Source organism: Pedobacter sp. Leaf176 (assembly GCF_001424305.1).
Taxonomy (GTDB): Bacteria; Bacteroidota; Bacteroidia; order Sphingobacteriales; family Sphingobacteriaceae; genus Pedobacter.
On record NZ_LMPD01000003.1, the window covers coordinates 57,672 to 288,357 of the forward strand.

The 230,686-nt window shown below is 40.4% G+C and carries 165 protein-coding genes, 5 tRNA genes and 1 pseudogene (2 of these 171 only partly in view); 76 read left to right on the forward strand and 95 right to left on the reverse strand.

The window, feature by feature from the left end; genetic code table 11:
- Nucleotides 1-317 carry the 5' portion of a DUF6377 domain-containing protein gene (locus ASF92_RS09075; protein ID WP_157263794.1) on the reverse strand. 1,420 nt of this gene lie to the left of the window's left edge, so the window shows 317 of its 1,737 coding nt (coding positions 1-317); its start codon is at nucleotides 315-317; its stop codon lies off the left edge, out of view.
- 307 nt (nucleotides 318-624) lie between these two features.
- On the opposite strand from ASF92_RS09075, the gene ASF92_RS09080 reads away from it, so the two are divergent.
- The 3 genes from ASF92_RS09080 (at nucleotide 625) to ASF92_RS09090 (ending at nucleotide 3,473) form a co-directional block, all read left to right on the forward strand.
- On the forward strand, nucleotides 625-1,098 hold the full coding sequence (locus tag ASF92_RS09080; protein ID WP_056091282.1) for a DinB family protein: 474 nt from the start codon (nucleotides 625-627) through the stop codon (nucleotides 1,096-1,098).
- A 128-nt stretch (nucleotides 1,099-1,226) separates the two neighbouring features.
- Nucleotides 1,227-2,654: a DNA/RNA non-specific endonuclease gene (locus tag ASF92_RS09085; RefSeq protein ID WP_056091286.1), complete on the forward strand. Its 1,428-nt coding sequence runs from the start codon at nucleotides 1,227-1,229 to the stop codon at nucleotides 2,652-2,654.
- A 456-nt stretch (nucleotides 2,655-3,110) separates the two neighbouring features.
- Nucleotides 3,111-3,473, forward strand: coding sequence for a response regulator transcription factor (locus tag ASF92_RS09090; protein WP_056091290.1), 363 nt, complete (start codon nucleotides 3,111-3,113; stop codon nucleotides 3,471-3,473).
- 17 nt (nucleotides 3,474-3,490) lie between these two features.
- On the opposite strand, the gene ASF92_RS09095 is transcribed toward ASF92_RS09090, so the two are convergent.
- The 3 genes from ASF92_RS09095 to ASF92_RS09105 all read right to left on the reverse strand — a co-directional run bounded on the left by ASF92_RS09095 (nucleotide 3,491) and on the right by ASF92_RS09105 (nucleotide 7,071).
- Nucleotides 3,491-5,110: an ATP-binding protein gene (locus ASF92_RS09095; protein WP_056091294.1), complete on the reverse strand. Its 1,620-nt coding sequence runs from the start codon at nucleotides 5,108-5,110 to the stop codon at nucleotides 3,491-3,493.
- 808 nt (nucleotides 5,111-5,918) lie between these two features.
- A complete protein-coding gene (locus ASF92_RS09100; protein ID WP_231729785.1) occupies nucleotides 5,919-6,206 on the reverse strand; it encodes a DUF3253 domain-containing protein in 288 nt (95 codons plus the stop codon).
- A 73-nt stretch (nucleotides 6,207-6,279) separates the two neighbouring features.
- On the reverse strand, nucleotides 6,280-7,071 hold the full coding sequence (locus ASF92_RS09105) for a hypothetical protein (protein WP_056091297.1): 792 nt from the start codon (nucleotides 7,069-7,071) through the stop codon (nucleotides 6,280-6,282).
- A gap of 291 nt (nucleotides 7,072-7,362) precedes the next feature.
- On the opposite strand from ASF92_RS09105, the gene ASF92_RS09110 reads away from it, so the two are divergent.
- Nucleotides 7,363-7,587, forward strand: a complete 225-nt coding sequence (locus tag ASF92_RS09110; RefSeq protein WP_056091300.1) for a hypothetical protein — start codon at nucleotides 7,363-7,365, stop codon at nucleotides 7,585-7,587.
- 67 nt (nucleotides 7,588-7,654) lie between these two features.
- Here the strand turns inward: ASF92_RS09110 and ASF92_RS09115 are convergent, their stop codons facing one another.
- The 5 genes from ASF92_RS09115 to ASF92_RS09135 all read right to left on the reverse strand — a co-directional run bounded on the left by ASF92_RS09115 (nucleotide 7,655) and on the right by ASF92_RS09135 (nucleotide 13,224).
- Nucleotides 7,655-9,229 carry a S41 family peptidase gene (locus ASF92_RS09115; protein ID WP_056091303.1) on the reverse strand — a complete coding sequence of 525 codons (1,575 nt, stop codon included), beginning with the start codon at nucleotides 9,227-9,229 and terminating at the stop codon, nucleotides 7,655-7,657.
- 58 nt (nucleotides 9,230-9,287) lie between these two features.
- Nucleotides 9,288-10,133, reverse strand: coding sequence for an AraC family transcriptional regulator (locus tag ASF92_RS09120; RefSeq protein WP_056091306.1), 846 nt, complete (start codon nucleotides 10,131-10,133; stop codon nucleotides 9,288-9,290).
- 317 nt (nucleotides 10,134-10,450) lie between these two features.
- On the reverse strand, nucleotides 10,451-11,419 hold the full coding sequence (locus ASF92_RS09125) for an NAD(P)H-quinone oxidoreductase (RefSeq protein ID WP_056093213.1): 969 nt from the start codon (nucleotides 11,417-11,419) through the stop codon (nucleotides 10,451-10,453).
- A gap of 192 nt (nucleotides 11,420-11,611) precedes the next feature.
- Nucleotides 11,612-12,562: a hypothetical protein gene (locus tag ASF92_RS09130; RefSeq protein WP_157263796.1), complete on the reverse strand. Its 951-nt coding sequence runs from the start codon at nucleotides 12,560-12,562 to the stop codon at nucleotides 11,612-11,614.
- A 140-nt stretch (nucleotides 12,563-12,702) separates the two neighbouring features.
- Nucleotides 12,703-13,224, reverse strand: a complete 522-nt coding sequence (locus ASF92_RS09135) for a polymorphic toxin type 8 domain-containing protein (protein WP_056091313.1) — start codon at nucleotides 13,222-13,224, stop codon at nucleotides 12,703-12,705.
- A 255-nt stretch (nucleotides 13,225-13,479) separates the two neighbouring features.
- On the opposite strand from ASF92_RS09135, the gene ASF92_RS09140 reads away from it, so the two are divergent.
- Nucleotides 13,480-15,717: a hypothetical protein gene (locus tag ASF92_RS09140; protein WP_056091317.1), complete on the forward strand. Its 2,238-nt coding sequence runs from the start codon at nucleotides 13,480-13,482 to the stop codon at nucleotides 15,715-15,717.
- 88 nt (nucleotides 15,718-15,805) lie between these two features.
- Here the strand turns inward: ASF92_RS09140 and ASF92_RS21535 are convergent, their stop codons facing one another.
- Nucleotides 15,806-15,880, reverse strand: coding sequence for a hypothetical protein (locus tag ASF92_RS21535; RefSeq protein ID WP_304438250.1), 75 nt, complete (start codon nucleotides 15,878-15,880; stop codon nucleotides 15,806-15,808).
- An 880-nt stretch (nucleotides 15,881-16,760) separates the two neighbouring features.
- Here ASF92_RS21535 and ASF92_RS09150 point away from each other — a divergent pair.
- Nucleotides 16,761-17,459 carry a hypothetical protein gene (locus tag ASF92_RS09150; RefSeq protein ID WP_056091321.1) on the forward strand — a complete coding sequence of 233 codons (699 nt, stop codon included), beginning with the start codon at nucleotides 16,761-16,763 and terminating at the stop codon, nucleotides 17,457-17,459.
- Nucleotides 17,460-17,654: 195 nt separating this feature from the next.
- Here ASF92_RS09150 and ASF92_RS09155 read toward each other — a convergent pair whose 3' ends face one another.
- Nucleotides 17,655-17,852, reverse strand: coding sequence for a DUF3253 domain-containing protein (locus tag ASF92_RS09155; RefSeq protein WP_056091324.1), 198 nt, complete (start codon nucleotides 17,850-17,852; stop codon nucleotides 17,655-17,657).
- Nucleotides 17,853-18,192: 340 nt separating this feature from the next.
- Here ASF92_RS09155 and uvrA point away from each other — a divergent pair, with 340 nt between their 5' ends.
- Entirely contained in the window at nucleotides 18,193-20,697 is a 2,505-nt protein-coding gene (gene uvrA, locus ASF92_RS09160; protein WP_056091328.1) for an excinuclease ABC subunit UvrA, read from the forward strand.
- Between the two features lie 830 nt (nucleotides 20,698-21,527).
- Here uvrA and ASF92_RS09165 read toward each other — a convergent pair.
- A complete protein-coding gene (locus ASF92_RS09165) occupies nucleotides 21,528-23,678 on the reverse strand; it encodes a GH92 family glycosyl hydrolase (RefSeq protein WP_056091331.1) in 2,151 nt (716 codons plus the stop codon).
- A 310-nt stretch (nucleotides 23,679-23,988) separates the two neighbouring features.
- Nucleotides 23,989-24,288 (reverse strand): GIY-YIG nuclease family protein, encoded by a 300-nt coding sequence (locus ASF92_RS09170; RefSeq protein WP_056091334.1) that lies wholly within the window; start codon nucleotides 24,286-24,288, stop codon nucleotides 23,989-23,991.
- A 637-nt stretch (nucleotides 24,289-24,925) separates the two neighbouring features.
- Here ASF92_RS09170 and ASF92_RS09180 point away from each other — a divergent pair.
- Nucleotides 24,926-25,495, forward strand: a complete 570-nt coding sequence (locus ASF92_RS09180) for a Crp/Fnr family transcriptional regulator (RefSeq protein ID WP_056091341.1) — start codon at nucleotides 24,926-24,928, stop codon at nucleotides 25,493-25,495.
- A gap of 69 nt (nucleotides 25,496-25,564) precedes the next feature.
- Nucleotides 25,565-26,278 (forward strand): SDR family oxidoreductase, encoded by a 714-nt coding sequence (locus tag ASF92_RS09185; protein WP_056091344.1) that lies wholly within the window; start codon nucleotides 25,565-25,567, stop codon nucleotides 26,276-26,278.
- Nucleotides 26,279-26,432: 154 nt separating this feature from the next.
- Here ASF92_RS09185 and ASF92_RS09190 read toward each other — a convergent pair whose 3' ends face one another.
- The gene (locus ASF92_RS09190; protein ID WP_056091347.1) at nucleotides 26,433-27,854 is read right to left on the reverse strand and encodes a glycoside hydrolase family 125 protein; all 1,422 of its coding nucleotides are present in this window, start codon (nucleotides 27,852-27,854) and stop codon (nucleotides 26,433-26,435) included.
- 589 nt (nucleotides 27,855-28,443) lie between these two features.
- On the opposite strand from ASF92_RS09190, the gene treZ reads away from it, so the two are divergent.
- The 6 genes from treZ to ASF92_RS09225 all read left to right on the forward strand — a co-directional run bounded on the left by treZ (nucleotide 28,444) and on the right by ASF92_RS09225 (nucleotide 37,869).
- Nucleotides 28,444-30,309, forward strand: coding sequence for a malto-oligosyltrehalose trehalohydrolase (gene treZ / locus ASF92_RS09200; protein WP_056091354.1), 1,866 nt, complete (start codon nucleotides 28,444-28,446; stop codon nucleotides 30,307-30,309).
- Nucleotides 30,310-34,365, forward strand: coding sequence for a malto-oligosyltrehalose synthase (gene treY / locus ASF92_RS09205; RefSeq protein ID WP_056091357.1), 4,056 nt, complete (start codon nucleotides 30,310-30,312; stop codon nucleotides 34,363-34,365).
- Nucleotides 34,366-34,689: 324 nt separating this feature from the next.
- On the forward strand, nucleotides 34,690-35,220 hold the full coding sequence (locus tag ASF92_RS09210; protein WP_056091360.1) for a sigma-70 family RNA polymerase sigma factor: 531 nt from the start codon (nucleotides 34,690-34,692) through the stop codon (nucleotides 35,218-35,220).
- Between the two features lie 43 nt (nucleotides 35,221-35,263).
- Nucleotides 35,264-36,364, forward strand: a complete 1,101-nt coding sequence (locus ASF92_RS09215) for an AI-2E family transporter (protein ID WP_056091366.1) — start codon at nucleotides 35,264-35,266, stop codon at nucleotides 36,362-36,364.
- A 221-nt stretch (nucleotides 36,365-36,585) separates the two neighbouring features.
- Nucleotides 36,586-37,533 carry a manganese catalase family protein gene (locus tag ASF92_RS09220; protein ID WP_056091369.1) on the forward strand — a complete coding sequence of 316 codons (948 nt, stop codon included), beginning with the start codon at nucleotides 36,586-36,588 and terminating at the stop codon, nucleotides 37,531-37,533.
- A gap of 126 nt (nucleotides 37,534-37,659) precedes the next feature.
- On the forward strand, nucleotides 37,660-37,869 hold the full coding sequence (locus ASF92_RS09225; RefSeq protein ID WP_056091372.1) for a hypothetical protein: 210 nt from the start codon (nucleotides 37,660-37,662) through the stop codon (nucleotides 37,867-37,869).
- A 561-nt stretch (nucleotides 37,870-38,430) separates the two neighbouring features.
- On the opposite strand, the gene ASF92_RS09230 is transcribed toward ASF92_RS09225, so the two are convergent.
- Nucleotides 38,431-39,327, reverse strand: coding sequence for an SDR family oxidoreductase (locus ASF92_RS09230; protein WP_056091376.1), 897 nt, complete (start codon nucleotides 39,325-39,327; stop codon nucleotides 38,431-38,433).
- Nucleotides 39,328-39,564: 237 nt separating this feature from the next.
- Between ASF92_RS09230 and ASF92_RS09235 the strand changes: the two genes are divergently transcribed.
- Nucleotides 39,565-41,136 (forward strand): glycosyltransferase family 39 protein, encoded by a 1,572-nt coding sequence (locus tag ASF92_RS09235; RefSeq protein ID WP_197413263.1) that lies wholly within the window; start codon nucleotides 39,565-39,567, stop codon nucleotides 41,134-41,136.
- 316 nt (nucleotides 41,137-41,452) lie between these two features.
- The gene (locus tag ASF92_RS09240; RefSeq protein ID WP_056091383.1) at nucleotides 41,453-43,042 is read left to right on the forward strand and encodes a glycosyltransferase family 39 protein; all 1,590 of its coding nucleotides are present in this window, start codon (nucleotides 41,453-41,455) and stop codon (nucleotides 43,040-43,042) included.
- 12 nt (nucleotides 43,043-43,054) lie between these two features.
- On the opposite strand, the gene ASF92_RS09245 is transcribed toward ASF92_RS09240, so the two are convergent.
- From ASF92_RS09245 to ASF92_RS09300, 13 genes are all read right to left on the reverse strand, one after another.
- Entirely contained in the window at nucleotides 43,055-43,393 is a 339-nt protein-coding gene (locus tag ASF92_RS09245) for a hypothetical protein (protein ID WP_056091385.1), read from the reverse strand.
- 183 nt (nucleotides 43,394-43,576) lie between these two features.
- Entirely contained in the window at nucleotides 43,577-44,593 is a 1,017-nt protein-coding gene (locus ASF92_RS09250) for a cellulase family glycosylhydrolase (protein WP_197413264.1), read from the reverse strand.
- A gap of 28 nt (nucleotides 44,594-44,621) precedes the next feature.
- Nucleotides 44,622-46,463, reverse strand: a complete 1,842-nt coding sequence (locus tag ASF92_RS09255; protein ID WP_056091392.1) for a beta-galactosidase family protein — start codon at nucleotides 46,461-46,463, stop codon at nucleotides 44,622-44,624.
- A 32-nt stretch (nucleotides 46,464-46,495) separates the two neighbouring features.
- Nucleotides 46,496-48,022, reverse strand: a complete 1,527-nt coding sequence (locus tag ASF92_RS09260; RefSeq protein WP_056091395.1) for a glycoside hydrolase — start codon at nucleotides 48,020-48,022, stop codon at nucleotides 46,496-46,498.
- Between the two features lie 82 nt (nucleotides 48,023-48,104).
- On the reverse strand, nucleotides 48,105-49,799 hold the full coding sequence (locus tag ASF92_RS09265) for a RagB/SusD family nutrient uptake outer membrane protein (protein ID WP_056091398.1): 1,695 nt from the start codon (nucleotides 49,797-49,799) through the stop codon (nucleotides 48,105-48,107).
- 5 nt (nucleotides 49,800-49,804) lie between these two features.
- On the reverse strand, nucleotides 49,805-52,981 hold the full coding sequence (locus tag ASF92_RS09270) for a TonB-dependent receptor (protein WP_056091400.1): 3,177 nt from the start codon (nucleotides 52,979-52,981) through the stop codon (nucleotides 49,805-49,807).
- Nucleotides 52,982-53,213: 232 nt separating this feature from the next.
- Complete coding sequence (locus ASF92_RS09275; RefSeq protein WP_197413265.1) at nucleotides 53,214-57,290, reverse strand: two-component regulator propeller domain-containing protein; 4,077 nt, start codon at nucleotides 57,288-57,290, stop codon at nucleotides 53,214-53,216.
- A gap of 204 nt (nucleotides 57,291-57,494) precedes the next feature.
- Nucleotides 57,495-59,030 carry a SulP family inorganic anion transporter gene (locus ASF92_RS09280; protein WP_056091405.1) on the reverse strand — a complete coding sequence of 512 codons (1,536 nt, stop codon included), beginning with the start codon at nucleotides 59,028-59,030 and terminating at the stop codon, nucleotides 57,495-57,497.
- Between the two features lie 45 nt (nucleotides 59,031-59,075).
- Nucleotides 59,076-59,657, reverse strand: a complete 582-nt coding sequence (locus tag ASF92_RS09285) for a TetR/AcrR family transcriptional regulator (protein ID WP_056091409.1) — start codon at nucleotides 59,655-59,657, stop codon at nucleotides 59,076-59,078.
- A gap of 69 nt (nucleotides 59,658-59,726) precedes the next feature.
- Nucleotides 59,727-60,476, reverse strand: coding sequence for a glucose 1-dehydrogenase (locus ASF92_RS09290; RefSeq protein ID WP_056091413.1), 750 nt, complete (start codon nucleotides 60,474-60,476; stop codon nucleotides 59,727-59,729).
- A gap of 421 nt (nucleotides 60,477-60,897) precedes the next feature.
- A complete protein-coding gene (locus tag ASF92_RS09295; RefSeq protein WP_231729786.1) occupies nucleotides 60,898-61,722 on the reverse strand; it encodes an LLM class flavin-dependent oxidoreductase in 825 nt (274 codons plus the stop codon).
- On the reverse strand, nucleotides 61,706-61,939 hold the full coding sequence (locus ASF92_RS21385) for a hypothetical protein (protein WP_231729787.1): 234 nt from the start codon (nucleotides 61,937-61,939) through the stop codon (nucleotides 61,706-61,708). Before ASF92_RS21385 ends, ASF92_RS09295 begins: the two co-directional genes overlap by 17 nt.
- A 383-nt stretch (nucleotides 61,940-62,322) precedes the next feature.
- Nucleotides 62,323-62,892, reverse strand: a complete 570-nt coding sequence (locus tag ASF92_RS09300; protein WP_197413266.1) for a cupin domain-containing protein — start codon at nucleotides 62,890-62,892, stop codon at nucleotides 62,323-62,325.
- 203 nt (nucleotides 62,893-63,095) lie between these two features.
- Between ASF92_RS09300 and ASF92_RS09305 the strand changes: the two genes are divergently transcribed.
- Nucleotides 63,096-63,575, forward strand: coding sequence for a hypothetical protein (locus ASF92_RS09305; RefSeq protein WP_056091420.1), 480 nt, complete (start codon nucleotides 63,096-63,098; stop codon nucleotides 63,573-63,575).
- A 125-nt stretch (nucleotides 63,576-63,700) separates the two neighbouring features.
- On the opposite strand, the gene ASF92_RS09310 is transcribed toward ASF92_RS09305, so the two are convergent.
- Nucleotides 63,701-65,059: a hypothetical protein gene (locus tag ASF92_RS09310; RefSeq protein WP_056091423.1), complete on the reverse strand. Its 1,359-nt coding sequence runs from the start codon at nucleotides 65,057-65,059 to the stop codon at nucleotides 63,701-63,703.
- A 403-nt stretch (nucleotides 65,060-65,462) separates the two neighbouring features.
- A complete protein-coding gene (locus tag ASF92_RS09315) occupies nucleotides 65,463-69,548 on the reverse strand; it encodes a two-component regulator propeller domain-containing protein (protein ID WP_056091426.1) in 4,086 nt (1,361 codons plus the stop codon).
- Between the two features lie 463 nt (nucleotides 69,549-70,011).
- Here ASF92_RS09315 and ASF92_RS09320 point away from each other — a divergent pair, with 463 nt between their 5' ends.
- The 4 genes from ASF92_RS09320 (at nucleotide 70,012) to ASF92_RS09335 (ending at nucleotide 72,087) form a co-directional block, all read left to right on the forward strand.
- Nucleotides 70,012-70,527, forward strand: a complete 516-nt coding sequence (locus tag ASF92_RS09320; RefSeq protein ID WP_056091429.1) for a response regulator — start codon at nucleotides 70,012-70,014, stop codon at nucleotides 70,525-70,527.
- An 85-nt stretch (nucleotides 70,528-70,612) separates the two neighbouring features.
- Nucleotides 70,613-70,972: a response regulator transcription factor gene (locus tag ASF92_RS09325; RefSeq protein ID WP_082489517.1), complete on the forward strand. Its 360-nt coding sequence runs from the start codon at nucleotides 70,613-70,615 to the stop codon at nucleotides 70,970-70,972.
- Nucleotides 70,973-71,082: 110 nt separating this feature from the next.
- Nucleotides 71,083-71,583 carry a hypothetical protein gene (locus ASF92_RS09330; protein WP_157263802.1) on the forward strand — a complete coding sequence of 167 codons (501 nt, stop codon included), beginning with the start codon at nucleotides 71,083-71,085 and terminating at the stop codon, nucleotides 71,581-71,583.
- Nucleotides 71,584-71,784: 201 nt separating this feature from the next.
- Nucleotides 71,785-72,087, forward strand: coding sequence for a hypothetical protein (locus tag ASF92_RS09335; RefSeq protein WP_056091442.1), 303 nt, complete (start codon nucleotides 71,785-71,787; stop codon nucleotides 72,085-72,087).
- 497 nt (nucleotides 72,088-72,584) lie between these two features.
- Here the strand turns inward: ASF92_RS09335 and ASF92_RS09340 are convergent, their stop codons facing one another.
- Nucleotides 72,585-73,424, reverse strand: a complete 840-nt coding sequence (locus tag ASF92_RS09340; RefSeq protein WP_056091445.1) for a PRC-barrel domain-containing protein — start codon at nucleotides 73,422-73,424, stop codon at nucleotides 72,585-72,587.
- Between the two features lie 393 nt (nucleotides 73,425-73,817).
- Here ASF92_RS09340 and ASF92_RS20995 point away from each other — a divergent pair, with 393 nt between their 5' ends.
- The gene (locus ASF92_RS20995; protein ID WP_157263804.1) at nucleotides 73,818-73,985 is read left to right on the forward strand and encodes a hypothetical protein; all 168 of its coding nucleotides are present in this window, start codon (nucleotides 73,818-73,820) and stop codon (nucleotides 73,983-73,985) included.
- Nucleotides 73,986-74,048: 63 nt separating this feature from the next.
- Here the strand turns inward: ASF92_RS20995 and ASF92_RS09345 are convergent, their stop codons facing one another.
- The 7 genes from ASF92_RS09345 to ASF92_RS09375 form a co-directional block, all read right to left on the reverse strand.
- A complete protein-coding gene (locus tag ASF92_RS09345) occupies nucleotides 74,049-75,239 on the reverse strand; it encodes an alpha/beta hydrolase-fold protein (protein ID WP_056091448.1) in 1,191 nt (396 codons plus the stop codon).
- Nucleotides 75,240-75,403: 164 nt separating this feature from the next.
- Nucleotides 75,404-79,765, reverse strand: a complete 4,362-nt coding sequence (locus tag ASF92_RS09350) for a PAS domain S-box protein (protein WP_056091451.1) — start codon at nucleotides 79,763-79,765, stop codon at nucleotides 75,404-75,406.
- Nucleotides 79,766-80,252: 487 nt separating this feature from the next.
- The gene (locus ASF92_RS09355; protein ID WP_056091454.1) at nucleotides 80,253-80,525 is read right to left on the reverse strand and encodes a UBP-type zinc finger domain-containing protein; all 273 of its coding nucleotides are present in this window, start codon (nucleotides 80,523-80,525) and stop codon (nucleotides 80,253-80,255) included.
- Between the two features lie 2 nt (nucleotides 80,526-80,527).
- Nucleotides 80,528-81,772, reverse strand: a complete 1,245-nt coding sequence (locus tag ASF92_RS09360; RefSeq protein ID WP_056091457.1) for an NAD(P)/FAD-dependent oxidoreductase — start codon at nucleotides 81,770-81,772, stop codon at nucleotides 80,528-80,530.
- A gap of 3 nt (nucleotides 81,773-81,775) precedes the next feature.
- On the reverse strand, nucleotides 81,776-81,973 hold the full coding sequence (locus tag ASF92_RS09365) for a hypothetical protein (RefSeq protein WP_056091458.1): 198 nt from the start codon (nucleotides 81,971-81,973) through the stop codon (nucleotides 81,776-81,778).
- Nucleotides 81,974-82,071: 98 nt separating this feature from the next.
- Nucleotides 82,072-82,254, reverse strand: a complete 183-nt coding sequence (locus tag ASF92_RS09370; protein WP_056091466.1) for a DUF3606 domain-containing protein — start codon at nucleotides 82,252-82,254, stop codon at nucleotides 82,072-82,074.
- 85 nt (nucleotides 82,255-82,339) lie between these two features.
- Nucleotides 82,340-83,113 (reverse strand): DNA-formamidopyrimidine glycosylase family protein, encoded by a 774-nt coding sequence (locus tag ASF92_RS09375; RefSeq protein ID WP_056091469.1) that lies wholly within the window; start codon nucleotides 83,111-83,113, stop codon nucleotides 82,340-82,342.
- A gap of 188 nt (nucleotides 83,114-83,301) precedes the next feature.
- Here ASF92_RS09375 and ASF92_RS09380 point away from each other — a divergent pair, with 188 nt between their 5' ends.
- The 7 genes from ASF92_RS09380 (at nucleotide 83,302) to ASF92_RS09410 (ending at nucleotide 88,098) form a co-directional block, all read left to right on the forward strand.
- Nucleotides 83,302-83,871 (forward strand): Crp/Fnr family transcriptional regulator, encoded by a 570-nt coding sequence (locus ASF92_RS09380; protein ID WP_056091473.1) that lies wholly within the window; start codon nucleotides 83,302-83,304, stop codon nucleotides 83,869-83,871.
- 82 nt (nucleotides 83,872-83,953) lie between these two features.
- Nucleotides 83,954-84,388 carry a carboxymuconolactone decarboxylase family protein gene (locus tag ASF92_RS09385; protein ID WP_056091476.1) on the forward strand — a complete coding sequence of 145 codons (435 nt, stop codon included), beginning with the start codon at nucleotides 83,954-83,956 and terminating at the stop codon, nucleotides 84,386-84,388.
- Nucleotides 84,389-84,600: 212 nt separating this feature from the next.
- Nucleotides 84,601-85,104 carry a hypothetical protein gene (locus ASF92_RS09390; RefSeq protein WP_056091479.1) on the forward strand — a complete coding sequence of 168 codons (504 nt, stop codon included), beginning with the start codon at nucleotides 84,601-84,603 and terminating at the stop codon, nucleotides 85,102-85,104.
- A gap of 70 nt (nucleotides 85,105-85,174) precedes the next feature.
- Entirely contained in the window at nucleotides 85,175-85,507 is a 333-nt protein-coding gene (locus tag ASF92_RS09395) for an iron chaperone (RefSeq protein WP_056091483.1), read from the forward strand.
- Nucleotides 85,508-85,882: 375 nt separating this feature from the next.
- A complete protein-coding gene (locus ASF92_RS09400; RefSeq protein WP_056091486.1) occupies nucleotides 85,883-86,452 on the forward strand; it encodes a Crp/Fnr family transcriptional regulator in 570 nt (189 codons plus the stop codon).
- A 60-nt stretch (nucleotides 86,453-86,512) separates the two neighbouring features.
- Nucleotides 86,513-86,890, forward strand: coding sequence for a DUF4260 domain-containing protein (locus tag ASF92_RS09405; RefSeq protein WP_056091489.1), 378 nt, complete (start codon nucleotides 86,513-86,515; stop codon nucleotides 86,888-86,890).
- 233 nt (nucleotides 86,891-87,123) lie between these two features.
- Nucleotides 87,124-88,098: a bifunctional helix-turn-helix transcriptional regulator/GNAT family N-acetyltransferase gene (locus ASF92_RS09410; RefSeq protein WP_056091492.1), complete on the forward strand. Its 975-nt coding sequence runs from the start codon at nucleotides 87,124-87,126 to the stop codon at nucleotides 88,096-88,098.
- Nucleotides 88,099-88,298: 200 nt separating this feature from the next.
- On the opposite strand, the gene ASF92_RS09415 is transcribed toward ASF92_RS09410, so the two are convergent.
- The 4 genes from ASF92_RS09415 to ASF92_RS09430 all read right to left on the reverse strand — a co-directional run bounded on the left by ASF92_RS09415 (nucleotide 88,299) and on the right by ASF92_RS09430 (nucleotide 92,786).
- Nucleotides 88,299-89,468 (reverse strand): chromate transporter, encoded by a 1,170-nt coding sequence (locus ASF92_RS09415; RefSeq protein WP_056091495.1) that lies wholly within the window; start codon nucleotides 89,466-89,468, stop codon nucleotides 88,299-88,301.
- A gap of 3 nt (nucleotides 89,469-89,471) precedes the next feature.
- Complete coding sequence (locus ASF92_RS09420) at nucleotides 89,472-89,966, reverse strand: hypothetical protein (protein WP_056091498.1); 495 nt, start codon at nucleotides 89,964-89,966, stop codon at nucleotides 89,472-89,474.
- A 47-nt stretch (nucleotides 89,967-90,013) separates the two neighbouring features.
- Nucleotides 90,014-90,865 carry a chromate resistance protein ChrB domain-containing protein gene (locus ASF92_RS09425; protein ID WP_056091502.1) on the reverse strand — a complete coding sequence of 284 codons (852 nt, stop codon included), beginning with the start codon at nucleotides 90,863-90,865 and terminating at the stop codon, nucleotides 90,014-90,016.
- Between the two features lie 394 nt (nucleotides 90,866-91,259).
- Nucleotides 91,260-92,786, reverse strand: coding sequence for a cell wall metabolism sensor histidine kinase WalK (locus ASF92_RS09430; protein WP_056091506.1), 1,527 nt, complete (start codon nucleotides 92,784-92,786; stop codon nucleotides 91,260-91,262).
- Nucleotides 92,787-93,330: 544 nt separating this feature from the next.
- On the opposite strand from ASF92_RS09430, the gene ASF92_RS09435 reads away from it, so the two are divergent.
- Complete coding sequence (locus tag ASF92_RS09435; protein WP_056091509.1) at nucleotides 93,331-94,293, forward strand: DUF4142 domain-containing protein; 963 nt, start codon at nucleotides 93,331-93,333, stop codon at nucleotides 94,291-94,293.
- A 379-nt stretch (nucleotides 94,294-94,672) separates the two neighbouring features.
- A complete protein-coding gene (locus tag ASF92_RS09440; protein WP_056091512.1) occupies nucleotides 94,673-95,173 on the forward strand; it encodes an anthrone oxygenase family protein in 501 nt (166 codons plus the stop codon).
- A gap of 589 nt (nucleotides 95,174-95,762) precedes the next feature.
- Here the strand turns inward: ASF92_RS09440 and ASF92_RS09450 are convergent.
- Together ASF92_RS09450 and ASF92_RS09455 are read right to left on the reverse strand one after the other, a co-directional pair.
- Nucleotides 95,763-96,728, reverse strand: a complete 966-nt coding sequence (locus tag ASF92_RS09450) for a TIGR03885 family FMN-dependent LLM class oxidoreductase (RefSeq protein ID WP_056091517.1) — start codon at nucleotides 96,726-96,728, stop codon at nucleotides 95,763-95,765.
- A 15-nt stretch (nucleotides 96,729-96,743) separates the two neighbouring features.
- Nucleotides 96,744-98,519, reverse strand: a complete 1,776-nt coding sequence (locus ASF92_RS09455; protein WP_056091520.1) for a thiamine pyrophosphate-requiring protein — start codon at nucleotides 98,517-98,519, stop codon at nucleotides 96,744-96,746.
- Between the two features lie 605 nt (nucleotides 98,520-99,124).
- Between ASF92_RS09455 and ASF92_RS09460 the strand changes: the two genes are divergently transcribed.
- Genes ASF92_RS09460 through ASF92_RS09475 form a run of 4 tightly spaced genes read left to right on the forward strand, consistent with a single transcriptional unit; the run spans nucleotide 99,125 to nucleotide 106,184 of the window.
- A complete protein-coding gene (locus ASF92_RS09460; RefSeq protein WP_056091523.1) occupies nucleotides 99,125-99,739 on the forward strand; it encodes an RNA polymerase sigma-70 factor in 615 nt (204 codons plus the stop codon).
- A 51-nt stretch (nucleotides 99,740-99,790) separates the two neighbouring features.
- On the forward strand, nucleotides 99,791-100,828 hold the full coding sequence (locus tag ASF92_RS09465; RefSeq protein WP_197413267.1) for a FecR family protein: 1,038 nt from the start codon (nucleotides 99,791-99,793) through the stop codon (nucleotides 100,826-100,828).
- Entirely contained in the window at nucleotides 100,825-103,464 is a 2,640-nt protein-coding gene (locus ASF92_RS09470; RefSeq protein ID WP_056091531.1) for an outer membrane beta-barrel protein, read from the forward strand. Before ASF92_RS09465 ends, ASF92_RS09470 begins: the two co-directional genes overlap by 4 nt.
- A gap of 20 nt (nucleotides 103,465-103,484) precedes the next feature.
- Nucleotides 103,485-106,184 (forward strand): outer membrane beta-barrel protein, encoded by a 2,700-nt coding sequence (locus ASF92_RS09475; protein WP_056091534.1) that lies wholly within the window; start codon nucleotides 103,485-103,487, stop codon nucleotides 106,182-106,184.
- A gap of 119 nt (nucleotides 106,185-106,303) precedes the next feature.
- Here ASF92_RS09475 and ASF92_RS09480 read toward each other — a convergent pair whose 3' ends face one another.
- The 8 genes from ASF92_RS09480 to ASF92_RS09520 all read right to left on the reverse strand — a co-directional run bounded on the left by ASF92_RS09480 (nucleotide 106,304) and on the right by ASF92_RS09520 (nucleotide 119,847).
- Nucleotides 106,304-107,629 (reverse strand): alpha/beta fold hydrolase, encoded by a 1,326-nt coding sequence (locus tag ASF92_RS09480; RefSeq protein WP_056091538.1) that lies wholly within the window; start codon nucleotides 107,627-107,629, stop codon nucleotides 106,304-106,306.
- 356 nt (nucleotides 107,630-107,985) lie between these two features.
- Nucleotides 107,986-109,101, reverse strand: a complete 1,116-nt coding sequence (locus tag ASF92_RS09485) for a TlpA disulfide reductase family protein (RefSeq protein ID WP_082489518.1) — start codon at nucleotides 109,099-109,101, stop codon at nucleotides 107,986-107,988.
- A 120-nt stretch (nucleotides 109,102-109,221) separates the two neighbouring features.
- The gene (locus tag ASF92_RS09490) at nucleotides 109,222-110,484 is read right to left on the reverse strand and encodes an amidohydrolase family protein (RefSeq protein WP_197413268.1); all 1,263 of its coding nucleotides are present in this window, start codon (nucleotides 110,482-110,484) and stop codon (nucleotides 109,222-109,224) included.
- A gap of 76 nt (nucleotides 110,485-110,560) precedes the next feature.
- Complete coding sequence (locus ASF92_RS09495; protein WP_056091546.1) at nucleotides 110,561-113,131, reverse strand: zinc-dependent metalloprotease; 2,571 nt, start codon at nucleotides 113,129-113,131, stop codon at nucleotides 110,561-110,563.
- A gap of 4 nt (nucleotides 113,132-113,135) precedes the next feature.
- Nucleotides 113,136-114,542 carry a RagB/SusD family nutrient uptake outer membrane protein gene (locus tag ASF92_RS09500; protein ID WP_082489519.1) on the reverse strand — a complete coding sequence of 469 codons (1,407 nt, stop codon included), beginning with the start codon at nucleotides 114,540-114,542 and terminating at the stop codon, nucleotides 113,136-113,138.
- Between the two features lie 10 nt (nucleotides 114,543-114,552).
- On the reverse strand, nucleotides 114,553-117,876 hold the full coding sequence (locus tag ASF92_RS09510) for a TonB-dependent receptor (RefSeq protein WP_082489520.1): 3,324 nt from the start codon (nucleotides 117,874-117,876) through the stop codon (nucleotides 114,553-114,555).
- 114 nt (nucleotides 117,877-117,990) lie between these two features.
- Nucleotides 117,991-119,181 carry a FecR family protein gene (locus tag ASF92_RS09515; protein ID WP_157263806.1) on the reverse strand — a complete coding sequence of 397 codons (1,191 nt, stop codon included), beginning with the start codon at nucleotides 119,179-119,181 and terminating at the stop codon, nucleotides 117,991-117,993.
- A gap of 75 nt (nucleotides 119,182-119,256) precedes the next feature.
- Complete coding sequence (locus ASF92_RS09520; protein WP_056091561.1) at nucleotides 119,257-119,847, reverse strand: RNA polymerase sigma factor; 591 nt, start codon at nucleotides 119,845-119,847, stop codon at nucleotides 119,257-119,259.
- 462 nt (nucleotides 119,848-120,309) lie between these two features.
- On the opposite strand from ASF92_RS09520, the gene ASF92_RS20795 reads away from it, so the two are divergent.
- Entirely contained in the window at nucleotides 120,310-120,504 is a 195-nt protein-coding gene (locus ASF92_RS20795; RefSeq protein WP_369817094.1) for a transposase, read from the forward strand.
- An 83-nt stretch (nucleotides 120,505-120,587) separates the two neighbouring features.
- Here the strand turns inward: ASF92_RS20795 and ASF92_RS09525 are convergent.
- Nucleotides 120,588-120,661, reverse strand: a tRNA-His gene (locus ASF92_RS09525).
- 175 nt (nucleotides 120,662-120,836) lie between these two features.
- On the opposite strand from ASF92_RS09525, the gene rnhA reads away from it, so the two are divergent.
- Complete coding sequence (gene rnhA, locus ASF92_RS09530; protein ID WP_056091564.1) at nucleotides 120,837-121,301, forward strand: ribonuclease HI; 465 nt, start codon at nucleotides 120,837-120,839, stop codon at nucleotides 121,299-121,301.
- A gap of 256 nt (nucleotides 121,302-121,557) precedes the next feature.
- Nucleotides 121,558-122,193 (forward strand): DUF6266 family protein, encoded by a 636-nt coding sequence (locus tag ASF92_RS09535; RefSeq protein WP_056091567.1) that lies wholly within the window; start codon nucleotides 121,558-121,560, stop codon nucleotides 122,191-122,193.
- Between the two features lie 28 nt (nucleotides 122,194-122,221).
- On the opposite strand, the gene fbp is transcribed toward ASF92_RS09535, so the two are convergent.
- The 4 genes from fbp to ASF92_RS09555 form a co-directional block, all read right to left on the reverse strand.
- A complete protein-coding gene (gene fbp, locus ASF92_RS09540; protein ID WP_056091569.1) occupies nucleotides 122,222-123,301 on the reverse strand; it encodes a class 1 fructose-bisphosphatase in 1,080 nt (359 codons plus the stop codon).
- A gap of 19 nt (nucleotides 123,302-123,320) precedes the next feature.
- The gene (locus ASF92_RS09545; RefSeq protein ID WP_056091571.1) at nucleotides 123,321-123,812 is read right to left on the reverse strand and encodes a metallophosphoesterase; all 492 of its coding nucleotides are present in this window, start codon (nucleotides 123,810-123,812) and stop codon (nucleotides 123,321-123,323) included.
- Nucleotides 123,813-123,955: 143 nt separating this feature from the next.
- Entirely contained in the window at nucleotides 123,956-124,669 is a 714-nt protein-coding gene (locus tag ASF92_RS09550) for a tRNA1(Val) (adenine(37)-N6)-methyltransferase (RefSeq protein WP_056091574.1), read from the reverse strand.
- Between the two features lie 288 nt (nucleotides 124,670-124,957).
- Complete coding sequence (locus tag ASF92_RS09555) at nucleotides 124,958-125,341, reverse strand: VOC family protein (RefSeq protein WP_056091576.1); 384 nt, start codon at nucleotides 125,339-125,341, stop codon at nucleotides 124,958-124,960.
- Nucleotides 125,342-125,591: 250 nt separating this feature from the next.
- On the opposite strand from ASF92_RS09555, the gene purL reads away from it, so the two are divergent.
- A complete protein-coding gene (purL, locus tag ASF92_RS09560; protein WP_255353112.1) occupies nucleotides 125,592-129,302 on the forward strand; it encodes a phosphoribosylformylglycinamidine synthase in 3,711 nt (1,236 codons plus the stop codon).
- A gap of 385 nt (nucleotides 129,303-129,687) precedes the next feature.
- Here purL and ASF92_RS09565 read toward each other — a convergent pair whose 3' ends face one another.
- Entirely contained in the window at nucleotides 129,688-130,035 is a 348-nt protein-coding gene (locus ASF92_RS09565) for a hypothetical protein (protein WP_056091581.1), read from the reverse strand.
- Between the two features lie 12 nt (nucleotides 130,036-130,047).
- Nucleotides 130,048-130,887: an energy transducer TonB gene (locus tag ASF92_RS09570; RefSeq protein ID WP_197413270.1), complete on the reverse strand. Its 840-nt coding sequence runs from the start codon at nucleotides 130,885-130,887 to the stop codon at nucleotides 130,048-130,050.
- Between the two features lie 200 nt (nucleotides 130,888-131,087).
- Between ASF92_RS09570 and ASF92_RS09575 the strand changes: the two genes are divergently transcribed.
- Together ASF92_RS09575 and ASF92_RS09580 are read left to right on the forward strand one after the other, a co-directional pair.
- Entirely contained in the window at nucleotides 131,088-133,262 is a 2,175-nt protein-coding gene (locus ASF92_RS09575) for a glutamine synthetase III (RefSeq protein ID WP_056091588.1), read from the forward strand.
- 1,169 nt (nucleotides 133,263-134,431) lie between these two features.
- A complete protein-coding gene (locus tag ASF92_RS09580) occupies nucleotides 134,432-135,613 on the forward strand; it encodes an AIR synthase related protein (RefSeq protein WP_056091592.1) in 1,182 nt (393 codons plus the stop codon).
- 114 nt (nucleotides 135,614-135,727) lie between these two features.
- On the opposite strand, the gene ASF92_RS09585 is transcribed toward ASF92_RS09580, so the two are convergent.
- On the reverse strand, nucleotides 135,728-136,012 hold the full coding sequence (locus tag ASF92_RS09585; RefSeq protein WP_056091595.1) for a hypothetical protein: 285 nt from the start codon (nucleotides 136,010-136,012) through the stop codon (nucleotides 135,728-135,730).
- Nucleotides 136,013-136,144: 132 nt separating this feature from the next.
- Nucleotides 136,145-139,543 carry a TonB-dependent receptor gene (locus tag ASF92_RS09590; RefSeq protein ID WP_056091598.1) on the reverse strand — a complete coding sequence of 1,133 codons (3,399 nt, stop codon included), beginning with the start codon at nucleotides 139,541-139,543 and terminating at the stop codon, nucleotides 136,145-136,147.
- Nucleotides 139,544-140,229: 686 nt separating this feature from the next.
- On the opposite strand from ASF92_RS09590, the gene lpdA reads away from it, so the two are divergent.
- From lpdA to ASF92_RS09640, 10 genes are all read left to right on the forward strand, one after another.
- On the forward strand, nucleotides 140,230-141,618 hold the full coding sequence (gene lpdA, locus ASF92_RS09595) for a dihydrolipoyl dehydrogenase (protein ID WP_056091600.1): 1,389 nt from the start codon (nucleotides 140,230-140,232) through the stop codon (nucleotides 141,616-141,618).
- 180 nt (nucleotides 141,619-141,798) lie between these two features.
- The gene (locus ASF92_RS09600; RefSeq protein WP_056091604.1) at nucleotides 141,799-142,638 is read left to right on the forward strand and encodes an MBL fold metallo-hydrolase; all 840 of its coding nucleotides are present in this window, start codon (nucleotides 141,799-141,801) and stop codon (nucleotides 142,636-142,638) included.
- Complete coding sequence (locus tag ASF92_RS09605) at nucleotides 142,639-143,199, forward strand: GNAT family N-acetyltransferase (protein WP_056091607.1); 561 nt, start codon at nucleotides 142,639-142,641, stop codon at nucleotides 143,197-143,199.
- A 79-nt stretch (nucleotides 143,200-143,278) separates the two neighbouring features.
- Nucleotides 143,279-143,638 (forward strand): hypothetical protein, encoded by a 360-nt coding sequence (locus ASF92_RS09610; RefSeq protein WP_056091610.1) that lies wholly within the window; start codon nucleotides 143,279-143,281, stop codon nucleotides 143,636-143,638.
- Nucleotides 143,639-144,088: 450 nt separating this feature from the next.
- Nucleotides 144,089-144,616 carry a ferritin gene (locus tag ASF92_RS09615; protein ID WP_056091612.1) on the forward strand — a complete coding sequence of 176 codons (528 nt, stop codon included), beginning with the start codon at nucleotides 144,089-144,091 and terminating at the stop codon, nucleotides 144,614-144,616.
- A gap of 1,144 nt (nucleotides 144,617-145,760) precedes the next feature.
- Complete coding sequence (locus ASF92_RS09620; protein ID WP_056091614.1) at nucleotides 145,761-147,209, forward strand: circularly permuted type 2 ATP-grasp protein; 1,449 nt, start codon at nucleotides 145,761-145,763, stop codon at nucleotides 147,207-147,209.
- 9 nt (nucleotides 147,210-147,218) lie between these two features.
- Nucleotides 147,219-148,154 (forward strand): alpha-E domain-containing protein, encoded by a 936-nt coding sequence (locus tag ASF92_RS09625; RefSeq protein ID WP_056091616.1) that lies wholly within the window; start codon nucleotides 147,219-147,221, stop codon nucleotides 148,152-148,154.
- A gap of 53 nt (nucleotides 148,155-148,207) precedes the next feature.
- Nucleotides 148,208-149,188: a transglutaminase family protein gene (locus tag ASF92_RS09630; RefSeq protein ID WP_056091619.1), complete on the forward strand. Its 981-nt coding sequence runs from the start codon at nucleotides 148,208-148,210 to the stop codon at nucleotides 149,186-149,188.
- A 448-nt stretch (nucleotides 149,189-149,636) separates the two neighbouring features.
- A complete protein-coding gene (asnS, locus tag ASF92_RS09635) occupies nucleotides 149,637-151,085 on the forward strand; it encodes an asparagine--tRNA ligase (protein WP_056091622.1) in 1,449 nt (482 codons plus the stop codon).
- A gap of 338 nt (nucleotides 151,086-151,423) precedes the next feature.
- Nucleotides 151,424-151,657, forward strand: a complete 234-nt coding sequence (locus ASF92_RS09640) for a hypothetical protein (protein WP_157263808.1) — start codon at nucleotides 151,424-151,426, stop codon at nucleotides 151,655-151,657.
- A 151-nt stretch (nucleotides 151,658-151,808) separates the two neighbouring features.
- On the opposite strand, the gene ASF92_RS09645 is transcribed toward ASF92_RS09640, so the two are convergent.
- Nucleotides 151,809-153,470 carry an FMN-binding glutamate synthase family protein gene (locus ASF92_RS09645; protein WP_056091629.1) on the reverse strand — a complete coding sequence of 554 codons (1,662 nt, stop codon included), beginning with the start codon at nucleotides 153,468-153,470 and terminating at the stop codon, nucleotides 151,809-151,811.
- Nucleotides 153,471-153,553: 83 nt separating this feature from the next.
- Here ASF92_RS09645 and ASF92_RS09650 point away from each other — a divergent pair, with 83 nt between their 5' ends.
- Nucleotides 153,554-154,174, forward strand: a complete 621-nt coding sequence (locus tag ASF92_RS09650; protein WP_056091632.1) for an L-threonylcarbamoyladenylate synthase — start codon at nucleotides 153,554-153,556, stop codon at nucleotides 154,172-154,174.
- Between the two features lie 4,007 nt (nucleotides 154,175-158,181).
- The gene (gene nhaA / locus ASF92_RS09670; RefSeq protein ID WP_157263810.1) at nucleotides 158,182-159,378 is read left to right on the forward strand and encodes a Na+/H+ antiporter NhaA; all 1,197 of its coding nucleotides are present in this window, start codon (nucleotides 158,182-158,184) and stop codon (nucleotides 159,376-159,378) included.
- 2,408 nt (nucleotides 159,379-161,786) lie between these two features.
- Here nhaA and ASF92_RS09685 read toward each other — a convergent pair.
- Nucleotides 161,787-162,893, reverse strand: a complete 1,107-nt coding sequence (locus ASF92_RS09685) for a Gfo/Idh/MocA family protein (RefSeq protein WP_082489521.1) — start codon at nucleotides 162,891-162,893, stop codon at nucleotides 161,787-161,789.
- A 474-nt stretch (nucleotides 162,894-163,367) separates the two neighbouring features.
- Here ASF92_RS09685 and ASF92_RS09690 point away from each other — a divergent pair, with 474 nt between their 5' ends.
- Nucleotides 163,368-163,583: a hypothetical protein gene (locus ASF92_RS09690; protein ID WP_056091650.1), complete on the forward strand. Its 216-nt coding sequence runs from the start codon at nucleotides 163,368-163,370 to the stop codon at nucleotides 163,581-163,583.
- Entirely contained in the window at nucleotides 163,571-163,774 is a 204-nt protein-coding gene (locus tag ASF92_RS09695; RefSeq protein WP_056091652.1) for a hypothetical protein, read from the forward strand. The genes ASF92_RS09690 and ASF92_RS09695 overlap by 13 nt, the downstream gene beginning before the upstream one ends.
- 223 nt (nucleotides 163,775-163,997) lie before the next feature.
- On the opposite strand, the gene ASF92_RS09700 is transcribed toward ASF92_RS09695, so the two are convergent.
- The 7 genes from ASF92_RS09700 to ASF92_RS09725 all read right to left on the reverse strand — a co-directional run bounded on the left by ASF92_RS09700 (nucleotide 163,998) and on the right by ASF92_RS09725 (nucleotide 172,220).
- Nucleotides 163,998-165,524, reverse strand: coding sequence for a reverse transcriptase/maturase family protein (locus tag ASF92_RS09700; protein ID WP_056093221.1), 1,527 nt, complete (start codon nucleotides 165,522-165,524; stop codon nucleotides 163,998-164,000).
- A 788-nt stretch (nucleotides 165,525-166,312) separates the two neighbouring features.
- The gene (locus ASF92_RS09705; protein ID WP_056091656.1) at nucleotides 166,313-167,740 is read right to left on the reverse strand and encodes a hypothetical protein; all 1,428 of its coding nucleotides are present in this window, start codon (nucleotides 167,738-167,740) and stop codon (nucleotides 166,313-166,315) included.
- 127 nt (nucleotides 167,741-167,867) lie between these two features.
- Nucleotides 167,868-168,785 carry a hypothetical protein gene (locus ASF92_RS09710; RefSeq protein ID WP_056091659.1) on the reverse strand — a complete coding sequence of 306 codons (918 nt, stop codon included), beginning with the start codon at nucleotides 168,783-168,785 and terminating at the stop codon, nucleotides 167,868-167,870.
- A gap of 1 nt (nucleotide 168,786) precedes the next feature.
- Nucleotides 168,787-168,954, reverse strand: a complete 168-nt coding sequence (locus tag ASF92_RS21215; RefSeq protein ID WP_197413271.1) for a hypothetical protein — start codon at nucleotides 168,952-168,954, stop codon at nucleotides 168,787-168,789.
- A gap of 1,099 nt (nucleotides 168,955-170,053) precedes the next feature.
- Nucleotides 170,054-171,226 (reverse strand): PD-(D/E)XK nuclease family protein, encoded by a 1,173-nt coding sequence (locus ASF92_RS09715; RefSeq protein ID WP_056091663.1) that lies wholly within the window; start codon nucleotides 171,224-171,226, stop codon nucleotides 170,054-170,056.
- Nucleotides 171,226-171,756 carry a hypothetical protein gene (locus ASF92_RS09720; RefSeq protein WP_056091666.1) on the reverse strand — a complete coding sequence of 177 codons (531 nt, stop codon included), beginning with the start codon at nucleotides 171,754-171,756 and terminating at the stop codon, nucleotides 171,226-171,228. Before ASF92_RS09720 ends, ASF92_RS09715 begins: the two co-directional genes overlap by 1 nt.
- A gap of 254 nt (nucleotides 171,757-172,010) precedes the next feature.
- Nucleotides 172,011-172,220: a hypothetical protein gene (locus tag ASF92_RS09725; RefSeq protein WP_197413272.1), complete on the reverse strand. Its 210-nt coding sequence runs from the start codon at nucleotides 172,218-172,220 to the stop codon at nucleotides 172,011-172,013.
- A gap of 167 nt (nucleotides 172,221-172,387) precedes the next feature.
- On the opposite strand from ASF92_RS09725, the gene ASF92_RS09730 reads away from it, so the two are divergent.
- Complete coding sequence (locus tag ASF92_RS09730) at nucleotides 172,388-173,134, forward strand: hypothetical protein (RefSeq protein ID WP_056091672.1); 747 nt, start codon at nucleotides 172,388-172,390, stop codon at nucleotides 173,132-173,134.
- Between the two features lie 185 nt (nucleotides 173,135-173,319).
- Here the strand turns inward: ASF92_RS09730 and ASF92_RS09735 are convergent, their stop codons facing one another.
- The 12 genes from ASF92_RS09735 to trpD all read right to left on the reverse strand — a co-directional run bounded on the left by ASF92_RS09735 (nucleotide 173,320) and on the right by trpD (nucleotide 190,403).
- On the reverse strand, nucleotides 173,320-173,604 hold the full coding sequence (locus tag ASF92_RS09735) for a hypothetical protein (RefSeq protein ID WP_157263812.1): 285 nt from the start codon (nucleotides 173,602-173,604) through the stop codon (nucleotides 173,320-173,322).
- A gap of 196 nt (nucleotides 173,605-173,800) precedes the next feature.
- The gene (gene rhuM / locus ASF92_RS21220) at nucleotides 173,801-174,004 is read right to left on the reverse strand and encodes a RhuM family protein (RefSeq protein ID WP_231729788.1); all 204 of its coding nucleotides are present in this window, start codon (nucleotides 174,002-174,004) and stop codon (nucleotides 173,801-173,803) included.
- Nucleotides 174,005-174,533: 529 nt separating this feature from the next.
- Entirely contained in the window at nucleotides 174,534-175,259 is a 726-nt protein-coding gene (locus ASF92_RS09750; RefSeq protein ID WP_157263814.1) for a hypothetical protein, read from the reverse strand.
- A gap of 149 nt (nucleotides 175,260-175,408) precedes the next feature.
- On the reverse strand, nucleotides 175,409-175,564 hold the full coding sequence (locus tag ASF92_RS21000) for a hypothetical protein (protein ID WP_157263816.1): 156 nt from the start codon (nucleotides 175,562-175,564) through the stop codon (nucleotides 175,409-175,411).
- A 3,521-nt stretch (nucleotides 175,565-179,085) separates the two neighbouring features.
- Nucleotides 179,086-180,495, reverse strand: coding sequence for an efflux transporter outer membrane subunit (locus ASF92_RS09770; protein WP_056091697.1), 1,410 nt, complete (start codon nucleotides 180,493-180,495; stop codon nucleotides 179,086-179,088).
- Entirely contained in the window at nucleotides 180,482-183,682 is a 3,201-nt protein-coding gene (locus tag ASF92_RS09775; RefSeq protein WP_056091699.1) for an efflux RND transporter permease subunit, read from the reverse strand. The genes ASF92_RS09770 and ASF92_RS09775 overlap by 14 nt, the downstream gene beginning before the upstream one ends.
- A gap of 24 nt (nucleotides 183,683-183,706) precedes the next feature.
- Nucleotides 183,707-184,909, reverse strand: coding sequence for an efflux RND transporter periplasmic adaptor subunit (locus tag ASF92_RS09780; protein WP_056091703.1), 1,203 nt, complete (start codon nucleotides 184,907-184,909; stop codon nucleotides 183,707-183,709).
- A gap of 70 nt (nucleotides 184,910-184,979) precedes the next feature.
- Nucleotides 184,980-185,585 carry a TetR/AcrR family transcriptional regulator gene (locus ASF92_RS09785; RefSeq protein ID WP_056091706.1) on the reverse strand — a complete coding sequence of 202 codons (606 nt, stop codon included), beginning with the start codon at nucleotides 185,583-185,585 and terminating at the stop codon, nucleotides 184,980-184,982.
- A gap of 1,000 nt (nucleotides 185,586-186,585) precedes the next feature.
- Nucleotides 186,586-187,353, reverse strand: a complete 768-nt coding sequence (gene trpA, locus ASF92_RS09795) for a tryptophan synthase subunit alpha (RefSeq protein WP_056091712.1) — start codon at nucleotides 187,351-187,353, stop codon at nucleotides 186,586-186,588.
- 85 nt (nucleotides 187,354-187,438) lie between these two features.
- The gene (trpB, locus tag ASF92_RS09800) at nucleotides 187,439-188,620 is read right to left on the reverse strand and encodes a tryptophan synthase subunit beta (protein ID WP_197413273.1); all 1,182 of its coding nucleotides are present in this window, start codon (nucleotides 188,618-188,620) and stop codon (nucleotides 187,439-187,441) included.
- A 161-nt stretch (nucleotides 188,621-188,781) separates the two neighbouring features.
- The gene (locus ASF92_RS09805) at nucleotides 188,782-189,417 is read right to left on the reverse strand and encodes a phosphoribosylanthranilate isomerase (RefSeq protein ID WP_056091717.1); all 636 of its coding nucleotides are present in this window, start codon (nucleotides 189,415-189,417) and stop codon (nucleotides 188,782-188,784) included.
- Nucleotides 189,417-190,403 (reverse strand): anthranilate phosphoribosyltransferase, encoded by a 987-nt coding sequence (gene trpD / locus ASF92_RS09810; protein ID WP_056091720.1) that lies wholly within the window; start codon nucleotides 190,401-190,403, stop codon nucleotides 189,417-189,419. Before trpD ends, ASF92_RS09805 begins: the two co-directional genes overlap by 1 nt.
- Nucleotides 190,404-190,748: 345 nt before the next feature.
- On the opposite strand from trpD, the gene ASF92_RS09815 reads away from it, so the two are divergent.
- Nucleotides 190,749-191,633: an ion channel gene (locus tag ASF92_RS09815; protein WP_082489522.1), complete on the forward strand. Its 885-nt coding sequence runs from the start codon at nucleotides 190,749-190,751 to the stop codon at nucleotides 191,631-191,633.
- A 112-nt stretch (nucleotides 191,634-191,745) separates the two neighbouring features.
- Here ASF92_RS09815 and ASF92_RS09820 read toward each other — a convergent pair whose 3' ends face one another.
- Nucleotides 191,746-192,564 (reverse strand): SDR family oxidoreductase, encoded by an 819-nt coding sequence (locus tag ASF92_RS09820; protein WP_056091723.1) that lies wholly within the window; start codon nucleotides 192,562-192,564, stop codon nucleotides 191,746-191,748.
- Nucleotides 192,565-192,779: 215 nt separating this feature from the next.
- Nucleotides 192,780-193,397 carry a recombination mediator RecR gene (recR, locus tag ASF92_RS09825; RefSeq protein ID WP_056091725.1) on the reverse strand — a complete coding sequence of 206 codons (618 nt, stop codon included), beginning with the start codon at nucleotides 193,395-193,397 and terminating at the stop codon, nucleotides 192,780-192,782.
- A gap of 199 nt (nucleotides 193,398-193,596) precedes the next feature.
- On the opposite strand from recR, the gene ASF92_RS09830 reads away from it, so the two are divergent.
- The 3 genes from ASF92_RS09830 to ASF92_RS09840 all read left to right on the forward strand — a co-directional run bounded on the left by ASF92_RS09830 (nucleotide 193,597) and on the right by ASF92_RS09840 (nucleotide 196,661).
- Nucleotides 193,597-195,105 (forward strand): sodium:solute symporter, encoded by a 1,509-nt coding sequence (locus ASF92_RS09830; protein WP_056091728.1) that lies wholly within the window; start codon nucleotides 193,597-193,599, stop codon nucleotides 195,103-195,105.
- 17 nt (nucleotides 195,106-195,122) lie between these two features.
- The gene (locus tag ASF92_RS09835) at nucleotides 195,123-195,830 is read left to right on the forward strand and encodes a TIGR00730 family Rossman fold protein (RefSeq protein WP_056091731.1); all 708 of its coding nucleotides are present in this window, start codon (nucleotides 195,123-195,125) and stop codon (nucleotides 195,828-195,830) included.
- 336 nt (nucleotides 195,831-196,166) lie between these two features.
- Nucleotides 196,167-196,661: a hypothetical protein gene (locus ASF92_RS09840; RefSeq protein WP_056091733.1), complete on the forward strand. Its 495-nt coding sequence runs from the start codon at nucleotides 196,167-196,169 to the stop codon at nucleotides 196,659-196,661.
- A 256-nt stretch (nucleotides 196,662-196,917) separates the two neighbouring features.
- On the opposite strand, the gene ASF92_RS09845 is transcribed toward ASF92_RS09840, so the two are convergent.
- Nucleotides 196,918-197,508 carry a DUF502 domain-containing protein gene (locus ASF92_RS09845; RefSeq protein ID WP_056091736.1) on the reverse strand — a complete coding sequence of 197 codons (591 nt, stop codon included), beginning with the start codon at nucleotides 197,506-197,508 and terminating at the stop codon, nucleotides 196,918-196,920.
- A 140-nt stretch (nucleotides 197,509-197,648) separates the two neighbouring features.
- Complete coding sequence (locus ASF92_RS09850; protein ID WP_056093226.1) at nucleotides 197,649-200,108, reverse strand: bifunctional UDP-N-acetylmuramoyl-tripeptide:D-alanyl-D-alanine ligase/alanine racemase; 2,460 nt, start codon at nucleotides 200,106-200,108, stop codon at nucleotides 197,649-197,651.
- Between the two features lie 62 nt (nucleotides 200,109-200,170).
- Between ASF92_RS09850 and ASF92_RS09855 the strand changes: the two genes are divergently transcribed.
- From ASF92_RS09855 to ASF92_RS09865, 3 genes are all read left to right on the forward strand, one after another.
- A complete protein-coding gene (locus ASF92_RS09855; protein WP_056091739.1) occupies nucleotides 200,171-200,659 on the forward strand; it encodes a regulatory protein RecX in 489 nt (162 codons plus the stop codon).
- Nucleotides 200,660-200,752: 93 nt separating this feature from the next.
- Nucleotides 200,753-200,825 (forward strand) — tRNA-Gly (locus ASF92_RS09860).
- Nucleotides 200,826-200,896: 71 nt separating this feature from the next.
- A tRNA-Leu gene (locus ASF92_RS09865) sits at nucleotides 200,897-200,980 on the forward strand.
- A 204-nt stretch (nucleotides 200,981-201,184) separates the two neighbouring features.
- On the opposite strand, the gene ASF92_RS09870 is transcribed toward ASF92_RS09865, so the two are convergent.
- From ASF92_RS09870 to ASF92_RS09905, 8 genes are all read right to left on the reverse strand, one after another.
- Entirely contained in the window at nucleotides 201,185-203,641 is a 2,457-nt protein-coding gene (locus ASF92_RS09870; protein WP_056091743.1) for a glycoside hydrolase N-terminal domain-containing protein, read from the reverse strand.
- A gap of 98 nt (nucleotides 203,642-203,739) precedes the next feature.
- The gene (locus ASF92_RS09875; RefSeq protein WP_082489523.1) at nucleotides 203,740-206,004 is read right to left on the reverse strand and encodes a GH92 family glycosyl hydrolase; all 2,265 of its coding nucleotides are present in this window, start codon (nucleotides 206,002-206,004) and stop codon (nucleotides 203,740-203,742) included.
- Between the two features lie 379 nt (nucleotides 206,005-206,383).
- Complete coding sequence (locus tag ASF92_RS09880; protein ID WP_082489524.1) at nucleotides 206,384-208,594, reverse strand: alpha-N-acetylglucosaminidase; 2,211 nt, start codon at nucleotides 208,592-208,594, stop codon at nucleotides 206,384-206,386.
- A gap of 1 nt (nucleotide 208,595) precedes the next feature.
- Nucleotides 208,596-209,822 (reverse strand): acyltransferase family protein, encoded by a 1,227-nt coding sequence (locus ASF92_RS09885; RefSeq protein WP_056091747.1) that lies wholly within the window; start codon nucleotides 209,820-209,822, stop codon nucleotides 208,596-208,598.
- Between the two features lie 40 nt (nucleotides 209,823-209,862).
- Nucleotides 209,863-210,843, reverse strand: coding sequence for a tartrate-resistant acid phosphatase type 5 family protein (locus tag ASF92_RS09890; RefSeq protein ID WP_056091750.1), 981 nt, complete (start codon nucleotides 210,841-210,843; stop codon nucleotides 209,863-209,865).
- A gap of 112 nt (nucleotides 210,844-210,955) precedes the next feature.
- On the reverse strand, nucleotides 210,956-212,554 hold the full coding sequence (locus tag ASF92_RS09895) for a RagB/SusD family nutrient uptake outer membrane protein (protein ID WP_056091753.1): 1,599 nt from the start codon (nucleotides 212,552-212,554) through the stop codon (nucleotides 210,956-210,958).
- 11 nt (nucleotides 212,555-212,565) lie between these two features.
- Nucleotides 212,566-215,607, reverse strand: a complete 3,042-nt coding sequence (locus tag ASF92_RS09900; protein ID WP_056091756.1) for a TonB-dependent receptor — start codon at nucleotides 215,605-215,607, stop codon at nucleotides 212,566-212,568.
- A 49-nt stretch (nucleotides 215,608-215,656) separates the two neighbouring features.
- Entirely contained in the window at nucleotides 215,657-216,544 is an 888-nt protein-coding gene (locus tag ASF92_RS09905; protein ID WP_056091759.1) for an inositol oxygenase family protein, read from the reverse strand.
- Nucleotides 216,545-216,950: 406 nt separating this feature from the next.
- Between ASF92_RS09905 and ASF92_RS09910 the strand changes: the two genes are divergently transcribed.
- From ASF92_RS09910 to ASF92_RS09960, 12 genes and pseudogenes are all read left to right on the forward strand, one after another.
- Nucleotides 216,951-217,958 (forward strand): LacI family DNA-binding transcriptional regulator, encoded by a 1,008-nt coding sequence (locus ASF92_RS09910; protein ID WP_056091762.1) that lies wholly within the window; start codon nucleotides 216,951-216,953, stop codon nucleotides 217,956-217,958.
- A gap of 123 nt (nucleotides 217,959-218,081) precedes the next feature.
- The gene (locus ASF92_RS09915; protein ID WP_056091764.1) at nucleotides 218,082-219,710 is read left to right on the forward strand and encodes a sodium/sugar symporter; all 1,629 of its coding nucleotides are present in this window, start codon (nucleotides 218,082-218,084) and stop codon (nucleotides 219,708-219,710) included.
- Nucleotides 219,711-219,763: 53 nt separating this feature from the next.
- Entirely contained in the window at nucleotides 219,764-221,176 is a 1,413-nt protein-coding gene (locus tag ASF92_RS09920; RefSeq protein WP_056093235.1) for a glycoside hydrolase family 28 protein, read from the forward strand.
- A 1-nt stretch (nucleotide 221,177) separates the two neighbouring features.
- Complete coding sequence (locus tag ASF92_RS09925; protein ID WP_056091767.1) at nucleotides 221,178-222,134, forward strand: family 43 glycosylhydrolase; 957 nt, start codon at nucleotides 221,178-221,180, stop codon at nucleotides 222,132-222,134.
- A 51-nt stretch (nucleotides 222,135-222,185) separates the two neighbouring features.
- The gene (locus tag ASF92_RS09930; protein WP_056091770.1) at nucleotides 222,186-223,211 is read left to right on the forward strand and encodes a LacI family DNA-binding transcriptional regulator; all 1,026 of its coding nucleotides are present in this window, start codon (nucleotides 222,186-222,188) and stop codon (nucleotides 223,209-223,211) included.
- A 230-nt stretch (nucleotides 223,212-223,441) separates the two neighbouring features.
- Nucleotides 223,442-223,514 (forward strand) — tRNA-Gly (locus ASF92_RS09935).
- 68 nt (nucleotides 223,515-223,582) lie between these two features.
- Nucleotides 223,583-223,666 (forward strand) — tRNA-Leu (locus tag ASF92_RS09940).
- A gap of 391 nt (nucleotides 223,667-224,057) precedes the next feature.
- Complete coding sequence (locus ASF92_RS09945; RefSeq protein WP_056091774.1) at nucleotides 224,058-226,643, forward strand: PAS domain S-box protein; 2,586 nt, start codon at nucleotides 224,058-224,060, stop codon at nucleotides 226,641-226,643.
- A gap of 208 nt (nucleotides 226,644-226,851) precedes the next feature.
- Nucleotides 226,852-227,274 carry an SRPBCC family protein gene (locus tag ASF92_RS09950; RefSeq protein WP_056091777.1) on the forward strand — a complete coding sequence of 141 codons (423 nt, stop codon included), beginning with the start codon at nucleotides 226,852-226,854 and terminating at the stop codon, nucleotides 227,272-227,274.
- Nucleotides 227,275-227,543: 269 nt separating this feature from the next.
- Nucleotides 227,544-227,987: pseudogene (locus ASF92_RS09955) on the forward strand (dienelactone hydrolase family protein); the annotation flags it as partial.
- Between the two features lie 74 nt (nucleotides 227,988-228,061).
- Nucleotides 228,062-228,181, forward strand: coding sequence for a dienelactone hydrolase family protein (locus tag ASF92_RS21500; RefSeq protein ID WP_255353115.1), 120 nt, complete (start codon nucleotides 228,062-228,064; stop codon nucleotides 228,179-228,181).
- 21 nt (nucleotides 228,182-228,202) lie between these two features.
- Complete coding sequence (locus ASF92_RS09960; protein ID WP_056091780.1) at nucleotides 228,203-229,783, forward strand: hypothetical protein; 1,581 nt, start codon at nucleotides 228,203-228,205, stop codon at nucleotides 229,781-229,783.
- Nucleotides 229,784-229,798: 15 nt separating this feature from the next.
- On the opposite strand, the gene ASF92_RS09965 is transcribed toward ASF92_RS09960, so the two are convergent.
- On the reverse strand, nucleotides 229,799-230,686 hold the 3' portion of the coding sequence (locus ASF92_RS09965; protein ID WP_056091784.1) for a YCF48-related protein. The gene runs 129 nt beyond the window's last position; only the last 888 of its 1,017 coding nucleotides appear in the window; its start codon lies beyond the right edge, outside the window; its stop codon occupies nucleotides 229,799-229,801.

Here is a 230,686-nt window from a genome sequence, read left to right on the forward strand (position 1 = left end):
ACTTTCCGACTGTACACATAGGCCGAATCGTGAATAAATGATTTGTAAGCATTAAATAAATCCAGGCATGCAAGGTACCTTGAACCCGGAGACAGGCCATTTGATTTCAGCTTGTCCTGAAGCTTGCCAATGCTTGCCCATTTAAGCGCATCCAATTCTTTTTTGTCATCAAGTACATTATTTAACACACGCTTCAGACTGTCGGTATTATCCTGCGCCTCTGCGCTACGACTAATCAAAAAAAACAATACAGACAGCGCAAGAATGAATAAAATCTTTCGGTTAATTTTTCCAGTTTGCGAATTGTTATTTTTCAAAAGCAAGATTGATTTAAACGGTTGACCCGGAATTTGAAAATAGCGCCTAAAAAAACGCTGCTATATTTGGTTAATCAAATATAGCAAAAGCTGGATACAAATTATTTTATACTACTTATGTTACAATAGCAGTAGTTGGTATGGTTGCATTGCGAAAATTAGCATAATATTTCAGCACAATCATGTAGTTCTTTCTAACATTCTTTGTCCTAATTTCGCAAACCAGATGAAGTTTGAAATTAATGTTAAAAGGTCTACTTTAGCGCGCACTAAGGATGCTTCTGTCCCTGAAGAATAAACCAGATAAATGATTAATGTAGATTTTGAATGTGAAATTTTGAGAGCGAGCAGGAACAGGCTATTGCAATTAATTGTAACCAATCATAACGAAATATTATTCAAAATTCCGGCGGGTTTTAATAACAATATCATCTGGCAAATCGGTCATTGCATTACTTCACAACAGCGGCATATTTATATGCGGAGCGGACTACCCATGCACATTTCCGAAGAATTCATGGAATCCTTTAAAATTGGATCATCTCCACGTTCCTGGAAAATTAATCCGGATGTTAAGGAGGTGAAGCATTTATTAGTTGAGACTGTTAATCAGCTGGAATCCGATCTGAAATCCGGCGTATTCATCAACTATCAGCCCTTTGATTTACCCATCGGATTTCGGGTGAAAAACCACATCGAAGCACTCCAAGCCGCCAACTATCACGAGGCGGAGCATTGCGGGATAATTCTCACTTATCTGAAGCTATTAGCCAAAGGATGATTAATCAGAGCAAGATGTTAACACATTAATCATAGCTTGTTAATATGTATTTTACTCAGCAAGGGCTTTTCTGCATACATTTGCATAAATAAAATAATCTATCCAAGAGTAATCTACCTATTGAAGTCATGAATTTTAAAAATCTTATCCTCTATCCAGGATGTGTCATCCTGTTTACGATAGCCGCCTGTTCCAAAAAGACAAGCGTATCGGAACCGTCCTTACCACCAAAAGCGCCTACCCCTTATTCTATTACTGAAACTTTCGAATCGGGTACCAAAACTGCCTATGCTACGGATAGCACGTTATTATTAACCGGGAAGTGGACATTAAATGATGCGCTATTAGGCAACCTGACAACAGATGCTAAAAACGGCACGAAATCCGTTCGCTTGAGAACCGGTTTTTTATCGATGAATTTCGATGTTGCCGGCGCTAAAATGTTGTATGTTTCGCACGCCAAATTTGGCAATGATGCAAATTCAACATGGCAGCTTTTTGCTTCTACCGACGGCGGAAAAACGTATACACAACTTGGTTCCGATATCAACGAAACCAGTACGACGCTGGTAACCGATTCCTTTAAGGTAACCACTACCGGGAAAATACGCTTTCAGATTAAAAAGGCAGGTACTACACGGATTAACATCGACGATATTATTTTTAAAGGTATAGGCGACCCCGGCATCACCGTTGGCGCACCAGATACTGACCCTACCGACAATGGGAATGCGTCGACACCAACACCCGGACGGGGAACGCCTGAAGCGGGCGCAGATGCACCTCCGGCAGGCGGCGATAACTCTAACTTATTATTTGGTAACCCATCGGGTGCCCTTGCATCGGTTACCGCAGCAGAAAATTACCTGATTGATCAAAAATACTATGTAGAAAGCTATAGCATGAGCCGCGGTGCACCAAACTGGGTCAGCTGGCACCTTGACCCAAACAACTTTAATGGTACAGTAACCAGAAAAGATGATTTTGCTTCGTTTACAGGTTTGCCTAACAGTTGGTACCAGGTGCAAAGCAACAGCTACTCAGGTTCCGGTTTTGACAGGGGCCATAACTGTCCGAGCGGCGATCGCACCAGTTCCAGCACGGCTAACTCTGCGACATTTTTAATGACGAACATGATTCCACAAGCGCCAAACAACAATCAAAAAACATGGGAATCCTTCGAAAGCTATCTGCGCGCTCAAGCATTAAACGGCTACGAAGTTTATGTTATAATGGGCAGTTATGGTACCGGCGGTATAGGTTCGGCAAGTGCTTCCGTAGTGAATACAATTAATAGTGGAAAAGTAACCGTTCCGGCCTTTGTATGGAAAGTTGCCGTATTACTGAAAACTGGTGACAACGATGTAAGCCGTGTAAATAGCACAACCAGGGTAATTGCAATCAATACGCCTAATAATAACAATATTGGTGCAAGCTGGAAAGATTATATTGTGTCTGTCCGCGATATTGAAAGCGCAACAGGCTATAACTTACTTTCAAACTTGCCGCAGAACATACAGGATGTTGTTGAAAAAGTAAAAGATCCGGGAAATTAGCATGTACGTCATTGCTGTTAAATCAATAAAATTTAATTTTTGGAAGGCGCATCATTGAAAGATGCGCCTTTCCTGTAAATTAATTTAAATCCTCTAAAAATAAAGCCTCGGAATATTCACTCAGGAAATGGGTAATTAATATTTAGTATGTTATTTTTTTTCAAAATGCATTCCTTATCCTTCGGTTAAACGGAATAGATCTTGCAATATAGAGCTTATCATTGTTTCACATATTTCTCATCCACCCGATAAGAATCGGGCTTGCGACCAGCTTAGATTGTCCATTGTTATACAATTTGTTTATTCGCCTGAAAGATGATATAAATTGTAAACCGGGGCGCTTCAAATTCAACAACATTTTTGTGGTTTTAGCTGGAAAGTGGATTTTATCATTACTTTTATCGCAACAGATGAATTAAATAAAAAACCATAAACGGATAAAAAATTGATGAACATATGGCAAAAAGGATTTTCGTTTTAGAAGATGATCAGGGCATCAGCGAAATTGTGGAAATGGTCTTGGAATCTGAAGGCTATCAGGTCAGCTGCTTTTCAAATGTAGCCAGCTTTAATGCTGCCTTATCAGCACCACCAGCAGATCTGTACCTGCTGGACATCATGCTTCCGGATGGCAATGGACTGGAAGTACGTAAATCACTTTCCCAAAATGAGCTCACTTCAAAGCAGCCCGTACTCGTCATGAGTGCACATACCAATAGCCCGGAAGACATTAACTGGCCGGGGCCGCAGTATTTCATTGCCAAGCCTTTTGATATCGCTGAGCTAACCGAAAGAATTGCATCGCTGATAAAGGATTAAAATTATTGTTTTTCTGCTTAAAGGTCCAATGGGATTGTGAACCAAAAAGTAGCACCCTGCCCTTTTGTTGATTCCACACCGATTTCCCCGCCATGCTTCCGGATGATGCCGGCGCTGATGTACAGGCCCAGTCCGAGCCCTGAATAATGAAGCCCCTTGTAACCCGCCCGGTAATACCGGTCGAAAAGGTGGGGAATTTTTTCTGATGCAACACCCACACCCTGGTCAGTGACCGAGATCCTGACCATATCATCACATCGGGTGATGTTTATCTCAACAACCTTCGATTCCGGAGCATATTTAATCGCATTGTCTACTAAATTGACAACTACCTGCTCAATCCTGTGTTCATCTGCATGAAGCTGCAAGTTGCGATCGCCGGTGATGAGGATCTGGTAAACTCCGGAAAGCCTGACCTGATCGCAGCATTGGTCGATTACCTCGTCAATGGTAAAAGTAGTTTTAACAAGTTTAAGTTCACCCGCAGCAATATTATTTGCATGGAGCAGATTCACAACCAACTCATTCAGCTTATCCATGCTTTTATTTGCCTGATCGATAAGTTTAGGAAACACAGGTGACGATAGGTCGCTCTTAATTCTATCCATCAACTGAAGGGATCCCTTCAGACTGGTAATCGGCGTTTTAAGTTCGTGGCTCGCAATGCTGATAAATTCATCCTTTTCTTTCATGAGCTTTCTCCTGGCCGTTACATCTGTAAAGGTGCATACTCCTCCCGAAAGCTCATGTTGTTCATTAAATAATGGGGCCAGATTAACCGAAATATACAAGATTTCTTCCCCGGGGCGGCTGATGCCAATCTCCTGATCATACAAGGGAATTGCGGATTTCAACATGATGTATAGAGGATGTTCTTCCTCTTGCATAATCCTGCCATCCAGATGTACATTCAGCCATTTCTCGTCGTTATACTTCCTTTGCCGCATGCTTTCCAGGTCGACCCCAAAAATTCGCTGTGCCATGTGGTTAATATAAGTCGTATTTCCGGCCGCATCAACAATACACACCCCGTCGGCCATGGTGTCGAGCGTACTCACCAAACGCTGTTCACTCTCAAATAATTTTGAATTCGCAGCCTTTTGCTCCAGCTCATTTTCCAGGTTCTGCAAGCGCAATTCAAGTTGCTCGGAAACGACTCCTGCAAGTTGTATAAGTATTTCTGTTTCCCTTTCAGAGAGTGTTCTAACCTTGCGGTCTAGCAGGCACATAGTACCTACCATATGGCCATCCCTGCTCCGTATTGGTGCCCCCGCATAAAAGCGCAGACCAAATTCTCCATACACATATGGATGTCCTACTATCCGATCATCTTTCGTAGCGTCGGGAATTACCGTCAAAGAATTGTTCAACACCGCAATGGCACAAAGGCTTGTTGTTCGTGGCACACTGATTACCTCATTTCCCAGGCCAACACTCGATTTTACAAGTTCGGTTGTCGCATCCAGAAAGGAAATGTGGGCAATTGGTAACTGAAACATGGTGCAGGCCAATTCGCAGATCCGGTCGAATACAGGTTCCGGAAGCTCGTTAAAGATCTGATAGCGCTCCAATGCCTTAACACGCTGCTGATCGTCCCCGGGAATAAGGTTGTGTATGGAGTGGGAATAGGTATTCAAATTTTTGGATTTTTAATTTTGGGGATAAGTTATATAAACTACGCACTTTTCACAAATTTTTATTTCCTTTCGCTGGACAAATACTTCATTTTTATAAATTTTAGTTGAAACGCTAAAATCCACAAACACATCCTTTTGTTTAGCTTTAAAAATTATAGTTTATCTTGTTGTTTGAGCGCTATTGTCTAGAACGGATGGGCGAAACGATAACATTTAGATGAAAAAATTTGTAAATAATGATGGCAGACACCATTCCAAAAAAGTAAAGATTAATGATAGCTTGTTCTACTCTGCTTCGAGTCTCCTTCGGGAAAACGGCCTTTAAAGCATGTTTTCTGCAACAAACCTCGAACAACACCCGAACAAACCTAAATTTAACCGGACATTTTCGGACATTTCCGGACATTGTGCTCCAGCTATGATCTTAATTTAAGTCCGCGTTGTACTTTCGTTTCATGATCAACGCCAGTCGGCTGATTCTAAAAATTTTAAATATTGCAGAAAAAAGAAAATGGGAACAATTAAAAGGCATTTTGGGTTCAACAGCACAGTCGGCAAAGTTACTCGCGTCGACTGTCAAAATCGTCGAGCTATTAACCAATACATTCAATAAATGAATATCAATCGGGCTTTAAAACCCAAATTAGCTATTCTAAAGAATAACGAATTAGATCCATTTTACTAACAACATGCATGACCCGGAAAAAAACCGCTATGCCAAATCATCGGATCTTAAATGCGAAACCGCTTAAAGACACTTATAAAAAATTATCACATAATGACCTCAAATGCCAGGAATTATCTAAGTTCAAACAATCTTAATCCGGATCGGCCCTTTCTTATGATCAACATCAATGGGTACGCCCTTTTGAGTGATGACCACTTTATTTTGGTGCTGCAAATCAACAGCAATGTCGACCACGTTTTTCATGTGTTTTCGCCAGTCACCAGGAAATAACATGCGGGCAATCTCAGATGGGCAGGTACTTTTGTCTACGCCCCGCTGCCTTGCAACAGATAGAATCGCCGCTGCTATATCATCCTGCAAAACAACATTTTTATCATTTGACATACAACCAGATTTTATGTGCTTCATCAGCGAGCATTTTCACACTACGGTTTACAAACGTATGGAATCAGACTTCCTGATTAAAGCAACATATTAGTTCTTACATATTAGAAATGGATCGTTTTTTGTTTTTCAGACCGTTTAGAATGATGAACAACGCCACAACTAGCATTACAGCATAGCAGGCATACACCACATTTTCTCCTGTAGGGTTGGCCTTATTAGAAACAGAAATTGCAAACAAAGCCCAAATTCCTACAACTGCAAACTCACGAAGGTTCCGGGAATAAACCATAAGGATATTCACTAATCCGGCTAGGACGATCATTATTATTGCCCAGGTTACACTGGAAATGCCCCAACCCTGCCAGTTTATTTTGGTAAGGTAAGCAGAAATGTTCGCTATCAGCGCCACGGTGATCCAGCCTGAATAAATGGCAAATGGCCAGTAAATAAACAAATAGTCTTTAAAAGGGTGGCCATCCAATTCCATTCGGGTGTTTATAATGATTTTAACTAAAGAGAATAGCAGTATGACCATAATGATTACCGATAAACCAATATAATCATTCAACCAGGCCACCACCCAGCTGGCGTTTGCCAAGCAAGACACCACAAACCACCAGCCTATTTTTGATAAAATTTCGGACTTTGACGGTTTGTCTTTTCTGTTGAATCCTGTGTAGATTACGAAACCAAGCAAGCCTAAATAAATAATTCCCCAGATTGAAAAGGCAAAGCCTGCCGGTGTAAAATAATTGAAATATTTATCAGAAATGGTTTTCATACTATTGCCGTTTAGTAGTCCGGCGTTGGATAGGTAGTTAACTGCAATGGTTAAAATCAAAGCAAGTCCGTTGGCAATAGGAAGAATTTTTTTCGGGTTGTTCATGTTCAGGTTAGCATATCTTTAAAGCCAATCAAGATAATGAATTTACAGCAAAAGGCAATGAAATGTATTCAACATGCCTGGTAAAAGATGAATTACAGCAACCTAATCCTGACCTACAGATGCTGATAAAATATTCCGCCATACCCCAAATCGCTGTAGCATTGATACATATAAAGAGCAAAACGGAGTGAATAAAAAAATGCAGGGTGATGAGCCAATTTTAAAAAATATTGTGCAGAAAGCAGCCAAACAAAAAACCGGTTTAGAAGTTGTTAAGCTATAAATTATAATATGTCAGATAATAAGAAAGTAACCGATATTCAAAAATTCATCGAAAAATTCGAACCATCAAAATTTAAAATGCTTTCACGCGGAATTGAAATCCGTGGAATTAAGGATATACATAAGAGCATTAATTTCGCGAAGGAGGTAATAGAAAAATTAAAACTAAAACTTGTTATAGCCCACAGTGCTGAAATGGCGATGTACGGCAGCTTTGAGGTGAACTATCAATAACACGAAAATATTTTATTGATAGCGTCCACGATGCCGACGCTATCAACTCACACCACCATACCTGACATTATTCTATTTTCTCCAGTTCTAATACTTTTGCGAACATAGGATCATGCCTTTGGAGAAAATCTTTCCCATAAATGTGCGCTTTGGTGGTTGTACGTAAATATAAATTTTCCATACTGTATTGAACAGGATATTCTACATGATTCTGAAAAATATCATCCACTTTTTTGATATCTGTCAAATCGATCTGAGGCTCAACCCTGAAGATGAATTTACTGTAAGGCAACATCATCATTAATGTACTTGCCTGTAGCCCGCTCAATAAATCGGGTGTCTCCCCAATGCTGACCAGCTGCTCACTGTTATTGGCCAAACTGGACAGGTTGCTGGCTGAGGAATAAATGAATTTATCCTGGAGCACATATATTTTTCCATCAAAAGGTAAGGTTACACTGTCGGGCACAACAAAATTAAAATCCTGTTTGATGTAATACATTTCCTGCGATCTCAACGTCGGCACGCCCGGATTAAAGGTATAGGTGTTGCTTTTTAATACCGAATCCCTATTGATATGGTACTGTGCCTGAATGTACGGACTGAAATTTCTCGCTACCACGACCTTTTTCTTCAGGGTATCCTGGACGATTTTACTCAGGAATTTACTATAGGTATTGTCGCTTCCTCCTCCATTGCCCCTGATGTCGATCACCATACTTTTGACCTTATGCTGCTGAAAAGCTGCAACCAACCGGCGCTTAATCGTATCCCCCAATTCTTCCCTCATGGCCGGAATTTTGGCATAAAAAATGCCGGTTTTCTCAAAATAATGGGTAATTACCGTATCGGTCTGACTGAGATAGCCATAGTCGTTATTTTTATTATCAAGATAAGTTACCGTATCCTGTTTACCAATATTTAACTGATGGCTGACGTTGTTTTTATCCGCAAAAATAAGCTTTAGAACACCGTTTTTATAGATTTCCGCCGGCCAGTAAAAATTCTCATCGTATACCCTGTTTCTTTCACGATCCCAACGCAAGGGCGAAACAAGTTCGGTGAGTGTTTTTACAAACCCGTGAATATTTTTACCATTACAACTCAATAGTTTCATACCAGCGGGGTAATCTGTACCCTTATAACTAAAGGCAAGCATATTATAATATTCCCCGGAAGTATAAATCAGGTTGAGCTCAGGTTTGGCATAATAGGCCTCCTTTAAATATCTCACGTAGTCATACATGTTGGCGGTACTGGCACTGCCGAATGCAACCAGCTTCGCCGGTATCCAGTATTCTTTAACTACATCCAGCAAAGTTGAATTTACCTGGCTCGTATGACCATCCTGCGCAGCATTCAGTGTTTTTTTTAGGATCTGCAGGTATTCACCCATCGTTGTTTTGGGCGTAATTTTCTTTTTGAGCTGCCTGGCGTAGTGGCTGAAATCGATACCCCTTACTTCTTTATTGTAATAAATAACCGGGCTTATTTGCTTAATGTAGGATACGAGCGTGTCATGCTCTTTAAGCATTTCTGCATAGGCTATTCTAGGTAATTCTTTTGGAGCATGATTCTGGGCCTTTACAAGGGAACAATCAGCTAGAAGAAAACAGATAGTTATTGATAAGAGATATTTCATCGTGTGTTTTTTTTTACAAAGAAACCCAGGCGAGTTTGCTTAAAATTGTAAAAATCGTTCACCGATTGGTTTTATCGTTATAAATCCAGGCCAGATCGTTTTGCTCAATGGAAATTTTCTGCAGCAGTTGATTTGGAGAATAGCCTGAGAAGGATTTGAAATCTTTTATAAAATGGGCCTGGTCGTAGTAAAAATTATCATGCGCAAGCCTGGTTAAAGCCTGTTGTCTTTGTAGCACTTCATTCAGGATATTTCTGAAGCGATGGGTTTTAATATAGGATTTAGGATTCATGCCTACATTATTTTTGAATAAGCGAAACAAGGTCGGCGAACTCATTCCAAGTTTTTTCGCCAGTGTTTCGATAGATGGATTTTGCGCGCCGGCTCTTGCGATAAGTTCTAAAGCCTCTTTCAGTTTTTCGGGTTGCCGTTCCCTTAGATTTGCTAAAAGCAATTTTTCCAACATATCCGCCCTGCTGAAAAGATTTTCCTCTTCAAATATTTTTTCAAGAAAAAAATCATTTTTATGCCTGAATACATCAAATACATTATCTGCACTTAATAAATCATCATAAAGCTCGCTGGTAAAAACACTGAGGGCAGCAGGCTGAAATAAAATACAAATCTGATCTAATGAAGCCCGGACATCAACATGGAAAGGCATCTTATGGAAACCAAATAACCTGCTTTTAAAACTGGTATCACCCGATGTAACGATACAATTATTGGAATCTAAGTGCCTTGTATAATCGATTTTATTTTCCTTATAAATTGCAAGGCACAGGTTATTATTCGGAAAGGTGGAATAGCTTAAAAAACCGGCATCGGGCTTCCTGAAGAAAAGAAAATATTGAACATATTTTTTCAATAATTCATTCTTCGGTTTAATAATTACAGATTCCATTAAAAATAAGCAATTTGAGTGGTGGCAAAATGCCCCTCAAAAATAAGATGTTCATTTTAAATTTTATCATTAATATTTTACCACGGTTTTTTAAAAACCATCCGGGTCGGTAGCCGAAGATTAGTAACCAATTGCCTGTCAGTCTGAGCTTGTGAAGACCATTTTATAGTTGAGAACAAAAAACGTTCGTCCTTCGACTACTTGTCCCGATTCATCGGGAAGCTCAGACTGACAAAGTTTTTTCATTTTCTCCTTAAGTTAATGACATGGGTACAGGGAGGAATTTAAGGCAAGCTATTCCAGCATATCCTTTCGGCCTACCGAACCAGAATAATCTTTCCGGTATGCGTACTCTTTTCAAGCAGGCGGTGCGCTTCTGCAGCTTCTGAAAATGGAAATGTCTTAAAAATAACAGGTCTGAACTTTTTGTTTTCTATCAATGGCCAGACCTGTTTTTTAATTTCCGAGGTCAATTTCTTTTTAAAAGCGTAATCCCGGCTCCTTAAAGTACTACCGCTTATGGTCAGGCGGTTGGTCATCACCTTCCAGATGTCGAGATTTACGTTGTTTCCACCTACTGCATTAATGTGTATCAATCGCCCCTCAGGCCTTAATATGTTAACATTTTTAGACAGATAATCCCCGCCAACCATATCCAGGATAACGTCGACGCCCTCTTGCTGAAGCTCATCCTCGAAATTCTGCGTTTTGTAATTGATGTAGCCATCTGCGCCGAGTTCAATGCAGTTCTGCCCCTTTTCCTCAGTACCTACAGTTACCACGACGGAAGAACCCAGGGCTTTTGCCAGCTGGATGGCCGTGATGCCGATCCCGCTGTTGCCACCATGTACCAGGAGCTTTTCACCAGGTTTAAGGGAACCTCTCTGAAAAACATTGGACCACACGGTATAGATGGTTTCGGGAAGGCTGGCAGCTTCGGCAAAGGTAAGGCCTTCCGGAATTGGCAAACATTGGCCTTCGCCTACCGCGACGAATTCCGAATAGCCGCCACCGGCAAGCAAAGCGCAAACCTGATCGCCAATTTTGAAATCTTTTACATCAGGTCCTACTTCAACAATGATACCCGACACTTCAAGACCTGGAATCTCAGCGGATACACCTGCCGGAGCCGGGTATTTTCCCTCACGCTGAGCCACATCCGATCGGTTCAGGCCTGCTGCCCTCACCTCTATGAATACCTGATCGCCGGAAACCACTGGAATTGGATAATCACGCTCCTGCAGAACATCCGCTCTTCCGTACGATGTTATAACGATTGCTTTCATCTTGTTTAATTTAAGGTTTAACACGTTGTTCCGGTTTGTAAGCTTCACCTATGATTCACCTTTTCCGTTAGGACAAAAGTCTTGGTGTTTTCCAGCTGCAATAATCCGTCCGAAATTTGACTCCAGGTTCGATATCTTCTTCAGGACGCACAAAAAACTATATACTAATGCTAACGAGTATTGATCTGGAAATTACGGTTTTCTTACTACGGCTCCATTTCGCCTGAAGATAAGTGATTGACTTTCTTTCATATTAGAATGCATGCTAACCTCCCTTGCCTGACTACCATCATAAATGACAAGTTTTGCGGTGTTTTCTCCGAAAATACCCTGGTTGTCTGCAAACATGATGAGTTCGTGATCGGTATTCCTTTGGATTTTAAGGCTGCATTTCAGCGGACTGAAAGATAAAGCTTTCTGATAGATAAGCGCTTTCCCGTCAAAATAGACTGTTATGGTATCGCCATCAATTTGGTTATCATCATAGAATTCCAGTTGGATATTATCACTCTGCACTTCAATGGTGGTCTTTAGCTTAGTATTCCGTTTCGAAGCGATTTGAGCGGTCTTTAAAAGTGTCTCTTTTTTTATTTGCAGTTTTACTTTCTCGTTATTTTTTTCAACTGTTTTAAAAACGGGCTTTATGGCAACTCGAACTAGCTCTGTTTTTTTTATTGGGCTATAATGTGATAATTTAAAAACACCCGGCGCGCAGCCATAGCCCTGTCTGAGTTCTTTTCCAAAATAGACTTGATAATTATCATTCTCCCATGTTCCTGAGATAATAAGACTATCTCCTACTCGCTTAAGCTTAGCAATTCCGATCTTTTTGCACCAGTACCAAGTTCCATTGGTATTGCTGTTTTCATCAGTGATGTTTAGATCTACGAACCTCACTTCATTTCCAGTGACCTTTCCTGATATATTGTAAATTGCATATTTTTCGTGACCGTCTCCTGTAACATATCTGGCAATACCTTTAAAGAGATTGCCTTGCTGTGTAATATCCACTTCCATACTAAAATCGTAGGTTTTGTCCGACTGACCAAGCAAGCCAGTCCAGTGCCCGGTAAGGTTCATTGTTTGTGCGAAACAAATGGTACTTAGCAAAGTGATGGCGATAAGAATTGAATAGGGTTTCATAATTGTTTTGGCTTCGTTATATATGTTATGTTTTATCTGATATCCATTTCAATCATCAGGGGATCTGTACTTATTTCTAAAATCGGGCATTAAAATTAACCGGCAGAGTCATTGCCCCCGCCGGTGCGTGATAGTTGGTGTTAGTTATAGCTTTCCAATGCTTTCGCTTGGGTCACCTGTTTGCGCCCGCCTTTATCAATTTTATGCTGCATGCGATGCAGATCGCGCGACTGGAATTTAGACTTGCGGTGGTCGTAGCCTTTTTGGGCTTCCAATCCACGGGGATGGGCTAGATCATAGCCAATGGGCATACGCATATTTGTCCTTTTGCCCTTTTTCACTGCGTTTTGCTCTTGCTTAAGCCAACCTCGTTGGCTACCCGGAGTTTTTGGATCATCCATCAGTACTTTCATTCGGTTATATTTACCGTTCCGTCCCATACTTTTGGTTGGTTTATCATCAAACATCTTTTCGTTTGATGGAAACATATCCTGCACTTTCGATGGGGTAATTTTAGTTGTTTTGGTTGCGGCACCGGCGCTACCAAACAGGCCTTTACCGCGGACAAAGCCGGAGCTTCGCATCTGCGCTTTGGTCTGTGGTCCAGCAATAAATAAAACAGTAAGTAAAGTAAACAGGAATTTTAAAAGTTGTGCGCTCATTTCGTTTAGTTTTGGTTGTGAATTTTGGTTATTTAGCAATGATTGTTTTAGGTTTTTCTGTGCATTCCTCCTTTCATTTAGTCGCTTTGATAAGACAAAATAGATGAATATGCACATTAGAATCCAGAAACAGTGCTTCTCACCGCTCACTTGTTAGATTGATTTTGCGCGGTTTATGATAAATATTTTAATTCTGCTGAATAGAACCTATATTGCTTACAATAAACCACATATTTAACGCTCAATATTTTTTTCATGAGAACTCGACAGGAAAATCTGAACATTTTAAAAAGCTATCATCCAGACGATTTAATTGCCATTTACGATATCTTTTCGTCGGTGCTCAAACATAAGGGTTATAATGACAAACCCAGCTTCGAAATATTAATGGATTCATTAGAACTTGATAAATCTGCGATCCATAGGTGGCTCCGGACTTTAAGAGACCCTAATCCTGGTCAGTTCAAAGCAGCCGGAACCGGAGAATATAATGGGCGTTTAACAGCGGAACAGGTCAGCAAAAACAATGACCTCAAAAGAAAACCGAAGGATAAGCTTTGTGAATTTATGTTGAAGCTTTGTGAAAAAATCAATTGGGAGATCAATGTTTACACAGGAGATACCTGGCCATTGGAAGAAAAAAAGTTTCTGTCTACCCAATATATTTCCTATTATTGGAATGAAAAAGCTGATCGCACTGAAAGGACTGTAAAAAAAGGTTCGGTAATTATTGATTATATCTTAACACCTGATGACAAGATCGAAATCTTCGATTTTAGGTTAAGGCTGTTATTATCCAAAAAAGATATTGAACGGTTTTCGATCCTGAAATCATTCCGAATTAGCCAAGTTGAAGATATTCTTTACGTGTATATGGAGGATCCGGAGACCCGCTCATTGCATATAAACCTCACGCTGAGTTTCAATGCGAATAGTTTTCCTAATAAAATAATTACAGGTACATATAGCACAGTTCGCAGAGGGAACCGGAAGCTTCCTGTTGCAGGACGTGTACTATTAAGTGAGCGGCCTGAAGGTTTAACAGACAGGGGTATTATATCGGGTTCTATTCCCCCGGAAATTTATAGTTATCTTTATAGAAGCAGGATCTATGGGGAAGATAAGATTCTGCAATCAGTTGGTCAGCTACCCTCTACTGATGAAATCAAAGCATTGCAACCATATGCTGGTCAGTATTACTGCACCTATTTCCGTAAAAGCAAGGGCCCTACCGAACAAGGAGACCAGGTTGAGAAATTCTTATTTGAGGTAAGTGAGAATGGAGAGGCTTCAATGACTGTGGTCAAAGATGAAGGTTATGTTATCTACCTTGGTCGAATGCGGGCACTGCGTTCCAAGCAGTTCGCGTTGATTGCCTACATGGATTTTATGCCACAAGACAATACCTATCGTTTCACCATTTACTTTGATAAACGCTTCAAGAAAAACACAAAAACACTTTTTGCGACTTATGCGGGATTAGAACGGGATCATCCTGATATTCCGACGGCTGGTAGGATGGTTTTGCGCCAACTTGATAAAAAAGTTTCCGAGCGTGAATTTCCAAGTAAAGTTAAGGCAATACCAGTGGATAAAATTGAGGAATGGACGGCTGAAGATCCTTTGAATAAGGAGGATATAAAATTTCTAAGTGGCTTTTATGGCTATGATTACCTGGAATCGCTAGCCCCAGTGAATACAGCTCAAAAAGAAGAGTTGAAGGATTTTGCGTATGAAGGAACCTATTTTGTTTACTCGCTGAGTACGATGCAACATGCTATACACAAGGTTCCGCTAGCAATTGATGGTCAGGGTCTAGTGAAGATGAAGACGCGGAATGAAAAGTCTTTGGCTTGCCATAAAGGTCGGGCTACAGCTGGCACGAACCGGTTTTCGATTTATATGGAGCGAGAAGATTCACCAAATGATCATTTCCATTTCATTTTCAACAAGCCCGGTGTACCTGGCAAGTTCAAACACATCTTTGGTATTTCCAGCAAGATCGATACGCAAAATTCTCCTGCAGGTAGACTGGAGGTTTTAGTTAGAGATAAATTTAATTTAGCAGACACCGTGAGTCAATCATTCGACATTGGTTCCGAGAGCTATTGGGCCGAAAATAAAGCAACCCGTGGATTATTGGAATACCTTACCGGAAAATATAACCGCTATGTGGTAGCCAAAAGCAAGCCTGATGATTCATTTAAACGAACCAATCAGAAGTTTTATTTTTATGCCGGCTGTTACCTTTGCGCAAATTTCGAACAGAACCTAAATCCTGAAAAAATTGATGAGGCACTTAGGCTGCTTTATCAAGCTTACCTTCACGGTTTCGGCCGGAACCAAACGGACCGGGAATTGTTAAAAAAGGAAATGGGAAGTTCTTTCTCAAAAGTTTTGGAGGAACCAGAGGTTTCTAGACCTAATTCCTCTTCATTGGATGATCTTAACTTTAAAGATATTTTCAATTTAATACTAAACCAAAAAAAATAGTAAGAAACTAAAATATAAGCTTGTAGGTATGTATTATAAAAACATTTTATCAGAATAAAATTATCTCAATCCACGGAGTAGTTTCAGGTCAAAAAATCTTAATGCAGATGAGCCCCTTTATGTGTTCAACATCAATGGGTTCGCCCTTTTGGGTGATGATCACTTTATTTTGCTGCTGCAATCAATGGCAACATCGACCACATCTTTCATGTGTTTCACCAGTCATCATGAAATAACAGGCGTGCACCTTCAGATGGGCAGGTACTTTTCTCAGCGCCACGCCGCATTGCGACAGATAAAATCATCGCGGATATATCATCATGTAAATCAACTTTTTTTTCATTTGACATACGACTAAATTTATGCGTCTCCGTCTGCGAGCAGGTCTACAATGTATTTATTTTTTTATTAGCGAAACTGAAGAAAAGTTTATGCTAATAAATATTTTAAGTACAATCGAAAACTTGTATTAGTTAAGCGAGCGGACAAGTTTGCGATAAAAGAGTTTTTTCGCACCTCAACCGAAACAAAAAAGCATCCTGGTTCATATGAATGATTCGGTTATCAATTTACATAAACTTAAATAGAATTCAAAATCACTAATAACATTAGTAATTAAAATACAATCACCATTTCTCCAAGCTATATAAACTATTCGGTTAATAATGTAATTATAGAAATGCCATCGGCATTGAGGCAATGGGCTATACTAATCTTATTACTGAACAAAATGTTGATAACTTTATCTATGGTAAAATACGACTAAGCAGTTGTATTTACCACTTTTCGTGGTTTGATACGCCTGAGTTTTTTTATCCTTTTGCGTATCAATTAATAAAAATTGGTGATTAGATCAATTCTTATGCCCAACAAAACATACACATCATGGCAACATTACCCTATGACACTTTGCCAGCGACACTTTGCTGATTTAATCATCAAATAATTAAAAATATAAGTAAATTTCAGTAATTAAAATTTCTTTTACGGCGAATAGTCCTACCGGAGAGAAGAACCAATTTCTAAACCAAACACACTCAACAATGGCAAACGATGAATTTTACAAGGATCAGTACGACCGCACGCTAGAGCGGAAAAATGAAATAAACAGTTCGCTCTCTACTCCCATTGGTATATTAACCGCTTTGGTAGCGGGTATACTTTATGCAAGTTCAAACTTTGAATTTCTTGGACATCCGCTACTAAGTATCACATTTTCTTTTTTCTGCATTTTGTCTATATTTTTTTTGGGTCGGTCAATTTTTCATCTGGTCAAGGCGCTCTCCGATCTACATAACGGTTACGACTATGCGTATCTTCCTGAGATGACCTCTTTAGATCAGTTTTTTATCAGCTCGGTAGCTTTTTATAATGGACAAGGGGGCTTAAATCCGATTCAAGTCCAAAAAGCAGCACAAGCCGATTTAGATGAAAATCTCAAACAACTCTACATAGCTGGTTCGGACATCAACCAAAACAATAATAAGACAAAAACTTACCAAAGATTTAAATGCCATCAGTTTATGATTTTTTCATTTATTTCGCTAAGTTTGTTAATCATACCATTTGGCATAGACTTTACCTTGAACAAAGGTAAGGATAAGGTTCATCGGGTTAAATTATTGAATCCAATACCTTTAAAAATAAACATTACCCATAGAAATACAATCTATAATGGCAAAAAGTCAAACTATACAGAAACCAAAGCCTTTAGTATTGCAAATGATAAAAGAAGGCGTTGATCCCAAACCAGCACGTCCAACTTCTCAGTCAGGACAAAGGTAATTCATTAAAATCAAGCAGTCGTTCAGCAGCATACCCGCTTGATTTTTATCTATGGAATTTTTGACTAAATAATTTAAAACCAAACTGTTCGCTTGCGTTATGGTGTTAGAAAATATCCAAACAAAGATTTTTTAAATCCAGTCAGCCCCAGGTTAATTTTTCACCGGCCTGTTATATCGCCATCTCAAGTTAACTACATCTTTCATATGTTTTCGCCAGTCATCAGGAAATAACAGGCGGGCAATTTCAGACGGGCAGGTACTTTTCTCAGCGCCCCGCTGCATTGCAACAGCTAAAATCATCGTTGATATATCTTCCTGTAAATCAACATTTTTGTTATCGTTTAACATCTACTTAAATTTTATGCGTCTCCGTCTGCGACGAGGTCTCAAATTTATTTATTTTTTTATTAGCTAAATTGAAGAAACCGTCTGGCACAAGCGTCTCGCTTGTGACTAATATATTCAAAAAATTAATACCCTAATGTGCTGCAAGCTCGTTGCTCCTATCCAAATTGAATAATATCAATTTTCAACGCATATATTCAAAAAACTAAAATCAGCTGAATAAATTAGAATTCTAAAGCAGGGTATCGCAGCTGCAACCTGCAGAAATGAATGTATAGTGATTTCAGATTTCCCAAAACCTACACTGCTAATTTCTGTTGCTTAAGGTATATAAAAATAAGCGATGGCGAAAGAGCACAAATCCAATGTAATCAGGGTAAAGGGTGCAAGGGAACACAACTTAAAAAATATTTCCCTTGAGATTCCCAGGGATAAACTTGTTGTATTTACGGGCGTTTCCGGTTCGGGGAAATCGTCTCTTGCTTTCGGTACACTCTATGCTGAAGCGCAACGACGCTACCTGGAATCCGTTTCACCTTATGCACGCAGGCTTTTTAACCAGATGAGTGTTCCCGAAGTGGACTCAATCGAAGGGCTGCCTCCGGCGGTTGCCTTACAGCAGCAGCGTTCCGGAGCCTCAGGCCGATCTTCGGTTGGCAGCGTAACCACTTTATCCAACTTACTTAGAATGCTTTTTTCGCGGGCCGGAGACTATCCACCTGGTCAATCCATTATCTATGCCGAAGGCTTTTCTTACAATACGCCAGAAGGTGCCTGCGAAGCATGTCATGGTATGGGCAGTGTATTTGAAGTCACGGAAGAGACGATGGTACCCGACGATACGCTCAGCATAAGGGCGGGTGCAATTGCATCCTGGCCGAGGGCATGGCAGGGGCAAAACCAGCGGGATATTTTAGTATCCATGGGCTATGATGTAGATACTGCCTGGAAAAAATTACCAAAAAAGCAAAGGGATTGGATATTATTTACAGAAGAAACCCCTACAGCCCCGGTTTATCCCGGCCTTTCGCCGGAAGAAACCGCTTTGGCAATTGCAAAAAAACGCCAGCCGGATTATATGGGTACCTTCATTGGTGCCCGGGCTTACGTATTGAAAACCTTTTCATCAAGCCAGTCTGAACTGATGAAAAAAAGGGTTTCAAAATATATGCTTAGCAAGGTATGCCCGGATTGTGCTGGTAAGCGCCTTAAAAAAGAGGCACTGTCTGTGAAATTTAAAGGCAGAGATATTGCAGAAACTTCCAGAATGACCTTTCTTGAACTTTCGAAGCTGTTTAGTGAAACTGCCAGGAACGAAAAACTTGTTAAATCCGAAGAAAAGCAGTTGGTTATACAAAGAATTTCTGCAGATATCCTTGCCAGAATCGGTGTAACGCTGGAGCTTGGTTTAGGCTACCTTACCCTTGATAGAAGTACCCCCACCCTTTCTCCCGGAGAATTACAAAGATTGCGTCTATCCACCCAGGTGTACTCCAACCTGTTTGGTGTGGTTTATGTTCTTGATGAGCCCTCCGCAGGTTTACACCCTGCAGATACCGAAGCCTTATTGAGTATCCTCGGGAAATTAAAAAGTGCAGGGAACAGTATTTTTGTCGTGGAACATGAAATAGAGGTGATTAAGCGGGCAGACTGGATTATTGATGTCGGACCCGGTGCAGGTGCGCAAGGCGGGGAAATTATGTACAGTGGTCCGGTTGCAGGTTTAAAGAGAAACACGAAATCCATTACCGGAAGATATCTATCGGGTACTGCCAGTAACCCTGAACACAAGCCAAGAACAGCCACCGGACAACTTAAGCTCCGCGGAGCAAAAAAGCATAACTTAAAGAATATAGATGTCGACTTTCCGCTTGGTGTGATGACCTGTGTAACCGGAATTTCGGGTTCTGGAAAAAGCAGTCTGGTTAGCCAGGTACTCGTGGAGTTGCTTTCAACACAGTTGGGAACGAAGACTGAACTGCCCGAAGAATCTACAGGCGAAGTTCCTATGCTTGATAACGCACAACCAGCCGGCGGGAAAATTATCGGTGGAGCCGATCAAATTACCAGGATGGTTGTTGTCGATCAGCGCCCAATTGGCAGGACACCCCGTTCAAATCTTGCTACCTATACCGGGCTTTTCGATCACATACGCAAACGCTTTGCCGACACACCATCGGCCAAAAAAAAGCGATATGATGCCGGTCGCTTTTCCTTTAATGTTGTAAAAGGCCGCTGTCCGAATTGCCAGGGTGAAGGCTTTGTCATGGTAGAACTGCTCTTTCTGCCAAGTGTGTACAGCCCCTGCCCGGCCTGCGGTGGTACCCGGTATAACCCCGATACATTAGAAGTTACCTATAGAGAAAAAAATATTGCCCAGGTTTTGGAAATGACGGTTGAGGAAGCCTGCAGCTTTTTCGACGAAGACCCACAGATTTACCAGGGCCTGCATATCGTACGGGAGGTTGGCCTTGCTTACCTCAGGCTCGGACAGTCTGCAACGGAACTATCTGGTGGGGAGGCCCAGCGCATTAAATTAGCAACAGAGCTGCAAAAAAGTAATAAAGGCAATACGCTTTACATCCTCGATGAACCCACCACCGGCCTCCATCCATCAGACGTTGAGCGGCTGCTCTTGCAACTAAACAGGCTGGTAGATAGCGGAAACACGGTAATTGTAGTGGAACACGATATGCAGTTGATTGCACAAAGCGATTGGGTAATCGATATTGGCCCAGGAGCCGGCGATCTTGGCGGAAAAGTTGTGTTTGCAGGACTTCCTGAAACACTATGCAAAAACCCGGATAGTAAAACTGCTCCTTATCTTAAAGCGTATAAAAACCAGTAATCGACCATCAGAATACCCAAGCTGGTGCGAGCTTATAGCTCGTATCGATATTAGCTTAAATTATAGTGATTTCTGACGCATATATTCAAGAACTAAAAATCAGCTGAATAAATTCAGCTTTCTTAAAGCAGGGTCGGGAATTCCAAATTTCAGAACTATGGCTTTTATATTGGTACGAGTTAAAAACTCTCACCAGCACAACATGGTTCTTTTGCGTTCAGCAGCCGCGGACCTTTTTCGTACAAATTTGTCGTGGTTCTATTGCTCCTGATAAGTTTAGATATGGCTGTTTGCGAGCGGAGACTAGCGCGCAGCGGAATGGTCAAAAAAGTCGTCATCTCGACTGGAGCGCAGCGGAACGGAGAGATCTTTCATACATAACTCTAAAGTGTTACTTTTCAAAAGATTTCTCCACAAGGTCGAAATGACGTTAATGAATTTAAGTTCGTCATCTCGACAGGAGCGCAGCGGAACGGAGAGATCTTTCATACATAACTCTAAAGTGTTACTTTTCAAAAGATTTCTCCACAAGGTCGAAATGACGTTAATGAATTTAACTTTYTCGATAAGAGTGCAAYTCTAAATTCATMCTCTCGATCCGATAAAATCGGATGARGCGCAGCCCTCAGTTCGTCATCTCGACWGGAGCGCAGCGGAACGGARAGATCTTTTTAGAATCCACTTTAAAGATTCGCTGCGCAGAGCCTTCGGGTTCTCAACAAGGTCGAAATGACGGCTATAGTAAAAAGGCCTTATCGCTAAGGCTTTCAATTTGCAATATACTTTAGGATGCAGCCTTCGCGCGAAAAACGAGCAACGAAAAATGAACCTTACTTCGTTACTATCTCCATCTTACCCCCATTCTTAAACAAATCATGGGAAACAAAATAACCTTTTATATCCTTTCCATTTACTTTAATGTTGGTCATATCCCTCCCCTTTCCAGGTTTGGAAATCGTAATGTACTTGCCATTATTGCTGCGCCATTTTACCTCATCAAACAAGGGTACAGTCACCAGGTATTCTGCATCGGTAGCAGAAAATGGATACAAGCCCAAGGCGCTAAACACATACCAGGACGACATTTCACCGGCATCGTCCATGCCACATAGCGCCAATCCATCATCGCCGATTCCGTATAAATTGTTCAGAATATTATCTAAAACCTTTTGAGATTTTTCGGGCTTTCCAATAAAGTGATAAGCAAAGGGTGCTTCATGGTCGGGCTGGTTGCCGTGGCAATATTGGCCAATCATCGTTTCTACATTTCTGGCGATGTAATTCGGGTTCCAGGGAACTGTAAAAAGGGAATCGAGTTTGGATTCAAAACCCTTTGCGCCACCATACAATTCAATAAGCCCTTTCATATCGTGTGGCGCATAAAAAGATACCTGCCAGGCATTCGCTTCCCTGTACATGTATTCGTAATAAGGGAATTGTGGATTGAAAGGCTTTATCCAGCTGCCATCGGCCAGTTTGCCACGCATAAAACGGGTGGAAGGGTCGAACATGTTTTTATAGTTCTTCGATCTTGCCATTAAAATCTTGTAATTCGCCGTATCGCCAAGGTTCTTTGCGATTTGGGCAACTGAATAATCATCATAGGAATACTCCAAAGTTTTGGAAACCCCGGCACTTGCTTTAGTTTCCACCTGTGGGTTTTTAATGTCCGGTTCTGAGATGAAGCCTTTCTTAATGTATTCCTCCACATGCGGGCGGGCGCCTCCAGGTGTATTCGCATTCTTTAATAAGATCTGATAAGTAGCTTTAATATCAAACTTATCAATGCCACGCAAATAAGCTCCGGCAATAGAAGAGGAACCATGGTCGCCATGGAAAAACGTCGGGATAAATCCTTTTTTATCACCTACATCTTTCATCGATTTAATGACGTCGAGGGTAACATCCGGCGATATTAAGCCAAGAAGTACATCCTTATTACGATAAGTATCCCAAAGGGAAGGTTCCGTATAATACCTGAAATCAGATTTAACCACTTGTCTATTTGCATCGGTATATTCGCCGCTGACATCACTGCGTAAGGCCGGCCATAAAAAGGAGCGGTAGAGGCAGGAATATAACATCACTTTTTGTTTTGCCGTTCCGCCTTTTACCTGTATGGAGGATAAAATAGTTTCCCATTTCTGTGTGGCCTCCTTGCGAATTTCATTAAAGGTTTTGTTACCGATTTCTTTGAGTAGATTCTCTTTTGCATTGGCGGTACTTACAAACGAAAGTCCGATTTTAAGTTCAACCGGTCCATTATTTCCGTTTGCTAAATGCGCAATGGCATAGCCGCTGCGTTTACCTTCCTCTGTTTTATCGAGCTTATCTATTTTAGTATTTAAAATCGCATAGAAATAAACATTTTCACCGCCCTGGAAGCCTTTAATGGCGTTACTTCCATCCTGCTCTATCGTCCAGGTGGATACGCGACTGTTGGCCTTCCCCATATCAAAAAGGATATGCCTGTCGGCCTTATTTTTAAATTCATATTGATGGTAACCAGCCCTTAAGGTCGACGTTAAACGGACATTCACCTGGTAATCGTCCAGGTAAACCTGGTAATAACCTGGTGCAGCACTTTCATTTTTATGAGAAAATCTGGAACCAAATTTAGCCCCCGGATTCGACATGGGTAAAATGGGAATGTTGCAGAGGTTCCAATGGCCTTTGTTTGTATGCGTAAATCCATAGATAACGGAATCTTCATATTCATAACCCGCTCCTGAGCCGTACTCCGTCATCGGGCTTAGTTGTACCATTGCGTTTGGCAAAGAACTGCCTGGAAAAGTTAATCCCGCCCAGGAACGCCATCCTTTGGGCAATTCATAACCGAGGATTTTAGGATCAGTAAGCGGCGCAGTACCAATAAAGGTGTTTACAAATTTGGTGTAGTTGCCTGTGGATTGGCTCTTTGCTGTTAAGGCAATCAACAACATGATGGCTAAACTAAATAAATTTTTCTTAAGGATACTCATGCTTCTCGATATATATTCTGCTTACTATATCAAATATAAAAATTTATAGTTCCGGGTATAAAAAATAGCATTAACGTTACACTAAATCGTTTAATTAAGTCTCCACTTCAAAGATTTTGCTCGCAAAGCCTTCGGGTTCTCCACAAGTTCGAATTGACGAGTATATTTACCGTCCTCTCGAATAGAGCGCAGCGGAATGGAGAGATCTTTATAATAGAAGCCATTTAAAAGATTTCTCCACAAGTTCGAAATGACGACTTATAGTTATAGTCCTCTAGACTGAATTGAGTGCATAGGGAACGGTTGGAAATTACCAGGTTAGTATGCCAGGACTTAAATCCTTCCATTCAGGATTTTCTGTATTAATCAACATTTCTTTTTTAGTCCTATTCCATTTTTTCAACTGTTTCTCACGGGCTATAGCTTCTTCAATGCTAGAGTAAACTTCATAATATATACAAATTGACAAGTTATATTTTGCGGAAAATGATTTAGGATTAATTTTTTCCTGATGCTGCTTAATTCTTATTTGTAAATCAGCAGTAACGCCAATATAAAGGGTAGTTTTTTGGAAATTAGTCATAATATATATGCAACCGCCTTTTTCCATATTTTTATCTCAAATTACAAATTACTTCCTAAACTGATAAGATAATTTTATACCGTTCAAAAAAAATATGGTGGCGGTTTAGTGTTAGTCGTCATCTCGACTGGAGCGCAGCGGAATGGAGAGATCTTTTAAAAACGATTCTAATCAGGTGTTATTAGTTAAAAGATTTCTCGGCTACGCTCGAAATGACGGCTGGAGTGAAGAATATTACGAACTAAGGCATTGGAACGATGTCAAAATTCCACAGCTTGCCGTCCTCGCTCGTCGTTCTCTCGACTGGAGCGCAGCGGAATGGAGATATCTTTATAATAGAAGCCATTTAAAAGATTTCTCCACAAGGTCGAAATGACGACTATATTTACCGTCATCTCGACTGGAGCGCAGCGGAGTGGAGAGATCTTTTAAAAACGATTCTACTCAGGTGTTATTAGTTAAAAGATTTTGCTTCGCAGAGCCTCCGGGTTCTCCGCAAGGTCGAAATGACGACTATATCGAGATGACGACTTATTTTGAACATGGTATGAGCACATGTTCAGGTAAAATATTTTCTTAGTTTTACTTAGGTGCCTAAGGTAGTGAATAAAATCTTTTGCCAAATGGCAAATAATTACACCACATTGTCACTTATATTTAGCCCATGGAAGAAATGATTAATTACATTTTAAGATTTGGATCCATCACCCGGCAGCAAATCGATTTGGTCCAATCCAAAGCTGAAGTCATTCACCTGAAAAAAGGTAGATATTTCTCTGAAGCCAATAAAATTGCAAAGCAGCTTGGTTTTCTTACAGAAGGTGTAATCCGGGTTTGTTATTATGGAAAAGACGGGGAAGAATACACGAGGTGTTTTGTTCGGGAAAACCGGTTCGTTGTGGATTCAGTTAGTTTTTTTAATGATAGCCCATCATCAGAATATGTAGAAGCTGTAACGGATTGTACCTTATTGGTTTTTAGCAAAAATTCGTTTTCCGAATTATCTATTGCAATTGCTAACTGGAGCGATATTTTTACCAGAATACTTACGGATGCGCTGATGAAAAAGGTTCAGGACAGCAATACCATGCTGAACCAGGATGCAACAACGAGGTATTTAAAATTCCTGGAGCTCTTCCCGACTGTGGCCAATCGGGTTCCGCTTTCCATGCTGGCCTCCTATTTAGGCATTACACAATCCTCCCTAAGCCGGATCAGAAAAAACATTTCGTAATTTGTTTTTGCCAAATGGCAAATCTTTTTCGCCTTTTATACTTCAACTTTGTTGTATAAAAAATATAAAATGAAAAAGAAAGTATTAATAACGGGTGGTAATAAAGGCATCGGTTTCGAAACCGCCAAACAATTATTGGCGAAAGATTATTTCGTTTACCTGGCTTGCAGGGATAAGGAGAAAGCCACTGAAGCAATTACAGAATTAAACAACCTCGGCTATAACGATGTGGAAGCCATCGACCTTGACGTGACTAGCGAGGCTTCGATAAAAAATGCGGCGAACCAGATTGAATCTCTTGATATCCTGATTAACAATGCGGGCATTCCTGGCGACTACCCTCAAAAAGCATCGGAGACTTCGCAGGAAAATCTAAGAAATGTATTCGATACGAATTTCTTTGGTTTGATTCGAACCACACAAGCTTTTATTCCGGCATTCAAAAAATCAGACGCCCCAAGGATAGTGAATGTTTCGAGTGACTTGGGTTCGCTGGGCAACCACAGCAACCCGGAATGGGAACACTATGACGTGAAGTTACTGGCCTACTGCTCATCCAAAACGGCTTTAAACGCTTTTACCGTTATGCTGGCTTACGAGTTTAAAGACACCAACTTCAAAATTAACAGTGTAAATCCCGGTTACACAAAAACAGATTTCAACAACAACCAAGGTCCGAAACCGGTTGAAGAAGCCGGTGAATTGATTGTAAAATATGCAATTTTAGATGACGACGGACCGACAGGAAAATTCTTTAGCGAAGGCGGGGAGTCGCCGTGGTAATCACACCGTCCTCTCTACTGGAGCGCAGCGGAATGGAGAGATCTTTGTCTAGTATCCATTTCAAAGATTTCTCCACAAGGTCGAAATGACGACTTATTTTTTAAGAACCATGGCAAAAAAAGGCCCGTTCCGGTTAACAGAACGGGCCTTATGATTAAGCTTTTAATAAAGCAGGTTTTTCATGGTAAGTACGCCAAAGCAATTCGCCAAATAAAGTATTCGACCAGGCGAACCAGGCCCTCGTAAACTTCGACGGGTCATTTTTATTAAAGGATTCATGCATAAAACCTTTGCCTGCATGTGTTTTTTGCAGTGTTTCTATACACATTTTTATTTCTTTTTCATCTGTTGAGGTAAGGGCCCGCATCGTTAAACTCATTGGCCAAATCATATCCTGACCAACATGTGGTCCTCCGATACCTTCTCCAGCGGTGCCTTTAAAGAAGTATGGGTTGTCTAGCGAGAGTGCAAATTTCCTCGTATTTTGGTATATTGGATCACTTAATTTTAACGCGCCTAAGTAAGGCAGGGACAATAAACTCGGTACATTGGAGTCGTCCATTAAATAGGCACTTCCAAAGCCATCCACTTCAAAAGCATAAATTTTTCCATATTTAGGATGATTTACGACGCCGTGTTTTTGAATGGCTGCATTGACTTCATCAGCAAGGTTTAATAAATTACTTTGTAAAGCGGCATCCGGCTGCAACGCCTTAACCATTTCTGCAGCTTGCTTTAAACTGGTAACGGCGAAGAAATTAGATGGAATCAGGAAGGGAAATATTGTTGCATCATCACTTGGGCGAAAGGCCGAACATATTAAACCAACCGGATTTACGGGAAATCCGTAACCCGCCATTGGCAAACTATCCGTTGGTTGGGTGGTTTCCCTTTGAAAATGATAAGCACCTTTTGACGTTTTACGCTGCTGATCTTTAAAAGTTTTCAAAGTCGCCTCAATTCCTTTTTTCCAATCGGCATCAAATGGCATTTTATCACCTGTTTTTTTCCAGTAATGGTAAGCCAGGCGAATCGGGTAACACAGGGAATCTATTTCCCATTTACGCTCATGTACACCGGGCTGCATGGCCGTTTTATCTGTTTTCCATTCACCCACCTTATTTGCATCGCCATAAAAAGCATTTGCATAAGGATCTTTTAAAACGCATTGCGTTTGGTGGATAATTACGCCGGCAATCAGTTTTTTTAAGGGCAAATCTTCATTCACAAATTGCAGATAAGGCCATACTTGTGCCGAACTATCCCTTAGCCACATGGCATCGATGTCTCCGGTGATTACATAAGTATCCGGACGGCCATTCTTATCTGAATGGTAAACGGTGGTGTCCAATGTATTAGGGAAACAATTTTCAAAAAGCCAATTCAATTCAGGATTTTTAACGTTTGCCTGAAAAGTTTTAATCGCCGCATCTACCGCTTTACTTTTAAAATGTCTTTTACCTTCAGCAACCCTTACTACCGGAAATTCGGGTAAACCTGCTGCGAAAGAAAATTTTGAAGCGACAACACCAGCGCCCAGAAGGCTCGTATTTTGTATGAAAGTTCTCCTTTTCATAATTATTATTTATGTTAATTATTTTTTCGGTTAAGAATTAAAACGATAAAACCATCATCAACACACTCAATGGTTGATTCAGTATTATTCGGTTAGAACGAAAACAAATATATATTAAAAATTTTCGATTCCAAATGATAAAAGGCTTTTAAAGGAATACTAAATCGTTTTTTCAATTCAAATTCTTCTACTTTTTTTACTTGATTTAACCAAGACTGAAACGCATTTATACATTTAATTTAGGTATTTATTACTCGTTTCAGTGCAAACTTTGGCCAATTTTCATTGTTGTTTAATCGATTTGAATTTTGATAACTGATTTGTTTTGCCATACACCACAGTCTTGCCTCGGCGGCCGAAATTCCCCTTTTTAAACAACTTGTTCGGCCTGAACGTTGCAATCCGGATATCTGTTAAGCCGGGTTTAAGCGGAACGGGGATATCCTGCTGTGGCTTGCTGGATGGAAATATGAATTGGTGATAATAATGATAGAATGTCATCCTTGAGCTTGTCGAAGATATATAATGAAATTATAGGTGCTTCTTTAGATCAACGTGACAAAATATAAATTGATAATAACAGGAACAGATGCAGATAGATGTAACGCAAAGAAAAATTGGTTTAAATTTTAATAGTGACGGACTGGCGGAGATAAGGCTTTGGGCCCCCGATGTCGATAGTGTTTTAGTTCATGTTGAAAAACTTCAGGAACCATTGGAAATGTTCGGGCGGGATTTAGGTTACTGGTATTTACAAACCGATCAAATCAAGCCGCTTGATGAGTATGCTTTCGAATTAATCGCAGCAGAAAAAAAGGATGGTCATTCTTCATCTACAGTAACACAAGTCCTTCCCGACCCTGCCTCTTTATTGCAAAACAATGGCGTATCTGGTCGCTCCAATGCCTTCGACCTTCGAAATTATGAATGGACCGACCAATATTGGACAGGCCCGGAGTTGAAAGATTATATCATCTACGAACTCCACGCCGGTACATTTACACCGGGTGGTGATTTCCACTCCATACATGCTAAACTCGACTACCTCGTTGGTTTAGGCATTACAGCGATTGAAATCATGCCGGTTGCCCAGTTCCCAGGCAGCAGAAACTGGGGCTATGACGGTGTATACCCATTTGCTGTTCAGAACAGTTATGGCGGGCCGCATGAATTGCAAAACCTGGTAAACGCCTGCCATGAAAAAGGGCTTGCGGTGATTTTAGATGTGGTGTACAACCATTTCGGACCCGAAGGGAATTACATTTCAGAATTTGGCCCCTATTTCACCAATAAATACCAGACCCCATGGGGTAGCGCCATCAATTTTGATGATGCCGGTTGCGATGCTGTAAGAACCTTCTTTATCGAAAACGCCTTAATGTGGTTTCGCGATTTCCATATCGATGCGCTCAGATTGGACGCCGTGCATGCCATTAAAGATTTAAGCCCTAAACACATCCTGGCAGAAATAAAAGCCTATACCGATAGACTTTCTGAGTTTACCGGAAAGTCCTATAAATTAATTGCCGAACTCGATTTGAACGACAACCGCTATATCAACCCGGTTTCGCAAGGTGGTTATGGAATGGATGCGCAATGGATTGATGAATTCCACCATGCGCTCCGCGTTTCTGCCGGGCAAGAGCAAAAAGGCTATTATTCTGATTTTAATGGCATAGAACACCTGGCAAAGTCTTTTAACGATGGTTACGTGTACGACGGGCAGTATTCGGCACACCGCCAGCGGAAATTCGGTGTTCCGGCTACAAACAATCCCGGCGAACAATTTGTGGTGTTTTCGCAGAATCATGACCAGGTTGGCAACCGGATGCTGGGCGAACGAAGTAGCGAATTAGTTAGCTTTGAAATGCTGAAAGTAATGGCTGGAGCCGTTTTTTGTACCCCATTTTTACCAATGCTTTTTATGGGTGAAGAATGGGCCGAAAGCAACCCTTTTCAATTTTTCATCAGCCATAGTGATGAAGCATTGATTGAGGCGGTAAGGAAAGGCCGGAAAGCCGAATTTGCCGCATTTCATAACGAAGACGAAACACCAGACCCTCAGTCGGAAGCAACCTTTAACCGGTCGAAATTAGACTGGACGAAAACAGTGGATGGTAAGCATATGCTTATGCTCGACTATTATAGAAAACTTATTGAGTTAAGAAAACAAAACCCTGCGCTAAATACGTTAGATAGAACTGGCAGCCAGGCAAAAGCCCTTCCCGAAAAAAACAGCCTAATTCTTAAACGCCATGCCCGGGGCCAGCAGATTCTAGCTGTTCTAAACTTTTCTAACGAACAGCAAAGTATAGCTGTTGACGATTATACCGGCGACTGGCAATTGCTGCTCGACTCAGCAGCACCGGAATTTATTGAACAAAACCACATCGCCATCTCAACAGATGGACATATTAATATTTCACCAGAATCCCTTTTAATTTTTTCGAAATAAATGAATAAACCTGCCTCAACATACCGCATTCAGTTCCATAAAGATTTTAACTTTCAGTCGTTCGATAAAATAATTCCCTACCTTATTGATTTGGGCGTGGACACCGTTTACGCCTCTCCTATTTTTGAAGCTATGCCCGGAAGTACCCATGGCTATGATGTTGTAAACCCAAACCGGATAAACCCGGAGATTGGCACAGAAAAAGAACTTCTGGCAATTTCTAAAAAGTTAAAAAGTGCCGGCATCAGCTGGCTCCAGGACATTGTACCAAACCACATGGCTTTTCATCCGGCCAACAACTGGTTGATGGATGTAATGAAGAAAGGTAAGGCATCAGAATTTGCGGCCTATTTTGACATCGACTTTAACCAGGCCGACGGACGATTAATGGTACCGTTTTTGGGCGAAGACCTGGAAGCTGCTATTGAAAACAAGGCGGTTCAGTTAAAAAAAATAAAAAATGAGTTTTTCATCCAAACGGGTGATTCGAACTGGCCGGTGAATGAAAATACGGCGCAGGAATTATTAAATGAAAACCTGAAGAAAAGAAATGATGACCCTGCGTTTATAAAAAAAATAGCCGATGCACAATATTATCGTCTATGCAATTGGCAGGAAACCAACAGCAAAATCAATTACCGCAGGTTTTTTACGGTAAATAGTTTAATCTGCCTTAATATTCAACATGAATCCGTTTTTGACGGCTACCATAAATACATTCTCGAACTGATTAAAAAAGGGGTATTCCAGGGTTTAAGAATCGATCACGTGGACGGACTCTATGATCCTGAAGCTTATTTTTGCCAACTAAGAAAAACCGTTGGTGAAGACATTTACATTGTCGTCGAGAAAATACTTGAGGAGGGTGAAGACATGCCAATAAGCTGGCCGGTTCAGGGCAATACAGGTTACGATTTCATGTCCATGGTGAACAACCTGTTTACCAATCGAAAGGCCGAAAAACCGTTCAGCAAACTTTATGAAAACGTTATCGGCAAAAAACTGGACCCCGAAGATCTAATCTATCAAAAGAAAAAAGCCATTCTGCAAAACCACATGCAGGGAGAATTAAATAACCTTTGCCAGCTGTTCTTAAATTCTGATTTGATAGATGCGAATGCCATCAATCCGGAAGATTTGAAAACTGCAATAGGCGAGTTTTTAATCAGCATGCCGGTTTACCGTTATTACAGCTATAATTTCCCATTGAATACTGAAGATGCTGAGCTGGTTAAAGATTTGCTTTCGCCCGTAATGAAGCAAAAGGAAACAAAAAATGCAGGCGACTTACTTTATAAGGTATTCATCGAAAATCCTTTAACAGCCAATCCGGATTACAATAAAAAGCTAAGCAGATTTTATCAGCGATGCATGCAGTTCACGGGACCATTAATGGCAAAAGGTGTGGAAGACACCCTAATGTTTACTTACAACCGTTTTGTAGGGCACGCCGAAGTTGGCGACGCACCACATGCTTTCGGTTCCAGTGTAAATGAGTTTCATCATAAAATGACCGCGCGTCGGGAACAATGGCCCCTTAGCATAAACGGAAGCTCCACACACGATACTAAAAAAGGCGAAGATGTAAGGGCAAGGTTAAATGTGCTCTCCGACATTCCGGAAAAATGGACCGATTTTGTTAACGAACTTTTTGGTTCTATAGCTGAAATTCAGAAAACACAGCCCGAATTTGAGTCGCTTCATAGAAACGACATTTACCTTATCATTCAAACAGTTACTGGAGCACTGCCTTTTTCCGGTGAAAATAAAGATGATATCGATACCCGCCTTGAACAATTTATTGAGAAGGCACTACGCGAAGCTAAAAAGCGTTCGGATTGGGCAGAACCGGATGAAGCTTATGAAAATAAATTAAAAAAATTCACACATCTTCTGCTGGATGAAAAGCAGGAAAGCAGCAAGCTGATTAAAAATTTCCTGGACCAGGTAACAGATTTTACCATCATAAACAGCTTGGCACAGCAAACTTTAAAATTTACTTGTCCGGGCATTCCTGATGTCTACCAGGGAACTGAGCTTTGGGATTTAAGCCTGGTCGACCCGGATAACAGGCGGCCTGTGGATTATCAGTCCAGGTCTGAACGTTTGGAGTCCATCGAAAAAAACACATCCCTAAATGATATCTGGAAAGAAAGAACCTCCGGCAACATTAAGCTTTGGCTTACTCAAAAATTATTTAAAATAAGAAAAGCCGATAGGGAACTCTTTGAATCGGGTACCTACCTGCCTCTGGAAGTAAAAGGTAAATTTTCGGAGCACATTTTTGCCTTTGCAAGGCAGTTAAACGAAACGTGGATAATTGTGGTTAGCCCACTTGGGCTTGCTAAACTTTCTGAAATCCAGAATCTTCCTTTCGATAAGATAGACTGGGCAGATACCAGATTTATTTTACCGAAAGACGCCCCCATTGAGTGGAAAGACTTATTGACAAACACGGATGGTCATAAAAATATAGGTTCAGAGGGCATAGCAGTTTCCGATCTTTTCAAAGAGCTGCCGGTAACCATTTTAAAATTAACTCAAAAAAAAAATAAACGTTCCGCCGGCATCCTGATGCACATCAGTTCATTACCAAGTGATTTTGGAATCGGAGATATGGGTAAAAAGGCGCACCGTTTTGTTGATTTTCTTCAGGCGTCAAGGCAAAAGTACTGGCAGATTTTACCTCTTAACCCCACTAAAGCAGCAAACGGGCATTCCCCCTACTCGAGCAATTCGGCCATGGCTGGCAATACACTGCTAATCAGTCCGGAAAGCTTGTTCGAAGATGGTTTAATATCCAAAGGTGAATTGAAAGCAGCTCAACTGCCATCTGCTGATCACATCCTGTTTGAAAAGGCAGAAGAAATAAAAAAGGAATTACTTGGAAAAGCCTACCAGAATTTTACGGCTCGAAAGAACGATAATCTTCAAAAAGCATTCACTTCATTTTGCATAACTGAAGCCGGTTGGCTTGATAATTTCGCCATTTACACGGCCTTAAAGCATCATCTTGATAACCTGGAATGGTACAACTGGCCAGAAAAATTTAAGTACCGCACCGCCGGAACCCTAACAAGTTTCGAGAAAAAACACAAAAAAGAGGTAGATGAAATTAAATGGCAGCAGTTTATATTTTTTCGTCAATGGCATAGCCTTAAAAACTACGCAAATTCGAAAGGCATTCAGATTATCGGCGATCTGCCTTTTTACCTGGATTATGATTCGGTAGAAGTATGGTCCGCTCCAGAAAACTTTATGCTGGATGAAAAAAGGAACAAAATACAGGTGGCCGGTGTCCCTCCTGATTATTTTAATGCAGAAGGGCAACTCTGGGGTATGCCTGTATTCAACTGGGAACTGATGAAGGCCGACAACTATTCCTGGTGGTTGAACCGCCTTAAAAAAAACATGGAATTGTTTGATTTGCTCCGGGTGGATCATTTCAGGGCATTTGCCTCCTACTGGCAGGTTCCGGCAGGAAATGAAAATGCAATTAACGGAACCTGGGAAAAAGGTCCGGGCATTCATTTCTTTGAAACCATTAAGGCGGATTTAGGTGACCTGCCCTTTATTGCAGAAGATTTGGGTGAAATTGACCAGGACGTAGAAGACCTGATAAAACAAACCAAACTGCCGGGCATGAAAGTACTTCAGTTCGCTTTTGGGAAAGATATGGCAAGCTCAGCGCATATTCCTCATAATTTTGAAGCTCCGAATTGTATTGTATATTCAGGAACACATGACAATAATACCATTAAAGGCTGGTTTAAAGAGGAAGCAGATAGCGCGTTACGCCAACGGATTTCGGATTATACAGGAATTGAAGTTACTGAAAACAATATCAATCGCGTAATTATCGGCTTGTGTTACGCGTCGATTGCGAAAATAGCCATTATACCCATTCAGGATATTTTAAATATGGATGAAAATGCCAGGATGAATGTCCCCGGAACGAGTAATGATAACTGGAGCTGGAAAATGAACTCAGATTTACCTGATAAAAAGGTGAGTGACTGGTTAAATTTTCAGACCGAATTATATGGTCGGGCTTAATTGCTATAGATGCTGCAGGCTTGCATGATTTTATTTTTTTGACTTGGGATATGCCCGATATGCATTATCGTATGTAGATTAATGAGTATAAAATATCGACAGCGTATACAAGTGCCTACACCTGTTTCATTTAATGTCTATTCAAATTGATTGATTTTTAAATGCCCATTATAAATAGATGAAATAAGAGTTACCTGTTTCATCTTCTGGATAATATAACATAGCTATAAAGCAAAACTTCAGTGTAATTAAACCACATGGGAATATCCGGGTACTTATGGTATCAAATTTGTTATAAAAGGTTAACCATCTAAAACCCCCATCATGACACAAAATGAATTTTCTACGCAGGCCTCTGTTCTGGCTCCTTTCCTGAAATCATACGCTTTAAATTTCACCCGAGATGCTGAAGATGCAAACGACCTTGTACAGGATACGCTTGTTAAAGCCATTCGTTATTATCAGCAATTTGAAATGGGAAGTAATCTTAAGGGTTGGCTTTTTACGATAATGAAAAATACGTTCATTAACGATTATAGAAGACGTGTTAAAACTAACGCCCTAATAGTTCAGGATGATGAAATAAGTTCGGCAAACCTCTCTAACAGCGCCACCCGGAACGATGCTGAAGGCAATTTTATCATGAAAGACATCAAAGCAGCAATCGACAGCCTTCCTGAAGTTTATGCTGTACCTTTTGTACGATTCTTCGAAGGCTATAAATACCATGAAATTGCCGAAGATTTAAATATCCCGATTGGCACCGTAAAAACCCGTATCCACGTAGCAAGAGGCTTGCTGAAAAACTATTTGGTTACTTATGCCAAATACGATTATAAAAAAGGTCAGGCTTAATTCTGTAATTAAGCAAAAAATAATTCAGCCAGGTTAAATCTCAATGGTTAAAAGCTTTCCATTCTACATTAAGGCACCCATAATCCTTTTAGGATTGGTGATAACCGTATTTATAATGAGTGTTTTGAGGGATGTTTTTATCCCGCTTGCATTTGCTGCCTTAATTGCCACCCTGCTGAACCCACTTTCCAACCGTTTTGAACGCCGTTTACCAAAAGTAATCAGCATTATGCTTTCAATGCTTATTGCCATTTTGGTATTGTTCGGCGTAATGTATTTTCTATCCTCCCAGATTGCACACTTTTTCGATAATATCGATGCCATGCGACAGAAGCTTAGCGAACTCCTGCACACGCTTCAGCAATGGCTGGAAAAACAATTTGGAATCACCGATAAAAAACAAGTTGAAATGCTTAATGAGGCCGCGAATAACAGCAAAGCAGTTATAGGACAAACCCTGAATGGCGTACTGGGTATTTTAAGCGTTGTTTTCCTTATCCCGGTGTATACTTTTCTGATGATGTTATATAAAACGTTGATTCTGAATTTTATATACGAAGTATTTTCAGAAGAAAATAAGCTTAAAGTAGGTGAAATACTGTCGGAAACAAAAGCTGCGATTCAAAGCTACATCATCGGTTTACTGATAGAGACCTCTATCGTTGCCATCCTGAATTCCGCTGCACTTTTAATATTGGGTGTCCAAAATGCAATACTGATTGGGGTTATCGGTGCAATACTTAATTTATTACCATACATCGGTGGCATCATCGCCATTGCACTTCCTGTATTAATGGCGACCCTAACAACTGATGGTTACACCACACAGTTGCTTATCGTTGCGGCCTATGCCTTTATACAATTTGTAGATAACAACATACTTGTTCCCAGAATCGTTTCGTCTAAAGTGCAGATCAATGCGCTAATTTCAATTGTAATTGTGTTGCTGGGTGCAGCACTTTGCGGTGTTCCCGGGATGTTTCTTTCAATCCCTTTTATAGCGGTACTCAAGATCATATTCGATCGAATAGATGGCTTGAAGCCCTGGGGTAAACTCTTAGGCGATACTGTGCCTACAGAACATATGGGCCAGCTGAAGCGCCTGCGCAGAAAAAGGACTATTGTAGCCAAAGAGAAAAGCTGATGCAGTATCAAATCCCAATTTATTACCTCAACAGATCATGGTCTCCGGTACATTTAAGATCATTCTTCCCAACCTAATGATGTTATCAATCCTTGGTTAAGTATAAATACGCCATGAAGGGAGGAATACCCGATTTTCAATTAATCAAATCCTTATGGCTTTTCTGATGTAGTTATATAAAGTTGCATTCAGCATCTTCTCATTAACAAAACAATCAGCTTATGTTCCATCATTCAAAAGACCTGCAGTTTAACGCCCGCGTTTCTAAACCGGATCCTGCATTTGCAAACATTTTACTAGAACAATTTGGCGGTGAAAACGGTGAACTTGCCGCAGCCATGCAATATTTTACCCAGGCATTTGGCGCGAAACAACCGCATCCCGATAAATACGATATGCTTATGGATATCGCCACAGAAGAATTCAGTCACCTGGAAATCGTTGGCGCAACCATACAAATGTTGCTGAAAGGCGTAAACGGAGAATTAAAAGCCGCTGCTGATTCATCTGAAATTATGCAGGTGCTTGACGGTAAGGCCGCTAAAGAAAATATAATCCATGCTGCATTAACCAACAATCCGCATTTCGTTACACTTAGTGCCGGCGGACCAAGATTAGCGAATAGTCAGGGTATTCCGTGGTGTGCTTCTTATATTCACTCTAACGGTGACTTAACCGTTGATTTAAGAAGTAATCTTGCGTCTGAATCCAGGGCAAAACTGGTTTATGAACACCTGATGAAATTTACTGACGACCCTTATGTTAAGGAAACACTATCGTTCCTAATGACACGCGAAGTTGCGCACTATAAAATGTTTGAAGCTGCATTGGACACGATTCAACCTAATTTTCCTCCGGGCGTGTTACAGGCAGACCCAAGGTTTACACAACAATATTTTAACCTTTCTCCTGAGAAATCTTTCACTGGCCCATGGAATGAAGGCGAAATGCCAGACATGGGAAAAGATTGGGAATTTATTGCCGACCCGGTATCGTTCGTGAAAGAATCAGAAGGCCTGACTAAACTTGAATACGACAAGAAAAAAGAAATGGCTGACACAGATAAATTGAACAAAAAAATGAGTGAGGAGAAAAGCTCAGAGGTTAAAGCTTCCGAGCCAGAAGGTACGGCTCAATGGAGTGATTACGAAGAATCTGAGGTAAAATAATAAATCATGAGTAAACCGGATATTGAAGGTATCCGGTTTATTTCTGTCCCATTTAAGGTCAACAAAATACGAACCTAATTCATTATATATCCAATCGAATCTTTTTTAAACTAAAATAACAACACCATGAAAAAGTTCATCATAACAATCTGCTGCCTGGTTTTAATCCAGATTTCGGGATGTGGAAACGATCCTGAGAAACATAGGGAATCGGAGGTTAACACGGATACGATAGATACGACAACCGTAAATCAACCTAGTAAAATAAGTACTTCGGGTACGGACACGACTACTGAAAATAGCAAAAAAACAGCAGCTGAAAATCCTAAAAATTAAACCACGTTTAATCTCATCAAACTTCCCATATTCATTTCCGGTAGCCTTTTTAGCTAGATACTCCCCCGGTTTCCGTTGGTAAATAACCTTAGTGTAGAATTTGGAAACAACAGACTACCAAAATATAGCGTCCAAGTTCATCGGCAAAACAAATGCCTGATGTAGTTAAACTTTCGAGTCCTTTTACCAATCTGGATATGGAATGCGCTATATGCCACGCTTTTACTGGAAAAGGGTGTGAATAAGCAATGTCCAACTTTTTTGAAGCGGGTGTCGTTTTGTTTTAGGATAGACCAAATCCTAAATCTGAGCGGGTAGGTGTTTGTTCGATAAGAGCGACTTGAAAAATATAACAGAAATAGTAATAATAGCTATCCAGAAACGCGTCAGGAGCATCTTAAATCTGAAGTTCGATACTACTTGCTATTATTTGAATAATTATTACTCAAGCAAAGAGCGACGATTGTGACCGTTTGATAGATAAATTCTCTCTGATTTTACCAATGCGTTAAGCAACTATGCCCGGTCCTAAAGTATAAGGACCAGGCTTGAAGGTTATATTTAAATTGTAATTCTGCCTCCGGTTACCGGTATCGTTGCACCAGCAATGTAGCTTGCTTCATCAGATGCAAGAAATACGTAGGCTGGCGCAACCTCAACAGGTTGTCCGGCGCGGCCCATCGGTGTATCCTTGCCAAATTCCTCATGATCTGTCAATGTAGAAGGTATGAGCGGTGTCCAGATTGGTCCCGGCGCTACTGCATTTACCCGGATGCCTTTCCCATTCATCAGCAGAATCTGGCTTAGGTTTGCTGTAAAATTCTGAATAGCTCCTTTGGTCGCTGCATAGGCTAGAAGCTGCTCGCTTGGGGAATAAGCGTTAACAGATGTGGTGTTGATGATGCTGCTTCCCGGTTTAAGATGCGGCTCGGCCGCCTTGCAAAGGTAAAACATTGCCGTTATGTTGGTCCTAAATGTTCGATCCCATTCTTCCGAATCGACTTCGGCAATCGATTTTCTTCCCATTTGGAAAGCCGCATTGTTAACGAGGATATCAAGACCGCCTAATTCAGTTATTGCGCGATCTATAATTGCAATGCAATGCTTTTCATCCTGGATGTCGCCTTTCATCAATATTGCCTTCCGCCCGGCCGCCTCTACTAAATCGGCAGTGGTTTTTGCATCTTCATCCTCGGTGTCATCTAAATAAGCTAAGAGCACATCTGCGCCTTCTCTCGCGAAAGCGATGGCTACCGCGCGGCCGATTCCCGAGTCGCCGCCGGTAATAATTGCTTTCTTTCCTGTGAGTTTTCCACTTCCCTTATAAGTTTCTTCACCATGATCTGCGCTTGGCTGCAGCATGCCCTCCACCCCTGGTGCTTCTTGGTCCTGCTTTGGAAATGGAGGTTCTGGATATTTCTTTGACGGGTCTTCTGGTAATTCTTCTTCGTTTTTCATAGTTTCTGATCAGGTTGTTATTTACTTTTAAAAAACCCGGTTCGAATAAAAAAGGTTTGAAAAAAAAGATATTGAAGCATAGTACGTCATACATTCACGGCGATTTTGCAAGCTTTTACAACTAAAAACGATTTTCAATGTTAAGCTAATTGTCATAGATGAATGAATAAAATGATCCGTAACTTTCAATTTTTTTTAAGCCGAAGAAACTCCTACTGTGCCAGTATACATTTTAACATGCATCAGAAACTGCGCTTATTAATCATTTTGATCGTGGTAAGTCAATTCTTACTTCATTTAGGCGCGATGGGTGCTTACGGCTTTCATCAGGATGAACTTCTTTACATTACGCTAGGCGAACACTTGTCATGGGGTTACCGCGAAACACCTCCTATGATTGCGTTGATTAGCCGTTTCAGCACCCTGATCTTTGGAGATTCGATGCTAGGATTGCGTATAATTCCTGCATTGTTTGCTTCCTTCACCGTTTATTTAACCGGGCTAATTACGGCCAGACTAGGCGGCAAACATCTTGCAGTTTTTGCTGCCTGCTCAACCGTCGCCTTTTCACCTGCTTTTCTGGCAAGCGGCGGACTTTTGGTTCCTCAGATTTTTGATGTGTTTTGCTGGTCTTTGTGCTGTTACCTCATCATCTGCGTGATTCAAAATCCTAAGCCTATCCTGCCGGTTCTTCTTGGCATCGCCATAGGGGCTGGAATATTGACGAAATATACAATACTGATTTACATAGGCGCCGTTTTTGCCTCTTTAATGCTTAACAGGGAAAATAGGAAGATATTCAATCGCAGTGCGATTTTAAATACTTTTTCAACGGCCTTTTTAATTGTGCTACCGCACCTTTTCTGGCAATTTCAAAATGGATTTCCGGCCCTTATGCACCTGGACGAGCTAAAAGAAACACAATTGATTCACCTCAGCCGTCTTGATTTTATCATTCAGCAATTGCTTTCAAACGGAACAGGCGTATTCCTTTGGCTTGCCGGCTTATTTGCAATTTGGCAATATAAAGAACTGCGTCCATACCGTTTTATTCCCCTTGCGTTTTTGCTGGTAAACATCATTTTGATCATTTTAAAGGGTAAACCCTACTATGCTTTTGGCGCCTACCCTGCATTATTTGCACTAGGAGCTATTTTCGTCGAAAGAACAATTGAGCATTATCAAAATGCGCCCCGATGGGCTATTCTCGTAGTCCTGTTAATTCCAAACCTTTTACTTGCCCCGGTTGTACTTCCATATCTGGCTGTCGAAAAATCTTCCAAAGTGTTTCAGTGGGTTCAAAGCAACTTAAAACTTGATTTCCCTTTGAGATGGGAAGACCAAAAAATTCACATCATAAACCAGAATTTTGCAGATATGGTGGGATGGCAGGAAATGGCAATAAAAACATCTAAAATGTATATTTCTATGCCGCCAAAGGAAAGGAATGCCACAATCATCTTCGCGGAAGGTTATGGTGCTGCCGCGGCATTTACTTATTTTGCAAAGCGGTACCCCTTGCCTCCGGTTGTTTCACTCAGCAGCAGCTTTGCAATGTGGGCCCCTGAAAATCTAAGAGTCAAACATATTCTTTTTTTTTCATCGGAAAATATGCCAACAATACCCGACAAAAAATATATTAAGTTTGGTGTGATTGAAAATCCATACTCAAGAATATATAAAAGAGGAATCTACCTTTCCAGTCATGTAAAGCATACAACTTTAAAATGGTATGCAAGTAAATGGTCGCAAAGAAGGTTTGCCAGTTTCGACCTGAAGACAAATATCAGCCTTAATGGCTGGTTTTAGCTTAACTTACATAGATTTTAAGAACAAACCGGTATCTTGCAGGGCATTATTTTTTTGAAGCATTTAAACCAATTAAGTCGTCAGTACTTTTTTCACTGCGATGAAAAACATAAAAATTTGAATCCACCACCGGGACATTACAAAGTATATCTTTATTTTACAAACCCAAATCAAGCCAATGGTTAATCAGCTTATTTTGCTTTTATTGAAAATCCTGAAAAGTAAATGCAATAGGTGGTCATTTATGCACGATATAGATGTGTTAATCAGGCTTGGGGTTCTTCATCGTCTTAATCCACATTACAAAGCTTAAGTAATGCCCGAGAAAATTACTGGTACTGCTGTTAAGCAACACTTACCCGCTCTTCTTATTTTTGCATTCGGCACTTTCAAATTCTGCATTCATTTCCTGACCCTGAAAGGCTATGGACTTCATGCGGACGAACTGTACTACATTGAACTGAGCAAAAATCCATCATGGGGCTATTTAGATATTTCCCCCTTTACCACCTGGATGGGTAAGTTATCGTCTTTCTTTGGTTACTACACGGCAAGCTGGAGGATATTTCCCTGCCTTTTTTCAGCATTTACGGTTATGCTTACCGGTCAAATTACCCGCTTGTTCGGCGGACAGAAACTGGCAATAGCCATTGCCTGCTCTGCGATTATATGCTCGCCTTCCGTTCTGGCGACCTCCTACCTTTTGCAACCTGCAGTTTTCGACCAGTTTTTCTGGACTTTATTAACCTACGCTATCCTGGCTTACCAAAAAAACAGCCAAATAAAATACCTTTATTTAGGTTCCGCCGCCTTCGCATTTGGCATGCTGAACAAATATACGATATTGATTTACCTTTGTACACTGGCGATAGTCTATCTGTTTTTAAAGCCTAATCACAAATTTTCAGATCTCAAAAAATGGATGGGTCCGCTACTGCTTTCAGTTACCATACTCCTGCCCAACATCATCTGGCAATGGCTTCATGGTTTCCCAATCTTTCATTATTCTGCAATTGTTGCGAAAGGGGCCTTGCATGTTGATTTAGGAGATTATCTTTTCCAGCTTTTTTTCTTCCATGGCGCAAGTGTTGCGGTATGGACGGCAGGGCTATTATTTCTATTCTTTCCTCCTGAAAAGACAGCTTTTCAACTCGTTTGGCCTATTAGCTTCCTGATTGTTATTATTTTTCTGCTGTTATTAAAAGGCAAACTCTACTATGGGCTCGGTATTTTCCCCTTATTTTTTGCTGCCGGGGGCTGCTGCTGGGCAGTGATGCTAGAGCAGCTTCATAAAGCCACTAATGTCTTTTTCTTTATCGCGCTTTACGCTTTTGGCCTATTCAGTTTGCCCCTGGTTATTCCTTTAATGCCCATAGATGTTTCGAAGATTTACATTGCAAAAATGGTCAGGCTAACCGGATTTACAAGACCACTCCTATGGGAAGACGGTACCCGGGGAACATTGCCGCAGTTTTTTGCTGATATGACCGGCTGGGAATTATTAGCTAAAAAGGTAAAACAAGTCGCTGCTCCATATGTAAGCAATGATTTGCTTATTTTGACAGACAACTACGCAATAGCCGGTGGATTGAAGTTTTATGGTGGCCAAGCTATGCCACAGGTCATATCTGTCCACAATAGTTTTTCGCTTAGTTCTCCACCTTGCCTCATCGGCAAAAACATCATTTACCTTTCAAAAGACGATCCATTAAAAGCGAAAGGTCTGGCAAGGAAAGTGGAATTGGTGGAAGTTATACGGTTAGAAAACTCGCATTTGAACGGAATTCATATTTATCTGCTAATTGGAGCTAATATGGAAATGCAAAATAAATACAATCAGGACAGAGCTGCGTTTTACCCACAGTCAAGGCAATCCATCGAGCTTTACTGCAAACCTGAATTATAAACTAGGCTGAAATTAATTCCACATTGTTCCAGCCAGGCCAAGTATCATGCTCATCCAAAGACCGATAAAAAAACCGATAAGACTCAAAATTAAAAATACTTTTCCAAGCCAGCCCTTAATATCCCTCAGAGGTTGACTTAGATCGAAAAACAATCCTACAATTGCCCCTAAAAAAGGCGTAAGTAACAAGGGTTTCACTCTCCAATAAGTACCCCAGGACGGATCACCATGCCCTGCTGTAATTACGAAAAAGCCAACCATTGCCAAAGCAATAGCACCACCAAGTAACATTCTTTTTGTTAGTAAAGGAGTAAATAATGTCCTTTTAACTAAATTTTCTGATTTTGTCATAACTCATATTTATAAGTCACAAATATATTAAAATATACTTTGTAATTCAAAGTACTTTCTTAAAAATATTTTTCCAGAATTAAAACCAAAATAAAAAATCACATTACAAAGGGGTTGAACAATTGTTCGAAATCATCACCATAATTGGCTCACCATCAATTTTTTCCTAATAGGTTCATAAGATCAATATCCCCATCCATAACGAATCCGGATTACACCTGACGCATTGGAAGCCGCCAACTTTATGTCACTATTTGAGCCACTTTTAATTAAAAGACTGTAGCTATCCCCATCTCTGATCCCAGGCCAATAAACATTGGATAGATTATTCGCCCTGAAAACGTTTGTGGAGCCAACTATGTACGCCGTTTCATTATCATTACCCACTGTTCCAGTATAATTTTTTCCTGTCGTCATTCCAGCACCGAATTCTGTAACTATTGTTCTGGAGCTGTATGCGCCAAACCTAAAACGCCAGTTATTTTCCCAATCGCTTTGTGTCCTGGTATTCCAGAAGGCATAATTATGTAAAGCCAGCAGGCAGTCTTTGAATCGACTATCTGCTCCAATGCCATTTACATCTTCAGAATAACCGGTACCGGAAAGCATAATTCGGTTTCTCGTGAGATTTGGAAACTTGCTTAAAAACTGTTCATAAATTGTTGTGAGCTGGTTAATGTTGTAGCCGTATGGCTCATTGATTACTTCAAAGTAAACATCGCTTTGCTGTCCATACTTATTAACGATGACCGTCCACATCTGCCAAAAAGCATCCATGTTATCAATCATGCCATCTTTGGCTTTAACACCTTCCCAGCAGCAGATGATTACCTTCAGTTTTTTTGCTAAGGCCTGGTCGATGGCTGCCTGGTATGCATCCCACCAACGTTCGGTTACCGACTGCGGGTTTACAGGAAGACGAACAGCGTTTACGCCCGGCAACGCACTAATCACTCCGTCATAAATCAAAGCGGATTTCTGTGCCACGGTTGCATAACTATCTCCCGCTTCCAAGCCAGAAGGGATTACCCATCCATCTATGAAATTATCGCGGGCATCGGCCCAGTTTATACCTGCTATCAGTGGATGGTTTTGTTGTTCCGGAACTGGTGGATCGGGCACCGGCTGTGGGCTCTTGCTGCACCCGTAGACAAAGCAAATTGCAGCAAAAGCAAGGAAATATGTTATTTTAGACCTCATGATGATTTTTTTAATTCTATTAAGAATGCTATTTCTTTTCCTGCAAATCATCCAGAATTGGCTGGCTAAGGCTAGTTAATATGTTATTTTCTGGCTTATTTAACTCTAATACAACCACTTCATTTCGCCCTTTTTTCTGCCATTCTGCCGGCAAATAAATGGTTTGCTGTGGCCCTATGCTCCAATACTTACCAAGATTGTGTCCGTTTACCCATACAACTCCTTTTCCCCATTTGCGAAAATCAAGATAGGTATCTGTTGGATTAACCACATCAAAGCTACCCGACTTTAATGTCGGCACATTTCCTGAAAGTTTTGAGCCCTTTAGTTTTAACGTTTCCACCCTATCGAAAGGAAGAGAATACATGGTCCATGATTTAAGCACATGACCTGCAAAGCTTACCTCGCCGATGATCCCTTTTTTATTTTTGAGCAGGTTAGGTCCGAAATTGATTCTTCCCATATTTTCAACAAAAATCTCGAGTGTATGTACACCGGCAGGAATGTCGAGCAACAACTTTTCTTCTCCAAGGCGTCTGTCCAATGTACCCTTTCGTTCGCCGTCAATAAATACGATTCCATAATCACGAAGCCCGTCTATTTTAAGCTCTGCTTTTTTTCCTCCGTTCACATTCGTCTTATAGATCATATAACCATAAGCCTGGTTCATATCCTCGAATGTAAGAGGGTCAGAATTCGACCGTCCTTTACCTCGATATTCAAAAACGTCAATTTGCTTGTCGAATACAATCTCTTTCAATGCAGTTGAGGGTTTGGCTTCAGGCACAGCCGGAAGTGCTTCACCTTTAGGGAGGTGTTTAGCGATAACTTCCCTAAACTTCATAAACTTATCGGTCGCGTTTCCTGCTTCATCCAACGGCGCATCGTAATCATAGCTGCTTATCTGTGGTTCAAAAGGAATGGTATCTCTAAAATTTGCGCCGTTCATAAACCCTCTGGTGCTGCCCCCATGGAACATATACATATTTATGGATATACCCGCTGCTAGCACGGTGTCGAGTTTACCAGTGTATTGAGCCGCCGGCACTTTATGATGAGCCGTTCCCCACCAGTCGAACCAGGCTGGATACCACTCTGCGATAAAGAATGGCCCTTTGCCTTCATTGAGACCTTTAATGGCCTGTTTCACTTTAACAGGATTGTCTTGCCCGTTAATCGCTGGCATCAATCCTTTCAAATGACCTTTAACAATATCTTTTTCAGGATCGCAGGTATATAATAATCCATCAAAACCGGCATCCACAAACATTTTACGATTCATTTCCAGATAAACCTTATCTGCACCGTAAGAACCGTATTCATTCTCGACCTGAACCATGAGGATATTGCCGCCATGGTTAATTTGAAGTGGAGCCAACTGCTTTCCGATTTCCTGGATGTATTTTTTATATTCCGCTAAATATTGTTTTTCCCTGCTTCTAACCTGCAGTCCTTTCTCATTTTGCAACCAGTAAGGATATCCCCCGAATTCCCATTCGGCACAAACATATGGGCTAGGCCGAAGAATAACCCAGAGTCCTTCTTGCTTTGCTATCTTAACAAATTCGGCAATGTCATTATTGCCCGAAAAATCGAATTTGCCTTTTTCGGGTTCATGCAAATTCCAGAACACATAAGTACCAATGGTATTCAGCCCCATTGCCTTCGCCATTTTCATGCGATCTCTCCATGCTTCTCTGGGTACTCTGGGATAATGGATTTCACCTGATATAATTTGAAACGGCTTATCATCAAGCATAAATGTGCTGTCTGCAAGGGAAAAGGTGTGTTGGCCACTTTCCTTACTGCAACCAAAAGACAGGGTCAGTAAAATTAACGCGCTAAAAGAAAGTAATTTTTGAATCTTCATAATTTAATGTTTTAAAGAGATGCTCTGATCCTTTATTTGGACTTGCCTATAATTGTAGTAATAGATTTTGCCGGAAGGATAATATACCTCGCCGAACAAACTGACTTTTGCAGATTGTAAAGGGAAGATGTTGTGTAAAGCGTAACCTCTTTTTGTTTTTTATCCATTCCGCTGAGTTCTAATTGCATGTCTTGTTCACTATTATTGACTGCCACAGTTGTAATTTTATCCTTTTTAAGAAAGCTGGATATGTAAAAATCTTTTACGTCGCGGGTTATCACAGGTACCCTGGTACTTCCCTCCGAAATGAAACGGCTGTAGTTCCCAAATCCCCATAAAAGTTTACTATCGAAAACGCGTCCATTGGTTTTACTCTTATCGATATAAACCAAGCCATCTTTATAATCTCCCATGGATACGCCTAACCACCATTGCCACGAGGTGGCATTAGCATAATTAAGGTCGTGGTGAATAAGTTTGGCGATGAATAATGCAGTAGTCATGCCTAAATCCCTTCCCTCGCCTTTTAAGGAGTCGTCTCCCAGCACACAATATTCCGACATCCAAAACCTTAGTCCTTCATGTTTCGCAATTTCCACTTTCAGGGTCTTTCTGATGTCCACGGCCTTTTGCTCCGGGCTTGTTGTGAAGTAACTGTGACCAGAAATACTTTTATCGAGGTTATTTAAATAACCCAGATAACCCGAAGCACCCGGATTAAAGAAATAATCGATTTGTCTACTTTTGGCACTGTCCGGATGATTGGTAAGGTAATTGAGTTGACCGGCATCCGCTATTTGTATTTTTGTTTTGAGGCTTGCCTGAGTAAGGGATTTACTTAAGTGTTTAACCACATCTACGATTTGCAAATTCACGTAAGGGCATCCTTCCTGATTGCCTTCATTCCATTTCCACTGCGGCTCGTTAACCGGACTCAGGTAGTCTAATTCAATACCTGTTTTAGCTTTTATAATTTTTATACTGTTTACAAGGTCGGCTGTAAACCCATCTAATTTTCTGAAATCGAGATTACACTGGCCATCACTTGAAAACGCTTTATGGTTGAGTGTAAAATTAACATGTGGGCTATTTACGAATCCCAGAAATTTTTTGACACCTCTGGCTTTTGCGGCGTTCATGAACCAAATCTGCCCAGGCATGGCATTCTCATCATATTGCCCGTTTAGTTTTAAAAAAGAAGCCTGTCTTCTCCACTCATCACGGATTCCACTTGCTTCTGCCTGTTCTCCACTTCCACCGCCGATGGAAAAACGCCAGAAATTTAATCCTATTCCAGTTGGATTTCCAAATTTATCAATGCTGGTACTAAAAAGTAAATCGGCAATCTTATTTTTTTGTGAATCCGGCCATAAGCCTGCAAATTGGCAGGTCCAGGCATCAGATGCGCCAAACCCCTCCATAATCTGTGCTGGATGCGCATAATCTATCCTTGCAATAACTACTTTTTTGTCCTGAGCCAATACAAATAATGGAACGGTACAGCCTATCAAAAGCAGTAAAAAGAATGATAAAACTTTTTGCTGAAAAATTCTGTACATTTTTTCCGGTAATTATTAAGCATACCAGCTGAAATGCTGGTATGCTTGTTAACATTTAAATCAATTATGAACTTTTATGCTATTAATAACCCGTATTTTGCTCTAGTTTACCGCCTGAAGCCAATATTTCAGCCCTTGGAATTGGTAACCAATATTGTTTAGCCTGAAATGATCTGCCATCCAGGGCTACCTTAGAACTATATGTGAAATTATTTCCTGTCTTGGTAACGATAATTCCAGCTGCTGGTTTATTTTCAACTGTTTCTCCGATTTTCCAGCGGCGAACATCGTAATATCTGTGTTCTTCAAAAGCAAGTTCTACTCTACGTTCATACCTTACGGCTTCCCTCATATCGGACTGAGAAATGCCACTAGCCAATGGCGGCATATTCACATCTGGTCTTGCCCTCACCATGTTTATTGCTTGTCTGGCTGTCATTGATGCGCCTGGAGCTACAACATCAGGACCATAGGCTTCATTCGAAGCTTCAGCAAAGTTCAATAGAATTTCAGCGTAACGCATATAAATCCAGGGCTGTAAACCAGCTACGTCCCATGGATTATCGATTGGGAATGCATCGTTCATGAACTTCTTAAGGTAGTATCCTGTTTTGGTCGTATTCCAGTTCGAATCACCATCCCTGGAATCTTTTCCACCCGGAATGAATGCTTCTAAATTGCGGTTTCGGTACGCTGCGCCATTGTAAATCACAGTGTAAGAAAACCGTGGATCTCTATTGGCATAAGGTTGTGTAGCGACATAGCCCGAACTCGGATCAGTAATGGGTTTACCACTAACCATCTGGTAATCGTCTACAAGATTTTGCAAAGGGGTATTTCCACCCCACGCGCCGTAGCCATTTGGTCCGTTTGCAATTTCCAGGCACACATGTCTGGCATTTGTGGTAAAAAGCCTTTCAAAAATCACTTCGTTTGATTCATTTATGAGAAACATTTTATTATATCCTCCCGTGTATATCCCGTATTTGTTTAGCGCTACCACGGCCTGTGCGGCTGAAGTTGCAGCTGCCCAGGTTCCTGTACTATAAAGCGGACTTGCTGCATATAGCGCCAATCTAGATTTTAGCGCAAGCGCAGCGCCTTTAGTTGCTCTGCCCAATTGCCAGGTACCAGTGTTATTTAACGGAAGTGAAGCTGCAGCTTCATCTAGCTGGGCAAGTACATAGTTCATACTTTCCTGAAGCGTAGCTCTTTTAAATAAAGATTCGTCCTGCAAATTGTCGGTTAGCTGGGTAACTTTATCTCCAATTAGCACCGCGCGTCCGTAATTCCTGATGATATCATGGTAACGAAATGCACGGATAAATTTAAGCTCTCCTTCAATCATTTTTTTATGTCCTGCACTCATTGGAATCTTTGAGAGCACGTTCAGTGCATAATTACATTCTCTGATTCCACGGTAACTCCGGGACCAAAAAGATCCTGTACTACCTAAATTATCCGGAGAGATTTGGCCGCGCTGTATCAACCAACTGCCATCATCATTATTGTATATCGATTCATCCGTGTAGGAACTCATCATACTGTATTCAAAACCCCTTCCAAAACCTGGATTCGATCCCTCAGATTCTTTTTCTTGAAGCCTTGGTCCAATGTATCTGTTTAATACATAGGCTTCAAAGATAGTTGTATCGCTTTCCACTGAAGTTGTGGATATTCTGTCGGTAGGTTCAACCTCAAGAAAATCTTTTTTACACGAGCTTAACAACAAACACGCGCTAAAGGCGAAATATAATGGTTTAATATATGCTTTCATTTTTATTAAAATTTAACGTTTGCACCAATGTTGATGATTTTTTGCTGAGGATAGAATTGTCCGCTTCCGCTGTCTCCTTCTGGATCATAGTCTTTAACTTTTGAAACCGTGAAAAGGTTAAAAGCATTGGCATACAATCTCAAGCCTGCAATCTTAACTTTCGACAAGAGTTCTGATTTAAAATTATAACCTAACTCCACATTTTTCAACCTCAGGAAAGAGGCATTATTCAACCAGAACGTGCTGTTGTATTGTCCGCCGCTGATTGCATTTGAAGCACGTTCAGAAACCCTTGGGTAAGTGCCTCCATTATTGTTTGGGCTAAAGCGATTATCTGCCCAGCTGCTGTAAAAGTTACCCACACTACCCGACTCAGGCAAAACATACTGACTTACTCTGGATTGACCAGCGAAGAGAACAGACACGTCAAATTGATGATAAGAAGCGTTTAAGTTGAAACCATAGGTAATTTGAGGAATATTTCCATACTTAGTACGGGTTTGGTCCTGAAAATCGATTTTGCCATCACCATTAAAATCCTCATACTTTAAATCACCAACTTTAGCTCCGGTAACATGGGGATAGCCATTTAGTTCGGCTGTATTGCGGAATATGCCAATTGCATTATACAACTGATAGGTGCCTAGTGGTCTGCCGGTCACGCGCTGATAATCCAATGTTCCTGAAGCTTCATCCACGTATATTACTTTGCTTTTTGCATAGGTAATGTTACCAGATGCACCCCAATTGAAGGACTCACCTGCGTGATTGTAGCTTAGTGTACCCTCAAAGCCTTTACTATCGATCTTTCCGATGTTTTCAGCTGGAACCAGTGCATCAGACCCGTAAGGGTTAACGATACCTGATGTTGCAGGGATAGACGCATTTCTGGTCATCAGGATATCTGTTCTTTTCTGCTGGAAATAAATCGCTTCCAACGTAAAGTTTTTCAGAAATACAGCATTAATACCTAAATCGAGTTTTTTAGCAGCCTCCCATGTTACAACGGGATTTGCAAGTTTTACCAGGTTAAGATTCGACTGGATGATGTTGGTACCACTTCCCGGAACACTGGCAACGAAACCATTGCTTACCAGAACATAGTTGTCAAAATATTGGAAGCCGTTAATAAGATCACTTCCCAGCGAACCATAAGAGGCCCTGATTTTCAGGTCGTCTATGAAACGTATATTGTTTGAGAACCATTTCTCCTGGCTAATGCGCCAGGCGGCAAGTGCAGAAGGAAAATAGCCATAACGTTTGGCTGATGGAAAAAGCGATGAACCGTCAGCGCGAAACTGGCCTTCGAGAATATATTTCTCATCATAATTATAAGTTACTTTCGACAGGTAGCTTCGTCTGTTATAATTGGTGCTGTATCCCGAGTTCCTAAAATCAGTAGCCGCGGTACCACCCTGAGAAAGCTCAGGCAGCGTTGTTGATATATAATTTAGGCGCTGCGCATCAAAAAACTCATAATGGTTGGCACTCTGCTCGTAGCCGATGAAAGCATTAACACTATGTTTGCCGAATCGTCTTTCGTAGTTAAGCTTGATATTCGAAGTCAGAAGCGACTGATTACTATGAGATTCATATAGGGTAGCCTTGTTATTGCTTCCACCAACAACAACGGTATTGTAAATTCCCGAAGCCTGGTCATAATTGAATAGGTTATAAGGTTTACTAAAATTCTTTGAAAATCCGTAAGTTTTATCTACCGAGAAAAAACCGTCAACAGACAGACCTTGCACGCCTGGAATCTGATAACTTGCCCTTAAAATGGCATTAAGCACTTGTGTAGGATTTTTATTTGTACCCCCCGCATCTGTAACTTGTACTGCAGGATTATTATTTTCAATACCCGTTGTTGGCAATCCATTTGGATAGTACGCTCCTACAATAGGTTTTGCACGGTAAATTGATCTGAAGATTCCACCAGCGCCAACCTGAGGGAAAACGCGGTCTTCCTGTCTGCCTGAAATAGCTAGTCCAACCTTAAAACGCTTGGAAATATTGGCATCCAAATTAGACCTGAAATTATATTGGTCGTATTGGGTCGCACCGTTCTTGTAAATCGCATCCTGATGCAGCTTGCCCAGGGATACAAAATACTTTACATCCTCAGTTCCCCCACTAATGGAAAGGCTATGCTGATTTTGAAGCGCTACATCTCGGAGCGTCTCTTTTATCCAATCTGTATTTGGAAAAAGCAATGGGTCAGATCCATCTCTGAATTTTTGTATCTGAGCTGCAGAATAGGCTTGATTAAGTCCGCCATTGGGATTAGAATCGAAGTTAATTTCGTTCATAATTTGAGCATATGTTGCCGCATCTGCCATTTTAGGCAATCTTGTAGGCATGCTAAATCCCTGATTGAAACTGTAACTAACGGTAGGCTTGCCAATCTTTCCTTTTTTGGTGGTGATTAAGATAACCCCGTTTGCTGCCCTGTTTCCATAAATTGCTGCCGACGCATCTTTAAGCACGGAGATGCTTTCCACATCATTAGGGTCAATGCGTTCCAGTCCTCCTAACTGACCAGGAATCCCATCGACGACAACCAGCACACTATTATTGGTGTTCGTTGAAAGTCCGCGAATCAAAATGCCTGAACCATCATAACCAGGTTCGCCACCACGGTTGTTTATAACCACGCCAGAAAATCTACCTGCAAGTGAATTTGACAGGTTGGGCTGTGGACTTTTCACGAGGTCAGCGCCTTTAACCTGGGATACCGATCCAGCCAAAGTTGCCTTCTTTTGGGTTCCATACCCAACAACAACCAGTTCGTTAAGTGTTTTGGAATCAGAAGTAAGTTGTGCATTCACAGTGGATTTTCCACGGGTCGGCATTTCTGTATTAAGGTAGCCTGTGTAGGAAAATACCAGAATGGCATCTTCACCCGAAACCTTAATAGTATACTTTCCCTGGCCATCGGTCTGTGTGCGTTTTGAAGTCCCTTTAACTGTAACGGTCACACCTGGAAGGACGCCACCTTTCTCATCATATACGGTTCCACTTACTGCAACTTCTTCCTGGAGCCTGATTGTAGTTACCATGCCAGGCCTGCCTGACGCCTGCGCAACAGGAGCCCAGGAAATGCAACCGAGGGCAAGAATAATTGACGATCTTTTTGCAACATTGCAAAACAGAACAGATCTGTTCTGTAAAATTTTTCTCATATGGATCTTATTTGGTTAAAATTGATTAGTGTTCATCACCGGCTGATATCGTACCCACCTAATGGGTGGCGTAAAATTTTCACCGTAGAAAACGATGCTAAATTGAATCAAATCACCAGAAAACAAAGGGGGTAAACAATCAATTATAGAGGGGGGAAATACAGGATTATAGGCATTTTGGCTATATTTTTAAATACAGACACGGGAATTAATAAGGGATAGAATAACGGTTCTATTTAAGCCTGGCCTTCTTAAGCAGGGGATCTATTGAGGTTTTCGGCGCGTAGGTTTGGCGATATTTCTTAATGTAATCAGATGGATTCATCTGAAATATTTTGCGAAACTGTTCTCTGAAATACTTTATGTCGTTCATTCCAACCATGTACATTGTTTCCTGAATGCTCTTATCCGTATTTATGAAAATCTCCGCTGCTTTTCTCAACCGTATAAAGCGAATAAAACTATTTGAGGAATGTCCCGAGATGGATTTGATCCGGTTGTAAAGATTTGTTCTCGACATTCCGATTTCTTCCGCCAGCATCTTGATGTTGAAATGGGGATCTTCGATATTTCGCTCGACTATATTTATACAACTTTTCAAGAAATTCTTGTGCTCCGCGGAAATTTTTGAGTTTCCGGGATTAAGTGTAATTTCACTATAGAAGTATTTCTGAAGACTATTTTTACTTTTAAGAATACCAGCAATGCGGGCCATTAAAAGTTCTTTATCGAAAGGCTTACTAATGTAGTCATCGGCGCCACTCTCCACGCCTTTTAATTTGATTTCTGCGGAACTGCTAGAAGTAAGTAGCACAACAGGAATGTGACTAATAGACTCATCTTCCTTGATAATGCTACAAAGTTCGATACCGCCGATTCCCTGCATCATTACATCGCTTATAACGATATCAGGTAAAAACTCACGAACTATCGACAGGGCACTCTCGCCATCTCTGGCCATTAGAACCAAATATTGCCCGGAGAACATGGTGCTTAAGTAACTGGCAATTTCCTCATTATCATCTACAATTAATATTGATTTTTTTTCCTGTGATAGCATTTCGTCCAAACCGGTTGACAATTCAGGTTGTGGTCTCATAGGTAAATCATCCTGATTCAGTTCACTCAGAAACTGAGAACTCATCTGCTGTCCTTGTATAATTTGATCGGGATGAATATGGCCTGTACCCTTTAAAAGATGAATCCGAAATGATGTACCCTTTCCCTCTTCACTTTGGAAATCAATGTTGCCACCGTGCATTTCAACAAAGTTTTTAACCAGGTAGAGTCCGATACCAAAACCCCCAGTAAAAGAAGCATTTTTATCCGATTGTTGGTAAAAGCGATTGAAAATTTTATTCTTTGATTCACTGGGAATACCGCAGCCCGAATCTGTTACAATTAATTCCACATCCTCCGTGCCTTCTTCTATTTCCAACGCGATGCGCCCATGCTCAGGGGTAAATTTAAAAGCATTGGAGAGCAGGTTAAATATTGCAATTTCCATCTTTTCCCTATCGGCATATACTTCCAGTTCTTCCCTAACACTGGAAAAAATATATTCAATATGCGAGCTTTTTGCCTGATGAGAAAAGCATAAAAAAACCTCCTTTGCCAAACTGACGAGATTTATACCGGATGCTTTCAGCGTATCGCCCTGTGAATCAGCCTTTCGGAAAAGCAACAATTGGTCTACCAGACTTAAAAGTCGCTTTGCATTTCGATAGACAATATTCATGCTACTGGTATCCAAGTTTTTATCATCTTTGTAAAGCAATTCTTTTACAGGATTGATAATCAGCGTTAGTGGTGTTCTGAATTCATGGGAAATATTGGTAAAAAAGGAAAGTTTTCGCTCATTGAGCTCTTTCTCTTTTTCACCCTCTATATGCGCAATCTTAATTTCGTATCTGAGTTCTTCCTGCTTTCTACGATATTGTACATAAGTATAACATGCTGCCAGTGTAATAATAATGTACAGCAAAAATGCCCACCAGCTCAAATACCAAGGTGGGTTTATGCGGACAATAACGACGCTTCCCTCATTATTCCAGACCCCATCATTATTTGAGGCCTTTACCTGAAATTTATAGGTTCCAGGGTTTAAGTTGGTATAGGTCGCTTTCCGCTGGTTACCTACATAATTCCATTTTTTATCAAATCCAATCAGCCGGTAAGCATATTGATTCTTCCAGGGAGATGCAAAGTTAAGTGCTATAAATTCAAAAGAAAACACACTCTGATCGTAGTTTAGCGTAATTTCTTTGACCAGGTTTAAACTTTCCCTTAGTGGCCCGTCCTGACCTGGGGATATGGATTTGTTAAACAGCTGAAAGTCTGTCAGGTAAACGGATGGAGCAACGTGATTGAACGCTAATTTTGAGGGGTCAAATTTTAGATAGCCTTTGTTACCAGCAACAATAATATCTGTTCCGTCTTTTGCAATGACCGAACTAACCAGTACGCCATCCGCCTCATCGAAATTTCTCACCTTTTTAGTTTTGGTGTCCAGGGTAGATATTCCATTTTCGGTCGCCAGCCAGATCATCCCTCTTTCGTCTTCAATTACATCATTGAATACCGTGTTGTAAAAGCCCTGTTCCTTGGAAAAGACCTGGAATCTGTCGGATCCTGGCGTATAAAGGTTCAGGCCATTAGGTGTACATATCCAGATGTTCTTTTTAGAATCCGTATACATTGCCCGAACAATATTACTACTTAAGCCCATATTATTACGATGCGTAGTTTCTATGGAGCGAAATGAGCCTGTTTTGAGATCAAATATATTGACACCACCACCGTAGGTTCCTATCCAGATCTTCCCGTCGTTTGCCATAGACAGGCAATAGGTATGGTTATTATTTAATGATTTTGGATTATTTAACTGATTATAGTAATGGATGAAGGAATTACTTTTGTGATTATAGATTTTGATCCCTGCATCAGTTGCAAGCACATAAATCCCGGGCGCTATCTCGATGATGTCCCTGAAAACATCTTCGTTAAAAAGATTACCAATTGTAGAATGATGATAATGATGTTCAAAACGGTTATTTGACTCGTCATAGCTATCGAACCCATTCTCGGTCAATATCCAAAGTATACCGCTACGATCAAAATATAGCTTGCTAATGTCATTGCTGGTAATACTATTCGTATTTGCATTTTTTGTAAACGTTTTGATGCGACCATCACGCGGATCAATTCTAAAAAGCCCGTTATTTGTTCCAAGCCAGATTACTGAATTCCTCACCGCAACGCTTTTTACCTCGCGATTTCCGAGTGGCAATGCGCGCAGACTGAATTTATACTGTTTTTCGTCGATCTTTCTAAGTCCGTTCCTGGCATTTATCCAAATAATACCATCTCGGTCCTTATAAGAATCGCCAAAGGAATAATTTTGAATATCAGGAATTTTGTTCCAGCTTTTAGTAACGGTGTTATGCCAGTAAAAGCCGTTGTTTCCTCCAACCAGTATCAAATCCTTTCTCACCGACAGGATACTGAAAACCGAGACGTTGTCCCGATCGGGCACTTCCATTTTAGAGAAAACTTCTGTTTTTGGATTGAATTCAAAAAGCCCGTTCCAATATGTGCCGACATAAATATTTCCACCCGGACTATAGGCCAATGCCCATACATCATTTGGATTTTTATACCCGGGTTTATGGTACTGTAAATAGTTGGTAAAGCGTTCTGTTTTTTTATTAAACTTATTCAGTCCGCCACTCCAATTACCCAAATACAAATTCTGCTGGTTGTCTTCAATGATTGCATTCACAGATTTCCCAAGCATCATACCTGATTTAGAAGGGTTTGGTCGGTAATTGACAAAGCCTTTGAGGTCTGATATGTACCGATTGAAACCATCGTCTGTTCCCACCCAAATTATCCCGCTTTTATCACATAAAATTGACCAAACTTTGTTATTACTAAGTGAGTTGGCCTGGCCATCACGATGGGCATATCTTTTAAAAGTTTCAGATAACGGATCTAATACATTCAGGCCATCCATGGTCGCCACCCATATCTGACCTTTGTGATCCTCAACGAGCGCATTTATGTAATTATTGGATATGGACTTCGGATCCCCGCTTATGTTCGAAAATATTTTGAAAGTATAGCCATCAAATCTGCATAGCCCATTTTCGGTTCCGACCCAAAGAAAACCTCTTTTATCCTTTATTGTAGCGGTCGTATTTTTGGAAGGAAGTCCGTCTTTTGTTGTGTATACGCCGACTCCACTCAATGCAGTACCGGTAAGATTTACATTGATTTTTTGTGCATAACCTGCTTGTATACTTACCAAAATAATAAAGCATATAAGCGATCTTGCGGCAGGCATTGAAAAATACTTGGTCAGGTTTAACAGATATATCAAAATATGAAGCGAATATAAGCTAAACAGTTTAATATATCAATTTCGTTACAATAAATACATTTGAGTGGAGACCAGCGATAACCTGTTGTGCTTGTTTTCTTCTGATTTAATGGTACTTTGATTCAGTACCTTCTATCTATCGCCTGCTACGGTGTATTTCGGATCTTCTATTATGTTCACATCAATAACAGATGCTGCATTCTGAAGCAAGGTGCGGCAATCTTTACTTAAGTAGCGCAGGTGTAGTTTCTTGCCAGCTTTATGATAACGTTCCGTTAATTTATTCAAGGCTTCAATGGCGCTCATATCCGCTACCCTGCTTTCTTTAAAATCGATAACAACTTCTTCAGGATCATTGTTTAAGTCGAACTTTTCGTTGAAAGCGGTAACTGAACCGAAAAACAACGGTCCAAATATCTCGTAATATTTGACGCCATTAGAATCAACGTATTTTCGTGCCCGTATTCGTTTTGCGCTTTCCCAGGCAAAAACCAGAGCTGAAATGATTACCCCTACAAGTACTGCAAGCGCCAAATTATGTAGCCAAACGGTGATAACTGCAACCAAAATACCTACGGCAATATCGTGACGAGGCATTTTATTAACTATCCGCAGGCTAATCCACTCAAAAGTGCCGATTGCGACCATAATCATCACGCCTGTTAAAGCGGCCATTGGTACAAGTTCAATAAGGGGAGCGCCGAAAAGAATAATTAAAAGTATGGTTATTGCTGCCACAATTCCGGAAAGCCTCGCTCTGGACCCAGCGCTAAGATTTACGAAAGACTGAGCAATCATGGCACACCCCCCCATTCCTGTAAAGAATCCATTTACCACATTCGCTGTACCTTGTGCAAGCGCTTCTCTATTCCCATTACCTTTAGTTTCTGTTATTTCATCTACGACGTTGAGGGTAAGCAAGCTTTCGACTAAACCAACCCCAGCCATTACCAGCGAATAAGGGAAGATAATCTTAAGCACATCAAAGCTGAAAGGCACCTTCGGAATGTGAAAAGGCGGGAAACCGCCGCTGATGGAAGCAATGTCTTTTACCGTTTTGGTGTCGATGCCAAAGCCCAATACAATTAAAAAGACAACAATGATGGCAACTAAAGAAGCCGGAACTGCTTTCGTAAATTTAGGTACAACAACTACAATTGCGATGGTGAGCACAACCAGACCCAGCATGATCCATAACGCTGTTCCTGATAGCCAGCTTGTTCCACTCGCGGTCACCACTTTAAACTGCTCTATCTGGGCCATGAAAATGATTACTGCCAGACCATTCACAAATCCATACATCACAGGTTGTGGTACCAGGCGAATAAACTTAGCTAAACGAAAGATACCGACCAGCAACTGGATTACACCTGCTAATGCTACTGCGGCAAATACATATTCTACACCATTCGACTGCATGAGTGCAATCAGTACAACTACAGTGGCGCCTGCACCACCGGAAACCATACCCGGGCGTCCACCGAGAACGGCCGTAATTAGCCCCATCAGGAAAGCAGCGTAAAGCCCAGTTAAAGGAGAGAGTCCAGCCAGGATGGCGAAAGACAAAGATTCAGGAATCATAGTCATCGCTACAGTAAGGCCGGCTAAAATTTCAGTCTTATAGTTAACCTTTCTGGAAAAGTCGAATAGATTTAAACGGGAAATCATAAAAGCGTAAGGGATAAAAAATTAAAATAAAGCTAAAGCCACAGATCAATCCAGAATGGCTACTGTTAACCTGATGATATCTTCAAAACCAGTCGTGTCCAGGCTCGATTTTGCCGTCACCTGCATACCTTTTACCACATGAAAAATAAATTTGGCCAATACCGCAGCATCCTCCACATTTTTTATTTCACCATTTTGCTGGTCCTTTTTAATGACTTTAAAAAAAGCAGCTTCCATTTGTTGCTCGTTCTGGCACACCAGTTTACTTACATCCTGATCATGCGGAGCAACCTCAACTCCCGCATTTATTATAAAACAGCCCTTTTGCTCTTTGTCGCCAATCAGTTCATTAGTGGCAAGTTTCATTAATTTAACAACCGTTTCTTTTGCAGAAATTGATTTTTGCAAAATTTCGTCAATCTTTGCTTTTCCGGAACACTGGTAGCTTTCCAAGGCTTTTAGAAACAGCGTGTGTTTATCAATGTAAGTATCGTATAAACTCGATCGACTGATGCCCAGTCCGTTCACCAAATCCTGCATGGAGGTGGCATTGTAGCCTTTGTGCCAAAATAGCTGAATTGCCTTGGTTAGCACCTCATTTTCATCAAAATCTTTCGTTCTTGCCATAACCGGAAATAGCCTTGCTTAATAAGCAAAGCTATTCATTTTAAAATTAATTTTTTAAAGCCTGGGTAATTACCTTACGCCACCGCTTGCAATGAGAATTTCTCCCGTCAACCAACGCGAATCTTCAGATGCAAGAAATACGGCAATATCAGCAACATCACCCGGCTTACCAACACGACCGAGTGGCGCAGATGCAATAGCTTCTTTCTCGAAATCGCTGCCAATTAAGCCAGCAGTATGTGTACCTTCCGTTTCGACCATACCTGGATTGATTGAATTTACACGAATACTTTTAGCACCAAGTTCCTTAGCTAAAACATGTGTAATAGAATCAACCGCAGCTTTGGTTGCAGTGTAAATTGAAGTTCCTACTGGCGTGATGGAAGTTACGGCCGATCCAATGTTAATGATGCTGCCGCCGGCACCATTGAAATGCTTCAATGCAGCCTGTGTGCTTAACAACAGGCCAAGTACATTGGTATCAAACTGACGATGAAAATCCTCTGCAGTAATTTCTTCAATTCCAGCGAATTGATAAACACCAGCATTATTTACCAGGATGTCCACCGGGCCAAATGTACGATCGGTCTCTTCAAATAACCGGGTCAGATCTGCTGGAATTGTAACGTCGGCCTGAACCGCAACCGCTTTGCCTCCCGCTGCAATGATTTCTTCCACTACCCCATCTGCTCCAGCTTTAGCAGATGCATAATTTACAACTACACTCACACCCGATGCTGCGAGACTTTTTGCGATTCCTGCACCAATACCTTTTGATGCGCCTGTAACTACGGCAATTTTATTAGCTAACTTTTTCATGTTTGTTTCTTAATTTTTATTATTGGAATAATCGTTCCACAAACATAACTTTAATACGGAACGATTGTTCCGTTATTATTTAATATTGGTTTAGGATGACAAATTCGGAATCTGCCTAAAATGAATCGGATATCTAGAAGAAGTTGTTTAGGCCAACTATCTTAAAAAATTGAATCGAGCCTTGATAAAATAGCCTAATGCGAATGCGCCCGAATGAAATGGGGTTTAAGGGAGAAGATAAATGAATGAAGCGTCTGTATCAGAAAGATTTATGCTGGCTCAAATGCAAATTATGTTTCAATTCGTCGTCATTTCCGATTTAATTGGGAATCCTAATGCTATCGCCTAGCGATTTAAGATTCCCGCCTGCGCGGGATAGCATCAATATAATATGGTTAATACTGTAAGACTGTCAGGATACCTATTTCCAACCAAGCGCAGGTGCAACATGTTCTAATATGGAAGAAAGTACGTGTATGTTATAATCAACCCCTAAGGTGTTCGGTATGGTCAACAGTACCGTATCTGCTTCCTGGATTGCTTCATCAGCTGTAAGTTCCTTTATTAGCTGTTCCGGTTCTGCGGCATATCCCCGGCCAAATACCGCCCTTTGTGTAGGCTCGATATAGCCAAAACTATCCGATCCTTTTCCCTGCTGCCCGAAATAATACCTGTCTTGATCGTTCATTAGCGCAAAAATCGATCGACTAACTGAAACCCTGGGTGCTCGCTCATGTCCCGCTTTTTTCCAGGCTTCCTTATACAGTCTGATTTGTTCGGCCTGCTGGATATGAAAAGGCTTGCCGTTTTCATCAAACTTTAAGGTCGAACTTTGCAGGTACATTCCGTTCTCTGCCGCCCAAACAGCAGTCGCATTGGAGGCGGCTCCCCACCAGATGCGTTCGCGAAGTCCTTCGGAATAGGGTTCCAGGCGCAAAAGCCCTGGCGGATTAGGAAACATGGGGTTTGGATTTGGTTGAGCAAAGCCCTCACCTTTCAATCTTTCCAGAAACTCCAGAGCCTTTTGCCTGCCCATATCCGCATCGTTTTCGCCTTCCTTTGGAGCAAAACCAAAATGTCGCCAGCCTTCAATCACCTGCTCGGGCGAACCCCGGCTTATGCCCAGTTGCAGTCGTCCACCGGAAATCAGGTCGGCAGCTCCGGCATCTTCAACCATGTATAATGGATTTTCATAGCGCATATCGATCACGCCCGTTCCTATCTCGATACTATGTCTTTGCGCCAATCGCCGAGAGTAGCGGAAAAGGCGAGGCCAGTTGCCGGGCAAAATGGTGCACTCTGAAATAAGCCCCATCCAGGCCGATCTCTTCGGCTGCAACAGCTAAATCGATAGACTGTAAAAGCGTATCAGCCCCAGTCCTGGCCTGGTAAGAAGGATGGTCGGACCAGTGACCGAAGGATATGAAACCTATTTTTTTCATTCCGGGAAGATTTGCAGTCAAATTTAGCCTGACTAATAGTAAACAAAGGTCATAGACCAGTCATATCGGCTGTTGAAAGATTTGCAAATATATTTTCATTCGAGCCGGAGTAGTATTTATCCTACAATTTCCTGCATACAAGTTAAAGACAATAATATTTGGATTAAATCCCATTCGTATTTCTGGAAAATGTAATTCTTTTTTCAAAAGTATTAGCAAAAATCAAAGAGAATCAGCTTTTAAAGTATATTTCCAACACAACAAGAGACCGATTCGCACCTTAATACAAAAAATAGTTTTTGAATTGCAAAAATTTTAGTTTTGGAATACCGACTGAAGCAAAATCAACTTCCTAAGAAAATAGTATTTAACGGAAGACGATTTACAGAGACAGTAATCAGGAATTACAAATGGACTTTATATTTGTCCATGACAGCCTTTAACATCGCCCAGTCAAAATTGATATCAAACTTTTTTGCAAGACCTTCCAGTGCACCTGGTTGGGGGCGCTTTCCACCGATGAACATATCGGCCAATGCCTGCATGTAAGCTTCATGACCACCCGGAACATACAGTTCAATGAATTTTGCCGGCTGAGCACCACTATTCCAAAACGTATGGACAATACCTCTAGGACGGAGGTGCCAGTCACCTGCCTTCACCTCAAATACCTGATCGCCAACCATAATATTCAGTACGCCCTCTGTTACCCTGCAAATCTCATCAAAATTCTTATGCGAATGTGGAGGAGCACCTAACAATCCTACGGGAAGTACGGATTCGCTGATTCCCAAATTACCCGCGGTCTGGCTGCTTGAAAGCTTGAAAACAATATCCCCATCCCCTATCTTACCACGTTTTCCACCACTGGCAGGTATATGCACCGGACCAGGAGCATCCTGAATATTAGACTCGCGTGCAAAAACAGTTGATGGCAATGCCGAGCCTATCATGATAGCCGAAAGGGATTGCATAAGCATTCTTCTGTTAATATTTTCCATAGAGGATACAAGTTCGGAAAAATAGAGCGCAAATCAAAACAAAAAAAATAGTCAATCAAACTCATTATGAACGCTTTAAATCAAAAAAGCATATTAAAGCTTTAACCCCATTTTGTGTTTTAAAGTCAGAAAAAAGCCATTCAGAACAATAACAGCGCATGAATGTTTATTTATAAATGGCGGAAAGAAAAGACATACGCTCCAAGAACCAGTATCTCAAGGCCTACGAACTTGAAAGAGCCGGCGATATCACTGGTGCCATCAAAGGCTACCAAAAAGCTTCCAAAACCAATCCGACCAACATCCAGGCCTGGAACAGGCAGATGATCCTGTTCCGAAAATCGAAGTCCAAATTACAGGAAATAAGCCTGATTAAAACTGCTATCTTCCAATATAAAAAATACATTGAAAAAGCCCACAAAGCCTGGCTCGAGGAAAATAGGGAAAAAGCTGCAAGCACCCATGAATTGGCTACAGTGCTCGGAATGATCGAACCTAGCGGAATTCCCCTAGGCGAACACGCCATCCTCGAAAAATGGGAGACCAGGCTTTACCTACTTGAATACCGTATAAAAAACGCAAGACCTAAAAAAATAAAAGCTGTCAGGAGGGCGCCAAAACCAAAGGCTTCCAAAAAACTAGCCAAACGTGAATAAGCAAATCCAAAAGATCGGATTAATCGGCATATACTTCTTTATGAAGTACTGATTTCCTTGCGAAATAATCAGACCAAAAGATTTATTTAAATATTGTTTGCATCAAAATCGCCAATAAGGTTAAGCTAATGGGTAAGTTCAATAAGTACACCGGATATTGTCCAGATACAGCATGCAATGCTAAATAATAAGCAGTACAATACAATATCGACTTCTTTTCTCATCTTGATGACAAAGACTGCAATGAACAAAAGTGGACAAGTTGCCATATAAATGAAAATAATGGCCGCCAGCGTCTCAAATATATCCGGACTGTAATTTATGAGCAATATGTTCATACCCAGGAAAAATAGCCAGATAAAAATTGGGGAGATTAGGCATAACAGCCATTTCCAATACCTTTTTAGTACAAGTTGTTCAGGATAGGTATTGCGATAGTTTCTGCGCAACAAGACTATGATGCCGGCAATGCACAAAACCATCATTCCGATCTTAAATTTAATGTTCCGTATGCTGTCCGATCGGGTATTGATACGTATTGAAGAAATGAGCTTAGCGTCGCGGAATTGCTCAACCTTGGTTCTTTCTCCCTTGACAATGTGCTGTGTTATAACAGCATTGCTGCTGCTGTCTTTAAAGGTCCAAATGGAATCTTCAATACCTAATTTATAGAAGCCTTCAATAATCAACCTGCCATTTTTTGTCCTTGTAAACCGCCCGTCCAGCCGCCCGCCCTTAAACCTTAAAGAATCTTTGCCTAATGGTGTCTCAATACTTAAAGCAGTTATTTCTCCCTGAGGCATCCGGCTCGTATTATCTCCAATCCGTCCGATGGCATAAACATCCAGATTTTCGAGGGAACGGTTCTTATTATAATCATCGTCCAGAACAGGTCTGCTAATGTACTGTTGGTTAACCTTAACAATGAGTAACGAATCCATCCTATACAATTCAAATTCACCATAAAGTTTGGCATCCGGCATTACCGCAGATCGCAAAAGCACATACTGTGGATGGTCGAAAGACTGAACATACCGCTGCTGGCTAGTGGCACAGAAGGAGAAAATACTAACGATTGCTGTAAACGCAGTGCCGAAACGAGTTAAAAGGACGTTATTCGTCGCAGGCTGCACTTTGCCATCGAGATGGAACCAACCCAGCAACAACATCGGTAGGGCAAGCCAATCGGTATAATCAACAGTCCGCTCAATGGGAAAGACGGTCGTCATTAATTCAATCAGTCCGGACGCGTATTCACTTTTCCAGAAAGCGAACAGTACGCCGCTGAGGATAAAAATCCATGATTTAAATCTGGGAAAGAGGGCCGACCAAAAAACCGGAAAAACAAACAGTCCGCAGAAATCGGAAAGTTTGCCTGTGAATGCGTTATGAAAAGCAGCTTTCAGAAGGAAGTCGTTGAGAATCAACAGCGCAAGACCAAAGATAAAAAACGGCGATAAGATTTTTTTCGAGCTGTGATTCATGATTCCCTTGTTATTTATTTATTAATACTAGATAATCAGGTAAGTAACCTTTAACGGGGGACAATTAAAAAATATATGGCCTAAACTGGAATAAAACCAGCAATCAAATTTGAACCATCATTGTGGGAAGAAACGTAAATTAACTTGACAAAGCTGCTCCCAAACAACGGCAGCTGAAATATCGCTTTGCCAGTTCCTCAGGATTATTAACTCAAATTTAGGAGCAAGAATAAATCAGAATCCCGGTATAGCGGATACAATCCTGATGTAAAAGTGTTGCTTACCCTGGCAGGAGGCAATTGTTGATGAAGAAAGAATTAAGCTTTAATCAAGAAACCTATTCCATGAAGTTGGGCAGGTTCCTTTTTAATTTTTTTGTTTCACTTTTAATGGTCTTGAGTATTTATGATTTATCAACCATCCGGTGTTTTATGGACAGGTTCTTTCTATATTTTTTCACATAATCAGACGGCAGTACGCCAAATACTTTATTAAACTGTTCTCTAAAATACCTGATATCATTGAAGCCACAATGAATAGCAGTTTGATTGATGTTATAATCGGAGTTGATTAACAGTTGTGCTGCTTTCCTCAACCTGATGTACCGTATAAACTCATTCGTTGTCTTCCCGGAAATTGCCTTAACCTTTTTATACAAAACGGAAGACGAAATGGCCAGTTCATCTGCAAGGATTTTAACACTGAATTCTGGATTGTCTAAATGCTTTTCAGTAATCGCAATGCATCGATCGAGAAATTGCTTATATTCTCCTGAAATCTTGAAATCGTCAGCCTTAAGCGTTATCTCGTTCAGGAAGTATTGTTGAAGTGCATTCCTGCTTTTCAAAAGGTTAGCAACGCGTGCAACCAGAATATCCTTTTCGAATGGTTTCGTGATAAAGTCATCCGCACCTTGCTCAATGCCTTTCAGCTTTATTTCAGATGAGGAACCAGAAGTTAATATGATAACAGGAATGTGGCTCAGTTCAGGAGTCGACTTAATTTTTGAACATAAATCCAGTCCATCACCGCCATTCATTACCACGTCCGTTATCACGATGTCTGGTGTATACTTCTTTACCTTTTCAAACCCTATTATTCCATTGTTGGCTTCATAAACTAAGTATTCATCATTGAAAATCTTTTTTATATAACTTCTGATGTCATCATCATCTTCTACAATCAACAGGGCCTTTTTTTCTGAGGTTGGATCAAAACCGCCAGCGATATCCGGGCTAAGGAACTCACTTGAAATTTCTTCTTCTATTGGTTGGAAAGTATATTCTTCAGTAGCATGATTTAGATACTTAAAAGAGGCATCATCAAGCATTTCTGCTGCCTGGAAGTGTACGGACCCAAGCAATAAACTAAACCTGAATGTAGTTCCTTCTCCAATTACGCTATTGTAATCTATTGTACCATGATGAGCACTTATAAGCGTTTTTACTAAATAAAGGCCTATTCCAAATCCGCCACGGCTGTTTTGACGGCTATCCTGATAGAATCTATCAAATATCTTTGATCCGGCTTCTGTTGATATCCCTGAACCTGTATCAGATAGCTCTACAATGAGCTCGCTTGATGTAGTACTTATCTCCAATCGAATGTTACCGCCGTTGGGTGTAAATTTAAAGGCATTGGAAAGCAAGTTAAAAAGCACTATCTCCAATTTTTCACGGTCCCCACAAACAAGCACTTCCCCTTGTGGCGGGCAGAGATAAGAATAGGTTATTTTCTTGGATTTGGCCTGATGTGTAAAAGAGGCAAATATTTCCCTGCTGAAAGCAATAAAATCAAATCTTGAAACTTTAATCTCCTGAGTTTCAGATTTCCTGAAACTCAGGAGTTGATCGACAAGTGATAACAACCTGCGAGCATTGCGGTAAACAATTATAAGTTCTTTTGGGTCCACGTAACTATCCTTACTATTTAAAAATTCTTTTATAGGATTGATAATCAACGTAAGGGGCGTTCTAAATTCGTGCGAGATGTTGGTGAAGAAAGTGAGCTTATTTTCACTCAGCTCTTTTTCTTTTTCAACCCTTAAATCCGCGAGTTCAATTTGATATTTTAAGAAAGATTGACGACGTTGATAACGCAAAAACACATATCCAATAAAAACGAAGAGTATAAAATAACCTGAATAGGCCCACCAGGATCGGTACCATGGGGGCAATATGGTAATAAGCATGGTTTTTTCGGCTTTCGACCATACACCATCAGCATTGGTAGACTTTATCCTTAAGCGATAGCTGCCATCAGCCAATTTTGTATAGTTGGCCGTTCTAACCTTTCCAACCTCGTTCCAACCTTTATCCCAACCCTCCATGTAATAAGCATATGAAATCTTACCTGGAGCACTATATTCAAGCGCGGCAAAATCCACAGCTAATGCTTCGTTATATGGAATTTCGAGCTGGGTAATCTCCCCGCTGCTAATGTCACTTACAACCGAATTCACTGGTGAAACCTCCACATTGTTAATACGTATCCCAGTTATAGCAATTGGGGCGTTAGCTGCTACAACTTTGTTGCTGTCCGGACCAAGGATGCTGAAGCCCTTTAATCCTCCAAATACCAGTTCCCCGGAACTTAATTTCAAGGATGCATTATCAAGGAATTGGTTACTCTGTAATCCATCTTCCTGATAAAAATTTGTAAACGTGCGTTTCTTAATATCGAACTTTGATAAACCACTAAATGTACTTAACCATAAACATCCATCGGACTCAATAATGGCGATAACAGAATTATTAGAAAGCCCATCTGATGTAGAATATTGCCTGACTATCTTTTTGGTATTTCGATCGAACAACAGCAAGCCCCCGCCCTCGGATCCAAGCCATAAATTGCCGAAACTATCTTCAAATATCACCCTGACAGGCTTGCCGATTTCATAATATCCATGGTTTTTCCGGCTTCTGTCAATCTTGATCAGGTGAGCAGCGTTGCCGCCCCAAAGTTCATGGTAACTGTCTTCTTTCAGCGACAACAGATTTTCTTCTAATGATTTATCAAAAACTTCAAAGCGATCTTTTTCCCTATTAAAAAAATACAATATTCCGTGAGAAAATGTACTGGCCCATAAAGTCTTGTCATACCCTTCCAGCAATTGCCATACTTTGCCATTTTCATTGCCCGTAAACTGATTGATACATTTGTAGCGCTTGAATTTTGTTCCATTTCCTACAACTTTATTTATTCCTCCTCCATAGGTGGCAATCCATATATTTCCCAGGTAATCCTCCTTTATAGACATGATCGCGTTGCTACTTAAAGACGCTGCATCCTGTGGATCGGAAACCAGATTGGTAAAAACATTCTGTTTTCGATTCCAAATGCTGATACCACCGGCATCCGTTCCTATCCAAAGTCTATGGCTGCGATCCTCAAAAAAAGCAGATACGTAATTGCTTATTAAACCGCCCTTTTGAAGCGGATTTCCGGAAATCGTTTTAAACTTGGCGCGCTTGGCGTCTATTACAATCACACCTTCTTTAGAAGTACCAATCCATTTTCTACCAGACTCGTCTTCATAAATAGATAGAATCAATTGGTTTTGAATAGCTCCTTTTAACGGACGCTGGTAGCGATCAATGTCAATTTTGTTCTTTACTTTCAGCCCGTCTGCATTTGTACCAAGCCATAACTGCCGCTGTTTATCTAAATACATCGCGGAAATAATCTCTGCATCCAACAAAGGCGTGAGGTTTCCTGTAACGGGCGCTAATTTGCGCGACACTGCATTGTAACGCATGACACCGTTGTTGGTGCTTATCAGCAAATTATGAGCGTCCTCTACCTCTAAACATTGGGTTAGTTGGTCGATTTTATGAACTAAATTTATGATTCTGGATTTTTGATCATAAACACAAAGACCAACGCCTTCGATGAGTAGGTAGATTTTATTGTTTAGTGTAATTCTGACATCAATAGCATTATATCCGTAAATTATTTGTCCTTTATTGTTTTTCAAAGGCACCTGCAGTGCATCGGGGCTTTTAGCAGGTTTTACGATTAAGCCTGCCCCATTCGTAGCTATAATCATTTCCCCGTTTTTAGCGGTTCTGATTTTATTGATCTGCGATTTCAGCTCCACCCTGGCTTTATCTGCGCTCCGGATAAAATATGCCGGAGAAAAACGATTGCTCAGTAAACTGTAAATACCAATACCTTGCCCCGTTCCTACCCACAAATTGTGGTTTGCATCTTCACTAATCGTATATATATAATTATGAGGAAGTGAACTTTTATCCCCTAAAACATTTCTGAAAATTTTGAACTCATAACCATCAAACCTATTTAGTCCGTCGTGGGTACCAAACCATAGGAAACCCTTTGAATCTTTGAAAATGGCCCTTACAGCATTATTCGACAGACCTTTCTCAATACCTATTGTCGTAAAGGGCAAGGTATCGTTTCCGCGTACGACCCCACACAATAACAATATCAGAAAAAAAGCGAACAGTTTGACGAGCACCTTATGCATAAATACCGGTTATAGATTTAGAAGCAGAATGAATTAAATCTGAGTAAAAATTAATTTTCAAGAGCCATTTTACATTAATTCAGTGGTTAGGTTGTAATATAACTATTTTTGATTGGTTATCATGAGGTAATAGTCTTTGTTCCCACAAATATTATGACGTTCTCCTCCAGATGCTCCGCACATCCAAAGAATAGCGCCAGCTCAGCAATGGTTATTTCCCTTCGTCAAATCTTAAATTCAGCAGCTGCTTTTAATAAATTGTTTATTTTCAGATTTGGACCAGCATTAAATACTTTAAAACTAATTTTTCAGTTTAACAGGAAAGTAGTTCCACTCTTCACCATCTACAAAGATTAGCGAAAATTTTCCCTTGCTTTCTTTCGTCCCAAAACCTAAGTACCTGGCCAACTACAAATTATGTCAAGACTATATTTTCGACATAGCAAACATTTCATAGTCCGCAATGTTGTTTACAAAGACCGGCGGAGAACAACTGGTTACAACATTACATTGCCCTTCCGAGAACCGCGGCCTAAAGAGCCGGCGTCACCTTTTTTTGGAACTGCCCAAAAAAAGAAAACATGAGTACCATCATTATCCAAGAAACCGACCCGCATGTATTGGACAGCTTCAAGCTGCGCTTGCAGAAGAAAACTTTAACGTGTATGCGATGCAGCAGTGCAATGAAGACTTCATGACGTTAATCGAAGAAACCAAGCCACATGTTGTGGTACTTGACTACCGGTTGGACGGAAAAAATTGTCTGGACATTTTCAACAAAATCAGAATAAGATACCCACACCTGCCGATGATTGCCCTAAGTTGCAACCATAACATCAACACCTTAGCACCCGAACTCGGCTTTGATGGCTATATCCCTAAGCCGTTTGACCTGGATGAACTCTATCGTACACTCCGGCATTTTATACCAGGTCCAACCAGTACCACATCCAAAGAATATTCATCGGTAAACACTTAAACCCGCGGAATAAGTACCTAATATGCTTATCATTTGTGAAATAGGCAACTGTTTTACATCCTAAACGTACACACCAATAAAACCTATGAAAAAAATAATTACGATCCTTGAGGACGACAGGGATATACGGGAGATTTGCATCATGCTCTTTTCAGAAGAAGGCTACAACGTTCATAGCTTTGAAAACATCGCTTCGCTCTCAAAGGCTTACCCCAAGGATGAGACCGATTTATTTCTTTTAGACATCCAGTTGCCGGATGGCAATGCCCTTGACTTATGTAAAATATTAAAAGCCAGCCCCATATATCAATCCATACCAATCCTAATGATGTCTGCTAACTTTAAAAAAGGAATCTCTGTTCCGCCCTGCCAGGCCGACGGATTTATCGAAAAACCTTTTGATATTAACAAACTTCTGGACCGGGTGGCGATGCTGATGCATTAACAAACAATTATAGGAAAGTATTTGTTGCACCTTTTGTATGGCCAGTGAGAAACAATGATTAAATATAGATGCTATAGCAGTTATAGACTAAGTTGCTTAATCGACTACTATTGCCAAATAAATCGAAACAAATGATGCTCCGCCAGTTAATAACCTTTCCACTTGTTTTCATCGCGCTGACAATTCTGCTTCCATCCTGTAAGAACCGGAAGTCACGAGTGGAGCAGCATCATTCGCAGACAACGGTCATCAAACCATCTAATAATGAACCCAGCGCACCAACTACAAATGACACCTTACAATTTATACACTTTGAGGGAAATTATGATTACTGGTCATGTGTCTTCCTAAATTCAAAAAAAGACACGGTAACCCTTGTAACAGATACCGTTATATCCGGCAGGTACAGGAACAGAATGTTTTTGGTGACCTACTTTACAGATACGCTCTATCAGGCCGGCGATAACGACAGCAAGTTCACTGCGCTACGCATGAGTAACTTTAAGGTACTTGGCAGAAAGCCCTTTGTTGATCCCATAACCGAGCAGCAGATTTTGCAGGACGTATGGAATTTGCAGGAGGTGCAGAGCGGAGCTGACCAGGTGTTATAGCTGAAAGGCCGACAAATGAAAAGAATTATTATCTTGTGGAAACCGGTACCCACGGGAGGACAACTTTTCCAGGTTTCATATGTTCAGGGTCTACATTTACCCCAACTACGAGATTAGGGTTTACGATCCCGGGAATGATACGGACATTAGTCTTATGCAATGGAGAGGCAATAGCAGCAAATAATTTTAAAGACAAATCGAATGAACATTACATGGCGCACCATCATCATCAAGCTTTGCTTTCTCATCGTTCCATTTATTATTCTTGCGCTGATATTACTGGATAATGGGGGTAACGGCGGAGTTGGCGGCGGAGGTTATGACCTTTCCGGGCTTGTTTATGGGCTTGCCTTATTTGCAGTGATCATTCTTTGGCTGACCTATATCCTGCTGGGTTACCTGTGGGTTAAAACTCCAGCAGAAAGAAAGGCCCAGCATTTGTTGACCATTTCGGGAATAACAGCGCTTATATTGGCCTGGATAATCACCTCGCACATGTTTTAAGCATTAGGCAAAAGTTAATCCAGAAAATCATTTTAACAAATAGTTGAAGCTGATTATACCATCGCAATATTGAATTTGCAGATTTATCGGCAAATATTTTAAATTCTGTACTAATGCTGCCTGCAGAAGCCCTCACCATTTCCGGCGACCCTGCATAACTAAAGCATAACTTTGGTAGTGAAATGTTTAGCAAAAACAAACCTTGGCTTTCACATTTTGGTAAGCAATAGCCACACTAGGGTAAACAACGGTAACCCTGGAATAACCTGTCAGGATGAAATGATGAACGAAAATAACAAATAAGGCCCCTTTTGCCCGCTATAGGGCGGCGCCTTATAAAATCATTGAGGTCAAAAATAAATGCCATCGGTTGATATGTTGCTTTCCAGAAAGAACCTTCCAATGGCAAATATTTTTAATAAACTATAAAGGAATATCTGAATTAATATAAGGTTCAAAAAATTTAGTTCAGTGATATAAGAATTCAACAAAAATCGTTACAAAGCATTGTGTTCAGTAATCGCCTCGCCAAGTACTTCCACAAATCGATCATCAAGCTGATCCATTGTGGCCCATTTAACACCCCTTTCTCCAGGTTGAGCATAAATTGCCCCAACTTTCACTTCATTGTCAAAGATTCTGTAAACACCATTCTCCTGTGGTTCTATCCTAAAGCTTCGATTATCTAAATTAACATAGAAATCTTCATGTTCTACAAGTGACCGTTGCTCGTCTTCAATTGTATTTTGCACTGGATTATTTGTGTGGGCATGCTCAATAAGCTCGTGTATTTTACTACTTTCCTCCTCACGCGATAGTGGTAACTCAGGTAATTGATCTCCCGCGGAATTTGAATCTATTCCTCTAGAAATAATGTTCCCCCTGTCGAAATGATGGTGTTTATAAAACTCCGGATGCTCCATCTCTATTATCTCTTCCTCTATTCTAAGGGCAGCCGGGCTGCCAATAGCGGATCTGATTTGCATTTCTGTCTCCCTTGTTACCTCGCCAATAATATAACGTGGCATGGATGCATATTGCTGCTCGCTCATTACCGGTATAACAACTTCTTTAGTATTTTCGGCCAGATTCGCATAACCTATCGGAATCAGTACCGCCTTCTCCTCCGTAACCGCCACCGATTCATCAAGATCGACAATGATGTATCGAATAGCATCTTGTGACGCATCAAATAAAAGATCCCTGACTTTACCAACCGTAACGCCACTTTCATCGACTACAGGCCAATTCGTAATATCCGCCTGACCTTCAACAATCTTGTAATTGCTATTTGATAACTCATCAAGGTTAACATAGTCTATTTTTCCTGTATTCATATCTTTTTATATTAAGGCTATTGTTATATCGCCTCTAATCTAACATTGCCAGCCGCAAATGGTTTTCAATATCTCCACTGCCTCGGTTAAGATGGATTCATCGATGTAATACGAATCAATAGCTTGCCTTCATTTCAAAATGAACCAAATTATATACGGCTACATCCTATATCGAAAGTTTAATTACAATATATTTTTATTGAATACATAATTTTGGTGTATAAGTAAAATAAAAAACGAAATTTATGCCTATTTTTAAGTCCTTTATGACCTTAAAAGAGCGCAGATTATTTATCGATAAAAAGTAAATATGATTGTAAGCGCATCTAAGAGCCAGCAGGAATAACAGGAGCGATTATTGCAAATAGGTTATTTTATATTAAACCTCATACAATGGACAATTCACCAATTCACTCAAATAATTTAAAAGCGGAGTTAAGAGATTATCAGGCATTTAACGGAAATAGTAAAACCCGTAAGGCCTTGTTTTCTAAATTAATTAATAGTTTTTTAAGCAGTTATAAAAAAGTTTCTGGTAAGGATAAACTGGCTACTCGTTAGCATTTTGGTTAGCCTATGTTGCACGCTAAAATGCAATCACGAAACATTGCGATTTGGTCGTATTTATTTTAAAGACTTTAGCTGATCCTTCTTTAAGTCTTTAATTTTTTCAGCATGTTTGTTTGTTACAGATTTCGACTGCGCCCGCTCATAATATTTTATTGCATTTGAGATGTCACCTTTCTTGACGAATATTTCAGCCATCAAGCCGTATACCTCCTCATCGTCTGGGTATTCATTTAGCAGATTTTTTGTCAACGCTTCTGCATCATCAATCTTTCCTTGCGACAGTGAATATTCTGCGAATTGAAACAAGGCGTTACGTGGCAAAGAAATATTAACACCATAAGACTTGGCTATATTAATCTTTTTGTCTTTTAAAACCACCGACGGGCTCGTTTTATGATATATTAAAACATCCATTGCAAGGCTATCGGAGATGTACCAATCCTTAAACACAAATGCTAAACCTGCGGGTATACCGTGCAGCGGAGTAGTCATATGGTTATATCCTTTCAAAAAATCAAATTGCCAGTTCACCACATTGTGTTTGTGCAACTTATAAAGACTATCCACTTTCAACGCCCCTGATTTAAAACCGCTTTCCTGAAAACCATTATCTCCGGAGGAAAAATAATATTTCTGTTTTTTTAAACTGCTAACGGATGTAGCAGACAAGTAACGCTCTACTTTCGAAATAACTTTCGAATTAATAGTATTGTCTTTATTAGGATAATTTAAGGCTCCACTTATGCTAATAACAGAAGGAAATATTTCCGGGTAGCTAACCATGGCGTTCGTAACAAACTGCCCACCTAATGAATGGCCAATTAACGTTACATAACCATTCGCTTTATAATTTTTATTGACATAATCCAGAAGGTCGTTTTTTATAAAATCCAGGAATATTTTTGTGGTTTGCTCTGATTTTTCGAAGTTCAATTCCTGGCTTCTATTATTTTGTACCACGCCCAAAAATATCGCTTCCGGGATGTCATTTGTCCATGTCATTCTATCTATAATCGACGAAGTCAAATTGTACAGGCTTTTATCCTGTGCATCAAACAAAATGATTAAGGGATAACGTTTATTTTCTATTCCATAGTTCTTTGGAAGTTGAAGGTATATCGTCCGGTTTATATTTTCTTTTGAAGAATGTATTGTTATTGTATTTTTATCGCCTAATTTTACCTGTTGCGCAGATGCTGTAACCAGCACTGACAACAGGGCTATAATCGTAGATATTTTTTTCATAATATTGCCTGAAACGTATATATGAAATAAATATCTGCTAATACTGGTTTCCTTATGAATAAATGTGATGAGATCAGGCTAAAATGTGATGAATAGATGTGAAGGTAAAAAGGATATACTTTGTAGCTGCTTCATCAAGCATCAAATAATTTCAATTGAACTACTCAATTCAGATACCTGGACGTTAATATTTCAATGAGCAAGGTAATCTCCCCTAAAAATTCCTGTTGAAGCTCAGAACACAATCCTTCATCCAGGCTTTCCAGCCGTTCCAACTTAGTGGAAATTTCTGCGAGATAGACCAACCCGGCTGATACAGAAGTTCCGTAAACCTTATGGCCAAGCAACCTGATATTTTCCAACTCCCCGCCTGTTAAATACGCATCCAGATCGGCTACAGATTGTTTCAACTGGCTAATGGTAAGCGATGCAATTCTGGCCAGTTTGTCCCTGTTCTCGCCATAGTACATTTTAAGCTTGCCGGGATCAAAATGTTCGGTTGGCGAGGATGTATAAAAATCCTGGTCTTCCATGCCGACTGATAACCCCTCGACCCAACTACCAAGAATTAGTTCGAGTGAACCTTCGAGTATGGGCTTTGTTATAAAATCATCCATTCCGGCTTCAATGCATTTTTCCCTTTCCCCCGAAACATTACCTGCCGTAACGGCTATAATTGGGGTACGGCCTGTTGTTTCGGCCAACCTTATTGCCTTTGTCGCCTGATATCCGTTCATAACCGGCATTTGCACATCCATTAAAATAAGTTTGGGAGACGTAAGTATAAATTGTTCAACGCCTTCCTGCCCATTCTTAGCCTCAACAACTTTTGCGCCGGGATAAAGTTTGCCGATAAGCGTACGTGCCAGAAACCTGTTAACTTCATTGTCTTCAACTATAAGTATGGTAAAATCCACATGATGATCTAGGTTGCTTTCCGCCTTCGGCTTATGGTCTTCTACAGCGGGCTCTTCTTCCAAGACGTGAAGCCTGGAGAGCGCATTATATAAGTCTGGCATCTTTATCGGTTTTACCAACCGATGGCTTACCTGCAGTGTGCGGCTCGCACTAATCAGCGTACTGTCATCTGCCGAACTATGTAGCAGCAATATTGGCAACGCTGCATGACTGGAAAAGAACGTCTGCCTGATTTTGGTCGTGGTTTCCAGTCCATCCATAAAAGGCATATGGTAATCCATGAGTACAGCATCATAACGTTTCCCCTCTGCCAGATTTTGCAGCGCCTCAAAACCGCTTTTCGCAAGGTCTGCTTTAATCTGCTTTAATTCCAGCATATCGGCCAGGATATGTCTGTTATTATCGTTATCATCAACGATGAGTATGTTATTAATTGAATCTATTGCTTCCCAGTTCACAGCCTCACCTTGTTCACAGGCGAGTAAAATATCAAAATAAAAAGTGCTTCCGACGCCTGGCGTGCTTGTTAACTGTAGTTTGCTGCCCATCATGCGCAACAATTTGTTTGATATGGTCAATCCAAGCCCTGTTCCACCGTATTTTTTTGTTGTGGAAGAATCTTCCTGTGCAAAGGCATCAAAAATTTTCTCTTGTTTATCTTGTTGTATTCCAATTCCGGTATCGCGGATGCTGAAACGGAAAAGGCATTTATCATCAAAATTTTCCAGCATTTGTACTTTCAGTTCGATCTCGCCCTGCTCGGTAAATTTTGAAGCATTACCAAGAAGATTGATTAAAACCTGTTTCAGCCTTACATCATCTGTCCACACAAAACGTGGCAGTTCCGGACTTAGGTTCAGCAGCATTTCCAGATTTTTTGACTGGATTTGGTATGTGGTGATGTCTGTAGCCTGACAGGTCATCTCGAAGAGGTCGCACTTTTCTATGTCAAGCTCAAATTTTCCGGCCTCTATCTTAGAAAAATCAAGAATGTCATTTATGATATTGAGCAGTGCACCAGCAGACTGGCTAACGATCTTAAGGTATTGCTGCTGGGTCTCATTGAGTGTGGTTTTTAGCAGGAGATCGGTAAAACCAATCACGCCATTGAGCGGCGTTCTGATTTCATGACTCATATTGGCCAGGAATTCAGACTTGGCCAGGTTTGCCTCATCCGCGTGAATTTTTGCGGCCTTAAGTTCATCACGCTGCGCAACCATACCGGAGATATCCTGGGTAAAAATCATCATACCTCCAATTTCAGATGCCGATTTATACCACGGCCTCATTTCCAGGGTAATGAAATGCTGTTCATCCGTAAGGGAATCGATAAATACATCCTCCTCTCTCCTTAATACCTGGCCTTTGAGAATCTCCCTATGGCGGAGCTTTCGTTCTTCATCCAGATTAGGAAACATCGTATAATGAGAAGCACCTATAATATCTTGATTTCTAAAATTATAGTCCTCTATCCATTTTCTGCTCACAGCGAGGTAACGCATATCATTGTCGAGCATGGCCACGGCAGCCGGAGTGTGTTCAATAAAAGCCAGCAAACGCGCCCGCTCTGTGGCGAGCTCAACCTCCATTTGTTTTTGCCTTGTAATGTCGGTTGCCACGCCAAGATGACCAAGAGGTTCACCTTTTGGATCCGTTATAGCAGATACAGAAAGGGAAACATCAAAACGCTCACCCTCTTTAGCAATATAAACAAGCTCGTGGAGGGATGCCCGGTCAGCGCCCCGCATCGAGAAAAAGTATCTCAAATCTTTGACTTCATTAGCTGCTGTCTTTGAATTCGTTTTATTAGAATCAGTTTCAGCATTATACTCAAAAAATTCCGGCATCTGCGTTCCAAGCATCTCATTGGCAGAATAGCCCAAAAGATCCTCTGCGCCCTTATTGAAAACGGTAATTAGCCCGTTATTATCTGTCGCAATAATACACAGATCAGCAGCAGCATCAAGAACATCATCTAATAGTTTTTTGGATGCACCGAGGGCAATTTCCGATCGCTTAGTTTTATCAATATCCTGTAAAGTACCAAATACACTTGTACAAATCCCATCGCTGAAAACTGCGTTCCCAATTGCCCGCACCCATAGATCCTGGCCGCTGGCGTTGATAATTTCAATTTCCAGATCATAAGAGCCGCCGTTAGCCACTATATTCTGGAAGGCCTCTTCCATTTTGTCTCTGCTCTCTCCCGGTTTGGAAAAATTCAGCACGGTACTAAGATCCGGAACATATGTTTCCTCAACCCCATGAATTTCTTTGGTAACGGATGTCCATTCTAGTGTCTGATTAATAACGTCAAGTTCCCAGCCTCCAACCCTGGCGACTTTATTAGTCTGTTCAAGAATGGATTTTGTATGCAGCAGATCACTTTCAAGCGCATGGCGCTCCGTAATATCTACAGCATTTCCGATGACGTTTACTGCGCCTTGATCATCCTTTTGGAGGACATTGGAAAACATCCACATCCTTTCTGTACCGTCTTTAGCGCAAGTAATCATCTGACCCTTAACATGGCCAAGTTTGGCTATTGCTTTTAAGTATTCGTCTAGATACCTATGTCTTGTCTTAGGTACAATGTCATAGAGGCCCTTGCCATCAAGTTCTTCTTTTGTATAACCAAGGATATGCGCTCCGGATTCATTAACGGAGATGAATTTTCCAAAAAGGTCATGGATGCACATCAAACCCTGTGAATTTTCGAAGAATACTTTGAATTTTTTTTCGCTAATAGCAAGTTTCTGCTGCTTTTCAATTTCATCAGTGATGTCGCGCCCAATGGCGGAGACCTTCCCTGTTGTTGGTACAACTGTAGCTACCCACTCCACTGTACGGTAGTCGTTTTTTGAAGTGAGCAAACGATGTGTAAAGCTAACGCTGCCCGATCTCGAAATCAGGCGTCCTAGTTTAGCCCTTGTGTTTCTCCTGTCTTTTTCTTCAACAAAATCGAAAAGCGATTTTCCGATAACCTGCTCGTCAACCCAACCGAGAATCCGCTGAAAACTGGGGTTGACACTTTCCAATACGCTCTCCGAGGAACAAATACAAATCAAATCTTCGGAAAGTTCAAAAAGCTCCGAGTAATTTTGCAAATCGGTACAGGATTCTTCTTCAAGCAGACGACTAATTTGGTTGCACAAAACTTTTACAGCGTCGATCTGCTGTCCATCAAGCAATATTTCTTTTTCGTCATAAACAGCCAGAAAACAAATTACATTACCATCCAAATCCTTTACCGGAAAAGCTTTAAAAAATGGAAATGGCGGATTCGGAATACTTAAAAAATGGTTTTGCCCCTTGTTATCTGATGGCTCAATGATGTCCGATAAAACCGTCCATAACGCCTCCCTGTTATAAAAATCTAGAATTTTCGCATGACCATTACCTTCAAGATCCCGGTCTTTCCGTACCAAGGCAAAATAGCTGCTTCCACAAATTACGCTTGCGAGGGAAGCCAACTCTACACTATTCTTCAACGCTACCGATGGGTTCGTAGCGCCCTTTTGATTTAATCCCCTGGCCATAATGTCTGCTCCCTGAATATATTTGGTTATTTTAAAGTTACGAGCCACTAACCGGCCCGTATCATTCACGACGTAAGATATAAAAAAATAATGCGTATTTGCAGTAACTGAATGTCTATTTCAAATGTAGGATCAATGCCTTAATTGAATGTGGCACTGGCGGTCAAAATATACTATAATTCATAAGACCGGGAATTAACAAGTCTCAATTATGTCAAACACCTGATAATTAACAGTTAATAAAGATAGTCTTACCGCTTCGTGTGTTGAAATGGCTAGCCAGATTTGAGCATGCCTTCCTGAAGATCAATTGCTCAGTAAATTGAAATCATTTTGTTCATTATTATTCCAGTGCTATAAAAAAGTTTCGGATGCCTAATTATGCCTGGTGCAAATCAATAATCTAATTGGCTTATGTAAACCTGAAATCAGATAATCAGCCATTATGCAGCGTGAAATTGCTCCCTGCATTTAAATTCCATAAACTTATATTAAGTAAAAATCGAAATATATCCTTAATTGCAACACTCGGACGATATCTAACCAAAAAGAATTTCTAATATTCTGCAACCTGGTCATGAACATAACAATACAACCATCGCTCACCAGGTTCAGAAGAGATAACGACAGGATGCTCCTTAATTTGAAAGTGTTGAGACATATGTTTTTTTGGAGAAGAATCGCAGCACAAAGTTACGCCACAAGTTTGGCAGGTGCGTAAGTGAACCCAGTCGGTTCCCTGCTTGATACATTCTTCGCAAACAAGCTGTTTTGCCAACTTCAATTCTTTTATAGCCGACAAATGGCTGCATGGTTCGTTAATTTCCATAGTTATAATTTTGATAAATATTGATGCACTTGTGTGACGGCCATCGCACCTTCTCCAACAGCTGAGGCCACACGCTTCACTGAGTTAAACCTTACGTCGCCTGCAGCAAAAGATCCGGGCACACTAGTCTCCAGATGAAAGGGAGGCCTGTCAAGTTCCCAGCATGTTTTATACTGATCCTGGGCCATCACATCATTTCCCGTATACAAGTATCCATTCCTGTCCCTGCAAATCGCTGTTTCCGATGCCCACTCCGTGTTGGGCTTCCCTCCTATGCAAATAAACAGTTTAGAGGTTTCGTGCCAGGATTCAATCCCCTTTTCGCTATCCATTATTTTAATCCGCTGCAGGTAATCCTCACCTTCTAAAGCCACTACCTGTGAATGGTACAAAACAAAAATGTTTTTTATGCTGGCAATTCTTTGAATGAGGTAATCAGACAAGGTCTCGGCAAGATTTCCTCTTCTGATGACCATAAAGACGCGTTTGGCAAATCCAGAAAAATAGGTTGCGGCCTGTCCGGCGGAATTCCCTCCACCAACGATATACAAATCTTTGTCCTGGCAAAAAAAAGCTTCGCTGGCGCCCGCTCCATAATAAACACCTTTATGAAAAAACCGTTCTTCATCCGGCAGGTTCAGCCGTGCATACTCCACTCCTGTTGCACATATATTAGCCTTAGCAACCAATTTTTCACCTGAAGCAAAATCGACATGAATCTTATTGTCGTAAAAAGTACCTTTAATTCCTTCTTTCAGCAGTAATATTTCCACACCAAATTTTAAAGCCTGTTGCCTGGCACGCTCAGCCAGATTTGCACCCGATATGCCTTTCGGAAATCCAAGATAATTCTCAATTAAAGAACTGGTACCTGCTTGTCCCCCTACCGCTTCTCTTTCTATAAGAATTGTCTTTAATCCCTCTGATGCAGCATAAACAGCTGCGCTTAATCCCGCCGGACCTGCACCATATATCGATAGGTCATATTCATCGTACTTAGGCTGAGTAATCCAACCGAGATTACAGGCAATCTCTTCTAAAGAGGGGTTGATAATTATTTTTCCGTCGGGAAATTCTATTACGGGGTGCTTTTGCGGATTGTCGTATTTGGTAATTTCCTGGCTGTTTCCCAGCTCGTCATGAGAGATATCAAACCAGTCGAAATCAACAACACTCCTTTTTAGAAAATCCCTGATCGGATAAATTTCCTGCGAATCGGGTATACCGTAGAGTTTTAACTTATCCATACGCTATTTAGCCCTGGTTTTTATTTTTTTAATAGTTTCCTCTATCGAATAATCAGCAGATGTACCATAACCGTCTACAAGTAATCCCTTTATTTTTCCGTCTGTTGAAGATATCGCGTATAAAATAGATTCATCTTCCGGATCTGACGTACCCTCAAACCTATAAAATTTATCGATCAGGAAATCTTCAGGATGCTGCACAAGCGTATTTTGTTCATTCCCCGAATTCGCAACTAAAGGCCTTCCAGGGTTGGAAAGCCAATTAATAAATCATTCAAACGGCCTTTTATCAGCAAAGCTTATTTCTTTTTGCTTTTATCTTTGAGGTAGCTCTCTATCGTTGCGCGATCATTAGATTTTGTAGCACGCTTTGCACCTGCAACTGCTTGTGAACTCACACCCATCTTAGTCGCTACATGCGAGATCTCCCAGTCTTGTGAAGAGTTTACCATTTTTCTATCTTTTGGTCCTGACTTTGCCATAACATTTGTTTTTTTAGGTAGATGTATATTAGATGAATATATTGATATTTTTCATCTATAAAACAAGCTAAAAAAGAGATTGTTTTTAGGAATACAGTTTCTGTTCATGGGTGTAATAAGCTATTCTACCACCGATCTTTTCCGAAAGTATTTCCGCGCCCGAAGGCGACTTTTTTATCCTGGCACCATGTATCTTCATTGCATCACGAAGTTCACCTTTAAGTTCATCACCATTTTCTTTGGCGATAAAATTTATAGCTTCGTTCAGCACTGATTTTAAACTGCTGTAAAGTTCCTTCACCTTAAAATCTGGAACAGCCGAAGCCACCGAAAATGGTGAAATTTTTGCATCCCAAAGTAGCTCATCAGCATAGGAATTTCCGATTCCCCGCAACGCTTTTTGGTCCATCAGTACTTCTTTAATCTTTTTTTTGCGCCCAGAAAGCAAAGCCATAAATTCAGCTTCGGTAATGTCCAAAGCATCCGGGGCCTTCGCCTTTTCGGGATCCAACGTTGGGGTGGCCTGTTTTAAAATATCTCGGACCGCAAAACCTTCGCCACCACTAAAATGAAAAGCAAATACGGTAAACTTTGGAAGCGATGCATCTTTTTCGAGCAGTTCCAGTTGTCCCCTAAGCATGAGGTGGACCCCGAGCACATGTTCGCCAAAATGGAACTGCAGGGTCTTCCCTTCACGCGAAACTTTGTTCAATTTTTGCCCCTCCAAGGCCTCTTTCAGCTCAGCAACTGAAACCTTTAGTTTCTTATCCACCTTAACATCAATTTCTTTTAAGGTTTTTCCCTTGAACCTGCGCGTCAGGATCTGCGCAAACACAGTCAAATCTGGTAGTTCTGCCATAATCTTAAAAATTAAATGCCTAAATACCTTTAATCTGTTTAGCTCATCGGATATTAGGTCATTTATAATTAAACAGGAGAAGCACACAAATCGTTTTTATAATTAATCCCGGTTCTGAACCTGACCTCGTTTTTCTGCGATGAATGATATCGCAATAATTTCTATTTTAGCATGATTATATTGAAGTAATGTATCCAGCACTTTTTGCCCACATTAATAAGTTTATCGACTTAAGCACAAATGAGCAGGAGATTCTTGTCTCACTGCTTAAATCTTCCACGTATAAAAAGAAAGCTTTTTTGCATGAAGCCGGAGCAACCTGCCGGGCAAATTATTTCGTCGTAAAAGGCTGTCTTCGACTTTATTTTATCGACATAAAAGGTGTAGAACAGACCACGCAGTTTGCGATTGAAAACTGGTGGATTTCAGATTTGACCAGTTTCTTATTTCAGCAAGCATCAGATTTTTATATTCAGGCAGCGGAAGCTACTGAGGTCATCATTATTGAACACCGCCATTATGATGAAATCTTCGAAAAGATACCCAGGCTGGAAAAGTATTTCAGGCTCATTTTTCAGAAATTACACCAGGCTTCTCAAATCAGGATAAAATACCTGTACAGTCAAACTGCTGAAGAAAGATATACCAATTTCAGCACTTCGTTTCCTGCATTCGTACAGCGCATTCCACAATATATGCTGGCTTCTTATTTAGGTTTCACCCCTGAATTTCTAAGTAAAATCCGGGCAAGAAAATAGCTGCCAATACGATTTCTTAAACTAGATTAAGTTTTTTGGATTTTTTGTTTGAGACCTTTAATCATTATTAAATTAACAAATAATGGAAAATAGAATTAACATCCAACAAGCAGAACCAGCAGCCTATCAGGCCATGTACAGTTTAGAAAAATATCTGTCGGCAAGCAAATTAGACCCAATCCTTTTAGAGCTGATTAAAATGAGGGCATCCCAAATCAATGGATGTGCTTTTTGTTTGAATATGCATGCTGCAGAGGCGCGTAAGATTGGTGAAACAGAGCAACGCCTGTACCTGTTAAATGCATGGAGGGAAACAACTTTATTTACAGCAGCGGAAGAAGCGGTGCTGGCCTTGACCGAAGAGGTAACCCTCATCAGTAACCACGTTTCGGACGCCACATACAATAAAGCAGCGAGTTTATTCAGCACAAATGAACTTTCGCAAATTATTATGGCCATCGTAACCATCAATGCCTGGAATAGAATTGCGATCACCACAAAGTTGATGGTCGGGTAAAGTCCAAATATAAAAGCAATCATGATTTAGATGATTGCTTTTATAATCGTTATTTTTTTCATCACTGACCGATGGAATTTAAAGATCAATAAAATAGATGAATATGCTCTGAATTTTGCAGGCTAATCATTATATTTAACTGATAATCAAATTCATCCCATTACAGGTTAAAAATACAACAGATAACATTTTAGAAATTAAAACAACAATTTATGAAATACGGACAACTGATTATTGGGCTTATCGTAGGTGGTTTCTTGGGTTATGGGTTATTTTATTACTTTTCAAAAAGTGACGGGCAAAGTCAAAGTCCGAAAACAGCATTCACTGACAGCACCTCTTCGGAGGTAAATTGGACATGGCCCGATAGCCTGGATGCTGTAAAAGCAGCACCTGAAAACCACAAAATTGTTTTTGAAGACAGTACTGTGAGAATCCTGCAGGTACTATTGAACGGTCAGAAAGAAGAACCTATTCACACCCATCGTTGGAAAAGTATTATGTGGATCACAAAGCCAGCTGTTCCTTGCAGGATATACCAATACAAGCTTGACAAAAACAAAAAATTTGTCGCTTCCGATAGCGTAACAGTTCCGCATATGGACACCAACATTGGCTATCCAAACGGTCCTGAATCGCCTACAGGGATTAAAAATTTAGGTCGTGATAACGGCATTGCTTACCGGGTAGAATTCAAGAAAGAATTTAAACCTTAGATAATATTAAAGCCTTTAAATTTAGTTTATATGCCGCTTTCGTATTAAGGTAAAACATACTTAAAACATAATGAAACCAGTTGAAGCGTACATATCACAATTCAATGAGCCTGCCCGGAGTATGCTGAACGAGATAAGAAGTATCTTTTTTGAGTTATTCCCTGATATAGAAGAACGTATTAGCTATAACATGCCTTCCTACCGGAATGAAAAATATACCCTGTATTTCGCGGGTTATAAGAATCATATTGGATTTTATCCAATCGGCAGAGGAATTGAATTGGAAGACGAACTTTCAGACTACCGGGCAAAGAATGCAAAAGATACTTTGCATTTCCCTTACAATAATCCGCTACCCACAGAATTGATAAAAAAGATCATCATGCTGCATTTAACTTCATGAATATTAATAGTGTAATAAAAAATCTATAAAGCGTTAACTAAAACCCTGAACACATTTCTTATGAAGGTATCCAATAATCTAGTCCCCTTAATACTTCAAATACCAGATATTTTTACGCATAATAAAAAATACCAAAACAAATTAAAGTGCTGAACAGCAAATCAATCAGTATAATAATTACTGAAGACGCAAAGTAGCAACGCCTTAATTTTCCAAAGATTTCCGAAGCTTTCCAACCGCTTACCGCTTCCTTATCTGGCACCTTATCCATCTAACACCCATCTTCATGGAGCAGCATTCGATGGCTCAATATTAGCTAAGCTCAATTACATTTTAAGTAAATTTGAATTTCCTCCCAGTTTAATTTAAGTACACATGAATGAACTTGAAAATTATATCCACCATCATTTCGGTATTAGTCCGGATGACTGCCAGAAAGTGAGCACATTATTTAAGCCTGAGGTACTTGAAAAGGGAAACTACTTTTTACGAACTGGTAAATTTTGCAATAAACTCAGCTTTATACAAAGTGGCATTTTAAAGGTCTATGTAAACCTGCCAGAAAGAGAAGTTACCCAATGGATAGGCACTGCGGGGTATTTCATGACCGATCTCCAGGGTTTTATGTTCCGAAACACATCGCGCTTTAACATACAGGCATTAACGCAAACGCATTTGTTTACAATCGATTACGATGCTTACCTCACGATGGGCAAAATGGTACCCAAATGGCATGAATTCGAAAAATTATTCATGGGCAAATGTTTTGTGATGATGGAGAATCGCATATTCGACCTCATCTCGCTAACCGCTGAAGATCGGTATCAAAAACTCTTCGAACAGTCCCCTGAGCTTTTTAATCAGGTACCACTTCAGTTCCTGGCCTCCATGCTCGGCATGACACCTGAAACTTTCAGCAGGATACGAAAGAAAATGATTTCTTGATTTTTGTCAAGAGTACACCCGCTGTTCTGCCCCTAAATTTGGATTAACAAAATTCGGAACATGAATCAGCAAAAAGCGATGGATTTCACCATCAGGATTGAAGAAGCAGCGATAACTGCAGTTGCTATCTATTTCTTAACGAAATATAATCTGGGCCTACCAGTTTGGCTGTGGGTATTGCTTTTTTTCAGCCCTGACCTTTCAATGATGGGTTACCTGGCGAATGCTCGCATAGGTGCTTTAACTTATAACCTGTTTCATCACCGTGCGATAGCTATAGCCCTTCTGGCGATCGGCTTTTTGATGCAAATTCAGATACTCGTTACCTGTGGCTTACTGTTACTAGCGCACGCCTCCTTTGACCGCATGCTCGGTTACGGGCTCAAGTTTACAGATGATTTTAAGCACACAAATTTAGGCAGGATGGGAAATGATTGATAAACTAAATGGGTATCCTTTTTCATTATTTGAAAGATGTTATGTTGCGAAAATCCAATTGCCCTTTTGACCGAATTGTAACACTCCGTTACCAGTTCATCGGCTTAGGCTTCATAGGCTGAAAAGATGCTGCTCTTATTATGGGTTAACCATTATCTAAATTCTGTAAGAATTGTTGTCTATTTAAAACAAGTAACATATATTTACGTAACTGATTACGTAATTAGGAATATATGGAATTTTATAATGCAGCTGGCATTAAATCTATCGGCAGCAGGCTGAGAATGCTGACCAGCAGGATTACCGATGATGCGGCACAAATCTATAATTTATATAATATTGAAATGCAGCCCAAATGGTTTCCTGTTTTCTATGCCCTGTCAGAAGGCAATGAAAAAACGATTACCGGCATTGCGCATGAAATCGGCCATTCACATCCCTCAGTTAGTAAAATCATTAGTGAAATGAGCAAAGCGGGCTTAGTTGAAAAAAAAGATAACAGTGACGGCAGACGGAGCATGGTTGGCCTTTCAGAAAAAGGGCTGAGTTATAAAGAAAAAATCCAGGACCAATATACCGACGTTGAAGATGCGATTAAAAACCTCAACACACAGGCGGCAAACGATCTATGGAAAGCAATCGAAGAATGGGAATTTATGCTCGGACAGAAAACATTGCTACGGCGGGTTATTGAGCAAAAGAAAAAACGCGAAAGCAGTGCCGTCCGAATTACGGCATTCAAACCTGAACATGCTTCTGCCTTCAGAAAGCTGAATGAACAGTGGATTTCTTCCTATTTTAAAATGGAAGAGGCTGACCATCGCTCGTTGGATAATCCACAGGAATACATTTTGGACAAGGGAGGCCATATTTTAGTTGCCCTCTTGAACAATGAAGTTGTGGGTGTGTGCGCTTTAATAGTCATGAACGATGGCGAACATGACTTTGAGTTGGCGAAGATGGCGGTTGCTCCATCCGCACAAGGTAAGAGTATCGGCTGGCTGCTGGGACAAGCTGCATTGGATAAGGCGGCTACATTAGGGGCAACAAAAATTTATCTGGAGAGCAATACAATACTTAAGCCAGCGATCAACCTCTACTATAAGCTGGGATTCCAGAAAATAGCAGGCCATCCAACACCTTACGAGCGGTGCAACATCCAGATGGCGGCAGACATCAACAGATACCAAAGTAAAACAGGGATTTAAAAAATATAGCGATAGTTATCCTTAACACACCGGATGACTTATAAAAATTAAATGTAGCTGATTTCAATGCATTTGGCCTATCATATCTTCAATTCATAAAACACGCTATTCTTGTTTATGCTACCGAATCGAATGAACAACTGAAACCTATTTTTAAGCGTGCGTCAGAAAGGGAATTAAACATAGGCATTTATAAGAATTCACATAAATTTGATTAGGATACCGGCAACAGCGGCAATTGCAATAATATGAGGTTCCTTTAGCTTTTTGACATAAATCAAGGCAAATATACTGGCAATAGCAATAAGCGCTGTTGGAATATCAATTATACTTCTTTTGGCGATAACCAGAACCGCACCCACAAGGGCGCCAACCACAACCGACGTAATCCCCTCTACGAATGCCTTGATACTTGCATTCTTTGCAATTTTCTTGAATGATGGAGCCAAAGCAACTGTAAAAAGATAGCATGGCAAAAAGGTGGCAAAGGCAGCGATACATGCGCCGGGGAAACCCGCTACAAGATAGCCGATAAATGCCACGGTAATCACAACGGGCCCCGGAGTAATCATCGCTACAGCAACCGAATCGACGAATTCCCGCTCGTTCAGCCATCCGAACTGTTCGACTACACCTCCATGCAGGAAAGGCACGATTGCAAGGCCGCTACCGAATACCAATGCCCCAGCCTTTAAAAAGAACCATCCGATTTCCTGAAGGGTCTTTCCCTCATATTGCCAAAACCCAGTTCCGATAAGAAAGATCGACGGTAGCGCACCCGACTTTCTAAACCATTTTGGTGGCGCTTTTACCAGCATGTAGATTATACCACATGCAGTAAAAAGAAGCATGTCCTCTTTCTGAGTAATAACCGTTATAGCGATTCCCACACTATAAAACAGCCATAAAAGCCATTTGCCCTTAACGTCTGCAAAGGTAAATTTACCTACTGACTTAATAGTCAAGCGATAAGCACTTATGGCTATAATTCCAATCACAGCCGCGCTTACGCCATAAAAGACAGCAAGCATCCAGGGCAGCCCACTATAAAGTCTATAGGCCATTCCAAGCAGTACCACCATAACAAAGGATGGCAACACGAAAGCAAGGCCGGCTAGCGTTGCTCCGAGAAACCGGTAATGAACAAAGCCAATATAAATACCCAACTGCGCTGCCAACGGCCCCGGGGCTAGTTGTGCCAGTGCCAAACCTTCTTTATATTCTTCTTCTGTAATCCATTTTTTGTTTTCGACGAGATCGGTATTCATGTAGCCTACCAGGGCCACAGGGCCTCCAAAGCCCCAAGTGCCCAGTTTCAGGAAATAGATGACCAGGTCGCTGAGCGTATATAATATTTTTTCCTTTTCCATTATTTAAAGAGCTAGACCAAACTGAAAAGCGACCGTAGTAGAAAAAGGTTTATCGTTTCCAAACCTGAACGGAACAGGAAGAGCGACGAAAATGCTGCTCATTTTATTCTTGACAATAACTTTGCTCAGCACGGGTGTAAATCCGTATCGTCCAGAAGTTTCGAATGCAAAACGCCCAGCAAAGGTGAAACCGCTGTTAATGGAAACGAGAACGCCTGGGTGGATGAGCAGGTTTGACGTTTTGCTGGATCCATCCTCCGCTCTAACATAAGGAACCATTTCCAGCGAAAATCCAATTCTTTTGCTTTTCCAAAGATTGATGCCAACAGGAAGTCCGACTACATAATGACCATCAAAGTTAAAGTCGGTACCAGCGGAGCTGAAAGTGGCAATAGGATGTACGACACCTACATAACCTACAATTTTCGGATAGTTTTCCTGAGCGGAAACAAAAATCTGAATGCTGAAAAGAATAATAAATAGAACGTATTTCTTCATGGCTTAAAACTACCCATGAGAAATAAACCAAAATAGAACCGAATTAACTATTTTGTATCCTTTTTACCTTTCCTTGCAATTCTTCTATAGGCAGAAGGGTTTTCACCAGTCTGTTTTTTAAATATTCTGCTAAAATGGCTCTGGTCTGAAAAACCCGTCAGGTAGGCGACCTCGGTTAAAGAATATACTGTCGTCTCCAACAAGGCAATGGCTTTATCTATCCGCATTTTACGGATATAATCTCCGAAAGACAGATTATCGAAGTACTTGGAGAATTCCCTTGAGAGGTAGGCAGGATTTATTTCCAGCTCGTCTGAGGCCTGCCTTAGACTGATTGACATATTGGTATCCATTTGGTCCTGTATCATTTCCCTAAGCTCCATTGTCCAGGCTGGAGCCCTCTTCTTTCCCGCCTTAAGGTATTTATGATAAACCTCAAGCAGCAATTGTTCGACTGGAGCCTGTGTATGTTTTTGGTCGAAGAGATGCTTTGCCCAAGTATACAGCCCATCATAGATTTTCATGCCAATTTCTAGAAGCTCATGATCGTCTTTGATGTTTTGTGATAGTCCGAGGAAGATGGCAGAAAGTCCAGCTGCCTGGGGTGCAAAATCCAATCGATCTGTATCTGCTCCCCTGATGATTGCAGCAATGCGATCAAGCCCGTGATCATTGAGCTTATGCTTCTTTAAAAAATAGTCGAAGGTACATTGGTCTTCGTAATGGCTATATTCCACTCCCGGCAAATCAAATGGAACGGCATCCAGTTCCCTGGCCTTAGCGATCACTTGATCAAATGGAACATAGATTATTTCTGCATTGACATCTATGAACCGCTTAATGAGCCATGGACAGGCAATTCTGTCAATCTTCGGCCGTTCGCGGGTAATCCATTTCATATGCTCCAGGTTTCATAATGTAAAGTTAATGATCTTATTCCTATACATTCTTAATTGCAGGCAACAAAACGTAAGAACCCTTTATTACGGCAATTGGGTTGCTGGCGGAGTGCCTGACCATATTTCATTTTAGCCTTCTTGCTGAATCTTGGTTTGATGAGCAATTACAGGTAAACAATCTTTTGTTTTCCACTGTCCAAAAAAATATAATCAAGGCCCTCCGATGGATGATTGGTTAACCGCCTGGAATGCCTGCGGCTAGTCTTTGAAATCCCAACGAGACCCGTTTAAACTGTTTCGAACAGCGAAAGTTTCTGCTTCAGTATGGGATATTGAATTAATATTATAACGACTAAAGCATCGGAACAAAAAGCAATGCTAACTATGCCAATCCTTATCCATTCTTGTCCAGCCAGTCAATTGCATCTTCTGCCTGGTAGAAAAAGGCTATTTCTGATTTTTTCTCTTTGTTGTCGACACTTTTCTGAGCCGACAACTGGCTAAACACACTTGCCGAAAATACCCAGGCAAAAAACTGGAGTCCGGCATCTTCCATTAAGGGCAACCAGACTTCAGCTGCCCAGTCCGAAGCTTCCGACCAGGTACCGATCACTTCCCGATTATCATTGAATACTTTCGAACGGCTGTTGCTGCGCAAGTACTCAATCATCAACTTGCCACCATGCTTAACGGAGTTCATATCCTGATGGCCCCACCACCTTACATACATTATAGCTGAATCAGGTGGACAATAAATTTCGATATAGCGATCTTTATAGTAATTTACAGTCTGGGTTTCAGGGGTTATCGCTCCGAGTGGCACCAACGGAAGTTTAAAAGAAAAAACAGATCCCTTGTTCAATTCACTCTCTATCCAAAAACTTCCCCCATGCCTCTTAATGATTTCGGCAGAAATGTAAAGGCCAAGCCCTAATCCATCAAATTTAGCTGAAGAGTTATCAGAGCGGTAATAGCGTTCAAAAAGTTTTGTGATTTCATCGCTATCTATCCCGATTCCATAGTCCGTAATGGAGACAATCAGATTGTCATCCTGCACTTCTGTGTCTATTAAGATGCGATCCGCATTAGGTGAATATTTAACGGCATTGGATATGAAATTTTGTATAACCTGTTCTAATCTATACCTATCGCCCTGGATGTTAACCGGCCGCCTATCCTTTAAAATCATCCTGTGAGATGGAAAAATGATTTGCATTGCTCCAACGGTTTCCTGCAACAATTCTGAGAACTCAAAATTTTCAGTATTCAGGGGCAGTTTGCCAACATTAATCTTACTTACATCCAGAAGATCCGAAATCAGTTTTTCAAGCCTGACAAGCTGGGCCTCCGTACGGTGCAGAAAGTCTTTAACCTTCGGGTTGTCGGCTATACGAAGCAGAATCTGATTGTATCCTTTTATCGAGGTTAGCGGCGTTTTAAGCTCATGACTCGCTGTGGAAATAAATTCATCCTTGCGAAATTCATTTTCTTTACTTGCCTGTATGTTCGTACAAGTACCAACCCATACACCAGGCTTTCCTTCTACGCAAATTAACACGGCTCTCACTAAGTGCCAGTAATATGCCCCATCCTCAAAGCGCAGCCGTAATTCTGAAGTATACTCCTTTTCATTTTTAAGACTTTCCTGCCAGCGCTTTAAACTCAAGGGCAGATCTTCAGTGTGCACAAAAAAAGCCCAGCCTAATTCAATCACTTTAGCAGCGGGATAGCCAAAATCACGACTTAAGGTCTCATTTACATAATCTATTTTTCCCGCCCTATTCGCCGTCCAGATTTGTTGGGGAATAGCATTCAGCAATGCTGAAGAAGATAAATCGGTATTTAAAGACAATTCCGGCTCCCGGCCCATCCCCTCCGTATTAAATTTAAAGCTTGAGTTTACATCTGACCCGGTTTCCATAACCAAAGCTAAACATTTAGCTCCTAAACCCTATCGACCATTGAAAAATATTTCCGGAACCATGAAAAACTTTTGAAGCATAAATACGCTATCTAACACGTAACAGATAATTAAGATTGACGCTAACCGCTCTGGAAACAGCATTTACCTCTTATAAGCACAGGTAAATTATAAAAGAAAATGACCATACCATAAGTATTTAAAATAAAAAATGACGTATAAATCCGCCGAACTTTTATAAAAATTGGATGGTTAATAAAGGCATAAGGTAAGAAAGCTATGCATATTATAAGAAAAGAGAAATTCATGCAGTACATGATTGTTTATCCGCAATTGCACTCGTAACCATTCCATGGGCGTTTAGGTTCAATAAATTGAAGATTGTTAGGTAATTTTCTGGGTACAGCTGTAATTACCGCAATTATGTCTGCCAAAACCAATCACGAAGGTGGTATTCTGCGACTTATTCCTAACCTCCTTTCATCTTAAATCATCAACAGCATACAATTTGATTATAAAATAATTACATCAATCCAATAACACTATGAAAAATTTAGCAAACATGGCATTACTTGCGATAGCAGCTTTAACTTTTGAAGCTTGCTCCAGTACAAGATCAACCTCCGTGCGGACAGATACAGCCGAACCTTCCGGATCTGTTTCCCATGCAACCGGCGACGCAACGAGTATATCCGCTGGAAGTAAAACCGGATCGGGTACAGGAAGTGGAACAACGGGATCAGGTAGCGGAACTTCAGGGACCATTACCACTGGTTCGGGCAGTAGCACATCCGGTACAAATACAGGTAGCGGCAAAACCGGTTCAGGCGCTGCAGGAACAACAGGCACGGCCAACACAAGTTCCGCTGGAGCATCAGGCTCCACAAACACAGGAACAGGCGGATTAGTATCAGATGAAACTTCGCAATTTATACGCCAGGCTGCAATAAGTGGGCTATCGGAAGTACAATTAAGTCATCTCGCTCTGAAAAGCGCACAAAGCACTACAGTTAAAAAGTTTGCAGCAATGATGGTAAAGGATCATGGAGGTGCGAATGCTGAATTGAAAACTTTGGCATCGGCTAAGGACATCATGCTTCCGGACAGCAGTGACATAGGCGATGCCACTAGTGACATTAATACTGCTGGAAACACAGGTAGCACAATGAGTTCGGGAACAACCGGCACAGGCTCAGGAACTTCTGGATCCAGCACAGCAGGAAGCGGTTCTAGCGCCACAGACAACGGTTCCGGCGGCAGCAATATGAGTCCTGCGGAAAAAATAGAACGATTAAGAACTTCTTCCAATAAAGAATTTGATCAAAACTATGTGCAGTTAATGATTAGAGATCATGTTAAAGCGATAAGCCTTTATGAAAGTGGAGCAAGATCTGCCGATCCGCAAGTTAAAGCATATGCCTCAAAACATTTGCCCGCACTCAGAAAACATTTACAACAGGTAACGGATTTGGGTAAATCCACCATTGGTAAATCAGGCGTGCAATAGTCTGTTGATAATCTAAAACCGTGGCTGTATCGAAATCTTTCTTTTGATACAGCCCCATTTTGTAGCTGTCGTTGTTCAGACAGTTCACGATAGTATAGCATTTCACCTATCGGAAAAAATTACCAGGAACTACCAATATTAAAAAAACTTTGCGGTAAACGGTTTGATTTTAAGGATAATTAAGAACGAAAAACTATCCTACAAGCCAGTATTTTTAACAGGCGGTAAAACGGTTGTTGTTCGAGCGGAATGACAAAAAAAAACGATAAATAACGCTGCTTCCATTATTAACAGTCTCAATAAACTTTTATATTAATAACTGGCTGTATAACTGGTTTTTATATAATTTTATTATATTTATTTCATAAATAAATCAGCTATGAAAAAAGTAATTCTTCTGAGTTCGGTAGCAGTGGCCAGTGGCGTCTTGTTTGCGAATATCTTTAATTCAATGGTTATCGCAGCTGCCACCGATAGTGACATTCCGAATTCTGTTCTAGCTGCAAAAGAGTTTTTTAGAACTGTAAATCCGGGGAATTTTTTTAAAATATTTTCTCCCGCAAGCCAATTTCTGACTTTACTATCACTTATATTATATTGGAGAAAGGCAAAAAACGTCAGATTATTTCTGGGTATTGCTTTGATTTGCTACATATCAGGAGATATTTTAGCCGTTACTTACTTCCATCCGAAGACCGATATCATGATGTCTCAGCCAACTCCAGATACCGGAACACTTAAAAGACTATCATCTGAATGGAGCAATATGAATTGGGTACGATCGTTAATACTTTTGATCGGTGTTGTATGCTCTTTTGTAGCTGTCGATAGATTTTACGCCTTTAAATCAACCTCTAAACCTCCGGTTGAAAAAATTTGATTAAAACCGTTTTCACGACATTAGTGCAAATACCGAAAAAACCACACCAGCAAGCAAAATGCTGGGGACAGGCGGCATGAATAAACGATCCCGTTCTATCGGAAACTCATGGTGGTTTTCATGAAAAACATAGACCAATCGCTTTCCGAAGCCGGTAGTTGCCTGATAATGGAATAAAAACCGACTTAAAAAATATTCAAAGAAAGTCCAGCTGATCATTGCCATAAAAAATATTGATACGATGATAATAGCCGAATACTGAAATTCAAGCAAAACATATAAAGTCATAAAAATACCGAGGAGGATATAATTGGCATGAATAACCTAGGGACGAGCCTTGGTCAATGCTTCCAATAACCCGTTTTTAAAGATTCTAGCTTGTCCGTTATTATTGATCTTCCTGGCTCCCGCGATATTGTTCTATTAAGTAAAAAATTCATTGTCTGCGCTTTTTGGTTACAATAAATTTTTACTGTACTATTCTTATAACCCTCCGTATCTGGATCGGTGTCCCTGTTCCTAATTTAGGCATAACTGGGCCGTGAGTATTTTACCAAAAAACACTTTCTTTTAATGTAAAACAAACCGGCTACAAAGATCTTAAAGCCGGCAATACATGATTTCCAAAATCCCTGATAAATTGCTCTTGTTCACGGTTTACATTGTGTAGGATAATCCGCTCAAAGCCGAGGCTCAAATCTTCCTTCAGCCAATCAACATGCTGATAAGGATCTGCAGAAATCCGTACCATCCGCTTCATATCCTCTTGCTTAACAAATTCTGCAGCGGCATCAAAATGGGCAGTTGAGGGAAGTTCTCCGAGTACCGTGCCTTGAAATATATTGGTTCGCCATTGGTCATAAGCGCCGTTCAACGCGGAATTATCTGTCTGGGCATAAGAAAGCTGGACTTTTAAATGAATAGGTTTTCCCTCACCGCCGTTGCTCCGGAATGCATCGACCACCTGCTTAAGTTCATCAAAGGGCCGATGAACAGTAATCAGGCCATCTGCCCAAGCCCCAGCCCATTGGGCAGTCTCTTTACTTACCGCAGCACAGAACAAGCGCGGAAGTTGGCTGGGCAGTGTGTATAACTTGGCATTTTCTACCCGGATAAGGCCCTGGTGGTTTACTGTTTCCCCTGCAAACAACTGCCGGAATATGTCCACACATTCCTTAAGCCGCTGAGTACGAGTCCGCTTATCAGGCCATTTCTCTCCTGTGATCTGCTCATTGAGCGCCTCACCACTTCCCAGAGCAACATCAAACCGTCCGGGAAACATTTCGCAAAGGGTGGCGATTGCCTGGGCTACGATTGCAGGGTGATAACGCTGACCTGGCGCGCACACCATGCTAAAAGGTACAGAACTGGCCTGCATGGCAGCGCCCAGCCAGGCAAAAGAAAAACCGCTATGGCCCTGTCGCTTACTCCAGGGATGGAAATGATCTGACGAAGCGATGGCATCAAAGCCGGTTTGTCCGGCGAGAACGGCACACCGCACCAGCTCACTCGGGGCGAACTGTTCGTGCGAAGCATGATAGGAAAACTGTGTCATAGATTTATTCTGGATTTATAGGCTGCTGCCACCCTGCATCGCTTGTTTTATCACCTGGCGGATGACCGACGAGGATTCCGGGTCTCCTTTGATCATCGCCCTGCCGAATTTACTGAGCATAGTCTTGTCCACATGCGGTGGAATAATAGGAACATTCGGATCGCATACTACATCCAATACTGCCGGACGATCACTATTTAGCACTTCGTTCAATGCGACATCGATCTGATCCGGATGGTCAATTCGAATTCCTTTTAGCCCGACAAGCGTTGCGAAAGCAGCATAGTTTACATCAGGTATGTCCTGCGAAGCTTCAAATTTTGGTTCACCGGCAAGCATGCGCTGTTCCCAGGTCACCATATTCAGGTCACGGTTATTCAGTACGATAACCAGCAAACCTGGCGTCGACCACTCTTTGAAGTATTTGGCGATCGTGATAAGTTCATTCATGCCAAGCATCTGCATGGCACCATCTCCGCTTATCGCTACCGGTATCCGATCCGGATAGGCAAACTTTGCAGCGATGGCATAAGGAATAGCAGGGCACATAGTCGCCAGGTTTCCTGAAAGCGAGGCCATCATACCAGACCTTATTTTGATATTGCGTGCATACCAGAAGGCTGACGTGCCAGAATCAGCCGTCAGGATGCAATTGTCGGGGAGCAAAGGAGAAAGCCGCTGCAAAACCAGTTGCGGATTGACGGGGTCGGCTGCCAGATTTGCCCTGTCTTCGACGGTTTGCCACCATTCATCCACACGCTGTTCAATCTTTGTTCTCCAAACCCGATCCTGTTTATGCCTCAAAAGAGGAATTAACGCCTTCAGCGTATCGCGGCTGTCTCCGAGCAGGTTCACTTCCATCGGATAGCGAATGCTAAGCATTTTACCATCTATATCAATTTGTACGCCTCTTGCCTTACCGGGTTCGGGCAGGTATTCTGCATAAGGAAAGCTGCTGCCTATCATTAATAAGGTATCGCAGCCTTCCATCAGTTCCCAGCTGGCTTTTGTTCCGAGCATGCCGATAGATCCGGTTACATAGGGCAAATCATCAGGCAATACCGCTTTCCCCAGCAATGCTTTGGCTACTCCCGCTCCCAAGAGCTCCGCCACTTCCCTGATTTCTGCTTCAGCGCCAAAAGCACCCGCACCGATTAGTATCGCCACCTTTTCTCCGCTATTAAGAACATCAGCCGCTTTAGCAAGCTCGCTTTGAGCAGGGATGACATGGTTTTTACTGTGACCCGCTCCGGTTACTACGTTACCATGCATCCTAGGGGGCTGTTCCAGAGCCTTCTCTTCCTGTATATCATTGGGAATAATCACGGCAGTTACTGTACGCTCTGCCTTTGCGATACGGAATGCTCGGTCGATTACCTGCCGGGCCTGAGCTGGATCAATAATCATCTGTACATACTCAGAAGCAACATCCTTGTAAAGGCTCATAAGATCCACTTCTTGCTGGTAATTGCTACCCAAAGAAGTACCTTTTTGCTGTCCGATAATCGCTATCACGGGCTGATGGTCTAGCTTCGCATCATATAAGCCGTTGAGGAGGTGTATCGCCCCTGGGCCTGAAGTTGCCATACATACGCCTACTTCGCCAGTAAACTTGGCATGTCCGCAGGCCATAAATGCAGCCATCTCCTCATGACGGGTCTGTATAAAACGAACGGAATCGTTTCTGTTCATCGCACCTAGCAGTCCATTGATACCATCCCCAGGGTAGCCAAATACTTTATCAATTTTCCAGTCGCCCAGGCGCTGTAGTATAAAATCACTCACATTCATAATGTTATCACAATTAACAGGTTTTAGGTGACCAACTTAAGATTGTCCCCAATCACAACCCAATGCTACTGTTCCCCACTTCTGTTAGTTCCTCACCTTCTTTCTGCTCATGATTAGCCTTGATGTATTTCCTGCTATTCTCCATTTCATTATTCTTAAGGTGAATAATTCTTTCTGTATTAAAAAACCCGTTATTTTAATGGATTGTTTGGTCAGAATTATACTGCTTTTACAAAATAAAATACCTGCAAATAGACATTTTAAACTTAAAAACCGGTCGACTGATAATATAAATAGCATTTAAAGCACAGCTTAAAAGAACATGAAATAAGAAAACAGTTATGTCCATGCCTGAACCCAGGTATTTGGTCAGCATTAAGATTTTAATTCTTTTGCTGATAGACCTGATTTGAAAAACCAATTTATGACGATTCGCTTCCCGGGCTTCATTTAATGTTTATAACCCAATTTTATTTTATTAATAAATAATTGCTTCTTACTTGTTTTTTCCCAAAATAATTTATTTTTCATTCGAATAAGTATATCTTGAAGCATCGGTGCCTTTACTATCAAAAAGCATACAAACCACAAGAGACTGCCTATTGATGTCAGAGAAAGAATTGAAAATTTTAGCGTTGTTTGCAGATATTGAGCAAGGAAGCAAAGTAGCTTTCAATGAGCTTTTTATGCTATATCACCATAAGCTTCTTTCCCTGGCCAGGCAATATCTTAATAGCTTGGAAAGCGCAGAAGAAATAACGTCAGAACTTTTCATAAAACTATGGTTAAAACGGCACAACCTGTCAAAGGTGATTCATCCGGAGATATATCTGTTCATCTCGATTAAAAATGCCTGTCTCAATTTGATCAGATCTGAAAAAAAAAGAAAATTGGTATTCAGTCCATGGTCATCTGCTGAAGAATCCATAAATCAACAGATTTCAGATATGGCTGATGAGGAATTGCATACAATGCTTAATAAAGCGGTTGCGGCGCTTCCTGAGCAACGCCGAATTATTTTCATCCTGATTAAAGAAGATGGATTAAAAAGCAAGGCAGTGGCAGAGATTATGGGAATTTCAGTCAGAACGGTCGAAAACCAGCTCTATAAAGCTGTCAAATCTTTAGCTGATACGCTTAGTTTATATTTAGGTTACCACCCTCAGTATAAGAAAAGGCGTGGCGTTACTTCGCAATGGATTCTGTCTTTTTTTTTATAACGGTAGTGAGTAGTTCTTAAATTAAAACTGTCTTTAATGTAAATGCGTGGAATGATGAACAGACAAAAATTCATTAAATTATTCTCAAAAAAAATTTCGGGTGAAATCGACGCCAATGATCTAAATCTGCTGAACAAAACGGTCATTGAAGATGAACATTACAGCGAATTAGCAGGTCACCTGGAAAACTACCTGGGTAAACAAAATATACCCAATAATTCGGATAGTCAACACCAATTAAACCAAGTCTGGACCATGATTGATGGCAATCAAAATGGACATCTTAGTGGCAAATACAACTATTCCGAATATAAAGGTTCTATTAGCTCACCGATTTGGATTAAGGCCGCAGCAGCTTTGATTGTCATCTCTTGCGGAGGTCTGCTGCTCTACAAGCTTTCTAAAATGGAAACTTCGCATGAATTTGAACAGTTAACGACCAGGGAGGTAAAAACCTTTAAAATGCTGGACGATGGCACCAAAGTCTGGTTAAACAAACATTCAACCTTGAATTACAATAAAGGCTTTGGGGTGGATGCACGGGAAATAACCATTGAAGGGGAAGCCTATTTTGACGTAGTCAAAAATAACCGTATTCCCCTTTATGTGCATGCCGGAAATATTGATATTGAGGTAAAAGGCACCGCATTTAATGTTAAAGCTGAAAAGGGCAACAAAGATATCGAAGTTGCACTGCTAAGGGGTCTCATTCAGATTAGTGACAGGCTGAATAAAAACAGCAGCTTGTTACTACACCCCAATCAAAAAATTGTTTATAACACATGGCAAAAGGACAAAAATAAAAACCTCCAACTTAAATTAGTAAATCCATCTGCACTTTTAAATGAAACAAAATGGATTGCGGACACCCTCGTTTTCAGGAAAGAAAAGCTTAAGGATTTGGCCCGTAAAATGGAGAAAAAGTACGATGTGAGAATAGATATCCAAAGCGAAGCACTAAAGGAAAAACACTTTAGCGGGATATTTATAAATGAAACGATAGAACAGGCGATAACCTCCCTTAAATTATCCTACCCACTTACCTATACAATCAACAAAAGGTTGGTTGTGATTAAGGGACAGGAATGAGAAAGGCGATGGTGCTCCTTGTTCTGATGTGGATGGTAAATTTCAACATTTCAGCTCAGGTAAGAAAACTGACGCTAACACTACATCAAAAACCGCTTAAAGAGTTATTTAATCAAATTGAAAAACAGTGCGGTTATGGTTTCATATATAGTGATGAAGTTGTAAAGGATACGATGAAAGCATCGCTAAATGTAAAAGAAGCACCTGTTTCTACTGTGCTAGGCGAGGTTCTTAGAGATCATAAATTGGCTTTCAATTTAATCTCCGAAAAACTCATTGCTATTGGTTACAGCAATAATCAACTGAAAAGCGGTGGTGTTTCCAAGTTCGCATTCGGTGGAATAATATCTGATAAAAATGGAGTCGGCATCCCTTTTGTGTCCTTAAGCTTGCTCCGTTCATCTGTTATTGTTGAAAAAATAGTAAGCGAAACTAATGGTCATTTTCAGCTCAACCATTATTTTTTACCGGCAGATAGGTACCGGCTACTAGCGACTTCAGTTGGTTATAAGCCGCTTGAAATTTCCTTCACCATCGCAGACACATCTGATTTAAAGAAATTGGTGATGTCTGAAGAGTCACAAACTTTGCAGACCGTTACCGTGATTAATGCCAAACCACTCATCGAAAGAAAAACAGACCGGTATATTGTTAACGTAGAGAACGGTTCACTGGCACAGGGATTATCAGCTTTCGAGGTTCTCCAAAAATCTCCGGGAATATGGGTCAGCCAGGATGGCAGCATCAGAATCAAAGGTAACCAGTCTGTATTGGTGATGATAAATGATGTGGTTCAGCGTATGTCGCAAGATGACCTGGCGGAATACCTGAAGTCGCTAAGGTCTGAAGACATCAGTAAAATTGAAGTTATCTACAATCCCCCAGCGGAGTTCGAGGCTGCAGGAACAGGAGGCATAGTTCATATTGTACTGAAAAAATCCAGAAAAGACGGCATAAACGGGTCATTAAATGGCAGATATCAAAAACAGGGCAAGCAATCCTTGATAAGCGGTGGAAGCTCCTTGGCTTACAAGGTAAAAAGGTTTTATCTATCTGCGAATGGTTCCTACACCAGTGACAGGAATTCTTCATTCGGTGAAGAAACCGTTTTTTACCCTGATGCAAGCACTTTCAGCAATAAAACACGCCGCAACAACCAGATCTCAAGATATCAATATCGCTTCAGTGCAGCGTATGAGATTTCGTCAAATCAAGCGATCGCTATCCAAAATACGGGCTCAAAGAACCAACCATCGCAGCTATTTCTGACAGATATTATTTATCAATACCTTACCTCCAGGAATGGCTATGCCCGTGCAGATTGGGATAGGAACATTAGATTCAACAGCACCACACTCAACTACACATGGAAAATAGACACCCTTGGATCCTCGCTAAAAATAATCGGGGACTATTCCGAAAATTCTAAAAACGAGCAGAACAAACTTCTGGCAACTTACAGTAATCCATTTAGCAGTATGCAGTCTAGAACCTTAACGCCCAGCAGTACGGGAATCTATGCTGCTCAGATGGATTATACGAAAACCTGGGAAAATAAAACTGAATTGAAAAGCGGAATAAAATACAGTTCTATTGAACGAGATAATGAGAGCATAAGCGAAAACTTTATTCAAGGCCTGTGGGTAAACAATCCACTAATCAGCAATCAGTTTCTTTATAAAGAACAGCTGAACATGCTTTATACAACGCTAGAGAAAACTATTGGCCCAAACAGCATTAAGATTGGATTAAGAGCTGAGCAAACCCTTTCTAACGGACTTTCAGTCACATCAGGCGATGCTTTTAAAAGAAAATACTTTAGCCTGTTTCCATCAGTTTATTTAATGAGAACTCTAAATGAGGATAAAGGTTCATCGCTCTTCCTCAACTACTCCAAAAGGCTTCAGCGGCCATCTTTTAATGATCTTAATCCTTACCGCCTGCAAGTTCACGATTATATGGTTTTAACCGGAAATCCCAACTTACTGCCACAATATTCGCATAACATTCAGGCGGGTTATAATTTCCTGAGCCATTACAACTTTGATTTATACTACTCTTCAACGAATAATCTGATTGCTTTATTAGCGAATACGATAGACAATAATGTAGTCGAATACAAATCATATAATTTTAGAGATGGTAGGGAATACGGGTTGAACTTAAATGCTTCACCGCGAATTTCAAAGTCCTGGCAGAGTAACTACAGTCTATCCCTTTACCGGGCTTCAACCTCTATAAATAACTTAGGCAATTCAAAGATTACGCTGGCGGCAAAATCTATGCATACAATAAGCTTCAAAAAATTACCAACACTGGATATCATTTCAGAATATAAATCACCATCTGTTTCCGGTAATACCAGGCTCGGACATATGTTCTACCTGGACCTGATGCTCTCACAAAAAATACTTAAAGAAAAAGCTGTGTTGCGCATGTATCTGTCTGATGTATTGAATACAGTCCGTGAGAAGGAATTTTCGTTCAGCAACGGTACCACAATCGATTTTTATCAAAAGCGACAGACCCGCAACATCAGCCTATCCTTCAGCTATAACTTCAGCCTCGGCAATAAGTTCAATCAGAACAATATCGAGCAAAGCAATAAGGAAGAAAACAGACGAATGGGTAACTAAATATATTTAAAGCATTGGATATGAATGGCATAGAATTTCGTTACACAATAATCACGCTTGTATTGTTCATCATTTGTAGTTCATTAGCGAATGCGCAGCAAGTCACCATTAAGCTGGAGAAAAAGCCAATTATCGAACTTTTTAAGCAGATACAGGTTCAAACCGGGTATTCGATCGTATATAGTAATGAAGTCGTTCCAGATTCGATGTTGATATCGATAAATGCGAATAAATTAAGTGTGAATAAATTACTTGATACCGTATTGGCATCGAAAAATTTGTTTTCTCAAATGCTTTCAGAATCTCTGATCGTGATTCGAAGCCGGGAAATGGAGCAGCAAAAATCCAAAGCCAATGAAGTGATCATTTCCGGTAGAATCATGAATTCCGATGATCAGGCAGTTCCTTTTGTAACAGTTTCTCTTCTGGAAACCGGCGTGCTGGTAAGCGGTACCATTGCAGACGAAAATGGAAATTTCAAATTTGCTTATCCATTAAAGAAATATGATGGTTGCACTTTGAAGCTGACTTCCCTGGGATATGAAAACCTGATTCTAAAGTTTCCGGCAGACAAATACCCCACTGGCATACAAGATTTTGGAAAGATCAGACTTGTACCTCAAACCAGAAATCTAAAGTCAGTACAGGTCAGTGGCAACCAAAGGGTCATTGAAATGAATGATGGAAATATTGTTTTTAACGTTTCCAAAAGCATTAGTGCGCAAGGTACAAATGCGCTTGAATTATTAGCCCGGGCTCCTGGCGTTAGCGTGGCCAGTGATAATTCTATCTCGTTGAATGGTAAAGCTGGCGCATCGATCCTAATTGATGGAAAGATGACTTATCTATCTAATGGAGAAGTTGCAGAACTACTTAAAACGATGTCCTCCTCAAATATCAGATCGATCGAAATCATCAACAGCCCGGGAGCCAAGTACGATGCAGCAGGTACGGCTGGAATTATCAATGTGAAGACTTTAAAATCTACTGTGGATGGATTGAATATGAGCATGACTACAGGTTTAAATTATGGCGTTTATTTTAGGAATAGCCAGGATCTTTCTGTTAACTACAGAAAGAATAGGTTTAACCTGTATGGCTCCTACAGTCATTTTTTGGGTTATTATTCCTATCTCTATGGCGGAGACCGGATTCAGGAAGGCAATTTTTTTAACAGTTTCACAGATGACATTGATAAAAGAAATAAAATTGGATCGAGGGTTGGTGCAGATTTTATAATTAATAAAAAAAGCACTGTAGGCATATTATTAAATGGTAATTTTCTGTTTGGTGGAGGAATAACCGATACCAAAACCGATATTGGACTGGAGTCGACGAAAGTGGTGGAGCAAACCTTGACTGCTGTAAACGACTATTATGCCCAAGGTACCCAGCGTTATAATTTAAATGCAAATTATAAATATGAAGATACACTGGGCAGAATCCTGAATATAGATGCGGACTATGGCAGTTTTACTAAACGGGCAGGTAACCTTCAATCAAACCGGTATACGCTGGCTGACAACACCATAACAAGCGACAATCTTTACCGCTCTTTAAACAGAATTGATATAACTTTGGGCGCGGTAAAACTTGACTATTCCACCAATCTTTGGAAAGGAAAACTGGAGACAGGAGCAAAATATTCAACCGTGTCATCATCAAATGACTCCAGGTTTCTGGAAGTACAGCAAGCGGCTGAAGTACTGGATCCTACCCGGTCGAATAGATTTTCTTTTAAGGAAAACATCAGCAGTGGGTACGTTAATTATAAGAAGCCATTTGGGAAATGGCAACTCCAGGGCGGTTTAAGAGTTGAAAATTCCCGCTCAACCGGTAGGCTTGAAGAAGTTTCCGAAATTTCAGGCAATGAGCAAATCATCAACCGAAACTACACGAATCTCTTTCCTTTCTTTTCGGCCAGCTTAACGGCTTCCCCTACAAATAGCTTTTCTTTTAGTTATTCCAAAAGAATAGACCGGCCAGCTTACCAAAACCTGAACCCTTTTATTTATTTGTTAGATGAACTCTCTTTCTGGCAGGGAAACCCATTTCTAAAACCCCAGATTAGCCATCGCGGACTAATACAGTATGTTCATAGAAGTACCATTATCGGGCTGAGTTACACTTATACAAATGATTTCAGCGTGGAAGTAACTGATACCATCGGATCTTCAAAAATTGTCATGATTCCACGAAATTTGGGCAATCAACAGCATGCCGCACTAACATTAACGCAGTCATTGAAGCCTTCGGATTGGTGGGACATTACCTTTAACGGAACGCTTTTCCGGCTTAATAACAATGTTGATTTTGGAAATGGAAGAAAACTAGACCTTAAACAATTGGCTGCGAGATTAAGTCTGCAGCAGACATTCCAATTGCCGAAAGGTTTTGTTGGGGAAGTGATGGGATTTTATAATTCTAAACGCCTTGTTGGTGCGAATCAGTTTTTTGAACCCAATAGTCAGATAGATTTAGGACTACAGCGAAGTTTCTGGCAAAAGAATGGAACTTTAAGACTTGTTTATAGCGATATTCTCAAAGGAAGCCAGGGAAATTCCTTTCAACGTGTAGGAAATTTTACGATTCGAAACTACAGCTATTTTGAAACAAGGCAACTCAAACTGAGCTTCAGTTACAAATTTTCTAACGGGAACTCCAAAGGTCCAAGAACCAGAACTTCTGCTTTAGAGAATGAAAGTGGACGAATCAAATAACATAAGAAGGATTTCTCGCAAAATCATTCATACGAATTTTGGTATCCTTCTGGGGAAGCATGTCGCTTGTGGATAACCACTACAAACCCAAGAAAACCACCTGCGCTGGATAACGGCGATTAGTTCTTCAACAAAAAATCCAGCACGATTTTATTGAAAGCTGATGAATTTTCCTGTGGAGCAAAATGAGTTGCGCCTTGCAGAATATGTAATTCCGCTCCGGGTATTCCCTGCGCAATAGATCGGGTGTGCGCCTCCAAAATAATATCTTTCTCACCCGCCATAACGAGGGTTTTGGCAGTAATATTTTTTAGCGATCTTTGATCAATCTGCGGCTCTCTTAGTAACATGTCGAGCAGAAGAATTTTATTTTTATCCTCTGGGTTGTTTTTCGTCTTTAGTTTATTCAGGTCGTTTTTAGTTTGCTTCAAAATTTTTGGACTAACAGAGGATTCTTCAGGATTTAGATTAGCCCCCATCACGACCAATCTTTTAACGTATTCAGGATTTTTAATGGCAAGGGTAAGACCGGTATTCCCACCATCGCTCCAACCTAGAATATTCACACCTTTGAGATGTAGTGAATCTAAAAGTGCTTTCATGTCTTCCGCAAAAATATCATACGAAAGGGATTCAGCCATATTCCCCAAACTTTTTCCCTGCGCCCTGGTATCTACAGTGATCACTTGAAAGTGTTTAGCAAAGTCGGTGATCTGCGACTTAAAATCACTAATCGATCCGCCGTTACCATGTAACAATAGCAAAGGTTCGCCTGATCCATAGGTTTCATAATAAATTTTTGCGCCCGCAATATTCATGTATTTACCTTTAAGTTTATACCGTCCATAAGGATAAATGATCGTCGAATTTCTAGAATGTATATGCAAATGATGATGAATATTTCGATCGCTATCCAATGCTGATTCAATTTTTACGCCTTGTTTTTCCTTTAAATTTTCAGTCCCCCTGAATCCCTTAAGTGGCAGCGGCGACTCTTCAAAATCAGCATTAGGAATAACAACTTTCTTCCAGGAACCAGTAACTGTTTCTACCTCGAAGCTAAAGTTATCATAATAAAAGTCTCCATTCCCGCGGGTATTAACATACAACCAAACCTTATGTGCACTTGAAGCTACCGTTCCAGTAATCTCATAATGATGCCAGGCTGAATCTTTATTGACAGCAGGTTTCGACTGCGCCGTTTTGGGAACAAAATCATAATCTCCTTTTCCAACCTGAAGCAAAAAGAAGCCAGCCAGCCCAATACTGTCAGCTGGTATATTTTTGATATCTACTCCTGCCTTGAAGCGCTTTCCTATAAAAGATTTAATTGGAATTTCCCGTACAATACTCAGATCATTACTGGTAGAAACTTGACCAAAGCAAGATAGAGCCGAAATAAAAGAGAGCATTAGAGGGAATATTAATTGGGCTTTATACTTCATTTTTGGGAATAGAGAATGCTACTTAAGTAAAACAATGGCCTAATTTAGAATTTCAAATGAATAGTCATCTATGAAATCGGTAAGCTATAATTATTAAGACACCAAAATTTGAATAAGTACTTATGCAACAGAATATAAATTTCTGTAAGAATTAAATCAAGCAACCACAACGTTAAATCAGGTTTTTTAAGGACAACTTTATATGATCTACAGCAGTATTCTCATGTTATTTATTTACGCTCAGTTTAGCAAATCAACATAAACTGTTTAAATTACAGTAAAAATAATTTCTATACCCTATTTAGAACCCCCAAATATATGTCTATCAATCTTTTTTCTACATTACGGCATACCAGTTATTCAGTCTTTAAATAAAGATTCTCTAAAAAGCTGGTTAGTGCCTCACCTCTAAGCTTCGTGCCAATGATCTTTCCCTGTGGATCCAAAATACAGTTGAATGGAAGAGCTTTAAGTGCATAAGCTTCAGCCACCGAACCTTTTAGTGCTAGCGGGTCATTTAGTTGGATCCAGGTTAAACCATCGTCAGCAACTGCCTTGCGCCAACTTTTCTGATCTGAATCCATAGAAATACTTACAAACACCAAATTTTTTCCTTTTAACTCCGCATTTAATTTTCTGAGCAGCGGATGTTCTTCACGGCAAGGCACGCACCAGCTCGCCCAAAAGTCTAATAAAACATATTTTCCCCGGTATTGGCTAAGGTCAAATTTGTTGCCGGCAATATCTTTAAGCACCACATTTGAGGCCTGTTTTCCAACTTCTACAGCTTTTGAAGCATCAACAAAAGATTTTATTCGCTTGGCATAATAGCCTTTTTTCGCATTTTGGGTTAAAAAACCATAACATTTTTCGGCTTTTGCAAAATCGGTGCTATTCAAATGACTGTTGATGATCGCAAGAGACGAGGCTACTGTATTGGGATTGGCTTTCACAAAGGATAATGTTAAACTATCAACCCTTCGATGGAATTCAAGGTATACATTGCTGTTTCTGTCATGAAAATCCACATTTGACTTTTCCAACTGCCTTCTATAGTCCGCATTAATATTGATGTTTTTTTCTTTGAAAGCACTAAACAGCTCATTTTCTGCTGCACCTTTAACCTCAGCATAATAAAATTTTGATATAGAACCTGTTACTTTGACGTTTTCATTCTGTAAAACAATTATTTTTTGCTGTTGGTTAATCGAGTTGCTCAAAGTACAAACAACCGTTTCCGGCAAATTACCTTTGAGCATCATTTTGTTATTATTGATCGCAGCTGAATCTATGGTCTTCGTGCCCATGTATTCATAGGCTATCTTAATTATGGTTCCATCCGGCGCCTGGATATTTCCATTTATAATAAATCCGCCTGCCTTGTTAGACATTAGAAAAACAGAAAGTAAGGCACTTGATGTTAGGATCGAGAGCGATAATAATCCTCTCCATTTATAACTTATTTTTTTCATTTTTTAAGGGTATTAAACGATTGCAGCTTTATAAAGAACTGCAAATCCAACTATAAAAATTATCAAAATCAACATTTAGCTGCAAATAGGCAGGCACTACTACCTGCGATTAAAAACTGATCAAAACAAATAGGCTATCTTCCCTGATTGCATAACCAATTTAATATTGCCAAGTTCCCGAATATCTGACAGTGGATTCCCATTGAGTACTAAAAGGTCTGCAACTTTTCCATTTTCAATGGAACCTAATCTTTTTTCCTCACCGATAATTTTAGCATTGATAAGGGTCGCGGACTTTATCGCATCAATATTAATGAAGCCACACTTATCCACAAACGAACTTAGCTCATCTAATAACCTTGGATTAGGGCGATTAAGATCGACAATTTGATCAGTGCCTGCAGCTATTTCTACTCCTTGCTCATGTATTTTTTTTAGTATCGTAAATATCCAGGGATCACGATCTTCAGATACACATAATGTTGCATCCAAAATTGCATTTTTAGATTTCATGATGTTGCAGAAGTCGGTGATATCGAATTTGGCAATTAAATCTTCCTTATAGCTAGCTTTGGTTTTTCTTAATAGAAACGCCGCATCTGATACCAAATTTTCTAACATGAATACATGAGATGGCACTTCAACTCCTGAGGCAACAACCTCAATAGGTGTTGCAGGGTACATCATTAAATGTCCCCATGTTTTAAGACCATGCTTTTTGGCAGCACTAACCACTTTAGTTAAAAGCACCTTATCAAAAGAGTGGTACAATTTAACTCCAGTGGCTCCGCAAGACTTTGCAACAGTCATCGCGCTATCCAGATCAGTTTGATCAGTTATCAATTGGCGCCAAGGCTGATAGGGTTCGTTTTTATGCAGGCCAATGCCCCTATTGTAATACCAATCGCCAGCCATAACTGCAGCAAAAAAAACATTTGCACCTTTTTGTCTCCCGCTCTTGATACTTTTCTGCGCTTCCAATAATGCGGCACCATCTCCTGAGGCATCACGAACTGTTGTGACCCCATGCTTTAAATAGTAATTGAGGTGACTATAAGTTGTATTAATGTTGTTTTTTGTAAGAGCAGAAACATGTACATGCGCATCTATTAGACCTGGGACAAGGTATTTTCCTGAAAGATCCAATACTTTTAAACCTTTTAACTTTCTCGCCGGATAATTGGTGCTCAATATAAGCCCATTGGATACGGCAACATTTTTTTTCTTAATAAATTTGCCTTGCTTAAAGTCTAAAACATTTACATTCTTTAAAACCATCATAGACGTATCAGTCGATTGTCTAGTAAATGCGTGAAGTTTTTCTAGACTGAAACCCAGACACATCAGAATCCCTACTGCAAGCTTTAATACTTTCGTTTTCATTGGATTAAATTTAAATTGAATACGCAGCGGCATCCACCAGCTGCGTTTCATCATCAACTAACAAAATTTTTTACTTTTAATAATTTAAGCCTGGTATGGGAGATTCCTCAATGATTTTATCTAACATATGCTTCAAATACTCAAAGTGTATCCTTGTGTCCCTGTCCTTTGTAATGGAAATACCCGCATTGATATACTTTCTCAAGGCTCTCAAATGGGCATAGGCCAAAGCTTTAACATTGGAATAAAGCAGTACGTCTGTTGGGGTAACTGATGCGATGATATTATCTACCGAACCCTGTAAAGCAAATCGCTTATTGTACATCGTGATGATGCTTCCTACATACATTTTCTGTAGCGTCTTGCGGTATTCATCTGCCGGCGCCCCAGTTGATAACTCGGTAAAAATACCTCCCTTAAGATCGCCAAGCCATTGTTCAGGAGAGTATGTACCTTTCCCATAATCTCTTTGGTTAATGATCATCCTATATAACCTACTTTGAGAAGTTGCTGCAGCTATAGCGTTCTGTTGTAACCGTTGAACAGAATTACCACTATAGCCTGGTTCAATTTTACTGAGGATGTTTTTATCAAGCAACCATTTTGGTGTTTTAAACAGCTGTTCATTTAAGAACTTAATTGCTTCCTTCTGCTTTGTCAAACTCACGGGTTTATAAACCGCTCCAGCCTGATCCGACAGTTTTTCGGTAACCATTACACCACCTAAGTTCTTTATTACATGATCTACATATCGACCCAACTGCCCAACTGCTGCCCTGTACATTGTATTCAGCTGCGTATAATCTTTTCCTTCCTCACTCGTCCACCGAACAAGATTTGGAACGATACGCTTAAGGTTTTTTATCCCGTATATACTTGCTTTTACCGCATCATCACCCAGATCTTCGGATTGTGAGCGCGGATCAAAATCCCTACCCTCGCCAGAAAACCAAAGCCTTTTATTCGAGGCTAGACTATCGCGGGTAATTATATTCAATAACTTTTTTTCCTTTTCTGTATCTGAGATATCCGGCATCACTTTGTAGCCCCACTGGATGGCCCATTTATCGTAGTCGTTAATTCTAGGAAAAAGCCCTTTTTCAGATATACCATCTTCTGGTTGCGCGACATAGTTGAACCTGGCATAATCCATAATCGAAGGTGTATGTCCATGTGCTTCAACCCAAGCCTTATCTCTAAGTTTCTCTACTGGTACTGTACTACTCGCCCCCATGTTATGCCTTAAGCCTAAGGTATGCCCAACTTCATGTGAAGAGACAAACCGAATCAGCTGTCCCATTAATTCATCATCAAATTCATTTTTTCTGGCACGAGGATCTACTGCCCCACATTGAATCATATACCAATTATGTACCAGTGTCATAACGTTATGGTACCAACCGATATGGCTTTCCAATATCTCACCACTTCTCGGGTCTGACACGTTCGGACCATAGGCGTTCGCATTTGAGGAAGCAAAGTATCGTAAAACAGAATACCGAGAATCTTCTAAACTCATGGAGGAGTCATTCTCAGGCCATTCCTTCCCAATTATAGCATTTTTAAAACCGGCTTGTTCAAAAGCTTTCTGCCAATCATTAATCCCGGCAATTAGATATGGACGCCATTTTTTTGGCGTAGCCGGATCAATGTAATAAACAATCTGTTTTTTAGGCTCTACCAACGCTCCTTTTTTATAATTCTCAATATCCTCATCTTTAACCTCCAATCGCCAGCGGTTCACAAAATCTTCTGATTCTACAGATTGTTGATTATCGGAAAATTTGTTATAACTACTGGTAAAGTAGCCTACTCTAGGATCATAGAGTCGCTTGCGCATTGGTTTTTCAGGCAATAATAAAAACGAGCTATTAAATTCGAGCGTAACTGCTCCAGCCATTACAATGGCCGGCAGCTTACCTGCTACTGCATTATAAGTTCGCATGGTCCTTATTTCAGTATTTATTGGGAATGTTTTAACGCTTTGCACATACGACCTGTCAAGCGCCGGAGCGGTCAGACCATAACTTTTTTTACTTTCCGGATTCAAGGTTAGCAGAGGGCTTTCACTTAACAGAAAGTCTGTTACCTCTATCACCAATGAGGCCGAGTCCTTTCCAAGCGCTTTAATCGGAAATGAGGCCATTATAGGATTGATATTTGAGTTGGCCACTGCTTTGGATATCGTTTCCATGGAGTCTGCAACATTTACGAAAGCCGACACCTTAAGAAAAAGTCTATTATCCGGACCTTGTTCCCAATAGATCATCCTTCTGCCAGCTTCTTCTCCACCAAAATTTCCAGCTCCTGGTGTTGAGCCACTTAAGCGTGTTATGACCAGAATATCTCTTTTAAGAATCTTTTTGGGAATTTCGAAATAGTATTTGTCATTTACTTTATGTACTGTCATTAATCCCTGCTGACTAACTGCCTTGCCGGTGATTATATCCTTGTAAGGCTTAATAGCATTTTTTACGCTATCTGTCTTTGGCCGCGGTAAAACCGGACTTACAGCAGTCACCGGCTTGGCTTTAGGTTTCTTTTTCAACACACTGCATGAGGGTGCAATCGCTGCAAAAAAACAAAGAGAAACCAGCCCCAGAACCGCCTGTTTTAGGTTTGAGTTTAAAAATTTATGTAATATCATTACTTTAGTATCCTGTAGTTGGAGTTAGATTTGGGTTATTATTCAGTACAAGTAAGGGTATAGGATAGAGTTTTGCTGCCGGTCTCCAGGCAGGTTTCAGTACAGGTAAAACCGCATCAGCCTGGCCTGTTCTTTTTAGATTAAACCACCTGTAGGCTTGCTCACAAAAAAACTCTTTTCTGTTTTCCAATGCAATCTCCTCGAGTAATAACGCCCGATCTGATGTAGTGCTTGCAGTTAGACCAGCTCTTGATCTTGTAACATTCAGATCAGCTAAAGCTCCGCCAAGATTTACATTAAGCCTTGCCCGAGATTCTGCACGGATAAGATATTGCTCTGCCAAGCGGAGAATAATTTGTGATTCGGTAACATTTGCGGCCGCAGCTTCAGTTGTTGTTCTATATTTAAATTTAAGTGGAATAACGTATTGCCCCCCGGCGATTGTCAAATCCCTCATCCATAGTGTACGCCTTCTATCACCTGTACTGAATAAACTCAAAAACGACGGACGTAAATCGAAATTCAGAGCCGCAATAACATTAGAACTCGGGATGAATGATGCCGCTTCTGTGGTGCTCTGGTTAGTTGCGACCAACGATGGTGGTAGTTGCCAAATACTTTCAGTACTATTTTTAACAAATAACGCTGAACCCATAGTGGCCGTAGGTATCATACTAAAAAGATTAGAAGCTTGTATCACTTCGGTGGCATTAGCTTCCGCTAACTGATAATCTCCGGTAAATAAATATACCCTGGCTAAAAGTGCCGCTGCGGTAAACTTATTTACGCCATTTCTATTCCCACTCGTAAAAGAATAATCAGCAAGCAAATTTGATTTTGCATCGATTAGGTCTGCCACAATGGATTTATATATTTCGGAAACGGATGCTTTCGGCAAGTAGGCCGTGACATTAGGGTCAGTCTGTAGTACCAATGGAACTTCACCATGAAAATTAACCAGGATAAAGTAACAATAGGCCCGCATTAATTTAGCTTCGGCCATCAATTGCTTATTGACCGCTGCAGAGGTACCTGTATAATTAGTTAGCCCCTCTATAATTGCATTGGCCCTGTAAATAACCTGATAATATCCGGTAAAAGCCTCTGATGAAGCGGTCGTAGAGTTATAAGTATTCGCCCCATACTCCAATATCGTCGTATTTGAAGACAAGTAGCGAAGATCATCAGCCATGATCGATGTATATACAGGTAACCCAGTGGTTTGCATTGTAATCAGTGTAAGCTGGGCGTACATTCCTGAAAGGGCCGACATGGCGGTTTTATCTTTAGTAAATACTGCTGAAGATGGTGTTTCATTTAATGGAGGATTGATTTCAATCATCTTCTCACAGCCAAAAATGACCACGGTAGCTAAGCCAAGAAGAAACTTGATGTATAATTTAATTTTCATGTCTTTAGAATTAAAAAGTTAATTGTAAACCGGCAGTTATTGTACGCAATGGAGGAGTTCCTACACCCTGAGATTCGGGGTCGTAGCCATCATAGTTTGTGATCGTAAACAAATTTTGCCCCTGCACATAGATTCTTAAATTCTTCGCCTTTATAGGTGAAATCATTTTTGTAGGAAAGGAGTATGAAAGACTTACGTTTTTCATGCGAATAAAAGATGCATCTACAACGTTAACGTCTGAACCAGCATAATTCAGGAAAGCCAGATAAGCTGCTCGTCCGTTTGTAGTCCTGGCATTTTCTGTTATCAATTGATCTGGAGACCCCAGCGCAAGATAATCATTCATTACACTCGCTGCCGCGTTATAGGGATATCCGGGAGGATAATTTGTTGGGGCAAACATATTTTGAGCCTGCTGCTTAACGAATTGGAAGGTGAAATCCAGATTTAAACCCTTATAAGTTATCGAATTGGTCAGCCCTCCAAAGAATTCAGGATAAAGCGTACCATTATAGTACCTGTCTCCACGTTGCGTATCCAAAAAGCCCGTAGAAACAATTCCGTCTCCATTCAAATCTGCGAAAGTCGGGAGTCCGTTTGCCGGATCAATTCCAGCATACTGCAGATTGTATGAAGATGCTAGAGGTCTGCCCACTACGTAACGTGTAAAGTAGCTTGTTTTGTCTATATCAGGATATGCAACCAGTTTATTACTGTTCTTCGAAATATTAAAAGTGGATGTCCATTTGAACTGACTATTCTGAATATTAGTGCTGGTTAACGAGAGTTCTACACCGGCATTTTGAACCAATGCCGGAAAATTGGCTTGATATCCAGCAAAACCTGTTTGCTGACTAACCGGGAATTGCAGTAATTGATTTGAACTCCTATTCCTGTAGGCAGATGCTGATAGGGAAAGTCTATCTTCAAAAAAGCCTAGTTCTAAGCCAAATTCGAGCTTCTTGGTTTCTTCCCATCTGAACTCATTATTAGCCAACCTTGTAGGCTGTAGTGCAGATATCCCATTATATACATATGTTGAAGCGGAATAGCTATCATAGTATTGATAATTTCCAATTTCGTCACTACCAACGACACCATAACTCGCCCTTAATTTACCAAAACTGAACCAGCTGAGCTTGTTCTTAAGAAAGCTCTCCTCTGAAAAAATCCAGGCTGCACCTACAGAACCAAAGTTACCAAATCGATTGCTTGGACCAAATCTTGATGAACCATCACGACGAAAGGAGACATTAGCAATGTATTTGTCAGCTATATTATAATTTACACGGCCAAACACGGAGACATACTTGAAATCAGTTGATCCGGTTGTGATTGTTCTCGTGGCAGCCGAGGCGGTATTTGAAAGAAAATCATCAGACAGAAAATCGGTTGCAATTAAATTATACGGCATCTTAGATTGTTTGAACTGCCATGATCCACCCGCTAAAACTTCTAAATTGCCTTTCCAAATTTTGCTCTTATAAGTTAATTGCGGTTCAAAAATGTAGCCATTTGAAAACACATAAGATTCATTTACCGAACCTGTCGTTCTAGGGGTAGCACCTGCCACCGCACTTAGCGAGCTTAACGGTCGTACAGCAGTAGTTCTCATATCGGTTTTACTGTACCCCAACGACGTCTTAAGGTCCAACCCTTTTAGTAGCGTATACTTAAGATTGATGTTGGTTAAGAAATTACTTCCCCTTGCATCATTCGTTTGGTTTAAAAATCCCAAAGGATTATTGAATCCAGATGCCCAATATAAAGAACCATCCGGATTATATAAGGGAAAATGTGCGGGCAAAACGTAAGCATAATTGCCTAACTCGGTAATTGTTATATTATTTTTATCAGCACTAAATGTGGAAGATATAGCTAATGTAAATCTTTGGTCTGCGGTTGAATGGTTAAAATTCAAATGGGCACCACCACGTTGGTAGGACTGTTCGCCAGGGTAAATATTTGACTCTTTGTGAAAAGTTCCACTGAGATAAAAATTGGTTAGCACATCGCCGCCAGATACATTCGAAGTTACATCATAAGTATTAGCTGTGTTTCCCATCAATAGTTTAGGGAAATTGGTGTAAGCTTTTGGATCCCATGTTAAATCAGCATCGAATGCCCCTGGAACTGCTGCAGGATTGTTGGCAAACGCCTTTTTTCTGAGTGCCAAATATTCTTCCGTGTTTAGTAGGTCGACAAAATGCGCTACTTGTGACATTCCCGTGTTAGCATTAACAGAAAACTGTGTTTTACCAGCCCTACCTTTTTTTGTAGTGATTAAAACCACACCATTTGCCCCTCGAGAGCCATAAATAGCTGTTGCATCTGCATCTTTAAGAATTTCTATACTCTCTATATCTGATGGATTAATAAGATTCATTGGGCTCGTTTGACCTTCGGCAGAAACCGCAGCCGTACCACTAACGGCACCACTGACCGGTTCAGAAAGAAACGGTACACCATCAATTACATAAAATGGACGATCGCTTTTTTCGAAAGAATTTACACCTCTGATCTGGACATTAATGCCCGCACCCGGAAGACCGCCGGTTTGCGTTACAGCTACTCCAGGCATTCTTCCCTGTAAGGCCTGTAAAACATTGGTAACGGGTTGTTTTTCAAGATCCCTGGCATTGATACCAACCTGGGATCCGGTGCTTAATCTTCTGGTAGTAGTTCCATAGCCTATAACGATTACTTCGTCCAATTTCGCCGGATCAAGCTCCATAGCCACATCAAGCTTCGATTTTACTAAGACCTCTCTGGTTTTATAACCAACATAGCTAAATATCAATGTGGAATTTTCATCGCTTGCACGTAAAATATAACGACCCTTTGCATCAGTAATGACAACCTTGTTCGTGCCCTTTATCTTGACCATGGCGCCAGAAAGCGGAGCGCCCCTTTCATCGAATACCGTTCCTATAACATCGATATCCTGAAAATAATCCAAAATTTTATCGGTCAGAGACCTTTCCTCCACTACAATTGTCTTGTCCAAAATGGAGTAGGTAAAAATCTGATTGGCAAAACAAATTCGTAATGCTTCCGATAAACTTACTCCCTTGAGATCTATCGTTACCGGTTTTGCTTTTGCCATGAGTTTCATATTAAAAACAAAATCATACCCACTCTGTTCACGAAGCGATTGAAAAACCGATTCAAGAGTGGCATCACGTCTGCTGAGCGTGATTTTTTGTGCTGATGATGAGGCCGAAACCTGCATCATCACGCCAAACATCAAAATGGTAATTAAACGCATGGTTCGACGTATTAATCGGACATAGCTCTGACGGCTGTCCGCTTTGACAGTAAAATTTTTGTACATTTGTTTGGTTTAAGTTGAAAGATTCTCAATAGTTTCAAGACTTAAAATCAAAATTGGCCAGGGGTGTCTCAACCACGCCCTGGTTTTTTTATTTTAAGCTATTTTATATGGTATTTATTTGCTTACAATGACCCTCCTTCCTTCCAGCTTAAAATGAACATTACCAGTTTTCTGAATTAAATTTAATATCGATGAAATGTTTTTCTCACGAGAAATCCAGCCGCCGAGCTTAATGTTTTCGGGAGCAGAGTCTTTATAGATAATTTCAACATCGTACCATCTTGAAATTTTTCGCATGATGGTTCTGAAATCATCATTTTTTAGGTTGAAATCCCCTGTTTTCCAGTCGATATAGTCTAGCGTATTGACGGATTTAACTGTTATTGCATTATCGTTGTTTACCCCCTGTTGCCCTGGCCGAAGCATCGTTTTACCATTTAACAGTACGCTACCTTCTAATAGAGTAGTACTGGTGGCCACCTCATCTTCGTAAGCACTTACGTTGAAATGTGTGCCAAGAACTTTGACTTCCTGTCGTTCCGTACTGACGATAAATTCCATGGACTTACCTCCGCTATTCAACTGTTTGCTCACCTCAAAATAGGCCTCGCCCGCCAATTTCACCTTACGAATACCAGCATGTGTAAATGAAGTTGGATAAGTAAGAGATGAAGAAGCATTCAGCCAGACCTGGGTACTGTCAGGAAGAAGGATCTTGAACTTTCCTCCTCTTGGCGTGCTAATCGTATTGTAATCCAAACTTGATTTAGAGCCAACGTCCTCTAATGCTTGATAGACAATTTGCCCGTCTTCGCCTACTGAGATTGAAACTCCGTCTTGCCTGATTTGTCTTTTTTTACCGAGTTGACCGAGGTCAATTTGTAAACCGTTTGAAAGTTTGAGTATAGCCCTATCAGTTCCTGGTTTGAGATCATTTGAACCTGCCGCAATCTCAATTGCCGCATTGCCTTTTCTACTTTCCAAATACAGATATACGCCCAATCCGGAGATCAATAGTATCGCAGCAGCAACGGACATCTTCTTGTACAGCTTTCTGAATACCGTAGGTTTTGGAGGAATGTGTATGTGCTCATCATGGATAACAGAAAGAATTTTAGCCAAGCTTTCCTCCTCCCCTGCCACCGAAGGCTCCTCTCTGGACATAAACTCACCTATGATAGCATGAAGTTCAGCTTCGGATTGAGCCGCAAGCTGAGGTAAAAGCTGTCTTATTTCCGCTGCCGACAACTGATTTTGCAGGAATTTTGAATATAACGCCCGCAAATTTTGATTTCTTATCTTCAATTTATTCTCTTTTCATATACAATACGTTTGAAAAACACATATCCTCTATATGAATTGAAAAAAAATTGATTTTTTTTATGATTTATTCTCCAAAAGACTCAATACAAGCAATATAAATCCAAATTTTGAACCAAAAAAAACCTTTTTTATCGTTTTAGTTGCCTTTACAATGTGATTGCTTATCGTCGAAGTAGATATTCCGAGCTCTTGACTTACCTCTACATAGGATTTTCCCTCTATTTTACAAAGCTTAAACACCAATTTTTGTTGCTCGGGCAAATTTTCAATAGCGCTGTTGAGTATATCGCGACTTTCTTTGTAAAAAATTTGCTCCTCAATAGGATTATATAAATCTGCACTGGCCGAGATGATTTCTTCCTGGAGCCGGCTCACCCGTGCAGCTTTCCTATAAAAATCACTTACCGTATGATTGGCTATAGTAAGCAAGTAATACAAAAATGGTTTCTCAATGTCAATAATCGACCTTTTATCCCATATCTTGACAAAAACGTCCTGGGTAAGCTCTTCAGCCAGTGGTACATGTTTAACCATGGCTACCAGTTTTCGAAAAACTGGTTTGCTGTAATGGCGATATAATTCATCAAATGCATGCGCATCCCCTAAACGAAGCGCATTGAGTTGCTTTGATTCATTAATTTTGTCCATCTCAGCTTACGGTATGTAATTTGTTATTTCAATCGTTCTGCCAAAACAACAACAACTAAAAGCTGAATGTTATGCTGGTTTTAAGTTTGTGTTATAAAATCAAATATACCATTTGGGACGAATAATTAACAGTTTTTCTAAATTGCTCGATAATTAGATCGAATCCACCAGATTTTAAAAGTAGGTTGAATAACGCCAAGTCATACGCTTTATTTAAATTCAACTCTTCAAAAGCATTCCATAATGCATGTAATTATGCCAGGTATTGACAGTTTTGTACGCTCACCTGAATATGTTTTTCAATTGCATTTCCAGATCTTTTATACTCAGATCTTTTGCCACTACAATTCCATTATAACAATCAAAAAATTCATTGGAACGATGGTTATACAATAGTCTTTTACTGGCAATATGGTATAATGAAGTGGAAACCTGTGGAATTGATTCATAAGCACGGTTGCCATATCAATTCAACCGCATTATTTGTATATCCTTAACTTCTTTGCTAACAGAGCAACAAATGGATCTGCAGAATCCTTCAATGCAAAGATCAAAGCGTTTAGAACAACATCAAAAGTTGTAAGGGATATTAAATTCTTTCTGTTCAGATATCAAAAATATATGCCTAAACAATATCCCCCAAACGCTTCCGCTTGATCCATGATTTGCCGGAAAAACAACGAGTTAAGAGCAAAAAAAAGGGACAAAAACCATTCGAAAATGTCTTTGTCCCATTACGGGGTGGCTGATGGGGCTCGAACCCACGACCCTCGGCACCACAAACCAATACTCTAACCAACTGAGCTACAACCACCGTGTTTTTAGTGTCACAAAAGTACGACTTTTAATATTTCCTGCAAATATTTTTTTCTAAAGAACCCGGATTGCAATTTAATCCGCTATTATTCAATTATTTGAATTTTAAATAATTTTAAAAAAAACCGCTACAGCAGCTATTTTAAACCTAAAAACATAACTTTACCGTGTTTATGATAGAGATTTATACAGACGGTGCTGCAAGCGGAAACCCGGGTCCGGGTGGTTATGGAACCATATTGAGGGCCGGCCAGCATTATAAAGAACTGAGCGGGGGTTTTAGAATGACCACCAATAACCGAATGGAATTACTGGCGGTTATCAAAGGGTTGGAAGCATTGAAAAGCCTGAACCAGCAGGTTACCGTTTACTCCGATTCTAAATATGTAGTGGATGCCGTAGAAAAAAAATGGGTGTTTGGCTGGGCAACCAAAAACTTTAAAGATAAAAAAAACAAAGACCTCTGGATGCGTTTCCTGGAATTGTATAAGCTGCACCAGGTCAAATTTATCTGGATTAAAGGCCATAACGATCATCCTGAAAATGAACGCTGCGACCGCCTGGCCGTTGCCGCTTCTCAAAACAGAGCCGCACTGGCTATAGACACTTTTTTTGAAACAGAACGCAGCCGACTCTAAATTATAAACAATAAAAAATATAGCCTTATTTTAATCCAACTTTCAAAAGCTGATTAGGGCTTTTATTTATCAGATTTAAATATGGTTTTCTTTGCAATAACCCGGTACTCACTCGGTCTAAACACGGTATACATTCGTTTTACATAGGTTTAGCTTTGAATAAATTAACCATCTAAATGCTCCTTAAAAAGCAATAAGCACCCACAACTTGCAGGAATAATTATTATTGTTTAAATTTAATTTAAACAGATAAGCTATGGCAACTTTAAAAAACGGCATACTCAATGGGTTTTCGGGAAAAATCGGCGCTGTGGTAGGCTACCAGGTCGGAGACAACTTTTTTATACGCTCTCTACCGAAGGCAAGAAAGAATTTTACAGAAAAAGAACGCATCAATCAGGCCAAATTTAAGCTAGTCCAAAATTACCTGCATCCCTTCGCGGATGTATTAAAAGTCGGTTTCAGGAATTATTATACAAAAACAGGTGGTTTTCGCGCGGCACTGGCTTTCACGCGTAAAGAAGCGCTTAAAGGCGATGACGACACCTTTTATATCGATCCCACTGTATTAAAAATTAGTGGCGGACTGTTAGAGCAGGCGATAAATCCTCAAGTCGTTTTCAGTGAAGACCTGGAAGTCTTAATCAGCTGGCATACCACAGGAATTAACAGTAAAAATGAGGCAGACCAGTTGATGCTGCTAATTTATGATTCAGAAAATATGAATGCCCTGACCAAAGTATTCAACGGTGCTTTCCGGAAAGATGGAAGTTTAAAAGTTAAGCTTAAAGATAATATGCAAGGTGTTAAGCTGGATATTTACATTGGCTTTGTGGCTGCCGACCGTAGTGCACAGTCAGACAGCCAATACCTTGGGACATTTGAAGTTTAATTGATTCCAGGAAACAATATAATCCAGCTTAATCTACGCCGCCAATAATACCCAAATCTTCCAGCTTAGTCTCAACGCTTTCATCTGTACTTATTGATCCATCGGTATACATTCGCATCATTTCTTCCGCTTGCTCCACCATATTTTTCGATCCGATGAAAATAGGTACACGCTGATGCAATTCGCTCGGATTAATGTCCAGGATGCGTTCGAAGCCAGTTGAAGCTTTCCCGCCCGCCTGCTCAATAATAAGCGCCATTGGATTACATTCATACAATAGCCTCAACTTACCATTTGGCGACCTGGAGGTAGTTGGATAAATGTAAATCCCTCCTTTTATTAGGTTCCGGTGAATATCGCCAACCATCGAACCGATGTAACGGGAGGTGTAAGGACGCCTGGTCGCATCATCTTCAACCTGGCAGTATTTAAGGTATTTTTTAACGCCATCAGGAAAGTGCACATAATTGCCTTCGTTTATGGAATAAATATAACCTGTTTCCGGCATTTTCATATCGGGATGCGACAGACAAAACTCCCCTATTGATGGATCTAAAGTAAACCCGTTTACGCCTTTTCCCGTAGTGTATACGAGCATGGTTGATGAACCGTAAATGATGTAACCGGCGGCTACCTGTGCGGTACCTTTCTGCAAAACATCATCCAAACCTGCTTTACCTTCAGTAGATTTGCGCCTGTAGATGGAAAATATGGTCCCAACAGCTACATTTACATCTGTATTAGATGAGCCATCCAGGGGATCGATGCAAACAATGTATTTCGCATTTTGCGATACCGGCGATTCAATGTGGATCACATCGTCTTCTTCTTCAGTAGCCACTACACAACATTCCCCGCCACTTGTTAAAGCGGCTATGAATTGTTCGTTTGCATAAATATCCAGTTTCTTTTGTTCTTCACCCTGTATATTTGTTGTCCCAACGTCCCCTAAAATATCAACTAAACCGGCCTTGTTGACCTCCCGGTTTACAATTTTGGCCGCAATGGCAATGTCGCGCAGCAGCCTCGATAATTCGCCTTTCGCATAAGGGAAATCGGCTTGTTTTTCTATAATAAATTGTCCTAATGTTTTGACCCCAAAAACCATACTTAGTGTATTTTTTACATTATCTACCCGATAACTCTATAACCTCTAAGTTATGAATATTTTCATCAGTAATACAAAAACGAATTAAAGTTCTGACCTTATGCCAGCCGTGTTTACCAGCCGCACCGGGGTTTATATGTAATAATTTCAGTTTCTCATCGTACATTACCTTTAAGATATGCGAATGCCCGGTTATAAATAATTTAGGCGGCTTAGTGTAAATATCAGGCTTTACATAAGACGAATACTTACCAGGATAACCACCTATGTGGGTCATCCAAACATCAACTGCTTCGCAATTAAAACGATTCTGTTCAGGAAACTCTTGCCTGATTACTGCATCATCAATATTTCCGAATACGCCACGCAAAGGTTTAAAAGCCGATAAAGGCCCCGCCACATCCTGCCCAAAATCGCCGGCATGCCAGATTTCATCACATTTTTCGAAGTGCTTAAAAACGCTTTCATCTAAATAACCATGGGTATCAGAAATTAACCCTATTGTCTTCATATTTAAAGGTAAATTTTATTTTAGAAGCTTTATTTGCGCCATCAATCTATTAAAAGAACGGCCAAATAAATGAGTAAAAAAAACAACATAAATTCCGCCGGAATGACGGATATTTAAGCAAATTTATTATACGATATTATCATTCAAAAATTTAGAAAAAAATCCTTCAATAACATCTTATATTCTTCTGTGTGCACTTTAAGGGATTGATAAATATAAAATTTCCGTTCTAGCAAATCCATTTTTTCCTTGCTCAAACAAATCATCATTCTAAATGGAGGCTTACTTTCGTCAGAATGGATATAAATTTTTTCAGCGGCAAACAATTGAATTGTCAACCCAATTTCCTCAACTTGCCTTGCTTGCTTTAAAGGCAGGATTAACCATAATTTTCCATGATCCGATAAAATCGATTTTGATTTATTGATCAACATTTCGAAGAAATCTTCATCCGCGTGCCTCGCTATGCCTTTCCGCTTTTCCTCATTTTTTAAATCATTAACAAAGAAAGGCGGGTTGGAAACGATTAAATCAAATTTTTCCACACCAATATAATGCTCAATTGCTACATGGCTAACACTTAACCGATTGCTGAATATGGAGTTTCTGAAATTTTTATCAGCAGCTTCAGCAGCTTGATAATCAATCTCTACAGCATGAACATCAGCCTCAGGGAAACGCTGTGCAAGCATCAATGCGACCACCCCCGTGCCAGTTCCGATATCCAGAATTTTTTTGGGCATTTCATGATTCGACATCGCAGCAATCAAAACCCCATCTGTATTAATCTTCATCGCACAACCAGCCTGGTTCACTTCGAATTGTTTGAACTTAAATACATCCCTGTTCACCTCCATCGTCTTTTAATTTTTTATTATTGTAATGTTTTCAACATAATTTAATTAATATATATTACTGAATATAAGCTCTTTACTAATTAAACAAACACAACACGAATACCAGAACGACTACTGTTAATAACTTCTACAAATCTGCGCTTTTAAAAATGCAAATCACGAACTAAATTTGATTGAGCAATTTGAATGAACTGCGTTTTAAACCGGGCTTTGAATTGTGAAAAGTAAATGTACTCGATCGGTATTTAAGTAGCCAACAATTTCATTGTTGGCTACTTTGTTTTGAATCTATTTCTCGTAAAGCTCTAATGGCAATCCGTCCGGATCTGAAAAAAATGTAAATCGCTTTCCGGTAAGCTCATCTACCCTGATATTTTCGGTTGTAATGCCTTGCTGGTTTAAGCGTTTGATCTCTTCTTCAATAGCATCAACCTCAAAAGCCAGATGACGCAAACCCCGCGCTTCCGGATGTGAGGGCCGTTCAGGGGGATTTTCAAAAGAGAAAAGTTCTATCTGGTAAAGTTCATTGATGGCTAAATCCAGTTTATAGGATTTCCTTTCTGCCCGGTAAAATTCGCTTACAATATTTAGCCCCAACTTATTAACATAAAAATCTTTTGATCTTTCGTAATCGGAACAAATAATAGCGATATGATGGATTCGGTTAAACATTGTTTACTGAATGAGTGAATTATTGATCGATAGAATGAATGGTTGAATAAAGACAAAGTTGCAAAATATCCTTAGGAGTTAATTAAAATTATTTTACCATTTACCATCCTTTAATTCAACATGCACTCACTCAAAATTCGATAATTCCATCATTCGCTAATTCTACCATTATATTTTGACATTCAATCATTCAAAATTCTATTATTCAATCCTTCCACTACACCAGTTTTTTCATTTTAAAAAGCTATTTTTGCAGCTTCAAAAAAAAAGCATGATTCATTTCTTCTCTAGTCATCCTGATCCTGTCGAAGGGCAATCCCAGGTGGTTTTTGTTTTACAAACAAACAACAGCCTATCAGCAACTGATGTAACAAAACTTGAATGGTTATTCGGAGGTGCCAAACTGCAAAGTGAAGCACATTTGAATGGTTTTTATGTTGGTCCGCGGGCTGCAATGATAACACCATGGAGTACAAATGCCGTTGAAATTACCCAGAATATGGCGATTCAAGGCATCATCAGGATTGAAGAATTCAAAAAGGTTGCTGAAGATTTTTCGGACTACGATCCCATGCTTTCTCAGAAATATGATGGACTTACGCAGGACATTTACACCATTGATATTAAGCCTGAACCGATAATAGAAATATCAGATATCGCTGCCTACAACAAACAGGAAGGCCTGTCTTTAAGTGATGAAGAAGTAGACTATCTGAATTCCCTGGCTGAAAGATTAAAAAGACCTTTAACGGATTCTGAAGTTTTTGGCTTCTCGCAAGTGAACTCAGAACATTGCCGCCATAAAATTTTCAATGGTAGATTTGTAATTGATGGCGTGGAACAAAGCACATCCCTGTTTAAATTAATCCGTAAAACATCCGAAGAAAATCCGAACGATATTGTTTCGGCCTATAAAGATAACGTTGCCTTTATAAAAGGGCCTGTAGTCCAGCAATTTGCACCGAAACGGGCAGATGAACCTGATTATTATGCCACAAGCGATTTTGAATCTGTTATTTCCTTAAAAGCAGAGACCCACAACTTCCCAACAACCGTTGAACCATTTAACGGTGCTGCAACCGGTTCGGGTGGTGAAATCAGGGATCGCCTGGCCGGCGGACAAGGCTCTTTACCTTTAGCAGGAACAGCCGTTTATATGACGGCACTTTCACGTTTAGAAGGAGGCCGCGAATGGGAAAAGGGCATGGAAGAAAGGCAGTGGCTGTATCAAACACCAATGGATATCCTGATAAAGGCATCGAACGGTGCAACCGATTTTGGAAATAAATTCGGTCAGCCCTTAATAACCGGTTCTGTTTTAACCTTCGAACACGAAGAGAACGACCGCAAATTAGGTTTTGATAAAGTGATAATGCTTGCCGGCGGTATTGGCTATGGTAAAGCCAGTCAGGCAAAAAAACAGAAACCGCAGGAAGGCGATAACATTGTTGTGCTTGGTGGCGAAAATTATAGAATCGGAATGGGTGGCGCAGCGGTTTCATCTGCCGACACAGGAGAACATACTTCCGGCATTGAGTTAAATGCCATTCAACGCTCCAACCCGGAAATGCAAAAAAGGGCTGCAAATGCTGTTCGTGGCATGGTGGAGAGTAATCACAATACAATTGTTTCCATTCATGATCACGGTGCTGGCGGACACTTAAACTGCTTATCCGAATTGGTGGAAGAAACCGGTGGTTTAATTGATCTGGATAAACTGCCTGTGGGCGACCCTACCCTTTCAGCGAAAGAAATTATTGGAAACGAATCCCAGGAACGTATGGGATTGGTTATCGGAAACGAGCACATCGAAACGCTGCAAAAAATTGCCGATCGGGAGCGCTCACCAATGTACAGGGTTGGTAAGGTAACTGGCGATCATCGCTTCACTTTTAAATCCGCAAGCAGCGGAATCAAACCAATGGACCTAGAACTGAAAGACATGTTCGGCAGTTCTCCAAAGGTGGTTATGGAAGATAAAAAGCTGGATAGAAAATATGAGGCTTTATCTTATCAAACCGAAAAACTGAACGATTATCTATTAAGTGTACTTCAATTAGAAGCGGTTGCATCGAAAGACTGGCTCACGAACAAAGTAGATCGTTGCGTTGGTGGTCGCGTAGCAAAACAACAAACCGCCGGACCGCTGCAATTGCCTTTAAATAACTGCGGTGTGATGGCGCTGGATTTTCAGGGTAAAGAAGGGATTGCTACATCAGTGGGCCACGCACCGGTTTCGGCTTTAATTGATCCGGCTGCCGGAAGCAGAATTGCCATTGCAGAATCGCTGTCTAACATCGTTTGGGCACCGCTGAAAGATGGCTTAAAAAGTGTTTCGCTTTCTGCAAACTGGATGTGGGCTTGTAAAAATGAAGGTGAAGATGCAAGGTTATACGAAGCTGTTAAGGCTTGTTCTGATTTTGCCATCGATTTAGGAATCAACATCCCAACGGGGAAAGATTCTTTATCGATGAAACAAAAATATGCAGATGGCGATGTGATTGCACCCGGAACCGTTATTATCTCTGCGGGTGGTAATTGTGATGACATCACGAAAGTTGTAGAGCCCGTGCTTCAAAAAGATGGCGGCTCTATTTACTACATCAACCTTTCTAACGACAGCTATAAACTAGGTGGTTCCTCCTTTGCGCAGATATTGAATAAAGTAGGTACAGAAACACCTGATGTAAAGGATGCGGCGAAATTTAAAAAAGCATTTAACACCATCCAGCAACTAATTAAAGAAGATAAGATACAGGCCGGACACGATATCGGTAGTGGTGGTTTAATTACTACGCTATTGGAGATGTGTTTTGCAGATAACGATTTGGCCGCAGTTATTAACCTTTCTGTTTTAAAAGAAAGTGATTTAATTAAAGTTTTATTCGCTGAAAACATTGGAATAGTTTTCCAGGCCGATGCTTCTGTTGAACAAACGCTTGCAGCAAATGACGTTGAGTTTCATAAGATAGGTCGTCCTATTGATGGAAATCAACTGCAAATCGTTCATAGCGATACAGCCTACAACTTCAACATAAGTGAATTACGCGATATATGGTTTAAAACTTCATACTTGTTAGATAAGAAACAAAGCGGACCTGTCAAAGCTAAAGAACGTTTCGACAACTATAAAAACCAGGCGTTGAAATACACTTTCCCATCTCATTTTGATGGAAAGAAACCTATTATCGATACAACCAAGCCAAAACCTAAGGCAGCCGTAATCCGTGAAAAAGGAAGTAATTCCGAACGCGAATTGGCTAATGCGATGTTTTTAGCGGGTTTCGATGTTAAGGATGTGCACATGACGGATTTAATTTCGGGCAGGGAAACGCTTGAAGACATTCAGTTCATCGGCGCTGTAGGTGGTTTCTCTAACTCTGATGTTTTAGGTTCGGCTAAAGGCTGGGCGGGAGCATTTATGTACAACGAAACCGCAAGAATTGCTTTAGAAAAATTCTTCGCCCGTCCGGATACGCTTTCTGTTGGTGTTTGTAATGGTTGCCAGCTCTTTGTTGAGCTTGGCTTAATTAATAAAGACCATGAAGAAAAACCAAAGATGCTGCATAACGAAAGTAACAAGCACGAAAGTATTTTCACTTCATTAACGGTAGCAGAAAACAATTCTGTAATGCTTTCAACGTTAGCCGGTAGCACGTTAGGCGTTTGGGTATCACATGGTGAAGGCAGATTCAGCCTGCCATACACGGAAGATAAATATAGCATTGTTGCAAAATATGCGTACGAAAGCTATCCTGCAAGTCCGAATGGTTCTGATTACAATACCGCGATGCTATGCGATACAACCGGCCGTCACCTGGTTATGATGCCGCACATCGAACGTTCATTGTTCCAATGGCATTGGGCAAATTACCCTAAAGGCCGTAAAGATGAGGTTTCGCCGTGGATGGAAGCATTTGTGAACGCCAGAAAATGGGTTGAAGATATGACAGAGGCATAATACCAGAATATTTTGAATTTTCGAAAAGGCTTAAGTTTTCCACTTAAGCCTTTTTTTGTCGAACGCTCTATCAAATCCATTAAAACCTCGCCGTTCGACATGTTCCGAAGGGCATGTCGAACACACTAATAACCTAGTAACTAAAGCCAGAATTTTATTTCCTTCCCGTCATTCTCGCGCAGGCGGAAATCTTAAAGCACTATGAAATAGCATTAGAATTCCCAAAACCGCTGTCAGAAATGTTCCGCAGCATAAGTTAAATAGCAAGTTGCTTCAAAATTAGAATCTACAATTAAGGCCCATTTTTTTGTTTAGTTGTCGTCATTCTCGCGCAGGCGGGAATCTTAATGCACTATACAATCTTTTTTGCTACAACCTCTTTCATTTAAATCCCCGCAACATCCTTCCGCACTTCGTTTCGCCAGGATAAGCCAAACTTCTTATCCAGATAACCGGCTACAATTCTATTATAATCATCAATTGAAATATTTGAAGGCATCACGCAGCCGAAATCGGAATACTTCAAACGATATTTCTTTTCAAACACCTCCTGCCCTTTTCTGTAAGTTGATACAATACCGCCTCTCAAAAGGAATTTTAAATTCCCGGCTTTTATATCCGCGGTAGCAAGTTTCCTGCTGTACACTTTAGCGGTATCGGCATAGTTTACTTCCGAAGCTCTAATTTTATTAAATGCAAGTAATGCAATCAATAGGATTAATATACTTTTCATGGGTAGATTATTTTAATTGGCCAGGGTAAAACTAATAGGCATGTTATACCGTACACGAACAGGTGTACCTTTATTCTTTCCCGGTTTCCACAATGGCGATTTTTTAATCACTTTCATTGCTTCTTCATCACAACCGAATCCAATGCCTTTTACCAGCGTTACGTTACTTATTGAGCCATCTTTCTCTACTACGAAGCTAATAAACACCTTACCCTGATGATTGGCATCTTGTGCCTCGTAGGGATACCTTAAATTTCTCTGAATATATTTAGCCCAGGCTTTCATGCCGCCTTCGAATTCAGGGTATTCATCTACGCCAGGCAAATCGACTACCTCATTTCCGGTAGCGGTACCGGTTTCTGTACCCTTTGTCTCTGCATTTCCGTTACCTGTATTTGTATTGACAACCAGATCGGGTTTAATTACACCATCCTGCGTTTTATCGCTTATAACGGCATCCTGCATATCTTTCATTGTTGGTGGTTCAGGCAAATCAACTTTATCTACAACGACAATATTCGAAGGAACAGCAACTGTTTTAACTTTTACCGGCTCCGCTTTTTCGGGTGCTACTTTCTTTTCGGGTTCCGGTGTTTTCATACTGTGAATTACATCGTCTAAAACAATTGTTTTTGAAACAGGTGTAGCAACCATTTCTTCCGGAAACAACTTATCATAAACCATCGGACTTACAAAAAACAGGACGAAAGCACTGCTGGCTATCAGTAACGATTTATTTAAAATTGAAGAGGATTGCGATCTAAGTGCATAAGCACCATAGCTTTTGTTTCTTCCGGAGAATACAATATCGAGCCACTCGGTTTTGTAAACATTAATTGATGAGTTGAACATAGTTTTCGTTTTTATACCATGATGTATAAAACTTAACGATTCCATAAAGCGCCAAACAATCTAAAATATTTATCAAAAATGAAATTTATATCCCAAAAACATTTTCATATTTCATTTTTGATAATTTTTATTTATTTAACCAAAATGTTTCATAAAAATTGAGAAAATATAGTATTTTTGACAAAAAACATAACAAATTAATGAAAAGCTTAAGAACCATCGCATTAAAAGAGGCTCAAAACAGAATTTCACCAGAAGTTAAATCACCATCAGCAAAAATTTCTGACTTTTTTGGCGCTAATGTATTTGATAAGAGAAAAATGAGAGATTTCTTATCTAAAGACGTGTATGAAAAATTGATATCATCCATCAACCAGGGCGAATTAATTAACACAGATGACGCGAACCAGATTGCTACAGCCATGAAAGCCTGGGCGATGAGTGCGGGCGCTACCCATTATACACACTGGTTTCAGCCTTTAACAGGAACAACTGCAGAAAAGCATGATTCCTTTTTTGAGCCTAGCGGCGATGGTGCCATCGAAAAGTTTTCAGGAAGTGCATTAGTTCAACAAGAGCCAGATGCTTCCAGCTTCCCTAACGGCGGTATCCGTAATACATTCGAAGCCCGTGGTTACACTGCATGGGACCCATCATCTCCAGCGTTCATTATGGAAAGTAAAGCAGGTAAAACCCTATGTATCCCAACGGTTTTTGTATCCTATACAGGTGAAGCCTTAGATTATAAAGCACCTTTATTAAAAGCATTGGCGGCGCTTGATAAAGCAGCTGTTGATGTTTGCCAATATTTCGATAAAAGCATTACCAAAGTAAATGCATCTTTAGGCATCGAGCAGGAATATTTCCTGGTTGATGAGTCCTTATTTAATGCCCGTCCGGATTTATTGTTAACCGGCCGTACTTTATTCGGACACATGTCTGCTAAAGGCCAGCAATTGGAAGACCATTATTTCGGTTCTATCCCTGAGCGTGTTTTCACCTATATGGTAGACTTCGAAAATGAGGCTCTGAAATTAGGTATTCCTTTAAAAACCCGCCACAACGAGGTTGCCCCTTCGCAGTTTGAGTGCGCGCCTATTTACGAAGAAATCAACCTGGCCATTGATCACAATCAATTATTGATGGACCTGATGGAGAAAGTTGCAAGACGTCACCATTTCCGTGTGTTATTGCACGAAAAACCATATGCCGGCATTAACGGATCAGGTAAGCACAATAACTGGTCGCTAATTACAGATACCGGTAAAAACTTATTGGCACCGGGTAAAACGCCTAAAAACAACTTAATGTTCCTCACTTTCTTTGTAAATACAATTAAAGCAGTTAGCGAGCATGCTGATTTATTACGTGCAAGTATTGCATCGGTAAGCAACGACCACCGTTTAGGTGCTAATGAAGCGCCGCCGGCAATTATCTCCATCTTCTTAGGCTCTCAATTAAACGACGTGCTGGATGAGATTGAGCACTCCCGCATCAGCAAAAAAATTAAAGAAGATAATGCACTTTGGTTGGGCATACCTAAAATCCCTCAAATCTTATTGGATAACACCGACCGTAACCGTACATCGCCTTTCGCATTCACAGGTAACAAATTCGAGTTGAGGGCAGTTGGTTCTTCTGCTAACTCTTCAGCACCAATGACCATCCTGAATGCAATCATGGCAGAGCAGCTGGTTAAATTTAAAAATGAAGTAGACAAATTAATTAAGAAAGGTGATAAAAAAGACATCGCCCTGTTAACTGTAATCAAGAAATACATTAAAGAATCGAAATCTATTCGTTTTGAAGGTAATGGTTATAGCCAGGAGTGGGAAGATGAAGCTGCAGCACGCGGTTTATCAAACATCAAAACTACGCCTAAAGCTTTAGATGCTTATTTAACTGAAAAATCAGCTGATTTATTTAATACCACCGGTATTTACAGCAAACGTGAAATACATGCCCGTCATGAAATCATGTTGGAAAATTTCTATAAAAAACTTCAGATTGAAGCACGTGTAATGGGTGAAGTTGCAAATACAGCAATTATACCTGCAGCAATTGCTTATCAAAACTCATTAATCGCAAATGTTAAAGGATTAAAAGAAATTGGTGTAGACAGTAAAGTTTCTATTGATATCGTTAAAAAATTGTCTGAACATTTAGATATCGTTAAAACCAATATTGATGCGATGTTGGAAGAACGTAAAGTAACCAACAAAATCGAAGATACGCGTGAGAAAGCAATTGCTTATGATGAGAAAGTTAAATCTTACTTTGATACCATCCGTTACCATGCAGACAAACTGGAGCAGATAGTTGATGACAGTGTTTGGCCTTTACCTAAATTCAGAGAATTATTATTCATGAAATAAAATCAAAGGCATAAGCTAAAAAATTTAAGGCGTAGGGTAAACTCTACGCCTTTCTTGATCATGATTTTCAGGATTTAAGGATTTTAAGATGCTCTGTTACCTTGCGATTACTTATAATCCAAGTATAAAATATCTGGTTGTATTATCCATTCAACAAATGAAAATTTCAAGATCATTTATTAAAATTAAGCGTTTTAAGATGCGCATTGCTCTATATGTTCTTAACTTCTTAATGGTAAATTATTTATCCAATATTTATCCTCAGGTATGCTTAGGTTCCTAAGGTGGTGAAAAAGATCATGATTTTCAGGTTTAAGGATTTTAAGATTCACTACTTATTCTGTTCTTAATTCCTTAATGGTAAATTGTTTTTCAATATTTATCCTGAGCTGTTCTAAGGTTCTTAAGGTGGTGAAAAGATTCTGATTTTCAGGTTTAAGGATTTTAAGATTYACTACTTATCTGTTCTTAATTCCTTAATGGTAAACTATTTATCCAATATTTATCCTCAGRTATGCTCAGGTTCCTAAGGTGGTGAAAAGATCAGGATTTTCAGGATTTAAGGATTTTAAGATTCACTACTTATCTGTTCTTAATTCCTTAATGGTTAATTCCTTAATGGTAAACTATTTATCCAATATTTATCCTCAGGTATGCTCAGGTTCCTAAGGTGGTGAAAAGATCATGATTTTCAGGATTTAAGGATTTAAGATTCACTACTTATCTGTTCTTATTCCTTAATAGTAAATTGTTTTTCAATATTTATCATGAGCTGTCCTAAGGTTTCTAAGGTGGTAAAATGAACATGAATTTAAGGATTTTAAGATGCACCATAACCTTATTTTTCTTAATTCCTCAATGGTAAACAGTTTGTTCAACATTTATCCTGAGCTGTTCTAAGGTTTCTAAGGTGGTAAAATGAACAGGATTTTCAGGATTTTAAGATGCACCATAAGCCTTATTTTTCTTAACTCCTTAATGGTAAACAGTCTGTTCAACATTCATCCAGATATGTTCTTAGGTTTCTTAGGTGGTAAAATGAACAGGGTTTTCGGCATTTAAGGATTTTAAGATATTATTCTTTGCTCATTGTTCCTTTGTCTTTCATCCCGCAAAAACATCTTAATCGGTCTTCGGACTCCGGAATTTTCCGTTATCTTTGCGCCAACATGAGTGATAACAGGTACAATCAACGCGGCGTTTCGGCCTCAAAAGAAGATGTGCACAACGCCATCAAAAACATCGACAAAGGAATTTTCCCTAAAGCATTCTGTAAAATCATACCCGACGTATTAGGCGGCGATGAAAGCTATTGCAACATTATGCACGCCGATGGTGCTGGTACCAAATCATCATTAGCTTATGTTTACTGGAAAGAAACCGGCGACATGTCTGTTTGGAAAGGCATTGCTCAGGACGCGATTATCATGAATATCGATGATTTAATCTGTGTCGGCGCAACAGATAATATTCTTTTATCCTCCACCATAGGCCGCAATAAAAATTTAATTCCGGGTGAAGTCATCGCCGCTGTTATCAACGGCACGGAAGAAATTTTAGCCGATTTACGCGAACAAGGCATTTCCATCTACTCTACAGGAGGTGAAACTGCAGATGTTGGCGACCTGGTGAGAACCGTTATAGTCGATTCTACCGTTACCTGCCGATTAAAACGTTCAGACATCATCAGTAATGATAACATTAAACCAGGTAACGTTGTGGTTGGTCTGGCTTCTTACGGGCAAGCAACTTACGAAACAGAGTACAATGGAGGGATGGGTTCCAATGGACTTACCTCTGCCCGTCATGATGTTTTTAATAAAACAGTAGCCAATGCTTATCCCGAAGGATTCGATCCGGCAGTTCCTTTTGATTTGGTATTCTCGGGCAATAAAAACCTGACAGATGAAATCGACATCGATGGCTTCGGAAAAATGACTGCCGGCAAACTGGTCTTATCGCCTACGCGCACCTACGCACCGGTGATAAAGAAAATACTGGAAAACCACCGCAGCCAGATTGATGGTATTGTGCATTGCAGTGGTGGCGCACAAACAAAGGTATTGCATTTCGTTAATGACGACATCCATGTAATTAAAGATAACCTTTTTCCAATCCCTCCTCTGTTTAAACTGATACAGGAAGAATCAGGAACGGACTGGAAAGAAATGTACAAGGTTTTCAATATGGGCCATAGGATGGAACTTTACGTGCCTGAAGAAATCGCGCAAAGCATCATTGAAATTTCGAAAAGTTTCAACATCGATGCGCAGATCATCGGCCATGTAGAAAAAGGTGCTCAGAAACAGGTAACAATTGAAAGTGAAAAAGGAACTTTCGTTTATAATTAAAGCAGAATATTATAATATTTAAAGCCTTAGATTCGCAGATTTAAATGAATAATGTGCGAATCTGAGGCTTGATAAATACTGTAGTGTGCTACTGAGTAGATCGGCATTTATCATTTATTCCCTTTCTATAAATTTATGAAAGGTGCTTTCTTCCCCGTCGGCCTTTTTGTCCTGATATAGGAAATCCAGCTTATTGTCGTCAAACACCTTAAAAAAATTGTCCCAGTCTGTTTCTTTTAAGTCAGACTTGCTGTCGCTATGTTCAGGGAAATGAATTCTTAAAATTCCGCCGCCTTTTTTTCCGTTTTCGGTATCCTCAACCAATGCAGGTACACCGCCGTGTTTTTCTGCCCATGCTTTTATAGTTGCATGTTCATGAGTTTGCTTTGAACTGCTCATAGAATATATAATAAGTTTCTAATAGATAGACTAATTATATAATCGTTCAGGATAAAAAATGTTTTGAAAAAATTAAACACAAAAAAAGTCCCGATTTACATCGGGACTTTCTGTTATAGTTGTAGTTATATACTAGTTAAAGATATAGCGTACACCAAATTGCATGTAGTAAGTAGAAGATATTGTTTGAGACGTACCGAAGGTATTTCTTACGATATCACCCTGAGCCGCCCCAAGAATGAATGTAGGTTTCGTAGTTTCATTAACTAACGCAGCATTTTGAGGAACCAAAATTGATGTGTTATTTACGAAGTTAACATTACCCCATTTACGGTTTAATAAGTTACCTACGTTAAAAATGTCGGCAGTAAATTCAAAACTGTTTTTTGACTTACCTAAGTTTCTGAATACTTGTTGAGTAATTCTTAAATCGAATTGGTTTCTCCAAGGCGACGTTGCTGCGTTACGTTTCGCGTATTCACCTCTATGTTGACTTAAGTAAGGATCTTGAGCAATATAGGCTTCAAATATCTCAGTCTGCTCAGCAGCTGTATAAGATCTTGGATAGGCTCTTGTAACAGTGGCTGTACTTACCTGGTTTGCAGGAATTGCAACGAAATTCATTTCTGAAGTATTACGAGGAATGTAAATTAAATCATTTCCGTTAACACCATCCCTGTTGTAATCGGCACCATAAACATAAGAGTATCTTCCTTGCTGAGAACCCTCATAAAACAATGAGATTGACGTAGCAAGGTTTTTCAAATATTCTTTTCTATATGAAATGTTAGCGATGATGCGATCTGGATTCAAGTTTTGAGAATAACTTAAAGTTGGAACGTTTGGATTAGTAGAGGTAGCTGGAATCGACCATAAGTTACCCAACTGATCACCTGCGCCATCACCATAATTACGTTGGTCTGAACGTGTATAAGCTAGCATTGCTGAAATACCATTGCTGAACTGCTTCGTCAATTGGCCAGTAATTTGCCAGTTGTAACCACCTTTTGCGTTAGTCATTTCAGTAACGTTTAAGGCAGAAGTACCGTTAGTTGCTGGAATACCAGCACTATTAATATCTACTTCTTGTCTTCCGGCAATTGAGTTTGGATATAATGGTCTGTTATCAGGGAAGCCGGCAATAGTAACATTCGTAGGGTTTACTAAGTTAATGTTTTTAGCTACTGCAACATTTAAATCCTTACCATAAATACCTTCAATAGTGGCAACAATTCCTAAAGGTAACTTAACATCGAAAGCTAAACTTGATTTCCAGGTTTGAGGGAATTTCAAGTCGGGAGACATTACACTAATTGTACCCGGAATACTTGTACCAGCAGCGGGCTTAGTAGCCGTAAGCAAGTTAGGTGCAATACTCGGATTAAATGAAGGAACAGCACCGCCGTTTAAACTTGAATAAGTTTGTAAATATTGTAGTAAACCTGCATCACTAGATTGAGAAACAATCCATACAAATGGAACACGGCCGGTAAAAATACCTGAACCTCCGCGAACTTGAAGTGAACGATCTCCATTTACATCCCAGTTAAAACCAAAGCGTGGAGAATATGAAATTCTGTTCTCCGGTAAAACACCTGTATCAACTTTTCTTCCATTAGCGAAAGTCTGAGCAGCTACTAGCGGATGTGTTATAATTCCAGGAGAGTTCGGATAGGTTGCTTGTTCGAAACGAATACCTGCGGTTAATTTTAAACGATCAGTTACAGTAAACTCATCCTGTAAATATGCTGAATATTGAGCAAACTTAAAGCTTGGGAATGCTTGTGAACCATCAGCTGTTAGTGGATAGGTTACTGAATATTGTAAGGGTTTAGCGCCGTTTTTAAAGTCATCCCATGATTTGAAGGAATAAAAACCGGTTCCAAAACGCTGAAAACCATTTGTAGTGGTACTGAATTCGGCCTGTAATCCTAAGGTAATGTTATGCTTGCCTAGTGCCAAACTTAAATCGTCACTATAGGTATAACCTTTAACATCTCTTAAGTTTCCAAAAGTAAAGGGCTCATAACCAAATGTAGTTAATACATTACCAGCATTTGCAGAAGTTGCAGTCTGCGTGCCATCTAATATATCGACTAAAGGAAAAGGAGCACTATCTGAGTTTCTCGGATCATTCTGGTGTGAGTAAGTAACGCGAGCCACGTTAGTAAGCTTACTACCGAAGCTTGAGTTTAACTCGGCTACTGCTGAGTATAAATTCGCTGCCTGGTAATAGTTTGAATTAAAGAACGGTAAACCAGCATTATTGGCTGTGCCCGATCTTGCATTGTTATAGGCTAAAACACCAGTAACACCAGAGTTGGTAACGGAAGTACTTGCAGATGAAGGCGTTTGACTCTCTACCTGATTATAACGAACACTGAAACGGTGATCTTTGGAAATATTCCAATCCAAACGAGCAAACATTTTTTCGTTGTCACTCACATTTGAATACCCCTGATAAGGACCGGTTTGATAACCATAAGTGTTCAATAAATAAGATGATACCTCGTTTAAGAAAGATGCTGAAGCCTGAACAACTGTGTTAGGACTGCCGGGTGCACCATAAGGTAATCCAGGAGTAGAAGCTATCCTTGTTGTTCCAGGTTGAATGGTGTGTTTTTTCTCGTAGTTAACAAAGAAGAATAATTTATCCTTAATAATTGGGCCACCTAAACTGAAACCGTAGTTTTTCTCATCAAGTTTTTGAACGGCTGCATCAGGAATTCTGTAGGTCTCACCTATTCTCTTTCCTTGATTTTCTTCACCACGCATGGTATAAAAAGCACTTCCCTGGAAACTATTTGTACCGGAACGGGTTACAGCAGAAACCGAACCGCCTGTAAATCCAGTTTGACGAACGTCATATGGTGTTACATTGATTGAGATTTGTTCTAATGCATCAATTGAAATTGGAGAACCACCTGCCGGAATATTTTGACCAATACCAAACTGGTTGTTAAAATTGGCACCATCTACAGTGAAGTTATTTGAACGGTAATTACCACCACCAATAGCAGTACCATTAGCCTGAGGCGTTAAACGGGTTAAATCATTCACACTACGGGTAATGGTTGGCAAACTTTGAATCTGCGCTTTGCTGATTACTGTCGAAGTACCATTCTTATTTGAATTCAAAATTGAATTCGTACCCTGACCAACAATTCTAACCTCTGATAAAGTTGAGGCATTATCAACCAGTGTCGTATTTGCAACGAAAGGTTCGCCTAATTTCAGGTAAACTTCAGTTAATGTTGCAGGCTTATAACCTACGAAACTAATTTCAATCGTATAAGGACCGCCAACACGCATACCACCAATGGTAAAACGCCCGTCGTTATTTGTAGATACCGTGTAAACAGTACCTGTGGGCGTATGCGTTGCTTTAATGCTAGCACCAGGCAAGGTGCCTTTGTCATCCTTAATTGTTCCTGTCATTGATGATGTAGTCACCTGTGCATTTGCACCGATAGTAATGCCTACAAACGCAACAATAACCAGTACTAATCTTAATAGTAAAGATTTCTTCATACTTTGTTTTTTAAATGTTCTGTTGTGAATAATAATCTAATTAGAGAATAATGCCGCAAATGTACCCAATAAAATTTAACACATTTTAACATTCAATGTTAAATAATTATTAAGTCCGTCAAAACTTTTCAACATTTAACACATATAGCAACCTTTATAACTTTCACTTTATCAATACTTTGACAGTAATCCTAAATTTTTAATAAAGAAATAAGAAGTTAATTACAATTTAGACAATAAACTTGTTTGGATATTGGCATTTCGCTAATAATAACTACCCACATTAAGCCTTTTATAAAAAAATCCACTATAGATTGACAGTCATCACAAGTTTTTCAATAATCCCTAAGAAAATTAGACACAATAATATTGATTCACCTCAGTGAATTTACTAGCCCAATATTCACCCATTGTAAATTTTACCTCCTATCTCAATATTCACCTAGTCAATTAACATTTTTTTTTTAGTTTTGAACGATTGTTGAGGATGAAGATCCTTTGAATTCTGCAATGTGGTTAGTAATTATAAGCACGAGATTAATCTGCCCGTCAGAGACTCCTTCCTCAGAAGGTTGCATAATAAAACTTTAAGTACTAAATCTCTTTAAACAGATAGGAACTATTATAATTAATGTATTGAATTAATTAGCCCCTTCTTAGAGATAAAAAATAAAAAGAAAAAACAGATGAATTACGATGTTATTGTTTTAGGCAGCGGCCCCGGTGGTTATGTAGCTGCAATCAGAGCTTCACAATTGGGAATGAAAGTTGCAATTGTTGAGCGTGAATCATTAGGTGGTATTTGTTTGAACTGGGGTTGTATTCCAACAAAAGCACTTTTAAAAAGCGCCCAGGTTTTTGAATACATTAACCATGCGGCTGATTATGGCATTACAACTTCTGGCGCAACGGCTGATTTTGCTGCTGTTGTTAAACGCAGCCGTGGTGTTGCCGATGGAATGAGTAAAGGCGTTCAATTTTTAATGAAGAAAAATAAAATTGATGTCGTGATGGGTACTGGTAAGATTAAGCCAGGCAACAAGCTAGACGTTAAAGGCGCTGATGGTTCGCAAAAAGAACTTACCGCCAAAAACATCATCATTGCTACAGGTGCACGCTCAAGAGAATTGCCTAATTTAAAACAGGATGGTAAAAAAATAATCGGCTATCGTCAGGCAATGGTACTTCCTGAACGACCAAAAAGTATGGTTGTTGTAGGCTCTGGCGCCATTGGTGTTGAATTTGCTTATTTCTACGCCACCATGGGTACTAAGGTAACCATCGTAGAATTTATGGAAAACGTGGTTCCTGTTGAAGATGAAGACGTATCTAAACAATTGCTAAGAAGCTTAAAGAAAGTTGGCATCGATGTTATGACTTCGGCTTCGGTTGAGTCGGTCGACACCAGTGGTGCGGGTTGTAAAGTTTCGGTTAAAACAGCTTCAGGCATGCAAACCATCGAAGCAGATATCGTTCTTTCGGCTGCAGGTATTGTTGCAAATATTGAGAATATCGGCCTTGAAGAAACCGGCATTAAAACCGAAAAAGGAAAAATTGTTACTGACGAGTTTTATAATACATCAGTAAAAGGTTATTATGCAATTGGCGATGTTGTTGGCGGACAAGCTTTAGCACATGTTGCTTCTGCGGAAGGTATCATCTGCGTGGAGAAAATTGCAGGTCAACATGTTGAGCCTTTAGATTATAACAACATTCCCGGATGTACCTATTGCACACCTGAAATTGCATCTGTAGGTTACACCGAAAAAGCAGCAAAAGCAGCAGGTTACGAATTGAAAATTGGTAAATTCCCATTCTCTGCTTCAGGTAAAGCAAGTGCTGCCGGTGCAAAAGATGGCTTCGTAAAATTAATTTTCGATGCAAAATACGGCGAATTGTTAGGCGCTCACATGATTGGCACTAATGTTACGGAAATGATTGCTGAAATCGTTGTTGCCCGTAAACTGGAAACAACAGGTCATGAAATGATTAAATCAGTACATCCACACCCAACCATGAGCGAAGCCATAATGGAGGCTGCCGCTGATGCTTACGGGGAAGTGATACACTTATAAGGTTTCAAGGTAAAAGACTAAAGCTGAAAGCATTAGAATTAATTCTGAAACTTAAATATCATTGTAGAAACCCTTTAGTTAGTTCTAAAGGGTTTTCTTATTTTTAACCAATTCAATCCCGACACTTAATTCTTGCTACTTTATACTTGATACTTTATACTAAATACTAGATACTAAAAAATGAAACTCCATACCATAAACACAGGCTTATTTAAACTCGATGGTGGTGCGATGTTCGGCGTTGTACCTAAAGCCATCTGGCAAAAAACAAATCCCGCTGATTCAAATAACCTTTGCACCTGGGCTATGCGCTGCCTTTTAATTGAAGATGGTGACAAACTTACTTTAGTAGATACGGGAATCGGAAACAAGCAGGATGAGAAATTTTTCAGTCACTATTATTTGCACGGAGACGATAGTATGGAGAAATCGCTGGCTACGCTGGGTTTTTCTATGGATGAAGTAACGGACGTGTTCCTTACACACCTACATTTCGACCACGTGGGTGGTGCAGTGGTAAGGGATAATGAAACGCTGCTGCCTGCTTTCAAAAATGCAACTTACTGGAGCAATGAAAAACACTGGCAATGGGCTGTAGAACCGAACGCCAGAGAGAAAGCTTCTTTCTTAAAGGAAAACATCCTTCCGATAATGGAAAGCGGTCAGCTCAGGTTCGTAGAAGAAAAGGAAGGTATTGAATGGCAAAAGGGAATTAACATCAGTTTTGCCTATGGACATACAGATGCCATGATGCTCCCAAAAATAAGCTACAGGGGCAAAACAATTGTTTACATGGCTGATTTGCTACCTTCTGTCGGGCACTTGCCCCTGCCATACGTTATGGCTTACGATATGTTCCCATTAAAAACGTTGACAGAAAAACAGGCTTTTCTGGAAGAAGCCGTAAACAACAATTACATTTTATATTTAGAACACGATCCCATTAACGAATGCTGTACGCTGCAAAGAACCGAAAAAGGCATTCGGGTTGCAGAAACATTCAATTTGAGCGAAATTTAAATGATTCGTAAAGCAAAACCTGAAGATGCCGAAGCTGTTGCACCCTTAATTATCCAGGCCATGGGTGAGTTGGCTAACAAATTCAGCAATACAACAGATGCAATAAAGACACTCGGGTTGTTTGAATATTTTTTCAGTCAGCAGAACAACCAGTACAGCTACGAAAACACTTTAGTATTCGAAGAAAACAACCAGATTTTAGGCACCCTTAATGCCTATGATGGTGGCAAGCTTGCTGAACTCAGAAAAAAATTTACTGAATATATTAGTTTGCATAGCGATGTAAAAGATTTTAATCCTGAAGAAGAAACCGAAGCAGGCGAATTTTACTTCGATACCATTAGTGTTGCTCCTTCAGCACAGGGAAAAGGAATTGGAAAGCAATTAATTGCTGCCGGAATAGCCTGGGCTGAAAAAACCGGACATAAAAATGTAGGCCTGCTTGTTGAAGTTGAAAATGAAAAGGCGTTTAAACTTTACCAAAGCAAAGGCTTTGAAATTCAAAACAAAAAGAAATTTATGGGCGGCTTGTACCTCCACATGACTTATCAAATCGCCTGAATATCATTTCAACATCAATTCGAAAATTAATTGCATTTTTATTTGTATTTAATCTAAATAATACCAATTTTTGTAGCGGATGGAAAAAGCATGTGTAGATATTAATGAACTGATTAACGTATTCTCAAATACCCAGGGTTCTATTTATCAATCCGATAAGCTTAATTGCTTTTATGTTGATTTCGGTGGAAAGTTTGCCCGTTACAATTGCATCTCTTTACAAAAATTAAAGAAAGTTGTTGAAGATATCGATATCGAAGATTTGCTGTTAAATACACACCGAGCTGATTTCGAATTGGTCACCTTTAACGGCTGCGAACACATCTATCTTTTAAGCGCTCTGGAAATAGTAGCTTTAAAAGATCTCCTTCAAGGTACCTTCACCATGTTTAAACTGAACCACCTGGTTAACGACTGCCTGAACAGACTGGTTTATTAGGTCATTGGTTCATTAGTTCATTAGTTCATTGGTCATTGGTCATTGGTAATTGGTAATTGCTTAATTGTTAATTGATCATTTGTTCATTATTCATTGATAATTGTTTAGTTGCTAATTGTATATTTTCCTATTCCCCATTCCCCATTTCCCGTTTCCTATTTACCAACTTCCATTCCCTATTTTCCGTTTCCTATTTACCAACTTCCATTTCCCTATTTCCCATTTCCTATTTCCCAACTTCCATTCCCCCTATTTCCTATTTCCCAACTTCCATTCCCCCTATTTCCCATTTCCATTCTCCCTATTCCCCGTTCCCCACTTATCCAAACCTTATTTAAACTGATTATAAATACTTACTTATCAGCAATTTAGACTAATTTCATATTGCAATTAAATTGTTTTAATGAACAAATTCGATTTACATTTGTATTGTTATTAAAGCACAGAAACATGAAAGATCTAATGCGTATCAAATGTTTAATATCTCAGGATATTGAAACACTTTTAAATCAGCAAATTAAAAAAGAAGCTCACTCTTCCTCACTATATTTATCAATGGCATCGTGGTGTAATCAAAACGGCTACGATTTTTCTGCAGACTACTTTACAAAACAATCTGAGGAAGAAAGAATGCACCAGTTAAAATTGTTCAAATACGTTTTAGATATGGGCGGAAATGCAATATCTCCGGAAATTATGGGTATTAAAGCAGACTTCTCTGGCTTCAGAGAGGTGTTTGAAGATGCCTTGGAAGCTGAAATTGCAATCACCCAAAGCTTTAAAAACATATATGCAAGATGCCAGAAAGAACAGGATTTCGTAACGATGGAATTTCTAAACTGGTTCCTTAAAGAGCAACGTGAAGAAGAATATAAAGCGAGACGTGCTTTAGAATTATTTGAGGTAATAGGCGAAGAAGGCACTGGCAGATGGGAAATCGATAAACACGTTAACAAAATTTCTTATTCTGAAGAGTAATAAATTAAAAAGAAAACTTAAAGCTACCTCGGGTAAAACCAAGGTAGCTTTTTTTTGTTCAAAGGTTTTTTCCGGATAATGACTAAAGCTTACTCAAATTCCAGTCGTCATTTCGACCGCAGTGGAGGAATCTTTGAAATAAAATCTAAATCGAAGATCTTTCCCTGCCTTCCGCGGACAGGCGTTTCGCTGCGCTCCAGTCGACAGGACGACGATCGAGAAAGGCAAGCTGTGGAATTTTGACTTCGTTCCGATGCCTTGGTTCGTAATTTCCTTCACTCCAGTCGTCATTTCAACCGGAGTGGAGAAATCTTTTAAGTCGTCAATTATAAAGATCTCTCCATTCCGCTGCGCTACAGTCGGGATGACGATAAAAACAAGTCGTCATATCGACCGCAGTGGAGGAATCTTTTAAGTCGTATATTATAAAGGTCTCTCCATTCCGCTGCGCTACAGTCGAGATGACGATATGTCTGATTCCAGCCGTCATTTCGACCGCAGTGGAGAAATCTTTTAAGTCGTCAATTATAAAGATCTCTCCATTCCGCTGCGCTACAGTCGAGATGACGATAAAAACAAGTCGTCATTTCGACCGGAGTGGAGAAATCTTTGAAATTAGGTTAACGAGTTCAAAGATTTCTCAATTGCGCTACGCTCCAAGCGATAGCTATCGGATCGAAAAGACGATTTGCCTAACGTCTCGGTTCGTGTCCTCACGAATCGAAATTATGTTACTTAATAAGTTCGTAAAGACACGGGCCTAGGCTTCGGGACATTACAATCTAATTAAACAAAAAAAGCTTCCTTAATACAAGAAAGCTTTTAGTTTAGTTTAGGTTGTTTGGTTTATGTTGATTATGAATATCCTCTTAAATTTTATAAAAAAAGCGCCGTTACCAGCGCTCTTTTTAAACCAAATATATAATAATAATTAACGAGCATTACAAATATACGAACATTATTGAATTCAACAACAAAATAATATTAAAATTTAAAATATTTTTAATAAAAAACATATAAACACTTATAAATCAGTTTGAAAATTGAACCATAACTATAAAAAATATACTAAATAATATTTTTTTATATAAAAACAGATACATTTTACTTCTAAAATCATACATTAAGGAAATATTTAAGTCAAATGGTAGAAAATTTTATTAAAAATTACTTAAATCATCCCAATACTTACGATGAAATGTTTTTAAATGGTGATAATTATCGAAATCATTATTCTAATTTCATCAACAACTTCTCAAAAGAGTCGCTAGACAACCTCAACAAAAAGGAAGAGCTTGCCAAAAAACTCTTTATGAGCCAGGGCATCACCTTTACAGTCTACGATAGCGGCGAAGGCATCGAGAAGATTTTTCCTTTTGATATCATCCCCCGCATCATCACTTCAACTGAATGGTCATTTATTGAGAAGGGAATTAAACAACGTTTAAAAGCTTTAAACCTATTCTTAAAAGATGTTTACAGCAACCAGTTCATCCTGAAAGATAAAATTGTTCCTATCAATGTTATATATTCCTGCCCGCATTTTCTTCGGGAGATGCATAATGTAACCGTGTTGCACGATATCTACATACACATTGCGGGCATCGATTTAATCCGCGACCACGACGGCACGTTTTATGTTCTGGAAGACAACCTGCGTACACCTTCCGGCGTAAGTTACATGCTCGAAAACAGGGAGATTACAAAAAGACTATTTCCCGACCTGATTCCGCAATGCGGCGTAAGAAGTGTAACAGAATACCCCGCAATATTATATAGGAATTTATTGGCGCTTTCACCTAGAGCTGTTTCTAACCCAACCATTGTGATGTTAAGTCCGGGAATGTATAATTCGGCTTACTATGAACACACCACGCTGGCGCGGTTAATGGGTGTAGAATTGGTTGAAGGCCGCGATCTGGTGGTTAAAAACCAGAAAGTCTTCATGAAAACAACTATCGGACTACAACAAATCGATGTCATTTATCGCCGTGTAGATGACGATTACCTGGATCCGCTCGTTTTTAATCCGAACAGTGTTCTGGGTGTTGCCGGTTTAATGGCTGCCTATCGGAAGGGCAATGTAGCCATTGTAAATGCCGTCGGAAATGGCGTGGCTGATGATAAGGCCGTTTACACCTACGTTCCTGACATGATTAAATATTACCTCAATGAAGAACCGATCTTAAAAAATGTACCGACTTACCAGTTAAGTAACCGCGATGAGCTTGACCATGTTTTCGAGAACATCAATAAAATGGTGATTAAAAAAACCAATGGCAGCGGCGGCTATGGCATGCTCATGGGGCATGCGGCCGAAGAAAAGGAAATAGAAGAATATAAACTGGAGATTTTAAAAGATCCAAGAAATTTTATCGCGCAGCCAACCATCAGCCTCTCTTCGGCGCCATGCTTTATCAATGGTAAACTTTCACCGAGAAGAATCGATTTGCGCCCCTTCGCACTGAACGGTCCGGATGGAATTTCAATTGTACCCGGAGGCTTAACAAGGGTTGCCTTAAAAGAAGGTTCGCTCGTGGTAAACAGTTCGCAAGGCGGCGGAAGTAAAGACACCTGGGTTTTAACGTCTTAAAATACAAATATGTTAAGTAGAGTAGCTTCAAGTCTATATTGGTTAAGCAGATATGTAGAACGCAGCGACGGCATGTTGCGTATGCTAAAAATAAATTACGCCTCATCACAAGATACGATTCAGGAATTTACCTGGAAACCGGTTATCCGGATTTTTTCTTCTGATGATGAAAACGAATTGCTGAACATCCAGCACGACAGCCGCGCCGTAATCGAGTATCTGTTATTAAACCGGGAGAATCCGAATTCCATTTTAAACATCATCACACTTGCCCGGGAGAACGCCAGAAGCGTTCAGGAACACATTCCGAAAGACTTATGGCAGTGTTTGAATGAATACTACCACACTGTAAAAGATGAAAAGCTACTGTGGTATGTGCAAAAAGACGATCCGATTACAGCACTCGACATCTTAATTAAACAGGTTATGCTTTACCATGGCACGGCAGACAGTACAATGGAACGTGGCGAAAGCCGCAGCTTCATGAAAATCGGCAAACACCTGGAGCGCAGCATTCAATCAATAGACATCTTAGACATCAAATTCAGTTCGATAAGTACCAACCCGGATTTACTGACGGATATCGCCTATTGGAAACACTTACTTTTATCATTAGGTGGTTATGAACTGTATTTAAAAACCTACCGCCAGGGTTTTGACGCTAAAAACATCATAGAACTGGTTATGCTAAACAACGACTTTCCACGTTCTGCACTCTATTCAATGCATAATATTGAAAGGTATTTCGGTAGATTGAAAAGCGAAAACAACATTGAACATTACAATAATTTGTCTTTTAAAATCGGCAGGCTAAGAAGCATGATAACTTACAGTTCCGTAAATACGATGGGAGAAGCACAATTACACGATTATTTAACGCAGATACGGGCCGAACTTTTCGGAATTGGAAACTCGTTGAATGAATATTATTTTGCAAACTCATAATCGTTAATCAACACCATTAGTCCAGATACAAATAGAATAAACGAAAAGCATTTATGCCAATCTTCAAAATTAAGCACATTACCAATTACAAATATGAATTGCCTGTTCGGGATAGTGCAAACCAGATCATTTTGTTCCCCATAAAGGATGATTTCCAAAAAGTGGTACAACACGATTTAAACATATCAGGCAGCCCTGAGATTGAAATATTTATTGATTATTACGGGAATGAAGTTGGCACCTTCACGCAGAATGAGCCACACAATCAATTAAAAATCTTCTCGAAAGTATGCGTGGAAACGTTCCCGAAACCGCTCCCGCAAGATGATATGTTCAGCAGTGAACAATGGAATAGCCTGGAAGCAATTAAATATGAAGTCCCTTATATTGATTATTTGCGCCAGGAAAGTTTCGATGGCATAAACCAATTAAAGGATACAGCTTTATCAATTAAAACTGAAGAAGATACACCTTATCAAACCGCGATAAAATATTGCGCCCAAGTATTTAATAATTTCGAATACATCAAAGGCATCACCGCAGTGGATACCACCATCGAAGAAATAATGAAACTAAAGGCAGGTGTTTGTCAGGATTTTGCCCATGTCTTAACCGCCATGCTGCGCTTAACAGGAATTCCCGCCCGTTATGTGAGCGGTTATATTTGTCCGAACAGGGATGGCATGCGTGGTGAGGGCGCAACACATGCCTGGGCCGAAGCTTATCTGCCGGAATATGGCTGGCTTGGTTTAGACCCAACCAACAACTGCATCGCCAATGAGAATCATGTTCGGCTGGCTGTCGGGAGAAATTTCACCGACTGCTCTCCCGTTAAAGGTGTTTATAAGGGCGGTTTTGAGCACATTATGGAAGTAAATGTTTCCGTAGGCTATAATGATGAAGATTTTAATGAGCACGAAAATTACTTTCAGCAGAAGGAGGTAAATTATTCAAAACCATCGGCAACGGTAACAGCGGCGAAAAAGCAAAACAGTTACCAGCAGTATATGGAGGCCATTCAACAACAACAATGATCAGGATTATAAGATTTTAGGATAAAGCAGGATGAAAGTGCCTAAGACCAGGATTATAGGATTTTAGGATTAGTGTGCTCGAAGCCAAGATTAAAGTCTTACAGAATAAATCAGGATTAGTAAGTTAAAGATAAACTCACTAATAAAACTTTCTGAAATCATCTGGCAGATAGGCACGATTATAAGCCATGCGGCAAATTGGCATCAAGCAATATAACAATACAACAATTAACCAATTCAAACATTTTAACTAATCGAACAATTTAAACAATTAAACAATTCCAACAATTAACCAATTCAAACATTTTAACTAATCGAACAATTTAAACAATTAACTAATTCCAACAGTTAACCCATCTAAACAATTAACCAATTCAAACATTTTAACCATTTCCTCCAGTTTAACCTCAATTTTTTTCATAAATTTGCGCCTTTTACAAACAAGAATATGATTAAGAGACAGCAAATTAAAGATTTATTAAAATCGACTGCATTTGGCACAGAAGTAACGGTTATGGGATGGGTTAGAACTTTTCGTAATAATCAGTTTATCGCTTTAAATGATGGAAGTTGCATGGGCAATATCCAGGTGGTTATCGATTTTAATAATTTACCAGATGAGCTGTTAAAAAGAATAACAACTGGTGCAGCCATTTCTGCTACAGGCCAATTAATCGAATCACTGGGAAAAGGACAATCCGTTGAAATCAAAGCGACATCAGTAGAAATCTTAGGTGACAGTGACCCTGAAAAATTTCCATTACAACCTAAAAAACACAGTTTAGAGTTCCTGCGTGAAATTGCACACCTGCGTTTCCGCACCAATACCTTCAATGCGGTTTTCAAGGTTCGTCATGCTTTAGCTTTCGCCATCCACCAATTTTACAATGAGCGTGGTTTTGTTTACATGCATACGCCTGTAATTACGGCCAGTGATGCCGAAGGCGCCGGTGAGATGTTTAAAGTAACGACTTTGGATTTCGATAACACGCCGCGTACTGAAGAAGGCAAAGTAGATTTTTCTCAGGATTTCTTTGCCCGTGCAACGAATCTAACCGTTTCAGGTCAGCTGGAAGGCGAATTGGCCGCAATGGCTTTCGGACAGATTTATACCTTCGGCCCGACCTTTCGTGCGGAAAACTCAAATACAACGCGTCACCTTGCCGAATTCTGGATGATTGAGCCAGAAGTTGCTTTCGCAGATCTGGAAGATAACATGCAGCTTGCAGAAGATATGATGAAGTATGTTATCAAATATGCTTTGGACAACTGCAAAGATGAACTTGAATTCTTAAATACCCGTTTGGCTGAAGAGGATAAACAAAAACCTCAAAACGAGCGCAGCGAATTTAGCTTACTGGAGAAACTGGATTTCTGCCTTGCAAATGAGTTCGAGCGCTTAACGTACACGGAAGCGATTAGAATTTTAAAATCTTCTAAACCCAATCAGAAAAAACAGTTTAAATACTTAATTGACGAATGGGGCGCAGATTTACAAAGTGAGCACGAACGTTATTTAGTGGAAAAACACTTTAAAAAACCGGTAATCTTAACGGATTACCCTGCAGATATTAAATCATTCTACATGCGCCAGAACGAACCGGATGCAGAGGGCAGACAAACCGTTGCAGCGATGGATATTTTATTCCCGGGCATCGGTGAAATGATTGGTGGTTCACAACGTGAGGAACGTTTAGACCGTTTAACAAAACGTATGGAGGACATGAATATCCCTCAGGATGAACTCTGGTGGTATTTAGATACCCGACGTTTTGGTTCCGCACCTCATGCAGGTTTTGGTTTAGGTTTCGAACGTTTGGTTCTATTTGTTACCGGTATGACCAACATTCGTGACGTAATTGCTTTCCCTCGGTTCCCTAAAAATGCGGAGTTTTAATCTAAGCTGAAAGCTGAAAGACTAAAGCTTATAGCGAAAATAGCACAAAGCATAAAAATCCGTTTGAATTAAATCAAACGGATTTTTTTTATACAAGGCCATGGTTCGTGTCCTCACGAACCAAAACAGCATTTCCGTTTCGTGGCGACACGAACCGAGGCCTTGGGGACACGAACCGAGGCAAGACTGAACGAAGGGAAAGAATAATTAAAATCTTAAAACCACCCCCAACCCCTCCTTGAAAATAAGGAGGGGAGTTCCCTCATCGTTTCAAAGCGCCCATTTACGAATGCTTTTTTCTACACCCCGCTATAGGCTCCTTGCTACTGGCCTAGGAGATGATGGAAGGAGAAATCGTTAAAGCTTTTGCAATCCTTTCAACCTACCACTATCCCGAGGCAGCACGCCCTTTCCGACCCTTCGTCGGAACTTGTGCTGACGAACAAAAAAGCTTTGACGAATTTATCCGACATCAGGTCCAAGCCTTGATTGTTTGTTTCTTTATCATCAAGGATAAAGAAAGAGCCCCCTCGGCGGCGGCGAGCCGAGGCAAGACCGAGCAAGGCGCATAACCTCCCCAAGCCAAGGTTCGTGTCCTCACGAACCAATAGTATAGTTCCGTTTCGTGAGGACACGAACCGAGGCTTTAGAAATGATGACCGGAGTCAACAATTGATTAGTTAACCTTTCGGTTGGTGTCTCACCAACCGAAACAATTAATACCTACATCCCCTCCTCCTTCATGGTATCGCTATACGGATTGGCATGCGAATAATCCACTGCAGAAACTTTATAATCGGTTGGCGCAAAACTTTTCGAGCTGCTCAGCGCCATGCCCAATTCAAACCTGGTTGGATATGGCGTTTGCAATAAACTTCCGGCAGGGATGTAAGGATAAGTTTCCAGGTAAGATTGCATCACGTTAGCGCTAACCCTTCTGTTGATGTAAGCCCTGCTCAATTGACTTGGCTCTCTCAAACCCGCAGCACCAAGCAGTTCTACTGCACTGGCAACCGTCAGGTTATGAAAGTTCTTCACGCGAACCGTTTTATCTTCAACCACCAGACCTTTCATTAAGCTTTGGTCTTGGGTAGCCACGCCAGTTGGGCAGGTATTGCTATTACATTCTAATGCCTGGATACAACCCAAAGCAAACATCATCCCGCGGGCTGCATTGCACATATCCGCACCTAAAGCAATATTTTTAACTAAATCAAAGCCGGTGGACACCTTACCGGAAGCAATAATTTTAATGTGTTTCTTTAAATCAAAGCCATTTAAAACGTCGTAAACAAATGCGACGCCCTCGCGTAAAGGCATACCAACAGAGTTCGAGAATTCCTGGGGGGCCGCACCTGTTCCACCCTCGCCACCATCAACCGTAATAAAATCAGGATAGATACCAGTTTCAATCATTGCCTTACAAATGGCGTAAAACTCACTCTTACGACCGATACATAATTTAAAACCAACCGGTTTTCCTTCGGATAAATCCCTCAGGTTTTTAACAAATTCCAACAAACCGATTGGTGTATTAAATGCAGAGTGAGCCGGTGGGGAAAGCACATCTTTACCCTCAGGCACCAGACGAATCCGGGCAACTTCAGCAGTCACTTTTTTTGCGGGTAACATGCCACCGTGACCAGGCTTCGCCCCTTGCGACAACTTAATCTCTATCATTTTCACCTGATCGGTTTTCGCCCGTTCTGCATAAGCATCGTAATTGAACGTTCCGTCATCATTCCTGCAACCAAAATAACCTGTCCCAATCTGCCAGATTAGATCGCCTCCCGGCTGACGGTGGTAATCACTAATTCCGCCTTCGCCCGTATTATGCGCAAAATTGCCCATTTTGGCACCGCCGTTTAAGGCCAGAATTGCATTCTGACTTAAAGAGCCAAAACTCATGGCCGAAATGTTATAAATGCTGGCCGAATATGGTTTTTTACAGTCCGGTCCGCCGACCAATACCCGGGGATCAGAATTCAACTCGTGGTGAGAAATCGCCGCTATACTATGGCTTAACCATTCATAACCATTTTCGTAGACGTTTAACTGCGTTCCAAATGGTATGGTATCATTGTCTTTCTTTGCCCTTTGATAAATTAACGAACGGTTTAAGCGGTTATAAGGCGTTCCGTTGGTGTCGCTTTCCACGAAGTACTGGTACACTTTGGGCCTAAGCTCTTCCATGAAATACCTTAAACGACCAAAAACGGGGTAGTTACGAACGATGCTGTGTTTGGGTTGATATAGATCATAAATGCCAAGCAAAACGAAGGGCCCGGTGAAAAGGAATGTCCACCATAAAAACGGATGGTATAAACCCAGCATAATGGTTAAGGCAACTAAAAATGCGGCTATAGCGACGAAAGCTTTTCTCATAATTACAGATTAGCGTATGTTTTGTTAACGCAAAGATTAGGAATAATAAACAACTGACACCATTAAATTGTTATTTTTACGCTATGCTTATTAAGATTTATCCGGAAAACCCAAACGAGAGAGCCATCGACCAGGTGGTTGAAGTGCTTCGAAAGGGTGGTTTAATCATCTACCCTACTGATACGATTTACGGCCTGGGCTGTGATATTACGAATCCGAAAGCAATTGAAAAAATATGCCGAATACGCGGCATCAAGCCTGAAAAGGCAAATTTTTCATTTATTTGCCACGACTTGAGCCACATTTCCGACTTCATTAAGCCGATTGACAATACAACATTCCGGGTTTTGAAAAAAGCTTTACCCGGTCCATTCACCTTTATATTTAACGCCAACAACAACGTACCGAAATTACTGAGTTCCAATAAAAAGACGGTCGGTATCCGTGTTCCCGATAATAATATTGCAAGGTGCATAGTAAAAGAACTGGGGAATCCGATATTATCTACTTCCATAAAAGACGACGATGAACTGATCGAATATTCTACCGATCCGGAATTGATTCACGAGAAATACCATGACCTGGTTGACCTGGTAATTGATGGAGGCTATGGTGGTAACGAAGCCTCAACCGTAATTGATTTCACGAATGGAGAATTTGAAGTTGTCCGGGAGGGTAAGGGCGATATTGAGGCATTTTTGTAAGTATTAATAGGTCTATTGGCCATTTTAACCTGGTAGGTTAATTTATATTAAATCTCCACAGATTCGCAGATTTTAAGCCGTTAATTGAAATGTTTATTGTATCAAAAATTTGCCACGGAAACACAGAAGGCAGGGAAGAATTTAATGTCTCACAATGCCTAACAGATTTTCTCAGGGAGAATTAGTCATCATTTCGACTGAAGCACAGCGGAATGGAGAAATATTTAAGGCACTAATTGAAATTTAAAAGATTTTTCCACTAATCAATAATGTTGTCTTTTTTGTGAACTTTCTACCTTGGGTTTTTATGACGAAGGGTGGGCGCTCCTCTCCTTCAGGCAGGGCTGGGGAGGTCTATGGCGCTCGCTATTTCCCCCTTTGGAGGGGGGAGCGAAGGGTGTGTTGTGGCAGGGGGAGGAAGCCCCACCCCAACCCTCCCCGAAGGAGAGGGGGTTGCAAGGCGCAGAAACCTGCGGATGCTTGTCTCTACGCCATGCTATCTGCACCATGCAATCGGCATAGCAGATTTTCGCAGGAAAAAGCACGGAAATCTTTGCAGGTCCTTCAATTATCGCAGGATCCAAGGCAGAATCAAGCGGGCGCGATGGGATGAGCAGAGGTATCAGGAAAAAGCACGGAAATCTTTGCAGGTCCTTCAATTATCGCAGGATCCAAGGCAGAATCAAGCGGGCGCGATGGGATGAGCAGAGGTATGAGCCTAGAGGCTGCCGCTATCAAGATTTCCGTAGCTTTTTACAAGGAAGGATGCAAGCCTTGATTTTTTGTTACTTTTTCATCAAGGAAAAAGTAAAAGCCCTTCGGTGGCTAACCGAGGCAAGACTGAAAGAAGGGGAAAAATAGCGCCCGCTTTAAGGTTCCCGCCTGCGCGGGAATGAAGACCGTATTATAGCGAGCGCCTTAAACCCCTATTCCCTCATAGTTTTAAAGCACACACCGACAGGATGCCTGTTGTACGCCATGCTATCTGCACCATGCTACCCGGCCTAGCAGATTTTCGCAGGAAAAAGCACGGAAATCTTTGCAGGTCCTTCAATTATCGCAGGATCCAAGGCAGAATCAAGCGGGCGCGATGGGATGAGCAGAGGTATCAGGAAAAAGCACGGAAATCTTTGCAGGTCCTTCAATTATCGCAGGATCCAAGGCAGAATCAAGCGGGCGCGATGGGATGAGCAGAGGTATGAGCCTAGAGGCTGCCGCTATAAAGATTTTCGTAGCTTTTTACAAGGAAGGATGCAAGCCTTGGGCTTTTGTTACTTTTGGGCCAAGCCAAAAGTAAGAGCCCGTCGGCGGCGAGCCGAGACAAGACTGAGCGAAGGAGAAAAATAAGTCAGTCTTACAACCACCCCCACCCCTCCTAGAAAATAAGGAGGGGAGTTTAACTCGATTTTGCAAAACAAATTTACAAATCTTTGTCTCTACGCCATGTTATCTGCACCCTGCAATCGGCATAGGAAATGATGGAAGGAGAAGCCGTTGAAACTTATGCACAACCTTTCCTCCACCGGAAAAAGCCAAAGCAGAGGCAAGGACGATTTTTCTTCGTTCCTAGCCGCTGTTGCAAATAAAGTTTCGACTAGCTTATCCGACATCAGATCCAAGCCTTGAGTTTTGGTTACCTTTTTATCAAGAAAAAGGTAAAAGCCCTTCGGTGGCTAACCGAGGCAAGACTGAGCGCAGGGGATGAATATTGCTTTCCGAAAATAAGTTAAATTTAAAAGATCGCTCCACTGCGGTCGAGATGACGACGCGCCTTAGCCCCTCAAAATTTCAAAGCACATACCTACGGATGCCTGTCTTTACTCCTTGCTATAGACCCCCTGCAATCGGCATAGGAAATGATGGAAGGAGAAAACGTTAAAGCTTTTGTACTTCCTTTCAATTACCACGAAAAGAGTCAGCGCGCCCTTTCTGACCCCTTCGTCGGAACTTGTGCTGAAAGCTTAGTGCTTAAAATGTCCTTAAATATCTTTTATGGTTAAAAATTAGTTTTACTAATAACGCTCCGCCCTGAGGATACTCGATAGTTTCTGCACCTTAACCCCCTCTCCTTCGGGGAGGGTTGGGGTGGGGCTTTAATTCAACCACCCCAACCCCTCCTTGAAAATAAGGAGGGGAGTTTAACTCGATTTTGCAAAACAAAGTTTACAAATCCTTGTCTCTACGCCATGTTATCTGCACCCTGCTACCGGCCTAGCAGATTTTCGCAGGAAAAAGCACGGAAATCTTTGCAGTTCCTTAAATTACCGCACGATCCAAGGCAGAATCAAGCGGGGCCTAGCAGATTTTCGCAGGAAAAAGCACGGAAATCTTTGCAGTTCCTTAAATTACCGCACGATCCAAGGCAGAATCAAGCGGGCGCGATGGGATGAGCGAGGGATGAGAGCATGGAGGCTGCCGCTATAAAGATTTCCGTAGGTTTTTACAAGGAAGGATGCAAGCCTTGATTTTTGGTTACCTTTTTATCAAGAAAAAGGTAAAAGCCCTTCGGTGGCTAACCGAGACAAGACTGCGCGAAGCGCAAGAATAGCGCCCGCTTTAAGGTTCCCGCCTGCGCGGGAATGAAGACCGTATTATAGCGAGCGCCTTAAACCCCTATTCCCTCATAGTTTCAAAGCACACACCTACAGGATGCCTGTTTTACGCCATGCGATCTGCACCCTGCAATCGGCATAGCAGATTTTCGCAGGAAAAAGCACGGAAATCTTAGCAGGTCCTTAATTACCGCAGGATCCAAGGCAGAATCAAGCGGGTGAGATAAGATGAGCAAAGGATGAGAGCCTAGAGGCTGTCGCTATCAAGATTCCCGTAGCTTTTTACAAGAAAGGATGCAAGCCTTGGGCTTTTGTTACTTTTGGGCCAAGCGTAAGAGCCCGTCGGCGGCGGTGAGCCGAGGCAAGACCGAGCAATGGGAAAGAATATTGCTTTCCGAAAATAAGTGAAATTTAAAAGATCTCTCCACTGCGGTCGAGATGACGACGCGCCTTAGCCCCTCAAAATTTCAAAGCACACACCTACAGGATGCCTGTTTTACGCCATGTTATCTGCACCCTGCTACCCGGCCTAGCAGATTTTCGCAGGAAAAAGCACGGAAATCTTTGCAGTTCCTTAAATTACCGCACGATCCAAGGCAGAATCAAGCGGGCGCGATGGGATGAGCNCCTAGCAGATTTTCGCAGGAAAAAGCACGGAAATCTTTGCAGTTCCTTAAATTACCGCACGATCCAAGGCAGAATCAAGCGGGCGCGATGGGATGAGCAGAGGTATGAGCCTAGAGGCTGCCGCTATAAAGATTTCCGTAGCTTTTTACAAGAATTGCGCAGCAATCTTTTATGCCTATAAAAATAATATTATCACATAAAAAACGGTGCAAGCCTTGGACTTTTGTTACTTTTGGGCCAAGCCAAAAGTAAAAGCCCTTCGGTGGCTAACCGAGGCAAGACTGAAAGAAGGGGAAAAATAGCGCCCGCTTTAAGGTTCCCGCCTGCGCGGGAATGACGACCGTATTATAGCGAGCGCCTTAAACCCCTATTCCCTCATAGTTTCAAAGCACACACCTACAGGATGCCTGTTTTACGCCATGCGATCTGCACCCTGCAATCGGCATAGCAGATTTTCGCAGGAAAAAGCACGGAAATCTTAGCTATCCCTTCAATTACCGCACGATCCAAGGCAGAATCAAGCGGGTGCGATGGGATGAGCGAGGGATGAGAGCATGGAGGCTGCCGCTATAAAGATTTCCGTAGGTTTTTACAAGGAAGGATGCAAGCCTTGGGCTTTTGTTACTTTTGGGCCAAGCCAAAAGTAAGAGCCCGTCGGCGGCTAACCGAGACAAGACTTCGCGAAGGGCAAAACCTCCTCCAGCCCCTCTTCAAGGAGGGTAGCTCCCACCCATAGCTATAAAACCAATAGGTAAAAAATTTAAAAAATAGCAAAATCAACATTCAAAAAACACACCCCTTTCCCCTTAATTCCTTATTTTTACCCCTATGGCAAAATTGATCAATCTGGCAGTATTTCAGCGTTTCTTCAAATCCGGACAAGTGGGCGGTTTCTTATTATTGATTTGCGTCGCCATTTCATTACTCATCGCCAATACGGCTTCCAAAGAAAGTTTCGAAGCTTTTTTAGCAAGCAAATTGGGCTTTGGGGTAATCAACTATAGCATTTTAGCCTGGATTAACGATGCCCTGATGGCCATTTTCTTTTTATTGGTCGGATTAGAAATCAAGCGTGAACTCGTTGAAGGCGAACTTTCTTCTGTAAAAAGCGCTGCATTACCGGTGATTGCTGCCTTAGGCGGTATGCTGGTTCCGGCACTCATTTATACCGTTTTTAATAAAGAGACTGAAACCGGCGGAGGCTGGGGCATTCCAATGGCAACCGACATTGCCTTTGCACTAGCCATCATTGCAATGCTGGGTAACAGTGTACCGACAAGTTTAAAAATATTTCTGGCGGCCTTAGCGATTGTCGATGACTTAGGTGCCATACTGGTTATCGCCATCTTTTACACCAATCAAATTCATTTTGAATACCTGGCCATGGCAGGAGGCGTTTTAGTACTACTCAGTTTAATGAATTATTTCGGTGTGAAGCACCTGGTCTTTTATCTTATCCCCGGCATATTCCTCTGGTATTTCATACATCATTCCGGTATTCACGCCACAATTGCGGGGGTTCTTTTAGCCTTTACCATCCCAACTAACGACACAGATGTCGAGTCTCCTTTGGAGAAACTGGAACATGCTTTGACTGTCCCTGTAAATTACCTCGTTATGCCTGTTTTCGCTTTGGCAAACACCAACATCACTTTCCAGAAGGAAATGCTAAGCGGACTGGTTTCGCCACTCGGTTTGGGAATCATTGCTGGCTTATTTGTTGGAAAAACAATCGGGGTCACCTGCTTCAGCTGGCTCGCTGTAAAACTTAAATGGGCCGATTTACCGACCGGCGCCGGCTGGAAACATGTATTGGGTTTAGGCATGTTAGCGGGTATCGGTTTTACGATGTCGATATTTATTGCATTACTGTCTTTCAGCGATGCGTTGCATGTTTCGGAAGCGAAGTTTGCGATATTAACGGCTTCGATTCTATCGGGTGTGGTGGGTTTTGTGTTTCTGAAATCGGTGAAAACTAAAGAATTAACCACAGAAGGCAATTTTACCACAGAGGACACAAAGTAAAACACAGAGCGGCACAGAATTAATGTGATCATAGCTGTTAAAATTTAATTTCCGATTAACCACAGAGGGCACAAAGTAAAAAAAAGAGGCAAAGAGCCCCTATCCGCTATCAGCACTTTTTACCCTAATGAAATAGAAATCAAAGAGAATCTTTTCATAACCTCCCCCAACCCCTCCTTGAAATAAGGAGGGGAGTTTTCCCTCAGAATTCCAAAACAAAGTTTATAGAAGACCTGTCTCTTCGCCATGCCATCTGCACCTCGCTAACGGATAGGAAATGATGGAAGGAGAAGCTGTTGAAACTTGTGCACAACCTTTCCCTACCCCCTTTGGTGGCTAACCGAGACAAGAACAGAGCAATGGGAAAAATAGCGACCGCTTTAAGGTTCCCGCCTGCGCGGGAATGACGAACGTATTATAGCGAGTACCTTTAACCCTTATTCTCTCATAATTGAAATGCGCACACCTACAGAATATCTGTCTCTACGCCATGCCATCTGCACCCTGCAATCGGCCTAGGAAATGATGGAAGGAGAAGCTGTTGAAACTTGTGCACAACCTTTTCCCCCATCCGAATGAGCAAAACAGAGGCAAGAACGATTTTTCTTCGTTCCTAGCCGCTGTTGCATATTAAGTTTCGACTAGCTTGGCCGACATCAGTTCCAAGCCTTGATTTTTTGTTACTTTTTCATCAAGGAAAAAGTAAAAGCCCTTCGGTGGCTAACCGAGGCAAGACCGAGCGCAGGAGAAAAATAAGTTAGTCTTACAACCACCCCTCCTTTAAATAAGGAGGGGAGTTTAACTCAATTTGACCCTGCTACCGGCCTAGCAGATTTTCGCAGGAAAAAGCACGGAAATCTTTGCAGTTCCTTAAATTACCGCACGATCCAAGGCAGAATCAAGCGGGTGAGATGGGATGAGCGAGGGATGAGAGCCTGGAGGCTGCCGCTATCGAGATTTCCGTAGCTTTTTACAAGAATTGCGCAGCAATCTTTTATGCCTATAAAAATAATATTATCACATAAAAAACGGTGCAAGCCTTGATTTTTTGTTACTTTTTCATCAAGGAAAAAGTAAAAGCCCTTCGGTGGCTAACCGAGACAAGACCGAGCGAGGGCTAAGATATCGACCGCTTTAAGGTTCCCGCCTGCGCGGGAATGACGACCGTATTATAGCGAGTGCCTTAAACCCCTATTTGCTCATAGTTTCAAAGCACACACCTACAGATATCTGTCTCTACGCCATGCGATTTACACCCTGCTACCGGCCTAGCAGATTTTCGCAGGAAAAAGCACGGAAATCTTTGCAGTTCCTTAAATTACCGCACGAACCAAGGCAGAATCAAGCGGGCGCGATGGGATGAGCAGAGGTATGAGCCTAGAGGCTGCCGCTATCAAGATTTCCGTAGCTTTTTACAAGAATTGCGCAGCAATCTTTTATGCCTATAAAAATAATATTATCACATAAAAAACGATGCAAGCCTTGGATTTTTGTTTCTTTTGGGCCAAGCCAAAAGAAAGAGCCCCTCGGCGGCGGTGAGCCGAGACAAGACCGAGCAATGGGAAAGAATAGCGACCGCTTTAAGGTTCCCGCCTGCGCGGGAATGACGACCGTATTATAGCGAGTGCCTTTAACCCTTATTCCCTCATAATTGAAATGCGCACACCTACAGAATATCTGTCTCTACGCCATGCCATCTGCACCCTGCAATCGGCCTAGGAAATGATGGAAGGAGAGGCTGTTGAAACTTGCGCACAACCTTTCCTACCCCCTTTGGTGGCTAACCGAGGCAAGGCTGCGCGAAGCGCAAGAATAGCGACCGCTTTAAGATTCCCGCCTGCGCGGGAATGACGACCGTATTATAGCGAGTGCCTTAAACCCATATTTCTGGATAGTTTTAAAGCACACACCTACAGGATGCCTGTCTCTACGCCATGCGATCTGCACCCTGCTACCGGCCTAGCAGATTTTCGCAGGAAAAAGCACGGAAATCTTTGCAGTTCCTTAAATTACCGCACGAACCCTGCTACCGGCCTAGCAGATTTTCGCAGGAAAAAGCACGGAAATCTTTGCAGTTCCTTAAATTACCGCACGATCCAAGGCAGAATCAAGCGGGTGCGATGGGATGAGCAGAGGTATGAGCCTAGAGGCTGCCGCTATCAAGATTTCCGTAGCTTTTTACAAGAAAAGATGCAAGCCTTGATTTTTTGTTACTTTTTCATCAAGGAAAAAGTAAAAGCCCTTCGGTGGCTAACCGAGGCAAGACTGTGCGCAGTAGAAAAAATAAGTTATTCTTACTATCTCGATCCGACAGCTATCAGATGGAGTACAACGGAATGGAGCAATCTTTGACCATAAATCTCATTTAAAAAGATCTCTCCAAGCGGTCGAGATGACGATAGTTATCCTTACTTCATCATCACTTTCTTCCCCGTCTTCGCCGAAACCTTAGCCGCTTCTAAAATCTTAACCACAATTAAATTATTCTCTAAAGAAGATAAATCATTTTCAGGCTTGATTTCATTTCTTAATACCGCAGCGAGGTAGCCCAGACTACTCGCATAAGCCGGTGCAAGTGCTTTTGCTTTATAGATTTTATAATCAGCTTTGCCATTTTCTTTTAAACGCAACTGCTGTTCATTAACCGCCTGTATATAGCCTGTTTTCCCGAATACCTCCATATCCTTGATACTGAAAGGCCAGTTCCAGGAAGCTTCAATTATGCCTGTTGCATCCGGATACTCCAGCAAAATTGTGGCATCATCATCCACTTTGGGGTAAACGTCGGGTTTAATCTGATGGGTAATGGCCGACACGGCTATTGGCGCTTTGCCATTCATCAGCCAGGTCATTAAATTAGCACCATAACAGCCAAAATCGTTTAGTGCACCTGCCCCATTTTTAGCGGGATCAGTGAGCCAGCTCAGAAACTCTTTGCTCACGCCTATTTCCTTCGGACCCTGGTGACCGTCGTGTACTATCATCTTCCGCACCGCTCCTATTAAATTCTGTTGTTTAATATTCAGGTAAGCTTCCTGGTTACTCGGATACCAGGTGGTTTCATAATTGGTAAGCAAATGGATGTTGTGCTTTTTAGCAAGCAGAACCATTTTCTCTGCATCTTTAACGGTTGTTGCCAGGGGCTTTTCAACCATTACAGAAATCCCCAGGGGTGCAGCGGCCTCCACCACCGCCAGATGATCGCTTATGGCATTATAAGCCAGCACGGCATCGGGTTTACGTTTTTGCAATAAAGCAGGCAGGTCATGGAAAAATAAGCTATCGGCCAGTTGATAACGCTTCTTAAAACGCTGTATTAAATCGGGATTACTTTCTGCAATGCCGATGATGTTCACCTCTCCCTTCTGGTAGCTGTTCATAATCAGGTAAATGTGATCATGGTTCAGTCCGGCCACGGCAACATTCAATTTAGCCTGCTGCGCCATCGTTTCAAAACAAATCGTAAATGTGGCAAATAGTGCAAATGCAAATTTATAAATAGGCTTATGGCTCATGGTTAAACGTTTTAGAAGGTCTGATTAAGGTATACCAAGGTAAAAATTATTTTAAAAGAACCTTCAGGCACATAAAAATATTACAAATTTAACTTTGTGAAACAAGTCTAACGCCATGTTTAACGCAAAGGGCACAAAGGAGAAATGCAAAGCACGCGAAGTAAAACACTTTTAGTTCCGTCAGTTCAACTTAAGCGTACCGATTCTTCGTCGGAAGTGGAATGAAAAATATATATAAAATCGGTTTTCCTATTTATTCTTTGACTTATATTCGTCATTTAGTAACAACATTACCACCATGGATAAAAACCTCATTAACCTGCTTAACTATGGCTTTACGATTGAAAAAAACTTTTACAGGAACAGTCTGAATTTTACCCAATAGCAGTTTATCTTAATAAAAATAATCAGCCTTTACAGCATATCGTTTTTTTTGGTGATGAATTTCCATTAAGCAACGAATTTATTAAACAATTGGAAAATGATGTATTGAGGTTGTTTGGCCAAGCGGAATTTTTAACCTATGCTATTATTTATGATACCTTAATCACCAGGCCTTCAATTGAAGGTAAAACAGATGCTATTGTAGCGAAATTTTATAACCATGTAGATAAACAGACAGGATATTACTTTTTGCCTTATGAAATCGAAGCAGATAAAGTGATTTTACATGAAGGTTGGCTGGAGTAAAACAAGAAACCCTGATTCCCGCACTCGGCATTAGCCAGCAGGCCATTAGTAAATCAGAGCAGAACGAAGAAATTGAAGACAGCACTTTAGAAAAAGTAGGCAAGGTGTTGCGCGTAACTACGGAAGCGATAAACTATTGGGATGAAGCACTATTTCATATTATATCAAAATACATTTCATATCAACAGTAGTGACATTCTACATAATTGCTAGCTAACTAAACTATCAACTTGATGCGATCGAAAAAATTGTAGACTTTTACGAAAGATTATTGGCAAGTGCAATAGGGACAGTGGATATATTGAAGAATAAATAAGGAAAAAGCCCCACAAGAGACGATTGAGCTTTTGCTTTTCTAAGCTGGTTAATTTGACTAAATTAGATAATTCGAAATAGAATTTCAGGAGAATAAATCTATAATTTTGATTTCGCTAATTTTGATAAAGAACTAAATTTATTCCAAAATTTGCGACTCTGCTTTTTTACAGCATCATTCCCATTCAAAGCTTTTAGTGTTTCATTAGCTTTATAAACATAGCTTAGATAGTTTCCCCAATAATATGTTCTCGAAGCTTCAAATACCTTTGGATCTAATTTTGACGGACGGTAAATCAATTTTCGATTCGCACCTTTAAAAGTAAAACGTTTATACAGTTTCCCCATGAATAAACTTTTGTCGGGATTTTTGCTATTTAATGCATAATCAACGGCTCTGTTAAAAGAACCTTTCATAGAGCGATAAAATTTGGCGAATCCACCACTTTTAATTAGCACACGCTTCCCATCGAACGAAAAACCCAAATATTCAAGATGTTTGCCATATATTGGATTTTTCGTTATTTCATTAATGGCGAATCCTAAAAAATCTCCACCTCTTTTTTCAAAATGATATACCTTGGTTTTGTCAGGTTCAACAATAAGTTTAACTTCATTACTTTTTATTGCATCTCGGATCAAGTTTATTGCAACATTCTCATCTTCTTGTTTACAAACAATTATAATATCGTCACTATATCTTTGATAAAATCCACCGATATTACTAATTTCTTGATATACTCTAGAATCAAAATCTAACATATAGATATTCGCTAAAGTAGCACTAATGGGACTTCCTTGCGGTATACCGGTTTTGTTATTCTTTGAAATTATTAAGCTAAGATTTTTCGCTAGAAACTCATCCTTTTCGCAATATGCAACAGCTTTTTTTTCCTTAGCAAACCTAAGATTATTTATTTTTTTTCTTTTGAATTCTTTTTTCACATCCGAATTAACCACACCTCTTTCTACAATCATTGTTTGATTATAAAAATCAAATAATTGTTGCGCCACTACATACTTAATTTTAATTAAAGCCTTGAAAACATTGTAATGATCAGGGGGAAGTGTAATATTATCTAAAACCCGAGCCCAATTTTTTTTTAATATTTTGTGGTCAAGGTTATCGAAAAAAGAGGTTATATCTGCTACAATTACAGTAAGATTTTCCTGATCACTGTATTTGATGAACTCGAAAGCTGTTTTAGCAAAGTCTATATTACATTTATTGCCTTTTGCTCCTTTCACAATAGCTATTTGACGGTAAGCAACAATGGAATCATTAAAAGGCATTTTCTCAACAAATTTTTCGTATTTATCAGTTAAAAAATAACTGTATTTCGAAAAAATCATTGCATCAATATGAGATGCAAAATAAGTATCTCTTACTTTAGGTTTATCTTTTATCCTCTCTCGTTTGCGAGTTGGGGTTAACTTTTTGAGCGTTTTATTTGCTCTGTATCTCCGTTTTAATATTGATTTATTTATAAGTGGAAGAAAACTGTGCTTTGCAATCTTAGATGAATTGTTTACATACTCTCTTACACGACCATAATCTCTGATCGTTATAGGCAGCCCAATATGAGGATACCTTTTTACTTTAAACCATTTCTCAATTTCTTCCATGTAAAAAAGGGGCGAGTTACGTAGCAGGTTAGGAATATACATGCTCAGGTTTTCGCAAACCTCGAAGCTTTCACTCTTAATGAGCTATTGCGACGCTACTCTATTCAGGTATAAGAATCATTACTTTTGTATCAATATCTCTAAACATCATTAAAATGCTTAATAAATTAATCTTCCGTACTAATCCCAAGGTGTCAACAGCTATAGGGCTGTTCTTAACGTTATCCTCATTATTTCTAATAAATAATTTGGAAATCGGTATTACCATTTCCAGCTAGCGTAAATCCTAGACGTGGTGCATTGTAGCCAAACGTAGCATTCCAACCGTTTTACCCGCCCCAATATTTTGTTATTATTAATTGCTTTTATTCAGGTAATGTAATCTTTTTTATCGAAATTATATTTCTATAAATTCAATAAAATGTTGCTTGTCTCTATTGAGAGAAAATATCAATAACTCCCTCTTCACTAAGCTGTTTGTCTATTATTTTAAGTCTTGCGATATATTGTTTCATAATATGAAAATACTAATTGAAGGTAATCTTTAATCTAATATCAAAAATAATCTTCCTGAAATAACTTTGACTTATATGTAATGTAAAACAACCGCATTTAAATTATATAACTTAAATTTCAGCCTAACATTCAGTGCCTTTGTTAACTAACCTATAAAAAGCCTATAAGTTATCCTTATTTAATCACCAGCATCAGAATATATTTGAGATGGAACGGTTATATTCTAAGAATTAGTTTGAACAATTTTGAAATCACCTTTAAAAGAGAAATTCTTAATTAATCGTTATTTCCCTTATTCTATCAGAAAAAAATCTTTCAGCAAAGCTCCAGTTCCAATTGTTATGGTTATTAAGGAGTTGTACTATATCTTCATCAACTAGTGGGATAATAAGTCCTCTTTGGTCACGGTAAGTGTCTCTGCATCTTTCTATGAAAAGATTAAGATTATCTATTTGCCTACAGATAATGATGCCAACCTTTCCTCTTTGAAAAGAAAATCTACCAGCAATTTGATCCAATTCAGGATTCACGATATCTCTACTATAATTTTTACATTCTACGAAAATATACGGACAGGGTAATTGATAGAATTCTTGTAGTCTATAAAAAACACCAGTTTTGGATGCATTATCAAATGAAATGTCAACTCTCTTTCTACCGTTATGGATTTCTCTTTCTTTCACAGGATTAATCAAATGTGGATATAGAATAATTTCTAGTACACCAATCATAAGGTTATGATATTCAGATGCAGTATCCGCACCAGGATCTAGTTCTGTTAAGGTTCCTACTAGATTTCTTATTACGGCACGAATATCAATATCAGTTATCTCCAAATTAGTAAGTGATTCTATATCTGTTTCTTCTTTGAACTGTTCAAGTACTTGCGGGTGTTCTAAAGTAAATCTTCGAAGAAATTCTTTTGATTGAGGATTTATCTCTTTAATGCTTTTTTTAGTTACAAAATTAGCTCCATTATTTCTTCTTTGAACAAGAGCACTTCTCATTCTTAAATTTTCATTTTGCAAAAAGTCTAGAATAAAATGATTATAATACCTATCTGGTGAATAACTCTTGCTATAGGATACTATACCTTTAGGCACTAGTAAAATCTTTCTACCATCAATAACAAGCATTTCCGTGTACTCTGCCTGCCACTCATTTTCTTGTCGACTCCAGAAAAATCCAGAAGCTATGTTGTTAGTTAACTCGATATTGTGTAACTCACACTGATCTTTGGTATATTTTATTAAGTGTCTAGTAATAATATTCGTAGCCATATCTGATAACTTATCTTTACCAAAATTGTCTACGAATAGTATATTGTCTTCAATATCCTGAATCAGTCCTGTTTGAATTGCTCGACTTCTTAATAAACTCTCATATATTTTATCAGTATCCTCATTCCCCACTCCCCTTCCTTGTGGGTTACCCACCGACATACCTAGGCAAGTGCTATTGGGTTCATGTAAATGACTAAACATCGCCTTAGCGTCTTCCTCGTTTCCAGCTCTGATCAGATCTATAACTTTTTGGAAAAAACTTCTAAGAGTTAACGTTGCTTCAATGGACCAATTATCGTTTCTTTTGCTTAGAAAGAAGGGATCAATAAATAAAGGTATATCAACTTCAGGGTTTATATCAATAAAATCAAGCTGTGCCTGCGTTTTTTGCAGATTATAAATTTCACTTATTTGCATGTTATTATTCTTTAATGTAATCCTTCCAAAATTTAATAAAAGATAGATATAGGCTAAACTTTGAAATAATTAGTATAAATATGCCTAGTTATTTAGATTTATCTATATTAATCATTAAAGAATATCACTAATGCGCTTTTTTTAAATACTTTTGAAGTTTCATTTGCCAGCTTTCAAGATTGACATGAACGACTCTTTCTAAAAATCCTGTTTCATTCCTAACATTTTGCTTATCCAAAGTTATTTGCGGATTAAATTCAGAGAGTTTAAATATAAACGTGGCATTCCCTGCTCTCAAGTTCTCCAAAATCAAAATATCATCTTTAGCAAATTCAAATTGGAAGTATTCATTAAAGCCTCCAATCCCATTATATACATCTGTAATGCTGTGTTCTTTTAAAACTGCAAATCGATAACTATTACCCGTATTTCCTTCCTCAGCGTCATTCGAATCAATATTTGCTTTGATTTCTTGCAACTTATCAACTACATTCCCTGCTCCTTTTTCTAATATTTTTCTTCCTAGAGTAGCTGTAATTGGTATAATCGGCTCAAAAATATTATTGTATATTTGAAAATAGCCTCCTAGATAGATGGCAATATTCATTGCAGCTTTAGCTAAGGAAAAGTGTGTCTCCTCGTCTTTATACTCAAATATTGGAAAATAAAGAATGGTTTCATCTTGCGGTGATCTTGCTCTTTTTAAGCTAAGTCTATATTTGTGAAGAATCTCCTTTTCCCATACTTCATAATTCCTATCATACTCAACCCTTGTACCATGCTTATTAACATAGTCAATATGTACTTCCTTGTCCACTTTTCGAGGTGGTTGTTTTCTTCCCCACTTTCCATCAACATTTTCCTTTAACGGCCCTTTTCTCCCCATGACAATGATGTCAGAAACATTCCCTTTAATTAATTCAGTCAAATCCCGATAACCAACTCCTTCTGAAGTTAAATTTTTTACACCAAAGCCTATATAATACTTTACACCATCTGTTAACAGATTTTCCAGGTGTGCTTTTGAATTTAGAACTCTGTTCATATTATTTCTTCTCCCTCCTAATACCCTTAAAAGCCTGTTTCACATCCATAAATCTACCAGTTTCGATATCCCGTTTTGCCCATTGTTCGGTTGTCGGGTTAAAAGTTTGTGAGCGATCGCTCACTGTTCCATGTCGGCGGTTGTCGCCTGATTTGCCATTTGTAGCCATGCTAAAAAATTTAATAATAGGGAATCTATGTCCAATAATTGGACACATTTAATTATTTCCAGAAGTTTTGCAAGGCTGGCATCCCCAAGGCAATGGGAGAAAAAGAATATGAATCTTTAATGTACTAAAGTATAATAGTTTTACTTTTGTACCGTTCTGAATAACGAGACTATCTCATGTTCGTATCTAATTTCCCTAGTTGCGAATAATAAATTTAATTTGGCTCAGGATATGTCGAAGTCTCCTGAGCCTTTTTATATTTATAACTCCAAAATTAATATTATTGTGTATTACTAATATTACCAAGGTACATAAAACTGAATTGCTAGTTCTTAGCTAGTTATCAACAAAACCAAATTTATTATTAAAGTTAAAAACATTAAATTGTCAAAAACTCATGTAGAACGATTTTAACTATCAATCTCTAAATTGACACCGTGTTAATAACTTTAAAAAGCTAAAAAATTAATTAAATTACTGAAAATAAGACACTTTACGGGAAACCGTAAAGTATTAAATTAAGAAAATAGTTAATTGGATGAGCCAAAATTCAGTGAGTCAATCGCAGCAAGATTATGGTTTTCTCAAACATTAATCAAATTAACACTTACAGGCACTCCTCTCAACATATGTTTTATTACCATTACTATTGTAGTAGAAGCAGCCTCCTTTAGAACCTTGATATAATTTTTGTCCAGACTTATACGTACCACATGGTGTATAAGTTTCAGTATCTGTCTCCGGGCCAACTTCGTTTTGTTTGCTACAGGCCAGGAAGCCCATGCATAAAAACAGGATAAAATAAAATCTTTTCATGGCACCAAGATACCCGGCCGAGACAAGTAAAAATTACGGGTTCCCGTAATGATGAGAAAATCTTTAAATATTATTTTGCTGTTTAACTAAAGCAAGCTGAGCATTTCGAATAGCAATGCTCTGAATTAAATAATTTACAATTTCTAATTCAGTTAGCATCTTAATCAACAAGCTTTAGGTTAAAATTAGAAGCATTTATTCACCGAACTTCAATAAGGAAGCAGCATTTAAATATGTTTAACATTCTTTAAACGGGATAATTCTAAAAGTATAGCACTTTTAACTACAGTTCTATTCCCTCAGCCAGCTTAAGTAGGAATTCAGTTTTATCAATAATCATATTCTTCATTTCCCCGTCGATCACTTTTTTCCAGGTCTCGTAATCGTGCCAGTTTTTAAAAGGCGGCTCAACATCATTAAACCAGCTCCACCAATCATTATTCTTTTTGCTATTATATGGTAGCGCTTTAAGTTTTTTCCTCAGTTCGTCTGGAATTGGATGGCTTTTTGGGTCTTCGTTACAACAAAAACCATAAATCATATCCTTATCATAACTTTGAAATTGAAAACCAATGTTTACATACCTCCACTCTGACTTTGAGAACCATATGCCAGTGTAACGCTTGTTAAAATTAATCTGATAAGAACAATCCAAATTCCTCTTTTGGAAGTCCTGCTCTAAATCCTTTCCAAATTCTATAGAAATTTTGTCAAGTGCCTTATCAATGTTAGCAACAATCGAAATAGACGCTTCTAAATTATTTTTAATGATTTCTGAAAGTTCCTCTTGCATGGTATGGTTGGTCGTTTGGTTAGTTAGGTATTTTATTAGATTAATGTACTGGGTTATGGATTCCCGGATAATTGGAAACACCGCACATTCTTTACGACAGGCTTCTAGCCATTCAATAATACTATTTTTATAAGAAATACATTTAAAATGTTCTTCATTCTTCAATATACCGCAACTATTTTTATTAGGTTCACCACCCTCTAAAGTGAGATACAAGATATCTGCGTGTTCAGAATGTTGATGGTATCGTACGAGTTGGTTATATTGATCTCCTGCATAGATTTTATTTTCAATGATAACATGATTGTTTTGTTTATCACTAATAAAAATATCAATCCTACCACCATCGGTCCTATCATCATTTATAAAACCTACATGTTTCTCTATCTCCACCGTACAGCTCGCGGTATCAATCTCTGCGCCTTTAAAACAGAATGATTTTATAAACAGCTTCAAAAACACATCTTTCTGCCCGTGACTGCCTTTGGGATTTAACAGCTCCGCAATAAAGGCTGAGTGCATGCGCACTTCAGATGATTCTAATTTTAGAATTTTAAAAACATTAAAATTTTCACCGGTTAGATCGTTAACCTTCTTATATTTTGATATGAGGGCGTTTACTTGTCCAAATAAATTTTGGAATTCGTGATTATTTATTTCCATTACACAAGTTTTTTTTCTGCCCTTCTGTTAAAAACACCTAATTCCCATTCGGCTAAATGTAGATTATCCTGAGTCGCTAGCTCTCTTAAATCATTGATGTAAAGCATGTACTTTGTCTCACACTTCAATTTCGTCCAACTATCGTACTTATAATTCTTAGAATTCCCAAGAATTATACTATCAACCGGGCAATGTGGCGGGATATGTGCTAATCGCTCCGTACACCACATATATTTCAGATACAGATTCAATAATTTTTGTGCCGTGCCAAAAGTTAGCTTTCCCACTTTAAGTATGTCATCTGCGTTGAGAGCAATTATTTCTAAAATATTACTTACATGATTTTCATCTGAAACAAACACATGATATCGATCTGTTATCTTAAGAACATGTTCTTTAAGCTTTTTCTTGAAAGATTCTTTTTTCTTCCCATTATTATCATCAATATTTTCTGCGTAAACATTGTTACGCTGAAAGGCTCCGGCAAGACTTAAATACCAAAGTTCATTTTCTATAAACTTATTTTTCATTGAAATTGAATGAAGGTTAAATGAGTGATTTATTTCTAAAAATTTTTATTACTCAAATTGAAAATAGACAGCAAAACAGGAGTTTGCAGATTCTTGGAAAGAATCAGAGAAATATGAGATATCATTACTGCGTTAATTTAATTTTGAGATGTACCAAATGTTGCAATAAATATTAAGGATTCCAATTTATTATTTTCAAATAAACTAAAGCACAACAACCGTCCAGCTGCTGTGCTTTTAAAATTAGATCCCGATTAGGTAGTATGGCAAGGTTTAGAACAATGCACACAACCATTAATTTTCTTGTAAGGGTGCTTCCTCTTCGCCTCATCAACCGCCGGTGTGCAAGAACTAAACAGCCCTAAATAATCGTAATTTTGTGAAGGATAATAATCGCAATCATCCTTGTGAACCTCGTAATCGCCATTGGCTTGCTGGTTCAAATTTAATCGGTAACTGGCCATAAGATTTGGTTTTAAATTTATTTAGCCAAACCTCTCCTATTCCATTCAACATTCCCTACGGTTTCCCGTACCTATTAAAAAAAAATTTCTTCACTCCTTTTAGTTGTAAAGAAAATAATACTATCTTAATGCTAATTATTTATTTATTTAATTTTAACCATCTCATTATGTCTACAACCAACGACACCGGCCACGCCAAAAACGTAGCCAATTTCGAAACCCTCCTAACTTATTTAACCGGCTATGGCGCCGCTTACAATCCCAGAAATGTAAACATCCAGTTAAGCAGTTTAACCGAAAAAGCTGCCGCAGCAAAAATAATTAACGGGCAGGTGCATGATGCAGCTGCAAAAAACAGCAATGCCATTGCCATCCGCGATCTGGCTTTTCAGCCTTTAAAAAAGCTGAGCACCCGGATAGTAAATGCGATAAAAGCGAGCGATGTTGCACAGCAGGTAATTGATAATGCCGTTACCCACAACCGCAAAATTCAGGGCCAAAGAGCATCGGTAAAGTTAACCGAAGAAGAAAAACAGAAACTCGCAGTAAGCGGCACCATTGTTAACCAGGTATCGGCCTCGCAACAAAGTTTCGATAGCCAACTCGATACCTTCGATAAACAAATTAAACTGTTAGCCACCATTCCCACCTATGCGCCCAACGAAGTAGAGCTGCAGCAGGCCACCCTTACTACTTTGTACAACGATTTATTGCAAAAAAACCGCGATGTGGTATCAAAAACATCAGAGTTGAGTACCTTGAGGCTTAACCGCAACAAAATCCTGTACGATGCAGAAACCGGTATAGTGGCACTCGCTTTAGATGCCAAGAACTACAGCAAATCTTTGTTTGGCGTAAGTACCCCGCAGTACAAGCAAATTTCGGGCATCCCCTTTAAATCGGCAAAAATTTAGCCTTTAATGAAAATAATCATCCCAACCTTATATCCATTTTAAAACAGCAGCAGAAATAAAAATCGGCTGCTGTTTTTATTATAGCACATCCTGCAAAAGTTAACTGCAAACAAGAGCAGCCAATTGCATTTACCATATTCTTAAAGCAAAAAAAAGCTGTTAACTGCAAATTAAAAGTAACCTACCTATCTAATAAAGTTGTTAACCGCGTTGGTAAAACCATCAACCGCAAACATAAACCTGCCAACTGCAAGTTTAATGTTGTTAATGGCGCTGATAGAACTGCTAACCGCAAACATAAACCTGTCAACTGCAAGTATAATGTTGTTAACTGAAAGTTTAGAACCATCAACTGCAAGTTCAAAACTATTAACTGCGCTAACAATACTGCCACCGGCAAGCATAAACCTACCAACTGCAAGTATAATGTTGTTAACTGCGCTGATAGAACTGTCAACTGCGATCATCATGCTGGCACCCGCAATCATAAACCTACCAACTGCAGGTATAATGTTGTTAACTTCGGATGTTGATTAAACACCGTTTAGAGATTTCTCCCTGCCTTCCGCAGGCAGGCATTACGCTACGCTCCATCCGATAGCTTAATGGATCAAAATGACGGATTTATCCCGATTGAAATAACGCTAATGATTTTCTGCGTCCTGCTTATTTCAGCAGTTCATCGTTCATGGTAAAGCCTTTAACAATATATGCTCTCAGGCTGGCGATTGCCCGTCGCCTAAATTTGGTACCCTTCAAGCTTTTTACACGATAGCCTACAGAGATAATCACATCAAGATTGTAGTAATTAAATGCCTTTTGCTGAAATTCGGAATTTCCGAATATCTTCATGGTAGTACTTTCGTCCAACTCTTTTTCTTCATAAACGTTTTTAATGTGTTCGTTTTTGGTAGATTTTGCTTTTCCAAAATTAAGGCCCTTTAATCTTGGCTAAGCCGAACAGTTTCGTTTTCTATAAATGGTCGTCATTTCGAGAAGGCTTTTTCAGCCGACGAAGCAATCTTAATGCGATCGCTAGAAACGATAAGTATACCATCGATAAAACAAGAGTCAAATTTGATAATTTTTTTAGATACACTATACGGTTTCCCGTACCCTACAGGGAAATTGCTTTTAAAACATTTGCAAAAATTAATTAGCCACGGAAACACAGAAATCACGGAGGAGATTAAATTTTTTCGTGTTTTTCGTGCTTCCGTGGCAAACATAATGCTTAGGCATGCGCAAAAAGTGGAAAAATTATCAGAGAAAAGTTAAAAGCGATTTCCCTGCCTTACCCAATACAAAATAAACTAATCTATTTATTAAAACCCCAAACTAAATAACAACAAACTCACTCTTCCTCCACCCCCCAGCTTAACTTGTCCCCCCTGCTCCACTACTTCATTTTCCAATTAGGTTGCGCTACAAAATCGACGATTACACCATCCTTTAGATGCAGGGCGTGAATAATTTTACAGGCATAATAACGCCGGTCGCCAAAGCGGGCCGTACCCGTAAACAAGGAAATGCCCATGGCGAAGATTAAAGCTTTATCGCCTTTGTGATCCAGGTGTAACGCTAAGGCTGTTTTCGGAAAATGGCTGTTGCTTAAAGGTATCACCAGGTCATTTACTTCCAAAATTTCATAGCCGCGGGTATCATCGAGGTCGAAATGAAAGCCCATGAGCTGCAAGCGGGCTTCGGTTGCCTTAGGATGCGATTTCAGGACGGCTTTTATTTCGCCCTCAGGCAGAATAAGTTTTACTAATCCATCGGCTTCTATGCGCAAATCGGTTTCGCTAAGCCATAATTTTTCCAGGGGCTTGCTACTATTAAATTCGAAACCCTTAAGCAAAGCCAGGTTACCGTCTGTCAGCCTTTTAACACCTGCCTGTTCCGCCGGGATGGTTTTAAAGATTTCGATGAAACGCTTGTTCAGGCGGTTGAGGAGATCGTCATAGGCATAAAGCTTCACCATCGGGGCAAATGCTTTACGGATGTAAGCGGCATTTCTGCTGGCGCTGCCAAAATCGCGACTGCTTTTCTTACTCGCTTCCGTTTGCTGTTTTTTGAACCGGTTTTCTTCGTACCACAGCCGTATTTCCGCGCTTGTAAAAGACAAGATCGCCCGGTTGCCCATAAATTTTGATAACGCCGTTCTGGATAGCCATATTTTTGTTTATTGGATTAAGCAAAAAGGGACGATAATCCGATTAATCAATCTGATTAAGAAGTCCAAAAAAATATTCCACATTCCACTTCATGCCACATTTAGTCCGCGTTTAGGCCACCTTCCGGCCAGGTTAGCGTGCAGCCAGCTGTGTATTTCCCTGCCTGCAGCTTTACATTTGCTTCAGTTGAGGTAGGGCTCTGCTGTACATCAGCCTTACCAAAGCTTTGCCTCGCATTCGACTGGCGGGTTAACATGAGGTTAATAAAGGGTTAAGAATAAGCCCACTTAGGGTTGTTCTGGTGTAGGGCTGTGCCGGTCTTAGGCTGTGGGATGTAATAGCGATGGCGGCCTGACGAAAAGCCGGGCTCTTAGAATTAGCTTATGCATTAAGATTCCCGCCTGCGCGGGAAAGACGACTAATTTATTAAAAAAAAGAATTATTAGGAGAAAAGTGAGTTAGACTAGAGCAAAAGGGAGATAGCGAACGCCTAAACTAGGGATTGGTTTTGCGCCTTGCAACCCCCTCTCCTTCGGGGAGGGTTGGGGTGGGGCTTTTAATTTCAACCACCCCCTCCCCTCATATTCCAACAACAAAATTTACCGATGCCTGTCTCTGCGCCATGCTATATGCACCTTGCTACCGGCATAGCAGATTTTCGCAGGAAAAAGCACGGGAATCTTTGCAGTTTTTTCAATTTCCTACAGGCCAAGGCAGAATCAAGCGGGTGTGTTGGGATGAGTGAAGGGTAAGAGCCTAGAGGCTGCCGCTATCAGATTTCCGTAGGTTTTTACAAGAATTGAGCAGCAATCTTTTATACCTATAAAAACAATATTATCACATAAAAAACGGTGCAAGCCTTGATTGTTTGTTTCTTTATCATCAAGGATAAAGAAAGAGCCCCTTGGCGGCTAACCGAGGCAAGACTGAGTGAGGGGAAAGAATAAGAATTGCAAAAGGAATAAAATAATTCCTCCCCCTGCCACAACACGACCGCCGCTCCCCCCTCCAAAGGGGGAAATAGCGAACGCCTTAAACTTCGGATTGGTTTTGCACCCTGCAACCCCCTCTCCTTCGGGGAGGGCCGGGGTGGGGCTTCCTGCCACACACGACCATTCGCGCTCTTATAGTACAGCGACCTTTGCAAATAATTAAAGTAAGATTAAAAAGATTTCTCCGCTACGGTCGAAATGACGACGCAACCTGCCCCTCAATTTTCAAAGTAGATACCTACGGATTCCCGTCTATACGTCCTGCCATCTGCACCATGCTACTGGCATAGGAAATGATGGAAGGAGAAAACGTCAAAGCTTTTGTACCTCCTTTCAATTATCACGAAACGAGTCAGCGCGCCCTTTCCGACCCTTCGTCGGAACTTGTGCTGACGAACAATAAAGCTTTGACGANAAGCTTTTGTACCTCCTTTCAATTATCACGAAACGAGTCAGCGCGCCCTTTCCGACCCTTCGTCGGAACTTGTGCTGACGAACAATAAAGCTTTGACGAGTTTATCCGACATCAGATCCAAGCCTTGATTGTTTGTTTCTTTATCATCAAGGATAAAGAAAGAGCCCCCTCGGCGGCGGCGAGCCGAGGCAAGACCGAGCGAGGGGCAAGACCGAGCGAACGCTTTAAGGTTCCCGCCTGCGCGGGAATGACGACCGCATTATAGCGAGCGCCTTAAACCCCTATCCGCCTATCGGCACCTTTCCCTAAAACGGAAAGGGCTAGAAAAATAAATTACCGCATCTGCAATATGATCCATGCTATCTGCACCCTGCAACCCCCTTCCCTTTGGGGAGGGCCGGGGTGGGGCTTCTCCTCCCCCTGCCACACATCGCGCTCTCCTAGTAGAACGATCTTTGCAAATTATTAATGTAAGATTAAAAAGATTTCTCCGCTACGGTCGAAATGACGACGCGACGTGCCCCTCAATTTTCAAAGTAGATACCTACGGATTCCCGTCTATACGTCCTGCCATCTGCACCCTGCTATCGGCCTGGGAAATGATGGAAGGAGAAACCGTTAAAGCTTTTGTACCTCCTTTCAATTACCGCGAACCGAGTCAGCGCGCCCTTTCCGACCCTTCGTCGGAACTTGTGCTGACAAACAATAAAGCTTTGACGAATTTATCCGACATCAGATCCAAGCCTTGATTGTTTGTTTCTTTATCATCAAGGATAAAGAAAGAGCCCTTCGGTGGCTAACCGAGGCAAGAATGAGTGAGGGGATGAATAGCGAACGCTTTAAGGTTCCCGCCTGCGCGGGAATGACGACTGCATTATAGCGGGAGCCTTAAACCCCTATCCGCCCATCGGCACCTTTCCCCAAAACGGAAAGGGCTAGAAAAATAAATTACTGCATCTCCAATATGCTCCACGCTATCTGCACCCTGCAACCCCCTTCCCTTTGGGGAGGGCCGGGGTGGGGCCTCCTCCCCCTGCCACAACACGACCGCCGCGCTTGTGCTGACGAACAATAAAGCTTTGACGAGTTTATCCGACATCAGATCCAAGCCTTGATTTTTTGTTACTTTTTCATCAAGGAAAAAGTAAAGGCCTTTCGGTGGCTAACCGAGGCAAGACCGAGCGAACCGTATTATAGCGGGCGCCTTAAACCCTATCCGCCTATCGGCACCTTTCCCTAAAACGGAAAGGGCTAGAAAAATAAATTACCGTATCTGCAATATGCTCCATGCTATCTGCACCCTACTTCTCCCTCTCCTTCGGGGAGGGTCGGGGTGGGGCCTCCTCCCCTGCCACAACACGACCATCGCTCTCCTAGTAGAACGATCTTTGCAAATTATTAATGTAAAATTAAATAGATTTCTCCGCTACGGTCGAAATGACGACGCAATGTGCCCCTCAATTTTCAAAGTAGATACCTACGGATTCCCGTCTATACGTCCTGCCATCTGCACCATGCTACTGGCATAGGAAATGATGGACGGAGAAAACGTTAAAGCTTTTGTACCTCCTTTCAATTATCACGAAACGAGTCAGCGCGCCCTTTCCGACCCTTCGTCGGAACTTGTGCTGACGAACAATAAAGCTTTGACCAAGGAAAAAGTAAAGGCCTTTCGGTGGCTAACCGAGGCAAGACCGAGCGAGGGGCAAGACCGAGCGAACACTTTAAGGTTCCCGCCTGCGCGGGAATGACGACCGGATTATAGCGGGCGCCTTAAACCCCTATCCGCCTATCGGCACCTTTCCCCAAAACGGAAAGGGCTAGAAAAATAAATTACCGCATCTACAATATGCTCCATGCTATCTGCACCCTGCTACCCCCTCTCCTTCGGGGAGGGCCGGGGTGGGGCCTCTATTGGAGCTTCCCCTCATAGTTTCAAAAAAAATTACCACATAAGAAATATAAGTTCATATAAGCTTAGCGCCTAAATGCTCTTAAATGTCTTATATGGTTAAAAAATAAGTTTTACTAATAACACCACGCCCTACGGGTACCCGATAGTTTTTTTCTGCTCCTTGTATCCCCTCTCCTTTGGAGAGGGTTAGGGTGAGGCCTTCCTCCCCCTGCCACAACACGACCATCGCTCCCCCCTCCAAAGGGGGAAATAGCGAACGCTTAAAATTCGGAAAGGTTCTGCACCTTGCAACTCCCTCTCCTTCGGGGAGGGTTGGGGTGGGGCTTTTCCTCCCCCTGCCACAACACAACCTTCGCTCCCCCCTCCAAAGGGGGAAATAGCGAAAGCCTTAAACTTCGGAAAGGTTCTGCACCCTGCAGCCCCCTTCCCTTCGGGGAGGGCCGGGGTGGGGCCCCTTAATTCCAACCCCCACCTAACGATCTATACAAACCAACAACTGCATTTAACTGCTCGTTTTTAATGGTAGTCAGTTCCAGTTCGCTTTGCAATAAATTACCTTGCGCAGTTATCACCTCTAAATAATTCGCCATGCCGCTTTTAAACAACAAACTTGCATTTCTTGATGCCTGCTGTAAAGTCTGCGCTCTTTTTTCCGCGATGCTATATTGGGTTTTCAGTTTCTCAAACTTTGTTAATTCATCCGACACTTCCCCTACGGCATTAATAACCGACTGGCGAAACTGGATAACCGTTTTCTCCCGGTCGATTTTTGCCAGTTCTAAATTGCTTTTCAGCTGTCCCCTTTGGAATATCGGCTGGGTAATGCCGCCGGAAACCAAACCGAATAAAGATGCCGGTACATTAAACCAGTTACTGGCTTTGAATGAATTGACACCACCACTTGCAGTAATCACCAGTGAAGGATATAAGCTGGCTTTCGCCACCCCTACTCTGGCATTTGCCACATTTAAAGCAAGTTCAGCAGATTTGATATCCGGCCTGCGGCTTAATAAAGCCGATGGAAAACCGGCATTCAAATCCTGCGGGATAAGCATTTTTTCCAGGCGGTTGTTGCGGTTAATCGATTGCGGCATCGTACCGATTAAAACACTCAAAGCATTTTCCTGCAAGATTACATTCTGCTCTAAACGGGGAACCAGTTGCGCCGCATTTAACTGTTGCGCCTGGGCCTGCTGTATAGCCAATGATGTTACCTGACCGGCATCAAACTGTAGATTGATGATTCTAAGTGTGCTGTCGTTTAGCTTCAGGTTTTTCCTGGCGATGTCCAGTTGCGCATCCAGCATTAACAAATTGTAATAACCTTGTGCAACATTAGCCACCAAACGGGTTTGAACCGCTTTACGGGCTTCTTCAGTCTGCAGAAAACTGGCTAAAGCGCCCGCTTTCTGGTTGCGGATTTTACCCCAGATGTCGGCTTCCCAGAAAACGCCCAGGTTCGCTGTATAATCTTCAATATGCGTAGAACCCGTAAACTGGTTCAGGCTCAATCCGTTTAAACTGTTATCAGAGGGGCGGCTTGAACTTGCCGCCACCTGTAATTTTAACTCGGGTAAATAACCCAGTTTCGATTGTTTAAACAAGACCTCAGCGGCATCAATATTCTTCAATGCAATCTGCATATCGTAATTCCGAACCAATGCGGTGTCGATTAAGTTTTGTACCGTAAGATCATTTATAAAGCTTTTCAAGGGCAAATCGCCGATGCTGGATGAATCTTTTGGTGTTGAATTTCTGAACATTTTCGGCGCCAGACTTTCTGGCAAGGCCAGATCTTTTGAAACCGAACATCCGCTCCAGATTAATGCAAGGAGCAGGATGGTATAAATATTAAACCGTTTCATAAACTACATGATTATTATTTACAGGTTCTCCATGGTGGTGAACAACCTCATTTTTTGATTTTTTTGATAATTTTTCCTGTAAAGCCTGGAAGATGACGAAAAGCACCGGGATGATGAATAAACCTAATATTACACCAGATACCATACCGCCTGCGGCGCCAATACTGATGGAGTGGTTACCCTGTGCCGACGGACCTGTTGCGATACTCATCGGGAACAAACCAAACACAAAGGCCAGTGAGGTCATGATGATTGGTCTAATCCTTAACCTTGCTGCTTCTATCGCTGCATCTACAATACTCAATCCTGCCTTTCTTCGCTGCACGGCAAACTCTACAATCAGGATGGCATTTTTAGCGAGCAAACCAATAAGCATAATCAGCGCCACCTGTACATAAATGTTGTTTTCGATACCGGTTAAACCCAATACGGCAAACACACCGAATACACCTGTAGGGATGGAAAGGATGACCGCTAATGGCAGGATGTAACTCTCATACTGTGCTGCTAACAGGAAGTACACAAATACCAGACACAGTAGGAATATCACGGTCGACTGTCCGCCGGAAGAAATTTCCTCACGTGTTTGTCCGGAGAATTCATAGGCATAGCCGGTTGGCAATTGTTCTTTCGCGGTTTCTTCTATCGCTTTAATCGCATCACCCGAGCTGAAACCTGGTTTAGGAATCGCGTTCACCTCGATGGAATTAAACAAGTTGTAACGGGAAGCCGTCTCAGAACCATACACGCGGGTTAACTTAACCAGGGTACTGATTGGCACACTTTCGCCTGCCTTGTTTTTAACAAACACCCTATCGATACTTGCCGGGTCGGTCCTGTCGGCCACATCAGCCTGAACCACCACACGGTAGTACTTACCAAAGCGGTTAAAATCGGATGCCTGCGCCGTACCGAAATACGTTTGCATGGTTTGTAAGATGTCTTTCTTACTCACGCCCAACTGATCAGCTTTTTCGTCGTTAACATCCAGTTGTAACTGGGGATAATCTGCTTTATAAGATGTAAATGCATAAGCAATAGCTGGTTTTGCCATTAACTTCGCGATGAAGTTATTTGCCACACCGCTGAATTTATCCAGCTTGCCATTCGTTTTATCCTGTAACATTACGTTCATGGCCTCTACGTTACTGAAGCCCGGAACGGTTGGGAAACTGAATACAAAGAAGGTACCGGCAGATATCGCAGCCATTTTAGCCCTTACAATGTTTTGTATTTCATCGATATTTTTAACTGCCCCTCTTTCGTCGTTCGGTTTTAACAATAAGAAAATCTGACCAGCCGACGGACTGTTGGATGCCGTTAAAAAGTTATAACCAGCAAGCGACATCACGAACCTTGCAGATGGCATCGCCCTCAACTCGGCTTCTGCCTGTTTTAACATTTTATTGGTATTGGCTAATGAGGTTCCCGAAGGACTGGCCACGGCAATCGCCACGAAGCCCTGATCCTCTGTCGGGATAAAGCCCGTTTTAGTCCGGCTCACCATAAAAACGGTAAGCAAAACAACTAATGCGAGCCCGGCCATGCTAATCCATTTATGGCGGATAAGCACATTTAAGCCGCCGATATAACGGTTGGTCATGTAATTGAAACCACCATTAAAGCCGGCATAAAACTTTTCTACAAAACCTTTTTTAGGGGCATTGTGTCCGCCTCCTGCATGTTTGTTCTTTAAAAATAAGGCTGCCAGCGCAGGACTTAAAGTCAACGCATTAACCGCTGATATAATAATGGCTATCGCCATGGTTAAGGCGAACTGTTTGTAAAATATACCTGTTGAACCGGTCATGAAACCAACGGGTAAAAATACCGCCGCCATCACCAGTGTAATCGATATAATGGCCCCGGTAATTTCGTTCATCGCCTGGGTAGTTGCCGCCCTCGGACTCAGCGAAGGATTCTCTTCCATTTTGGCATGTACCGCTTCGACGACTACTATCGCATCATCCACCACGATACCAATGGCGAGTACCAATGCAAATAGTGTTAAGAGGTTAATGGAGAAGCCGAACAGCTGCATGAAAAAGAAAGTACCGATAATCGCCACCGGAACGGCAATAGCCGGAATTAAAGTCGACCTGAAATCCTGTAAAAAGATAAATACAACGATAAATACCAGTATAAAGGCTTCTATCAAAGTGTGCTGTACCTGGGTGATGGATTCGTCGAGGTCGGTTTTGGTCCTGTAAAACTGGTTGAATTTAATGCCCTCAGGGAAATCTTTCGATAGTTTTACCAACAGTTTATCAATGGCAATCTGGATTTCGTTCGCATTAGAGCCGGATAACTGGATTACACCAATGGTAATTCCATCTTTTCCATTTAAACGGTTTACACTACCATAACTATAGGCACCCAGCTCCACACGGGCCACATCTTTCAAGCGTAAGATTGAACCATCTGAATTAGAACGGATGGCAATGTTTTGATATTCTTCTGGTTTGGTGAGTTTACCTTTATATTTGATGATGTATTCAAAGGCTTCACTACTTCTCTCTCCTAAACGGCCTGGTGCTGCTTCAAGGTTTTTGTCCTGAACAGCTGCAATCACTTCATTAGGCGTAATTTTATAAGTAGCCAGCTGACTTGGATTTAACCAGATGCGCATGGAATAATCTTTAATACCACCAAATACACTGGCTGATCCTATACCGGGAATACGTTTTAACTCGGGAATAATGTTGATTTGTGCATAGTTATTTACAAAAACCGCATCGTATTTTTTTGGATCTTCAGAGTAGATACCGATGGCACCGATAAAACTATTCTGCTGTTTAGTGGTGGTGATACCATATTGAACAACCTCTGAAGGTAACTGACTGGTGGCCTGCGAAACGCGGTTCTGTACGTTAACCGCCGCCTGATCGGGGTTGGTACCCTGCTGAAAGAAAACGGTGATGGCAAGCGTACCGTCGTTACTGGCGCTGGAGGTCATGTAGGTCATGTTCTCCACACCATTAATGGCTTCCTCCAGTGATGGGGTTACCGAACGCAATATGGTTTCGGCATTGGCCCCGGGATATACAGCGGTAACCAATACCGACGGAGGTGCGATATTTGGAAAGCGCTCTAAGGGCAACTTTGTTAGGCCAAGTATACCAAGTATCACCAATAAAATGGAGATAACGGTTGAAAGTACAGGCCTGTCTATAAATTTCTGAAACATGACTTTTTAAACTTTAATAATTTATTAATTTTTTGTTTTTGCAAGGGCTACTTTATCTGTTGCTTTCTGAGGCGCGATAACCATGCCCTCCTGTAACTTATCAACCCCGCTCAATACAATCTGGTCGCCCACTTTTACCCCATCTTTAACCAGGTAATTTTCGCCGGCTTTACCAACAATGTTAATGGCTTGTTTTTTCACCTTACTGCTGTCGCCTACGGTAAACACGAATACTTTATCCTGCATTTCGACTGTAGAAGACTGCGGTACAAGAATGGCATCGTTGTGTTGTAGGCCCAAACGAACCTTACCCGTATTGCCCGAGCGAAGCACGCCGTTCGCATTTGGGAAACTTGCTCTGAGTGTAATGGCGCCTGTATTTTTATCAAACTGACCATCAATCATATCAATCTTACCTTTAATCGGGTAAGCTGAATTATCCGATAATAAAAGTTCTACTGCTGGCAAGTGTTTGATCCTGTCGGCAGGTGATTTACCCGGGTAGTTTGCATTAAAGTTGTTGAAGTCGTTTTCCGCAAGCGAGAAGTAAACATGTACTTCGTGGATATCTGACAACTGGGTTAAAGCAATTTGATCCGTCGGCGAAACCAAACTTCCCTGTTTCTTTGGAATACGACCGATATAACCGCTCACCGTTGCTTTAACATTGGTATAACCTAAATTAATTTTGGCCGATGCCACACTTGCTCTGGCTTGCTCGGCATTGGCCTGGGCGATTTTGTAAGCGGTTTTAGCCGTCTTCAATTGAAAATCAGAAACCACTTTATTCTGAACCAGTGGGGTTAGCTTGTCTACTTCCAGCTGCGCGTTTAAAATAGCCGCCTCTGCAGCATGTAAGCTGGCTTTTGCATTATTTAAAGCTTCACGGTATGGGTTGTCATTAATTTTGAATAATGTTTGTCCGGCAGAAACATAAGCGCCTTCGTTAACCAGTACGCTTTGTAAATAACCGCTCACCTGCGGACGGACATCAATATCAACAGCGCCCTGTATAGAAGCCGGATATTCGATATAAGTGGTTTCGGTGCTTGCACTAATGGCACTTACCGGCAAAGAAGGTGGCGGTGGCGCAGCTGCCGATTGCTCCGGCGATGATTTACAACTTGCAAGAAGTAAGGAAAGTGTTAGAACAATTAACACTGACTTAACCTTATTAAACTGTTTAACAGTGTTAAGTGAAATGAACAAGTAATGGATAGCATTCATAATATATAATTTATTGTGGATTTAAAGTGTATAAATAATCTAACAGTGTTAAATTACGATTAAAAAAATATTAGCTGTTAATGGATAGGGTAATGCCTTTAATAGCGTCTTTTAAAATTTGCTGGTTTAACTCGTCTGTTGTTCTTCCATTAGGGCGCACCAGGTTAATTGAAATCAATCCGTGGATGATGGACCAGTAGGTGTAGTATTTCATACAAATATCATCTTCAGATACCGGTTTCTTTTTGAATAAAGACTCAATCACTTCGCCTAACATATTCGAAACTGTTTCCGCTTCATTCAATGATTTTTTTACGGTGCAACAAACCATATCCACACCATACATCAATTGATAAAATTCTTTATTGGCGAAAGCGAAGTTCCAGTAGGCAACCCACATGGCTTCCATTTTATCTTCGGGTGTTTCATGTTTGTCGCGGGCCGTGCGAATATCCTTTGCCAGAATCTGGTAACCTCTCCTGGTTAGTTCCAGTAAAATACCGTCCTTATTAGGAAAGTACTCATAAATAATTGGCGCAGTGTATTCAATCTGGTCCGCAATTTTACGCATACTCAAAGCCTGCCACCCTTCTGTTTGAACAATATTCAGGGCTGCATCCAGAATACTGGTTCTGGTTTCTTCTTTTAAACGTAGAATTCTTTCTTTACTTCCCATGACGGAATTTATTAAGTGTAAATAATCTAACACCGTTAAGCAAATGTAGAACCATTTCAGAAATCGACAATCATTGAATTGTCAAATGAAATTTGAGGCGTTAAAACATGGGTTTATGAGCGTTTACACGAGGATTTCAAGATTCATTTATTTTTACTATCAATTTCTGTAGTCCGTAAAAAATCATGACAGGCAGACATTTTTCTTCTATGGAAAGCAAGGTTCTAACCCTTGGTTGGTGACCCACCAACCACTAGAGCAGAAAGCAAGCTTCTTCGCTCTTTTGAAACAGCAGCCCGGCCCTTCCTGCCCGTCCGCAGGCGGGTATTACAAATCCGCTTCCGTGAAAAACGGAATGCGTGTTTCCATTGCGGTCGGGTTTAGGAAATTCTGGGATTGCAGGGAAGGAAAATATCTCCCGCAGATTGGCGCAGATAAAACAGCTCAAATCTGCGTGATTAGCGTGATCTGCGGGAGAACTTGTGACCTGGTCTTAAAGCAAAGTCGTAGCGAGACGCTACTACTAGTGTCGGGGAGGGGAAAATGTGTCCCGCAGATCACACAGATCAACGCAGATAAAAAGTTTAAATCTGCGAAACTAGCGTAATCTGCGGGAAGAATTTTGACCTGGTCTTAACGCAAAGTCGTAGCGAGATGCTATGAATAGTGTCGTGGCGCAATTTAGAAATCTTTGAACCTTGCTAACCTCACTTGAAACATTTCTACACTGCGGTCGAAAGGACGATGAATAAATAAAAAGTCGTAGCGCGACGCTACAATTAGTGTCGTTTTAATGGCCGTCGTCATTTCGAATGGAGCGCAGCGCAATTGAGAAATCTTTGAACCTCGCTAACCTCACTTGAAACATCTCTCCACTGCGGTCGAAAGGACGATGAATAAATAAAAAGTCGTAGCGAGACGCTACGACCAGTACTTTAATTTTGCTGCTTAAACCTTCGCGTGCTTTGCGAAAAACTTAGCGTGCTTTGCGGTTAAATCTCTAAGACTTAAACTTCTTCATAAACGCACTTACGCTTTCCTCGATATTCCCACTCTCGATTGCTTTTACGAATGCCGTTCCGATGATGGCACCATTTGCATAAGAACAAGCCTTATCAAAAGTTTGCTTATCACTAATACCGAAACCAATCATCGTCGGGTTCTTAAGGTTCATGTTCTTAATCCTGCTGAAATAATTCTCCGTGGTGTCACCAACTTCCAGATTTTTGCCTGTTGTTGCTGAAGAAGAAAGCAGGTAGATAAAACCATTCGTTAGTCCATCAATCTTATGAATGCGTTCATCAGCCGTTTGAGGCGTAATTAAAAACACATTACTTAAATTATGTTCTTCAAAGCAGCCTTTATAAAATTCTTCATATTCCACCATCGGTAAATCCGGAACAATACAACCATCTACACCGACTTCGGCACAAGCTTTACAGAAATTCTCGACACCGAACTGTAAAACAGGGTTTACATAGCCCATTAATAGTACAGGAATGGTTACGTTTTTTCGCAAGTCTTTCAGCTGTTCAAAAAGCAGTTTTAAATTCATGCCCTGGTCTAAAGATTTCTTGCTGCTTGCCTGAATAACCGGTCCGTCGGCTACCGGGTCGGAATATGGGAAACCAATCTCCAGCATGTCGGCACCTGATTTTTCCAAAGCTTCCGCAATTTGTATGGTATCACCGATGTTCGGATAACCCGCAGTATAATAAATGGATAATATATTTTTCTTCTCCTGGAAGAGTTGTTTGATTCTGTTCATAATTAATTTGGAAACTGCAAATGGAAGATAGAAAATAGATTGTAAGCAATACCATTCCCAATTCCCAGTTTGCTATTTTCTTCTCTTATAGATTAAAATATTTAATATACGTATCTAAATCCTTATCGCCTCTGCCAGATAGACAAACCACCACATTTTCACCGCCTTTGAATTCCATTTTCTCCAGGTATGCTAAAGCGTGAGCACTTTCGATGGCGGGAATAATACCTTCCAGCTGGGTGAGTAACAACCCTGCATCTAAACTTTCCTCATCGGTGATCGAAACATATTTTCCCCGACCGGTTTTAAACAAATGTGCGTGTTGCGGACCGATTCCAGGATAGTCCAATCCTGCTGAAACCGAATGCGGTTCAACCACCTGGCCATCTTCAGTTTGCATTAAAATACTTCTGCTACCGTGTAAAACGCCTTCTTTGCCTAAATAGGTTGTTGCAGCAGAAAAGCCACTGGAAACGCCTTTACCGGCCGCCTCAACTGCAATTAATTTTACGTTTTCATCACCCATGAAATGGTAGAACATGCCCATGGCATTACTTCCACCACCTACACAAGCCAAGACATAGTCAGGCTGATCGTTACCGGTTTGTTCAATTAACTGCTTCTTAGTTTCTTCCGAAATAATGGATTGAAAAATCGCTACCATATCCGGGTAAGGATGCGGACCAACCACCGAACCGATGATGTAATGTGTATCTACCGGGTTGTTGATCCAATCGCGCATCGCTTCATTGGTGGCATCTTTTAAGGTCTTACTTCCAGAACTTGCAGGAACAACCTTAGCACCCAACATTTTCATACGGGCCACATTTGGAGCTTGTCGCTCAATATCCACTTCGCCCATGTAGATTACGCACTCCAGGTTACGCAAGGCGCAAACAGTAGCCGTTGCCACACCATGCTGACCAGCACCTGTTTCGGCAATGATTCTTTTTTTGCCAAGTTTCTCAGCTAGGAGAATCTGCCCGATGGTGTTGTTAATCTTATGTGCTCCGGTATGGTTTAGATCCTCTCTTTTCAGGAAAATGTTGGCGCCGTACCTTTCAGATAATCTCTTAGCCAGATACAATGGCGACGGGCGACCTACATAATCTTTCATTAACTGATGAAATTCTTTCTGAAAACCGGCATCATCAATAATCTTCAAATAATTCTGACGCAGTTCCTCTACGTTTGGATAAAGCATCTCCGGGATGTACGCTCCACCAAAATCTCCGTAATATCCTTTTTCGTTTACTTTGTATTTCATAATATTTTTTATCAAATAGTTTGTCATATTGATAGCTGCCAGAGATAAGTCGTCATCTCGACTGGAGTGCAACGGAATGGAGAGATCTATATTTATAATACAGATTTCTCGGCTGCGCTCGAAATGACGATCTGTTGCTAGCTAGACCATAACATGATTTTCTATTTTTCCATTTCTTTAATAAACGCCCTTATCTTCTCCTCATCTTTAACACCCGGTTCAACTTCAAACCTGCTGTTTATGTCCAACACGTACAGCCTCGAATCTTTTAAACCAGCAATTGCTGCTACATGTTCCAAATCAATCCCGCCACTTAAAAAGTAAGGCTTATCCAATTTATAACCGTCAAGAATCGTCCAATCGAACGTTTTTCCCGATCCGCCGTGTGCTTTTGTCTTGGTATCAAACAAAAAGTAATCAACAACAGTGGAGTAATTATCTAATACCGAAAAATCAAAATCCTCATCTACACCGAAAGCTTTTATCAGTTCCGAACCATTAAACGTATTTTTCAATGCTGCGCAATATTCTGGTGACTCGTTACCATGTAACTGAACTGCTTTTAACTGAAATTGATTTACTTTTTTCTTAACAACTTCCAAATCCTCATCAACAAAGACCCCAACGGTCCTAATTTCTGATGGAATGTATTTAATCAGCTCTGCCGAAACCTCACTGATAAACCTGGGTGATTTATCATAAAAAATAAACCCCATATAATCAGGCTGCAAACCTGCAACCGCAGCAATATTCGCTGCGAACTTCATTCCACACACCTTTAATTTCAAACCTTTCATCAGGCGACTAATTTTTTAAAGCTTTCCAAAGCTTTTTTGCTCGTTAAGGATGCTTCAGCTTCATAAAAACAATCTGCAAAACTGGCGGCTGGCTTTATGGTTTTAATCGCCAGTGCCGAATTGCAAAGCACCACATTGTTTTGAACATCAGTAGCCTCGCCATTTAAAACATCCATGAATATTTTTGCCGAAGATTCTACGGTATCGCCTCCTTTAATGTCGTTAACAGCAACTTTTTGAAAACCCATCTCGTTCAAGGTTAAAATGCTTTCTCCTTTGTTATTGAAAGTTTTGACATCGCAGGTAAGTGAGATTTCATCATAACCCTCCAGGGCATGTACAATGGTATAATTTTTAGTTGTGTCCTGATATAAATAATTGTACAAACGGGCCAGTTCCAGGCTAAAAACACCAACCATCTGGTATTTCGGCTGCGACGGGTTAACCATCGGCCCTAACATGTTGAAAAAAGTCTTAATACCCAAATCTTTACGGATTGGCGCCACAATCTTCATCGCAGGATTAAACAAAGGTGCATGTAGAAAACAAATCCCGGCAGCATCAAGATTGCGTTTCAAAATAGCCTGGTCATTTGTGAACTTGTAACCTAAATATTCCATTACATTTGAAGAACCGCAGCCGGAAGAAACGCCGTAATTTCCGTGTTTCGCAACCTTATGTCCGGCGCCAGCCACCACGAAGGAGGAAAGCGTTGAAATATTGAAGGTATCTTTTCCATCGCCACCGGTACCGCAAAGGTCGATTAATTCAAAATCAGAGAAATCAGTCTTGATGCCCAAATCGAGCATGGCGTCACGAAAACCCTGCAACTCATCAACTGTAATGTTGCGCATGGCATAAGCGGTAATGAAAGCCGCAATCTGAGAAGAATTGAATTCCCCCTGGGTAATGGAAATGAGGATGTTTTTGGCCTCTTCCCTGCTGAAACTCTTATTTTCGAATAAATGGTTTAATATCCTTTTCATTGTTCTTTTTATTTAACTCAAGTCCTCAAGTCCTGGTTCGTGTCTCCACGAACCAGCTATTATTTCGGTTCATGAGGACACGAACCGACGCGGTGACATGACGCTCAATTTAAACCACCCCGTCCTTCGCCCCCCTTCGCGGGAGGGGAAGGCATAAAAAAAGGATTGCTTTTTGGGCAATCCTTTTCATCGTTTATAAAATATTTTAAAATATATAACAACAGAATTTGCCTAACGAATATCGTTATGCCACCACCAATTGTTATTTAAGTTTTTAATTATCATGTTTGTACAGAACAAATATTGATATAGTTTTTTATAATTCCAAAATCTTTCTAAAAATATATGGCTTTTTTCAAGAGAAAAGTACAGTTTAATGATGATTTGGGTTTCGGTTCCGTTCCCGTGATCAAAAATCAGCGGGTTTTGAATACCGACGGAACGCCAAATGTAGAACGCACCGGTTTGCCCTGGTTTAAATTCGACGACACCTACACCCGTTTGGTTACCATGAGCTGGTCTCGCTTTTTTCTCGTTATTTTAATGACTTACCTCGTCGTAAACACGCTTTTTGCAGTCGCATATAACGTAATCGGTATAGAAAATTTGAATGGCGCTAAAGGTACAACCCTCCGCGACCAATTTTTCGATGCTTTTTTCTTCTCTGCGCAAACCATCTCTACAGTAGGTTACGGCCACATTTCGCCACAAGGTTTCATTACCAGCATTTTGGCTGCGTTTGAAAGCATGCTGGGTTTACTGGCTTTCGCATTGGCTACGGGCTTACTTTATGGCCGTTTTAGCCGTCCGACTTCGAAAGTAACCTTCAGCAAACGCATGCTTGTTGCACCCTATCAGGATGGCGCAGGACTGATGTGTCGTTTAGCTAATCTTCGGAAAAATTCGCTTATTGATGTAGAGGCACAAATGTTTATGACGTTTAACGAAACCATTGACGGCAAGCTTAAGCGCAGTTTTTATCCTTTGGAATTGGAGCGAAATAAAATCAGCGTGCTCTCATTAAACTGGACACTCGTTCATCCGATTACAGAAGATAGCCCGATGTTTGAGAAAACTTTAGATGAGCTCAAGGTTGCTGAAGTGCGGGGGGGAGGATTATTTATAAACCCAATCTTGATTCCTGATACTCACTACTTGATGCATTTCCACCCAACTGAGCCTTACCATTGTATCTTCGTTCTACTCCAGTCCGGCCTAACACTGCAATAGCTAACGGGATTTCGGGCTAAACCGCAAACCTAAACTTAGCTACATTAGAAAGGACCAATATAAAAACAGAAGTGGTAGACTCGCTTAAACTTTGGTCTTTGAGCTTTTACCTTTAAGCTTTAATTAGCGGATTCTTCTCTTTCGCGAACAAATCAAAAACCTTTTTATCTACAAAAGCCGGGAATAATTTATTCATCCATACCGCTAATTTCCCTTGGCCTGTCATGATTAAGGTCCGCTTGCGTTTTTCAACGCCGTCAGCAATGATGCCAGCCACTTCTTCAGATGTCATCATTTTGCCTTCATCCATGCTGGTTTCTCCATGGGCGGCGCCATCTTTTGATAAGGCCGTTACCCGGATATTGGAAGCTGTAAATCCAGGACAAGCAACTAACACATTGACGCCGGTTTTTAACAGTTCAGTGCGTAACGATTCCATAAAACCATTCATTGCAAACTTTGATGCGGAATAACCGGTTCTTCCGGGCAAACCCCGGTAACCGGCAATTGATGAAATCCCGACTACAGTTCCTTTGGTTTTTAAAATCTCTGGTAAAGCGTATTTCGTGCAGTAAACCGTTCCCCAGAAATTGACATCCATCAGGTTTTTAAGTACCGATAAATCTAAATCGCTGAACAAGGCACGCATAGATAAACCCGCATTGTTTACCAGGATATCAATCTTTTGAAAAGAGACTAAAGTTTGTTTTATAATCAGTTCGCAATCTGCCTCTTTGCTAACATCGGCTTGAACAGCAACTGCCCGAACACCATATCTCTTTTCTAAATCTGCGGTAATTTCGCAAAGGGTAACATATTGACGGGCAGCAAGTACTAAATTTGCGCCACGTTTGGCAAATTCTTCTGCACATGCTTTTCCGATTCCGCTCGATGCGCCAGTGATAATGATAACTTTATCTTTCAAATTCATATTAATATTAAGTAGCAAGTATTGGGTATCGAGTATCAAGTCCTGATCTTATTTCATCATTGCGTTTTCGTAAGGCACACGGGTGATTTCGACACATGCCTTCCAATTCCGCTTGATGCGCACATGATGATGGTAAATTATCTTCATTAAAGATGATATTCTATTTGAATTGTTGAGTACTTTATCCTGTAATCTTAAAATCCGTAAATCCTTGTCTATCTCATCATAGCGTTTTCGTAAGGCACACGGGTGATTATCGAACGACCAAGTGTAATTTCATCCGTATACTCCAGTTCGCCTCCAAAGGCAATGCCCCGGGCAATTGTGGTAATCGGAATATTGAATTCTTTCAACCTCTTGTAAAGGTAAAACAGTGTGGTATCGCCTTCCATATTTGGACTGAGCGCTAAAATAACTTCTTTAATTTCGCCTATAGAAACCCGCTGAACCAGCCCGTCGATGTATAAATCTGCCGGCCCAATACCATCCATAGGAGAAATTAAGCCCCCTAAAACATGGTAAACGCCAAAATACTGCCCGGTATTTTCAATAGCCATCACGTCACGGGTATCTTCGACTACGCAAATGGTTTCCTTATCACGCTTGTGCGAGGTACAGATTTCACAAATACTATGGTCGGAGATGTTATAGCAAATGCTGCAGTTTTTAATTTCCTGTTTTAATTTGATTAAGGTATTTCCAAACTGGTTAACTTCTTCCTGCTCCTTATTCAAAAGGTGTAAAACCAATCTCAATGCCGTCTTCTGCCCCACACCTGGTAATTTCGAGAATTCGTTTACCGCATCTTCAAGCAGTTTGGATGAAAAATTCATGGTACAAAAATATACTAAAAGTTTGATACGGAAAATTGTTTGATTGTTATATTGATAAATTGCTGTATGGCTTAATTGTTGCCCCTATCTTGCGAAAATCATTGTTGATTTAAGTTTTAACAATTGAGCAATCCAACAATTATTTAAGCCATTGACTTTAAATCGTAATTTCTTACATTTAGCAGCTTAAAACAAAACTATGTCGCCAACCACTCTCTTGTGCTTTTTAATCGGATACTTCTTAGTGCTGATTATCATTTCATTCGTAACTTCTAAAGATTCGTCGGATAACAATTCATTTTTTGTTGCAAACAGGAATTCAAAGTGGTACTTAGTGGCCTTCGGGATGATTGGAACAGCACTTTCCGGTGTAACATTTATTTCGGTTCCTGGAGAAGTTGGTGCTCCGGCCGGGAACCAGTTTCAGTATTTTCAATTCGTTTTAGGTAATGCGGTTGGTTTTATTATCATCTGTACCGTGCTCCTTCCGCTTTATTACCGGATGAAGCTGACCTCAATTTACAGTTACATCGAGCAACGCTTAGGGCACTACAGTTATAAAACCGCAGCATCGATATTCCTGTTAAGCCGTACACTTGGTTCTGCAACGCGCTTATACCTGGTTGTAATTGTTTTACAGCGTTTTATATTTGACAACTATGGCGTTCCTTTCTGGTTAACGGTATTAATTTCCTTAGCGCTTATTTGGTCTTATACATTTAAAGGCGGATTAAAAACCATCATCATCACCGATACCCTGCAAACGTTTTTCCTGGTTTTATCGGTTTTCTTAACCATTTATTTTATTTGCAGCAGTCTGGATTTAAATGTACCTCAGGCATTTGAAACGATTAAAAACAGCAGTTATTCGAAAATATTTTTCTGGGATGATTTCTTAACCAACAAATGGTATTTCAGCAAACAGTTTATCGGGGGAATTTTCGTAACGATCGCCATGACGGGCTTGGACCAGGATTTGATGCAGAAAAACCTGAGCATGGGCACGATTAAGGAGGCGCAAAAAAACATGTTTACTTTTACCGGTGTGTTTGTGATTTTGAATGTATTCTTTTTAAGCGTAGGCGCTTTGTTGTACATTTTTGCCGCAAAAAATGGCATCGATATTCCGCTGGACCACATCACCGGCAAACCTAGAACAGATTTGTTATTCCCTGAAATCGCCCTGAACAATTTAGGTGCTGTGCCTGCGATTATATTTATGCTGGGCCTAACTGCTGCAACCTTTGCAACAACTGACTCGGCACTTACGGCTTTAACCACCTCATTCTGTGTCGACTTTTTAGGCATGGCGAAAGCCGAAAATATGAATAATAAAGATGCCGTTAAAAAACGTCATAGCGTTCATGTAGGTTTTTCTATTCTGATGTTTTTGGTTATCCTCGTAATTAATGCATTGAACAGTTCTTCAGTTGTGAGTTTGATTTTTACCATCGCCTCTTATACTTACGGACCGCTTTTAGGCCTTTATAGTTTTGGATTGTTTGTCAAAAAAAGGGGCTTGCATGATAAATTAGTACCGATAGTTTGCATTTTATCGCCTTTTTTATGTTACTTGCTTTCAAGCTACTCAAAAGAAATTTTGGGCGGTTACGTTTTCAGTGTTGAACTGATTTTAATTAACGGTTTAATCACTTTTATTGGTTTGCTTTTCATCAGCAAAAAAACTGATGCGCAGACCAGATTTTAATATTTAGGATACTTATTATGACGAGTGAAGAGAAAATTAGAAGTGCTTTTGAAAATAAAGACTGGCAGGAGATTAAGGTAACCGATTCTTGGCAGATTTTTAAAATAATGGCTGAGTTTGTTGATGGTTTCGAGAAACTGGCTAAAATTGGTCCCTGCGTTACTATTTATGGTTCTGCTCGTACCGCGCAAACAAATCGCTATTACCAGTTAGCGGAACAGTGTGGTAAGTTATTAACCGATCGTGGGTATGGCGTAATTACAGGTGGCGGCCCCGGCATCATGGAGGCTGGTAATAAAGGTGCTCATACGAATGGTGGTAAATCGGTGGGGTTGAATATTGAACTACCTTTTGAGCAATTTCATAATAAATACATCGACCACAATAAATTACTTGAATTCGATTATTTCTTTGTCCGCAAGGTGATGTTTATGAAATACAGTCAGGGTTTTGTGGTTTTGCCCGGAGGTTTTGGAACAATGGATGAGCTTTTTGAGGCTTTAACGCTGATTCAAACCGGCAAGATAGCCCGCTTCCCAATCGTATTATTAGGTAAAGATTATTGGGGTGGCTTAATCGACTGGATTAAAGGAACAATGCTTCAAACAGAGCACAATATCCATGAAGAGGATTTGAATTTATTCCGACTGGTTGATACAGCTGAAGAGGCAGCAGAGCATATTTTCAGGTTTTATGATAAGTATGTGTTGAAACCTAACTTCTAATCAAGATTTAAGGATTCTCAGGATTTAACCAGGATTAAAGGATTTTAGGATAATCAAGATTAGACAATGATTAAAGATTATAAGATTGCCAGGATTCAAATGGTTAAAAAAGATTAAACCAAAATTGTAAGGGTGTAGCTTTGGCTTTCATTCAATAATTCATTCAATCAAAATTCAATAATTGATAAAGTGCTTGTATTCCAAGCGCTTTTTTTGTGCGCTATATTTTTGATGTAACATGTACCAAATACTTAACTCTAACCGTTACAAAAACAAAATCGCTCTTTTTTGTTTATAAGAAGTTTAATACGAGTACAAAATTTAATACCGAAAGAGATGGAGCAAACGCTAAGTTGGAGAAAAGGTTTATTTGATAGTAATTATCAGGTATTTGGCAATGCGTTGCTGAAATTTTCAATCAACTTCAGTTCGTTTAAAAACTCTGCAATCGCTACGACACAAAAAGAAATCTATCTATTAAAAAGCGAGGGCTATTCAAACCCTGAAACAAAAATTCTCAATAATAAAAACGAAGTTTTGGCAGTTATCCATTACGATTGGCTGAGCTTTAAAGCAAAAATTGTTTTTACTTCAGGTGAGACATTTGACTGGAGCTTTCAAAACAGCTGGGCAAGTCGCTGGACTTTAAATAACCAAAAAGAAAAACAAGTCATTTATAATTCTTCAACTTCGAACGGCCTTATTCATAGCAATACGGACGATGATTTATTAATTCTGTCTGGATTATTCATCAGGGAATATTACACCAGAATACTATTTATATTTTTGATTTTAGTGCTTGCGTTGTTCTCAAGCAGAAGTATCATCTAACATTGGCAGGCCTCCGAAGCTAATTTTGTTAGGTTATTTCTCAATCTCCTCCTCTGGCCTCGGCGTCTCGCTATGACCCAATTATATTTATCTTAACTTAAACTATTTGATGTCGTAGCGAGACGCTACGACTAGAGTCGTTATTTCCCACCTCTGGTCTTAGCGTCTCGCTAAGACCCAGTTATATTTATCTTAACTTAAACTATTTGATGTCGTAGCGAGAAGCTACGACCAGAGTTGGGTTAAATCAGGAAACCTAAAGCCCGCTTACACCGCCGCTCACCACCAACTTCATCGCGTCGGCAGCGCTCATATCCAAATCTCTAACCTTATCTCTTTTAACAATGCATAGCTGACCTGCAAAAGAATACGATAGTGGAAAGTAAACGGCTACATCATCAGGAAGATCGAGTTTGTGCAAATCGTTTTGGGTAAGGAAACCAATTTTTTTCAATCCACCCTCAACTTCTACCAGAACCGGGTGATTAAATTTTTTCTCGTCACCTACAAAAGCCTCGGTTAGGTCTTTTATGGAAGAATAAATGAAATTTAACAGTGGCAATCTTTGCATCATTCTCTGAAACCAATTGTACATCGGTTCGGTAACCAAATTGGTGACAAAAATTCCAGCCAGTAAAATAATGGCCAATACGGTAAGCAAACCTAAGCCGGGAATATTCCGGCTCTCTCCGGTTTGAGGATTTACGCCAAGTATATTGTTGACATTTAGCCAGCTATCTACTGTTGTAACCGCCCAAACCACAATGAAAATACTTACTGCGATGGGCACAACGATTAATAAACCTTTAATTAGATAGTTTAAAATAGCTTTACCGACTTTGTTCATGGTGCGAATTTATGAAAAATAAGGCTAATAGATTAGAATTGCTAAATTGTTTGATGGTCTCAATTGTTAACTATCCAAAACGCCGGTAAATTCTTTAAGAGTCAATGGCGATTCAATAATATAACAATTTGGCAATTGTATTATTCATAAAAATAAACCCTCTTTACTCTTTGAGAAATATTAGTCAGGATTTCGTAGGGAATGGTATTAATTTGTTTAGCCAGCTCCATGATGTTGTGTTCTTGGTTAAAAACGATGGCTTCATCACCGGGTTTCACATCGACTCCGGTAACATCGAGCATGGTCATATCCATACAGATGGAACCAATTGTTGGAACAAGATGGCCGTTGACGATCATGTTACCAACCCCGTTTCCAAATGCACGGCTATACCCGTCGGCGTAACCGATTTTTACAGTTGCGATTTTGCCACCATTTGTCAATACCCCTCGCCTGCTATAGCCAACGGTCTCCCCTGCAGCTAATACCTTCACCTGGGTGACTGTCGTTTTTAATACCATGGTGGTTTGCAAGCCGCGATTGTCGGTAAGTGCGGAATCGAAACCATATAAACCAATGCCCAGACGCACCAAATCCATTTGTGCATCTGGCCAGCGGCTAATTCCAGAAGTATTGGATATATGAAGTATTGGTTTGTAGCCTAAAACATTATCCAGCTGGCTGGATATGCGTTTAAATTTATCAATTTGCTGTTGTGTAAAACCGTCGTGCTCCGCTTCTCCGCTTGCTACTAAGTGTGAAAATATGCTTTGCACTTTAATCCTTTTTTCCTCTTTTAATACATCCGACAATTCTTCAATGTCGTTTTCATCAAAACCCAAACGATGCATACCGCTATCGATTTTTACATGTATTGGGTATTCGACTTGATGTTCTGAAATGGCATTCAGGAAACTATTGAAAATCTCCAGGCTATAAATCTCAGGCTCCAATTGATGCTCAATAATCGCTTCGAAAGCCGATTCTTCAGGACTCATCACCATAATTGGCAAACTGATTCCTGCTTTTCGCAGAGCGATGCCCTCATCGGCATAGGCAACTGCCAGGTAATCAACTTTGTGGAACTGCAGTAAATTGGCGATTTCAAAGCTCCCGCTTCCATAAGAAAAAGCCTTAACCATTGCCATAACTTTTACGCCAGGCTGAATTTTTGAACGATAAAACTGCAGATTTGCTGCCATAGCATTCAAATCGATTTCCAGAACAGTATCGTGGATTTTTTGGGTTAAAAGTTTACTGATCCTGCCAAATTCAAATCGCCTTGCGCCTTTTACTAAAATGGTTTCGTGGTTGAACTGCAAAGCCGGGAAGGCTTCTATAAATGCATGGGTATCTTCAAAAAACTGCGTTTCAAATTTAAAAAGCGAAGCGTATTCAGCGATGTGCGAACCAATGCCTATTAATCTAGTTACTTTCTTCTGCGCAAGCAAATCAGCAATTTCCGTGTATAAATCGAGGTCATTCTTTCCTGTTTCGAATAATTCTGACAATATCACCGTTTTCTTAGGATGTTGATTTTGCTGATTTAAAAAATCCAGGGCGATTGCCAATGATGAAATATCCGCGCTATAAGAATCGTCAATTACCGAACATTGATTAATGCCATTTTTAAGTTCCAGGCGCATGCTTACTGGTGTCAGTTTCTGTAGTCGCAAATCTGCTTCCGCAGGGGCATAACCCAGTGCGAGCAGGGTTGCCCAGCAGATTATGCCGTCTTCAATTGAGGCTTTATCATTAAACGGCAGCGTACATGCTATCTCTTTATCCTCGAAAATCGCCTGTAAACGGCAATTTCCTTTAACAGGCTTTACGGTAATTATTCGTAAATCAGCGCCTTGTATCCCGCTCCAGCTAAACTTTCGCTTTCCAGGTAAATATTCAGAATTTATTCCTTCGACATAATCAGGCGAGTAGATGAATAACGCTGTTTCTTTAAATAATTTTAATTTCTCCGTCAGTTTTTCCTTTTTTGAACTAAAACCTTCCGCATGCGCTTCACCAATGTTGGTTAAAATCCCAATTTGAGGTTGAATAATTTCAGCAAGCGTTTCCATTTCGTTTACCGCAGAAATGCCAGCTTCGAAAATCCCCAGCGTATCATGGGTATCGATTTGCCAGACCGAAAGCGGCACCCCAATTTGGGAATTGTAACTTTTCGGACTGCGAACAATACTATAATCTGTCGCTAAAAGTTGATATAACCATTCTTTAACTATCGTTTTTCCATTACTCCCGGTAATACCAATGGTTTCCAAATCGAACTGATTTCGATGCGCTGTAGCCAACTTTTGCAATGCCGTTAGGGCATCATTTACGAGGATGAAATTACAATCTTGGTATTGGCTAACATATTTTTTCTCCGTGACAACAAAATTTCGAATCGACTTGCTGTACGCATCTTTAATAAATTCGTGCCCGTTACGGTGTGAAGACAGCGCAAAAAACAAAGAATTTTCCGGCACCAAAACCGAGCGGCTGTCGGTTACAATATAATTGATAACAGCTTGTTCATCAACTAATCTGGCATCGGCATTTAATATTTCTTTAATTCTGGAAACGGTATATATTAAATTATGCATGGCATCAAATTCAGAAAAAATATGGTAATCGCTATTATTTTTACGAATTTCAGTATTTAAATATGAAAAGCGGCAAACAAGCGGAAGCAATATTAGATAAAAAACAGGCACTTGCCAAAGCAGAGCATTTCTGCGTTTACCAGGAACGTTCGCAAAAGGAAGTACGTTACAAATTAGTGGAATGGGGAATGCGCGGCGATGAACTGGAGGAGATTTTATCCGAGTTGATCACAAACAACTTTCTTAATGAAGAACGCTTTGCCAAATCATATGCTTCGGGAAAGTTTAACATTAAAAAATGGGGGCGTGTGAAGATTAAACAAGGCTTAAAATTGAAGGGCGTTCCTGACAGAATTTTACAAAAAGCGCTTTACAGTTTAGATGATGATGATTACATGCAGACGTTAGAGAATCTGCTGATAAAAAAAGCGCATACTTTAACCGAATCAAATCCCCTAAAACGAAAAATTAAGCTGATGGCCTACCTTCAGGGAAGGGGATTTGAAAGCGATTTAATTTTACTGGCCCTGAAAGCCAGCAATTTAAACTAAATATTAAATTTTTAACAAGAAATTTCTTGACAGAAATAGAAAACTCTCTATATTTGCATCACCAAAACAAAACGGTTTATCTGTGTTGTTCATGCGAAAGTAGCTCAGTTGGTAGAGCACGACCTTGCCAAGGTCGGGGTCGCGAGTTCGAATCTCGTCTTTCGCTCTAAATGCTTTCCTACCAGAAAGCATTTATTTTAAAACATTAATCTTACCGGGGATTCGGAATAGACTAATGCTCGGGTGGTGGAACTGGTAGACACGCAGGACTTAAAATCCTGTGCTTTCAAAGGCGTGCGGGTTCGATTCCCGCCCCGAGTACATTCAAAAAATCGAAATAAAAACCTTTCAGAAATGAAAGGTTTTTGCTTTTAAGGTCTCCGGAGGAAGTTGGGAAAACTTAATATTTCCCTCTCTGTAGTTATAATAATTTGAGAATCGCTTAAATCTATGCGAATCGCGCTATTTCAATAAAATAACATCACGCTTGAACATCTCGCGAATTCAAGCACGTTACTAAATAAATCAATCCTTAATTAGCAAGTACTTTCCACCTCTTAGGGTTGAAAATTCCAGCCTGTAACCACCTGCTACCTTTTCAGGGCTTTTGTTTATGCCTTTAATTTTAAATCGCACCGGTGCCTGAACAATGCATGTATTTCCTAAAGTAGATGAGATCTCTGAATGCTGCATCCCGCCATCCTTCCAGGTTAAGGTCAATACAAATCCGCCTCTGGCACGCAATCCGCTGATTTTGCCTTCAGTCCAAACTTTTGGCAATGCAGGCAATAAATCGATGTATCCAAGATGGCTTTGTACTAGCATTTCCGCCATGCCCGCCGTGCCTGCAAAGTTGCCATCAATCTGAAAAGGCGGATGGGCATCAAAAAAGTTGGCATATGTTCCACCCTGACGGCCATTACCTTCAGTGGCATCCACATAATTGAGTAAGCCTCTGATCAGTTTATAAGCATGGTCGCCATCTTTCAGCCTCGCCCACCAGTTGATCTTCCAACCTTTGCTCCATCCGGTTCCAAGGTCGGTTCGCAATTCAAGCGACTTTCTAGCAGCTGCAAAGAAATCGGGTGTTTGATCAGAAATTTCATATCCCGGGTAAAGTCCGAAAAGATGTGAAGCATGTCTGTGAAGCGGATCCGTCTCTTTGAAATCCTTATACCATTCTTGTATTCCACCATTCTCCCCAATTTTTAAAGGGTAAAGTTTAGCCTTTTTCGCAATCAGCGTATCCCGGAAGGCCTTATCTATACCCAGTACATCCGCAGCGGCAATCGTGTTGGAAAACAGATCGCGAATAATCGACATATCCATTGTTGTAGCTATTGAAACGCCTTGCTGAACCCCGTTCTTGTCAAAGAATTTGTTTTCCGGAGACGTAGATGGTGCAGTTACGAGCAGACCCTGCTTATCTTCCACCAGCCAGTAGAGCGAAAACTCCGCGGCGCTTTTCATTAATGGGTAGGCTTGTTGCCTCAGGAACTTCTTATCTCCGGTAAATAAGTAATGTTCCCATAAATGCCTGGTCAGCCAGTTTCCTCCCATATACCAATTGGCCCAAACCGGGTCACCTGCTCCCCTGTCTCCAACAGGATTAGATGTCGCCCAGATCTCCGCATTGTGATGCGCTACCCATCCCCTGGCACCGTAAAATTCCTGTGCGGTCTGCTTGCCAGTAATAGAAAGATCGTTAATAAAGTCAAACAACGGAATGGTCAGCTCCGATAAATTCGTGACTTCAGAGGGCCAGTAATTCATTTGTGTGTTAATATTGATGGTATAGTTGGAGCTCCATGGTGCCCGCAATTCTTTATTCCAGATGCCCTGGAGGTTTGCAGCCGGACCGCCAGGCCTTGATGAGGAGATCAAAAGGTAACGGCCGAACTGAAAGTAAAGTGTTTCCAAATCCGGATCAGCTACGCCTGCAGCATATGCCTTTAAGCGGACATCACTTGCTAAGGCAGAACGATCCGTTCCCTTGTGCTGCAAGCTGAAACGAACCCTGTTAAAGAATTTCTGATAGTCAGCTAAGTGCCTGCTCTTGATGGCACCATAGTTCGATTTCAATGCATTTTTGATTAATGCCTCAGCTAGCGCATTTTCATCTTTGCCATCTGCATCCGGACACCGGTTAAAACCATTGAAACTTGTTGCAGCAGATAAGTAAAGAACAACTTCACTGGCATTTTTTATATGCAGGCCTGATGAATCGTATGTGGCCTGACCATCCTTCAACTGTGCCGTGATGCGAAATTGAAAACGCATACCATTGCATCCGGTCGTGTCCTCGTAAATGATGGGATTTCTATTCTTTTCATTGTAATAGTTTGGATCGACATGGGCAGGTGCTTTGCCTTTAACGATCAATTCCGTTTTTGTTGAGGAAATTGAATTTTGGAGCGGACTATTTGTAGAAACATTAAAGGTTAAAGCGCCTGCTTTGGATGTCGTAAACTTTACAACCAAGATATTATCCGGTGCAGAAGTAAAAAGTTCCCTCTTGTAATTCACGCCGCCAACTGCAAAACTGGTACTCGCTATGGCTTGATCTAAATCCAGCTTTCGTTCGTAATTTGATTCCTTTTTTCCTTTAAAATCTTGTTTGATTAATAGGTTACCGAGCGGTAAATAAGATTCCGTGTAGAGACCCTGCATTTTTTTTGTCAACTCATTTGCTTTGGAGAAGTCCTCATCTTCGAGAAGTGCTTTCCTCACCTGCGGAAGATAAGCCTTTGCATCAGGGTTGATGTTTTTCTTGACCGGCCCACCACTATATAAGGTACTCTCATTGAGCTGAATAAGTTCTTCCTCTACGCCTCCGAATACCATTGCCCCTATTTTACCGTTACCTATCGGAATGGCCTGTGTCCATTGTGTTGCAGGCTTATTATACCAAAGTTTTAAACGATTCTGGGCCGCACCAAGTAACGGCGCCAGCAACAATATGGTCAGAAATCGGTATCTCATAATCGCTAATTGTAAATATGAATTTTGATATATAATGTAAAGCTGGCCTTATTAATCGTTATTTTAGCCGTCGTACACGATTTTTTAGTAATAAATGTTTATTGCAAATAATAAATCAGCTCACCACCGGCCATCAACTGCTTATGGCTGACCTGATAATTTTTCAATGTTTTTCCATTTAAAGTAATCTTTTTGATTAGCGAAGCATTTTTTGATTTTATGATCTTAATCTTTAGAGGGTTCCCATTTTTGAAATCGATTAACACTTCTGGAAACGCGGGGGTAACCAGCTGATAGTTGCCTGATACCGGATCGACCGGGTAAAAACCCATTGATGCAAAAACATACCATGCTGACATCTGCCCTGCATCGTCATTACCACTTAAACCTCCTGCACCTTCATCGTACTCCTCGTTAAGTATTTTCTCTACCTGTTTCTGGGCTTTCCAAGGAGCGGCTGTGTAATTATATAAAAAAGGTATCTGGTGTCCAGGCTCATTGCCATGCCAATACTCCTTTTTTTCGAATAAGGAATCGAGTAAATGCTCCAGTTTTTTTGTACCGCCCATTATTTTTACAAGTCCCGGAACATCATGGGGAACGTAAAACGTGTATTGTCTGGGTGTTCCTTCCGTAATATAAGGTTCACGATGATCCGGTAAAAAGGGTTCAAACCAATGTCCATTTTGAAAACGCCCCCTTACCATTCCAACCTGTTTATCAAATATGTTCTTGTAATTCAATGATCTTTTTTTCAATTTCCTATAATCATCTCTTTTACCTAAATCTTTCGCGATGGTAGATAAAGCATAATCATCGTAAGCATATTCTAAAGTTCTGCTTACCTGTTCCCGTTTATGAAATGCGTCCGGAATGCTGTCTTCCATTGGAATATAACCATATTTAAGATAACTATTAATTCCTCTTCTTCCCTTACCGTTTAAATAGTCAAGAGAATCAGGCATTTGAAAAGCATTTTGCCGCATAAGTTGGTATGCAGCATTAACATCATAATTACGTATTCCTTTGTTATATGCAGAGGCGATAAAAGCCGTCGAATGATCGCCAATCATGGCAGCAGTATAGCTGTTCCAACAAGGAAAAATAGGCAACCAACCGCCCTGTTTTCCCTTCAAAATAAGCGAATTTACAAATGCATTCGTCATTTCGGGCTGCAGCAATTCTACCAGAGGCAACTGCGCCCTGTAAATATCCCACATCGAAAAGTCATCGTAATAATTCCCAGCAACTGTTGTTTGCTTTTGGTAATTTCCTGCAAATTTAGGATAGCCACCATCAACATCATTAAACAGCCTTGGATGCTGCTGTGCATGATAAAGCGCCGTATAGAATATTTTTTTCCTTTTCTCTTCACCATCAGGAACCTCAATTTGCGATAACGAATTCGTCCAGATTTTATTAGCTTGCGTTCGTACGGCATCAAAATCCTGGTTACTGATTTCTTTTTCCAGGTTATTCTTTGCTGCTTCGATGCTTGTAAAAGAAGTACCGGAAGTAATAATCAGCTCTTCTCCTCTTTTCAGCTTAAAGCCGGCAAACACGCCAATATCTTTCTGATTGCTAATCGATTGTTCCCCGCTTACTTTTCCCTCCGCAAATACACCACTTTTTGAAATTGACCTTTTGATGCGAATAAAAAAGTAGCCGCTAAAACCGGCTGACTTGCCCCAGCCCTGATAAATGCGATGAACGGGATTGTATCCGGAAATCTCTCCTTTTTCCTGGTCTATTCTAATAAATCCTTTCCCCTGATCGCTGTTGGGCGTAATCAATACATAAACACTATCTGCTTTCAAGGCGGTAATTCTCATTATGCCACTACGTAGTGTAGCGCTGATTTCTGTCTGAAGCTGATGCTTTGGAAAAATTACCCTGTAATAATCCGGACGGGCAATTTCACTTGTATGACTATATTCTTCCGCATAATCTGCTGATGAGGTTTTCAATTTACCTGAAATGGGCATGATGGTGAAGCTTCCATAGTCCTGCGTACAGGAACCACTGATCCAATGAGATGCCCTGAAGCCATATATTTTTTTGTTATCGTAATAATACGGCGCCAGGCACTTTTTTTCGCTCAACTGTGTTTGAGGAGTCCATTGCGTCATGGCGAATGGAAGTGCCACTGCCGGTATGGTGTTGGCCAGCCGCTCAGTTTTATCTTCAATATGCTGGCTGGCCACAGTGGTACTTGCTGAAGTGCCTGAAAAGGGCTGTACATAATCAATCAAATGTTGATTTTGTGCGCAAACCTGGTTACACAAGCCGACCATTATGATCAAAATGAAGATGGTGCAGGCAGTTTTGGTTAAGTTTATATGTCGGCTTTTTATAATGAACATTTTATTATAATAGGTTAAGCGAATGCATCATAAATTAATCTGTTTTGAGTTTTGTAACGTTGAGTTAAGCCTGTTGCTGAATTTGCCGAAGCATCGAAATGCTTTAAACCAATTTCTTAAAATCCTTTACTTCAACTTGCTCAGTGCTAGCTAGACTACCATTGACAAACTCCAATAGGGTTGTCGTCATCTCGACCGGTGCAACGCGCAGTGGAGAGATCTTTGTACTAAGTTATTGAAAACAATTTAAAAGATTTCTCCACTGCGGTCGAAAGGACGATACTTCGAGACCATTCACTTTCTTTATACATCTATCCATTTATATTGATTTTTATAAAATAAATTAACCCTCAAGATGACATTTCCCATTGTAAGACATCTATTGTTGAGCCTTGCCCATCAATATACGGTATTTTTTATGAATGGAGATAGCCACCTCTGTTGGGTTTCCAATTGTGTTCAAGGGATAATCTTTCCTTTTGTTCACCCACTTCCATTCCCACTCACTTACGTCATCATTGAATTTACTTAAATTAAATTTCTTTTTTTGAATCAGGGATTGTTCTGCCCTGGCGAAGAAAAGTGCCCATCTTGGTTTGTAGAAATCACTAAGCAAACCACTCCATTGCCTGCACGCATATTCGTTTAATGGATTTTTTGCATCTCCCCAAAGTGTAATTAAATCTTTGGCATTCATTTCATACAAAGCTTTTTCTTCAGGATTGGTTCCCCACTTACGTGCGTCATTTACCCAGGGCCCAAGCAGGAAATCTTTTCTGGTTGCCAGTAATTTGTCCAGGTCATCAATCAAGGCAATAAAACGTTGACTTTGCGCCTTAAAGCTTTTTAGATCTTTCTTTTGGTAGGCTTCAACTAACTTCCGCTGAACTGGAAGCGCATAGTTCGCCATCACTTGCCTGGTCACATCGACCAAATCATATTGAAAGCCATCACTTTGTTTACAAACGGGCGCGGCTTTGATGAGCTCATCCCAGGCCGGGAGTAGATCATGCTCATTATAATTCAAAGTGGTTCTGGCCCATCGGGTAAGCGAGTCGAAAGTTGGCCTGGCCTGGATGATGGATTCAGCACCGTCCCGGACATATTTGTTGGCAGGAACATTATAAACGGTTTTCCTTAATATTTCCCAGCTTTTAAATGCATGTTCGTTCTTGTGTCCATAACGGTTAAAAACGAATTTAGGTAACCAGGTTTTAAGATTCACTGGCTTGTCCTGCCACACATGCTCCATCATCAATTCGTATAAAACCGGATTCTGTTCAATACCCTCCATTGTCAAACCGATGCCACTCATTTTTCCACTTTTTGGATCTTTCAGGGCTTCAGCAGGTGCTGTTGCCACGACATCCATCCGGCCGAATAAATTGGTATTTCCACCAAAATTATGAAGCATATTCCAAATCCAGGGCTTGCCATAAAAACCTTCCGTACGTTTCCAAACGGGTTCAATTTCAGTAGCAAGATCAAGCAGTATCATCTTATCATTCGGAACCGCTTTTAAAAGTGCTTCGGTTTGTGCCTCTTTCCAGAATTTACGATCACTATAAAATAGCCACCCTTGCATCACCCAAATGGCTTTTGGATCAGCCTGCGACATGCCATCGTAAACCCTGGCACTCAGTTTACTTAAAAACTCAGGTTCAGCCGAAGGTGGTTCATTTTCATTAAAAGTATCGGCAGAATACAGGTGATCTGTTCCCAGCATGGCGGTTTGTTTTTTAAGAAATTTCTTTCCGATTGTCGCAAACATGGGATCCTCAGAATCCAGGATATATGTATCTGCGAAACCATTCGTCCAGTTCGTGGCCTTAAGCTTTGCGTTTGGAAACTTCTTTTTAAATGCCGCCGGAACATGACCGGTAAAAGCAGGAAGCACAGGTTTCATCCCTAATGCACGTTCCCTTGCCAAAATTTTCTTCTGTAATTCAAAATGACTTTTCATCCATTCAACAGGAAGTGGTCCACCCCAGCCATCGATGTTTCCCATCCAGAACCAGGAAAAATAAGCGGGACCAGTAAAAAATCCTTTAAGGTCATCATCAGAAAACCCCATTTCCTTGTATAATAAATACCAGGTGTATTCTTCACCGGTAATCGCAAGTGGCATGTTTATTCCATGGAGCGCCATCCAATCTATTTCCTTTTCCCAGCGTGGCCAATCCCACCAGCTCATGCTATAATTAAAGGTACAATAATTCAGGTAATAACGGTATTCATAAGGCGTTTCTTTCCTGATTTTTTCAGAAACCTTTGGCAAATTTTGCGGCACCTTCAGGTTGGTTCCATTCCAGGTAATCTGGCAGTGTGCATATTCTGTCAGATAGTAATAAAAAGCAGAAGCAAGTGCTACACCATTATTTCCACGCAGCACAATCTTATCGCCTCTGCTTTCTAATTCAAAAACATCTTTGCCCTTAACATGGCCGATAGGCTCAGTTATAAATGATCTATGCTGTTTAGGCATGGTTCGCTCAATAAGCTCGTTGGAGGTGATCAGAAATTCCTGTGCATGTAAAGAATAGGAAAATAATATAGCCGTTGCAGCTAAAACGTATAACTTTAATTTCATATCAAATTTTTAAGAACCATTTTTTCTGGTAGCAAAACCTTAATAAAAATAGTTGTATCAGTAAAATGCCTGTCCACAACCCAGCCTGCTGGTAATCTTTTGGGATTAAATTTATCAAGCCGCCAAAGATAAACTGTGAGGAAGATTCAAAATTGAAAAGTCCATGTGCCAATACGTAAATCAATATGCTGTTTGTACCAATCCATATGAAAGGAATGCTCCATTTTGCATAGGATTTAACATCAATTATGTAATAGAACAGGGCAAATAAGATGATGCTAACACCACCGGCAAAAAGCACAAATGAACTGCTCCACATGGTTTTATTAATTGGAAATATTAAATTCCATAGTAAACCCGCAATGATAGAACAAATACCTCCTAATAACAGTAAAATTGTCTTTTTTGAAGGTGTAATTTTCGAAAAACTGGTCTTTAAAAAAGTCCCGGTAAAAACGCCAAAAAGCGCCGAACATATGGCTGGTATTGTACTTAAAAGTCCTTCCGGATCGTATACTATTCTATGTAATTTGCCGGGCAGAAACAGTCTGTCTACGTAAGCAGAAAGATTGCCTTCGGGTGTAAAATTACCCTGACCAAATCCTGGCACAGGAACTAAAATCATAAGGAGATAATAGCCCACCAGAATGCTTAGGAACCAAATCACTTGTTTATACAACGAAAAATTAAGGTATATGAGGGCTGCAAAAAAAGTAGAAAGGCCGATGCGCCCCAGTACGCTGGCAAAACGGGTATGCTCATAGCCATTCCATTTGAAAAGGCCATTTACGATTATCCCCAATATGATTAATGTGATCGTTCGTTTAATTAACGCTTTAAATATTTTTTTTGATGAATGTTCATTTTGCTGCCGTTCATCAAAAAACTTCTGATAAGAAAATGGCATAGAAACGCCAGATATAAAAATGAATAAAGGGAAAATAAGATCGTAAAATGTGAAACCATTCCATGGCGAATGGTGGAGCTGATTACTCAAGCCAATTAATATCCTTTCAAAAAAAGACAGATGTTCATCACTTGGAATCCTCCAATCGACTGGATTTCTTACCAGTGCATATTTTTCCATTATCCCATTAGCCAATCCATGAAAAATACCTTCACCACTGATAATCCAGAACATATCAAAACCCCTTAAGGCATCCAAAGAAATTAATCTTTTGCTTTTTGAAGACGGTTCTTTGATATGCTTAGCTGTTAGTGAATCCATTTAGCACGAATTATGAGTTATAATATAGGAAAATCGCTAACTACTTTTTAATAATTGTATTGTAAATAACATACCCTTCATCATTAATGAACTGAACCCTCAACAGATCTTTATTAACAGAAAAAAGCATGAAACCATATTCAGATGCAACGACTTGCGCATCGGGAATTAATTTTACAGGTGTCTTTTCTGACGCGGCACCTGAAATAAAATGATGTGTTTTGCCTTCCGGCTTAATGTATTGTAAACTATGTTCATGCCCCGTGAGGTAAACATCGACGCCATAGCGTTCCAGTACCGGTTTAAGCGAGCTTCTTATCGCTTTCGTATCGTAACCATCTGTTCGGCTGCCCCCGGTATACATAGGATGATGACCAACTACGATTTTCCATTTAACCGATGGGTCTTTATCGCCCAGGGTTTTGTCCAGCCATTTTTTTTGTGCTATCGTATCCTGACCTTTTACATTCGGCCCATACTCAGCATTCTTGTAAAACTCAGGAATAAGCGGATTGGTATCTATAAAAGCCAGCAGCACCTGATTTTCCGGATCGCCATTAATGGCAAATTTCTTTGCAAAATACCGGGCCGGCATTTTCCATCTTCTGCTGATTTTAGAATAGTCTACCTGTGCATCCGGATTGGACTTATAATCATGATTACCCAGTACCACATACCAATCCCATTGAAGAGAAAAATCGGTATAAATATCTTCAAATGAATATTTAAATGAAGGATCCTGAGTACTGATCACACCACTTGGATAGAAATTATCCCCGGTAGAGATTACAAATTGAGCCTTTACATCTGTTGCAGTGCTCCCCATTTGCTTAGCAACCTGTTTCTGATGATCTGCACCATTGCGACCCCAGTCGCCCATAGCTATAAAATTCAAAGCAGTTGGATCTTTGGTAAGTAACTTTGTCGCTGTACTGTTTTGTGAAGGGCTTTTGGTTATAATCTGAGCATATAACGAACCCGAAATAACGAGCGGAACTATCAGTAACAATTTTTTAATCATGAAGGGCGATTTGTGCAATTGCAAGTTTAGGATAAAAAAATAAGAAGAGGCTATCTCATAAATCAATACGTATTTATGAGGCAATCTCTTCTTATAAAATTGCAGGCTATTTCTAATTGTATCCCGGGTTTTGTTTCAATTTAGGATTTAGGATCATAGCTGATGCTGGAATGGGCATCAAACGATGGAAAGTTTGCGCATCGGTTTTAAAGCCCCACCTGCCTTCAAATTTCCCGAAGCGGATCATATCGTTACGGTGCCAGCATTCCCATGCAAACTCCCTGCAACGTTCTTTATATAAGTCCTCTAAAGTAACTGCCGTCCAGGCTGGTGAAGTTGTACGAACAGCACGCACCTGGTTAACCAGCGATAAAGCAGTTTGTCCCAAAGTCGACGCGGCCCCTCTAAGAATGGCTTCAGATTTCATCAACAAAATATCTGAATATCTGAATATCGGCACATCGTTATTTTGATTTCTGTTTGATGATGTACTGTCACAATAAAATTTATTGTTTCTATAGCCCATATTCCAGGCAATCTCATCGTTTCCAGCATCAAATGGCCTTGTGGCTTCTCTAAGTGCTACGTTCGGCGTTATATCCACCTGGTAAGATATTGCAGCTGATCCATCAGAACCTGTGTAAAATTGGTCGTAACCTTTTTTGGTGGTATTAACCATCACTGGCGTACCATTGTTGTTAAATTGCAATCCTTTAATCCATTGCGCATTTCGTTTATCATTAGGATCATTAAAGTTTGCATAGTATTCTGGCAGTGTGCTCATTGGCGCACTAGGCGTGTGCTTTAAGCTGAATTTTGCCTGTAATGATCTTGGTAGTGAATAACGGGCATAGAACATATAACCATTACTGAATCCGGGATCGTAAGGAATTGCAAAAATGAACTCCTTAATTTGAGGGCCATTATCGATGAAAAACATCTTACGATAATCTGTTTCCAAGGTATATGGCGAACCCGTTCCGGAGATAATCGCATCGCACATGGCTACAGCTTCATTATATTTAGCAGTACCTGTATATACTTCGGAGTTTAAATACATTTTAGCTAAAATAGCATAAGCAGTATATCTATTTGGCCTGCCATAAGTTGCTGCACCCGTAGCGATACTTAAATTAGGCAATACCTCTTTTAATTCTGATTCAATGAAATTAAATACCTCAACCCTTGTTTTTGTTTCAGGAGGTGTGGTTTCGCCAAATGACGTTACAACAGGGATATTACCCCAAAGATCCATCATCATAAAAAACGCCAATGCCCTTGTTGTCCTGAGTTCTGCTAAGGCCGTTGTTTTCGCAGCCGTTTCAGGGGCATCTTTAAGTAAGAATAAACTTTGGTTGGCCTTACTGATTGTACCTGATAGCCAGGACCAGCCACTGCTTACGTGCCCGTTATCTTTATCCCATGAATGTTTATGGTGTTGCTCGAAACGTGCACCATCATACCAATTCCCGCCCCTAGCCGGCATAATGGATTCATCAGTACTTAAGGATTGCATGAAAAAGTAATCGGTACCAAAATTTTGACGCAGCTGTACATACACCTGGCCTGTTAATTGTATAAAATGCTGATCTGTTTGTGGAAATGTTTCAGGGGTTAACTGCGTTTCCACTTTTAAATCCAATTTATGACAGGATGTAAGTAAACTTATTGAAAGCGTAACACCTGTAATGAGTTTTATAAGATTTTTCATTTTCTTAAAAATTAATTAAATGACACGTTTAAACCAAACAAAAAAGTTCTGGTTTTAGGATAAAAGTTGTTCGTATCCACACCTGGTGCGATTCCACCCTGATTGATTTCCGGATCGATGCCTTTGTAGCCGGTAATTACGAATAAATTGTTGGCTGTTGTATACAAACGGATTGAATTAACACCCGGGATTATACCTTTTTTGAAAGTGTATCCTAATGTTGCGTTATCTAAACGTAGGTAGCTTCCGTTTTCGATGAAACGGCTGGAGTACCTGTAAGAATTGAAATCAGCTGTAGACTCGTTTTCTACTTCTACAGGGATGTTTGTGAACTGCGCTGTATTTGGGCGGAACAAATCCGCACGGGTAACGTTCATGATTTTATTTCCGAGTACGGCCCTCATAAAAATACTCAAATCGAAATTTTTATACCTTAAATTATTTGACCATCCAATCAACGCCTTCGGCTGTGCATTACCTAAAACATAGTAATCTGTTTTGTTCAGTAATCCCTGTGTTTTTATATTTCCTGCGGCATCATAATACTGGGAAACGCCATTGGCATCTTTACCTGCATATTTAAAAGTGAAAAATGTTCCGATGGCTTGTCCGGGTGCTAAAATCTGAACTGTAGAGCCACTTTGTCCTCCTCCATCAGGTTGCACGGTTAACCTGTTGTCGATATTGAATTGAGAGTCAGACAGGGTGATTACTTTGTTCTTATTATGCGCCAGGTTAATACCTGTAGTCCAGCTAAAATTATCTGTGATAACTGGCGTACCATTTAATACAACTTCCAAACCTTTATTGCTCAATTTCCCAACGTTTGCAGTAAGCTGGCCTGAAGGATATAAATTCTGGTCCACATCAAAGCCAATAATAAGGTCGGTTGTTTTTTTATCATATAAATCCACAGAACCACCTAATCTGCCATTAAATAAACTAAAATCGACGCCTATATTGGTTGTTGCAGTTTTTTCCCAACGAAGATCAGGATTCTCATTTTGAATGGCACCATAAGCGCCCTCTCTTGGAGATCCGTTATAATAAAACTGTCCAACGGCACCATAAATCAATTTCGTAGTTAGTGGAGAGAAGCCAAGGGAATTTCCTGCAATTCCATAACTTCCGCGTAATTTCAATGTTTTGATTACGCCAACATTTTTAAAGAAGCTTTCCTGATCAATATTCCAGGCTGCACCCACCGATGGAAAATAGCCCCATTTTTCATTCATTCCAAAAACATTAGAACCATCTCTTCTGATTGATCCTTGTAACAGATATTTATTTTTATAATTATAGTTTACCCTGGCAAAATCCGAGATCATCAGAATCTCCTGATAAGTAACACCCGGATTAAAATCAACTCTGAAATCGCTCACTGCATAGGGATTACCCAAACTCAGGTTATTGTAGCTTACGTCATTAACCGGAAAATTGGTTGACGTAGCCTGGAAACCGTCATTATTCAATGACTGCTGGTAGGAGTATCCGACAACTGCATTAATATCGTGATCCCCAAACTTTCTATTCCAGGTTAAGTAGGTCTCAATAATTTTATTGGTGTTTTGATAAGCATTCCTTACTGCAACGCCATTCTGACCAACCAAAGAAACAAATGCTGGATTTGCAGGAGGATCAGGCGTATTTCTCACGTTATTATACCTGGAGGTATAAATACTATTGTAAAATGCACCATACACATTTTGTGTATTTTGGTAGGAAGCTGATATATCGTAAGAAAAACCAAAAGGTAATTTCAGATTAACCGTCAGATTACCAAGAATATTTTTGTTTTTTAAATTCTCTTTGGCGTTTTCAAGCATTGATACCGGATTGTAATAATTGCTTTGCGTCAAATTGTCAAAATACGAACCATCGGGATTTCTTACCGGCGCGGTTGGCAGGTAGGTAAGCATTTGAGAAAGTATGGTATTGCGGTAAGGAACAAGATCTGCATCACTTACAGAGTTACTTAAATTTAAACCGATTCTTAATTTATCGTTTAATGCCTTCTGCTCAAGCCCTATTCGACCAATAAACCTGCTCAAACCGCTTGTTCTAACAATACCCTGTTGATTGAAATAATTTATACTGGCGTTATAAGTTGTTTTTTCTGTACCTCCACTAAGTGAAACGTTGTGGTTATAAGACATTGCACTACTGCGTTGAACTTCATCTTGCCAATTGGTATTTGCGCCCTTATCATTGGCCGGAGTTAAAGCAGAATTGTTCCTGGCCAGGAATGCCCGCAACTGATCTGCATTCATCATTTCATATTGATTGGAAACCTTTTCGACACCAAAATACCCATTGTAAGCAATTTGTGTCTGTCCGGCAACCCCTTTTTTAGTTGTCACCATAATCACACCATTTGCAGCTCGGTTTCCATAGATGGCTGCAGCGGCAGCGTCCTTTAAAACATCAATTGATGCAATATCATCAGGTGCGAGAATAGAAATATCTGCACCTACTACACCATCGATAACAAACAATGGCGATTGAGCACCTTCACGAAGGGTTGATGCACCACGCATAATAATTGCGGCATTACGGTTTGGATCGCCACTACGGCTGATGTTCAATCCCGGTACTTTACCTTGCAACATTTGACCAACATCACTAATTGCACCCTTGTTTAAATCATCTCCTTTAACAGTAGAAATGGAACTGGTTAAAGCCTTTCTGGAGCTTTTGCCATAACCCACTACCACTACATCATTAAGGGAGGCTGTAGATTCTACGATGGTAACCTTATAAGTAGATGGTGCACCAACAGTAAGTTCCTTAGTTTGATAACCCAGGAAACTAAAAAGTATTTTGTCGCCGGTTTTTGCAGAAATGCTAAACGATCCATCTGCACCTGTAGACGTTATTTTAGAGGTACCTTGTACTGAAACAGATGCCCCAATGATTGGTTGGTTTGTATTATCTAATAAATTTCCGGAAATTTTGCGCTCAGTTTGGGCATAGACACTGTTGAATGACAGCCCCAAAAGTAAGACCAGCGAAAACAGGCAACAATACTTTAAGCGGGTAAAATTAATTCTCATGATTTTGTAGCATTAGGTTCATAAATGGTTATATAAACGGTTATTGTAATTAAAATTTAATATTTGCAGGCAGGTATTTAGCAACCAGGGCCTGATAATAAGGCTGTAATTCTTCCCAGCTTTTCTGATTAGGATTTTTTGAATACAGATCATATGGATTGAATAACCTTACCCATTTAAACATTTCATGATCTCTATCATTCATCAGATGATCGTAGGCATTTTCACGGTGTTGCGAGTAAAAAGAATGGTAACGCAACATATACAATCCAGGTTCAGGCAGGTAGGGCTTCATCATATGATAAACATATTCATCATGGCCCCATGACATATCCACCTTGTCCAAGCCGCAATTTTGAGTGTACACGCCTAGTTTAGTCTGGTATGTGGGATTGTTGAAATCCGGATTCTGACTAAAAAATTCGTGGTATACAATTTTATCTGAATAGGCACATCCTACGGGAAATGTATCGCCAACAACAGCCCATTGTGGCTCGCCATATAAACAAAGCACCTTTCCCATGTCATGGATTAAGCCTACCAATACCATCCAATCCGGATGCCCATCATTACGAATCGCTTCTGATGTTTGTAGCAGATGCTGCATTTGATCCAGATCGGTGTCCGGATCAGAATCATCAACGAGTTTATTTAAAAAATCAAATGCATTCCAAATCGGCATTTCTTCTTTATTAAACCTGAGGAAATCTGCCTTCTTTTGTTTCACAAAATCGTAAGTCTGATAAAGGTGATTTAGTCTGTAAAATTCCCGCACACCATCTTTTTGCGTTGCCTCGTAGTCTCTGAACTGTTCTTCTTTTTTATCAGTATTAATGCTGGTTGGATCAGGATAACGGATTAATAAATCCTCTTCCCACTGGTCAAGATTTTGCAAGGGATTTTGATTGTCCCTTGAAACTGGATTTTCGTTTCTCATAAGGCTAGAAAATGATTTGGTTAAATACAATTTGGTTTTCGGAAGATAAAGTTGAGTTTTTGAAAACAGAATTAGGAGTGTTCCATTAATTTTATTTACGTAAACGATTACGTAAAATTCTTAAATCGACTTTACAAAATGGATAAACAACTCATTTAATGGTTGTTATAAAAATGCTCAAAGTGTGAAGCGTTTTACATTTCCCTGGAGGAGATATTATTCTTTAAAACCAGGTGATTATACTGATTATTTTATAATTTCGTAATGGTAATTTTACAAACAAACTAACTGATATAACCAGGCAGAACAATCTGATCGAAATGTTGTGATCAACTTCTTGAAAAATTGCCGGAAAGCTATTTTGTTTTTTGTATAATGAACTAACAAAATTTAATGGAATAAAAAGATGTCTGGAGAGGTTAATATCAAACGATTGGCACAGGAGCTCAACATCTCCATTGCCACAGTTTCCAAGGCACTTAATGATAGTCATGAGATAAGCCTGAAAACCAAAAAACGGGTTTGGGATCTGGCAAAGGCGCTCAATTATACGCCCAATCCTGCAGCAAGCAATCTGCGGAGCAACAAAACCAAGACTATAGCGGTGATCGTTCCATTCATCGCCAATAATTTCTTTGCTTTGGCCATTAAGGGCATAGAAGAAATAGCGAGAAAATTCAGCCATCATGTCCTTATCTATCAAACCCATGAGGATATCGAAATGGAGATGTCGTTCACAAATAGTCTTCTTAATGGGAGAGTTGATGGAATATTGACCTCTGTTTCCAGTAGTGAATACAATGGAACCTATTATAAGAATTTGGTAAAAAAGATTCCGCTGGTGTTTTTCGACAGGGTTTATAAAGACCTCGATGCTTATAATGTAACGACAGATGATTACGAGATTTCCTATGAGGCGACCACGCACCTCATTGAATGTGGGTGCAGTAAAATTGCCTACCTGTATGGTCTTGAAAATCTCCCGGCAGGGAACGCAAGGTTTCTGGGTTACAAAGATGCCATGCAAAAGAATGGCTTAACCGTAAGTGATGAGCTGGTTATAAACTATTGTGAGGATGAATCTCAAAATTTAACACAAATAACTCAATTAATTGACAGGCATGGACCAGATGCATTGTTTTCCTCCATAGAAGAATTTGTTATACCCACTTATACTGCCTGCAGAGCCCTCAAACTCAAAATTCCGGATGAGATAAAAATCATTAGTTTTTCAAATCAGGCCACTGCCCAGCTGTTAGACCCCTCTCTAACAACCATTACCCAGCCGGCCTTCGAAATCGGCCGTGAGGCTGCAACTTGCTTATTCAAAATGTTGAACAAAAAAGGTTTCGGTGATGATCAGGATATCGTGCTCAAATCCACGCTCGTAAAAAGAGGTTCAACTGGTTGCTAAACAGCCATTACTGCTCATTTGATTAGTTAATTCCCGAAAACGTTTAAGTAATTAAATGGAGCTAAAAGCCAGTGAGCCCATTTTTTTTTCTGACTTTTAAAAATACCAAATATAGTATATCACATGAATCACCTTTCAGCACTAGATTGTGCCGTATTTTTTTTATACTTTATTGTTATATCGGCTTATGGTTATTGGGTTTACAGAAGCAAGAAAAATAAGCAAACCGATACCAAAGATTATTTTCTGGCTGAAGGTTCTTTAACCTGGTGGGCCATTGGTGCCTCCATCATCGCTTCCAATATTTCCGCAGAACATTTCATAGGGATGTCGGGCTCAGGTTTCGCCATGGGATTAGCTATTGCCAGTTATGAATGGATGGCTGCCGCTACCCTGATCATCGTTGCTATATTTTTCCTTCCGATTTATTTGAAAAACAAAATATATACCATGCCCCAGTTTCTGTCGCAGCGCTACAACAATACCGTTAGCACATTGATGGCTGTATTCTGGTTATTGGTTTATGTATTTGTGAACCTTACTTCTATCTTTTTCCTGGGTGCCATCGCCATTGAAACCATTACGGGTATCCCATTCACGACCTGCATTATATTTCTGGCCATTTTCTCTGCACTAATCACCTTAGGCGGAATGAAAGTTATCGGCTATACCGATGTTGTCCAGGTGGTCGTATTGGTTATCGGTGGGTTGATTACTTGTTACATGGCATTGAAGCTTGTTTCTGAAAAACTGGATACCCAAACTGTTCTGGGGGCGTTACCATTGCTACGAACAGAGGCAGCAGACCATTTTCATATGATTTTTTCAAAAGGTGATAAGTTTTATAACGAACTTCCGGGCATTGCCGTTTTAGTGGGCGGACTTTGGATCAACAACCTGAATTATTGGGGTTGTAACCAATATATTGTTCAAAGGGCATTAGGTGCCGATTTAAAAACCGGCAGAAACGGTTTGATCTTCGCCGCATTTTTAAAACTATTGATTCCTGTGATTGTGGTGATACCCGGAATAGCGGCTTTCGTGCTTTATCAAAGGGGCTACTTTCATGCAGAAATGCTTGATGCAAGTGGAATAGTTAAGCCCGATCATGCTTACCCTGTGCTGATGAACCTGCTGCCAATAGGTGTAAAAGGGATGGCGTTTGCCGCGTTAACAGCCGCCATAGTCGCATCATTAGCTGGTAAGTCGAATAGCATTGCAACCATCTTTACCCTCGACATTTATAAAAAGTACATCAACACAGAAGCGTCGGAAAAACGATTGGTTGCTGTAGGCAGATGGTCGGTTGTACTGGCTTCTTTAATGGCCATTGTTGTTGCTCCGGCTTTGAGAAGTTTCGATCAGGTTTATCAATTTATCCAGGAATATGTTGGCTTCATTTCCCCTGGCGTATTTGCCATATTTTTATTGGGTTTCTTTTGGAAAAAAACAACATCAAGGGCGGCACTATCTGCTGCACTGGTTACCATACCATTATCTATATTTTTTAAATTCCTTCCAACCCTAACCAATGGCCGGGTCGAAGCCATTCCATTCCTCAACCGGATGTCGTGGGTTTTCATCATCATTATGCTTTTGATGGTTGTTGTAACACTCACTGATCCGAAAAGCAAAAACAATCCCCAGGGACTTGAAATTGACCGCAGCATGTTTAAGGTCAGCCCTGCATTTGCAGTATCGTCCATTGTCATCTGTGGCATCTTGGCCGCGCTATATACCGTCTTTTGGTAAATAACCGCAACGAAATGATTTGCTCCCATAAACAACAAAATCCTTTTATGAATATGAAAATTAAACTCCTCTTTGCCTTTATACTATGCTCATTTTCGGCCTTTGCGCAGCAGAAATATAACGTCATGGATTTCGGAGCCCTTGGAGATGGTAAAACCAACGATGCAAAAGCAATTCAAAAGGCGATAGATGCGTGTGCATCAGCAGGTGGCGGGCAGGTTGTTGTTCCCGGAGGCCATGTTTTTCTTGCTGGGCCATTTGATTTGAAATCTTTTGTTGATTTAAGGGTTGAAGGCGGCGCAAAAATTTTAGCGAGTACGGATGAGAAACTTTACACAAGGAGTGCGTTCAGAGAAAATAAGGGTGAAGGTACCATTTGGATTGGTGGTGAAAAGCTGGAGCAGGTAAGCATCACCGGAACTGGCACGCTTGACGGCAATGGCATCTCATTTATGGGTGAAGAACTCAACGATTCATACGTACTCAAACCCTTTAATGTAATTGATCCAAGGCCGCATTTGCTAACTCTGGTTGGTTGTAAAAAGCTGAACATTGATGGCGTTACTTTTCAAAATTCCGCCTATTGGACTGTTCATCTGATTGGTTGCAACGATGTCTCGATTTCCAATATCACTTTATTGAATAGCATCAAAATCCGCAACAGCGACGGAATTGATATCGATCACAGTAAAAACGTGAGAATTAATAATTGTTATATCGAATCGGGAGATGATTGCATTTGCCTTAAAAACCGGCGCGAATTTGAAGAATATGGTGCTTGTGAGAATATTGTAATCAGTAATTGTACAATGACCTCAAGTTCCTGCGCCATCAAAATCGGTTCAGAAAACATGGACCGGATCAGTAAAGTGCTCATAAACAATTGCAATATCGTAAACAGTAACCGCGGAATAGGCATTCAAAATCGTGATGAAGGAACAGTGAGTGACGTGATCTTTTCAAACCTGATTATCGAATCACGTCTTTTTTCTGATGTATGGTGGGGAAAATCGGAGCCCATTTATATTACTGCCTACCCGAGGGCTACCGCAAACAATAAAGATGCAGGCTGGCGTTTACCAAAAGGCCAGACCAAAGGTTATGTAGGTGCCGTTAAAAACATTTACTTCAGCAATATACGCTGTACTGGTGAAGGCGGGGTTTACATCAGCGGTGAAAACCAGGATAAGATTGATAATATTTATTTTGACCAGGTAAGTGTTTTTATGAACAAAACAAGTAAAGAAGCGGGCGGCCTTTACGACAGAAGGCCCAGCAATGTGGAAGGTTTGATCAAGAGCCCTATAGCCGGTTTTCACTTTGAAAATGCAGGTTACATTAGCCTGGCTAACAGTAGTGTAATGTGGGGAAATGCCAAGCCCATTTATGCGGGAAAAGCACTCGAAACTAAAAATGTAAAAAAAATAAATACCGTGAATTTTCAGGAACGCAGCAACAACAAGTAATATGAGAAAGATTAGCTACAGCCTGTTATTTTTATTAATCCTTAGCCTTCAGTTAAAGGCACAAAAAAAAATAAACCACCCTTTGTTGCCGGGTTATTTTGCTGATCCAACGGTGGTCGAAAACAAGGGCAGGTATTTTATATATTCCACCATTGACCCATGGGGTGCAAAAGAACTGGCTGTTTTTGAAACCAGGGATTTTATAAACTTTACAAGACACTATTTAAACTGGCCTACAAAGGAATTGTGTACCAGTCCGACTTCAAACACTTCCATGGTGTGGGCACCTTCTGTTGTAATTGGGAAAGACAATAAATTTTACATGTATGTATCGGTTGGCAGTGAAGTGTGGGCTGGCGTGAGCAATGCCCCGCTGGGTCCCTGGAAAAATATCAAATCCGACAACAGTCCTTTAATCAGCGCTAAAGATTTTCCGGAGGTCCACAACATTGATGCAGATTGTTTCATTGATGATGATGGACAGGCCTACTTATACTGGGGTTCAGGTTTTAACTGGGCAAACGGAAAATGCATGGCTGTGAAATTAAAGGCTGATATGCATACCTTTCTAGGAACGCCTGTTGAGGTTACGCCTCCCAACTATTTTGAAGGTCCTCACATGATTAAAAGAAACGGCCGCTATTTACTGATGTTCTCAGAGGGAAAAGCAATTGATGAAACTTACAGAGTTGGGTATTCAATTGGCGAAACACCATTCGGCCCTTTTAAAAAAGGCATTAACAGCCCTATACTGGCTACCATTCAAAATACCAAAACCATTGGACCAGGGCACCACAGTGTATTGAAATTCAAAGGCCAGGATTACATCATTTATCACCGCATTGTTCCTCAAAAAGAAAAATATGTTTTGAGGGAATTATGTATGGATAGCTTAAAATATGATATGCAAGGCAACATCATCAAGGTTATTCCAAAAAAAGAAACTAATCGTAAATAATTGCAGGATTCACTATTAACATACCTCAAAAGCGTAACTATCATCAACATAATGCAGAACAAGATATCCATTAAAGACATTGCAAAAATTACCGCAACCTCAATCACAACAGTTTCCTTTGTAATCAATGGCAAAGCAAGAGAGAAGAACATCAGTGAAGAAGTGATCAAAAGAGTTGAAAAAAAAGTAGAAGAGCTTGGATACAAACCAAATGCATTTGCAAGGGGACTGAGAACGGGAAAATCAAAGATAATTGGCTTTTTAGTAGATGACATATCCAAACCCTTCTTTTCAAGAATAGCTACCTCCATTGATCAAATGGCTTCATTGTATGGCTATAAGATTATTTTTAGCAGTTTAGGCCATGACCGCAATAGGGCAAAAGAAATATTTCAAATTTTTAAGGAGCGGCAAGTTGATGGCTACATTATTGCCATAACCGCCGGCATTGAGGAGGAAATCAAGACATTGATTGGAGTGGATACACCCGTTGTATTTTTCGACAGGTTTCATCCGGATTTTGAAGGAGACTTTGTTCTCAGCGATAATTACACCGCTACTAAAGATGCAACAAATCATCTGCTAAAAAATGGTTTTTGTAACATCGCTTTTATTACCATAGAAAGTGAGGAGCAGCAACTTATTGATCGCCTAAATGGTTATTGTGATGCTATATCGGAAGTTGAAAAACAAAAACAGGTGCTAAAATTAACGTATAACGACGGTCAGAATCCTACCAAACTGATTAAGGGTTTTCTTATGAAAAACCAATCTATCGATGCTGTCATATTTGCTACAAACTATCTGACAATGGACGGATTACAGTTACTAAAAACAAGAGACAAAGAAGTTATTTTAAACCGGGCTGTGCTATCTTTTGATGATTTTGAACTCTTAAGTTTCTTAACACCCACCGTTACCGCAGTTGAACAACCAATCGATGGCATCGCTGAAAATATAATAACGTTACTTATGAAAAAATTACAGCATCATGGACAAGCAGGCTCGCTACAGCACAAAACGATAGTCATTCCGGCTAAGTTAAACGTAAGACAATCTACGGTTCCCAGAAACTAAATTCTTGGTGAAGCTTAGAAATCCCTAATATACTGAACTGTACAGCCTGGAAGTTAAAATTTTAAGGCCTTGTTCGTTATTGATGCACCTGTAAATTCCCAGGAGTACACAAACCTTAAGCGTGGACGCGGCCTATTAAAAATCAAATTATCTAAAAATTTTTTTGATAATAAAACTTATTATCCTATATTTGCAACCCCAAAGGGAATACAGCGATTGTATTAATTTATGCGAAAGTAGCTCAGTTGGTAGAGCACGACCTTGCCAAGGTCGGGGTCGCGAGTTCGAATCTCGTCTTTCGCTCTAAATGCCTTCCTACCAGAAGGCATTTATTTTAGACATTAATTAAACTGAGCCATCAGTTAATTAATGCTCGGGTGGTGGAACTGGTAGACACGCAGGACTTAAAATCCTGTGCTTTCAAAGGCGTGCGGGTTCGATTCCCGCCCCGAGTACATTAAAAATCGAGATGAACCTTCCAGAAATGGGAGGTTTTTTGTTTTTTGATAATCGTCGTCAAGGTGAATTTATTTACAGTATTCTTTTTATCTCCATCCTGCTGTCGACCGGCAGTGCGAAATATTACGTTGGGCAAACTGAATAACATAGCGAAAAAATTGGCTCAGCATAAAGAAGCATAGCCATTAGTACGTCAACAGACTTCGTAACCAGAGTAGAAACAATGCAAAGAAAATTTCTATATCACTAAGGTAATATATTGTTGATTTTCTAACCCTTTTCCAGTGTTAGAATTGCGAATAAACCGCTTATTCTATTCTTTGATCCTAAAAACAAAAAAATACATCTGTTGTTATATCCGTTGAAAGATTCGAAACCTAACGCTAAATGAACTTTTTAGAGTCGCCATTATATAAGTCACTTTTTAACGATAATGTACCAAGAGTAATTCTTAAGCCGAATGTTCCTGATTTCACTATTGTTGATTATAATGACGCATTTAAAGAAGCTACGTACACTGTAGAAAGAAACGTTAAAGGACAATCGGTTTGGGTAGCCTATCCGAAAGATGACGCTAATGAAGGCACCAGAATTTTGTCTGACGGCCTTCATGATGCCGCCAAAACCGGCCAAAAAAAAATGCTACCCTCTTTTCAATATGACATACCTTCGGCTGATATGCGTTCAGTTGAACAGAGCTGGTGGCAGGCAGAAATAGAGCCAATTGTTGATTCAGATAATTCGGTGATTTTTTTACTCATAAAAACGGAGAATATCTCTGAGAGAATTAAGTCAAACAATGATATCGACAGCTATATTGAGCGCGAAAAAATCTTAAATAGGAGGTTATCAGATACCTACGATGAGCTTGCGCTATCTAATCAGGAACTTCAAGCGAATTTAGAAGACCTACGCACTACAAACGAAGCTTTAGCAACTTCAAGGTGGGATCTTCAAAATCTGAATGCAGAATTAGAAAATAAAATCCTGGAACGTACGAAAGACCTCCAGAAAAGCAGGCTTCTTCTCCAGAACATCGTTTCGACGGCAAACGTTGCCATGACGTTGCTTAAAGGAGCGGACTTAATTATTGAACTACCAAACCATAAAATGCTTCAAATATGGCAAAGACCATTTGAAGATGTAGATGGTAAAAGACTAATTGACGTATTCCCGGAGCTTAGCTCACAAAGATTTCCCAGCCTGCTTGCTGATGTTTTTAAAACAGGAAAACGCATTGCAATGCCTGAAGTGCCTGTAGATATAGCATTTCCAAATGGAGAAATGAAACTAATATATGTTGATTTTTCGTATGATCCCATTTTTGGAACAGATGGCCATGTGGAATATATATTGGCCACAGTTAATGACATTACCGCCCAGGTAGAAGGTTACAAGCAGCTTGAAGAGAGTAAATCAGAATTACAGGCAACAACTGAGGAACTGGCAGCTTCCAATGAAGAACTGTCTGCCACAAATGAAGAGCTTGCAGCAACTAATGAGGAGTTACAGGAAGCGCAAGAGAGCTTACTGATACAAAATGAAACACTCGCAGAAACAGAAGAAAGCTTACGACTGGCTCTGGCTTCGGGCAATTTAGGAACTTATAGTGTTATTCCTGGAACGGGTAAATTTGAGTTGTCGCAAAAAGCCCGGGAATTTTATGGGCTGCCATTTGATGAAGAAATTTCCTGGGAAGCAGTAACGGCCGCGGTAGTTCCTGAATATGTACAGGTAATTGAAAGAGCAAGAGTTAAAGCGCTCACCAAAAATGAGCCTTTCGACGTACAGTATCCAATAACTCAACCCAGCACGAATGAAATTAAATGGATAAGGGTAGTTGGTAAACGTGTACAAGCCACTAAATTAAGGCCAGCCAGATTTTTAGGGGTTATAATAGACATTACAAGCGAAGTTGAGCATCGTCTTGCCATTGAAGAAAGTGAAGACCGTTTCCGTAACATGGCTGAAGCGACCGATGTACTCATCGCAGTTAGTGATTTAAACGGGGGTGCAAATTATTTTAATAATGCCTGGACCAGGCTTACAGGACGCGCAATGAATGACCTTTTGAAGTCAGGATGGACAGACTTAATTCACCTTGAAGACAAACAGCGTTTTTTGAACATCTATTCATCCGCTTTCGCAAAAAAAGAACCTTTCAGCGGGGAATTCAGAATATCAGGAGTTGATGGTGAGTACAGATGGTTATTGGCTAAAGGCACACCACGTTTTCATACGGATGGCAATTTTATGGGCTACATCAGTTCTAGTGTCGACATCACTGAACTTAAAAAGGATGAGATAAGAAAAAATGATTTTATCGGTATGGTGAGCCATGAACTTAAAACGCCACTTACGGCTATAAGTGGTTTTGTGCAGGTGCTTCAGGCAAAAGCTAAAAAAACAGAGGATAATTATTCACTGTTAGCACTCAACAGGGCTTATAATCAGGTAAAAAAGATGACCAATATGATTAATGGATTCTTAAATGTATCCCGATTGGAATCCGGTAAATTGTTAATTGAAAAATCTCATTTTCAACTTGATGAATTGTTAAAAGAACTTATCGATGAAAGTGACATAGTACAATTTTCACATGAAATTAAGCTTTATGTGAAAGATCCTGTGGCCATATTTGCCGACAGAGATAAAATCGGCAGTGTGGTTTCAAACCTGCTGAGCAATGCGGTTAAATACTCCCCGGCGGGTACCAGCATTGAAGTTAAATGTGAAGTTGTTGAAGATAAGGCTTTGATAAGTATATCTGATCAGGGTATCGGAATCGATGCTGAAGATATAGAAAAACTTTTTGACCGGTATTACCGGGTTAATAAGCACCATACGGTTTCAGGATTCGGCATAGGGCTGTATTTAAGCGCAGAAATTATTGAACGGCATAACGGAAAAATCGGAGTGAAAAGTGAAGCTGGGTCAGGTTCAACTTTTTATTTTGAAATCCCCATACAATGAAAGCGATGACACCGCTCAAAAAAACCTTTTTTCGTTATTTTGATTTCATTCCCCCAAACCCTGCCGATTTAAACCAGTATTCATAATTCATTTGTTACCAAACTGAAGTTAACAGGATGGCATCGCCCTTTATTTGTCTCATTTACCCTTCTTTTTAATGTAATCTTCTATTATCTTTATCAAACAAAAATCTATTATAGTTATAGAAATGAGTCAAATTACGATTAAAGCATCGGTAAATGGGTCAATTGAAAAGGTTTGGGAATTCTGGAACAACCCTGAACACATTAAGAACTGGGCGTTTGCATCTCCTGACTGGCATGTACTAACTGCTGACAACGATTTACGTGAAGATCGAAAATTTTTGACAACGATGGCAGCAAAAGACGGCAGTAAGAGTTTTGATTTTAGCGGCACCTATTCAAATATTGAAAAATATAAGTTAATTGAATATATACTCGAGGATGGAAGGAAGGTAAAAATTCTATTCGAAGGTAGTGGGGATAATATCCTCATTACGGAAACATTTGACGCGGAAAACACCAACCCGGTTGAAATGCAGAGAGTAGGCTGGCAGGCTATTCTTGACAACTTTAAACGGTATACCGAACAATCCTCATCATTTAACTAAAATAAATATTTAATAATATACCTTTATCCAGGCATCGCCGATTAAATTTCTTCCGCATGAACCAAAAAATTATTAACCTCTACGATAGCTACACCCATAGCCAGTTGAGCAGAAAAGAATTTATGAAAAAGCTTGCCATTTTAACCGGCAGTACTGCTTTGGCATTAACTGTTTTACCACTGCTTGAAAACAACTATGTAACTGCTGCAGAATTCGATAGCGATGAAATCACTTCAGCCGAAATTACTTTCCCTGGTGTTGAAGGAGATATGAAAGCCATTTTAGCTCAGCCAAAAGGCAAAAGAAAATTGGGTTCTGTATTAGTTATACATGAAAACAGGGGGTTAAATGCGCATATTATTGATGTTACCAAACGCATAGCAGCTGAAGGATTTATTGCGCTAGGCATGGACGCACTGTCACCTCTAGGTGGCACCCCTGTAGATGAAGATAAAGGAAGAGAATTAATTGGAAAATTAGATCCTGAAAAAAATCTGCAGAATCATTTAAAAGCTTTGGATTATCTGCGGAATATTAAAAGTGGAAATGGAAAAGTTGGCTGCATAGGATTTTGCTGGGGAGGCGGAATGGCGAATAGACTCGCTGTAAATGACCCTAAACTACAAGCTTCTGTTGCCTACTATGGCGCCCAGCCAGCTGCTGCTGATGTCTCCCAAATAAAGGCAAGTGTAATGATGCATTACGGAGGCTTGGATGAACGCATCAATGCGGGTATTCCAACCTATGAGGCTGCAATGAAAGCCTCGAATATTGTTACAAAATCTTCATCTACGATGGTGTCAATCATGCGTTTAATAATAACACATCACCCACGCGGTATAATGAAGCCGCAGCAAAATTGGCGTGGCAACGCACAATAGATTTGTTCAGGAGTAAATTAAGTTAATAAATTGTTTTTGAAAACAGAATGAAAAGTAACTTCAATGCCCTTGTTATTTTTTTAATCATATGTTCCTGTACGAAAAGTCCGGAGACAGCTGAACAGGTGAAAATTACCCAGAACCCGGGCAATACTACTTCTAATATAGCATTTAAAAACTACCTGGGCGTTAACGCCTTTGAATGGGATTTCGTGGAGCCTAATAAATCTGATGTAATCAGTGAAAGGAGAATATCGGTGATTAATTGCTTTGGAGGGATTAGACACTACCTTGATTGGGAACGAATGGAATCTACGGAGGGAAAATATACCTTTAACCCTACGCATGCTGGCGGTGCTTACTACGATGTAATGTATAATAGACTGAAGGCAGACGATATGAGCTTATTAGTATGCATCAAAAACGACCCACGGTGGCTAATTGATACCTATCCTGCCGACCAGCGTGGCGCAGATAATACGCCTGTGAATTATGGAGCAGATAAAAGCAATCCGGCGTCTTACATCAAACAAGCGAAAATGGGTTTCCAATTTGCGGCTAGATATGGCTCCAATAAAAACATTGATTCAGGCTTGGTTAATGTAAATACCGCCCCTAGATGGACAGACGACGATCCGAATACGGTTAAAATTGGCTTGGACCTTGTAAAATATATTGAATGTAATAATGAACCTGATAAATGGTGGGCAGGAAAAAAGGCACAACAAACACCTGAAGAATATGCGGCAAATTTATCTGCTTTTTATGATGGCAACATGGGTAAACTTGGAAAGAACGTCGGTGTAAAAACCGCAGACCCTAATATGAAAGTCGTTATGGCTGGTTTAGGCGATGCGAAACCGGAATTCGTCGTAAAAATGATTCAATGGTGCAGGAAAAACAGAGGGTTAAAAAAAGATGGAAACGTAAACCTTTGCTTCGATGTCATTAATTACCACCTTTACCCTAATGATGCTTATTTGAATGGTGGTAAGGCTTCAACGGGCGTAGCGCCAGAGCTTTCGGAAATAGGTCCTGTTGCGGATAATTTTTTAAAAATGGCCAAAGAATACGCACCGGGTATCGAAGTGTGGGTAACTGAAACAGGTTACGATGTTGGGAAAACACCTCAGGCCGCCATCGCTATTGGAAAGAAATCGTCTTTTGTAACGCAGGCAGACTGGAATTTAAGAACGTCATTGTTATACGCCAGACATGGTATATCCAGATGTATGTTCTATATGCTTGATGATGCAGGCGGCATCGATAATCCAGTACAATACAGTTCTTCGGGATTCCAAAATGACGACTTATCCAGAAGGCCATCTGCGGATTACATGCTTCAGGCTAAAAAGTTAATGGGCAATTACGGCTATTCAGCTACCTTAAGTAATCAACCCCTGGTTGATTTATATAAGCTGGATAAGAAGGAAATTTACGTACTCACCGTTCCTGATCAAAAAGGAAGAACCGCAACTTACCAGCTTGATTTAGGCACATCAACACAGGCCATCATTCATACCTTGCAAATCGGCAAAGATGAGATGGCTCACAAAACAGTAAGTATCAAAAACGGTAAGCTCCAGATTGAAGTTACAGAAACACCGGTATTTGTTGAAAAAATATAAGCGGAAAACAAAAATCTATTTTATCTGTAGCTGGTAAATAAATCCCCTATTTCCGGCAAGCAAAATTAATTTGCCTTTTTTTGCTTTCTGAACTGAATTAAAGCTTAAATCGGAAATGTGTTCCCAATTTTTACCACCATCCTTAGATACATCCGTTCCCGATGTGCCGGTGGCGACCAATGTATTTTTATCAAGATAAGCAACACCAGATCGAAATCCTTTCACAGGTGTTTCAGGTTTAGACCAGGTTTTACCGCCATCATTAGTGAGCAGGATGTTATTGCTGTTATCTTTGTCCTTAATATAATTTCCGCCAACAACAACGCCGATTCTGGCATTGTAAAAATCAATCGAAAATGGTCCTGTCGTACTTTCTCCCTGCCAAATCGGACAACTAAAAATTTGCCAGGTCGAACCATAATCAGGTGAAAAATAAATGTTCGAAACTGTTCCGCCACTTGCAATCCAGATTTTACCACCCGGTAATGTTTTAATCGTGGTGCCACTGGCTGCAAATCCTGCCTCTCCATTTGTTAACGGCACAGCCAGGTTTGATGAAATGTCGAGCCACACGCTACCTTCATTAACTGTTTTTAGCAGTTTCATCTTATTATTGATGGGGTCGCCGAAGATAATTGCCCTATTTTTATCCCAGAAACCAAGTCCGTCAAGGAAGATAGCCGTATCTACGTTTTTATACGTTTCCAACCAGCTTTCTCCCCCATCAACTGTTTTTAAAATATAGGCCGGCGAACCGGCATTAACTAATATAGCTTCCTTTTCATTGAAAGCTTCAATATCTCTGAAATCCAGTTTTTCATAACCATTAGGCTTTATCCATCGCCAGGTTAAGCCACCATCAAGGGTTTTACCTACCGATCCATTGCTTCCGCTAACCCAGGC

What these genes read in the sequence shown, in the direction of transcription:
- ASF92_RS09435 (WP_056091509.1), top strand. Translation starts at nt 93,331, where the DNA reads ATGAAAAATTTAGCAAACATGGCATTACTTGCGATAGCAGCTTTAACT.
- ASF92_RS09415 (WP_056091495.1), bottom strand. Translation starts at nt 89,468, where the DNA reads ATGGAAAAGGAAAAAATATTATATACGCTCAGCGACCTGGTCATCTAT.
- ASF92_RS09395 (WP_056091483.1), top strand. Translation starts at nt 85,175, where the DNA reads ATGAAACCAGTTGAAGCGTACATATCACAATTCAATGAGCCTGCCCGG.
- ASF92_RS09495 (WP_056091546.1), bottom strand. Translation starts at nt 113,131, where the DNA reads ATGATATTACATAAATTTTTAAACTCAAACCTAAAACAGGCGGTTCTG.
- ASF92_RS09150 (WP_056091321.1), top strand. Translation starts at nt 16,761, where the DNA reads ATGGCAAACGATGAATTTTACAAGGATCAGTACGACCGCACGCTAGAG.
- ASF92_RS09700 (WP_056093221.1), bottom strand. Translation starts at nt 165,524, where the DNA reads ATGGAAGAAATTGAGAAATGGTTTAAAGTAAAAAGGTATCCTCATATT.
- ASF92_RS09960 (WP_056091780.1), top strand. Translation starts at nt 228,203, where the DNA reads ATGAAAAGTAACTTCAATGCCCTTGTTATTTTTTTAATCATATGTTCC.
- ASF92_RS09545 (WP_056091571.1), bottom strand. Translation starts at nt 123,812, where the DNA reads ATGAAGACAATAGGGTTAATTTCTGATACCCATGGTTATTTAGATGAA.
- ASF92_RS09450 (WP_056091517.1), bottom strand. Translation starts at nt 96,728, where the DNA reads ATGACACAGTTTTCCTATCATGCTTCGCACGAACAGTTCGCCCCGAGT.
- ASF92_RS09910 (WP_056091762.1), top strand. Translation starts at nt 216,951, where the DNA reads ATGTCTGGAGAGGTTAATATCAAACGATTGGCACAGGAGCTCAACATC.
- ASF92_RS21000 (WP_157263816.1), bottom strand. Translation starts at nt 175,564, where the DNA reads ATGTTAACCCGCCAGTCGAATGCGAGGCAAAGCTTTGGTAAGGCTGAT.
- ASF92_RS09585 (WP_056091595.1), bottom strand. Translation starts at nt 136,012, where the DNA reads ATGAGCAGTTCAAAGCAAACTCATGAACATGCAACTATAAAAGCATGG.
- ASF92_RS09555 (WP_056091576.1), bottom strand. Translation starts at nt 125,341, where the DNA reads ATGTTTAACCGAATCCATCATATCGCTATTATTTGTTCCGATTACGAA.
- ASF92_RS09640 (WP_157263808.1), top strand. Translation starts at nt 151,424, where the DNA reads ATGATGGAAGGAGAAATCGTTAAAGCTTTTGCAATCCTTTCAACCTAC.
- ASF92_RS09180 (WP_056091341.1), top strand. Translation starts at nt 24,926, where the DNA reads ATGGAAGAAATGATTAATTACATTTTAAGATTTGGATCCATCACCCGG.
- ASF92_RS09300 (WP_197413266.1), bottom strand. Translation starts at nt 62,892, where the DNA reads ATGCAATCCCTTTCGGCTATCATGATAGGCTCGGCATTGCCATCAACT.
- ASF92_RS09900 (WP_056091756.1), bottom strand. Translation starts at nt 215,607, where the DNA reads ATGAGAATTAATTTTACCCGCTTAAAGTATTGTTGCCTGTTTTCGCTG.
- ASF92_RS09215 (WP_056091366.1), top strand. Translation starts at nt 35,264, where the DNA reads ATGGTTAAAAGCTTTCCATTCTACATTAAGGCACCCATAATCCTTTTA.
- ASF92_RS09720 (WP_056091666.1), bottom strand. Translation starts at nt 171,756, where the DNA reads ATGAAAAATAAGTTTATAGAAAATGAACTTTGGTATTTAAGTCTTGCC.
- ASF92_RS09610 (WP_056091610.1), top strand. Translation starts at nt 143,279, where the DNA reads ATGGAAAAAGCATGTGTAGATATTAATGAACTGATTAACGTATTCTCA.
- ASF92_RS09405 (WP_056091489.1), top strand. Translation starts at nt 86,513, where the DNA reads ATGAATCAGCAAAAAGCGATGGATTTCACCATCAGGATTGAAGAAGCA.
- ASF92_RS09370 (WP_056091466.1), bottom strand. Translation starts at nt 82,254, where the DNA reads ATGGCAAAGTCAGGACCAAAAGATAGAAAAATGGTAAACTCTTCACAA.
- ASF92_RS09185 (WP_056091344.1), top strand. Translation starts at nt 25,565, where the DNA reads ATGAAAAAGAAAGTATTAATAACGGGTGGTAATAAAGGCATCGGTTTC.
- fbp (WP_056091569.1), bottom strand. Translation starts at nt 123,301, where the DNA reads ATGGTTTTTGGGGTCAAAACATTAGGACAATTTATTATAGAAAAACAA.
- ASF92_RS09890 (WP_056091750.1), bottom strand. Translation starts at nt 210,843, where the DNA reads ATGATTAAAAAATTGTTACTGATAGTTCCGCTCGTTATTTCGGGTTCG.
- uvrA (WP_056091328.1), top strand. Translation starts at nt 18,193, where the DNA reads ATGGCGAAAGAGCACAAATCCAATGTAATCAGGGTAAAGGGTGCAAGG.
- ASF92_RS09325 (WP_082489517.1), top strand. Translation starts at nt 70,613, where the DNA reads ATGAAAAAAATAATTACGATCCTTGAGGACGACAGGGATATACGGGAG.
- ASF92_RS09190 (WP_056091347.1), bottom strand. Translation starts at nt 27,854, where the DNA reads ATGAAAAGGAGAACTTTCATACAAAATACGAGCCTTCTGGGCGCTGGT.
- ASF92_RS09430 (WP_056091506.1), bottom strand. Translation starts at nt 92,786, where the DNA reads ATGGAAACCGGGTCAGATGTAAACTCAAGCTTTAAATTTAATACGGAG.
- ASF92_RS09775 (WP_056091699.1), bottom strand. Translation starts at nt 183,682, where the DNA reads ATGTTTCAGAAATTTATAGACAGGCCTGTACTTTCAACCGTTATCTCC.
- ASF92_RS09400 (WP_056091486.1), top strand. Translation starts at nt 85,883, where the DNA reads ATGAATGAACTTGAAAATTATATCCACCATCATTTCGGTATTAGTCCG.
- trpB (WP_197413273.1), bottom strand. Translation starts at nt 188,620, where the DNA reads ATGAAATACAAAGTAAACGAAAAAGGATATTACGGAGATTTTGGTGGA.
- ASF92_RS09125 (WP_056093213.1), bottom strand. Translation starts at nt 11,419, where the DNA reads ATGAAAGCAATCGTTATAACATCGTACGGAAGAGCGGATGTTCTGCAG.
- ASF92_RS09440 (WP_056091512.1), top strand. Translation starts at nt 94,673, where the DNA reads ATGAAAAAAGTAATTCTTCTGAGTTCGGTAGCAGTGGCCAGTGGCGTC.
- ASF92_RS09345 (WP_056091448.1), bottom strand. Translation starts at nt 75,239, where the DNA reads ATGAAAAAAATATCTACGATTATAGCCCTGTTGTCAGTGCTGGTTACA.
- ASF92_RS09645 (WP_056091629.1), bottom strand. Translation starts at nt 153,470, where the DNA reads ATGAGAAAAGCTTTCGTCGCTATAGCCGCATTTTTAGTTGCCTTAACC.
- ASF92_RS09520 (WP_056091561.1), bottom strand. Translation starts at nt 119,847, where the DNA reads ATGGACAAAATTAATGAATCAAAGCAACTCAATGCGCTTCGTTTAGGG.
- ASF92_RS09905 (WP_056091759.1), bottom strand. Translation starts at nt 216,544, where the DNA reads ATGAGAAACGAAAATCCAGTTTCAAGGGACAATCAAAATCCCTTGCAA.
- ASF92_RS09840 (WP_056091733.1), top strand. Translation starts at nt 196,167, where the DNA reads ATGGAGCAAACGCTAAGTTGGAGAAAAGGTTTATTTGATAGTAATTAT.
- ASF92_RS09855 (WP_056091739.1), top strand. Translation starts at nt 200,171, where the DNA reads ATGAAAAGCGGCAAACAAGCGGAAGCAATATTAGATAAAAAACAGGCA.
- ASF92_RS09620 (WP_056091614.1), top strand. Translation starts at nt 145,761, where the DNA reads ATGGTAGAAAATTTTATTAAAAATTACTTAAATCATCCCAATACTTAC.
- ASF92_RS09820 (WP_056091723.1), bottom strand. Translation starts at nt 192,564, where the DNA reads ATGAATTTGAAAGATAAAGTTATCATTATCACTGGCGCATCGAGCGGA.
- treY (WP_056091357.1), top strand. Translation starts at nt 30,310, where the DNA reads ATGAATAAACCTGCCTCAACATACCGCATTCAGTTCCATAAAGATTTT.
- ASF92_RS09465 (WP_197413267.1), top strand. Translation starts at nt 99,791, where the DNA reads ATGATGAACAGACAAAAATTCATTAAATTATTCTCAAAAAAAATTTCG.
- ASF92_RS09335 (WP_056091442.1), top strand. Translation starts at nt 71,785, where the DNA reads ATGAACATTACATGGCGCACCATCATCATCAAGCTTTGCTTTCTCATC.
- ASF92_RS09500 (WP_082489519.1), bottom strand. Translation starts at nt 114,542, where the DNA reads ATGAAAATTAAATTATACATCAAGTTTCTTCTTGGCTTAGCTACCGTG.
- ASF92_RS09460 (WP_056091523.1), top strand. Translation starts at nt 99,125, where the DNA reads ATGTCAGAGAAAGAATTGAAAATTTTAGCGTTGTTTGCAGATATTGAG.
- recR (WP_056091725.1), bottom strand. Translation starts at nt 193,397, where the DNA reads ATGAATTTTTCATCCAAACTGCTTGAAGATGCGGTAAACGAATTCTCG.
- ASF92_RS09805 (WP_056091717.1), bottom strand. Translation starts at nt 189,417, where the DNA reads ATGAAAGGTTTGAAATTAAAGGTGTGTGGAATGAAGTTCGCAGCGAAT.
- ASF92_RS09490 (WP_197413268.1), bottom strand. Translation starts at nt 110,484, where the DNA reads ATGAAAACGAAAGTATTAAAGCTTGCAGTAGGGATTCTGATGTGTCTG.
- ASF92_RS09225 (WP_056091372.1), top strand. Translation starts at nt 37,660, where the DNA reads ATGAAAAAGTTCATCATAACAATCTGCTGCCTGGTTTTAATCCAGATT.
- ASF92_RS09470 (WP_056091531.1), top strand. Translation starts at nt 100,825, where the DNA reads ATGAGAAAGGCGATGGTGCTCCTTGTTCTGATGTGGATGGTAAATTTC.
- ASF92_RS09885 (WP_056091747.1), bottom strand. Translation starts at nt 209,822, where the DNA reads ATGGATTCACTAACAGCTAAGCATATCAAAGAACCGTCTTCAAAAAGC.
- lpdA (WP_056091600.1), top strand. Translation starts at nt 140,230, where the DNA reads ATGAATTACGATGTTATTGTTTTAGGCAGCGGCCCCGGTGGTTATGTA.
- ASF92_RS09305 (WP_056091420.1), top strand. Translation starts at nt 63,096, where the DNA reads ATGGCGGAAAGAAAAGACATACGCTCCAAGAACCAGTATCTCAAGGCC.
- ASF92_RS09785 (WP_056091706.1), bottom strand. Translation starts at nt 185,585, where the DNA reads ATGGGAAGTAAAGAAAGAATTCTACGTTTAAAAGAAGAAACCAGAACC.
- ASF92_RS09850 (WP_056093226.1), bottom strand. Translation starts at nt 200,108, where the DNA reads ATGCATAATTTAATATATACCGTTTCCAGAATTAAAGAAATATTAAAT.
- ASF92_RS09265 (WP_056091398.1), bottom strand. Translation starts at nt 49,799, where the DNA reads ATGAAAGCATATATTAAACCATTATATTTCGCCTTTAGCGCGTGTTTG.
- ASF92_RS09730 (WP_056091672.1), top strand. Translation starts at nt 172,388, where the DNA reads ATGTCTACAACCAACGACACCGGCCACGCCAAAAACGTAGCCAATTTC.
- ASF92_RS09210 (WP_056091360.1), top strand. Translation starts at nt 34,690, where the DNA reads ATGACACAAAATGAATTTTCTACGCAGGCCTCTGTTCTGGCTCCTTTC.
- ASF92_RS09375 (WP_056091469.1), bottom strand. Translation starts at nt 83,113, where the DNA reads ATGGCAGAACTACCAGATTTGACTGTGTTTGCGCAGATCCTGACGCGC.
- ASF92_RS20995 (WP_157263804.1), top strand. Translation starts at nt 73,818, where the DNA reads ATGGACAATTCACCAATTCACTCAAATAATTTAAAAGCGGAGTTAAGA.
- ASF92_RS09780 (WP_056091703.1), bottom strand. Translation starts at nt 184,909, where the DNA reads ATGAATGCTATCCATTACTTGTTCATTTCACTTAACACTGTTAAACAG.
- ASF92_RS09260 (WP_056091395.1), bottom strand. Translation starts at nt 48,022, where the DNA reads ATGTACAGAATTTTTCAGCAAAAAGTTTTATCATTCTTTTTACTGCTT.
- ASF92_RS09565 (WP_056091581.1), bottom strand. Translation starts at nt 130,035, where the DNA reads ATGAAAAGTATATTAATCCTATTGATTGCATTACTTGCATTTAATAAA.
- ASF92_RS09255 (WP_056091392.1), bottom strand. Translation starts at nt 46,463, where the DNA reads ATGAAGATTCAAAAATTACTTTCTTTTAGCGCGTTAATTTTACTGACC.
- ASF92_RS09550 (WP_056091574.1), bottom strand. Translation starts at nt 124,669, where the DNA reads ATGGAGGTGAACAGGGATGTATTTAAGTTCAAACAATTCGAAGTGAAC.
- ASF92_RS09230 (WP_056091376.1), bottom strand. Translation starts at nt 39,327, where the DNA reads ATGAAAAACGAAGAAGAATTACCAGAAGACCCGTCAAAGAAATATCCA.
- ASF92_RS09410 (WP_056091492.1), top strand. Translation starts at nt 87,124, where the DNA reads ATGGAATTTTATAATGCAGCTGGCATTAAATCTATCGGCAGCAGGCTG.
- ASF92_RS09945 (WP_056091774.1), top strand. Translation starts at nt 224,058, where the DNA reads ATGAACTTTTTAGAGTCGCCATTATATAAGTCACTTTTTAACGATAAT.
- ASF92_RS09870 (WP_056091743.1), bottom strand. Translation starts at nt 203,641, where the DNA reads ATGAGATACCGATTTCTGACCATATTGTTGCTGGCGCCGTTACTTGGT.
- ASF92_RS09480 (WP_056091538.1), bottom strand. Translation starts at nt 107,629, where the DNA reads ATGAAGTATAAAGCCCAATTAATATTCCCTCTAATGCTCTCTTTTATT.
- ASF92_RS09155 (WP_056091324.1), bottom strand. Translation starts at nt 17,852, where the DNA reads ATGTTAAACGATAACAAAAATGTTGATTTACAGGAAGATATATCAACG.
- ASF92_RS09845 (WP_056091736.1), bottom strand. Translation starts at nt 197,508, where the DNA reads ATGAACAAAGTCGGTAAAGCTATTTTAAACTATCTAATTAAAGGTTTA.
- ASF92_RS09475 (WP_056091534.1), top strand. Translation starts at nt 103,485, where the DNA reads ATGAATGGCATAGAATTTCGTTACACAATAATCACGCTTGTATTGTTC.
- ASF92_RS09630 (WP_056091619.1), top strand. Translation starts at nt 148,208, where the DNA reads ATGCCAATCTTCAAAATTAAGCACATTACCAATTACAAATATGAATTG.
- ASF92_RS09220 (WP_056091369.1), top strand. Translation starts at nt 36,586, where the DNA reads ATGTTCCATCATTCAAAAGACCTGCAGTTTAACGCCCGCGTTTCTAAA.
- ASF92_RS09420 (WP_056091498.1), bottom strand. Translation starts at nt 89,966, where the DNA reads ATGAAGAAATACGTTCTATTTATTATTCTTTTCAGCATTCAGATTTTT.
- ASF92_RS09815 (WP_082489522.1), top strand. Translation starts at nt 190,749, where the DNA reads ATGGCTTTTTTCAAGAGAAAAGTACAGTTTAATGATGATTTGGGTTTC.
- ASF92_RS09120 (WP_056091306.1), bottom strand. Translation starts at nt 10,133, where the DNA reads ATGGAATCTGTAATTATTAAACCGAAGAATGAATTATTGAAAAAATAT.
- ASF92_RS21215 (WP_197413271.1), bottom strand. Translation starts at nt 168,954, where the DNA reads ATGGCTACAAATGGCAAATCAGGCGACAACCGCCGACATGGAACAGTG.
- ASF92_RS09875 (WP_082489523.1), bottom strand. Translation starts at nt 206,004, where the DNA reads ATGTTCATTATAAAAAGCCGACATATAAACTTAACCAAAACTGCCTGC.
- ASF92_RS09355 (WP_056091454.1), bottom strand. Translation starts at nt 80,525, where the DNA reads ATGGAAATTAACGAACCATGCAGCCATTTGTCGGCTATAAAAGAATTG.
- ASF92_RS09130 (WP_157263796.1), bottom strand. Translation starts at nt 12,562, where the DNA reads ATGAAACCCTATTCAATTCTTATCGCCATCACTTTGCTAAGTACCATT.
- ASF92_RS09110 (WP_056091300.1), top strand. Translation starts at nt 7,363, where the DNA reads ATGTCAGATAATAAGAAAGTAACCGATATTCAAAAATTCATCGAAAAA.
- ASF92_RS09140 (WP_056091317.1), top strand. Translation starts at nt 13,480, where the DNA reads ATGAGAACTCGACAGGAAAATCTGAACATTTTAAAAAGCTATCATCCA.
- ASF92_RS09270 (WP_056091400.1), bottom strand. Translation starts at nt 52,981, where the DNA reads ATGAGAAAAATTTTACAGAACAGATCTGTTCTGTTTTGCAATGTTGCA.
- ASF92_RS09575 (WP_056091588.1), top strand. Translation starts at nt 131,088, where the DNA reads ATGAAAAGCTTAAGAACCATCGCATTAAAAGAGGCTCAAAACAGAATT.
- ASF92_RS09080 (WP_056091282.1), top strand. Translation starts at nt 625, where the DNA reads ATGATTAATGTAGATTTTGAATGTGAAATTTTGAGAGCGAGCAGGAAC.
- ASF92_RS09455 (WP_056091520.1), bottom strand. Translation starts at nt 98,519, where the DNA reads ATGAATGTGAGTGATTTTATACTACAGCGCCTGGGCGACTGGAAAATT.
- ASF92_RS09115 (WP_056091303.1), bottom strand. Translation starts at nt 9,229, where the DNA reads ATGAAATATCTCTTATCAATAACTATCTGTTTTCTTCTAGCTGATTGT.
- ASF92_RS09920 (WP_056093235.1), top strand. Translation starts at nt 219,764, where the DNA reads ATGAAAATTAAACTCCTCTTTGCCTTTATACTATGCTCATTTTCGGCC.
- ASF92_RS09605 (WP_056091607.1), top strand. Translation starts at nt 142,639, where the DNA reads ATGATTCGTAAAGCAAAACCTGAAGATGCCGAAGCTGTTGCACCCTTA.
- ASF92_RS09570 (WP_197413270.1), bottom strand. Translation starts at nt 130,887, where the DNA reads ATGTTCAACTCATCAATTAATGTTTACAAAACCGAGTGGCTCGATATT.
- ASF92_RS09715 (WP_056091663.1), bottom strand. Translation starts at nt 171,226, where the DNA reads ATGGAAATAAATAATCACGAATTCCAAAATTTATTTGGACAAGTAAAC.
- ASF92_RS09380 (WP_056091473.1), top strand. Translation starts at nt 83,302, where the DNA reads ATGTATCCAGCACTTTTTGCCCACATTAATAAGTTTATCGACTTAAGC.
- ASF92_RS09915 (WP_056091764.1), top strand. Translation starts at nt 218,082, where the DNA reads ATGAATCACCTTTCAGCACTAGATTGTGCCGTATTTTTTTTATACTTT.
- ASF92_RS09930 (WP_056091770.1), top strand. Translation starts at nt 222,186, where the DNA reads ATGCAGAACAAGATATCCATTAAAGACATTGCAAAAATTACCGCAACC.
- ASF92_RS09710 (WP_056091659.1), bottom strand. Translation starts at nt 168,785, where the DNA reads ATGAACAGAGTTCTAAATTCAAAAGCACACCTGGAAAATCTGTTAACA.
- ASF92_RS09650 (WP_056091632.1), top strand. Translation starts at nt 153,554, where the DNA reads ATGCTTATTAAGATTTATCCGGAAAACCCAAACGAGAGAGCCATCGAC.
- ASF92_RS09240 (WP_056091383.1), top strand. Translation starts at nt 41,453, where the DNA reads ATGCCCGAGAAAATTACTGGTACTGCTGTTAAGCAACACTTACCCGCT.
- ASF92_RS09485 (WP_082489518.1), bottom strand. Translation starts at nt 109,101, where the DNA reads ATGAAAAAAATAAGTTATAAATGGAGAGGATTATTATCGCTCTCGATC.
- ASF92_RS09360 (WP_056091457.1), bottom strand. Translation starts at nt 81,772, where the DNA reads ATGGATAAGTTAAAACTCTACGGTATACCCGATTCGCAGGAAATTTAT.
- ASF92_RS09320 (WP_056091429.1), top strand. Translation starts at nt 70,012, where the DNA reads ATGTTGTTTACAAAGACCGGCGGAGAACAACTGGTTACAACATTACAT.
- ASF92_RS09235 (WP_197413263.1), top strand. Translation starts at nt 39,565, where the DNA reads ATGCATCAGAAACTGCGCTTATTAATCATTTTGATCGTGGTAAGTCAA.
- ASF92_RS09390 (WP_056091479.1), top strand. Translation starts at nt 84,601, where the DNA reads ATGAAATACGGACAACTGATTATTGGGCTTATCGTAGGTGGTTTCTTG.
- ASF92_RS09285 (WP_056091409.1), bottom strand. Translation starts at nt 59,657, where the DNA reads ATGGCAAGAACGAAAGATTTTGATGAAAATGAGGTGCTAACCAAGGCA.
- ASF92_RS09385 (WP_056091476.1), top strand. Translation starts at nt 83,954, where the DNA reads ATGGAAAATAGAATTAACATCCAACAAGCAGAACCAGCAGCCTATCAG.
- ASF92_RS09615 (WP_056091612.1), top strand. Translation starts at nt 144,089, where the DNA reads ATGAAAGATCTAATGCGTATCAAATGTTTAATATCTCAGGATATTGAA.
- ASF92_RS09835 (WP_056091731.1), top strand. Translation starts at nt 195,123, where the DNA reads ATGACGAGTGAAGAGAAAATTAGAAGTGCTTTTGAAAATAAAGACTGG.
- ASF92_RS09590 (WP_056091598.1), bottom strand. Translation starts at nt 139,543, where the DNA reads ATGAAGAAATCTTTACTATTAAGATTAGTACTGGTTATTGTTGCGTTT.
- ASF92_RS09950 (WP_056091777.1), top strand. Translation starts at nt 226,852, where the DNA reads ATGAGTCAAATTACGATTAAAGCATCGGTAAATGGGTCAATTGAAAAG.
- ASF92_RS09600 (WP_056091604.1), top strand. Translation starts at nt 141,799, where the DNA reads ATGAAACTCCATACCATAAACACAGGCTTATTTAAACTCGATGGTGGT.
- ASF92_RS09725 (WP_197413272.1), bottom strand. Translation starts at nt 172,220, where the DNA reads ATGGCCAGTTACCGATTAAATTTGAACCAGCAAGCCAATGGCGATTAC.
- trpD (WP_056091720.1), bottom strand. Translation starts at nt 190,403, where the DNA reads ATGAAAAGGATATTAAACCATTTATTCGAAAATAAGAGTTTCAGCAGG.
- ASF92_RS09735 (WP_157263812.1), bottom strand. Translation starts at nt 173,604, where the DNA reads ATGATGATCGCAGTTGACAGTTCTATCAGCGCAGTTAACAACATTATA.
- ASF92_RS09310 (WP_056091423.1), bottom strand. Translation starts at nt 65,059, where the DNA reads ATGAATCACAGCTCGAAAAAAATCTTATCGCCGTTTTTTATCTTTGGT.
- ASF92_RS09510 (WP_082489520.1), bottom strand. Translation starts at nt 117,876, where the DNA reads ATGTACAAAAATTTTACTGTCAAAGCGGACAGCCGTCAGAGCTATGTC.
- trpA (WP_056091712.1), bottom strand. Translation starts at nt 187,353, where the DNA reads ATGAACAGAATCAAACAACTCTTCCAGGAGAAGAAAAATATATTATCC.
- ASF92_RS09245 (WP_056091385.1), bottom strand. Translation starts at nt 43,393, where the DNA reads ATGACAAAATCAGAAAATTTAGTTAAAAGGACATTATTTACTCCTTTA.
- ASF92_RS09340 (WP_056091445.1), bottom strand. Translation starts at nt 73,424, where the DNA reads ATGAATACAGGAAAAATAGACTATGTTAACCTTGATGAGTTATCAAAT.
- ASF92_RS09250 (WP_197413264.1), bottom strand. Translation starts at nt 44,593, where the DNA reads ATGAGGTCTAAAATAACATATTTCCTTGCTTTTGCTGCAATTTGCTTT.
- ASF92_RS09090 (WP_056091290.1), top strand. Translation starts at nt 3,111, where the DNA reads ATGGCAAAAAGGATTTTCGTTTTAGAAGATGATCAGGGCATCAGCGAA.
- ASF92_RS09105 (WP_056091297.1), bottom strand. Translation starts at nt 7,071, where the DNA reads ATGAACAACCCGAAAAAAATTCTTCCTATTGCCAACGGACTTGCTTTG.
- ASF92_RS09705 (WP_056091656.1), bottom strand. Translation starts at nt 167,740, where the DNA reads ATGCAAATAAGTGAAATTTATAATCTGCAAAAAACGCAGGCACAGCTT.
- ASF92_RS09165 (WP_056091331.1), bottom strand. Translation starts at nt 23,678, where the DNA reads ATGAGTATCCTTAAGAAAAATTTATTTAGTTTAGCCATCATGTTGTTG.
- ASF92_RS09085 (WP_056091286.1), top strand. Translation starts at nt 1,227, where the DNA reads ATGAATTTTAAAAATCTTATCCTCTATCCAGGATGTGTCATCCTGTTT.
- ASF92_RS09425 (WP_056091502.1), bottom strand. Translation starts at nt 90,865, where the DNA reads ATGAAATGGATTACCCGCGAACGGCCGAAGATTGACAGAATTGCCTGT.
- ASF92_RS09100 (WP_231729785.1), bottom strand. Translation starts at nt 6,206, where the DNA reads ATGAAGCACATAAAATCTGGTTGTATGTCAAATGATAAAAATGTTGTT.
- ASF92_RS09135 (WP_056091313.1), bottom strand. Translation starts at nt 13,224, where the DNA reads ATGAGCGCACAACTTTTAAAATTCCTGTTTACTTTACTTACTGTTTTA.
- ASF92_RS09625 (WP_056091616.1), top strand. Translation starts at nt 147,219, where the DNA reads ATGTTAAGTAGAGTAGCTTCAAGTCTATATTGGTTAAGCAGATATGTA.
- rnhA (WP_056091564.1), top strand. Translation starts at nt 120,837, where the DNA reads ATGATAGAGATTTATACAGACGGTGCTGCAAGCGGAAACCCGGGTCCG.
- ASF92_RS09895 (WP_056091753.1), bottom strand. Translation starts at nt 212,554, where the DNA reads ATGAAAAATCTTATAAAACTCATTACAGGTGTTACGCTTTCAATAAGT.
- ASF92_RS09580 (WP_056091592.1), top strand. Translation starts at nt 134,432, where the DNA reads ATGAGTGATAACAGGTACAATCAACGCGGCGTTTCGGCCTCAAAAGAA.
- ASF92_RS09170 (WP_056091334.1), bottom strand. Translation starts at nt 24,288, where the DNA reads ATGGAAAAAGGCGGTTGCATATATATTATGACTAATTTCCAAAAAACT.
- ASF92_RS09280 (WP_056091405.1), bottom strand. Translation starts at nt 59,030, where the DNA reads ATGATTTCCCGTTTAAATCTATTCGACTTTTCCAGAAAGGTTAACTAT.
- ASF92_RS09290 (WP_056091413.1), bottom strand. Translation starts at nt 60,476, where the DNA reads ATGAAAAAGTTAGCTAATAAAATTGCCGTAGTTACAGGCGCATCAAAA.
- asnS (WP_056091622.1), top strand. Translation starts at nt 149,637, where the DNA reads ATGATTAAGAGACAGCAAATTAAAGATTTATTAAAATCGACTGCATTT.
- ASF92_RS09535 (WP_056091567.1), top strand. Translation starts at nt 121,558, where the DNA reads ATGGCAACTTTAAAAAACGGCATACTCAATGGGTTTTCGGGAAAAATC.
- ASF92_RS09925 (WP_056091767.1), top strand. Translation starts at nt 221,178, where the DNA reads ATGAGAAAGATTAGCTACAGCCTGTTATTTTTATTAATCCTTAGCCTT.
- ASF92_RS09880 (WP_082489524.1), bottom strand. Translation starts at nt 208,594, where the DNA reads ATGAAATTAAAGTTATACGTTTTAGCTGCAACGGCTATATTATTTTCC.
- treZ (WP_056091354.1), top strand. Translation starts at nt 28,444, where the DNA reads ATGCAGATAGATGTAACGCAAAGAAAAATTGGTTTAAATTTTAATAGT.
- nhaA (WP_157263810.1), top strand. Translation starts at nt 158,182, where the DNA reads ATGGCAAAATTGATCAATCTGGCAGTATTTCAGCGTTTCTTCAAATCC.
- ASF92_RS09685 (WP_082489521.1), bottom strand. Translation starts at nt 162,893, where the DNA reads ATGAGCCATAAGCCTATTTATAAATTTGCATTTGCACTATTTGCCACA.
- ASF92_RS09830 (WP_056091728.1), top strand. Translation starts at nt 193,597, where the DNA reads ATGTCGCCAACCACTCTCTTGTGCTTTTTAATCGGATACTTCTTAGTG.
- ASF92_RS09770 (WP_056091697.1), bottom strand. Translation starts at nt 180,495, where the DNA reads ATGAAACGGTTTAATATTTATACCATCCTGCTCCTTGCATTAATCTGG.
- ASF92_RS09315 (WP_056091426.1), bottom strand. Translation starts at nt 69,548, where the DNA reads ATGCATAAGGTGCTCGTCAAACTGTTCGCTTTTTTTCTGATATTGTTA.